Source organism: Rhodococcus sp. 3258, from assembly GCF_031456475.1.
Taxonomy (GTDB): Bacteria; Actinomycetota; Actinomycetes; order Mycobacteriales; family Mycobacteriaceae; genus Rhodococcoides; species Rhodococcoides fascians.
This window is the reverse complement of sequence record NZ_JAVDUT010000003.1, coordinates 57672-288357: the sequence shown is the minus strand read 5'-3', so window position 1 is coordinate 288357 and position 230686 is coordinate 57672. Positions and strand designations below refer to the sequence as shown.

Genomic DNA, 230686 nt, shown 5'->3' with positions numbered 1-230686 from the left:
CCGGGTTCCGACCGGCGGATGCAAGGTGGAGGTCTCGGCACCATGAGTATCAGGCTGTTGCTGGCCGACGACCAAGCGCTGGTGCGTGGTGCTCTCGCGGCATTGTTGGGGCTCGAACACGACCTCGACATCGTCGCCGAGGTGGGACGAGGCGACGAAGTGGTGGCGGCGGTTCTCGAACATCGACCCGACGTCGTGCTGCTCGACGTGGAAATGCCGGGCAAGAACGGCATCGACGTCACCGCCGAGCTGGCTCAGGCGGTACCGGAGTCGAAAGTGCTGATCGTCACGACGTTCGGCAGGCCGGGATATCTGCGCCGTGCGATCGATGCCGGAGCCTCCGGATTCGTCGTCAAGGACACTCCAGCCAAACAGTTGGCCGATGCCGTGCGACGGGTCCACATGGGTCTGCGCGTCGTCGATCCCGCGCTCGCCACCGAGACGCTCACCGAGGGCGTCTCGCCGCTGACCGCCCGTGAGCAGGAAGTTCTTCGCGCAGCGTCGAAGGGTGGAACGGCCGGTGCCATCGCGGCGCAGGTGCACCTGTCGGAAGGGACAGTGCGCAACCATCTCTCTTCGGCGATCGGAAAAACCGGCACCAGCACTCGGGCCGAAGCGGTCCGAGTCGCCGAGGACCGCGGGTGGCTCTGACCTTCCGAGGCGCGCCGTGACCGCCGAAGATGCGCGGGCCTGGCAAACTCGAGGGGTGAATCCAACTCTCGACCGAGATTCGTACGGCGACCCGTACGACGACCGGTATGCCCCGGACCCCGGTCCCGAGCGGCTGGGCTTCTTCGGAACGCTCGGACGCTGGACGGGTCGGTTGGTCGCGGGAGTGATACTGATGGCCCTCGTTCTGGTGGCAGGCACCGCGGTGCGCGTGTGGCAGGTGGCTCGGATCGACGACCATACTGCGGCGGACGCCATCGTCGTACTCGGTGCGGCGCAGTACAGCGGTACGCCCTCGACGGTGTTCGAGGCACGCTTGGCGCAGGCGGCCTCGTTGTACGAGCAGGGCATCGCTCCCGAGATCGTCACCGTCGGCGGCAAGCAGGAAGGTGACCTGTTCACCGAGGCGGCGTCGGGTCGCAATTACCTGATAGATCAGGGCGTGCCTGCCGACGCGATCGTGGCCGTCGAAACCGGATCGGACACCCTCGAAAGCATCGAAGCCGTCAGTGCCACGCTACGAGATCAGGGCAAGACATCGGTGGTGCTGGTCAGCGATCCGTGGCACTCGCTGCGCACCCGAACCATGGCGCGCGACGCCGATCTCGATGCGTGGACGTCGCCCACCCGCACCGGGCCTGCCGTCTACACCCGCGAGTCGCAGGCGCACGGAATAGCCAGGGAGACAGGCGCGCTGCTGTGGTACCAGTTGACGCACTTCACCGCTGATTTCTCCTACACGGCAGGCCAGTAGATGACCGGCACATACTCCGAGCACGACGTCGAACGATTCGTTCCCGAACCGCCCAAGACCGCTGGGCTTCGATCCGGGGCGGACAACGCCTCGCATCGGAGTGCGTTCGCGCGAGATCGAGCGCGGGTCTTGCACTGTGCTGCCCTGCGTCGTCTGGCGGACAAGACCCAGGTGACCGGGCCCCGCGACGGTGACACCCCGCGCACCCGGTTGACGCATTCGCTCGAGGTCGCGCAGATCGGGCGCAGCATCGCGGAGGGGCTCGGCAGCGACCCCGATCTGGTCGATCTGGCGGGCTTGGCACACGACATCGGTCATCCTCCCTACGGACACAACGGCGAGCGGGCCCTCGACGAGGTGGCCCAGGATTGCGGTGGATTCGAGGGCAACGCGCAGAACCTGCGCATCCTGACCGGCCTCGAGCCCAAGATCCTCGACTCCGACGGCAACAGCGCGGGGCTCAACCTCACCCGCGCCGCCCTCGACGCCGCGATGAAGTATCCGTGGACCAGGCCCGCGCCGGGCGCGAAATTCGGTGCCTACGACGACGACTCGGCCATTCTCGGCTGGGTACGCGACGGTGCACCGGACAAGCACAAGTGCCTCGAAGCGCAGACCATGGATTGGTCCGACGACGTCGCCTATTCGGTACACGACGTCGAGGACGGCGTCATCGACGCCAGAATCGACCTGCGCGCACTGTCCGATCCGATCGAGCAGCGGGCACTGGCCGAACTCGGTGTGTCGGAGTTCCGCGGACTCGACGTCGACGAGTTGATCGAGGCGGCGAGCCGGTTGTCCAAGATGGACGTCGTCGTCGCGGTCGGCAGATACGACGGCACTCTCACCGCGTCCGTGGCGCTCAAGCACATGACCAGCGAGCTGGTCGGGCGATTCGCCACGGCTGCCATCGACGGAACCCGCCAGAAGTACGGCACGGCAGCGTTGACGAGGTACGACGCCGACCTCGTGGTGCCGTCGATCGTCGCGTCCGAAGTGGCTCTGCTCAAGACCATGGCACTGCGGTACGTCATGTCCGACGCTGGGCACAAGATTCGGCAGGAACGTCAACGTGACCGGATCCATCGCGTCGCCGAGTGGTTGATGCGCTCGGCGCCGGGCGAACTCGATCCCATTCTGGTGCCCGCGTGGCAACGCGCGTCCAGCGACGCCGAACGGACTCGCGTCGTCGTCGATCAGATCGCGTCGTACACCGAGAGTCGACTCGAACTGGTGGACAAGCGGTCGCTCGGGGCTCAGGCCAGCTGGGGTTGATCGACGGGTGTCGGGCGTCTTGTTCGACGCTAGACTCCAGTCGTGGCCGGCCGAATTCCTGAACGTGACATTGCCGCCATTCGCGAACGCACACGGATCGAAGACATAGTCGGCGACTACGTCTCGCTCAAGCGCGCGGGCGGCGACTCCATGAAGGGGTTGTGCCCCTTCCACGACGAGAAGTCCCCGTCGTTCCATGTTCGGCCCAATCATGGCCACTATCACTGCTTCGGCTGCGGCGAAGGTGGTGATGCCTACTCCTTCCTCCAGAAGATCGAGCACATTTCGTTCGTCGAGGCCGTCGAGCAACTCGCCGATCGGCTGAACTACTCGATCTCCTACGAGGGCGGAGGGCCATCGGTCCAACGTGACCGCGGGACCCGAGCGCGCTTGATCGCCGCGAACGCGGCGGCTCAGGAGTTCTACGCCGGTCGGCTCAGCGGGCCCGATGCCCAGGCCGCCCGGGACTACCTGACCGAACGCAACTTCGACGGCCACGCCGCGCTGGCCTACGGCTGTGGATACGCACCCGACGGCTGGGACACCCTCACCAAACATCTGCTGGGCAAGGGCTTCGAAGCCAAGGAGATAGTCGACGCCGGCCTGGCAACCCCGGGCAAGCGCGGCACACCCATCGACCGATTCCGGCGCCGATTGGTGTGGCCCATTCGCAGTCAGAGCGGCGACGTTATCGGATTCGGCGCACGCAAATTGTTCGACGACGACACGATGCCCGGAAAGTACATCAACACTCCGGAAACGATGCTGTACAAGAAGTCTCAGGTGTTGTTCGGGCTGGATCTCGCGCGCAAGGAGATCGCGAAGTCGCATCAGGCCGTCATCGTCGAGGGCTACACCGACGTCATGGCGATGCACCTCGCCGGCGTCAAGACCGCGGTGGCGTCCTGTGGCACCGCGTTCGGCGAAGACCACCTCGCGATGCTGCGCCGACTGATGATGGACGACAGCTACTTTCGCGGTGAGGTGATCTACACCTTCGACGGTGACGACGCCGGCCAGGCCGCGGCCATGAAGGCGTTCGAGGGGGATCAGAAGATCGCCGGGCAGACCTTCGTCGCCGTCGCACCCGACGGAATGGACCCGTGCGACCTGCGCCTGAAATCCGGTGACAACGCCGTTCGCGATCTCGTGGCCCGGCGGACCCCGATGTTTGCCTTCGTCGTCAAATCGCTGCTCCGAGAGCATGATCTGGACACGCCCGAGGGGCGCGTCGAAGCGCTCAAGCGCACTGTTCCGGTGGTCGCGCGAATCAAGGACGCCTCACTGCGGGACGAGTACGCCAGGCAGCTCGCCGGGTGGACCGGCTGGGACGACACTGCGATGGTGCTCGCACGCGTGCGCGACGAGGCGAAGAAGGGTGCCCGAGGCGACACGAGCGGTAAACGCGTGCCCTTCGAGAAGCGTCAGGCAGCGCCGACGGAAGCCCCCACCGGGCCGCCGCGTCCGAACCCCACCGATCCGACGCTGTGGCCGCAACGAGAGGCCCTCAAGGCGGTGCTGCAGATGCCCGCGGTCGCCGGCACCGTCTTCGATTCGCTGCCACCCGAAAGCTTTCATCATCCGGCGTACGCCGCGGTGCGTGATGCCGTGGCCGCGGCCGGCGGCACTGCCGCGGGCCTGGGCGGTGGGGAGTGGGTCGACGCAGTGGCCAAGCAGGCCAAGGACGCCGTGGTGGTGTCGTTGGTGACGGAGTTGGCCGTCGATCCGATGCGCGTGGCCGACGACGCTCTCACGCGCTACATCTCCGGTGTGCTCGCCCGGCTTCAAGAGGTGTGGGTGGGCCAACAGGTCGCCGAACTGAAGTCCAAGCTGCAGCGCATGTCGCCTGCGGAGAAGCCGGACGACTACAACGCCCTGTTCGGTGATCTCATCGCCCTCGAGCAGTACCGCCGCAGCCTGCTCGAACTCGCCGTGGGAAGCGTCGCCGAGGTCGGTTAGCGCCGCAGCTGATCGCGCGGGACGAAAACCTGGTCTTCGTCGTCGACCGGCTTCATCGGCTCGAGTCTCGGCTGCGTGTTCAGAGAGTCGGACAACTTCTGACGGCCGACCTCGATTGCCTTCTTGGTGGCCGGGCTCGACGCGACGGCGCTGGCCGTCTTGCGAATCTGCTCGTAGCGGCCCCGTCCGGCCTTGGCTCCCAGTACATATGCAGCTCCAGCCGCCAGTACCAAACGAATCATCAGTGGGTCCTTCCGTAGAGCGTGCGGCCGTTCTTCCATCTTGCCCGACGAACCTCGAGCAGGGCGATTCGGTACACAGCGGAAGCTGTTCCGGCGCTCTCGTGGGCCCGATTTGGTACTCACAAGGGGGTGTGCGCTATTGTTTCCAACGGCTCGCACGAGAGTGTGACGCCGCGAGGTAATCCCCCATAGCTCAATTGGCAGAGCATTCGACTGTTAATCGAAGGGTTCCTGGTTCGAGTCCAGGTGGGGGAGCGCAGTCCCCGTCCGGCTTGTCCGGACGGGGATTTTTGCTATCAGGGGTCGCTCGCCCGTGACGGGATCGGTCGGCGAGAACGTACCGCACATGTGGTACCGAGAGTCCCGGACAGCTATCAGATCGTGACCGAATCTTCTGTATATCGATCGAATGAATCAGGCCGACCGATGCCAGTTTTGTCGGTGTCTCGCGACATACTGTTCGTGCGGTCCGGGACGCTCGGAAGTGCTCGAAAAAAGCCGGATCGGTCGGGTTCTAAGGGGCATTGAAGTGAGTTTGAGTTACGCATCCACCGTTCCACGTCAGCTCGTGCATCGGCGCTCTCCGGCGGACGTGCTGTTGACCGACTACGAGACGGTCGACGGTACGCATCGTGCGGCGGTACAGCTGCCGACGTCGCATCGCATGTTCGTGCCGGTACGTCGCACCCACGATTCGTTGATGATCGCCGAGGCGCTACGGCAGGCGGTGAGCCTGTTCTGTCACGTCGAACACGACGTCCCGCTCGATCACGTGGTCTACATCGAGCACTTCCGGTTCGACATTCTCGACCTTCTGTCGGTCGACAACATCGACGATTCGCTTGTCGCCGAGTCGATCACGACCGACCGGACATTCGAGGACGAGTCGCTGGACAACCTGAAGCTGTCGGCTCGACTGCTCAACCGCGGTCAGGTCGTCGCCTCTGGAACGGCGTCCGTGCGTCCCATCGGACCGGACGTCTACTCCAAGGTCCGCAAGCCGACGATGGCCGACCCACACTTCCGGTACCTTCCCGCCGGAACCGAGGTGGTGGAACCGGCCGGAGTCGGCCGTCTCGACCCCTCCGATGTAGTACTGGCTCGTCATACGTCGGACGGGACGCTCGTGGTTGCTCCGGATCCGCGAAACCTGGCGATGTTCGATCATTCGGTGGAATACCTACCGGGCGTCACCATGCTCGAAGCCGCCCGTCAGGCGTTGCGTTTGGCCACCGGTTGCGTGGGACTGGATTTCACGTCCCTGGAGGTCAGGTTCTTGGGGTTCGCCGAATGGGCCAACCCGTGCACGGTCATCGTCGACAGCGACACGACCGACGGCATTCACCGCATTCAGTTCGAGCACGACGGGGTCGTGCTCTCGGCGATGTCCGTCACGGCGACACCCGAACCGTGGCTGCCGCTCAGCGATCGTTCCAGTCGATGAGCGGTGCGTCGGCGACCGCTCGAATCCGGGCCAGTCGCCGGCGAGGGGCGATCGACGGTAGCAACAGGTGCCACATCTCGGTCATCCGAAGCTGGAGGTCGGCGCGTCCGGTGAGCATCTCCGAGACGGTCTGAACTCCCGTGAACGATGCGACGATCATCCTGGCGAGTGCGGCCGTGTCCACGTCGTCGACGATGTCGCCTTCGGTCCGGGCGCGCTCGGTCAACTTCGCGATCATTCCGATCCAGTCGTCGAACGATTGCGCATTCGGATTCTGAGCCGTCGTCGATTCCAACGTCAACCGCATGCCGCCACGTGCGATGGGGTCGGTCTGCAGCTGACGCGCCAACTCCTTGGTGATCAGGATCAGGGCATCGATGGCCTTCGGTGTGCTTTCGATGATGGTGACGGTGGCAGCGGTGGCAAGAGCCATCTGTGCCTCGATCACGGCCTGCGCCAGATCTTCCTTCGACGAGAAGTGGAAGTACATCGCACCTTTGCTGACGCCGGCGTTGGCGATGATGGTGCTCAGACTGGCTGTGCCGTAGCCGAACTTGTCGAAGCTCGATGCGGCTCCCACGAGTACGGCCTGCCTGGTCGATTCTGCGCGCTCTTGCATCGGTAGACAATAGCTGGTACCCGCTTTCGCGGCACTCTCCGAGTCAAAAGACGGCAATTCACCGAAAATCGGTGTCGATGCCCAAGGGGCGAACCGTGCGGGCCTGCTCGATGCGGCCAACGAGATAGTCATCTATCCAGTCGAACGACGTCGAACCCAGCGGCAGTCGAAGAGGGGGCTCGTCCGACGAAATCGCTTCGATCACAGCGTCGACGCCGCGGCGTGGGTCGCCGGGCTGGGATCCGTGCGTCGATTCGAAGGCGACTCGCGCCGGCCCGATCAATTCGGCGTAATCGTCGAGTGGGTTGCCCCACTTCAATGATCGACCGCTCGCATCGGTGCGAAAAGGTCCGGGTTCTACGATTGTGACGCCGATACCCAGGTGGCGTACCTCTGCGGCCAGAGCTTCGGAGAAACCTTCGAGTGCAAACTTGGCTGCTGCATACGCTGTCCCGCCGGGGCCAGGGACCACGCCTATTACCGAGGACATCTGCACGATGTGACCGCTTTGCCGTGCCCGCATCGAGGGTAGAACGGCTCGAGTAACCGCGCAGGGACCGAAGAAGTTGACGTCGATGTTTTCTCGGAAGCGGTCTTCGTCGATCTCCTCGAACGCTCCCAGTAGACCGTAGCCGGCGTTGTTGACGAGAACGTCGATGCGTCCGAACTGATCGAGGGCCGCACCCACCGACGAATCTATCGACTGCTGGTCTGTGACATCGAGACGTGTCCGAAGCAGGCGATCGTTGGCGGGTTCGCGTATATCGGCAACTCTGCGGGCGGTGGCCACCACACGATCGCCGCCATCGAGTGCAGCGCGAACGAACTGTCGGCCGAACCCTGAGCTTGCTCCGGTGATCAACCACACTCTGTCGGTATCGATCGCGTTCATGTTGTCGTGCCCTTCGCATCGAGGTCGTGAGCCGCGATAACGGTAATGATGCGGGATGACGGTGAGCAACCGAATTGATGGCACGCTCATCACATGGTCAACAAGAGCGCGGGCATTCTGCTGTTTCGTGTGAACGCCGACGTGGTAGAGGTCCTGATCGCCCATCCCGGCGGCCCGTTCTGGGTGCGGAAGGACGACGGTGCGTGGTCGATAGTGAAGGGGGAGTTCACCGAGGCCGAAGACCCGTGGGCGGCGGCTCAGCGTGAATTCCGAGAGGAAGTCGGCATCGAGGTGCCTGCGGGCAACCCCATCGAGCTCGGCACCGTCACACAGCGCGGCGGGAAGATCGTCACCGCGTTCGGGATCGAGTCCGACCTCGATGTCTCCACTGCGATGAGCAACACATTCGAGATCGAGTGGCCGCCGAAATCCGGGAAGATGCAATCGTTTCCCGAGGTAGACCGCATCGAATGGTTTCCGGTGCCACTGGCGAGGACAAAGCTGCTGGCCGCGCAGCACCCATTTCTCGACGCGGTGGAGGCCTTTGTGGAGTCGCGCTAGTTTCGGCGGCGAATCCAGGGGTATCCGGCGGCCGGAAACGACGGCCGCGGATGCAGGGTGGGAAGTGGAACATGACACCGATGGAGACGACCGACGCCGACACGGCTCGGGTGGAAACGGCTCTGCTGGAAGGTCAGTGGGCAGGTCGAATCGTGGCCTCGGGGTTCGTGGCTCTGGCCACCGGCCTGTCCTGGATGTTCGCCGCGTCCGCAATGATCGGCTAGCAATACCAGACCGTCCGGTCGATACTGCTCAGCGACTACTACGAAGGGCAGTGCAGTGACCGACGGTATTGCGTCAGCGACCCCACCGGCGATCGAGGTACCCAAGCGCGCCTGGCAAGCCCTGGTGGTTCTGTTGCTCGGCATGTTCATGGCCCTGCTCGACACCACCATCGTCAACGTCGCATTGCCGACGATCAGCACGACGCTGGAGGCATCGGAATCCGTTCTGTCGTGGATCATCTCGGGCTACGCGCTCGCGTTCGGTCTCGCCCTGATTCCGGCGGGCAAGGTCGGGGATCGGATCGGGCACAAGTGGGTGTTCTTCACCGGTCTCGCTCTGTTCACGGTGGCCAGCTTTGCCTGCGGACTCGCTCAGGACGATCTGCAGTTGGTTGTTGCCCGAGTGGTTCAGGGTCTGGCAGGCGGAATGTTCGTGCCCGCTGTCACAGCGTTCATTCAACTGCTGTTTCCAGGCCCTGTGCGCGGCAAGGCATTTGCGATCATGGGTGCGGTCATCGGAGTGTCGACTGCGTTGGGGCCGATCGTCGGCGGGTTGATCATCCAGGCTTTCGGTGAGGAGAACGGCTGGCGGTTGGTCTTCTGGGTCAACCTGCCGATCGGAATCGTCGGTCTGATCGCGGCGGCGGTTCTGCTGCCGAAGAAGGATGAATCCGAGCCGACTGCAAGGCCGGGCATCGACTGGCTCGGGTTGGTGCTGATCTCCGCCGGCCTCATCGCGCTGCTCGTACCGCTGATCGAAGGCCAGGAGCTCGGGTGGCCGTTGTGGACCTACGTGACCATTGCTGCAGGCGTGGGCCTGATTGCAGTGTTCGGCTGGTGGGAGGTGATCCACAGCGGTCGTGGACACAATCCGCTCGTGCCGCCGCGACTGTTCACCCGACCGGCATTCACCGGCGGTGTGATTCTCGCGCTGGTGTACTTCGCAGCGTTCACCAGCATCTTCTTCACCATCTCGTTGTTGTGGCAGACCGGGCTCGGCAATACGGCCCTCTCGTCCGGGTTGGTCTCGATACCGTTCGCGATCGGCAGCATCATCGCGTCCTCGCAGAGCAACAAGCTCACGATCCGACTCGGCCGCACCGTACTGATCCTCGGCGCATCGCTGGTGTCGATCGGCTTGATCTGGCTGTGGATCATCTTGGCGACCAGTTCCGCCGACACCATCTCCCATTGGACTCTGCTGGTCCCGCTGTTCATCGCGGGCTTGGGCAACGGCGCGTTCATCGCTCCCAACGCGCAGTTCATCGTCGCAACCGTCGACCGCGACGACGCAGGGGCCGCGAGCGGCGTCATCTCGACGATGCAGCGCGTCGGCTCCGCAATCGGTATCGCAGTCATCGGTAGTGTGCTGTTCGGCTCACTCACCATCACCGGCCCCGATACCGTGGGATCCGGCTTCCTGCACGGTGCCGCAATGGCCATGGCCGTCAGTGCCGCGTTCAGCGTCGTTGCGTTGGCGTTGGTGTTCGCTCTACCGAAGAAGGTGCAGAGCGGTCACTGATCTCGGCTCGTTCAGCTCGACAGGCCCTTGCCGTGCCGCTGGACGACCGTCGATGCGAGATCGGCGATCTTGACGTTGAGATCCTGCGACGATTTGCGGAGCAGTGCGAACGCTTCTTCGTCGGATACTTTGTGCAGCGCCATGATGAGGCCGATCGCCTTGCCGATCTCACGGTTACTCTCGAGGCCGTCGCGCAAGGTCGATGCCTCTTGGCCGTTCAGCATCGCCCCTACCGTTACAGAAGTGAATGCAGTCAGGATGACGGCTTTGTCGGCGGTGTCGGCATCGAAGGCACCTGCGGTGTCGGTGAACAGGTTGAGAGCACCCACCTTCTGCTCGTCGACCTTGAGGCGGAACCCCATCGCTCCCCGGACCGGCGTGCGGTTCAGGACACCCCGAGCCATTGCGGGCCACTGGGTGGGGCTGCTGAAATCCGGCTCGAGTTGGACGGCCTCGGTGGTCAGCGCATCCAAGCACGGTCCCTGACCAGTGGCGCGTTCGATGTCGTCGACGACGCGTGCCACGTCATCCGAGGCCGCGACGGTGACGGCCTTTCCGTGGCGCAACAACATGAGACTCGCGTGATCGCAGTGAGGGACAACCATCGTCGCGGCGTTGCAGATAGCGGTGTAGACCTCTTCTGCGCTACTGCCGCGATACACGATGTCGGCCAGAGCGGCGAATACAGTTGCCGGGTCGGTCGACGGAGCGTCGAACTGTTCGTCGTCGGTCATTGCTTCTCCCGTCGTGTGGCGCATGCCGGGCAAACCGGTTGCGCAGCACATCAACCGTACCGCCCTGCGCCGGGGTCCCTGCACCAATGGGCTGGCAGTAGCCTCATGTCGTGAGCAATGCGCAGGAATCTACGGGGTTCGAGTACGGCCACGACGGCCCGAAGTCCATCGTGGTGGGCGTCGACGGCTCGGATTCGTCCTGGCGGGCCGCCGCATACGCCGGAGGACTGGCCCGTAGGCAACAATCGCTTCTGGTGCTGGTCTACGTGCAGCCCATCGCCACCGCGTCGTGGGGCCAGGCGGGGATCTCGATGGTGGAAACGGGCCGACAGATCGCCGACGAACTCCTCGACTACATCAGAACCTCGGTGGCCCGCTTCGGGGAGCGAGAGCAGGTTCGCTGGGAATTCCGCACTGCGCAGGGTGATCCTTATAACGGACTCGTCGCGGTTGCCGATGGACTCCGCACCGACGCCGTCGTGGTGGGGGCCTCCGAACGCGCCGGGCACCGATTGGCGGGATCTGTGGCAGTGCGACTGGTCAAGGCGGGCCGCTGGCCGGTCACAGTGGTGCCATGAAGGCTCGAATTCCAACCAGTCCGCGGTTTTCCCTGTAAAAGTTGGCAGTCACCTCGTCGGATGCGAGGCGCATGTGGTGCGGTTCTCGGATTCGGGGAGTTCCATGGCGGTCTGTCGCGTCGTCAATTCGTCACTCGGGTGGGCACCCTCGCCGCGGCATGGGGAATCGCACCGCAGGTTCTGGGCCACGTCCTTGTCGCTCGGGCGCAGCCGGCGTCAGGAGAGACCGATGTCGGCGGAACGCTGGCGCAGACCATCCTGAGATCGTCGACCGGCCCCGGTCGGTACCGGGTGCTCGCTGCGGGGCCGGGGGAGCCCTACGTCCCTCGCCTCGACATCCTCGGGCGGGCACCCAGCGCGTCTCGGGTGCAGGCCAGACGCTCGTTGCTCTACTTGGGGCACCTGTCGGACATGCATGTCATCGATGCGCAATCGCCCGGCCGGATCGAGCCCATGATCGTCTCCGACCATGCAGCGTGGGGCTCGGCCTTCCATCCGCAGGATCCGCTGACCGTGCACGTCACCGCCGCGATGGTGAAGGCATTTGCGGATGCGCGAATCAGTTCGGTCACCGGCGCTCCCATGGGAGCCGCGGTTGTCACCGGTGACAGCGCCGACATGCATTCTCATCTCGAACTTCGTTGGTACATAGACGTTCTCGACGGCGTCGCGGTCCGGCCTACGAGTGGCGCATCCGACGTCTTCGAGGGCGTGCAAGCGTGGCCCGAGGCGCAGTGGGCGTATCGGCCGGGCGATCCGTCGGGAGGGTCGTTCGGGGACTACGGATTTCCGACGCTTCCCGATCTGTTGACGCAGGCGATGTCGGGGACCGTCGAATCGGTGGGGCTACCCGTCCCGTGGTATTCCGTCTACGGCAATCACGACACGTTGTTGCTCGGCACGTTCGATCTCTCCTCTCAGCTGCATGCCCTCGCGGTCGGCGGACGCAAGGCGTACACACTCGAAGCGACGGCCACCTCGGCATTGGCCGGGTACGCATCGACAGGTAGTCCGCTGCAGAGGATGCTCGATGCGCTCGGGGTCGGATCCGGTGCCCGGCCCGGGTTTCGAGCAGTGTCGGCAGATCCGGCTCGGTACCTCTTCGAGCAGCGTGAGTTCATGCAGGAGCACTTCGAGACGACTCCCACCCCAGGGCCGATCGGGCACGGTTTCACCCAGCACAACCTCGACTCGGGTGAAACCTGGTGGGCGGCGGACCCGACTCCGAACGTTCGCACGTTCGGACTCGACACCTGCAACGCCGTCGCCGGGCCCGACGGTGCGGTGCCCGAGGACCAGTTCGACTGGCTCACCCAGCAATTGGAGAAGGCGCAGGCCGAACGCAAGCTCGTCCTGATCTACACCCACCACAACAGCCTGACCCTGGAGAACCGTGCACAGCGGCCGGGACAGTCGGTGAAGCTGTACGGCGCAGACGAATTCATCGATCTGCTTCTGAAATATCCTGTGGTGATCGGTTGGCTCAACGGTCACACCCACCAGAATCAGATCCTGGCGCATTCGCGAGACGGACGAGGGTTCTGGGAGATCACCACCGCGTCGTGCATCGACTTTCCGCAGCAACAGCAGGTGGTGGAGATCGTCGACAACAGAGACGGGACATTGTCGCTGTTCACGACCGTGCTCGATCACGCGTCGCCGATCACGCCCGGGAACAGCGGCAGCTACCTGGACCTCGCCTCGCATAGTCGTGAGTTGGCTGCGAACGACTGGGCCGAGAATCCGCTGATGCGACGAGGTTCGCGCCTCGACCGCAACACCGAACTCCTCCTGCCCGCGCCGTTCGACCTGAGCGCCATCACCGACGCTGCTCTGGAACAGCAACACCTCGACGAGCACGCCAGACTGATTGCGTACGAGACGAGGCAGGGACGATGAACGGTGTTCGTAGACAGCTCTTCACGGTGGCGGCAGTGCTGGCCTGCGCGGGGTGCTCGCAGACCGCCGCGCTCGCGCCGGTCGGGGGAGCCGAACTCGGGAATCTCCGCTACGCGGTGAACGACGTTCTGTTCGAGCAAGGAATCGAGATCCTGGTTGCGCCCGTGTGCTCGGGCACCGGGGCGGACATCGAATGTGCCGGGACGACAACCGGTAACGAGACGATTAACGGTACGGCCACGTCCGACGATGCCAGTACCGTCGAAGTGAAGGTCGGCGCAACCGTTCTCTACTCGGGTTCGGTGCAGGACGTACTCGACCGCAATTCGACGGTCGGTGCGCCGTGAGAGGGGTGCTACTGCTCGCATCGGTGGTTATCGTCTCGGCTCTGATTCAGGCGCTGACCGTGGTGGGGGATCCGGCTCCGACGTCCTCCCTGAGATTCGCTGCGCTGGTCGTCGTTTCCGCCGCAACGGTGGTGTGTGCGCTGTGGTTCACCGCCTCGATAGCACTCGACGTGGTGGACGGCAACGCGTCGGGTGCATTGAGCCGGACGTGGCGACGACCGCGGGTACTGGCCTGGTGCGTGGTGCTGACCGTGGCGGCCGTTGCGTTCGCAATTCTCTTCCCCCTGCTCCCGGCTGTCGTGATTGTCTTTGCGCTGCTGATACTTCCAGCGGCGGTCGACGGTCGCCGAAACCCTCTGCGCGCTGCACTACACACCGTGAAGCAATCCCCGTGGCGCTGTACCGCAGCGGCGGTCATCACGATCCTCGCCTACCTACTCGGCTGGGTGGTGGCACTCGTGCTGGGATTCTTCGTCACCGGCGTGGTGGCGGCATTCCTGACGTGGCTGTGGTTCGGGGCCACTGCTGCTGCACTGCTGGTGTATTGGTCGGCTTTGTATCGCAAGGGGTAGGGATTTGATCCGCGTTCTCTTCCATGACGGGATGACTCGAACTGCGCGGGTGTCGTCTCGAACGGCGCCGACAACTTATGACTGCGCCCGCCTCGGTCGGGATGCTGCTGGACGTGCAGCCGATCACGACGATGTCGGTCATCTCCTCAACTCGGCTCGCGTATTACCCAGCTTCGGTAGGAGAACAAGGATTCCGACACCCGCGAAGACCAGGGACAGGTAGTAGACCGAGTGGACGGATGCGGATAGATCGATGATGACACCACCGAGGGACGCGGCGAGGAAGATTCCGAAGCAGATGATCGAGGTGTGGACAGTATTGACGACGAAGGATGTACCGCCGACTCTCATGACCCGGACTGCGAATGCCGGGTTGAGACTCACGCCGGCGAATCCGAGGGCGGCAACGCCAACCAAGACTGCTACCGAATTGCTGTCGCCGAGAAGGAACAGCAGACCGGACAAGAAGATCACCACCGCGCCGACGCAGGCGACGGACAAGGGGAAGTCATCGGAAAGTCGACTGACCACAGTGATACCGATGACGCATGCGACGCCGTATGCGGCCAAGATGATGGGGACCCAGCTCTGGTCGAAGCCGGCACGTTCGGTGAGGATGGGGGAGAAGTAGCTGAAGATGGAGAACACGCCGCCGATCAGCAATCCGCTTGTCGCGTAGGCGAGCCACAAGCTGCCATTCTTCAACTCCGACAGTTGTGTCAGAATTTTTGGTCGTGGGCCGGCGTCCACTGCGGGTACCAGAACGAAGCTCGCTGCGAGTGCGATCGCCGCGAGGACTGCCACGAATGCGAATGCCAGTCTCCACCCGAAGGCGTTACCGAGGAAGCTGGCGACTGGTAGACCGATGACGGTGCCGATCGTGTTGCCTCCCATGACGATACCGATGGCGCGGCCCCGGATCTTCTCGGGTACGGCCTGGGCTGCGATGGAGAGAGTGACGCCGTAGGCGGTACCCGCGGCGGCTCCGGTAAGGATGCGTCCGATGACGATGACGGCATAGTTGGGGGCTGCAGCGGCTATCAGTTCGCCGATGATGAAGACGATCGATATGGCGAGCAGGGCGGACTTGGGGCGAAACCTGGTGAGAAAGATCGAGGCGGGCGGGGCCACGATTACCATCGACAGCGCGTAGATCGCGATGAGATATCCGACGCTGGGGATCGATGCAGGCAGATCCCGTGCGAGGTCGTTCATCAAGCCCGACACCATGAATTCGCTCGTCGTGAACGCCAAGATGGTGAACGCAAGTACGTAGACGGGGAGGGGAACTCGGTCGGGAGTCTGCGGCGCTTGGGGTTCGCAACTCGTAACGTCATGCATCTCTGACGATCTCCTTTGTGTGAGGTGTAGAACCGGAATTTTTGTATCGATCAGTACAAAAAATGGCCGCAGGAGACTGGTTGTCGATGCTCGCCGTCCTTACGGCGTAAGTGCTCTCAGCGCCCCGTCGGCTATAGCGCGCATTGCTTCACGTCCGGAGGCCACTCGTGCAGCCACTCGAATGCCGACGATCGCACCATTGACGATTTCGGCCTGCGCGCGGGGTGGAAACGTAGATGAGACCTCGCCAGTGGCTTGTCCGGCATGTAGGTAGTCCGCCAATACTGACAAACGCCGCTGGAGGTTGGCCGTCAACCGCTCGAGTGGTGCGGCAAGTTCAGGATCGTCCGCAGCTTCGATGGCCGTATTCACCGAGAAGCATCCTGATGGGCCACCTGACGAGCGCCGATCCATCTCGCCTTCGATCAGATTGTCGAACAGAAGCCCAATTCGATCAAGTACGGAAGTCGTACTGCCTAAGAGGATCGCGTCTGCCGACTCGTCGGCTTTCGTGAGGTACGTCGACATGCATTCTTCGTACAGCCCGATTTTGCTGCGAAACGCATTGTAGAGGCTGCTTCTGCCCAAACCAGTCGCACGACAGAGCATGTCGGTGCTCGTGCCGTGAAATCCATGGGCCCAGAACTGGTCGAGTGCTGCATCGACTACGGCGTCTCGATCGAAGTCGGCTGTTCGTCCCATAGCCAGACGTTAGCAATTGTGTACTGATCTGTCCAAAATTGTTCCTGTGATCGCCGGGAGAGGGCACCTGTCGAGCGAGGTGTGGGCAGTGCAGTTCGACAGAAACACTGTCGGCACTTATCGATTTCGTCGGCCGGTAAGCACCACAGCCGAGTTGCTTTAAAACCGTCTTGGTGGGGCGGGCGGGGCTCGAACCCGCGACCAATGGATTATGAGTCCACGGCTCTAACCGACTGAGCTACCGCCCCAATCCCGTACCAGGTACGAGCCAGCAGAATCGTACAGAATCACGCCGTCTCGTGGTTCCATCGGGGGCGCTACTTGGCCCTCACCTGCACCGGAACGCCGTTGAGAATCGCGTTCGCCGATACCGCGTCGACTCGGGCGGGGTCGGTGATGTCATTGACGCTCGGTCCGGTGACAGTGGTGGCGACCGAGAGCTGCACGCCGGGGCGCTGATGTCCGAATCCGTGCGGCATGCTCACCACCCCGGGCATCATCTTTTCGGACGCCGCGACCTCGATGTCGACGGTACCGGCCGCGGAGGTGACCGACACCATCGAACCGTCTTCGATCCCGCGCTGGAGGAGATCGTTCGGGTGGGCCAGAAGCTGATGTCGCGCTTTGCCTTTGGTGAGCCGAGCGGTGTTGTGCATCCACGAGTTGTTGCTGCGCAGATGCCGTCGACCGATCAGCAGGAGCTCGTCGTCCTTGGGGACAACGCTCGAGTTCATCAGATCCACCAGAGCAGGCAGTTCGCCGACCACCACGTCCTGAATCAGTTGAACGCGCTTGTCCTTGGTCTTCAGTTTCTGGGGAAAGCCCGGCCGCAGCGGACCGAGATCGATGCCGTGTGGGTTGGCTCGAAGCTTTCTCAGCGACAACCCTTTTCGTCGGCTACGGAGCAGGATGTCGAGAGTGCGAGCAGGGGACAGGCGCAGACGGGCCTCGCCGATGACGCTCTTCGGCGTCAATCGTGCCTTCAGGCGATCGACGGTGGAGCCTGCCATGCGGTTCTTGTAGCGCAGTGACAAGTCGCGGAAGATCTCCCAATCGTGCTTGGCATCAGTCTGTTTGGGTAGAACTGCGGGCATGTACTTGGCAGTGTTGTGTACCGCGAAAGAATTGAAGATCAGATCGTAGTGATCGCGTTCGAGGGACATCGTCGGCGGCAGAATTACGTGTGCGTGCCGCGAGGTCTCGTTGATGTAGAAGTCGAACGACACCATGAAATCGAGTCCCGCGAACGCGTCGTTCAGGGTAGTACCGCCGGGCATCGACAGCACCGGATTGCCGGACAGGACGGCCATGGCACGAATCTGGTCCTTGCCCTCGGTGGTGATCTCGTAGACAAGCGTCGAACAGGGATACTCGCCGGCGAACTCGGGGAGATCGCGAACGCGGCTGCGCCACTTGTCGAAATGGCCACGACCGACGATGCCCTGCGAGATCAGATCGATCGCCGGATCGGTCACCATCGCACCGCCCGGTCGGTCGAGATTGCCCGTGATGATGTTGAGTACCTGGATCGCCCACTGGCACACCGTGCCGAACTGCTGCGTCGACACCCCCATCCTGCCGTACGCCACTGCAGACTTCGCCGCAGCGAATTCCGTTGCGAGAGAGGAGATGTCGTCTGCCGACATGCCGACGATCGGTGCCACCGCCGTCGGCGTGAATTCGGCGACGAGATCGGCAAGTCGATGGGCACCATCGACGTAGTCGGCGACACGGACGGAGCCGTCGGCGACGATCGTGTGAATCATCGCCAGCAACAGCAGCGCGTCGCTGCCGGGACGAACGAAGAAGTGGGTGTCGGCAATATCCGCCGTTTCGGTCTTACGTGGATCGACCACTACCAGTCGGCCACCCCGCTTACGGAGTGCGCGTGCTCTTTTGGCGAAGTCGGGCACCGTCATCATGCTGCCGTTGGAGGCCATCGGATTGCCGCCGAGGACGAGGAAGAAATCGGTTCGATCGATATCCGGAATGGGCAGCAGGAGCTGGTGGCCGTACAGCAAATGGTCGACGAGCTGGTGCGGCAACTGATCCAAGGACGTCGCCGAGTACCGATTGCGGGTGCGCAGCAGCGACGTGAACGGAATGCCGTGGGTCATCGCACCCATCGAGTGCACGTTGGGATTGCCCTGATAGAGCCCGACAGCGTTGGATCCGTACTTCTTCCGCGTCGAGACGAGGCCGTCGACGACGAGGTCGTACGCCTCATCCCAGCCGATCTTCTCCCACTTCTCACCCACCCGCTTGACCGGTGTGGTGAGCCGATCGGTGTCGGCATGAAGGTCGATCAACGACAGAGCCTTCGGGCAGATGTGGCCCCGGGAGAGTGGGTCCTTCTCGTCGCCGCGGATCGAGACCACCGCGTTGTTCTCCACCGTGAATTCGAGACCACAGATCGCCTCGCACAGATTGCACGATCCATACACAACCGACATCGCATTTCTCCCATTCCTGTCGTCCGAGACTAGCCCGGCGGGGGACCGATCCACCGGCATCGACGGACAATTAGGCTTTGGGGTCGTGACTACCCTCGATCTCACTGCCTCGTGGCCCGTCGACCATGTCAGTGCTGCCGTCGTCACCGACGCCGGAGTGCGGGAGGAGGTGGGGGACACCGCGCGCGTCTTCGAGCTGGCGTCGGTCACCAAATTGCTCGCCGCCTACGCGGTGCTCGTTGCGGTCGAGGAAGGTGCCGTCGAGCTCGATCAGCCCGCAGGGCCGGAGGGGTCGACTGTGCGGCATCTGCTGGCGCATGCCTCGGGACTGGCGTTCGGCGAGCGGAAGGTGCAGGCTCCTGCCGGCACAAAGAGGATCTACTCGAGCGCGGGATTCGAGGTCTTGGCCGAGCTCATCGAAGCAGAGTCGGGAATTACCTTTCCCGACTACCTGGATGAGGCCGTCTGCGGTCCGCTCGGGATGGTCGACACGTCGCTGCCCGGGTCGGCCGGTCACGGTGCCCGTTCGTCCGTTGCAGACCTGACCAAGTTCGCCGCGGAGCTGTTGGAACCGACTCTCCTCGCGTCGCAGACACTGTCTTCGGCCGTCGACGTGCAGTTTCCCGGCCTGAACGGAATCGTGCCCGGGTACGGATCGCACAAGCCTTGCGATTGGGGTCTGGGGTTCGAGCTGCGCGATGACAAGACCCCGCACTGGACTGGGAGTAACAACTCGAGGGCTACGTTCGGCCACTTCGGACAGGCCGGGACGTTCCTGTGGGTGGACCCGTCGGTGAGGATCGCGTGTGTGGTGCTGACCGATCGGAACTTCGGAGATTGGGCCAAACCGCTCTGGCCCGAGCTCTCCGACGCCGTCCTGGCCGGGTGAAACACCACCGTTCACAGATTGCACTGGCGCAACAGGGGCAACTCGGGGCACACTAGTACACACACGCGTTGAATCGCTGCAACCAGTTCGAGCATGTCGAGGTCGTTGGGGAAGACGTCCCTCGTCGAAGCTGGAGGTAGTGCAATGCGTGGATCGAACCAATTCGCAGATGCGACGTCGGGTGTTGTGTACATCCACTCGTCGCCCGCTGCGCTTTGCCCGCATGTCGAATGGGCGTTGTCCGACGCCCTCGATTGCCGTGCCAATTTGAAGTGGTCCGCGCAGCCGGCATCCGACGGTCAGCTGCGCGCCACCACGGACTGGATCGGGCCCGTAGGCACCGGAGCGAAGCTCGCCGGCATCCTGCGCTCCTGGCAGATGCTGCGCTACGAGGTGACCGAAGACGCCAGCGAAGGCGTCGACGGCGAACGGTTCTCGCACGTACCCGGATTGGGTCTCTGGCGCGGATCGACGAGTGCCAACGGGGACGTGGTGCTCGGCGAGATGCGACTGCGCGCCCTGATGGAGAACAACCAAGGCAACCTCGCCGCGGCAGTGGAGCACGCGCTCGGCTCGGATTGGGATGCCGCACTCGAGCCGTTCCGCACCGGAGGCGCAGGAGCAGAAGTGACCTGGCTCAGCCGCAACGTCGGCTAGCAGCGGTTGCCGGGGATTCGTCGCGGCGGTAGTTTCGCGTTCGTGCCTGGGGTAGGCATGTGGGAACGACCGTGGAGTGGTGAGTTCGATGTTGTCGACCGGAAAAGTGATTCGATTCGACGAGTTCAAGGGGTACGGATTCGTAGCGCCGGACGAGGGCGGCGAGGACGTGTTCATCCACGTCAACGATCTGGACTTCGACAAACGACTGTTGGCACCGGGAGTACGCGTCGAATACGTTGCCGTCGACGGTGACCGGGGTCTCAAGGCCACCGAGGTTCAGATCATCGACGGGCCGACGTCGACCGCTCTGGTTACCCGTCACAAACCCGACGTCCCATTTCACAACACCGCACCCGTCAGTGGTCACCAGCGCCACGACGACGCAGGCGCGGACGTCCTGTCCGAGGCGGACTTCACCACAGAGCTGACCGAACAACTACTGACGTCGAACGGCACGCTCACGGCTGCGCAGATACTCGACGTGCGATCGGCCGTAGTTCGACTGGCCCACGATCACCGATGGATCCAGGGCTGACCGACCTCGATCGACCTCGTTCGCCCGTCCCCGGTGTGAATCAATGTGGCTTTCTTGCACATGGAGTGCCTGAAAGGCGCATTGATCCCAACCGGGGTGGGTTTCCCAACCGAGGTGGGGTCTAGGGGGCAGGGCTGACGGACCGCAGTAGGTAGCGGCCGGAGTCGATCAGAGCGGGATGTTCTTGTGATTTCCGCGAGCCGCAGGTGCTGCGGCGAGAGCCTGCGCAACCGTGCTTCGGGTCTTGCTGGGCTCGATGACCTCGTCGACCACGCCGATGGCCACTGCGCGATCGACACCGCCTGCGATGCTCTCGTGCTCGACGGTGAGGCGGTCGTGCAGTGCCTCACGCTCTTCTTCGGGTGCGGCGGCGAGCGCCTTCTTGTGCAGGATTCCGACGGCCGCCTTCGCGCCCATCACGGCGACCTCGGAGCCGGGCCAGGCGTAGACCGCGGTGGCACCAAGTGCGCGGGCGTTCATGGCGATGTACGCGCCGCCGTAGATCTTGCGAGTGACCAGCGTGACGCGGGGGACGGTGGCCTCGGCGAACGCGTGCAGCAACTTCGCTCCGCGGCGAACGACGCCTTCCCATTCCATGCTGACGCCCGGCAGGTAGCCCGGAACGTCGACGACCACGATGAGCGGAATGCCGAAGGCATCGCAGAGGCGAACGAAACGCGCTGCCTTCTCGGCACTTTCGGAGTTCAGGCAACCTCCGAGTCGGATGGGGTTGTTGGCGATGACGCCGACGGTGCGGCCACTGATGCGGCCGAGCCCGATGACGATGCTGCGAGCCCAGCCGCCCTGGAACTCCTCGAACGTCGATTCGCCTTCGACGTTGTCGAGCAGTTCGTGAATGATCGGGTGCACGTCGTAGGCGCGACGATTGGATTCGGGCATCAGCGCGCGTAGATCGGTGTCACCGTGTTCTGCGGCGGCGATGTCGAACACGCCCTGCTCGCAGAACATCGACACCAGACGGCGGGCGCGGGTGAACGCGTCCATCTCGCTGTCGGCGACGATGTGGCAGACCCCGGACTTCTTGTGGTGCGTGTCGGGGCCGCCGAGCGACTCCATATCGACCTGTTCGCCGGTGACGCTGCGAACGACGTCGGGTCCGGTGACGAATACGCGTCCCTCGGGAGCCATGATGACGACGTCGGTCAAGGCGGGACCGTACGCTGCACCACCGGCTGCGAAACCGAGGACGACGGAAATCTGTGGGACGAGGCCGGACGCTCGAACCATGGCCTCGAAGACGAGTCCGACGGCATGGAGAGCCTCGACGCCCTCGGCGAGGCGAGCACCACCCGAATGCCAGACGCCGACGATCGGGGCGCGCTGTTCGATGGCGGTGTCTAATGCGGCAACGATGTGCTTGCAACCGTCCACTCCCATGGCACCGCCCATGACGGTGGCGTCGGAGCAGTAGGCGATGGTATGGACGCCGTCGATTTCGCCCGATGCGGCCAGAATTCCCGACTTGTCCCGATCATGCAGGGGGACAGTGGTTCCGGCGTCGAAGAGCTTTTCGAGGCGGGTGAGGGGGTCGCGCGGATCGGTGGAGGTGCCGGATCGTGTGACAGGGGCCAGAATGGTCATCGCGTTGTCCTTCTTCAGGGCCCCTGGCGGGGGCGAGGCCCGAGCCGGGACCGTCCGTCGAAAGAACGGCCCCAGCTCGGATCATGCACTGCGAGAGCGGGATTCGCTGAGTCGAGAAGTCGACTCAGTGGATCACGCCTTACCGAAGGCGAGCGCTACGTTGTGCCCACCGAATCCGAACGAGTTGTTGATCGCGTAGTCGATCTGTCCGACGCGGGGCTCGCCCTTGACGACATCGAGATCGATTTCGGGATCCTGGTTCTCCAAATTCAGTGTGGGAGGGATGATTCCCTCTCGCACTGCCAGCACCGTCAGTACCGACTCGAGGGCGCCGACAGCGCCGATCGAGTGGCCCAGAGCGGATTTCGGTGCGTACACCGCTGCGTGATTTCCGACTGCCTTGTTGATCGCCAGCGCTTCGGCGGTGTCTCCGATGGGAGTTGCCGTTGCGTGGGCGTTCACGTGGGTGATGTCGGACTTCTGCAGGCCTGCGGTCTCGATGGCGCGCTGCATCGCACGCGCGGCACCCTTGCCCTCGGGGTCGGGGGCCACAAGGTGGAACCCGTCCGAGGTGATTCCGGCACCGAGCAGGCGGGCGTGGATCGTTGCGCCGCGTGCTTTGGCGTGCTCCTCGGTCTCGATGACCATGAGCGCACCCGCTTCACCGAAGACGAAGCCGTCACGATCCTTGTCGAACGGACGTGACGCACCCTTCGGGTTGTCGTTGTTGGTGCTCATCGCCCGCATCATGGAGAAGCTGGCTATCGGAACCGCGTCGATGTATCCCTCGACGCCGCCGGTGACGACCATGTCCGCGTCGCCCATCACGATCATCCGCCATGCATGCGCAATGGCTTCCGATCCCGAGGAGCAGGCGGAGACGGGCGTGATGACGCCGGCTTGTGCTTTGAGCTCGAGCCCGACGACCGCTGCTGGGCCGTTCGGCATGACCATCTGAACGGCGAGCGGGGACACCTTGCGGTAGCCGCCGGCCTTCATCTTGTCGTTGGCGTCGATGAGAGAATCGCCGCCACCGAGTCCGGTACCGATCGACACGCCGAGGCGAAGGGGATCGACGTCGGGCGAGCCGGCGTTCTTCCAGACCTCACGGCCGAGCACCGTGGACAACTGCTCCACGTAGCTCAGGCGACGGATCTCGACCCGCGAGAGCAGACTCTGCGGGTTCACCGCGAGGTGTCCGCCGATCCGCACGGGCAGGTCGTACTCGGTGACGAAATCGTCTTCCAGAGTGCCGATTCCGCTTTCGCCGTTCAGCAGACCCTTCCACGTGGCATCGACGTCACCCGCGAGTGACGTGGTCGCAGCAAGGCTGGTGACGACGACACTGGGGAAGCGTCCGTTGGCGGTGGATGGGTTGGTCATGGGTCGTGTCACTCGCTCGCGGAGTCGTCGAGCTTGGCCTTGATAGCTTCTGCGGCTTCGGGGTTCTCCGCTTCGAGCTTCTGGATGTAGTTGACGGCGTCGCCGACGGTGCGCAGACCTGCGAGGTCTTCGTCGGGGATCTTCACGCCGTACTTGTCCTCGGTCTGCACTGCGATCTCGACCATGGAGAGCGAGTCGATATCGAGGTCGTCCACGAAGGACTTCTCGATGGTCACCTCGGACGGTTCGATGCCCGTGACCTCCTCGATGATCTCTGCAAGTCCGGCGATGAGGTCTTCCTGGCTGGCCACTGTTGTGGCTCCCTTCTCTTCTGTGTCGAACGCCGAAGTCATGTGCTTCGAGACGCGGTTGTGCATTTCTGCCACTCGGGGAGTGGAAGTCGATCCGCAGTACCGAGACTGCGGTGTGAAGGAGACCGAGCTATCCGAGCTCGGCCAATGCGGAGATGTCCGCCGGTGTCTTCAGGCCGAGGTTGGGCACGCCGCGCAGTTCACGCTTGGCGATACCGACCAGTGCGCCTGCCGGGGGCAGCTCCGCAAGTCCGGTGACCTGCGCGGTACGCAGGTACGCGCTGCACAGGTCCCACCGCACGGGGCGTGTGACCTGGGCAGCAAGTTTTGTGAGCGCATCGGCACCCGATGCGACCGGCTGACCGTCCGAGTTGGACAGCAAGGTGTGCGTCGGCTCGGACGGAGTGATGGCGGCTGCGGCCGCGGCGACGGTGTCGCCTGCCGATGCCATGTACTTGGTGTGGAAAGCACCCGCGACCGGAAGTGCTCGGACCCGCGCCTTCGCGGGTGCGCTCTCGGCCAGTTCCGCCAACTTGGTCAGCAGACCTGCAGCAACGATCTGACCGGCAGCGTTGACGTTGGCCGGGGCGAGATCGAGTTCTTCCAGCCGGGCCAGTACTGCAGCTTCGTCGCCGCCGAGCACGGCGGACATGCCGGTCGGTTCGAGGGCGCAGGCCTTGGCCATCGCAGCACCGCGCACCGCCGCCAGAGATACCGCGTCGTCGGAGGAGATCACGCCGGCAATGGCAGCAGCCGCCAGCTCGCCGACCGAGTGGCCGGCCACGATGGCGTCGTCGGGGAACAGTCCACGCGAGGCGATTTCCTCGAAGGCCAGTAGGGCCGACGCCACGACCAGTGGCTGAGTCACCGCAGTGTCGGTGATTTCTTCAGCGGTGGCGGTGGTGCCGAGTCGCACGAGATCCAGGCCGGAGGCCTTGGACCACAGCGCCAACCGATCGGCCGCGCCCGGGATTTCGAGCCAAGGCAGCAGCATGCCGGGAGTCTGGGAGCCCTGACCGGGCGCAAGCAACGCAATCACAGGCTTAAGAGAACACTGTCGAGCCCCTCATCAGTGATGTCGCGCTCGATGAACTCTCGACAAGCAATTTGTAGGAACCCTACAAATTGCCTCGTGGAGACCCGCTATCGCCGGAAGGCGGTTCGGCGTTACGTAACTACTTCTCCAAATGTGACCTGTGTGACATATGGGGCTGGATATGTCGGTTCGTGATGCGTTCGAGCCAACCTACCTACCGTTGCCGCGACCCGAAGGACGTACGCATCGCGTGGGTGAGTGGGATCACGTCCGGTCACCTCGGCGATGCGCTTGAGCCGATACCGGACGGTATTTGGATGAACAAACAGCTGCCGAGCGCAGGTTTCCACGGCACCGCCGCAGTCGAGATACGCGTCGAGTGTGTCGGCCAAACCCGAACCTGCCGCGGCCAACGGCACGACGACATGATCGTTGAGAGCCGAGATAGCTGCCCCGTCGTTCAGCAACGCTCGTTCGGGCAGCAACTCGCCGGCGTGAACCGGCCGCGGTGCGCCCCGCCAGCCCGCCACGGCCTGCATGCCGGCAAAGGCCTCCACCGCGCTCGAGTGCGCTGCGCCCAAGGTGCGGGTGGTGGGACCGATGACGACAGGGCCGTCGGAGAAGTTCTGCAACATGTCGTCGATGAACGCGTGATGCGCCGCGGTGTCGTCGAGCTGGCCACTGACCACCATCACCAGTCGGGTCCCCTGAACCACCGCCAACGCAGCTCGACCGTGCTTCTGAGCGACGGAGTGCACGGTGCCCACCACGGACACGCCGCGGTCTTCCGGGGGAGTCCCCACCAATACCGTCGCGGGCGCAGTGGCGTCCCAGTTCAACGTGGCAGCACGGGAGAGCATGTCCGATCCGGTATCGCCCCGGACGACGGCGTCGACGACGAGGGCTTCGAGGCGGGTGTCCCACGCCCCTCGTGACTCGGCTGCACTGGCGTACACGGACGCCGCGGCGAACCCCAGCTCGCGGCCGTACCGCAGCACGGCCTCGGTCAGCGCGACCAACTGCTGGTCGTTGCGCGCGAGCGCGGGGAGCCACTGCTCGAAGAACTCCATCGCCACCCGAACCATGTCGACGGTCTGACGCAGCGTGAGGCGTCGGGCAAGGTCTTGCGGGATCACCTGGAAGGCGTCGAGGCTAAATCGAATGTCGCTGTTCGGGTTCTTGAGCCATTCGAGAAAGTTGTCGACGGCCGTCTGGATCAGCAGCTGGACGCTGGCCCGCTGGGCGGCGTCGAGATCGCCGAAGAACGGCAACTGCCCCTGCATCGTGGTCACTGCCTCGGTCGAGAGGCGGCCGGAGAACTGTTTGACGCGTCGCAACAGGGCGTCGGGCAAAGGGTCGCGCTTCTGGCGCGAAGGGGCCAACGAGTTGACCGGAAGGTGGACCTCGTTGTCGGTCGTGAGCGAATCACGGGTGGGGGAGTCACGGGCCGGGGAGTCACGAGCCAACGACTCACGCAACGCCTCACGGTAAGCGTCGCGCCGGGAGACATCACGCGCGGACGAACTGTCCGGTGAATCGGGTTTCGCATCGGACATAAGGAGAACCTACGCCCGACCCCCGCCCACCTCGCGCTGGACTCTCGTCGCGAGGTGGAACGGGGGTCGGCCGATCATGGCGGAGACCTACGCCGAGCCGGTATCGGCGTACGACGTCGGAGCTGCGGTGACGTCGTCGATCTTGTACTTCTCGGCAGCCTCGACGGCCTTGGACTTGTCGATCTCGCCCGATGCCGCGAGAGCGGACAGTGTGGCGACGACGATGGACTCGGCATCGACGTTGAACACCCGTCGTGCAGCCGGGCGGGTGTCGGAGAAGCCGAAGCCGTCGGTTCCGAGGGTGACGTAATCGCCCGGAACCCACTGGCGGATCTGATCCGGCACGGCGCGCATCCAGTCGGAGGACGCGATGACCGGGCCGTTGGCATCGGCCAGGGCCGAGGTGACGAACGGAACGCGCTTGTCGGCACCCGGGTTACGCAGCGACTCCTTCTCGGCTTCGACGCCATCGCGGCGCAGTTCGCCCCACGAGGTGACGGACCACACGGCCGAACGAACGCCCCACTCCTCGAACAGCAATTCACGTGCCTTGCGGGCCGAGACAATGCCGACGCCGGACGCGAGCAGCTGTGCCTCGGGTCCGTCGCCCTCCTGCGGTTCTGCGAACCGGTAGATGCCCTTGAGTAGCCCCTCGACGTCGAGGTTCTCGGGCTCGGCCGGCTGTACGTACGGCTCGTTGTACAGGGTGATGTAGTAGAAGATGTTCTCCCCGCCGAAGCCCTCGACACCTTCGGTGCCGCCGTACATCCGTCGCAGACCGTCCTTGACGATGTGCGCGATCTCGTACGAGAACGCCGGGTCGTACGCCACCGCTGCCGGGTTGGTCGACGCCAGAAGTAGCGAGTGACCGTCGGCGTGCTGGAGACCCTCACCGGTCAGCGTGGTGCGTCCTGCCGTGGCACCGAGCACGAACCCGCGGGCCATCTGGTCTGCTGCAGCCCAGAGACCGTCGCCGGTGCGCTGGAAGCCGAACATCGAGTAGAAGATGTACAGCGGGATCATGACCTCGCCGTGCGTCGCGTACGAGGTACCGACCGCGGTGAACGACGACGTGGAGCCTGCCTCGTTGATGCCCTCGTGCAGGATCTGACCGACCGAGCTCTCCTTGTAGGCGAGCATCAGTTCCGAGTCGACCGAGGTGTACAGCTGGCCGTTGCGGTTGTAGATCTTCAGCGACGGGAACCACGAGTCCATACCGAACGTGCGGGCCTCGTCGGGAATGATCGGCACGATTCGGTGGCCGATCTCCTTGTCTCGCAACAGCTCCTTCATGACGCGCACGAGTGCCATGGTGGTGGCGACTTCCTGCTTGCCCGAGCCCTTGCGGAGCGTCTTGTAGGTATCGTCGCCGGGCTGCGGCAGTGGCTTGACGTCGACGCGGCGCTCGGGGACGAATCCGCCGAGCTTGCTGCGACGATCGAGCATGTACTGGATCTCGGGAGCGTCCGCACCGGGGTGGTAGTACGGCGGCATGTACGGATCCTTCTCGAGCTCCTCGTCCGAGATCGGGATGTGCTGGAGATCGCGGAACGTCTTGAGATCGTCGAGCGTCAGCTTCTTCATCTGGTGCGTGGCATTACGGCCCTCGAAGTGCTTGCCCAGGGTGTAGCCCTTGATGGTGTGCGCCAGGATGACCGTCGGCTGGCCCTTGTGCGACATCGCAGCCGCGTAGGCAGCGTGCACCTTGCGGTAGTCGTGGCCGCCGCGCTTGAGGTTCCAGATCTCGTCGTCCGAGAGATCCTTGACGAGCTCCTTCGTTCGCGGGTCGCGGCCGAAGAAGTGATCGCGGACGTAGCTGCCGTCGTTGGCCTTGTAGGTCTGAAAGTCGCCGTCGGGCGTGGTGTTCATGAGGTTCACCAGTGCGCCGTCGCGGTCCTTGTGCAGCAGCGAGTCCCACTCGCGGCCCCAGACGACCTTGATGACGTTCCAGCCGGCACCGCGGAAGAACGACTCCAGTTCCTGGATGATCTTGCCGTTACCGCGCACCGGGCCGTCGAGACGCTGCAGGTTGCAGTTGACGACGAACGTGAGGTTGTCGAGGCCTTCGGTCGCAGCCACATGTGCGAGTCCACGCGATTCCGGCTCGTCCATCTCGCCGTCGCCGAGGTACGCCCATACGTGCTGATCGGAGGTGTCCTTGATGCCGCGGTCGTTCAAGTAGTGGTTGAAGCGCGCCTGGTAGATGGCGTTCATCGGGCCGAGGCCCATCGACACCGTCGGGAACTCCCAGAAGTCCTGCATCAAACGCGGGTGCGGGTAGGACGGCAGTCCGCCGCCCTCGTTCACATGGCTCGCTTCCTGACGGAAGCCGTCCATGCGCTCGGCCGGAATGCGGCCTTCGAGGAAGGCGCGGGCGTAGATGCCGGGGGAGGCGTGGCCCTGAATGAAGATGTGGTCGCCGCCGCCCGGGTGATCCTTGCCGCGGAAGAAGTGGTTGAAGCCGACCTCGTACAGCGCAGCCGACGACGCGTAGGTCGAGATGTGGCCACCGACGCCGACGCCCGGACGCTGTGCGCGGTGCACCATGATCGCGGCGTTCCAGCGGATCCAGGCTCGGTAGCGGCGTTCCATCGACTCGTCGCCGGGGAACCACGGCTCGTTCTCCGTGGGAATCGTATTGACGTAGTCCGTCGATGTCAGCGACGGGAGCGCAACGCGGCGCTCACCGGCGCGCTCGAGCAACCTGAGCATCAGGTAGCGAGCGCGGTTGGGGCCGGACCTCTCCAGCAAGCCGTCGAACGACTCGATCCATTCGTTGGTCTCGTCGTTGTCGATATCGGGCAGGTACGACGCGACACCCTCACGGATGACGCGGACCCGGCCGTCCGAGCCCTTCTTGCCTGCAGACGATGTGTTCTGCCGTTCGCCGCTGTTCACTTCGGACAACGTGTGCACTCCTCAATGTGGCGGACGCTCGGTGTGGCGCCCGGTCCGGTAGCTCGCCCCTGTGACGGCGATCTACATTCCTCGTTCTCGTGATTCCTCCCCAATCCTGCCGCATCTCGTCGGTTCTGGTAGTACAGAGGTCCGATACCCACCAGTAGAAATTTATGTACGCAATTTCGGCGCGGTCAGCTTGCGCGAACGGCTTCGACCCTGTTCGCTTTGTCTACTGCACCCACAATTCAAGGAGGTCACCACCGTGGTCGCCGCGGCGGACGCTCAGAACTACGCTCAGAAACTTGGCATCACTCGCGACATGGTCGTTCAAGAGCTGGGCTGGGACGAGGACACCGACGATGATCTGCGCGCCGACGTAGAAGATGCGATCGGTGGCGAGACCCTCGACGAGGATTCCGACGAGGTGATCGATGTCGTACTGCTGTGGTGGCGCGACGGAGACGGTGACCTGGTCGATGCACTCATGGATGCCATCGGTCCGCTCTCGGACGATGGAATCGTGTGGGTCCTCAGCCCAAAGACCGGCATGTCCGGTCATGTGGAGCCCAGCGAGATTGCCGAGTCCGCTCCGACAGCCGGATTGACGCAGACCTCTGCGGCCAATCTCGGTGACTGGATCGGAAGTCGATTGGTTCAGCCCAAGACCCCTGCCAGCAAGCGGTAGGCCCATGCACGACACAGGAAGACGGTTCTAGATGCCGATCGAGGTTGGCGCTGTTGCGCCCGACTTCACCCTCAAAGACCAGAACAACCAATTGGTCACGTTGTCGTCGTACCGGGACGTGAAGAACGTTCTGCTCGTGTTCTATCCACTGGCCTTCACCGGAACGTGCCAGGGCGAGCTGTGCCGAGTGCGCGACGAGCTACCGACATTCGAGAACGACGACACCGCGATCCTGGCGATCTCGGTAGGTCCGCCTCCGACCCACAAGATTTGGGCAGCAGAGCAGGGTTACACCTTTCCGCTGCTGTCCGACTTCTGGCCACACGGTGAAGTGGCTCAGGCGTACGGCGTGTTCAACGACAGCGCAGGATTCGCCAATCGTGGAACCTTCGTGGTCGACAAGTCCGGAATCATCAGATTCGCCGAAATGAACGGTCCCGGGGAAGCCCGAGACAGTTCATCGTGGGCTGAGGCACTCGCACAGGTGAGTTGACCTGCGGAATTGTAGTTAGACAGCAGACACGATAAATTTCTCCAAGCGTTCCGGTGGTCCGGGGATGTCCCTAGGCCACCGGCACACGGGCGTATAGCTCAGCGGTAGAGCTCTGGTTTTACACACCAGCGGTCGGGGGTTCGAACCCCTCTGCGCCCACCATCACGAAATTCTCGCGGCTTCCCGAACCTCCCGCACGATCTGCTGCGCCCGGTGTTCTTCGGGCAGTCGATGACCCTTACCGAAGAGCTTGTGACGCAATGTGCCCGGTGTGTATTGGGTGCGATAGACACCCCGCCGCTGCAATTCTGGAACGACGAACCGAACGACATCCTCGAACGTTCCCGGGGTGATGGCGTACGCAAGGTTGAATCCGTCGACGTCGGTCTCGTCCACCCACTCCTGCAATTGGTCTGCGACTTCGCCGGGGGAGCCGACGATGCGCGGACCGGCACCGCCGATTCCGCCCCACTCGGCGATATCGCGGACCGTCCATTCCTTGCCGTCGGCCCCGATCGACTGGAACGACGCGACGAACGACTGAATCGCATTGCTCTCGACATTGCCGAGCGGCTCGTCGAGCGCATACCGCGACAGGTCGACTCCCATCCAACCCGACATGAACACCAACGCACCCTCGGCACTGGCATACGACCGATACTCGTCGTGCTTGGCGTGGGCGAGCTCTGATGTCTTGTCGGTGACGATGGTAAGCAACTGGTAGATCCGTGCCGAGTACGGATCGCGGCCGGCATCGCGCAAGGCTCGACGAATATTCGAAACCGTTTGCGCCAGAATCTCCTTGGTGGGTGCGCCGACGAAGATCGCCTCGGCATTCTGCGCCGCGAACCGCACGCCGCGTGGTGACGCGCCGGCCTGGAAGATCACCGGCGTCCGCTGCGGCGACGGCTCGGCCAGATGGATACCCGGCACCGTGAAGTGCTTGCCGCGGTGGCCGATTCGATGCACCTTGGTGGGGTCGGTGAACACGCCGGTTTCGCGATCACGGACCACCGCGTCGTCGTCCCACGATGCCTCCCACAGCTTGTAGAGCACCTCGAGGTATTCGTCGGCGTGGTCGTAACGATCGTCGTGTTTCAGCTGATCGTCGTGTCCCATGTTCTGCGCCGCCGACGGCAGATACCCGGTGACGACGTTCCACCCGCTGCGGCCGTTGGTCAGATGATCGAGCGTGGAGAGTCTGCGTGCGAACGGATACGGATGCTCGAAACCGGTTCCCGCGGTGATGCCGAAGCCCAGATGCTCGGTAACGGCGGCCTGCGCGCTGACGAGCAGGAGTGGATCCGACACCGGAATCTGCGCGCCGTGCCGGATGGCTGCGTCGTGATTGCCGCCGTACACGTCGTAGGTGCCGAGGACGTCGGCCACGAACAGGCCATCGAACAGCCCGCGCTCCAACAGCTTCGCAAGATCGGTCCAGTACCCAAGTTCCTTGTACCGCCACGACTGATCGAGCGGATGACGCCACAGACCGGGGGACTGATGCGCGACGCAATTCATGTCGAAGGCATTGAAACGAATCTCGCGTGACACGGGGGAACTCCTTCGGCAGGACGACCTGTCTTGGATATCGACAGCGATGCGACGCTACCGACGACCCAGGCCGGTGGGAACAGTTCGGATCGTGATGAGTCGATAGCTGGTCATCGAGCCGCCGACACCTCAGTGTTGCGCCGTCACATCACTGAAAAGAGCGTCGGAGCATGATCGAAATAGCGCAGTTGACCAAGACCTACGGGACAGGGGAGAGCACAACCGTCGTACTCGACCGGCTGGATTTCTCGGTTCGGTCCGGCGAAATTCTCGCCGTGGTCGGCCCCAGCGGTGCCGGCAAGAGCACGCTGGCCCAGTGCATCAACCTGCTCACCCGGCCCACCTCGGGCTCGGTGATCGTCAACGGGGACGACCTGACGGCGTTGAATGCCAAACAACTTCGGGTTGCGCGGCGGCGCATCGGCACGGTGTTTCAGTCTTCGAGTCTTCTCTCGCGTCGAACCGTGGCGGAGAACGTCGCCTTGCCATTGGACTTCCTCGGGGCGACGAAAGCCGAGACGGCCAGGAGAGTGGGCGAGCTTCTCGACCGAGTGGGATTGTCCGACAGAGCCGCTCGCTATCCCTTTCAACTCTCGGGCGGACAGCGGCAACGAGTGGGAATTGCGCGTGCGTTGGCGCTTCGACCGTCGGTGCTGCTCTCCGACGAGGCGACCTCCGGCTTGGATCCGCAGACCACCGAATCGGTGGTCGAGTTGCTGCGAGAACTGCGCCAGGACCTCGACCTCGCCATCGTGTTCATCACCCACGAAATGGATACCGTTCTGCGAGCCGCTGATTCGGTGGCCAGACTCGATCGCGGACGCATCGTCGAATCGGGTCGGCTGGTCGACCTACTGACCGACCACACGTCGGCGCTCGGCAACGAGCTGCGCCCCAGGCGTGACGACGCACAGGCTGCAGCCGGCGACGTGCGCTGGTACGTCACCTACGACTCGCCCGACGTTCCGCAGGACTGGATCTCGCGGCTGGGCCAGGACCTGGGCGCACCGGTTGCGCTGTTGGGAGCCTCCGTTCAGGTAGTGACCGGAGTGGCTGTCGGCAGTGCGTCGCTCGGCATCGGTGCCCACCTGAGTGGACGCGTCCCCGGTGCACTGAAAGCCCTGGGGTTGTCCGGATCTGCACAGACCGCGCAGCCGATCTTCGAGGCTGCGTCGTGATCGCAATCGTGGCCGCAGGCAACAAGGTTCCGGTCGACGAGCTGCCTGCTCTGCTCCTGCCTGCGCTCGGCGACACACTGACCATGGTCGGCATCGTGATGTTCATCGTGGTGCTCGTCGGTGTGCCGCTCGGAGCGGTGCTGTTCAACCTCGGCCCCGGCGGACTGTTCGAAAACCCTGTGTTCCATGCGCCGATCAGCTGGATCGTCAGCATCGGGCGGTCGTTGCCGTTCCTGATCTTGATGGCTGCGTTGGTTCCGGTCACTCGTTGGATCACCGGAACCAACATCGGTATTGCAGCCGCGGTGGTACCGATGTCGTTGGCGGGCATCGCATTCTTCACCCGCATCGTCGAGAACTCTCTCCGCTCGGTCCCGACGTCGGTGGTCGACGTCGCCCGGGCGTCCGGCGGTTCCACGCTGCAGGTGACCACCACACAATTGTCCGAGGCCGTGCCGTCGATCATCGGAGGCCTGACCATCAACGTCATCGCCATGATCGAATACTCGGCCATCGCGGGCACCATCGGAGCGGGCGGAATCGGTTATGTCGCAGTCACATACGGATACCAAAGATTCGATCACACCGTCATGATCGCCACGATCGTCATCCTGATTCTCACTGTCGCCGTCGTACAGCTCGTCGGCGATGCGCTCGTTCGCTTCACCACACCTCATCAGCGCGCATTGCGCACTGCCTGAACCACATTCGAAAGGTCTCATCCATCATGACAACGTCCACCGAAGCGCACGGCTTCGAGCTGAAGAATCGTCGGAAAGCGCCCTGGATCATCGGGGCCGTCGTGCTGCTGATCGCACTCGCCGTGGTTGTCCGCATCGCGTTCTTCGGCGACACGGCCTCGGCCAACGAAACCGAGGGCGCAACACTCGTCGTCGCCACTGCCGAAGGCAACGCATCCGAGCAGGCACTCGTCGAATTCGTCGCCGATCAGGTAGCTCCCAAGTATGGCATCACGGTTGCATTCCGCGGACTCGCCGACAGCAACACCATCAACCGCGCGGTGAGTGAGGGCGAGGTGGCCGCCACGGTGTACCAGCACAAGCTGTGGCTCGGGCAGGTACTCGAATCCAACCCCGACTTCCAGGAAGAGGCCGCAACCCCGGTGTTCCGTTGGGGCTTCGGATTGTGGTCCGACAAGTACTCCGACCCAGCTCAACTGCCGGACGGCGCAACGGTCTCGCTCTACTCGGATCCCGCCAACGAAGCGCAGGGTCTGTGGGTACTCGAGCGAGCCGGTCTGATCACCCTCGACCCCGCGGTCGACAAGTCGACGGCCACGCAGAAGGACATCGTCGGAAACCCGAAGAACCTGAAGTTCACGTTGCTGGACTTCGCCGCGCAATCGCGGGCACTGCCGGATCTCGATGCAGCAGTGGGCTATACGGAGTACTACCTCGCGGCTGGAATTCCCGTCGAGAAGCAGATCTTCGCACCACCGGCACCGGACGAGTTCGCCGGGCAGCTCACGATCGGTAGCCGGTGGGCGGACAGCGACAACATCAAGAACCTCGTCGCCGCATTCAAGGACCCTGCGGTCCAGGAGTTCCTCGCCACCGACCCGCGGGTGAAGGACATCCTCCTGCCACTTCAGTAACGGCCTCGCACCCGACGGTCCGACAGCGGACCGTCGGGCGCAGCGGTGGTGCTACGTTCGGTCGGAAGACGACACGATGTGAGGCGGACGACGTGACCCGGTACGAATCGTTGACAGGTTTACTCGACGAGCGGTACTCATGCCGGCAGTTCCTGCCGAAGCAAGTATCACGGGACGTGCTCGAACAGTTGTTGGCGGCCGCCCAGCGCACTCCATCGTGGTCGAACACCCAGTCGTGGCAAATAATCGTGACCGAGGGCGATGCCACGCGAAAGTTCTCCGAGGCCTTGGTGGAACATGTGGCATCCGGTGTGCCGCAACCGGATTATCCGTTTCCGGCCAACTACAACGCCTTGCACCGGGCACGTCGTCGTGCGTGTGGTGGTGCGCTCTACGAGAGCATCGGCGTGGTCAAGTCCGACACCGAGGCGACGACGCGTCAGTTCATTCGCAATTTCGAGCTGTTCGACGCCCCGCACGCGGCAATCATCACCACCGATGCGGACCTGGGTGTCTACGGTGCCGTCGACTGCGGGCTGTATCTGCAGACGTTCCTGCTGGGCGCGCAGAGTCTCGGGCTCGGCGCGATAGCTCAGGCCGCGCTCGCCGCGTACTCGCCGTTCGTCCACGAATGGTTCGATATCCCGGATACCCGCAGGGTGGTCGCCGGCATCTCGTTCGGCTACTCCGACGAGAGCCACCCGATCAACGGATTCCGCACCAGCCGTGCACCGTTGAGTGAGACGGTGACATTTTTCAGCTGAGGTGTAACGGCGTCAGCTCAAGAGCCGACCAACCAGTTCCGTACCCAGATCTGTGCCCGATCGCCATGCGCTTTCCACCCTGGGCGCGCCGGATTCACACCATTGATCGCCTGTGAATCCGACGAGCCGCCCGTCCCGGCGTTCGAGCGCAAAGGTGGAATCATGTTGCGCCGCAGGCTTTGCGAACGTCCAGCGATGGGCATGCGTCCAGTTGGGTGCCGTGGAGATTACCGACAGTTCGCGTAGCGCGTCGAGGACCGGGGTGATCACTGCGTCGGGATCGGCGAGGTGTTGCTGTGCCCGCTCGGGGGTCGTGTGAACCACCAGCACGGGCGCACCGTCACCCCGCCGGGCACCGTCGTCGACGACGAACGCGATATCGGGATGGTCGTTGACGAAGGCCGCGTCGCGGAACGGCACATCCAACCCGTCGAATCCACATGCCACCGCGATGACCGGTTCGTACTCGACCGCATCGGGAACTGTCGTGATGCGCGCGGCTTGCGGATCGGGCATCGCAACCACGACGTGGCCCTCGGGTAGGTCGGTCAACTCGGAGGAGCCCTCGATATCGAAGTCTCCCAGCAAGTCTCGCACCAGAGAACGAAGCCCGTGTGGTGTCGCCCAACGGACCGGCCCGGTGGTGGTGCACGGTTCGGTGTCGGGCTTGAGGATGCCGAAGGTGTTTGCCCACTGGCGCGCAAGGCCCCTCGACTCCCAGTCCGACACCACCGTCGCGAAATCCTGATCGCGGACGGTGAAGTAACCGGCACCCAGATCGACGCGACGCCCGTGAAGCTCGGGGGAGGACATCCGTCCGCCCGGGGCACGTCCTCGATCGACGATGCGGAACGGGACGCCCGCCGCGTGCAGTACTCGGGCACAGGCGGCACCCGCGATGCCCGCGCCGACGATGGTGATCGAGTCCGTGGTGCGCCCAGCATCGACAGTCATGTCGTCAGTATGCCCGGCAGGGGCCGTGCGTAAGCCCGCCATTTGTACTACTGATTGTCTGGACAATTCGGTCACCTGCTGCGGAGTGCCCGACCTTGTGCTGAACTGTTGAAATGGCAATTACGGATAAGCCAGATACCGGAGAGCACGGACTGGGAACCAGTCTCAAACCGCGACACGTGACGATGATCTCGATAGCCGGAGTGATCGGTGCCGGACTGTTCGTCGGCTCCGCCAACGCCATCGCCACCGCAGGACCTGCGGTGTTGTTGGCCTACTTCTTCGCCGGACTCCTCGTCATCCTGGTGATGCGCATGCTCGGGGAAATGGCCACCGCCAACCCCGACACCGGTTCGTTCTCGACGTATGCGACCCGGGCACTGGGACATTGGGCCGGCTTCTCCGTCGGTTGGCTGTACTGGTGGTTCTGGGTATTGGTGATCCCCGTCGAGGCGACCGCCGCTGCCGCCATCCTCACCAACTGGCTGGGCGGTGCCCAATGGATGTGGGCCCTGATCATCGTCGTTGCGCTCACCGCGACCAACCTGATCAGCGTCGGCAATTACGGCGAGTTCGAGTTCTGGTTCGCGTTGGTGAAGGTCGTGGCCATCGTCGCGTTCATCGGTCTCGGCATCGCGGCCATCCTGGGCTGGCTGCCGAACTCCGAAGTCAGTGGCGTGGACCAACTGTGGGCCTCGGGCGGCTTCATGCCGCTCGGCTTCGGCGCGGTGATCGCAGCCATGCTGACGACGATGTTCTCCTTCATGGGATCCGAGATCGTCACCATCGCTGCAGCCGAATCCAAGGATCCTGCAAAGGGCATCACCCGCGCGACCAATTCGGTGATCTGGCGTATCTCGATCTTCTACTTCGGATCGATCTTCGTCATCGTCGCGCTCGTACCCTGGAACGAGTTGGACCCGGCAACCGGCTCCTACCAGTATGTGTTGTCCAAGATGGGAATTCCCCACGCGGAGACCATCATGGACATCGTCATTCTGACCGCCGTGGCGTCGTGCCTGAATTCGGCGCTCTACACCGCGTCGCGCATGCTCTACTCGCTCGGTGATCGCGGCGATGCGCCGCGCTCAGTCAAGAAGATCACCGCCAACGGAGTGCCGTGGGTTGCCGTCATCGCCTCGATGGTGCTCGGCTTCCTCGCCGTCGTCGGAAACTACATTCTTCCTGAGAAACTCTTCACCTACCTGCTCGCGACCACCGGTGCCGTAGCTCTGTTCGTCTACCTGGCTATCGCCAGCAGTCAACTCGTGCTGCGTCGCCAACTCGATCGCGACGGCGAACGCCCGGCCGTTCTGATGTGGCTCTACCCGTGGCTCACCTATTTGGCCATCGGATTCATCGTCTTCGTCCTCGTCATGATGGTCGTGCGACCCGAGCAGCGATCGTCCATCCTGCTCTCGGCCGTGCTGGCGGCAGTGACGGTGATCGGCGGAATCATCGTTCAACGCCGAAACACGCGGCGCGACAAGGTTGCCGCCCGCGTGTCCGGTGACTCGGCCTAGATCCCGGCATACACCTGGCGGTACAGATCGACGATCTGCTCCGCCGTCGGAACGACCGGATTGTTACCGGGGCTGCCGGACGCGAGAGCCTGCTCGGCCATCAGCGGCAACATGTCGTCCCACGTCGACTTGTCGATGCCGAACGTCTGCGGAGTGGGAACTTCGACCTCACGGCACAGCGTGACGATGGCGTCCTGCAACTTGCCTCCGGCAACCGCGTCCGAATCGGCTTCCGATGCCGCACCGAGGGCGCGGGCGCAGTCGGCGTAGCGGGACTGGGCTCCGCCGATGGAGAAGGCTGTCACGGCAGGCAACAGCATCGCGTTGGACAGCCCATGCGCGACATGGAAATGCGCGCCGATCGGTCGACTCATCCCGTGGACCAGACAGACGCTGGCGTTGGAGAACGCCATTCCCGCCTGGGTGGACGCATGCATCATCGCTTCGCGCGCCTGCCGGTCGTCTCCGTCTCGATACGCCCGCAGCAGCGACGTTCCGATGGTGCGAATAGCGCTGAGCGCCAATCCGTCGGAGATGGGGTTGGCCTTCTTGCTGACGTACGCCTCGATGGCGTGTGTCAGAGCGTCGACGCCGGTATCGGCGGTCAGACGTGCCGGCATCGACATCGTCAGCTCGAAGTCGATGATCGACGCGATCGGCAGAAAGGACAGGCCGGGGCACAGCATCTTCTCGTCCGAGGCCACGTCGGTGATGATGGTGAACTGCGTTGCCTCCGAACCACTTCCCGCGGTCGTCGGAATGGCGATGATCGGAAGCGCCGGACCGGTGGAGAGCACCGGGGCCTTGAAGTCCCGCATAGTCCCGCCCTGAACAGCGAGAATGGCCAACGCCTTGGCCGTGTCCATCGGACTGCCGCCGCCGAACCCGATGATCGAATCGGCCGAATGCTGCTGCACCGCTTCGAGACCGGCGATCAGCGAATCCGTCGTCGGGTCGGGCACGGTGCCCGAGAACAGAGCAGGCGACTTACCGGCCTCGGTCATGATCGTCATCAGTCGATCGGCCGAACCGTTGCCTGCCATGAACGCATCGGTGACGAGTAGGGGACGAGATACGGCCAGGTCGGTCAGTACCGTACCCAGCTCCTCGACAGCACCCCCGCCGAGTTTCAGAAAACGTGGAAAAGAGATATTGGCAACCATGGAGTGCTCCTTCGCGGTATCTCCATGTGCGTGGAACTTCGTAGTGGGCTACGAGTTTCCACGCACATGGGCTTTGTAGAACTCAGTTGTTTGCAGGAAAGCCGAGATCGATACCGCCGTGGCTGGGATCGAGCCAGCGACTGGTGACGGCTTTACCGCGGGTGAAGAAGTGCACTCCTTCGGTGCCATGAGCGTGGCTGTCGCCGAACAAACTGCTCTTCCAGCCGCCGAAACTGTAGTACGCCATGGGAACGGGGATCGGCACATTGACACCGACCATGCCGACCTCGACCTCGTTCTGGAAACGCCGCGCCGCCCCGCCGTCGTTGGTGAAGATCGCCGTGCCGTTGCCGTACGGATTGTCGTTGATCAGGGTGAGGGCTTCGTCGTAGGTGTCGACACGGACGACCGAGAGCACAGGACCGAAGATCTCGTCGGTGTAGATGCTCATGTCCGGTGTCACATGGTCGATGAGCGTGGGGCCGAGCCAGAATCCGTCCGCAGCCCCGTCGGGTTGGACGGTGCGGCCGTCGACGACGATCGTGGCACCGGACGCCTCGCCTGCGTCGACATAGGACGCGACCTTGTCGCGGTGTACCCGGGTGACGAGCGGGCCCATGTCGGCGCCGCGGGTGCCGTCGCCGGTGACCAGTGGTGTGGTGCGTTCGGCGATCTTGGCGACGAGCTCGTCGGCGATCTTCCCGACGGCCACGAGAGCGGAGATGGCCATGCATCGCTCACCCGCCGAGCCGAAGCCGGCGTTGACCATGGCGTCCGCGGCCAGGTCGAGATCTGCATCGGGGAGGACGACGGCATGGTTCTTGGCACCGCCTAGGGCCTGGACGCGCTTGCCGTTGGCGGTACCGGTGGAGTAGACGTACTGGGCGATGGGCGTCGATCCGACGAAGGAGATCGACTTGATCTTCTTGTTCTCGAGCAGTTCGTCGACGGCGTCCTTGTCTCCCTGCAGCACGTTGAACACGCCGTCGGGCAGGCCTGCCTCGGCCCAGAGCCGCGCGAGCCAGATGCTGGCACTCGGGTCCTTCTCCGACGGCTTGAGCACGACGGTGTTACCGGCGGCGATGGCGATGGGGAAGAACCACATCGGCACCATGGCAGGGAAATTGAAGGGGGAGATGATGGCGACGGGTCCCAGCGGCTGACGAATCGAGTAGACGTCCACTCCGGTGGATGCATTCTCGGTGTAGCTGCCCTTGAGCAGATGGGCTATGCCACAGGCGAATTCGACTACTTCCTGACCGCGGGAAATCTCGCCGAGCGCGTCGGAGAGCACCTTGCCGTGCTCGGCCGTGATGATCTCGGCCAGCTCGTTCTTCTTGGCGTTGAGCAGTTCTCGAAAAAAGAAGAGGATCGAGGTGCGCTTGGCCAGGGAGGTGTCGCGCCACGCGGGAAAGGCAGCTGCGGCGGCATCGATGACGGCGCGGGCGTCACTCCGATCGGCGAGCGTGAGCGTGCCGGTGACCTCCCCGGTGGCGGGGTTGGTGACCGGTGACGTCCGATCGGAAGATCCGGAATAGGTCTTACCATCGAGCCAGTGTGAGATGACGTCGGTCAACGTTCGTTCCTTCCATCGGTGTGTCTCGAGTCTCATTCGAATCGATGCACATGTCAAAGGCCAAAATCGCAGATTGTCGTGCAGAAATGCACAGGGGGATAGGCTGGACGAGTGTTCAACCCAGACCACCTTCGCTATTTCCTCGAAGTGTCGAGAACGGGACGTCTGACCGACGCGTCTCGAACACTCGGCGTGGACCACACCACGGTCGGTCGGCGTATCACGGCACTCGAAAAGTCCGCAGGACAGCGACTTTTCGACCGAACCCCGACGGGTTGGCGATTGACCGAGGCAGGGCGAAGGCTGGTCGGGTACGCCGAAACCGTGGAGTCCACTCTGATCGCTGCCTTCGAGGATCAGACATCCGATACCGGATCGCTGCGGGGGACGGTGCGTATCGCGGCTCCGGACGGGTTCGGTGCTTTCGTTCTTACGCCGAAGCTGGGTGCGCTTCGCGACAAGCACCCCGATCTGGATATCGAACTCGTCACCGCCACCGAGCACAACTCGTTGGCCACCAGGGAATTCGACATTGCCATCACGTTGGAACGGCCGTCGCCCAGGTTGGTGGTGGCCCGGCAATTGGCGACCTACACCCTGGCGCTCTATGCCGCCGAGCGATACCTGGCTGCGCAGCCGACGATCGACTCGGTCGACGGTTTGCGTGGGCACACCCTGATCTCCTACGTGGATGCGCTGCTCGACGTAGCGCCGCTGCGCATTCTGGATTCGATTCTGCCCGACGGTCGGGCGCAGATTCAGACCAACAACATCACCGGCCAGTGGATCGCGGCGCGGTCCGGAGTGGGAATTGCGCCGTTGCCCAGCTACATCGGCGAACCGGACGACACGTTGATTCCGGTGTTGCCGGGCCTCGTCTCGGTCGAACGCACCTACTGGACGGTGATTCCGCGGGAGCTGACGGGGTTGGCGCGGGTGAAGGTGGTGGACGACTTCATCGGATCGGTCGTGGCCGAGGAGCCCCACATGCGTGCGGTGCCCGTCGGTCGATAGTCGCGGTCACTAAATGCACGAGATCGTCGGTGGCCGTTGAAATTTGGACGTTCGATGTGTCCGTCGTCTCGTGACGACAGACACACGTGACGCCGACCTCAAAGCAGTGGGAATCGCCCTACCGGCGGGTAACAATCTGTTAAGGAATACGTCGGCCACGGCACCGCCGCGGCAGGCCCACAACGATTCTTGGGGGAATCATGACCATGTTCGTGGTAGCAGCAATCGGTTTCGTCGGTATGGCCATCGCCTTGCTCAACGACGGAAGCGACATCGACTTCAGGAGCCGTCAGCTCTCCGGCGCGTACAACCGGCGCTGGGCCTGACCCGTACCGATTCCGCACACCGGTTGGCCGGTGGATAGATTCGTGCGATGTGGACACACCCCCGAGCGATCGGATTGCTGGTCGGATACGGCCTGGATCGAGTGTTCACAGACCCACAGCGCTGGCATCCGGTAGCAGGATTCGGAACGGCTGCCCTTCGCGTCGAGGCTCGGCTCTACCGCGACAACAGGATTGCGGGTGTCATCCATACCGCCGTACTGGTAGGGGGCGTCACCGCACTCGGAATCGCATCCACGCGAGCAGTGTCGCGTCTCGGCCCACCGGCCGAGGCCGCTCTGGTGGCTACCGCGACGTGGGCCGCGCTGGGCGGATCATCGCTGTCGGTAGTAGGTCGCTCGATGGCCGATCACCTCGACCGAGACGACCTGCCCGGCGCACGCGCATTGCTCCCGTCACTGTGCGGACGTGACCCGGCATTCCTCGACTCCGACGGGCTGGCACGCGCGGCACTCGAATCCATCGCCGAGAACACATCCGACGCAACAGTCGGTGTCGTGGTGTGGGGAGCCCTGGCCGGCGTACCGGGAATCCTGGCATACCGAGCCAGCAACACACTCGATGCAATGGTGGGATACCGGTCTCCGAAATACCTACGGTTCGGATGGGCCGCCGCACGCCTCGACGACGCGCTGAACCTGTTGCCGGCACGAGTCACGGGTGCGGCGACCGTTCTCGCTGCACCGCTGGTGCAGGGTTCTGCTGCCCACGCGCTACAGGTGTGGCGACGAGACGCATCCCGCCATCCCAGCCCCAATGCCGGGGTGCCGGAAGCCGCGTCGGCGGGTGCGCTCGGACTACAACTCGGTGGGCGCACTCAATACCGGCACGGCGTGGAGATCAGGCCCACACTCGGCGACGGGCGAGCGCCCACGGCACGGGACCTTCGGCGAGCAGTCGTGCTGTCGACGCGGGTGCAAGAGTTCGCGACGGCTGCGTCAGCGGTTCTTGCCGTATCGATCCGCCAGGCGAGGATCCGTCGGCGTTCTCGCCTGTGACGCCGCGCGGGCCCTGGCCCGCTTCTCGCGTCGGGTCGGAAGAGTGAATTCTTCTTCGTCGTCCGGCGCGGAATCGTCGTCGGACGTCGGGTCGGACTGATCGGACATCGCGTCGGCCATCTCGGTTCTAGACATGCGTCGCTCCCGCAGCTCGGCGCGGACGAAATACGCAAGACCCAACGGTGCCATGATGCCGAACGCCAGCCACTGCAGCCCGTAGGACAGATAGGGGCCCGCGTCGGTCTGCGGGAGCTCGATGAGGCCGAGGCCACCGGGCTGACCGTCGTCGAGCTGCAGGTACCCGTCGATCGCGTCGACACCGACCGCTGCGCCGATCTGCTCCGGGTTGATGTTGTACACCTGCAGGCGGCCGTCCTCCTGGATCGGCTCACGTGATGTTCCTTCGGCCTGACGAACGCGGGCATCGAGAGTGACCGGGCCGGTTGGGGCTGCTGCGAACTCGGGCGGTCGCGTTCCCTCCACCGGGAGCACGTATCCGCGGTTGACGAGAACAGTAGGGCCATCGTCGATGACGAACGGAGTGATGACCTCGTACGCGGGCTGCTCACGAATGCTGCGCAGCCGCACCAGGGCGTCGGAATTCTCCACGTAACTGCCCTGCGCGATCACCCGCCGCCATTCGTCGTCGGCCGCGAATCCGTTCCCGGTGAGAACGTCGGTGATCGGCACCGGATCTGCCCCGACCGATCGGGTGATCAAGTCGTTGCGTGCAGAAGTCGAGGTGTTCTTGCCCAGCTGCCACGGAGCGAGCACGCTGAAGCACAAGAATGCGAACGCCAGCGCGACGGCAGCCAGCACCAACCACTTCGGACGTAGCAAGAACCGTAACTTCTCCACCCCACCACGGTAGCCGGGTCAGGCGGTCAGCCGAGACCGCGCCCAATCGATCAAGCCGGGCACGGCGTCCTCGATCTGTTCTCGCACCTCGGTGAACGCAGAATCCGACGAGTAGTAGGGATCTGCGACCGACGCATCGTCGGCGTCGGGATCGAACGAACGCAGCAGCTGCACCCGATCGGCCGGTGCACCCAACTGCAGTAGAGATCGAGCGTGGCCGGTGTCGAGAGCAACGATCAGATCGGCGGCGAGGTGGTCCGGTCCCACCTGGTTCGCTTCGTGCTCGCTCTCGTAGCCGTGCGCATCGAGTTCCGCGACCGTCCGCGGGTCTGCGCCGTCGCCGACATGCCACCCGTCGATTCCCGCGCTCGATACGCGGACTGCATCACTTAGGCCCGCCTCGGTCAGGTGGGCGGAGAACACCTTCTCGGCCATCGGTGATCGACAGATGTTTCCGGTGCACACGAACGTCACATGCAGTGGCTCGCTCACCGCGACGCCTCCGTGTTCTGCTCGAGCACGGCGGCCAGTTCGTCCATGTCCGACGCGGTGAACGCGGCGTCGTCGCTCTCACCGTCGATGCCGTAGCCCCATTCCACGTAGACCGCCGGAATTCCGAACCGGGCCGCGCCGTGCACATCGTGATCGCGGTCGCCGATCATGATCACCCCTGCGGTGCCGCCGTCCGAGGATTCGACGGGATCGATGCCGAGATTGGTCAGCGAGTGCGCGATGACGTCGGACTTCGCTCGCCGCGACCCGTCGTTGCTGGCACCGCCGATGAAGTCGAAGTACCGCGACAAGCCGAAGTGGTCGAGAATTCGGACGGCGAAGCGCTCCGACTTGGACGTCGCCACGCCCAGCCGAACACCGCGATCCCGCAATCGCGTCAGCACCGTCTCGATGCCGTCGAACGCGGTGTTCTCGGCCCAACCCCGCTCGTCGTAGCGGTCGAAGTAGGCGGCGAGCGCGCGCTGAGCTGCCTCCTCGTCCAGGCCCATCGAGCGCAGCGTGTCGATCAGCGGTGGACCGACGACGAGAGAGAGTTGCTGTTCGGTCGGTTCGGGAGCGCCGACCGAGGCCAGCGCGTGGCGAAATCCTGCGTGAATTCCCGGTGCGGAATCGGTCAACGTTCCGTCGAGATCGAACAGGACAACGGATGCGGGCAGAGCGGCAGACATGGCCTGAGCCTATCGGTGCACGTGACGGCTAGGCTCGTCGCGATGTCCGATACAGCGTCCGGCCCCGATGCATTTCTCCGTCATCACGGAGATCTCGAGGTCGGCTCGGGCCTCGTCGACTTCGCCGTCAACGTGCGCGGTGATGGCCCGCCCCCGTGGCTTCGTGATCGGCTCGCTGCAGCCCTGAACTCGCTCGGTTCGTATCCATCGGGGGCAGCCGAGCGGGCGGCTCGGGAGCAGGTCGCCGCACACCACGGACGCTCGCCGGACGAGGTACTGCTGCTCGGTGGCGGAGCCGAAGGATTCGCGATGCTGCCGCGGCTCGAGCCGGCCCTCGTGGCAACCGTGCACCCGTCGTTCACCGAGCCCGACTGGGTGCTCGAGCAGGCCGGCATTCCCGTGCATCGGGTGTTACTCCAGCCGCCGTTTCTGCTCGATCGGGGCCTGGTGCCCGAGGCCGCCGACATGGTGATCGTCGGCAATCCCACCAATCCGACGTCGGTGCTGCATCCCCGAGAAGTAGTACTCGGTCTGCGTAGGCCCGGCCGCACGGTCGTGGTCGACGAAGCATTCGCCGACGCAGTGACGGGAGCAGGAGAGTCGGTCTCCTCGGACAGCGTCGCGGACGTGCTGGTACTCCGAAGCCTGACGAAGACGTGGGCATTGGCGGGGTTGCGGTGCGGCTACGCTCTGGCCCATCCCGACGTACTCGAACGAATGCAGCGGGGCCGTGCGCACTGGCCCCTGGGCACTCTGCAGCTCGAAGCAATCCGCGCCTGTACCGAGCCGTTCGCGGTCGAGCAGGCCCGAGCCGAAGCGCTGCGTATCGACGCCGAACGTGACGCCATGATCGCGAGACTGACCGCACTCGGTCTCGACATTGCCGGACCGGCGCGAGCGCCGTTTCTTCTGGCGCGGGTCGACGGCGCCGACGGGATCCGAGAACGCCTGCGCACGAAGGGAATTGCGGTTCGGCGCGGCGACACGTTTCCCGGACTGGATCGCAACTACCTACGCGTCGCCGTACGGGACTCGGCACACGTCGACATACTGGTGCATGCGTTGAACACCGTTCTGTGAGGAGAGCAATCGACATGGCAGTGACTCTGGCGAACGTCATCGAGGTTCTCGACAAGGCATACCCGCCTCGATTGGCCGAGAGCTGGGACTCGGTGGGATTGGTATGCGGAGATCCGGAATCCGAAGTGCGACAAGTGCTCTACGCCGTCGACGTCACCCCGGCCGTCGTGGACGAGGCCATCTCCTGGGGTGCCGACCTCATCGTCGCCCATCACCCTCTGCTGCTCAAAGGAGTCGATTCGGTTGCGGCCGACACCGCCAAAGGCTCGGTGATCCACCGCCTGATCAAGGCCGACTGCGCGCTGTTCACCGCCCATACCAACGCCGACTCGGCCGATCCCGGTGTCTCCGACGCACTCGCGTCGGCCCTCGGTGTGATCGACACCAGGCCACTCGATCCCATTCCTGCTCCGGCGCACGACAAATGGGTCGTATTCGTGCCGTCCGCCGACACTGCGGCGGTGCGCCAGGCGCTGTTCGACGCCGGAGCCGGTGAGATCGGCGACTACAGCGAAGCGAGTTGGCACACCGAGGGGCTGGGCCAATTCCGGCCGCAGCCCGGTGCTCATCCGACGCTCGGTGTCGTCGGCGAAGTCCACACCGTGACCGAGGACCGAATCGAGGTGGTGGCATCTCGGGCCGACCGCGCGCGGATGCAGTCCGCGCTCAGACGTGCGCATCCGTACGAGGAGCCCGCGTTCGATGTCTTCGAGTCCGCGGCCCTACCGTCGTGCACCGGTCTGGGGCGGATCGGACGCTTGCCTGATCCGATGACCCTCGCCGAGTTCACCGATGTCGTCCGAGACGCTCTGCCGGCCACCAGCTGGGGAGTGCGAGCAGCGGGTGATCCGGACGCGACGGTGTCGATCGTCGCCCTGTGCGGGGGAGCAGGGGACTCGTTCCTCGCAACCGTCGCGCGGACCGACGCCGACGTTTATGTCACGTCCGATCTCAGGCATCATCCCGTCGACGAGCACCTGAGGGCGGGTGGGCCCGCGGTGATCGACACGGCCCACTGGGCCTCGGAGTTCCCGTGGTGTGCTCAGGCGAGGAGCATCGTGGACGCCGAATTCGGCGACACGGACGGCTGGAGCAGCAGGGTCAGCGATGTCCGTACCGACCCGTGGACGCTGTGACCGACGAACCCCGCGACCGGGGGACTGGACGGATCCGGCTCGGTACGTTCTGCGCAGCCGGTAGGGTAATCGGAATCAACTTCCATAGTCGCAGGAGTCATCAAGCGTGAACGTCGATCCCAAAGTCCAGGCCTCGCTACTCGAATTGGCCGGTGTGGATACCGAACTCTCGCAGATCGCCCATCGCCGAAAGACCCTCCCCGAGCAGCAGGAGGTCGACAAACTCGAGGCCGAGCGCATCACCCGCAAGGATGCTGCCGTCACGGTGCAGATCTCGATGGACGACCTCGATCGCGACATCCGCAAGCTCGAGGGCGAAGTCGATGCCGTTCGCCAGCGTGAGGCGCGCGACAAGAAGATGCTCGAGAGCGGCACGATTGCGCCCAAGCAGATGACCGAGCTGCAGCACGAGCTCGGCAGTCTCGAACGGCGGCAGAGCATCCTCGAGGAAGAACTGCTCGAAGTCATGGAACAGCGCGAGGCCAGCGAGCGCGATTACGAACACGCCGGAGCGCAGTTGACGCAGATCGAGGACGAAATGGTCGACGCCGGTCGTCGCCGCGACGACGCTGTCGCAGATCTGGACGTCGCCGAGAAGCGGAGCGCCGAGCGTCGCGAGGCATTGATCTCGGGTATGCCGGCCGATCTGCTGGCGCTGTACGAGAAGCAACGCGCACTGACCGGTCGAGGCGCAGCATTGCTGCAGGCCCGCCGATGCGGCGCATGCCGAATCGAGCTCGACCGCAACGAAATTGCGAGCATCGCCAACAAACCTGCCGACGCTCTGGTTCGTTGCTCGGAATGCAACGCAATCCTGGTGCGCACCAAGGAGTCCGGAATTTGAGTGCCGCGCAACGGGTCGTCGTCGAAGCCGACGGCGGCTCCCGCGGCAACCCGGGTCCCGCCGGATACGGAGCCGTGGTGTTCACAGCAGATCGCAGCGAGGTGTTGGCCGAACGCCGGGAGGCGCTGGGAATCGCAACGAACAACGTGGCCGAGTACAGAGGCCTCATCGCTGCGTTGACGGCGGCCGCGGACGTCGGTGCCCGTGAGGTCGACGTTCGGATGGACTCCAAACTCGTCGTCGAACAGATGTCGGGACGCTGGAAGGTCAAGCATCCCGACATGATTCCGCTCAATCGCCGAGCGGCGGAGCTTGCTCGGACGTTCGATCACGTCACCTTCCAATGGATTCCGCGGGAGCAGAACTCACACGCCGACGGTCTGGCGAACGAGGCGATGGATGCCGCGGCCAAGGGGATCGACCTCCCTGATCTGCCCGATTCCGAACCGGCCGCGAAGCAACCCGCGGCGGCCCCCGGGTGGACCGGTGCAGTGGGCGACCCCACCCGAATGTTGTTGTTGCGCCACGGCCAGACCGCGCTGTCGGTCGACCGGCGATACTCCGGCCGCGGAAATCCGGAACTGACCGAGCTGGGAGTTCGACAGGCCACCGCTGCAGCGGCAAGGCTCGGCGGACACGACGACATCGCAGCGATCGTCTCGTCCCCCCTCGGCCGCGCCCGACAGACTGCCGACGCCGCGGCAGGTGCACTCGGACTCGACGTGACCACCGTCGACGATCTGACCGAAACGGACTTCGGCGACTGGGAAGGTCTGACCTTCGCGGAGGCGAAAGACCGCTATCCCGAACAACATCGGGCCTGGCTGGGCGATACCTCGGTGACCCCGCCCAACGGCGAGAGTTTCGACGCAGTGCGCACTCGAATCGAATCGGCCCGTGATCGATTGATCAAAGAGTATGCGGGTAAGACGATCGTCGTCGTGACACACGTGACGCCGATCAAGACACTGCTGCAACTGGCACTGGACGTCGGACCGTCACTGCTCTACCGAATGCACCTGGACCTCGCGTCGCTGAGCATCGCCGAGTTCTACCCCGACGGCGGGGCATCGGTGAAATTGGTCAACGACACGTCTCACCTGACCTGATCCTGCGGAGGTGCGGGTCTCAGATCTGCAGCGCCAGCCATAGGCCCGCCACTGCTCCGACGATGGTCAACGGGGTCGTGATGACACCGAGCACGGTGAACGTTTTCAGATCCGCCGGCTCGTCGTTGGCCGATGCGACGCGTCGCCACAACATGATCGCCAGTGAACCGACGTAGGTCAGGTTAGGACCGAGGTTCACGCCGATCACCATGGCCAACAGCAGCGCCGGGGGAGCGTCCGCGCCGAAGGCCGCCAGCAGCAGCAATGTTGCGGGCAGGTTGTTGACGATGTTCGACGCCACCGCCGCAATGGCAGCTGCGGCCAACAGGGACGCGAAGGTGGTGTCCGACGGCAGAATTCGCGCCAGCCAGTCGCCGATCGGGCCCGTCGTCACGCCGAGAACGACGATGCCGAGAAGGAAGACGAAGCCACAGAACGGCAGATCGGCACCGCGCAGAATCGCGCGAGGCGTGGTGTGGCGAGCTCGAAGTGCCGGGATCGCGAGCGCAATCGACCCCACGGCAGCCACCCAGAACGGTTCGATATCGAACAGTCCTGCCACGGCGAAGCCGATCAATGTCGCGCCGAGGATGACGAGTGTGCTTCGCGGTGCTGGGACGTCGTCAGTGCTGTGTTCGGTCGCGGAGTCCGTCGGTGTCGCAGTGCGGGTCAGATCCTTGCGGAAGAAGATCAGGAACACCGCCAGTTCGATGGCGACCGCGAAAATCCACGGTAGCGCCATCAGTGCGGTGAAGTGAAGGAAGGTCAGGCCCGTCGCAGCGAAGGCCAGCAGGTTGGTCAGATTCGACACCGGCAGCAAGGTCGACGCCGAATTGGACAGGTGCGCAGTGGCGTAACTGTGTGGACGCGGCGACATCCCCAGGATCCGAGCGGCACCGATGATGGCCGGTGTCAGCAGAACAACGGTCGCGTCGAGGCTCAGTACGGCTGTGGTGGCCGCGGCAGCGGCGAACACGAGGGTCAGCAGTCTGCGGGGGCTGCCCTTGGATCCGCGGCGTAGCTTCGCCGCGATCCAGGTGAACACACCGAGGGCATCCGACAGATGCGCCAGGATCAGGATGAACGCCAGAAAGACGACGGTGGGTGCGAGTTCGAGTACCTGCTCACGGGCGGCGTCGAGGCTGACGAGGCCGACGAGAAGAACAACTGCGGCCGCTGGAAGTGCAGCAACGATCTCCGGAAGACCGCGCGGGCGAACGATGGCGAAGACGAGAACGGCGGCGACCAATGCCGCAGCGAGAACGGTCACGCGAGAATCTTCACGAGAGTGCGGACGTTCCGCGTGGTGGTCGTGGCCTTGTACTTCGCCTTCGCCGTGGCTTTTCCGAACCTACTGTCGGTGGTGTTGCCCTTGCGCACCTCCCAGTAGAGCACGCTGTTCCCCTCGGCAATCCTCTCGAGATCGGGGTCGAGTTCCACTGCAAGAGCGGACAATTCGGTCAAATGGCTACCGTCGTTACCGAACACCACATAAGGATGCCAGCCCTCCCGTTCGGCGTCGAACGGGTAGGACTCCACTATCGCCCTCAGTGTCGGGACGTCGAGTACGACAACCCAGGCTCGGTAGCCGAACGCCTCGGCGAGCGTGCTCTCCACCTGTGCTTTCAGGGCGGCGGCCGCCAGCGGCGACTGCAGCAGTACGTTGCCGGTCGCCAGAATCGTGCGGACATTCGTGAAGCCGGCCGAGGCCAGAGCTGCGCGGAGGTCGACCATCTTGATGTTGATGCCGCCGACGTTGATGCCGCGCAGCAGCACAACCCATTCACTCATGGAAAGAACTGTAGTGAAGCGCACGAGAACAACCATTGAAGTCAGTAGTTAGTAACCAGTAACTTGGCGGCATGGCGCAGAGAGGACGGATGACAGGCACGGAACGACGGCAGCAAATACTGCGGATAGCGGCAGACGAATTCGCATCGTCCGGACTGCACGGCGGTTCGACCGACAGGATCGCCCGCGAAGCAGGGATCACCCAGGCCTACATCTTTCGAATATTCGGAACCAAGAAGGCACTCTTCTCCGAGCTGGTGGTCGCGTCGTTCGACCGTGTGGCGGATGGAATGCGCGCGGCCGCAGGTACTGCCACCGGTCAGCAAGCCTTGGCCTCGATGGGGGAGTGCTATTACGCCACGCTCGAGGATCGAACCTCACTCCTGCTGCAGCTGCAGGGGATCGCCGCGTGTGGCGACGAAGAGGTGCGCGACGCCGTTCGAGAGGCGTTCGGCCGGATGTGGAACACCGTCGTAGAGGTCACCGGTCTCGATGCGGTGACCGTCAAAGCGTTTCTGGCGTTCGGCATGCTGCTCAACAGTGGCGCGGCCCTGCAGATTCATGACGTCGACCAACCCTGGGCGAACGGAGTGGGCACTCGTATCCACGCCGGATTGTTCGACCACATCACGAGCGAGACGAACCGTTGATCTCCGGCTCCGAGCACGACGAATCACGAATGCTCGTGCCTTCTCTGTTGTTCGTCGGAGTCGTCGTCGCCGCTGTCGGTAGCCTCGGGGCCCCGCTGATCACCAGCGTCGCAACAACTTTCGACGTCTCCCTCTCCAGTGCACAATGGACGTTGACGTTGGCTTTGTTGACCGGTGCCGTCACGACACCGGTTCTGGGCCGCCTCGGATCGGGTCCGCATCGACGGGCAGCAATCCTCGGGACACTGGGCGTCGTCTCGGCCGGAGGCATTCTGACCGCACTGCCGCTGTCCTTCTCCTGGCTGCTCCTCGGCCGGGCAGCCCAGGGAGTGGGACTGGCCCTGACTTCGATGCTGATGGGTGTGGTGCGAGATCATCTGTCCGACAAGCGGTCCGGATCGACCATCGCTTTGTTGTCGGTCGCGTCTACTGCGGGTGTCGGTGTGGGCTATCCCTTGTCGGGGTTTCTGGCCGAGCACGGCGGTCTCCGGCTCGCATACGGATTCGGTGCTGTGATGACGGTCATGGCGTTTGCCGTTGCTCTGCGAGTTGTTCCTGCCTCGACGCGCAAGCGCGCGACCCGCATCGACGTTCCGGGTGCGGTGCTGCTGGCGCTCCCTCTCACCCTGGTGCTCGTTCTCATCAGTGAGACCGCGCTGTGGACGAGCCGCCCTTGGACGGCGGGGGTGCTGGCTGCAATCGCGGTCGTCGCTGCGGGCATATGGGTACGCGTCGAACTGAGAAGCTCGGCACCGCTCGTCGATCTTCGGTTGTTTCGTCACAGGGCTGTGGTCGGAGCGAACGGCGCAATGTTGCTCGGCGGCATCGGAATGTATCTGCTGCTGACCCTCGCTACGCGCTACGCGCAGACGCCTTCCGGTGCCGGATACGGTTTCGGCCTCGACGTGTTCGCGGCGGGCCTCGTCCTGGTTCCGTTCTCGGTGTTCGGATTTCTCGCCGGCAAGCTGGTATCCAGAGTGCTGCGTCGGGTGGGGGCAGGCAGCGCGCTGACGGTCAGCGCACTGATCGTTCTGGTGGCTCTCGCCTTGTTCGCCGGTACCCGCGCCGGCATCGTTGAACTCTGTGCGGTGATGGCGATTCTGGGTTTCGGAGTCGGAAGCTTTTCGGCCGCGCTGCCGGCCGTCGTGCTGCCGGTGGTGCCCTCCGCGGAGACCTCGAGCGTCATGAGTATCAACCAGGTGGTGCGCAGTGTCGGATTCTCTTTCGGAAGCGCGATCGGTGGTCTGGTACTCGCCGCCGGAACGAGTCCGGGCTCCACCTTCCCCGGAGAGGATGCCTACACGTCCGCCGCCTGGGTGGGGGTGATCGTCACCGCTGCCGCGGCCATCGTGAGTGCCTCTGTTCTTCATGGCCGGGCAATCGCCGGGCATCCGACGTGAGGCGGGTAGAGTACGCAATCGCGAACGAGTTGGCTGGACGGCTGCGGCTCGAAGTACCGACGGACAGGTTCCGTTCCGCTTCGGGCCGAGGAAAGTCCGGACTCCACAGAGCAGGGCGGTTGTTAACGGCAACCCGAGGTGACTCGCGGGACAGTGCCACAGAAAACAGACCGCCTGCGGTTCGGTTCTTCGGGATCGAAGCGCAGGTCAGGGTGAAACGGTGCGGTAAGAGCGCACCAGCATCCCAGGTGACTGGGGTGGCTAGGTAAACCCCGCCCGGAGCAAGGTCGAAGGCTGCACCGCGCAAGGGGTGCAGCTGCGCAGGTGCTCGAGGGCTGCTCGCCCGAGCCTGCGGGTGGACTGCTCGAGGTACCCGGCAACGGTGTGCCCAGATGGATGGTCGTCTATTCGATCTCGCGAGAGCGGGTCGATGCACAGGATCCGGCTTACAGGCCGACTCGTTCGCACTCCAATTTCTCGCGCGGTACACCTGCGGCGTGGCTGTATGGGGCACACTGGAAGTCATGACCGACGACGACAGCTCCTGGTACTACGACATCAGCACCAAGCAGGTTGTGCAGGGCAAGGAGACCAATGCCCTCGACCGCATGGGTCCGTATCCGGACAAGGCCACCGCAGAGCAGGCGCTGAAGATCGCAGCCGCCCGCAACAAGGCCGCCGACTCCGACGACGACTGGAACAACTGACGGTGCTGCTCACCCGGCTGAGGGCTCCGAACTTCGATTTCGAGTCCATCAGATCCGAGTTCGGTCTGTCCGATGTCTTCGACGCAGACGTGATGCGCGAAGCGATCGAAGCCCGAGACCTGCACGCCGACAGCAGAATCGACCGCACCGACATTCCTTTCGTCACCATCGACCCACCCGGCTCGAAGGACCTCGACCAAGCCGTACACATCGAGAAGACGGCCAACGGCTTGGTGGTGCACTACGCGATCGCCGACGTGGGTGCGCTGGTGATGCCGGGGGGAGCGCTCAACGTGGAAACCCGCCGACGCGGCCAGACGTACTATCTCCCCGACGGATCTGTTCCGTTGCACCCACGTGAGTTGTCGGAGGGCTCGGGCAGCCTGTTGGAGGGACAGACTCGCTGCGCTGCACTGTGGACCATCGAACTCGACGACGTCGGTGAAGCCGCGGCGTGGACCGTCACCCGGGCGCTCGTGCGATCTACCGCGCGTCTCGATTACGCGGGAGTGCAAGCGGACTTCGACGCCGGCACACCGCACCCGTCGATCGCTGCCCTTGCCGAATTCGGACACCTACGGGCGGAGGCAGCCAGACGTCGAGGAGCCATCGACATCACGCTCCCCGAGCAGGAAGTGGTTCCGGACGGCCGCGGTTGGCGAATCGTTCTGCAACCGCGAACAGCAGTCGACGGCTGGAACGCCGAGGTGTCCTTGCTGACGGGCATGTGCGCAGCCAGAATCATGCTCGACGCCGGAATCGGCATCGTACGCACGCTTCCGCCCGCACCGCCCGAGGCCGTCGAGACCCTGAAGAAGACCGCGAACGCACTCGGAATCGAGTGGCCCGCCGGAGCATCCGCCGGCGCGGTACTCGCCGGCCTGCCCACCGACGAACCGTCGACCCTGGCGATGATGACTCAGGCCACGGGATTGCTTCGGGGAGCGGACTATTCGGCGTTCGACAGTCGGACCCCGAACTCGACCATCGATGCACCCGGCACCGACGATTCCGTCGAACACTCGGGTATCGGAGCGCCGTACGCCCATGTGACGGCCCCGTTGCGACGGCTGTCGGATCGGTTCGCCACCGAGGTGTGTCTGGCCGTGGTCGCCGGTGTGCCCGTCCCCGAGTGGGCGGCGCAGGCGCTGCCGGAGCTACCGGCGATCATGCGTGGATCGGATTCTGCAGCATCGAAAGTGGACCGAGCCTGCATCGATCTGACCGAAGCGCACGTGCTCGAAGATCGCGTAGGTCATACGTTCGACGCAGTGGTGCTGCGCGGTGCCGAGGGCAAGCGCGACGCCGAGGTGCTCGTGTCCGAACCGATAGTCATGGGCAAGTGCGACGGCGAGCCGCCTGCGGGGGAGTCGGTGCAGGTCCGATTGACTCGGGCCGACACCGACTCGCGCACAGTCCGATTCGACTATCCGCCTGTCACGGCCTGAAGCGGTCGGTAGCCTCGACCAGGTGGTGGACGATGCCCGGCTCGGCCGCAGAATGGCCGGCATCGTCGACGATCACCAGATCTGCACTCGGCCAGGCCTTGTGCAGTGCCCACGCGCTCGTGGCCGGGCACACCACGTCGTAGCGGCCCTGCACGATCACACCAGGAATACCGTCGAGCAGGTGCGCGTCGCGTAGCAACTGGTTCTCTTCGAGGAAGCACCCGTTGTGGAAGTAGTGATTCTCGATTCCGGCGAAGGCGCGAGCGAAACGCGCATCCGAATTATGCTGTACAGCATCGGGTTTCGGGAGCAGGTAACTCGTCGCTGCCTCCCACGACGACCACGCCACCGCGGCCCGGGTCGCGGCAGCGTCGTCCTCGGACATCAGCTGTCGGTGATATGCCTCGACCAGATCCCCGTCTCGTTCGCCTTCCGGAATGGGGGCGAGAAACTCCTCCCACAGGTCCGGGAAGATGTGTCCGGCACCGCCGCGGTAGTACCAGTCGATCTCCGACGGCCGGACGAGGAAGATTCCTCGGAGCACGAGTCCTCGTACCCTCTCGCGATGCGTCTGTGCGTAGGCCAGCGACAACGTGGAGCCCCAGGATCCGCCGAACACCAACCAGGTGTCGATGTTCAGGTGCTCGCGGAGTTTTTCCATGTCGGAGATCAAGCGATCGGTGGTGTTGACCAACAGATCTGCCCCGTCGGCAATATGTGGGGTCGACAGCCCGCAGCCTCGCTGATCGAACAACACGATGCGGTAGACCTGCGGATCGAAGTAGCGACGCTGCAGCGGATTGGTGGCACCGCCGGGACCGCCGTGCACGAACACCACTGGTTCGCCATCGGGGTTGCCGGAGATCTCCCAGTAGATCTGCTGCCCTTCGCCGACGTCGAGGTGACCGGTCTCCACGGGCTCGATCTCCGGGTACAAGGTGCGCATCCTAGAAACCGACCAGACCGGAGGCCAGATCCGGGATGTCGAGGGAGCGGATGGCCTCGTCCCGTACGTCCGAGCACGTTTCCTTCGTGATGTCGTCGACGAGCGCGCGATTCTGCACCACCTGGAGGTTGATGACGCCGCTCTGCGCAGCCCAGGTCTGCACCAGAATGTTCAGACCGCCGCGACCGAGAGTGGGGCCCTGCACGCGCCAATTCGACAGCTGCGCCTCGAGATCGGTGCACAGCTGCTGCTTCTGGGCATCGGTGACAGCCGCTCCCGCAGGAGTCGTCGTCGCCACCGTCGTGCTCGGAGCGGTCGTCGTGGTCGACGACGAACCGGTATTGGTCGTGTCGGTGCTGCATGCCCCCACTACGGCGAGAAGCGCAGCCGCACCGACCAGTGCGACTGCGCTTCGTCCTGCAATGGACGTCGTACCCCGTCTGATTGTCATGGCCCGAGTGTGCCATCCGAACCGGGATCAGACGACGACGGTCAGTAGCTGTGTTCGGGTCCGGGGAAGACTCCCGAGCGCACCTCGGACATGTACGTGGTGGCTGCGGTGCGCAGCGAATCGCCCACGTCGGCGAACTTCTTGACGAACTTGGCGGTCTTGCCGTTGGTGTATCCGGCCATGTCCTGCCACACGAGAACCTGAGCGTCGCATTCGTTGCCCGCTCCGATGCCGACCGTCGGGATCGTGAGCTTGCGGGTGACCTGGCCGGCGATGTCGGCGGGGACCATCTCCATGACGACGGCGAAGGCACCTGCCTCCTGAACGGCGATGGCGTCGGCGACGAGTTGTTCGGACGCGTCACCGCGACCCTGAACGCGGAATCCGCCGAGAGTGTTGACGCTCTGCGGGGTGAATCCCACATGAGCCATGACGGGGATACCGGCAGCGGTGATGGCGGCGATCTGCGGTGCGACCCGCTCGCCGCCCTCGAGCTTCACCGCGCCTGCGAGGCCTTCCTTCATGAAACGAACAGCGGTTTCGAGTGCCTGCTGCGGTGAGGCTTCGTAGGTACCGAAGGGCAGATCTGCGACGACGAGCGCGTGCGGTGCGCCGCGTACCACTCCACGTACGAGAGGAAGCAATTCGTCCACGGTGATCGGCACGGTGGTGTCGTAGCCGTACACGACGTTGGCCGCGGAGTCGCCGACGAGAAGCACAGGCACGCCGGCTTCCTCGAAGATGCGGGCACTGGAGTAGTCGTACGCAGTCAGCATTCCCCAACGCTCACCCTCTGCCTTCATCTGCAGCAGATGGTGGGTACGGGTCTTGCGGGTCAGCGCGGTCGCCGGAGATTCGGTTGAGGAACCGCCGTACACAGCATTTTCGGACATCTTTGTCCCTTTCTGGTCCTCGAGGCCCGCGCGGCGGGTCCCCGGGATGGGGTGTGATGACGTGAACAGTCTGCCACCGCCCTTCCCTCGCAGGAATGCTGGTAGGGAGTGCAATTTGTCACAGTCGAGGCAACAGCTGATCGTCACATCGGGGGCTCGTACGCGCCCCTCCCGACCGTGATCGGCATCCGGCGATCGCATCCGAACGCCCGCGAGGTGACCTTGGTGCCGATCGGATACTGCCGCCGCTTGTATTCCGCCGTGTCCACCTTGCGCACGATGTCAGCCACGACGGACGCGTCGAAACCCGCCGCGACGATGTCTGCGACGCCCTGATCGTGGTCGACGTACCGAAACAGGATGGCGTCGAGGGTGTCGTAGTCGGGCAGTGAATCGGTGTCGAGCTGACCCGGCCGAAGCTCGGCCGAGGGCGGCTTGTCGATGCTCGACTCGGGGATCGGCGGGACGTCTCCGCGGTCGATCGCGGACTCGTTGCGCCAGCGCGCCAATTCCCAGACCAGCGTCTTGGGCACGTCCTTGATCGGCGCGAAGCCGCCGACCGCGTCGCCGTAGATCGTCGAATATCCCACCGCCAGTTCGGACTTGTTCCCGGTGGCAAGGACCAGATGCCCGAACGTATTGGACAGTGCCATCAACACGATTCCCCGGCATCTCGCCTGGACGTTCTCCTCGGCCACGCCGGTCAGGTGCAGCTGGTCGACGAAGCCGGCGACCAGCTGGGAAATCGGTTCGGTTCGAAAGTGAATGCCGGTGCGCGCGGCGAGATCCTCGGCATCGATGCGCGAATGCTCCGAGGAGAACTCCGAGGGCATCGACACTGCGTACACCGCGTCAGCGCCGAGGGCATCGACGGCGATGGCGGCGACGACCGCCGAATCGATTCCACCGGACAGACCGAGGGTGACCGCACGAAAGCCGTTCTTGTGCACGTAATCTCGTAGCCCGGTCACCAACGCGCCCCACACCTGTTCCTCGGTGCCGAGGGGCTGAGCCAGGGACGGCTCGGTACGCTGCCAGCCGCTGATCGCGACGTCGGGCAGAGCGACGCGATCGATCGTCCAGCCCGCCACCGCGGGGGAGTCCGCGACCGGATCCGCGGGGGCATCCACGTCGACGATCAACAGGTGCTCGACGAATTGCGGAGACCGGCCCCACGTCGAGCCGTCGGGACCGAGCACGAGACTTCCCCCGTCGAACACCAGCTCGTCCTGACCACCGACCGCGTTCACGTACGCGATGGGGGTCCCGATCTCGGTGGCTCGGCGCTGGACGACAGAGTGGCGAATCGTGTCCTTCCCCTGCTCGAAGGGACTCGCGTTGAGGCACAGCAGCAGATCGACTCCGGCCGAGGCGTAGGCGGCCACGGATCCGCCGGGTTGCCAGATGTCCTCGCACACAACGAGTCCGAGTCGCACGCCGTTGACCGTCACGATGCTCAACCGGGAGCCGGGCGCGAAATAACGTGCCTCGTCGAACACCCGGTAGGTGGGCAATGAATGCTTGTCGTACCGAGTTGCGACCCGGCCGTCGACGATCACCGCCGCGCTGTTTCTCGAGCCCTCGACATCGCGGTCGAGATACCCGACCACGACGATGCGGTCGCCGCACCCCGCTCGGTCCAGGGACTCCGCCAGCCCCGTCAGTGCCCGCGCCGATGCCGCGGCGAACGACGGATTCAGCGCCAAATCCTCGACCGGATACCCGGTCAGGGCCATCTCCGGAAACACGACCACGTTGGCACCGTCATGGGCGGCACGGACGGTCCATTCGACGATCGCCGCCGCATTCGCTTCGAGATCGCCGACGACGGGATTGATCTGGGCGAGGGCGAGTCTGAGGGCCTGCACCGTGTAGACGCTAGTGCTCGACGGCCATCCCTGCCGGGCAGCGAGAATGGAGTGTGGCAGGAAAGACCTGGCACGATCGACTCATGAGAACGCGCACCACTACGTCGGTCGTGGCACTGTCCGCAGTCGCCCTCGTCCTCGCCGGCTGCTCCGCGCCCGGGCCCGGTGCCGACCCCGATCCGTCCACCGCGTCCGACTCCACGTTCTCGGCTCCCGCCGGTCCTGTTCCTGCGGGGCTCGAGGCGTTCTACACCCAGAATCTGCAGTGGGAATCGTGCGAGTCCTACAACACGGATGGATCCGAGCTCGGCGATGCAGTCCAATGCGCCCGAGTGACCGTGCCACTCGACTACGCCGATCCGGGCGGCAAGACCATCGACATCGCGATCTCTCGCACTCAGGCGACGGGGGAGAAGATCGGGTCGATCCTGATGAACCCGGGCGGTCCGGGATCGTCGGGGCTCTACCTCGCCGAGCAAGCCGACGGCACCCCGATCGCCGACCGGTTCGACCGCATCGGATTCGATCCACGTGGAATCGGGGCCTCCGAACCCGAAGTGCGCTGCCTGACGTCCGAGGGAGTCGACGAAGAGCGTCGGGAACCGGACGTCGACGTCAGCCCGGAAGGGATCGCCGCCACCGAAGCCGATCATCGTGACTACGCGGCGCAATGTGTCGAACGCACCGGGGCCGACGTGCTCGAACACGTCGGCACCCGTGAAGTCGTCCGCGACATGGATGTCATCCGCGCAGTGCTGGGCGACGAGAAGCTCACCTACGTCGGGTACTCGTACGGGACACGCATCGGTACCGCCTACGCCGAGGCGTTCCCGTCGAACGTCCGGGCCATGGTGCTCGACGGAGCACTCGATCCCGACCAATCGCCCGTCGACGAGGCCGTCGCCCAGGGTGCGGCGTTCCAGACCGCGTTCGACCAGTTCGCTGCGGACTGTACGCAGACGGATACCTGTCCGCTCGGCACCGATCCGTCCCAGGCCGTGGCGCAGTTCCGGGCCTTGGTCGACCCGCTGGTCGACACGCCCGCCGACACCACCGATCCGCGCGGACTGAGCTACGACGACGCGATCACCGGAGCGCAACAGGCGCTGTATTCACCGCAGCTCTGGCGCTTGCTGCGAGCCGGACTGAGCGAACTGCGAGAGGGCAGGGGAGACACACTGCTGCGCCTCGCCGACACCTACTCCGGACGGCTCGAGGACGGTAGCTACACCAACATCGACGACGCGTTCAACGCCGTCCGATGCGTCGACGGCCCGCCGACCACCGACCGGGGGGAGGCCGACGAGGCCGACGCCAGGTTCCGAGCGGCAGCGCCGTACCTCGACGACGGCCGCTCCACCGGGAACGCGCCGCTGGATCTGTGTGCGTTCTGGCCGGTGCCGAACACAAGCGAGCCCCACATCGTGGAGGCGGAGGGGCTGCCCACGCTGGTGGTGGTCTCGACGACGAACGATCCGGCGACGCCCTACCAAGCGGGCGTGGAACTGGCCGACCAGCTGCGCGGCGACCTGGTCACCTACAACGGCACCCAACACACGGTGGCGTTCTCGGGAGTGGAGTGCATCGACGATCCGCTGACGAACTACCTCGTGGACCTCGTCCCACCAGGCGAAGGGCTGGTCTGCTGACACGTACCTCACCGGGCGCGCGGTGAGCGGAGAGTTCCACGAAGTGAGACTGAATTCACGATGTAACACAGATTTAACTCCGTTTGCTTACTCTCGCGTTCATGGATCGTCAAAAGGAATTCGTGCTCCGGACTCTCGAAGAGCGCGACATTCGTTTCGTCCGCCTCTGGTTCACCGACGTCCTCGGGTACCTCAAATCGGTGGCCATCGCGCCCGCTGAACTCGAAGGTGCATTCGACGAGGGAATCGGCTTCGACGGCAGCGCCATCGAAGGATTCGCCCGCGTCTCCGAGGCCGACACCGTCGCCAAGCCGGATCCGTCGACGTTCCAGATTCTGCCGTGGTCGACCAGCAAGGGTCACCAGCACTCTGCCCGCATGTTCTGCGACATCGCCATGCCCGACGGCTCGCCGTCCTGGGCCGATTCGCGCCACGTGCTGCGTCGCCAGCTGAGCAAGGCTGCCGACCTCGGATTCAGCTGCTACGTGCACCCCGAGATCGAATTCTTCTTGCTCAAAGACGCTCCCCAGGACGGCTCACCGCCGACCCCGGCAGACAACGGCGGCTACTTCGACCAGGCCGTGCACGACTCGGCTCCGAACTTCCGCAGGCATGCCATCGACGCGCTCGAGTCGATGGGCATCTCGGTCGAGTTCAGCCACCACGAGGCAGCGCCGGGCCAGCAGGAGATCGATCTGCGGTACGCGGACGCACTGTCCATGGCCGACAACATCATGACCTTCCGCTACGTGGTCAAGGAAGTCGCCATCGAAGAGGGCGTGCGCGCGACGTTCATGCCCAAACCGTTCAGCGACCAGGCCGGCTCGGCGATGCACACACACATGAGTTTGTTCGAGGGCGACGCCAACGCCTTCCACAACCCGGACGATCCGATGCAGCTGTCCGAAACCGGCAAGTCCTTCATCGCCGGCATCCTCGAGCACGCCAACGAGATCAGTGCCGTGACCAACCAGTGGGTCAACTCGTACAAGCGTCTCGTGCGTGGTGGCGAAGCCCCGACCGCTGCATCCTGGGGACCGGCCAACCGGTCGGCATTGATTCGTGTGCCCATGTACACCCCGAACAAGGCGTCGTCGCGACGCGTCGAGATTCGTAGCCCCGATTCGGCCTGCAACCCGTATCTCGCGTTCGCGGTGCTGCTCGCGGCAGGCCTGCGCGGAATCGAGAAGGGGTACACCCTTCCTCCCGAGGCCGAAGAAGACGTGTGGGCATTGACCTCCGCGGAGCGTCGCGCCATGGGCTACAAGGAACTGCCGGGCAACCTCGACCAAGCGCTCAACGCGATGGAGGGTTCCGAGCTGGTCGCAGAAGCACTGGGCGAGCACGTGTTCGACTTCTTCTTGCGCAACAAGCGTCGCGAGTGGGAGGAATACCGCAGCCACGTCACGCCGTACGAGCTGAGGGCATACCTCGGTTTGTAGAGCAGCGGGGTCTGTAACGACCCACCGCTGCCATGGGCTACGTTCTAGTCGATCCCGAATGTAGGTTCGATGCCGGCGTGGGCACCCTCGCGTCGCATTACTGACGACGAGGTATATCTGTGGCACCCCGAGGTGGATTCTGATGGTGCGTCCTCCCACTTCCAGGTCGGTCGTACCCGGACCTGGCCGCCTCGGTCTCGTCGAGGAGACTGCGCCGTCCGATCTGCGCACCCTGGGCTGGACGGGCGAAGAGAGTCTCGAGCTGCTGTGGTCGCTCTCGCGTGCCCCCAACGCCGATCTCGCACTGCGCACGCTGGTGCGCATGTACGAGATGCTCGGCAGTGGCTGGGCCGAATTCGACACCGCACTGCGTAACGACAAGGGATTCCGCGGCCGCCTCCTGGGACTCGTCGGCGCGTCCAGTGCACTCGCCGACCACCTCGTTGCCGACGACACCACCTGGCGGTTGTTACTGACCGCGGAAGGTCAGAGCAGCGGTGTGTCGGCGAAGATCCAGTTGCCCAGCAAGGCAACGCTGGTCGCGGAACTGCTCGAGGCCGTCGGGGCCGAGCCGGAGACCGGGCCCAATGCCGCACCCGATCTGTACCGGGCGTCCGTCACCGGCCCGCCCGCCGTGATCGCCCTGCGCAAGAAGTACCGCGACCAGATCATGGTGTTGGCCGCCTACGACCTCGCCGCGACCGTCGAGAACGAACCGGTCCTGCCGTACACGGTGGTGGGAGCTCAACTGTCCGACATGGCAGACGCGGCGCTCACTGCGGCTCTGTCGGTGGCGGTGGCGACCGTGTGCCCCGATGCCCCGTGTCCGACGCGGCTGGCCGTCATCGCCATGGGCAAATGCGGTGCGCGCGAACTCAATTACGTCTCGGACGTCGATGTCGTGTTCGTCGCCGAGCCGGCGGACTCACAGGCGAGTCGGATCGCCGGCGAGATGATGCGCATCGGGTCCTCGGCGTTCTTCGAGGTCGACGCTGCGCTTCGCCCCGAAGGTAAGCGCGGCGAGCTGGTTCGCACGCTCGACTCGCACGTGGCCTACTACAAGCGCTGGGCCAAGACCTGGGAGTTCCAGGCCCTGCTCAAGGCTCGGCCGATGACCGGCGATATCGCCCTCGGCAACGATTACGTCGATGCCGTCAATCCGATGGTGTGGCTGGCCAGTCAGCGTGAGGACTTCGTGCCCGAGGTCCGCGCGATGCGGCGACGGGTCGAGGAGATGGTGCCGACCGAGCTGCGCGAACGGGAGATCAAACTCGGACGCGGCAGTCTGCGCGACGTCGAATTTGCCGTCCAGCTCCTGCAATTGGTGCACGGCCGAACAGACGAGTCGTTGCGCGTACTGGGCACGACCGATGCCCTGACGGCTCTGACCGAGGGCGGGTACGTCGGCCGTGACGACGCCGCGAATCTGACCGCGTCCTACGAATTCTTGCGATTGATCGAGCACCGACTGCAATTGCAGCGGATGCGCCGCACACACACCCTGCCTCCACCGGACGACGAGGAAGGTCTGCGGTGGCTCGCGCGTTCCGCGCACATGCGCCCCGACGGTAACCGCGATGCGCTCGGTGTGCTGAACGCCGAGATCAAGCGCAACGCGCAGCGCATCCGTCGGCTGCACGCCAAGCTCTTCTACCGGCCGCTGCTCGACTCGGTGGTCAAGTTCGACTCGGAGACAGTGCGTTTGACCCCCGACGCGGCGACGCGTCAGCTTGCCGCGCTCGGGTACGCGACGCCGCAGAATGCGTTGGGCCACCTGCGAGCGCTGGTCGGTTCCGGTACCCGCCGCGGTCAGATTCAGGCCGTGCTGCTGCCGACGTTGCTCGAATGGCTAGCCGACACACCGGATCCCGACGCCGGACTGCTGAACTACCGACGGCTCTCGGAATCGGCCGGCGAGCAGACGTGGTTCCTGCGAGTGCTGCGCGACGAGGGTGCGGTGGCCCAGCGGCTGATGATCGTGCTCGGATCCTCGGCGTACGTGCCGGATCTGCTGATCAAGGCCCCCGAGGTCATCAGGTTGTTCGCCGACGGGCCCACCGGCCCGCGCCTGCTGGACGCCGAACCCGAAGAGACCTACCGCGCCATCCTGTCGTCCTCGGCTCGCTACGAGGACCCGGTCCGGGCAATCAACGCCGCCAGAGCGCTGCGCCGCCACGAACTGGCCCGGGTGGCCTCGGCCGACATACTCGGCATGCTCGACGTCCCTCAGGTCTGCCGGGCGTTGTCCTCGGTGTGGGCCGCAGTCATCAACGCGGCATTGGCGGCCGCTGTACGGGCGAGTGAGAAGGAGCGCGGCGAACCGGCACCGGCGACCCTGGCCGTCATCGGCATGGGACGCCTCGGCGGCGGCGAACTCGGCTACGGAAGCGACGCCGACGTGCTGTTCGTCTGTGAACCGGTGGACGGCGTCGACGAGACCGTTGCGGTCAAGTGGGCCAACACCATTGCCGATCGCATCCGGAAACTGCTTGGAGCGCCGAGCACCGACCCGCCTCTCGAAGTCGACACCGGCCTCCGCCCGGAAGGTCGCAACGGCCCGGTGGTGCGCACGCTGTCGTCCTACGCCGCGTACTACGCCCAGTGGGCGCAGGCCTGGGAGGTACAAGCTCTGCTGCGTGCGCATCAGGTGGCGGGAGATCAGGACCTGGGCATCCGCTTCCTGCTGATGGCCGACAAGGTTCGCTACCCCGAGGGTGGAGTGTCCGCCGACGCCGTCCGTGAGATTCGGCGTATCAAGGCGCGGATCGACTCCGAGCGTCTCCCCAAGGGAGCCGACCCGGCCACCCACACCAAGCTCGGACGCGGGGGACTGGCGGACATCGAGTGGACCGTACAGCTCATCCAGCTCCGCTACGCACACAAGGTCGAGTCACTGCACAACACCTCGACGCTACAAACTCTCGACGCGATCGGCGCAGCCGAGCTGATGAGTGAGACCGACATCGAGCTGCTGCGCGAAGCGTGGATCCTGGCGACCAAAGCGCGCAACGCGCTCGTCCTGGTTCGCGGTAAGCCGACCGACCAACTGCCGAGACCGGGTGCCGTCCTGTCCGCCGTCGCACAGGTGGCGGGGTGGGAGAACGGCGACGCCGGGGCATTCCTCGACAACTACCTGCGCGTCACGCGTCGGGCCAAGGCGGTCGTGGAGAGGACGTTCGGCGGGCTCTAGTCGCTGCCCGCGGTGACGAAGCCCTGCTCGACCATCCAGTCACGTGCTACGTCCGCGGGTTCCCGGCCGTCGATGTCGACCTGCTTGTTCAACTCCGAGATCGCTTCGTTGGTGAGCGCAGCGGAAATGGGCGCGGTGACCTCGGCTATCTCCGGATAGCGATCGGCGATCTCCTGCCGCACGACGACAGTCGCGTTGTATCGCGGGAAGAACGCCTTGTCGTCCTCGACCACGGTCAGGTTCAGGCCCTTGATTCGGCCGTCGGTGGTGAACACCTCACCGAATCGGCACTGCGAACCGTCCGCGGTTGCCTGGTAGATGACGCCGGTCTGCAGAATCTGCACCGAGATGGCGTTGGCGTCGAAACCGTACGTGGCGGCGAGGCCGGGGAGTCCGTCCTGGCGACTGTTGAACTCGGTCTCGACGCACAGCGACGCGGCGGCGGGATCTCGGTTCACCAGAGCGGCGTAGTCCGACAGCGTGCGCACACCGGTCTCCTGCGCGACCTGCTGATTCATGGCCAGCGCGTAGGTGTTGTCCATCGGCGCGGGATTGACCCAGTCGATGCCGTTGGCCTTGTCGGCGTCGCGCACTGCCTCGAACTGTTCCGTGGCATCGGGAATGGGCTTCTCGTTGCCCAGGTAGTTGATCCACCCGGTTCCGGTGTATTCGTAGGCGAGGTCCACCTGGCCGTTCTGCATCGCGAGTCGAACGCTCTGCGAGCCCACGATGTTGGTGAGGTCTCGAACGTCGGCACCGGCTGCGCTCAGCGCGAATTCGAGGATGTAGCCGAGGATGATCTGCTCGGTGAAGTCCTTCGATCCGACGGTGAACTCGGCACCTTCGAGCCCCTCGAGCGGAGTGATGCTGCCGGCCTCGACCGACAACGGCATCGCGCCGCCGGACTGCAATCCGCACCCCGTCAGCGCGAGAACGGTGGTGGCGGACAGCGCTGCGAGTCGTCGGGTGGTGCGCCGCATCAGCGGAGTCCTTTCGGTCCGAGGTAGGCCTCGGCGAGTGCGCCCAGCCAATCCACCAACAGCGCGAGTGCCACCGCGAGAACGGCACCCACGACGAGAATGAGTGGTTGGTTGAGCTTGTAGCCGGTGTCGATCAGCACGCCGAGCCCGCCTGCTCCGACGAGAAAGCTCAGAGTTGCGGTGCCGACGGCGAGCACGAGCGAGGTGCGCAGACCCGCCAGGATGAACGGAACCGCGAGCGGAAATTCGATGCGGCGCAGAATGCCCATGTTCGACATGCCCTGTCCGCGAGCGGCATCGATGTAGTTCGGCTCGACTGTCTGAAAGCCCAACATGGTGTTGCGCAGAACGGGGAGCAACGAATAGAACGCGATCGGGAGAACACCGGTCCAGAAACCCGTTGCGCCCGTCCACAGGAACAACAACACCAGCAAGCCGACGGCCGGTGCGGCCTGCCCGATGTTCGCGATACCGATGAACAGTGGTGCAGCCTTGCGATACCCGTTGCGAGTCAACAGAATTCCCAGAGGAACGGCGATGACGAGCACCAACGCGGTGACGACGAAGGTGATCAGCACATGCTCGAGAACCCGGGTGGAGATCGTGCTGATGTTGATCGTCTCGGCCTGCGTCGCGGTGAGGTCTCTGGTCAACGCGTAGACCAACAGAATCGCCACGATCACCAGCACCAGGGCCGGCTGGATGAGAAGACGAATTCGCTCGGCGCGCTTGGCAGTACGCGCGGCGTCCTTGGTCTCGTCGCCGGTATCGGCGAGTGTCGTCACGACGGAGTCCCAGCAGCTTCGCGCGGCTCGTCGTGATCGTTCGCGTGTTGCGACCGCAACGACTTGATGGTGTCGATCAGCACGTCGATGGTCACGGTGCCGACGTACTCGCCGCGATTGCCGGTGACGGTCGCCGTCGCATTGCCCTCGGACAGTAGAGCTTCCAGCGCATCCTGCAGGGTCGACTGGGTCGACACCAATTCTCCCATCGGCACCCCGACGTCTCGGAGGCTCCCCACACCCGCGAGGTGGCGTCGATCCGTCCACCGAATCGGGCGTCTACGGGAATCGACGATGATTCCCCAGGCTTCGGGATCCGATCCCAGCGCGGAGTTCATCGATTCCACCGAGTCGTCCTCGCCGAACACCGGCACGTCGGACAGCTCGATGTCGCGTACTCGCATTAACGTCAGCTGCTTCAACGCGGCTCCGGCTCCGACGAACCCGGCCACGGTGTCGTCGGCCGGGTTGGCGAGCACCGCCTCGGGGGTGTCGTACTGGAGGATCGTGGACTGGTTACCGAGCACGGCGATGCGGTCACCGAGCTTGACCGCCTCGTCGAAATCGTGCGTGACGAAAACGATGGTCTTGCCCAATTCTGCTTGCAGACGCATCAATTCGTCCTGCAGCAACCCGCGGGTGATGGGGTCGACGGCACCGAACGGTTCGTCCATCAACAGCACCGGGGGATCGGCGGCAAGAGCGCGTGCGACTCCGACGCGTTGCTGCTGACCGCCGGAGAGCTGCCGCGGATAACGCTGGCGATAGACCGCCGGATCGAGGCCGACGAGGTCCAGCATCTCGTCCGTGCGGTCGTCGATTCGCTTCTTGTTCCACCCGATGAGACCCGGCACCATCCCGACGTTCTGCGCAATCGTCATGTGCGGGAACAGGCCTGCCTGCTGAATGGAATAACCGATGGTGCGGCGCAACTCGTTCGGATCGATCGACAGTGCGTCCTTGCCACCGATCGTGATGCGGCCCGATGTCGGCTCGATCAGACGGTTGATCATGCGCATCGTCGTCGTCTTGCCGCAACCGGACGGCCCGACGAGTACGACGACCTCGCCCGCGGGGATGGTCATCGACACGTTGTCGACGGCAGCGAGCTTCTGCCCCGGGTAGCTCTTGGTCACGTTCTCGAGCACGATTTCCGCGCCGGAGACATTCGATGTACGGGTCGAGTCACTCACGGATACCCCTCGAGGTGGTCAGTTTGCCGATCAACACGTAGATCCCATCGAGGATCAACGCCAGCAGGACGATCAGGACAGTGCCGGTCAGAGCCTGCGGTAGAGCTGTGGGGCTACCCACGCGGGCGAGGCCCGAGAAGAGGAGGTTGCCGAGTCCGGGACCCTTGGCGTACGCGGCGATGGCGAGAATGCCCATGGCCATCTGCGTACTGACGCGCATGCCGGTGAGGATCGACGGCCACGCGAGTGGGATCTCGATGCGGCGCAACACCAGAGCGCGGCTCATTCCAATTCCGCGAGCCGCGTCGGCAACGGCCGGATCGACGGCTGCCAAGCCCACCACGGTGTTGCGGATGATGGGGAGAAGCGAGTACAGAACAAGTGCTGTCACAGTGGGTTTGACGCCCAGACCCAGCACCGGAATGAGAACTCCGAGCAGTGCGAACGACGGGATGGTGAGAACCGTACTCGCCAGGGCCGTCGCGACTGCGGAGCCCGCAGGGCTTCGGTACACGAGCACACCGATCGCCACCCCGATGACGGTTGCAATGACGACACATTGAATGACGGCCGACACGTGGAGATACGAATCGATCGCCAACTGCCTTCGCCGCCCGACAATGAAGTCCCACAGAGCGTCCATGCAGTTGTAGTCCTCTGTTCGGCTGAGCGCGGATGCTTTTCTGTACCCCGTCGTTACCCATTCAAACGTCAGGTGAACCCTTTTGCAGCGAAACGACGAAATGGCTTCGGCGACAAGCCCATTCGAACCGCGAACGCCCGACCGGGTCAGCCCGGTCGGGCGTTCGTGGACTATCGACGGGTCACCGACGAAAGATGACCCGAGAACTCACACGTCGTAGTAGAGCGAGAACTCGTACGGGTGCGGACGCAGGTTGACCGGAGCGATCTCCTGCTCACGCTTGAGCGAGATCCACGTCTCGATGAGGTCGGTGGTGAAGACGCCACCCTCGGTGAGGTAGTCGTGGTCGGCCTCGAGACGGTCGATGACCGCGTTGAGCGAGGTGGGTGCCTGAGGAATGTTCTTGGCTTCCTCGGGCGGCAACTCGTAGAGGTCCTTGTCGACCGGAGCCATCGGCTCGATCTTGTTCTTGATTCCGTCCAGGCCCGCCATCATCTGAGCGGCGAAGTTCAGGTAAGGGTTGCCCGAGGAGTCCGGCGCGCGGAACTCGAGGCGCTTGGCCTTCGGGTTGTTACCGGTGATCGGGATACGCACTGCCGCAGAGCGGTTGCGCTGGCTGTAGACCAGGTTGATGGGGGCTTCGTAGCCCGGCACCAGGCGGTGGTACGAGTTGATCGTCGGGTTCGTGAAGGCCAACAGCGACGGAGCGTGGTGCAGAATGCCGCCGATGTAGTGACGTGCCAGATCGGACAGTCCGGCGTATCCGGCCTCGTCGTGGAAGAGGGGCTTACCGTCCTTCCACAGCGACTGGTGCACGTGCATGCCCGAGCCGTTGTCGCCGAACAGTGGCTTCGGCATGAAGGTTGCCGACTTGCCGTTCTGCCAGGCGGTGTTCTTGACGATGTACTTGAACAGCTGCAGATCGTCCGCCGCGCGGAGCAGCGTGTTGAACTTGTAGTTGATCTCCTGCTGACCGCCGGTGCCGACCTCGTGGTGGGCACGCTCGAGCTCGAAGCCTGCGTTCTGCAGGTTGGTCGAGATCTGGTCGCGCAGGTCGACGTAGTGGTCGTACGGCGCGACGGGGAAGTAGCCGCCCTTGAAGCGAACCTTGTAGCCGAGGTTGGGGCTGCCATCGGCTTCGGTCTCGGCTCCGGTGTTCCACCAACCCGAGGACGAGTCGACCTCGTAGAACGCACCGTTGGCCTGCGAATCGAAGCGAACCGAATCGAAGATGTAGAACTCGGCCTCGGCACCGAAGTACGCGGTGTCGGCGATGCCGGTGCTGGCCAAGTACTCCTCGGCCTTACGAGCAACGTTGCGCGGATCGCGGCTGTAGGCCTCACGCGTGAACGGGTCGTGGACGAAGAAGTCGATGTTCAGCGTCTTGGCGTTGCGGAACGGGTCGACCTGAGCGGTGGCGTAGTCCGGCAGCAGGATCATGTCGGACTCGTGGATCGACTGGAAGCCGCGGACGGACGAGCCGTCGAACGCGAGGCCGTCTTCCAGGGTGTCGGCCGTGAAGGCCTTGGCAGCAATGGAGAAGTGCTGCTGCGCACCCGGCAGATCGGTGAACCGGATGTCGACGTATTCGATTCCTTCATCTGCGATGAACTTGATGACCTCTTGGGCCGTGGAAAACGCCACGCTTTTGCTCCTTAGTTGAGTCCGTCGAACTGACGGTATGGACTCGGTGTTGCCCGCCCGTCAAGCTCGTGTTTCGCCCGTGTTACACGTCGTGGTTCACGGTTGGCACGAACAACAGTACGTCCACCCGTTTTTCCGTGTGCCCGACCGCGCCTATCCTGGGAATCATGGCACGAATGACAGGGTCCTGGTTGTCCGGACCGGCGGCCGCGAACCCACGACCGCCGCAGAACTTCCGTGGGGAACAACTCGGTCTGCCCGCGCAGGGCGTCGGCGCACTCGCCGGAACCGGTCGTAGAGTCCTGGCGTTGCTGCTGGACTGGACGATGGCCACCGGTGTGGCGTCGCTGATTCTCGGCGGTTACACCACCAGCGGACTGATCTCGACGATCGTGCTGGCCGTGTGGTTCGTCGTAGGAATCGCGAGCGTCTCGCTGTTCTCGTTCACCCCGGGGCAGTTCATCGTGGGAGTGCAGGTGGGACGCATCGACGCCCATGCGCGAGTCGGTTTCGTCCGGGCATTGGTGCGGCAGCTCATTCTGCTGTTCGTCGTCCCGGCCGTGATCACCGACATGGACGGCCGGGGAATGCACGACCGCGCAACGGGAACAGCCCTGCTGCGGACCCGCTGAGGGGTCGACGCACCAGGGCTGTCGGTCGAAATACGGGTCAGCGACGCTTCATGGTCCGCTGAACGCCCTTCATCTTGGCCCCACCGGGAATCGGTCCCTTGGGCATTGCCGGGCCACCCTTGGTGCCCAACGCGGCCAGCCGGGACTCGATGGTGTCCATCCGCTTGCCGTCGATGTTCTTCGGCAGCTTCGACAGATACTTCTGCAGACCCGACAGTGGAATCTGGTTCTCCCCGTTGCCGACGATGATGTCGTAGATCGGAGTATCGCCCACCAGCCGGGCGGTCTTCTTCTTCTCCTGGGCCAGCAGGGTCTTCACACGCTGCGGCGCACCCTCGGCCACGAGTATCACTCCGGGCTTCCCGATCACCCGGTGCACGGCGTCGAGATGAGTGGTGCCTGCGATCGCATTGGTGACACGCCACGATCCCTGAAGATTGTCCAGGGCCCACGCCGCAGCACCGGCCTGACCGTCAGCCTTCTTGTACACGGACTTCTGAACCCGCCGGCCGAAGATGATAAACGCGACCAGCACGCCCAACAGGAGACCGATGGGGAGAAGGAACCACTGGAAGCCGAAGGCCAGACCGATCAGGAAGCCGATCAGCCCGAGACCGACCACCGCTCCGATCATGAGCGGAAGGAGAGCCTTGTCGTCCTTACGCTGCATCTGGAACGCCTGCCACAACTGGCTGCGCCGTTCCTTCGATGCCTGCTTGCGGGCTGCCTTGGCAGCCGCCTTTGCTTCCTTGCTGGGCTTTGCCGCTTTGCCAGCTTTACTGCCGTTCGCCATACCTCACAGGATACGGCCTGTGCCGACGCTCACGTGCATCGCGCCACGTCGAGTGGAGCGATCAGCGAGGAGCCAGCCGAGCCATCAACGAGCTGGCCTCCTGAGAAGCTTCGCCGCCGTCGGTGAGGTGGCTCATGCTCTCGGGCAGTTCGCGACCGTGGTGTGCCATGGCCTGCGCGTAGAGGCGTCCGGCGCGGTACGAGGAGCGGACCAATGGGCCGGCCAGCACGCCGGCAAACCCGACCTCGGTGGCGTAGTCGGAGTGCTCGACGAACTCCTCCGGCTTGACCCACCGCTCGACGGGGTGGTGCCGCGGTGACGGTCGCAGGTACTGGGTGATCGTCAGAATGTCGCAGCCCGCCTCGTGCAGGTCGCGAATCGCTTCCTGGACTTCCTCGGGAGTCTCGCCCATGCCGAGAATGAGATTCGACTTGGTGACCAGACCGTCGTCACGCGCTGCGGTGATGACGTCCATCGACCGCTGGTACCGGAATGCGGGACGGATGCGCTTGAAGATGCGCGGCACGGTCTCGACGTTGTGGGCCAACACCTCCGGGCGGGAGGAGAACACCTCGACCAGCTGATCGGGCTTGGCGTTGAAGTCGGGGATCAGCAGCTCGACGCCGGTGTTGGGGTTGAGCTTCTTGATGTACCGGACGGTCTCTGCGTAGAGCCACGCACCACCGTCTTCGAGGTCGTCGCGGGCGACACCGGTGATCGTGGAGTAGCGCAGGCCCATGGCCTGCACACTCTCCGCCACGCGGCGAGGCTCGTCACGATCGAGATCCTCGGGCTTGCCGGTATCGATCTGGCAGAAATCGCATCGACGGGTGCATTGTTCGCCGCCGATGAGGAAGGTCGCCTCGCGATCTTCCCAGCATTCGTAGATATTCGGGCAGCCGGCTTCCTCGCACACCGTGTGCAGACCCTCACGCTTCACAAGACCTTTGAGCTCGGTGTATTCCGGGCCCATCTTGGCTTTGGTCTTGATCCAGCTGGGTTTGCGTTCGATGGGGGTCTCCGCATTTCGGATCTCGAGGCGGAGCAGCTTGCGTCCTTCTGGGGCCACAGTCACGCCAGCAATGCTACGCGCCGAACCGAACCGTGGTGAATTGCGGGTTCACCGTCGCGGTGGTGATCTCCGGGTGCTCGAGCTCGTGCTCTCTGACCGGCATCGATCCGTCCAACGCGGCCAGAACTGCCGTCGTGACCGACTCGAGTACCTCGGCGACCGGGACGTCTCGCCCCAGCTCGAGCGACAGCGACGTCACACCGGCGTCGGCGATTCCGCACGGCACGATCGCGTCGAAACCCGTCATCGCCGAATTGCAGTTGAGGGAGAAGCCGTGCAGGGTCACGCCGCGCTGAACTCGCACGCCGATGGCCGCGATCTTGCGTTCGGGTAGAAGCACGCCGTCGCGAACCTCGGACGCGAGCCACACCCCGGACCTGCCGTCCACCCGCCCGCACGCAATGCCGTGATCGGACACCACGGAAATCAGCGCTTCCTCGATCCGGCGGACGTACTTGACGACATCGATCGGCTGCGCCAGCGCGACGATGGGGTAGCCGACCAGTTGACCCGGCCCGTGCCAGGTGATCTTGCCGCCGCGGTCCACCTCGACCACAGGGGTACCGTCGCGCGGCATGTCTTCTTCCGAGGTGCGCCGCCCCGCGGTGTACACGGAAGGGTGCTCGAGCAACAGCAACGTGTCCGGGCCCCGATTGTCGGCGCGGGCGTCGGCCAGTTCCCGCTGGAGAGCCCACGCCTGGGTGTACTCGACGGTGCCCAGCTCTCGCACGACGACCGGTTCGCTGCTGGCCCGGGCCGAGTCGGTGCCGGTGGCCGGAATCGACGGGGCGTTCACGTCACTCATGAACCGAGACGCTACGCCGGGTCATGAGCCGACAGCCACCCGCAGTGCCTCGCCCACGGTGTTGTGCTCGAAGGTGTAGCCCGCGTCCTCGAGTGCCCTGGGAATGGCTCGCGGCCCGGTCAGGATCGCCTCCTCGGCAAATTCACCGATGACCGCTTTCAGGGCGAATCCGGGCACCACCCACGGGGCCGGACGATGCACCGCTCGCGACATCGCGCTGTTGAACTGGGCGTTGGTCACCGGAGTCGGCCCCACCATGTTGACCGGTCCGCGCAGCGAGTCGTTCTCGATACCGTGCACGATGGCACCGATTTCGTCTTCCAACGAAATCCACGGGAAGTACTGGCGGCCACTGCCCAATCGACCACCGAGCGCGAACAGGTACAGCGGGCGCAGCTTGCCCAGCATGCCGCCGCGCTGCGACAGGACCACACCGCTGCGCAACAGAATCGTGCGAACACCTGCCTCCGACGCCGCAGCCGTGGCGTTCTCCCAATCGCGGCACACCTCGGCGAGAAATCCGTCTCCTACCGGAGCGGTCTCGTCGACCACGCGGTCGCCGGTGTCACCGTAGAAATTGACGCCGCTGGCATTGATCAGGGTGGGGACACCCGCGTCGGCCGCAGCCGACGCGATCACCTCGGTGGGCGCTATGCGACTGTCGCGTACCAGTTGTTTGTACGCACCGGACCATCTCTTGTCGCCGATACCGACACCACACAGATTGACGACCGCATCGGCACCGGCCAGCACAGCGGGGTCGATACTGCCGTGCGACGGGTCCCACTGCGACTCGTCCGGTCCCGCCGGTGAACGTCTGACCAGTCTGGTGACGTCGTGGCTGCGGCCGCGCAGAGCTGCAACGAGAGCTGTGCCGATCAAGCCTGATGAACCTGCAATGACTACGCGCATGTGAACGAAAGCCTCCTTGACGCACTCCGGGGCACCATTCGCGAACGAATGATGCCCCGGATGCTCTGTCCGTGCCCCTGGTGAACGAGACCCCGATGCGAATGTTTCGCGCTCCTACGAGAATACGTGGCGCGACACTCGCCGGTTGTCTACAGACCCAGATCGGCCTCGAACGATGCCACTTCGAGACGCTGCTTGATGGTCGTCAGGAAGCGTCCTGCGTCGGCTCCGTCCACCAACCGGTGGTCGTAGGTGAGCGGCAGGTAGCACATCGAGCGAACACCGATCGACTCGTTGCCCGAGTCGTCCTTGACGACGACGGGACGCTTGACGATTGCACCCGTACCCAGCATGGCCGCCTGCGGCGGAACCAGGATCGGGGTGTCGAACAGCGCGCCCTGGCTGCCGATGTTGGTGATCGTGAACGTGCCACCGGACAGCTCGTCGGGCTTGAGCCCACCCGAACGGGCGCGAGTGGCGATGTCGTTGATCGCGCGTGCCAGTCCGGCCAGCGACAGGTCGCCGGCATTGTGGATGACGGGGGAGAGCAGGCCCTGCTCGGTGTCCACCGCGATACCCAGGTGGACATCGGCGTGGTACGTGATCTCCTTCGCGTCCTCGTTGATGCTGGCGTTGACGTTCGGGTGAGCCTTGAGTGCTTCCACGACCGCCTTCGCGAAGAACGGCAGGTACGTCAGGTTGACGCCCTCGTTCTCGGCGAACTTCGCCTTCGCCTTGGTGCGCAGGCCGGCGATCTTCGTCACGTCGACCTCGAAGGTCTGCGTCAGCTGAGCAGAAGTCTGCAGCGACTCACGCGTCTTCTTCGCGGTGATCTGACGAATTCGGTTGATCTTCTGCGTGGTGCCGCGCAGGTGTGCGAGCTCGGGACGAACTCCCGCGGTCGCCGGTGCTGCGGGCTTCGACGCTGCGGCGGGTGCCGCGGCCTCGGCCGGAGCAGCGGGAGCCTTCTTGGCCTCGGCTGCAGCGAGAACGTCCTGCTTGCGGATGCGTCCACCCACGCCGGTGCCCTTGACGGACGACAGATCGACGTCGTTGTCCGACGCCAACTTGCGGACCAGAGGAGTGACGTACGGGCTCGAATCGCCCGACGGTGCCGATTCCTTGGCGGGAGCGGCCTTGGGAGCCTCCTGCTTCGGTTCGGGCTTCGGCTCGGCCTTGGGAGCTTCCTTCTTGGGGGCTTCCTGCTTCGGCTCGGGCTTCGGCTCTTCCTTGGGCTCCTCGGCCTTCGGGGCCTCGGGCTCCGGAGTTGCCTCGGGCTCGGGGGCCTTCTCGGCAGGGGAGCCGGAGCCGATGACTGCGAGCTGGCCGCCGACGGCCACGGTGTCGTCTTCCTCGGCGGAGATCTCGAGCAGGGTGCCTGCGACCGGAGACGGAATCTCGGTGTCGACCTTGTCCGTGGACACCTCGAGAAGCGGCTCGTCCACTGCAACCTCGTCGCCGACGGCCTTGAGCCAGCGAGTCACGGTGCCCTCGGTGACGGACTCACCCAATTCGGGCATCGTCACCGGGGTGCCGGATCCGGACGAGTCCGAGGAGCTGGAAGAGGCACTTGCTGCGGGAGCTTCCTGCTCGGCCTGCGGCTCGGGCTCGGCTGCGGGAGTGGGCTCCTCGGCAGGCTCCTCCGGTGCCGACTCCTCGGCGGGAGCGGCGTCCTCGGCCGGCGCGTCGGACGAGGAAGACTCGTCCGCGTCACCGATCTGAGCGAGCTCGCCACCGATCTCGACGGTGTCGTCTTCCTGAGCGACGATCTTGGTGAGAACACCGGCAGCAGGCGACGGGATCTCGGTATCGACCTTGTCCGTGGAGACTTCGAGCAATGGCTCGTCGACTTCGACGGTGTCGCCTTCTTGTTTGAGCCACCTCGTGACAGTTCCCTCGGTGACACTCTCACCGAGAGCTGGCATCTGGACGGAGAAGGCCATGTCTGTTGACTCCTCGACAGTTGTATGCGGGTGATGTAGTTCTTACGACTTGTGGTCGCAGACCATTGTGCTGGCGGAACAGGGTTCATGGACGAGAGTTGGGTGATTCGGTTCGACGGAGGCACCGGTGCGATCGACACTCACCGAGCACGTTCGGCTCGATCCAGCGCCCACGTCGACACTCCCTCTCGGCAACTCACTTACTCACTTCACGAGCCTTGGTTCACAATCAAGAGAGCTGAACCCTCTAATGTCATCCTTCCATTGATGTCGCCTCGCCGTTCCCCTAGGGCGTGCAACACGCCTGTCGAACTGGTGGGTAACAAAGATCCGGCACCGAAACTCGGACTTCGCCGGCCGTACGAAAGAGGAGTTCGCGTGGGATTGTTCGATCGATTCAAGTCGAGCGGCGGGGGCGCGAAACGGGCACCCGAAGGCTCGGTTGCCCAGTACCTGGCCGATTGGACCTCGGCGCGAATCGGCGTCGAGGCCTATGTGGAACCGAAAACGACGGTCACGCCGCTGACGGTGGTTCTGGTCGCGAACGACGGTGAGTGGACGCGTCGACCGCTCGATGAAAAATATGTACGAAAGATCGGATCGGACCTGAAGATTCCGGTGTACGACGTCCGCAAGACGGGCTATCCGCAGCGGATGCGTGATCACGACGCTCGGCAGAAGATCGTTCGGCAGCGCGAACAACAGCAGCGCGACAGCTGACACCGTCCGTGCGCGAGGGCATGGGCCTCGCGCACGGACGGGAGACGATCAACCGTTGTCGGCGATGTCCTCGAGAACCGCGAACATGGTTCGGACCGGAACCCCGGTGCCGCCCTTGCCGGTGTAGCCGAACGGACCACCGGTGTTGTATGCCGGGCCGGCAACGTCGATGTGAGCCCATTCCACGCCGTCGGCGACGAATTCCTTCAAGAACAGAGCAGCGGCGAGCATGCCACCTGCTCGACCGTTGGTGACGTTCGCGAGATCTGCGATCTTGGAGTCGAGTTCGCGGCGAATCTCCTTCGGCAACGGCATGGCCCATCCGTTCTCGCCGATCGCCTGCGAGATTGCTGCGACGCGGTCGCGGAAGTCGTCGGTACCCATCACGCCGGGAGTCCTGTTGCCGAGTGCGACGACCTGAGCGCCCGTCAGCGTCGCGGTGTCGATCAGGTAGTCCGGATCGTCCTCGCAGGCCCGCACGATCGCGTCGGCGAGCACCAAGCGGCCCTCGGCGTCGGTATTGATCACCTCGACGGTGATGCCGCCGTACTGGGTGAGCACATCGCCGGGGCGCTGAGCGGTGCCCGACGGCATGTTCTCCGCCATCGGGACGGTGGCGATGACGTCGAGCGGCAGACCGACCTTGGCGGCGAGCACCACCGTGGCGATGACCGCTGCCGCACCGCCCATGTCCGAGGTCATGTTCTCCATGCCGGCAGCAGGCTTGATGGAGATGCCGCCGGTGTCGAACGTGATTCCCTTACCGACGAGGGCAACCTTCTTCGCGCCGCGCTTGCCTCCCGAGTGCGTCAGGCGCACGAGCCGAGGCAGTCGGGACGATCCCTTGCCCACTCCGTGAATGCCGCCGTAGCCACCCTTCTCGAGGGCTTTGTCGTCGAGAATCTCGACCTCGAGGCCGGCCGCCTTGCCCAGCGCCTTGGCCTGAGCCGCGAACTCCTCCGGGTAGAGATGGCTGGGCGGAGTGTTGACGAAATCCCTTGCGACAGCCACTGATTCGGCTATCGCGATCGACCTCTCCAATTCTCGCTTGGCATCCTTGGAGCGAGTGTCGGGCACCAACAACTCGATGCGAGTCACCGGAAGCGCAGACGGCTTCGGTGCCGAGAGAGCCGACTTGAACTCGGCGAACTGGTACGCGCCGAGGAAGAAGCCCTCGGCAGCCGCACCCAGATCGAGCGCCGAGAGCGTCGTGGCCGCCGTCTCGACACCGGACAGCGCGCGAGCCGCGGTGCCGGCCGAGTGACGAATGCGTTCACTGTCGATGTCGGCGGCGTTGCCGAGGCCCACGGCCAACACACTCGCCACGGCCAGACCGGCCGGAGCCGGAATACGCACTACTTCGTCGGCCTTGCCGGTGGCACCGACGGCTTCGAACGCGTCGAGCAATTCGGTGGCGATCGCATCGTCGGAAATGTCGTCGGTGATGGAGAGTTCGAGGCCGTCGTCACTCGTGCTCAATGCGACGACGAGTACGTCGACTTTCTTACCGAGCTTGCCCGCGAGAACCAGGTCGGGTCCGAGAGTGCGGGTGAGCGTCGAGGGGGAAGGCACGTGGCTGCTCCTGTAGGGGTTGACGTGTATGTCCCTCGATCCTAATGACGGTCGGCGGCGTCGACGATCGAGGGACGTACCGGGGCGACCGACCTGAGACGCTCCGCGAGGTGAGCTAGCGTGGCCGCCATGACCGACACCGAGTTGATCGAAGGACCACTCCACGCCGTGCACACCGAACTCGGCGCGACGTTCGCACCGTTCGGTGGATGGACCATGCCGGTCTCGTACGCCGGCGTCGTCGTCGAGCACACGGCAGTGCGTGAAACGGTGGGTCTGTTCGACGTCGGCCACCTCGGCAAGGCGTCGGTGACCGGCCCCGGGGCCGCCGCATTCGTGAACTCCGTCCTCACCAACGACCTGGCCAGGATCGAACCGGGCAAAGCGCAATACACGCTGTGCTGCACCGAGTCCGGTGGCGTCGTCGACGACCTGATCGCCTACTTCGTCTCCGACGAGGACGTGTTTCTGGTACCCAATGCTGCGAACACGGCAGCTGTGGTCGACGCGATGGCTGCCGCTGCCCCCGCCGGGGTCTCGGTGGTGAACCGGCACCGCGAGTTCGGAGTGCTGGCCGTGCAGGGGCCGAAGGCGTCCGAGGTTCTGCAGGAACTGGGTCTACCGACCGATATGGACTACATGGCATTCGAGGATGCCACCTGGAACTCGCTGCCTGTCCGGGTCTGCCGCACGGGTTACACCGGCGAACAGGGCTACGAGCTGATCCCGTCTGCCGACGACGTGAAACCGTTGTTCCTGGCGCTGCTGGCTGCGGTGCGGTCTCGGGACGGTCAGGTGTGCGGGCTCGGAGCGCGCGACACGCTGCGCACCGAAATGGGGTACCCGCTGCACGGACACGAACTGGCGCAGGACATCTCGCCCCTCGAAGCACGATGCGGCTGGGCGATCGGGTGGAACAAGGACTCGTTCTGGGGCAAGGACGCATTGACCGCCCAGAAAGCAGACGGTCCGGCACGAATTCTGCGCGGGCTCAAAGCTCTCGATCGCGGCGTTCTACGCCCCGGTCTCACGGTGCGCGCGTCGGGACGCGATCTCGGAACGACGACTTCCGGCACTTTCTCGCCCACTCTCAAGGTCGGTATCGCCCTTGCACTCCTCGACGCGCAGGCCGCTCCCGCGGTGGGTTCGGAGGTCGAGGTCGACGTTCGGGGCCGCGCCCTGCGCTGCGAAGTGGTCGCACCGCCGTTCGTCCTCGCCAAGACCAGGTGACCGCGTGAGACCGCCACGAACCCCACGATAGGATTCCCGGCATGACAGGTGTTTCCGAATTCACGTACGTGCAGCATCCTTCGCCCGCAACCTCCGCGGCGCGTGACGCGGTACTTGCTGCGCCCGGATTCGGAAAGCACTTCACCGACCACATGGTCAGCATCGACTACACCCGCGACGGCGGCTGGCACGATGCGAGAATCACTCCGTACGGTCCGATCGAGCTCGACCCCGCGGCGATGGTTCTGCACTACGGCCAAGCGATCTTCGAGGGCCTGAAGGTCTACCGCCAGCCCAACGGCGATTTGTCCACGTTCCGGGTGCAGTCCAACGCCGAACGATTCCGTACCTCGGCCAAGCGGCTCGCCATGCCCGAGATGCCGGACGAGTTGTTCATCGGCTCTATCGAGAAGCTGCTCGAGCTCGATCACGAGTGGGTCCCGGCGGCGGGCGGTGAGGACGCGCTCTATCTGCGGCCCTACATGTTCTCCACCGAAGCCGGTCTGGGTGTGCGCCCCGCCGACGCGTATCGCTACATGCTGATCGCCTCACCCGCAGGCGCGTACTTCCCACGGGGCGTCAAACCGGTGAGCGTGTGGTTGTCCACCGAATACGTCCGGGCAGCACCGGGTGGCACCGGTGCCGCGAAGTTCGCAGGCAACTACGCCGCCTCCCTCCTCGCGCAGGCGCAGGCCAGCGACGAGGGCTGCGATCAGGTGGTCTGGCTCGACGCCACCGAGCGCCGCTACGTCGAGGAGATGGGCGGCATGAACCTGTTCTTCGTCTTCGGCTCGGGTTCCGACGCTCGGCTGGTGACGCCCTCGCTGTCCGGATCGCTGCTTCCCGGAATCACGCGCGACTCGCTGTTGGCCTTGGCGACGGACTCCGGCATCCCCGTCGAAGAACGACGGATCTCCACCGACGAGTGGCGCAAGGGTGCCGAAGCGGGCGAGATCACCGAGGTGTTCGCTTGCGGCACAGCAGCTGTCATCACCCCGGTGGGCAGCGTCAAATCCACCGACGGTTCTTTCGAGATCGCAGGCGGAGAACCCGGTGAGATCACGCTCGCACTGCGAGACACCCTCACCGGCATCCAGCGCGGCACCTTCGCCGATACCCACGGCTGGATGACCAGGCTCCGCTGATCAGCTGCCGATCAACAGGCCCACCGCGGCCGACGCCGTGGTGGTCTCGATTGCGGCACCGAGAACATCGCCCGAGAGGCCACCGAAGCGTCGGACGCAGTGTCGAACGGCAAACACCGACAGTGTCAGGACCGCGACGACGACCAGCGGCCCTTGCCAGGGTCGATCGGGTTGCGCGAAGACCGACGCAGCTGCTGCCGCAATCACCCACAGCGTCAGGACGGCGTTGGACTGCGTTCCGGCCACGAGCGCACCGAAGCCGCCCGACGTCGATGCGTCGATTCCCTTGCGGCAGGCCAGGACTGCCGCCACCCGGGCAGTCACCGCAACCACGACGACAGCCCACCACAGTCGCTCCTGCGCGAGTTGACCCAGACTCGCGGCCTGAATCGCCGACGTCAGAGCGATGGCCGCCACCCCGAACGGTCCGGCACTACCGGACTTCATGACCTCGCGCGCACGTTCGGGCGGGCCGTAACAGCCGAGCCCATCGGCGGTGTCGGCCAACCCGTCGATGTGCATCCCGCGCGTCAGCAGCGCGGCGGCGGCAACGGCGATGAGGCCGCACAGGATTGCCGACAACCCGGCAACCGTCGTCGCCCACAGCAGTGCCGCACACACGCACCCGAGGACGAGACCGACCAGGGGAGCGTGCGCTATCGCGCGACCGGCGCGGACCCTGTCGACCTGCGACGGTCCACGCACGGGCAGCACCGTCAACCACGAGAACGCGAGCACCAGACCCTCGGCCCGCAGCCTCACGGTCAGCGGACTTCGGGGTCGCCGGTGCTGACGCCGGCGTCGGCGAACGTCGCCATCGAATTCAACGTGTCGACTCCTGCACGAACGAGCGGCAACGCCGCCAACGCGCCGGAGCCTTCACCGAGTCGCATCGACAGCTCCACCAACGGCTCGAGTCGCAAGTGCCGCAAGGCAAGTGAATGGGCGGGCTCGGCCGAACGATGCCCGGCGACCCACCAGGCGCTGGCACCGGCCGCACCGTCCTCCGCCACCAGTGCTGCTGCTGTGACGACGAGACCGTCCAGGATCACCGGGGTACGCCGATGCGCCGCCTGCGCGAGGAAGCCGGCGAGGGCAGCGATGTCGGCGCCACCGGCCACCCGCAGCAGGTCGCTGGGATTCTTGGCGACCGGCCGAGCCCGCCGCATCGCGTCCCGGATCGCAGCGGTCTTCCTGATCCACCCGGCGTCGTCGATTCCGGTGCCGCGGCCGACGGCAGCGACCGGTTCGGTATCGGTGAGGGTGGCGATCAATACGGTTGCGGGCGTGGTGTTTCCGATGCCCATGTCGCCTGCGACGAGAAGGTCCGCACCGGCGTCGACCTCCTCGTCCGCGATGGCAGCGCCGGCGGCGACGGCGGCGCGCACCTCGTCCTCGCTCAGTGCGTCCTCGCGGTCGATGGAACCACTCGAGCGCCGAATCTTGAAGGCGGACACCGACGGATCGGTGTCGGCGTCGACAGCGATGTCGACCACCCGAACAGTGGCCCCGGCGATGGTCGCGAGGACGTTGACCGCAGCACCGCCCGCGCGAATGTTCTCGACCATCTGCGCCGTGACCTCGGGCGGGTAGGCGGACACTCCATGAGCGGCGACGCCGTGGTCGCCGGCGAAGACGACGACACGGACGCGCTCGAAGGACTTCGGCGGACTGACATCTTGGCAGGCGGCGATCCACTCGCCGAGCGTCTCGAGACGGCCGAGGCTACCGGCCGGCTTGGTCAACCGACCTTGCCGCTCGGCAGCTTCGTACCGCGCGGAATCGGACGGCGAGGGCACCGGTCGAAACGGTGATGGTGCCGGAATCTCGTCCACAGGAGTTGTCACACTGGGCCTTTCGCGGTCAGGGAATCCGCCGGTGGTTCTTTGAGGGTCAGCGCGAGGCCCGCGACGACCAGCAGAACCCTGTCACACACGTGCGCGAGACGCGCATTGAGGACACCGAGCTCGTCACGGAACAGTCGACCCGAACGCGACTCGGGAACCACGGACATGCCGACCTCGGGGCTGACGATCACGAGAGTCGACCTGCAGTCCGAGACCGCCGCGACCAAGTCGTCCACGGCCGGAGCGATCGTCCCGCGAGGCAGGTCCCAGGCCGCTGCGTCGTCGAGCATTCCCGTCAGCCAAGTGCCCAGATCGTCGACCATCGTGGTGCCGCCCCAGCGCTGAGCCACCACCGCCGCCAGCCCGGTGACGGTTTCGACCGTGGTCCACTCAGGCGGACGCGACGCACGATGGAGTTCGATGCGCTGCTGCCAGTCTTCGTCGGACGCATCGCGCTGTCCGGTCGCGACGTAACGGACCGGGCGGGTCGTGACCAACGATTCCGCGTGCGCGGACTTACCGGATCTGGCTCCGCCGAGGACGAGCGTTCGAGACGGCACGGCCACCGACGTCAGACGGCCTCGCCGGCGCTCACTCGCGGCTTGGGGGCACGCATCTTCCGAATCTGCGACGCCCGTACGAAGGCGTACCAGCCGATCTTGAAGCCGCCGTCGGGAGTGTCGGGGAACCGGACGCGAATGCGGTTGTTGATCATCTTGCCGAGATAGATGCCCTCGCCGACCATGAACAGCATCATCACGAACATGCCGAGAGTGACGTACTGCTGTACCTGCGGCTGCAGGAACAGCGCAAAGATGAGAATGAGAGCGAGCGGCATGAACAAGCCGACAAGATTGCGCCGCGCATCGACGATGTCGCGAACGTAGGCACGCACCGGGCCCTTGTCACGAGGCAGCAGATACTTGTCGTCGCCCGCAAGCATGCGCGCCCGACGCTCCGCAGCTGCTGCACGCCGTTCGTTCGAGGCAGCCTTACGGTCTTCCTTGCTGCCTTTGTTCGCCTTGCGGCGCTCTCGTGCCTCTTTGCTCGTCAGGGGAGCCGGAGCGACCGGCCCGCGGCGGCGGGCCTCGGCGTCACGGCGCTTGGGGGTCGGTCGGCCTTTGCCGAGAGACACCGGCGAGGTCGCCTCGCCGGCGGACACAGTCGACTCGGGCTCGTTCGAGTCCTGTCCGTCCGAATTGTCAGAGTTTCCACGGCGTAGCAGCTTCACACAACCAGAGTATGGGATGAGCGGAGGTACTCGAACACCGGCCAGGTCAGCGGCGCAGCACCGGATGCTGTTCGGGTACCGCGGTCCTACACTTCCGAGAATGCGAGTGATGATTGCGCCGGACTCCTTCGGGGACACCCTGACTGCCGCAGATGCAGCCGCCGCCATTGCCAGAGGATGGGCGGGCGTCCGGAGCGGTGACGAGCTGGAACTGGCACCCCAATCCGACGGTGGACCGGGGTTCGTCGAGGTACTGGCCTCGCGCATCGGCACAGTCCACGTCGCCGACGTGGACGGACCGCTCGGGACGCCGGTGCAGGCCCGCTGGCTGCTCGACGGCACGGTGGCGTACATCGAATCTGCTCAGGCCTGCGGGCTGCACCTCGTCGACGGTCCACTGACTCCGCAGTCGGCATTGAAGGCGAACAGCTACGGCGTCGGACAGCTGCTGAGCGAGGCGTTGAACAGTGGCGCCACGTCGATCGTCGTCGGACTCGGCGGGAGCAGTTGCACCGACGGTGGACGAGCGATGATCCGCGCACTCGGCGGGCTGGGGTCGGCAATCGAACGGTTCTCGGGAATCGACCTCGTCGCCGCGTCGGACGTGGAGAACCCCCTGCTCGGCGATGCCGGTGCTGCTCGGGTGTTCGGGCCGCAGAAGGGCGCCGACACCGAGACGGTCGAGCGACTCGAAGAACTGAACGCCGACTGGGCTGCCGTTCTGTCGGCTGCGGGCCACGATGTGGCAGACCGTCCCGGTGCGGGTGCCGCGGGCGGGATGGGGGCGGCCCTGTTCGCGCTCGGTGGCAGGCAGGTGCCGGGTGCTGCCGTCGTGGCGGAACGAACCGGTCAGCGGGAACTCCTGGACTCCGTCGACCTTGTGCTGACCGGCGAGGGAAAGTTCGATTCGCAGTCGCTGCGAGGCAAGTTGGTGACCAGAATCGCCGCTGCAGGCGGTGCCACCGGAATCGAGACCGTGGTGCTCGCCGGCCAGGTGACGTTGAGCAAGGACGACTTGGCGTCGGCCGGTATCTCGGCCGCTCACTCGATCAGCGAGTTCGCCGGGTCTGTGGAGGTGGCCATGACCGATGCGGCCAATCAGCTCGAGAAGCTGGCCGCGCACGTGGCGAGCAGTGCTGTTGCCGGGCCCTCGAACAGGGGCGGCGCGCGCAAGGAATAGAGCAACCCGGAGTACGGTTGAGTTTGTTCACGGGTTTGGTACGACTGATAGGGAGAGCCCATGACCGTTTCGAATGAGACCACAACGACCGAAACCACGGCGCACAAGGTCACCATGACGGAGACCGCTTCGGCCAAGGCCAAGGCGTTGCTGGATCAAGAGGGCCGCGACGACCTCGCGCTGCGCATTGCTGTACAGCCCGGTGGGTGTGCAGGACTGCGTTATCAGCTCTTCTTCGACGACCGAAGCCTCGACGGCGACCTCGCGGTCGACTTCGGCGGCGTCACCCTCGCAGTCGACCGGATGAGCGCTCCCTACGTGGAGGGTGCATCCATCGACTTCGTGGACACGATCGAGAAGCAGGGCTTCACGATCGACAACCCGAACGCGACCGGATCGTGCGCGTGCGGCGACTCGTTCAACTGAGCTGACTTGCTCTCGACTGTGACCGATACACGTATTCGTGTATCGGTCACAGTCGTGTCTGCTCGTCGGTCATCCAGAACTTCACTCCGAAAGGCCCTTCTTCGTGACTCTCGCGGTATCCGGCTCGATTGCAACCGACCATCTGATGCGATTCCCCGGTCGGTTCGCCGAGCAGATCGTCGCCGATCAGCTCGCGAACATTTCGCTGAGCTTCCTGGTGGACGACCTGGTCATCCGTAAGGGGGGAGTGGGCGGAAACATCGCCTACGCACTCGGGGTCCTCGGCGGCTCTCCGCTCCTCGTCGGAGCCGTGGGGCCGGACTTCGCCGAGTATCGGACCTGGCTCGAAGAGCACGGAGTCGACTGCAGTGGCGTCAGCGTGTCCGCCACCGCGCACACAGCACGGTTCGTCTGCACCACCGACGAGGACATGGCGCAGATCGCGTCGTTCTATCCCGGTGCCATGAGCGAAGCCCGCGACATCTCCATCGACGCGCTGGCCGCACAGCACAAGCTCGATCTCGTCCTGATCGGGGCCAACGATCCGGATGCGATGACCGCCCACACGGACCAGTGCCGCGCAGCAGGTGTTCCCTTTGCCGCCGACCCGTCCCAGCAACTCGCGCGACTCGACGCCGCACAGGCCACCGACCTGATCGACGGGGCGGCCTACCTGTTCACCAACGAATACGAATGGGCACTGCTCAAGCAGAAGACCGGGATGTCCGACGCCGATATCGCGGACAAGGTGGACCTGCGGGTCACCACGCTGGGCAAGCGGGGCGTGGATATCGTCGAAAAGGGCGGGAAGCATACCCACATCGGTGTCGTGCCCGAGACGAGCAAGGTCGATCCCACCGGAGTGGGCGACGGGTTCCGTGCCGGGTTCCTCACCGGCCACCTCGCCGGAGCGAGCATCGAACGAGCTGCTCAACTCGGTTCTCTGGTTGCCGTGCTGGTCCTCGAGACCACCGGAACGCAGGAATGGAGTCTGAACCGCGACGACGCGATCAAGCGCCTGAGCGCGGCGTACGGTGCCGAAGCCGGCGAGGAGATCGGCGCGCTGCTGCCCGCCTGAGATCGGCTCCCCCCAGCGGGATCAATGCGGCTTTGTTGCAATCTGAGCGACTGAAATCCACATTGATCCCGGGGAAGACGGGTGTACCAGTCAGATGTTGACCGGGTACTCCGGCTCGGCGATCTCCGGCACGATGCGCTTCTCCACGAAGATCCCGTGCCACACCATGAAGATGAGCAGCGTCCACAGGCGACGGCTGTGATCCGATTTGCCTGCCCGATGGTCGTCGAGCATGGCGACGATGGCGGCCTTGTTCAGAAGGTGATCGGTCTGTGACTCGGCGATCTGCTGGTGAGCCCAGTCGAAGAGTTCGGTACCGCGCAGCCAGTGGCGCAGTGGCACCGGAAAACCGAGCTTGGCGCGGTGCAGAACATGACCGGGAACGATGCCTTCCAGCGCCTGGCGCAGCGCGTATTTGGTAGTGCTCTTGGTGATCTTCTGCTCCAGTGGCAACTTCTCTGCCACGCGATAGACCTCGGAATCGAGGAACGGGACGCGCAGCTCGAGCGAGTTCGCCATGGTGATCTTGTCGGCCTTGACCAGAATGTCGCCACGAAGCCAGGTGAACAGGTCCAAATGCTGCATACGAGCCACGGGATCCCACCCCTGCGACTGCGCGTAGATGGGCGCGGTGACGTCCTGATGCGTCCACTCCGAACGGAACTCACGCAGCACCGATCGCAACTGCGCGTCGTTGAAGCTGCGTGCGTTGCCGTAGTAGCGCTCCTCGAGGGTCATCGATCCTCGGTGCAGCAAGCTCTTGCCGCGCGTGCCTTCGGGAATGCGCTCGCTCAACGATCCGGCTGCGCGGCGTAGAAATGCGGGTAGAGACTCGAACGGCTTCAACGACAGCGGCTCGCGGTAGATGGTGTAGCCGCCGAACAGTTCGTCCGCACCCTCTCCGGACAGCACGACCTTGACGTGTTTGCGAGCTTCTTTGGCGACGAAGTAGAGCGGTACGAGCGCCGGATCGGCCACCGGGTCGTCCAGGTACCAGACGATCTCGGGAATGGACGCCGCGAACTCTTCCGGTCCGACCACTTTCACGATGTGCCGAGCACCTATCGCGGCTGCCGACTCCGCTGCAACGTCGACCTCGGAGTAACCCTCGCGCTCGAAGCCGGTCGTGAAGGTGATCAAGTTCGGATTGTGTCGAATCGCCAGTGCCGCGATGGCTGTGGAATCGATGCCGCCCGAGAGGAAGGAACCGACGGTCACGTCGGCTCGCATGTGCTTGGCGACCGAATCTTCGAGCGCCTCGGCAATCTCCTGGTAGCGAGCCTTCTCGCTGCCGGGAGCGAAGGGCTTCACCGGGAACGTCGGTGTGAAGTATCGGGTGATCTTCGGCGGCTTACCGGGGGAGAGGGTGGCGTAGCAACCCGACTCGAGCCGCCTGATCCCCGCGTGCAGCGTCTCCGGTTCGGGGACGTACTGCAGCACGGTGTAGTGCTCGATGGCCCGCGGGTCGAGGTCGAGATCGACGCCCAGCAGCTCCATCAGTTCGAGAACGCTCTTCTTCTCACTGCCGAACGCGGTTCCACCCGGGCCCGTGGCGTAGAACAACGGCTTGATGCCGAAGGGATCGCGCGCGATGAACATCTCGCGAGTCTCGGTGTCCCAGATGGCGAAGGCGAACATTCCTCGCAGACGTTGCACGGCGGAAGCGCCCCAGTAGTGAAATGCCGCGACGATCGACTCGCTGTCACCTTCGGTGGCGAATTCTGCACCGTGATCGCGCGCGAGCTCCGCACGCAATTCGAGGTAGTTGTAGATCTCGCCGTTGAACACCAACGCGTACCGGTCGGGTGAACCCGGAGGTCCCCACCGCATCGGCTGATGCGAGTGTTCGATGTCGATGAACGAGAGTCGATTGAAGCCGTATACGACGTCGTCGTCGTGCCAGGTGCCACCGGGCTCGTCCGGGCCTCGATGGCGCATGCAGTGAGTCGCCGAGCTCACCAGCTCGACGCCGGCGGCGGTCGTTCCGTGAGATGTCAGTACTCCGAGCAGTCCACACACAGCGTCTGCTACCTCTTCTCGCAGTTGGGGACAATGCCGGGGGCCGGATCTCCGCGTGTCGTCAGCGGGACGGTCGATCAGCAACCGAGTATGCCGCAGACACGCTCGAACCTAGGTAACGACCCAAGGGTGGCTCCGCGTCAGCTTTGGTCTACGCTGCGTAGTACTCGGGCATCTCCATGTGGAAGCCCTTATTCTTCAGTGGTGGGCAATCAGGAAGGCGTGAACGTGGCGCATAGTCGGATCCTTCGGCGAGCGGGGCTGACAGCATTTCTCGGTGTAGCCGCGTTGATGCTGTCGGGCTGTTCCATCAGCAGTGACAACGTACTCAATTTCGGTTTCGCCTCGGGCGTCACTCCGCAGGGACGACGCATCGGCGACCTGTGGACCTGGTCGGTCATCGCCGCCCTGGTCATGGGCATCGTCGTGTGGGTCTTGATCTTCTGGGTGGTGCTCTTCCACCGTAAGAAGAAGAGCTCCCCGGAGTTCCCGCGTCAGACCGCGTACAACGTTCCGCTCGAGCTGTTCTACACGGCGGTTCCGTTCGTGATCATCGCCGTGCTCTTCTACTTCACCGTCGTGGTGCAGAACTACGTCGACGAGAAGCAGGCAGATCCCGACGTCCAGGTCGACGTGACCGCATACCAGTGGAATTGGAAGTTCGGATACCGGACGATCGACCTCAAGGACGGTGCCGCCAAGTACGAGGGCACCGACGAAGAGGAGCAGGCCGCCGCAGAAGCCGCCGCAACTCCCGGCGAAGGCGCCGAGGGTAGCGAGGACGGCGAGTTCGTGCCCGGCGCGATCCACGGTGCCATTCCCCAGGATCTGTCCTACCTGCACTACAACAAGATCGAAACGGTCGGTTCCAGCGCCGAGATTCCGGTGCTCGTCCTTCCCACCGGAAAGCGCATCGAATTCGTGCTGGCATCCTCGGACGTCATCCACGGCTTCTGGGTTCCGGAGTTCTTGTTCAAGCGTGACGTTCTCCCCAACCCCGAGGAGAACCATTCCGACAACGTGTTCCAGATCAGCGAAATCGAGCGCGAAGGTTCGTTCGTCGGTCGATGCACGGAGATGTGCGGCACGTTCCACTCGATGATGAACTTCGAGGTTCGCGCCGTGTCCCCGGACAAGTTCGAGCAGTACATCGAGCTGCGCAAGCCGTTGTCCGAGGGTGGCGAAGCGCTGACCAACGCGCAGGCACTGGAAGCCATCGGCGAGAGCCCGCTCGCGACCAGCACCTCGCCGTTCGAGACCGATCGCACCGTCCGTACCGCCACCGTCGCCGAAGGCAACTGACCAAGGAAGCATGCTGATATGAAAATCGAAGCGAAGATCTTCGAGATCCTCACGGTCTTCTTCCTCCTGGTCGGCATCGTGTACGCGCTGTTCACAGGATTGAGCCGAACCGGCGTCGAGTGGGCAGGCGTCACGGCGATCTTCCTGTCGGTCGGCCTGACGCTGATCGTCGGAACGTACTTCCGATTCGTCGCGCGACGGCTCGACACTCGGCCCGAAGACTTCGACGACGCCGAGGTAAGTGACGGCGCAGGCGACCTGGGCTTTTTCAGCCCCGGCAGCTTCTGGCCGTTCGTGCTGGCCGTGGCGGCGTCGATCACCGCTCTGGGCTTTGCCTTCTTCCAGCCCTGGTTGATTGCTCTGGGCGTCGTGTGCGTCATCGCCTCGGCCGCTGGATTGGTCTTCGAGTACCACATCGGTGCCGAACGCCACTGACCTGTAGACACCCGAAAAGGGCCCCGATCGTTCACGAGAGCGATCGGGGCCCTTTTCTGTGCTGGAACGTGCACACCGGGGACATCGCTCGATTGCAGGGGCATTCCGACCGGGTCAGCCGGCGGGGGTCGAGTGCTTTTCGGCCAGAACTGTGGCGAGCTGACCGATGCGTTCGCGAGCTGCGGCTGGTGTGAGTACTTCGATGTGATCGCCGAATTGAAGTAGTTGACGTACCGACTCGATATCGGGATAGCGGACGACGACGGTGCACCAGCCGTCTTTCGCGGCGGAGACCTCGTGGATGCGACCGGCGAGTACCCGTCGAGCCAGGTCGAGGCCTTTCTCCGGCAGGCGGACGGTGACGCTCACGTGACCTCGTCTCTCGGTGCGACCTTTCAACGCTGCCCATTTCGTGCGGAGGGTTTCCCCGGGTTGAACAGCAGCTGGTGCGGCGAGTTGTTCGTAGGTCGAGAGCCGTTCCAGCGCGAACAGTCGACCGTCTCCCTGGTCGTCGGCGACGAGATACCAGCGACCTGATTTCGCTACGATCCCGTACGGGTCGACCACCCGCGTCGAGGCCTGATTCTCGGCGCTACGCCGGTACTGGATTTGCAGTCGTCGTCGGCGTCGAAGTGTCGAGGCCAGGTCCGATACGTCGATCGCTGTTTCCGAGTCGGCGAACCATGCGGTGCTGTCGACCAGTACCAGGTCCGCCAGACCCAGCATGCCCGGTATATCCGGTGCCGCAGCCTGCCGGGCGGCGATCTTGCGCGCGGCCGACTCCCATACCGCAGACAGCCCCAAACGTTCGAGCTGCGCGCTGTCCAAACCGGCTATGGAGAGGGCCTCGAGTTCTGGTGGATCCAGATGGGATGCGTTGAGTCGTGCATTGGGGAGCAAGACAATCCCGCCGTTCCGTCCGCGTTCGGCATAGACGGGCACACCAGCCGCCGAGAGCGCCTCGACGTCTCGCAGCACAGTGCGCCGAGACACTTCCAGACGGTCGGAGAGCTCGGTAGTTGTCATGCGCTGACGGGTCTGTAGGAGCAGCAAGATATGCAGCAGCCTCGAAGCCTTCATGCGGACCGATGTTGGCAGACAAAGGTGACAGGTTCTGTCGCGATGAGGCGATTGGATGGTTCGGTATCGATACGACATCCACTCGAGGAGCCCTCCATGCCTGCACCGAACCTGTTCTTGATCGGCGTCCGGGAGACCCAGGCCGCCACCGCCTTCTACAGCGACCTGTTCGAGATCGAACCGACTTTCACCAGTCCCCACTATGTTGCTTTCGACGTTGCCCCCGGTGTACTGCTCGCGTTGTGGACGGGCTACGCCGAGCACTCTGTACTGAGCACACCCCGCATGAGCGAGATCGGACTCATGGTGCCCGGCCCCTCGGAAGCAGTCGACGACATATTCACCGATTGGGTCGCGAAAGGAGTTGCCGTAGTGCAGAAGCCACACGACGCCGTCTTCGGCCGCACTTTCGTGATCGCGGACCCCGACGGCAACCTCATCAGGGTCTCGCCGATCGACTGAGAAGCACCACGCCTACCTACTGCGGGTCGGTGAGAGACCGGCCGCACCCCGGTCTTTCGTCATGGACTGGAACGCATGAACGTCCCGGAAGACCACGGCGCGGATCCGAACCAGTCAGGACGCGTCTGCCTCCCGCAGGGTCGACGACGCATCCGCCGTGGATTCGAGCAGTGCATCGAGTGAGATCTCCAACGCAGTGCACAGTGCGGCGACGGTAAAGAATGCCGGGGTTGCGATACGCCCGGTCTCGATTTTTCTGAGCGTTTCGACGGAGATGCCGGCGGCGTCGGAAACCTCGGTCATGGTCCGGCTACCCCGGAAACGGCGCAAAGCTGTGCCCAAGCGAGCACCACGCGCGAGTTCACCGGGACTGAGTGGGATACGGACCATACACCGATACTAATACCGGTCGAGGCCGACCGGGCCGATGCTCGTCACCGATGGGTCTGCAGGCTACCGGCAGGTGAGTGCCGACTCCGACTCGAGCATTACCGCGCTCTGAATCGGCAGTCCTCGGGCGGGGGAGGGGAGTGGAGCCTGTGAGAGTTGCGGCCTCCGTTCACAGGACTCCCGCGGACCGATGGAGATCCAGCCGGATCGTCTCCGGACATGTGTCGAGCGGGTAGCACCGCCACCACACGAAGAAGGGCGGCACCGTTGCCGGTGCCGCCCTTCAGCGGAATGCGTTGTCAGGACTCAGTGATCGCGATCGCTGTCCTGACGACCCGAAGAAATCGAGGTGTCTTCGTGCCCGTTGGCATGGCCATTGCCGTTGGCGTGGCCATTGGAATGACCGTTGCCGTTGGCGTGACCGTTGCCGTTCGAGTGGCCATTGCCCAGAATGCCCGCCTGGTAGTTGCGAAGCATTGCCAACTGCTCGTGCTCGCCCTTGTGGAGTGCATCCTCGAGGGCCTTGCTCTGCGCAACGGGGTCCGGGGTGAACAGTGAACCCGAGCCGGGCTTGCCGGCAGAACCGAGCTTGTTCATCTTCTTGGGGACCGCCGCACCCTGGTAATCGAGCGGGATCGGGTGACCGTGATCGTCGACCGGTCCGAGCGGCTGGTGGATTTCCACGTACTGGCCGTGCGGGAGTCGCTTGATGATTCCGGTTTCGATACCGTGCTCGAGAACTGCCCGGTCGCTGCGCTGTAGGCCGATGCAGAACCGGTACGCGACGAAGTATGCGATCGGCGGAGCAATGAGCACTCCGATTCGACCGATCCACGTCATCGCATTGAGCGAGATGTCGAACTTGTACGCGATCAGGTCGTTGACGCACGAGAGCGTCAGAACGACGTAGAACGCGATGGACATTGCGCCGATCGCAGTACGGACCGGCACGTCGCGGGGACGCTGCAGCAGGTTGTGGTGTGCGTTGTCTCCGGTGAGACGCTTCTCGATCCACGGGTAGGCAATCATCACGGTGAAGACGAGGCCCATGATCACGGCCACCCAGAAGACTGCGGGAATCGTGTAGCGACCAGCGATGTAGATGTCCCATGCCGGCCACAGACGCGCCAGGCCGTCGGTCCACATCATGTAGAAGTCGGGCTGCGAACCTGCGGACACCTGAGACGGGTTGTACGGACCGAGCGCCCAGATCGGGTTGATCTGCAGCAGTCCGCCCATGGCAGCGATAACGCCGAACGTCACGGCGAAGAACGCACCGGACTTGACGGCGAAGACCGGAAGGATACGAACGCCGACGACGTTGGTTTCCGTACGGCCGGGTCCGGGGAACTGCGTGTGCTTCTGGTACCAGACCAAAGCCAGGTGAGCTGCGATCAGCGCCAGGATGATGGCCGGTAGCAGCAGCACGTGCGCCACATACAGGCGAGGAATGATGATCGTGCCGGGGAAGTCCCCGTCGAAGATCAGCCAGTGCATCCAGGTGCCGACGATCGGGATGCTCATCGTGATGCCGGAGAACGCGGCGCGGAGGCCGGTGCCCGAGAGCAGATCGTCGGGGAGCGAGTATCCGAAGAAGCCCTCGAACATCGCCAGGATCAGCAGCAGGCAGCCGATGACCCAGTTGGCCTCACGGGGACGGCGGAACGCACCGGTGAAGAAGATGCGCATCATGTGCACGATGATCGACGCGGCGAACATCAGTGCTGCCCAGTGGTGGATCTGGCGCATGAACAGACCGCCGCGCACCTCGAACGAGATGTCGAGTGCTGTCGCGTAGGCACGTGACATGGTCACGCCGTTCAGCGGGGTGTACGCGCCCTGGTAGACGACCTCGCTGAGCGAAGGATCGAAGAACAGGGTGAGGAAGACGCCGGAGATCAGCAGGATCACAAAGCTGTACAGCGCGATCTCACCGAGCAGGAACGACCAGTGGGTGGGGAACACCTTGTTGATCTGGCGGCGCAAACCTGGTGCCAAGTGGTAACGACTGTCTACGTCGTCCGCCTGCTTGGCGGCGAGGGTTTGCAGTGAAGGACTCATGAATCACGCTCCGGTCGACGTTCCCAGAAGGCGGGACCCAGTGCTTCGTGGAAGTCGTGCTGTGCCACTAGGTAACCCTCCTCGTTGACTGTGATGGGAAGCTGAGGCAGCGCGCGCGCAGCCGGTCCGAAGATCGGCTTGCCGTACTCGAGCGCGTTGAACTGCGACTGATGGCAAGGGCAGAGAATGCGGTTGGTCTGCTGCTCGAACAACGATGTCGGGCAACCCAGGTGCGTGCAGATCTTGGAGTAGGCGTAGTAATCGCCGTAGTTGTAGCTCTCCTGGCCCTTGCGCTTGATGACCGTGCTTGCGTCGTCGGGACGCAAACGGATGAGCATGACTGCGTTACGGATACCGCGGAGTGACATGAGCAGGTCGTGCTCGCTCTCGCGGTCCGCCTCGCGGAACGGGAAGACAGTTTCCATGGCACCAGCGTCCAAGTCCTCAGGCCGTACGAGAACAACATCTTCCGGTCGCCCGGTGTCTCGTCGGAGGTAGATCGTCTCTCCATCGTAGCGAGGCGTCCAGCCGGATACCCACAACGGAGAATCTTCGCCCTTGGCCCACGGATTCTTGATGAGGCCGCCGAGGGGGAGCAGTGCCATCACGCCGAGAGCGCCGCCGCCGAACAGAAGCGAACGCTTGATGACCTTGCGTCGTCCGATGGTCGACGTGTCGAGCGAATCGCCCAGCTCGGCGACCAGCGTCTTGCGGTCCGTTTCCGACGAACTTCCGTCGTGGCGGTCCTGGATGGAGACCTCTTCGGGGATGAACTTCTTGGTGAACTGCACGGCACCGACGCCGACGGCGAGGATCGCAAGACCCATCGTTCCGCCGATCAGCGGCGTGTACAGCGAGTACAGGTTGTAGTTGTCGTCACCGATGCCTGCGTACTGCCAAGGCCAGAAGAGGTAGACGCCGATGAACGCGACTGCCGACAGGCCGGCGATGGCAAACCAGATCGCCACGCTGCGCTCTGCGCGCTTCTCGGCGCGAGTACCTTCCACAGCCCAGCGATTGCGACGGAATGCGACATCCACACCGTCGAGATTGGTGCCGAGTTCGACCAACTCGTCCCGGCTGAGCGCTGCCAACTCCTCGTCGGTGTACTTCTTGTCGGGATTCACACCCTCGGCATTGGTGCCGTCGGTGTTGTCGGCGTCCTTACGGCCGGAATCGCCGTCGCTCATGATCTAGCTCCGATCCACAATGTTGCGCCGACGACAGCGGCGATTCCGACAACCCACAGGGCGATCATCTCGGTACCGGGACCGAAGCCACCGAGACCCCAGCCGCCTGCAGCCTTGGTTTCCTGGGCCGACTTGACGTAGGCGATGATGTCCGACTTCTCCTCGATCGTCAGCTGACGGTCGGAGAACTTGGGCATGTTCTGCGGACCGGTGACCATCGCGGTGTAGATCTCCTGCTCGTTTGCAGGCCCGAGGTCCGGCGCGAACTTGCCCGACGACAGTGCGCCGCCCTGGCCGGTGAAGTTGTGGCAGGACGCGCAGTTCAAGCGGAACAGCTCGCTGCCTCGGGCGATGTCGTCGCCGCGAAGCGACTCCTGCGCCACCTCACCGTTCTCGTCGAGAATGACGGTCGGGCCGCCGCCGTTGGCCTGGATGTAAGCACCGAGCGCGTCGATCTGCTTGTCGTCGAATTTCGGCGGCTTGCGCAGTGCCTGTGCCTCGTTGCGAACAGCCGGCATACGGCCACTCGACACCTGGAAGTAGACGGCAGCTTCACCGACACCGATGAGACTCGGTCCGCGATCCTGAACACCCTGCAAATTGGCACCGTGGCACGTCACGCACGACGTGTCGTAGAGCTGCTTGCCTTCGCGGATCAGCGCCGCCGAATCGGTATCGGCTGTTGCGACCTGGGGTGTAGGCGTCAGGGCCGACGCGAGGAAACCCGCGCTCAGAAGGCCCATCATCAGAACGAGTGCACCGGTGACGCGTCGACGCGTCTTACGCTTGCGTCGCGCCTTCGAGGCCGAAGTGTCGTCGGTTGCTACTGGGGGAGATGTACTCATCTTCTATCCCTTGTCGTGTCGGGACGGGCCGAACGTCGGGGGCTGAATCCGTTCGCTCGATATCTGTGGCTTGCTGACTGTCACTAGCGGATGAAGTAGATCGTCGCGAAGAGGGCAATCCAGACGATGTCGACGAAGTGCCAGTAATACGAAACGACGATGGCGGCGGTGGCCTGCGCGGGCGTGAACTTGCTGACCAGGGTTCTGGTGATCAGGAAGACGAAGGCGATGAGTCCGCCGATCACGTGCAAACCGTGGAAGCCGGTCGTGATGTAGAAGACCGAGCCGTACACGCTGCTCGAGAGCGTCGTGCCCTCGTGGACCAGGTGGTAGTACTCGTATCCCTGACCGGCGACGAAGAACGCGCCCATTGCCAGGGTGACGATGTACCACCGACGAAGCCCGAACACGTCGCCACGCTCGGCAGCGAACACGCCCAGCTGGCAGGTGAACGAAGAAGCGATCAGCACGGCCGTCACCGGAACAGCCAGCCCGAGGTTCAGCTCGGTCGGCTCCGGCGGCCAGTTTCCATTCGCCTGCGCGCGTGCGACGAAGTACATCGCAAACAGCCCGGCGAAGAACATGAGTTCACTCGACAGCCACACGATCGTGCCGACGCTGACCATATTGGGACGGTTCAGCGAGTGCACGCGTTGGGTGATTGCCGATCCTTGAGTCCCTACAGCGCTCGTCACAGAAAGAAGTATGACCCGTCGTAGTACGGAAGGCATATCCGGGTCCGGTCTTGGCGCGTCGCGGAGGAACGATTCCGAGCGCGCCCTTGTTCCCGCGCTGGTGGAAGGGCCTGTACGGGCCGGTAGGGTCCAGTCGTGCAAGGCTGGCCTCATGGCAAAGAGCAGTGCAGGTGGGTGGTTTCGGCGGTTGTTCTCGCGGTCGACCGCGGAACGTCTGGACCCCACGCGCGAAGATCTGGTGGTAGTGGCGAGCTGCTTCGACGACGCGCGGGCGTGCTCCGCCGTTCTCGACGAGGCGGCGAACACAGAACCCACGTGGATCGAGTCCTCCGAGGTGCTGTTGCGGCATCACCTCGTGCTGCCCGCGCACGAAGTCGACGATGCGGCAGCCGTCGCGGCGCAGGATGCGTACGAGGTCGGTCCGCAGGTCGAACTACCGGACGACACCGGGTATCGGCCGCAAGTCGATGACGGTGTCGCTCTGGTCCTGCAGCGGGTACAGGTGCTCGACGCGTTGCACTGTTCGCAGGAGAGGTCTCGCATGGCGGGTCTCGCGCAACGGCGTGGGGGAGCGGTACTGGGGTGGGATGCGCTGCAGCCCGCCTCACCCGCCGACACGTCTGACTAAGCTTCCACCGCACCGCGCGCATCGACAGCAGAAGGGCACGGCACATCCACCATGACCGCAGGGACCAGTGACGAGCAGCCGCGAACGTGGCGTCGAATCCTCGGAGCGTTGACCACGCACGCCGACCTGTCGAGCGCCGATACCGGCTGGGTGATGGACGAGATCATGTCCGACAACGCCACAGCCGCTCAGATCGCTGCCTTCGGGGTGGCACTGAAGATGAAGGGCCCCACTCCCGCGGAACTGGAGGGTCTCGCCGACTCCATGCTCTCGCACGCATTTCTGGTCGAGACCGACCGTGACGCGGTGGACGTCGTCGGAACCGGCGGCGATGGTGCGGACACGGTGAACATCTCCACGATGGCCGCGATCGTCGTCGCTGCCAGCGGAATACGCGTCGTCAAACACGGTAACCGTGCAGCGTCGTCCAAGAGTGGTACGACCGATGTGCTCGAGGCGCTGGGCGTGCGGGTCACCCTGGGGCCCGCCGGGGTGGCGTCGAGCGTCGAGCAGGTTGGGATCGGGTTCTGCTTCGCGCCGATCCACCACCCCGCACTTCGGTTCTCCGGTCCGGCGCGCAAGGAGATCGGCATTCCGACGATCTTCAATGTGCTGGGCCCCTTGACCAACCCGGGCCGCCCACGCGCCGGACTGATCGGCTGCGCATTCGAGAATCTGGTGCCCGTCGTCGCCGGCGTCTTCGCTCGACGCGGTAGTTCGGCTCTCGTCGTCCGTGGTGACGACGGGCTCGACGAAATCACCCTGTCCACCACGACCACCGTGCACGTGGTGTCCGACGGGACCGTCACCGTCGACACGATCGACCCGGCCGATTACGGAATCGCTCGGGCACCCATCGAGGCCCTCCGAGGCGGGGACGCGAAATTCAATGCAGCAGTGGCACATCGCGTGTTCGCAGGCGAACACGGACCCGTCCGTGACGCCGTGCTACTCAACGCCGCCGCGGCCATGGCCGCGCATCGAGGAGTCTCGGGAAACCTGCACGAGCAAATCGAAGCCGGATTGGCAACTGCGGCAACGGTTGTCGACAACGGTTCCGCGGCCCGCCTGCTTGCCGACTGGGCACGCTGCACAACCGCGCTGGCCGACTGAATCACACCGAACTACTCGCCGATCGAGAATCCTGCATCGACGTCGGCACTCGAATACGACTGAAACGCAATGTGAGTCGTCGTACTGCGAACACCACGAACACGATTGATGTGCTTCGTGATGACCTCGGCTATCGACGCATGATCACGCACCTTGACAATGGCAATCAGATCGACGTCGCCGGCGCACGAATACACCTCCGACACACCGTCCACATCGGCAACGGCCTGCGCCGTCTCCGGAATCAGATCGGCTTCGGCGTCGATCAAGACGATGGCATTGATCATCTGTGCTCCTCACGCATCTCCGGGCCCACACACGACGCGAGCTCGACCCAACCGAGACAACACTAGTTGCTCAACCGACTCCACCCTCGCTTCATCGGTCGTTCCGCGGGCTCCACTCCTGCCTCAACGGTCGTTCCGCGGGCTCCACTCCTGCCTCATCGGTCGTTCGGCGGGCTCCACTCTCGCCTCATCTGTCGTTCCGCGGGCTCCACTCCTGCCGCGTTGCTTCTCGGGCCGTTCGACACCACTCCTCCCACGAACCCGCAGACCGAGCAGGGCTGCAGTAGCCACTGCTGGTGCGAACGATGCGCACTCCGTCCGTGTGGAGCCACGACGCGATCAGGCCCACCTCTTCCGGCGGCGCACCGCGAAGTGGCGTCGCATCGGGCATCACCGTCTCGGCCGACGCCGTGATCGCATCGACGACGGGCATCGGGTGCACTCCTCTCGGTGCGACGGCCGCCCCGGCCAAGCGGCCGAAGCGCACCACCATCAGCTCCCAACCACCGTCGGCCGTCCGCCTGGCCGCGACGAGCTCGGCGATGGCCGCAACGGCGGCTGCTCGGTGCATCCTGCGGAGCACGTTCACCGTCACCGCGATTCGATCGCGGAGACGCGCGGCTGTCTCGAACAGTTCACGGTCCGCGAGTTCGGCGACGCGGCGTCGCATCGCGAACAGCAGCTCGTCGTCGTGTCCACACACGAACGCCAGAAATTTCGCCGGGGCACCCGAGTACTCCTCGGCCGTCAGGGGCCCGGAGAACGCCGCTGGGCAGCCACCGACGTCCGTCGCGGTGCACTCGTCACCGTGTCGAACCGCGCGGCCCAACCGGCGGGTGCATGTACGAAGTCGACAGAATTCTGCGGCGAGGGCGGAGGCCTCCGCCGCGTCCGCCCGAACAGCGAACGGTCCGAGGCTGTTGGGTGCGGGAGTGCGCACGATCGACAGACGCGGAAACGCTTCGTCGGTGAGGGTGACCCACCACCCTTTGCGGGGAAACTTCGATCGGCGGTTGTAAGGCGGGACGTGAGCCGAGAGCAGCCGTAGTTCGCGGACTCCTGCCTCGAGTGCGTGCGCACATTCGACGTGGTCCACGCGAGTGGCGAGCGAGACCATCTCCTTCATTCGCCCACGTGTCTCGGAACCGGTGAAGTAGTTGCGCACCCGACGCTTGAGGTTGTTCGAGGTGCCTACGTACAGGACCTCGTCCGACGGTCCTCGGAAGAGGTAGACGCCGGGTGTATCGGGCAGGTGTGCGGCCAGGCCGCGTTTGGCTCGTTGCCCCGCCGACACCGCAGGGAGGTAGTCGACCAGTTCCGCGTAGCTGTGTACGCCCTGGTTGCCCACTCGTTCGATCAGGCCGTGCAACACGTCCACCGTGGCACGCGCGTCGTCCAATGCTCGGTGAGTCGGCCGAGTGCTGGATCTGAACAACGTCGACAGGGCGGACAGTTTCACCGAGGGTGCCTCGTCGCGCGTGAGCACTCGCCGGGCGAGTTTGACCGTGCAGAGCACCTGGAAGCGGGGCCAGGCGATGTCGAGTCGACTCGCTGCGGCCTTGAGAAATCCCGTGTCGAACCCGGCGTTGTGTGCCACCAGTACCGATCCGCGAGCGAACTCGAGAAAGCCGGGGAGAACGCGTTCGATGCGGGGAGCCCCGATAAGCATCGCCGTCGTGATGCCGGTCAACTCGACGATGTAGGGCGGGATCGATCTGCCCGGGTCGACGAGGGTAGCGAATTCGCCGATGATCTCGCCGCCTCTGACCTTGACTGCCCCGATTTCGGTGATCGCCTCCGTGTCAGCGCTGCCACCAGTGGTTTCGAGGTCGACGACGACGAACGTGGTGGCGTGAAGCGGGGTGTCGAGTTCGTCGAACGTCAGCTGGATCGGCAGGCTCACTGCGACGACGTTAGGGCCGACCTCCGACAAGAACGCCGAACACGGCGTCGGAGGGCATCGTGTCGGTCGGTGCCGATTGTCGAGTCGCGGAACCTGTCGGTGGCTGGCGCTACCTTTCGTTCGATCGGCCGATTACACCGTCCGACGCGACAAAGAGACAAGGATCACAATGATCATCGACTGCAGTGACTGCCTGGTTCGTGACATCGCCTGCGCCGACTGCGTTGTGACGGTGCTTCTGGGGGCTCCCGGGATGCCCGCGAGATCGGATGGGCAATGGGTCGGTTCACCGTCTCGTATCACCCTCGAGCAGGAAGAACTCGGTGCCATGGGAGTGCTCGCCGAGGTCGGTATGGTGCCCGCACTCAAGCTCGTCGTGAACGACGACGGCACCGCGGATGTTCCCCTGTTATCGACTCGTGACACACCGGGCGATCAACGCGCCGGGTAGCGAGAACACGGCCCAATTCGGTCCGTTCGGCGAGTTGGGGTCGACACAGGGGTATGCCATTTCGTAACCTTCCTGAGACCTTGCGGAGTCTTGCCAGTCCAAACCGGAGTGGCGTCGCAAGTCACCGCCTAATCGATCACTCGCGAGAGTGTTCGTACCGGGAACCCGATATTTACTGGGGTGAATCCCGCCGAGTCACCGATGGTGGCCGGTGGGTAGGGCTGCTCTTCCCAGCCCGAACCCGTCAGCTAACTCGGTCGGCGGACGAGTGGAAGAAACGGAGCACCATCTTTCGTGGCGTCACAACTTTCCAACCGAACATTGCGGCGAGCTCTCGTAGCCGGAGCGCTCACGGCAGGCGTGGTGATTCTCCCCGCTGCACCGGCAATGGCGGCCCCAGTCACCATCCCCGGCGTCGGAACCTTCGAGATTCCTGACATCCCGGGTCTCCCTCCCCTCAACATTCCGGGCATGCCCGCTCCGGGTGCGCCCCTTGCCCCGCAGGTCACCCCGGCTGCCAAGGCCGTCCAGGCGGCGGAGTCCAAGATCGGCGCTCCGTACGTGTACGGCGCATCGGGTCCGGATTCGTTCGACTGCTCGGGCCTGATCCAGTGGGCCTACAAGCAGGCCGGCGTCAGCCTGCCCCGTACGAGCTACGACCAGGCAGCCGCGGGCACCCCGGTCTCGCGTGACAGCCTGATGCCCGGCGACGTCGTCTCGTTCTACGGCGGCTCGCACTCGGGTATGTACATCGGCGACGGCAACGTCGTGCACGCATCCACGTCCGGCGTGCCGGTCAAGGTTGCTCCCGTGGACTCCATGCCGTTCGACGGTGCCCGACGCTACTGAGCCGAGCGCTCCGACCGGAGTTGTGTACCGACCGACAGGGTCGATCCGTTTCGACGGTTCGGCCCTGTTGTCGTTTCCAGGGACGGTTTCCGGGCGACACGCCGGTACGGTGGACAGCAGAGCGTCCAGTTCGTAATCTGATCGAGACCTCTCCGACGTTTGGTTTGTGATCTGTCACGTGCAGACTGCGTCGATTTCGGACCGTGTTTACGTCCGCGCCCAGCTGAGCATGGGTATCGTTCGGTTCCGGTCACTTTTTCCAACCGCCACTCCAGCTGGAATGGCATATGTCAGGACGGAGAGTCGCTTTCCGTGGCGATATCGAGAACCACCCAAGTTCTACGACTAGTAGGTAGCTCGGTGACCACAGCCGTTGCGGCCGCGTGCATCATGGTGGTGCCGATCACGACGGCGAGCGCCGATCCGGGGTTCGGCTCGGCTTCCGACGCGCAGGCGAAGCTGGCGGAGCTGTCCCGGGAGTCGGAACAGACCAACGAGTCGCTGCACAACGCGCAGATCGATCTCGACGCTCGGGCTCGCGAGCAGCTCGATGCGCAGACCGCCGTCGATGCCAGTCGGGCGGCCCTCGACGCCGCCCAGTCGCAGCTGGCGCAGCTCAAACCCGCCATGGACAAGGTGGCCAATGTCAACTACCAGGGCGCTCGCACCAACCGGTTGTTCGCGGTCATGGTCAGCGACTCCCCGCAACAGTTGCTCGACCAAATGTCGGCCCTCGATGTCATCTCCGCCGAGACAGCCGGCCAGGTAGCTCGGTTCCAGCAGGCCAGCGCGGATGCATCCGCGGCAGAGCAGGCCGCCGCGACCGCCGCAGAACAGGCCAGAGTCGCCGCCGAGCAGGCCAAAGCGGTCAGCGACGATCTGCAGGCGAAGCAGAGTGAACTTCAGGGCCAGATCGCAGAAGTCATGGCCGCGTACAGCGCTCTTTCCTCGTCCGAGCAGCTGGCCCTCGCGGGATCGGCGCTTCCCGAAGGTTTCGACCCCTCCACGATTCTGAAGAACTTGACGCCGGGATCCGGTTCCAGCGCATTGCAAGCCGGTCTCACACAGATCGGCAAGCCGTACGTCTGGGGAGCGACCGGCCCCGACGGTTTCGACTGCTCCGGGTTGGTCGTCTGGGCTTACAAGCAGGTCGGAAAGACGTTGCCGCGGTCGAGTCAGGCTCAGGCTGCCGGCGGAACTCCCGTCGATCAGAAGGATCTGCAGCCGGGAGACGTCGTTCTGTTCTACCCGGACGCATCACACGTCGGTATCTACGCCGGTAACGGCAACGTTCTGCATGCCTCCACCTTCGGGGTACCGGTGAAGGTCCAGTCGATGGCGTCGTTCCCGTTCTACGGGGCCCGTCGATACTGACTGTGCCGCGAACGACGACTGACGCCTGAATGAGCGGTACGGAACGGCCGTCCGTTGTCCACGCTCTCACCGCGTCGGGGCGGGCGCGATGGATGGCAGTCCTGGTCGTTCTGGCAGTGGCGTCGACGCTGCTGTTGGTTCATCGTCACGACGGTCCTGCATCGGGAGCGGCGACATCGAGCGCATCGACTTCGTCCGATCCGTCGGCCTCGCAGAATCCGCCGACCTACGACGAGCAGCGCCGCGCCGAAGTGACCGAGCTGCTCGAGCGCTGGGCGGCTGCCCTCCGTTCCGGCGACGAATCGGCGCTGCGTGGGTTGCTCGACCCCCTCGCGGATCCGACGTTCGTGGATGCGCAGGTCCGCCGGGCGACTGTCGTTCCGACGGTTCCTTTCTCGGACTTCGACTACGAGATCGGTGACGAACCCGAGACCCCCGTGCCGTCGTCGATTGCCGAGCAGCTGGATGCCACCGATGTGTGGGCTCCACCGGTGTACCTGCGGTACGCCGTGCAGGGCCCGGATGCCTCGCCGACCCGCCGGCCGGTTTCGCTGGTGGTCGCCGAACGCGACGGCCAGTGGCGACTGGTCGACGACGCCGACTTGCCGACCTACCGTCGCCACACCTGGCGTGGTCCGTGGGATTTCGGGCCCGTGACGGTGCGCTCGGTCGCCACTGCATCCGGCACGTCGGTGGTGTTGGGACATCCCGACCGTGAGCAGTTCGTGGCAGATGTGGCCGCCGAGCTGCCCGCGGCGACCGCTGCGGTCACCGACTTCTGGGGAGCCGACTGGGCCCGGGACGGACTGGTGTTCGTCAGTTCGACGGCCGAGGAGTTCGACGAATCGACGGGGTCCTCGCCCTCGACGGACGTGGCCGCAGTGACCGTGTCCGACGCCGTGGCCGGCGGGTCGCGTCCGACGGGTCAGCGCGTCGTGTTCGGTCCCGATGCCGCGTCGCGGCTGACTCCGTTCACTCTTCGTTCGGTGCTTCGGCACGAGTTGACGCATGTGGCGGCGCGGGCGAAGACGGCGGAAGGCACCGCGTTGTGGGTGGCGGAGGGTTTCGCCGACTATTCCGGGTATCGCAGTTCCGGTGCCGACTTCCGGCAGCTGGCACCTACTCTGGCATCGATCGTGGCTGCCGGTGGCCCGCCGACCGTGTTGCCGAAAGACGAGGATTTCGGTGCAGGCGGCACCCGCTCCAACGTGGCCTACGAGTCAGCCTGGTCGGTCTTCGCGTTCGTGGCCGACCGGTACGGCGAGTCCACGTTGCGCAGGTTCTACGAGGCGCTGGCGGCCGGACCCGGGTCGGACGGAGTCGTCGACGCAGCGATCACCTCGGTCCTTAGTTCGAGCCGAACCCGGTTCGTCGCGGAGTGGGGCAACTGGGTGGCCGCTCGGTCACGCTGACCCGGACGTGCGCGTCGTCGACACGAGCTGTCCGATCGGGAGCGCTACGGTTGTCGTCATGCGTCGGACTCTTCTGGTGACGAACGACTTTCCGCCCCGGCCGGGCGGAATCCAGTCCTATTTGCACAGCTTCGCCTCGCAGTTGCCCGCCGACGAGCTCGTGGTCTACGCGCCGCGGTGGCGTGGGGATTCGCACGTGAAGTTCGATGCGAAACAACCCTTCGAGGTCATCAGGCATCCGACCACGTTGATGCTGCCTACTCCGTTGGTGGCTCGCCGCGCAGCACGCATCGTGAAGACCCGAGGGTGCGACTCGGTGTGGTTCGGTGCCGCGGCCCCGCTGGCGGTGATGTCGTCACACCTGCGCAAAGCCGGGGCGGATCGCATCGTGGCGAGCACGCACGGCCACGAGGTGGGGTGGTCGATGGTGCCCGGTGGTCGCGCGACGCTGCGCACTATCGGGGAGAACACCGATGTGGTGACCTACGTGAGCAAGTACACGCGGAGCCGATTCAGCTCGGCGTTCGGGGCGTCGGCGGCACTCGAGCATCTGCCGCCGGGGGTCGACACCGATCGCTTCGTGCCCGACGATGCCGCGAGGACGGAGTTACGTGCTCGGTACGGCCTCGGTGACCGACCGACGGTTCTGTGTCTGTCGCGGCTGGTGCCGCGAAAGGGCCAGGACTTTCTGATCCGGGCGCTACCTGAGATCCGGCGCGCGGTGGACGGGGCGGTTCTGGTGATCGTCGGCGGCGGTCCGTACGAGAACACGTTGCGCGAACTCGTTCGCTCCACCGGGATGGAGCAGCACGTGGTGTTCACCGGGACAGTACCGTCGGCGGAACTGGCTGCCCATCACACGATTGCCGACGTATTCGCGATGCCGAGCCGCACCCGAGGCGCGGGCCTCGACGTCGAGGGGCTCGGAATCGTCTACCTCGAGGCGTCGGCCTGTGGCGTTCCGGTGGTTGCCGGGATGTCGGGAGGCGCGCCGGAAGCTGTGCAGCACAACAAGACCGGGCTCGTCGTCGACGGGACTTCGGTGTCGTCCATCGCCGACGCGATCGTGACGATCCTGTCCGATCGAACACTGGCGACGCAGATGGGCAACGCCGGTCGGGCATGGGTCGACGCGGAATGGCGCTGGGACGTGCTGACGGAGAAACTGCGGTCGCTGATCTGACCGGGCGGTCCGCTCGCACCACGGCTTACGCCACGCGTGTCACCTCGCGTAGATCGCCTCGATCTCATCGGCGTACGCCTTGGTGATGACATTGCGCTTGAGCTTCATCGTCGGCGTCAATTCGCCGCTCTCCTCCGAGAAGTCGTGGGGGAGCAGGCGGTACTTCTTGATGGATTCCGCGTGCGACACCGACTTGTTGGCATCGGCGACGGCGGCGTCGATCTCGGCGACGAGATCGGGGTCGGCCTGCAGATCCGCTGCCGTGGCGTCGGAGTCCTTGCCGTGTGCGGACTTCCACTTGTCGAACGCATCCGGATCCAGGGTGATGAGGGCACCGATGAAGGGCTTCTGGTCACCGACCACCACGGCCTGACTGATCAGTGCTCCGGCACGAAGGTGATCTTCGAGGCCCGCGGGGGAGACGTTCTTGCCGCCGGCGGTGACGATCAGTTCCTTCTTGCGGCCGGAGATCGTGATGTATCCCTCCTCGTCGACGGATCCGAGATCGCCGGTGCGGAACCACCCGTCGTCGAGGGATTCCGCGGTCGCCTTCTCGTTTCGCCAATATCCGTCGAACACAACGGGTCCGCGTAGTTGGATCTCACCGTCGCCGGCGATGCGGACGGTGTTCCCGGGTAGCGGGCGTCCGACGCTGCCCACACGTTGGAATCCGATCGTGTTCACCGCGAAAGCCGCAGTGGTTTCTGTCAGGCCGTAGCCCTCGTAGATGGTCACGCCGATGCCGCGGTAGAAGTGACCGAGTCTCGCTCCCAGTGGTGCGCCGCCCGAGATGGCGAGTTCGCACTTGCCGCCGAGAGCGGTCCGCAGCTTCGCGTAGACCAGCTTGTCGAACACGAAATGCTTGGCGCGCAACACGATCGACGGGCCACCGGAGTCCTGCGCCTGGCTCCACGCCACTGCGCACTCGGTCGCGAGATCGAAGATCTTGCCCTTGCCGTCGCTGTGTGCCTTCTGCTTCGCAGTGTTGAAGACCTTCTCGAACACGCGCGGCACGGACAGAATGAAGTCCGGTCGAAATGTCCCGAAGGTCGCGACCAGGTTGGGAATGTCGTTGGTGTGGCCGAGGGTGACTCCGGCATCGAACGACGCGATACTCACCGCGCGAGCGAGGACGTGCGCCATCGGAAGGAACATCAACGTACTGCGGCCCTGTGTCAGAAGAGCTTTCAACGACGTCTGGCGAATGCCGCGAGATTCCGCAAGGAGGTTCGCATGCGTCAATTGCACACCTTTGGGGCGGCCGGTAGTGCCCGAGGTGTAGATCAACGTGGCCGGATCGGACGAGCGAAGTGTCGAGACTCGTTCGTGCACAACGTCTTCGGAGACGTCCGCGCCGTTGTCGATCAGAGCCTGCACTGCGCCCGTGCCGGAAGCGTTGTCGATCACGAACGTTCGACGTACCGACGGCGCCGCAGCTACGACGGCTTCTGTCTCCCGTACGTGCGCGTCGTTCTCGAGGACCAACAGAACCGGCTCGGCGTCTTCGAGAATCCACTCGACCTGGCCCGCCGACGACGTCTCGTAGATCGGCACGGTCACTCCGCCCGCGGCCCAGATCGCGTAGTCGATGACCGACCACTCGAATCGCGTGGACGACATGAGCGCGACGCGATCGCCCTGCTCGATACCTGCCGCGACGAGGCCCCTGGCCACGTCGACGACCAGTCGCTCGAATTCTGCGGCACCGACATCGGTCCATCGGCCGTCGTCGAGCCGACGGAACACCACGGCATCCGGCGACGTCCGAGCGCGGGCGAAGACGCTGTCGACAGCCGAGTCGGTGTCCGCGATGTCGTACTCGGCGGAAACAGTGAACTCGCGCACGGGATTACCTCCGGATCGAACGGGTTGGAGAAAGTCGATAGCTCGGCTTCACAGATACTCTAGACCCGGGGCGCGCGGTCCCGAATGTGCCTCGGCGGTCCTGGTCTCGGACCCGATATGTGAAGCTCTGACGATGAGCAGTATTCAAGTTGCGGATCAGACATTCGTGGCAGCGCCCGGTGCGGCGGTGGCGCAGGCGTTCGTCTCGCCGGAGCGGTGGCGGCGGTGGTGGCCGGACCTGTCGCTGACCGTGACCGAGGATCGCGGCGAGAAGGGCATTCGGTGGTCGGTCCGCGGCGGCGTCGTCGGAACGATGGAGCTGTGGCTCGAGCCCGTACTCGACGGCGTCATCGTCCACTACTTCCTGCACGCCGAGCCGGCCTCACCAAGTGAGTCGGCCACCGAGCAGCATGCGCGTCGGGTGGCCGGCCGCGCCATGACCTTCGAGCTGAAGCGGGAGCTCGAGGCCGGGAGGTCAGCGGGCGAGGCACCCCACCACGTAGCGTCGAGTTCAGCTCCCGAATGAACCGCGCGGTACGGTCGGCCGGTTCGCGTTGTGCGTCGGCGGTTCGATCGTGTGAGATAGGCCTGCCGCGGGTTACACAGCAGGCAGCGAACGAAGCGGATCGAAGTACCCGAGAGGAAGCGGACCAGTAGTCATGGCGGAGAAAACCCAGAGGTCGATCGTCGTCGAAGCCCCACCGAGTCGGGTCATGGACGTCATCGCCGATTTCGACGCGTATCCCACGTGGGTGTCCGCCGCGAAGTCCGTCGAGGTCCTCGAAGTCGGTGCGGACGGACGGGGAAAGCGGGTCAAGTTCGTGCTCGACGCCGGAATGGTGAAAGACACGTACGAACTCGAGTACGACTGGGCCGCGGACGGCAATTCGGTGTCGTGGAATCTCGTCTCGGGCGAAATGCAGAAATCTCAGAACGGGTCGTACTCGCTGCGTGAGACCGGCAACGGCACCGACGTGACGTACGAGCTCACTGTCGATCTGAACATTCCGATGATCGGCCTGTTCAAGCGCAAAGCAGAGAAGGTCATCACCGACACTGCGCTCAAGGAATTGAAGAAGCGGGTCGAAGGCTGACCGACGCTCGCCCCGAACCCCGCACCACGGTATCGCTGTTCATCGGCAAAGGTGGCGCGGGGAAGACCACCCTGGCGTCTGCGTCGGGTCTTGCGCTCGCGGCCTCGGGCCGGGAGGTGCTGATTGCCTCCCTCGACCAGGCGCACTCGCTCCGCGACGCCCTCGGCGCACAAGGTGACACCGACCAGGACTCGGGCATCGGAGCGGTTGCTCCGAACCTGGACGTCGTCGAGATCGATACCTCGCGGCTGCTCGAAGAGCGGTACCGCGGTCTGGGTTCGATGCTGTCGGTGGCTTCGGCAGGCCACGAACACGGCGTGAGTTTCGGCGCGATCGAGCCGGAGGAGCTGATGGGGTTCCCGGGTATCGAGGAGCTGTTGGGATTGCACGAGGTGTCCCGGCTCGTCGACGAAGGTCGTTGGGACACAGTGATAGTCGATCTTCCGGCATCGGGGGATGCGCTGCGAACCCTGCAGCTGCCCGACACCGTCTCGTCCTATTTCGAGCGCGTGTGGCCGCGCCACGATCGCATGGTCGCCGGCACCGGAACCGACGTGCGGCTCACGCTCGTGGTGGCCATGATCGAGCGGATCCTCGGACAGATCGAATCGGTCCGGGCGCTGATCACCGATCCCGACCGGACCGGGGCAACCGTGGTCCTGACCCCCGAGCACCTGTCCATCGTCGACGCCGAACGCACGCTCTCCGCAGCGGCTCTGTTCGGCGTTCGCGTCGACCGACTGCTGGTGAACCGGATGCTCCCGGCTCTCAATTCTTCGTCGATCGGTCTGGTCGGAGCTCATCCTGCGGTGTTCTGGTTCGAGCGATGGCGGGCCGCGCAGCTCGACGCCGTGGCCGAACTCCGAGGACGCGTCGGCGCGGTTCCGATCGTGGAGGTGGAGCACTGTGAAGTGGAACCGGTAGGGTTGGGCCCCTTGCAGGATGTGGCCGAGCACCTGGCACCGCACTCCCTCGAACGACGTGCGTCGAGCCCGGCCGGTCGACCGTCGGTCGAACTCGAGTCGGGGAGCGGACTCGAATCCGTGTACGCGATGAGAATGCTTCTGCCGGTAGTCGATTCGACCACCTTGGGTCTGGGGCGAGTGGAGGACGACTTGATAGTGAGTGCCGACGGTAGGCGGCGACGCGTCACGTTGGCGTCGGTGTTGCGTCGGTGTATTGCCGATTCTGCGGAACTCGACGGCCCGTTCCTGGTGGTGCGTTTCCGACCCGACCCCGATGTGTGGCCGCTGTGAGCGGCCGAGCCATGACCGTAAGAGCTGTGAGCGGAGAGACGCTGTGACGGCCGGGCATTCGGAGTTGGGCGCGGACCTGCTGGCGTTGGCCGACACCGTCCTGACACGTCTCGAGCCCATCCTGCGCCGAGTTGCCGAGACACAGCAGGACCGCGATCAGCAGGGCTGCAGCTGGTGCCCGGTGTGTGCGCTCGCGGCGTTGGTGCGCGGTGAACGGCACGATCTCGTCGAACTCGTTGCCTCGGAAGGGGCCGTCGTCGTCGCACTGCTACGCCAGTTGTTGATCGACCACACCGCGCCGGGCACCGAACACGCCGCTGGGGGTAGCAGCGAGCCAGGTACCGAGTCGACCGCGTCCGCTGCCGACCGGGTCGACGCCGACGCGGACGTGTCGGAGGACACCTCTGCGCCGTCCGTTCGTCGACCGGCGTTCGTACCGATTACCGTTCGGGTCAAGGAGTGACCATCGCCGTGGGGGGACGGCCGAGGAAGGCATGAACGAATGAAGCGTCATCATCAGCGATTGACGGTCGGGATCGACGTGGGCGGCACGAGCCTGCGCGCCTCGGTTGTCGACGCGGACGGTCAGGTGCTCGACTCGACCGCAGCACCCACGCCCCACACTGCTCGTGCACTCGAGCGTGGTCTCGACCGCGCCGTGCAGGAGCTGGCCGGCAGGCACGACATCGCTGCCGTCGGTCTGGCGGTGGCGGGTTTCATCGATTCCGACCGCACGACGGTCCGGTTCGCTCCGCACCTGCCGTGGGTCGACACGCCGGTCGCAACCGAGATGAGCGAACGCATCGGACTACCGGTCCTGCTCGAACACGACGCCAACTCCGCCGCATGGGCGGAATACCGTTTCGGAGCGGCATCGGGTGGCCGCAACGTGGTGATGGTGGCGATCGGAACGGGAATCGGTGCGGCGCTGCTGATCGACGGCCGAATCTATCGAGGGAGCCACGGGGTGGCACCCGAACTCGGTCACATTCAGGTGGTGCCCGACGGACGCGCGTGTCCCTGCGGCAAACGCGGGTGCTGGGAACGGTATTGCAGCGGTACCGCACTGGTGGATACGGCGGTGGAGTTGTTGGCCGCAGACCCGTCGTCCTCGACGAGGTTGGCGCGCGAGGTCTTCCTCGATCCCGGCTCGTTGACCGGGCGTCGGATCGCGAGCGCCGCGCACGACGGCGACTCGATCGGCCGACGCACCATGGAGGATTTCGCACACTGGCTCGGCGTCGGACTCTCGATGGTCAGCGATGTGTACGACCCCGACCTGATCGTGTTGGCCGGCGGTGTGGCCACTTCGTCGAGCCAATTCCTCGCTCGTGCCACGGACAAGTACGCCGAGCTCGTCACCGGCGCGGGGCATCGCCCGCTGGCACGGATTCGCAGCACCGAACTGGGCGAGGCCGCGGGGATGATCGGTGCGGCCGAGCTCGCGCGAGCACAGTTCGTCACCACCGCACGATGACGGTCCGGACCGACGCCGTGTGATGTCGCACGACGACTCCTCGTCGATGTGGCTGGTGTCATAAACCCTGGGTACAGTTCACTACGCGGCACGGTTCGAGAACGCACGGCCGCAGTCGGTTCGCCCCGCGCGAGCCGGCACACCAACGATTGCCGACCATGATCAGGGAGCACGTCAATGTGGTACTGGCTGTTCAAATACATCATCGTGGGGCCCCTGCTCATTGCCCTGGGTCGGCCCACGATCGAGGGTGCGGAGAACATTCCGACGCACGGCCCGGTGATCCTGGCCAGCAACCACAAAGCGGTTCTCGATTCGTTCTATCTTCCGCTCAAGACCCCGCGGCGCATCACCTTCCTCGCCAAGAGTGAGTACTTCACCGGCTCGGGTCTCAAGGGTGCGTTCCAGAAGTGGTTCTTCACCGCGGTGGGTCAGGTGCCCATCGACCGCACCGGAGCCGACGCGGCACAGGACGCACTGAACGCCGGTGCCCGCGTGATCGAAGCCGGCAAGGTGCTCGGTATCTACCCCGAAGGCACCCGGTCGCCCGACGGCCGGCTCTACAAGGGCAAGACCGGAATGGCGCGCCTGGCATTGCAGACCGGCGTTCAGGTGGTGCCGGTCGCCATGATCGGCACCGAGAAGATGAACCCGATCGGTTCGCGCGTGTGGCGTCCGGCAAAGGTCACCATTCGCGTCGGCAAGCCCATCGACTTCTCCCGGTTCGAGGGAATGGCAGGTAACCGATTCGTCGAGCGCGCCGTCACCGACGAGGTGATGTACGACCTGATGCTGCTCTCGGGCCAGGAATACGTCGACGTGTACGCGGCCTCGCTGAAGAAGGTTGCGACACCCGAAGATTCGGCTCCGTCCGCGCGCCGTATCCCCGACTCGAAGGCCAGCTGACGACGGCGGTCAGTGAACCGCGGTGTCGGTTTCCTTCGGGGTGACCCGAGGGGAGAGTTTCACGGCCGCGACGGCGACCACAGAGGCCAGAGCCCACCACACGTAGGCGGATGCGGCGAACTGATCGACCAACGGCCAGTCGAGTCCACTCCATCGACCTTCACCGAGTTTCCAGTGCGGTGCGTACACCATGATCGCCAGTCCGACGGCAACCAGAGCGAGTAGCAGTGCGCTTCGACGGCGGTATCCGACGGTGGCCAGCACCAACGCGAACGGTACTGCCCACACCCAGTGGTGTGACCAGGAGACCGGCGAGACCAACAGGCCGAACATCGCGTTCACGGTCAGCGCCAGGGCGACCTCACCGGCGGCGAACGCTTTGCGCATCGCGATTCCCGCCACGAGCAGTACCCCTACCGACAGCGCGATCCACAGAATCGAACGGGGGAGCTCGTCCATTCCGAGGCGGGCCAGCACACCTGTGATGGACTGATTCGCCGGGTACGCCGGTCCGCCGATCCGATCGGAATCGATGATCGTCTCGGTCCAGTACTTCACCGAGTCCGACCACGTGAGCGCAAACCCGATCGCCGTGAACACCGCGAAGCTCAGTGCCGATACCACCGCAGCGCGAAAGTCCTTGCGCAGCAAGAAGAACAAGACGAAAACTGCGGGAGTGAGTTTGACGGCGGCGACCAGACCGATCAGCACACCCCGAGGCCACGGAGTCTTCTTCGGCAAGCAGTCGAGCGCGACGAACATCATCAGAACGATGTTGATCTGCCCGTAGTTCAACGTGGACGTGACCGGCTCCAGTACGAGGACGGACACCGCGAACATCGCGCCTGCACTCCACCACACGAGCGTGCGAGGGCGAACCCCCAACGAGATCAGCGTGAGCACAACGGTCGTCAGCAATGCGAGCATGGACAACGACGTCACCGTCATCGATGCGGCGTACAGCGAGACCTTCGAGAGCGGGCTGAACAGAGCGGCAGCAATCGGGGGATACGTGAACGGCAACGTGGTACCGGTCGCGATGGGAGGAAGCTGGCCGTACAGATCCCCGCCCCGAGCGAACACCTCACCGCCGAGCCGGTAGACATCGAGATCCAGTCGATAATGCTCACCCAACGTTCGCAGCCCGGGAAACCCGTTGAGATGAAAGAGCACACCGACCGCCGCGGCGACGACAACGACGACCCTGCTCGACGCCACCGCCCAACGCGGCCACCGGCGTCGCGTCGGGCCGGCAGGCTCCGAAGCTTCGGCGACCGGACGGTTGGTGTCGGACGAAGTCACAACGTTCCCTTTCAGGGCTTGTTCGGCTCGGTTCTGCGGTGTGTGGGGGACGTGCCGGGGCACGCGCTAGGGTGAGCCGCGTGCGCTACTTCTACGACACAGAGTTCATCGAGGATGGTCGCACAATCGAGTTGGTCTCGATCGGTGTGGTGTCGGAGGACGGTCGCGAGTTCTATGCGGTGTCCTCCGAGTTCGACCCCGAGCGGGCGGGCCGGTGGGTCCGGCGCAACGTCTTGCCCAAGCTGCCACCGTACTCGTCGCCGTTGTGGATGAGCCGATCCCGAATTCGCGACGAACTGCTCGAATTCCTCGTTCCGCACTACGGTGCCGAGGTCGAATTGTGGGCATGGGTGGCGGCGTACGACCACGTGGCGCTCTGCCAGCTGTGGGGATCGATGACCGAGTTGCCGCGTTCCCTGCCTCGATTCACCCGTGAGCTCCGTCAGTACTGGGAGGATCGCGGCAGTCCCGAGCTTCCCTCTGTGCCCGACGACGCCCACGATGCCCTGGCCGACGCGCGCCACAATCTGGCCAAGTTCCAGGCGATCGAGGAGTACTCGTACCGCGGTTGAACACCCGTTGTCCTGCGGTGACGGCGGTACGAATATCCTGTAGCGGTGAACTGGACTGTCGACGTACCCATCGATCGCTTGCCCGACCTGCCGCCGCTGTCTCCGACACTGCGCACTCGATTGGACGACGCGTTGGCCAAGCCGGCTGCGCAGCAGCCGCAGTGGGATCCCGAGCAGGCCGGCGAGATGCGCAAGGTGCTCGAGAGCGTTCCGCCGATCACCGTCGCAGGTGAGGTCGAGGCGCTGTCGGACAAGCTCGCTGCCGTCGCCCGCGGCGAGGCGTTTCTGCTTCAGGGTGGCGACTGCGCCGAGACGTTCGTCGACAACACCGAACCGCACATCAAGGGCAACATTCGCACGCTGCTGCAGATGGCCGTCGTACTCACCTACGGGGCGAGCATGCCGGTGGTCAAGGTCGCGCGCATCGCCGGCCAGTACGCCAAGCCTCGCTCGTCGAACATCGATGCGCTCGGCCTGCAGTCCTACCGCGGCGACATGATCAACTCGCTGGTGGCCGACGAGAGCGTGCGCGGCCACGATCCGTCACGGCTGGTGCGCGCTTACGCCAACGCGAGTGCGGCGATGAACCTGGTTCGGGCACTGACCGGAGCCGGGATGGCGGACCTGCACAAGGTGCACGACTGGAACCGTGAATTCGTCGCGCAGTCACCCGCCGGAGCACGCTACGAGGCGTTGGCCGGGGAGATCGACCGCGGCCTGCGGTTCATGGACGCCTGTGGCGTCTCCGACCCCAATCTGCACACCGCCCAGATCTTCGCGAGCCACGAAGCACTCGTCCTCGACTACGAACGCGCGATGCTGCGGCTCGACAACACCGACGATCACCCCAAGCTCTACGATCTGTCGGCTCACTTCCTGTGGATCGGCGACCGCACTCGCCAGCTCGACGGCGCGCACATCGCGCTCGCCGAACTGATCTCGAACCCGATCGGGCTCAAGATCGGACCCACCACGACCCCCGAGATGGCCGTCGAATACGTCGAGCGCCTCGACCCGACCAACAAGCCGGGCCGCCTGACGCTGATCTCGCGCATGGGCAACGGCAAGGTTCGGGACATCCTGCCCGCCATCATCGAGAAGGTGCAGGCCACCGGACACCAGGTGATCTGGCAGTGCGACCCGATGCACGGCAACACACACGAGGCGTCCACCGGATACAAGACCCGGCATTTCGACCGCATCGTCGACGAGGTGCAGGGCTTCTTCGAGGTGCACAACGGCCTCGGCACCCATCCGGGCGGAATCCACGTCGAGCTGACCGGTGACGACGTCACCGAATGCCTCGGCGGAGCCCAGGACATCTCTGATCTCGACCTGGCCGGGCGCTACGAAACTGCCTGCGACCCGCGACTGAACACTCAGCAGAGCATCGAGCTGGCATTCCTCGTCGCCGAGATGCTTCGCGGCTGATCGCCGGCACCGCCCTGGCGGGTCAGGGCAGCGGTGGTCAGGGCAGTGAGACGACCATGACCTCGGAGTCCGGTTCCACCCGTGAACCGGCTCCGGGGCTCTGGGAGATGACCAACGAGCCGTCCGTGTCGACCACCTGACGAACATCGATCGTCAGTCCCAGCGAGTCCAGAGTCGTGCGTGCGGATCCCACCGAACGGCCGAGGAGCGACGGCACGGTGACTGCCGTCGACACGTCGAGGACGGCGGTGGTGCCGGACTTGACGGTCTGGCCGGCCTTCGGATTCGTGCCGATCGCTTTTCCGCCGTCGGTGTCCTCGTCGAACGTCTCGCGGACCTCGTCGACGGTGATGCCGACCGATTCGAGAGTCGTCCGTGCCTGATCGACGCTCTGTCCGCGGACGTCGGGAACCTGCACCGGCGGTGCACCTTTGCTGCGCAGCACGGTGACTGCGGCACCGGTGTTCAACACCGTTCCCGGCGGGGGATCGAGCGCCGCGACGCCGCCGATCGGTGCGGTGGTGCTGAATGCCTCGCCGCCGTCGACCGGGGTGAAGGTTCTGTCGCGCAATTGCTGCTGCATGTCTTCGACGGAGGCGTCGGAGTCGATGGAGGGGACGGTCGGGCTGCCCAGTGAGACGAGCAGGAAGACGGTGTCGCCCTTGGCGATTCGGGAACCACCGACGGGGTCGGTGCCGATGAGCAGATCGGTCGAGACGGTGTCGGAGTACGTTCCCCGAACCGTTGCTTCCAAGCCCGACGCTTCGATCGCGCTCGTGGCACCGGTGGTGTCGAGACCGTCGACCATCGGAACTGCGGTGTATCGGCCCGAGCCCATCCACCAGCCGCCGAAACCGACCAACACGGCCAGCAGTGCAACGACCACCAACCAGACGACGATGGCCCGCCGGGACCGTTGGCGATCGGCGGCGAAGTCGGGAAATTCGTAGTGTCGCCGGCCCAGGGGTGCCGCCGGCTGCGGGTCGTCCGGTTGCGGTTCGTACTCGATTTCGCGGGATGTCGGTGACGTGACCACTCGGGTGTGGTGCACGCCGTCGGGCGGTGGTACCGGGGGAGCGCTCTGCACCACCTGGGTGCGGGTGGGCGGCTGTCGATCGCCGGCGACTGTCGTCGGTGCGCCCGCAGCCGCCGAGCTCAGGTGCTGTGCCGAACGCTGGGGAGCGGGCACCCGGTACGCGGGAAGTGCCAGCGCCGACGCGGCGGTGCGCAGCGCGCGGGCCATGTCGTCGGCGTTGCGGTATCGGTGTTCCGGGTCGCGGACGGTGGCGTGTTGGACCACGTCGTCGAACTGTGGTGGCACGCCTGCGATGAGGGTCGACGGGAGCGGAACGTCGTTGTCGATGCGCTGGTAGGCGATGGACAGGGATGTGTCGCCGGTGAACGGGGTGCGTCCGGTGAGCAGCTCGAACAGTACGATTCCGACGCCGTAGACGTCGCTGCTCGCGGATGCGGAGCCGGTGGTGACCTGTTCGGGGGACAGATACGCGGCCGTGCCCAGAATCACACTGCTCGAGGTGACGGTGGATGCGGCGACGGCTCGGACCAGCCCGAAGTCGGCGATCTTGACGTCTCCGTCGTCGCTGATCAGGATGTTCTCCGGTTTGATGTCTCGGTGCACCAGACCGGCGCGGTGTGCGACGGCGAGAGCTTCGAGCACGGGGCGAACCACGGCGACTGCGGCGTGCGGCGGCATGGGCCCGCGCTCCCGCAGCAGCTCGCGCAGCGTTCCGCCCTCGACGAGCTCCATGACCAGGAATGCGTGATCGCCGTCCCGCCCGTGGTCGTACACGGCCACCAGGCCGGGGTGGCTCAGCCTGGCCACCGCGCGTGCCTCGAACTCGAATCGCTGAACGAACTGCGGGTCCTCGGCGAACTTCGGATCCATGATCTTCACCGCGACAGGTCGGTCGAGCCTGGTGTCGAGTCCGCGGTAGACCGTCGACATTCCGCCCCGTGCGATCGGTGCGTCTATTCGATATCGACGATCGAGCATCGAACCCGGTATCACCGAACCTCCCCTCGTCGTCCTCGATGTGTCCGCTCGAAATCCGGACGCCTGACGACGATGGTATCGGCGCCGTGGGAGCTCACCGACGATCGTGGTTCGTGTCTTCGGTCTCCGTGGCGGGCCGCGTCACTTTTGAAGTCTGGACGCCGGACCCGTTAACGTTACCCGCGTGAGTGCCATTCCCTACGCCGACGACGTGCTCGATCCGTCGGTTTCTCTGCTGCAGTTCGCCGACGTCGCCAAGATCCTGGACGTCCCCAAGACGCGCGTCGAGCAGCTCGTGCGAGATCGTCAGCTGTTGGCTCTCAAGCGTTCCCGCGTCCCCGGCGTGCCCGAGCAGTTCTTCGACACGACCAAGGGCGAAATCGTCAAGGGTCTGCCCGGCCTGCTGGCGGTGCTGCACGACGGCGGCTACGAGGACGAAGAAATTCTGCGGTGGTTGTTCGCCGAGGACGACAGTCTGCCCGGCACCCCGGTCGCAGCGTTGCACGGTGACCTGATGCGCGAAGTGATCAGACGCGCTCAGGCAATGGCCTTCTAGCAGCTGGAACAGCGGTCGTCAGCGGACCGTGGCGCGCTTCCAGCCGGTGACGGCGAACTGCGGCAGCGCGACGCGTGCGCGAGTCCACTGCGGCACGGTCGCACGCTGGGAGAGCACCCGGTAGCCCTGCGCCTCGACCTCGTCGAGAATGCGGCCGTAAAGAATGGACGCCGTTCGCATGGACGGACGCACTCGCGGATCCAACATGTCGATCCCGGCGTCCGACGTCCGGTAGATCGACCGGGTGACGGCGATCGAGTGGGCGAGGGCGCGGGTGACTCTGGCATCGACCGAGCCGGTGGTCCGGCACCACCGCAACAGATCCTCGTCGACCCCGAAGGCCGCCAGTTCGTCGGTCGGGAGATAGATGCGGTCGCGGTCGAGGTCCTCACCCATGTCGCGGATGAAGTTGGTCAGCTGAAACGCCTCGCCCAACGCCGCAGCCGACGGCTCCGCCTCGGCTCGCGGAACCACCGTTCCGAGAATCGGCAACATCTGCAGTCCGATGACTGCGGCCGATCCGTACATGTACTCGTTCAACTGCTCCATCGTTCGGTACCGCGAGACGAACATCGCGCTGCCCGGGATGTCCATGCGCATCGAATGCATGAACGCGAAAAAGTAATCGTGGGGAATCTCGTACCGAGCGACCGTGTCGCACAATGCGCTCAACACCTGATCGGATGTGCTGTCGGACAGCGGTTTTCCGGCCAAGGCGTCGCGCACCCGGGATTCGATGATGTCGAGTTCGACGATTCTGCGGGCGTTCAGTTCGTCCGAACCGACCGCGATGTCGGTGCCCTCGAGGTCGACGATGTCGTCGACCATCCGAGCGAAACCGTACAGAGCGTGCACGGCTGCGCGCTTGTCGACGGGCAACAGTCTGGTTGCCAGAAAATAGGTCTTGCCGTGCTGGGCGTTCAGTTCGCGGCAGATGCGATACGCCTCGTGCAGAGCAGGATCGATGTCGGTCAGTTCTCTCGATACGCGGGCACTCATGGCGCGGGACCTCACGGTGTGGCGTCGTCTTCGTTGGAGACGGGCGCGGTCTTGGGGGCGTTGGGTACGGCACGGTGTTCCCGGGAGCGGTCCGATCGCAAACGCAACGGGTCGACTCGGGTCAGCGCCAGCGCGGCAACGACTGCAGCGAAAACTGCGAGGGCCACGTGCACGAACGTGTACAGGCCGATGGATCCGTCGGGTTGGAACACCAGCATCAGCCAGGTCGACAGGCCGGTGAGAACCATCAGAGTTCGGCGGGACAACGCAAAGCCGGCCGCGATCGCCAACGGCCACGAGTAGTACCAGGGCAGCGCGGCGGGGGAGAGAACGACAGTGGCGACGAGAGCGATCAGGATGCCCTTGACAGCGTCCCGCTCGGATCGGCGGCCCAACCACCACGCCCCGGCCAGGATGACCACCAAGGCGATCGCGCACAGCAACCGGGTGACGTCGAGAACCGGTCCGAGACGCAGATCGAGGAACCACGAGGTGCTGACGGTCACCAGATGCGCGAGGATCGTCGGCAGCGACAGCCAGTTGATGATCTTCGCCGAGCCGGACAACGCCGTGAGCCAGCCGATGCCGACTCCGGCGATCACAGACGCGACGGCGAACACCGCGACGAAAACGGACGCTCCGATGCCCGCGGTCTTCGTGAACGCCAGAATCGGTGCAGGCGGTGTGCGGCCTTCTTCGCGCGCCTTGTCGCGGAGGTGCAGCATCCAGATCCACACCAGGAACGGCAGAGCGAGACCGGCAGTTGCCTTGATGGCCACAGCGATCGCCACCAGCGCGATGCCGGCCACGTGGCGACGCTCGAGCGCGAGCACGATGCCCGCGGTCATCAGGCCGACCATGAGCAACTCGTTGTGCACTCCGCCGATGAGGTGGATCAGCACCAGGGGATTGAGCACGGCGAGCCACACCGCCGTCGTGGCGCGCCCGCCCAGATGGGTGGCCAGTCGCGGGACGGCCCACATCATCAGAGCGAGCCCGGGGAGCATGGTCAGGCGAAGCAGCATGGTTCCGGCGATCACATTGTCACCGGTCAGGCTCGTGATGCCGCGACCGAGGAGTAGGAACAGCGGCCCGTACGGGGCAGTGGTCGTGGTCCACACGTTGCTGACGTTGTCGAGCAGGATTCCCGGATTGGCAACGGGCCCAACGGCATACGGGTCGAAGCCGTCCCGTAGCAACGCACCTTGAGCGAGGTACGAGTAAGCGTCGCGGCTGAACATCGGCACCGACAGCAGCAGCGGTGCCGTCCATGCGGGCACGATCCACCGGAGCTCGCCCACTGTGGTGCGGCCGTGCAGCGTGGCGCGGCCGAGCCTGACCCAGGCGGTGATCATCAACAGCACACCGGCCCAGACGATGACGGTCGACAGCACGAAGCCGTGACCGAATCGCAGCCACGACAGATGCATCTCTTCGAGCAACGGGTCACGACGGCGCACGCTGCCCGCGCCGAATCCACCGAACATGATGCAGACCGCACCGAGAACCCCGAGGATCGCTGCTTTGCCCTCGGGACTTCGCAGGAAGTTTCCGGTGGTCGTCAGTCTCGACGGATGCCGCGCAGGCACCGGTGCAGACCCGTCCGACGAGCGCCCTTCGGAGGTGGAGTGCGACGAAACCGAAGACATTGCCGCCTGCTCCTCCTCTGCTGCGAGTCGTGTGTGTCGAGATGTGGCTCCGCGCCGCCGCGTTCTCGCTGTCGGCCGAAGGATCATGGTCGCAGCAAAGATCGCGACCGGCAAACGATCGCGCTCAGCTTAGTTGGTCGACGCAGTCGATCGGACGAACCTACCGTCCTCGCGGCCCTGTCACTCGTTCTGCCGCCAGCTTGCCCGAGACCAAGACGGTCGGCACGCCCACACCGGGAGTGGTTCCGGAGCCGGCGAGAACCACGTTGTCGAGGCCGGCGACCATGTTCTTTCTCCGGAACGGCCCGGTCTGCCGGAAGACGTGCGCGGACGAGAACGGCGAGCCCGACAACATGCCTTTGTCCGCCCACGTCTGCGGTGTGTCGATGTGATCGAGCACGAAGGCGTCGGCGAGTCCGGTGTATCCGCGGCCCTCCAGCGTCGCCAGAATCTCTCGGAGGTACGGCTGAGCCAGTTCGGCCCAGGCGAGGGGAGCGCTGTCGAGGTTGGGGCACGGGGCAAGGATCGAGACCGGCTCGCTGCGGACCCCGTCGCGCACGACCTCGAGGCCCGAATCGCTCACCGACGGCCGCGTGATCAGCAGTGACGGATCGGCCATCAGCGATCCTTTGCCGGAGCGGGCGGTGATCCGGCGGAAGGTCTCGGCCCATTCGTTGCCGAAGTCGATGGTGTGGTGCGCCCGCGCAGGCCACGACGCCGTGAGTTCGACCGGAACCGTTCCGTGGGCCACGACGGCGGACGGCGACACGACGCCGTACCCGTTGCGCCTGCCTTTCTTCGACACCGAGGCGCGATCGAGCAGGCGATCGACGACGGGCAAGTCGGCGGTGAGAATCAATGCGTCGCAAGCGATTCGACGTCCATCGGCAGTGAGGACGGCATCGGCACGGCCGCGGTCGACGGTGATGTCGACGATGTCGGTGCCCAGTTCGAGCGTGCCGCCCGCCGTCACGAACGCGTCGGCCATGGCCCGGCCGATAGCCGCCATGCCTCCCTCGGGGAAGAACACCCCGAGGGAGGTGTCCATGTGTGCGATCGCACCGTAGACGGCCAGCGCCTTCTGCGGTGCCATGCCGGCGTAGAGGGCCTGAAACGTGAACACTCGGCGCAGACGGGTGTCCTTCAGGAAACGATCGACCCGTGGCCCGAGGCGACCGAAGCCGCCCAGCTTCGTCAGCGTTGCGGTATCGGTGATCGCGGCCTTGGATCCCACGAGGTCCAGCGGCGAATCGAAGTTCGAGTCGATGAAGCGGTCGAATTCGGCGTCGAAGATGTCGGCGAGCCAGCGCCGAAGATCGCGGTAGCCCTGCGCCTCGGCCGTACCGCAGGTCCGCTCGACCTCGGCGGCCATTGCCTCCGGGTCCGAGTAGACGTCGATGGACGTGCCGTCGGCGTACCGCGTGTGGTACGACGGCGACAGGGACGTCAGACGAATCGGCGGCGTCGTGGACTCGAAGTCGGCACCCACGGCGGCCAACGCTTCGAGCACCAGGTTCGGCATTGTGAGTACGCTCGCACCGTTGTCGATGTCGTAGAGATGCGTTCCGTCGGAGTCGGTCACCGGATACACCCCCACCCGGCCGCCCACGGTGTCGTCGCGCTCGACGATCGTGACCTTCTTGCCTGCGCCCAGCAGGTGGAGCCCCGCGGCCAGGCCGGCCAATCCAGCTCCCACGACGACGACCGAGTCGGTGCGGCCGGGAACGGTTCGGATCGTAGACATGACGCTCTCTTTCAGTACTGCCGTTGGATGGCGGCGGTGGCCATGGCACGAAGGTGTTCGGCGGCGATCGGATCGATGGAACTGTCGTCCAGCGCGGCAACGGCCCGGGTGCCCAGTTCGTCGATCTGCCGTTCGACGGCGTCGACGGCGCCCAGTTCGGTGAGTATCGATCGGATGTCGGCGACCTCGCTCTCGCTGAGCTCGGTACCGAGACTGGCTCGAATCCTCGCCGCGTGATCGGGACGGCTCGCATCCGCTTGCTGCAAGGCGACGGCGATGAGCACCGTGCGCTTGCCCTCGGTGATGTCGTCACCCGACGGTTTGCCGGTGATCTCCGGGTCGCCGAACACGCCGAGCAGGTCGTCGCGCAGCTGGAAGGCAATGCCGATGTCGGCACCGAAGCTGCGGTACGCCGCAGTCAGCGGGTCGCCGGCCCCGGCAAGAACGGCCCCGAGGTGCAGCGGGCGTTCGACCGTGTAGGCGGCGGTCTTGTACCGGTTGACGCGCATGGCTGCCGCGACGCTCTCGTCCGTCCCGGCTTCGGCCTCGATGTCGAGGAGTTGACCGCCGAGCACCTCGGTACGCATCGCGGACCACACCGGCTGCGCCCGCCGCGCCGCGTCCGTGTCGATACCCGACTCGCGCAGCATGTCGTCGGCCCAGCACAGCGCCAGGTCGCCGACGAGAACGGCCGCGGAGACCCCGAAGTGATCTGCCGAGCCCGACCACCCCGCATCGCGATGTCGCTGAGCGAAGCCGACATGCACGGTCGGGAAGCCTCGGCGGGTGCGGGACGAGTCGATGATGTCGTCGTGGATCAATGCGCAGGCCTGGATCAATTCGAGGGCCGAGCACGCACGCAGTACTGCGTCGGCGCGGTCCCCGGTGGGCTCACCGCCCGCGCCCAGCCACGCGGTCCACGCGAAGGCCGGGCGCATGCGCTTACCGCCGCGTAGTACGAACGCCTCGAGGTCGGCCACTGCGGCCGGGTAGCCGCCGCCGACGCTGTCGACGACCGCACGACGCGAGGCGAAGAACTCCGCGAGCTTCGCATCGACGGAATCCCGTAGCGACGTCGCATTCACGGACACAGAGTTGGTGGGCGCGGACAGGTCTCCGGACAGGACGATCCTCCAAGGTCTTCGTGGGAAAGACGCGTTACAGTCCCACAGTAATAGGCACCCGAACCCGGCACCGACGAGCAGCGAACTACGCCGTCGGGGGATGCCCGGCGGGCCGGCGGCGCAGCGCAACCTATGATCTTCGGGTGAGCGAAGATTCCGTCAGGGGGCGGTCGAGCCGAGGATTCGTGACGAGGACGCCGTCGATCGTCGACCGATTGCGGACCGAACCCGAAGCGAGGATCCCGTTCTCGGTGGAGTTCTCGCCCCCGCGCGACGAGGCTGCCGAGGCCAGGTTGTGGCGAGCAGTGCGAGAGTTCGAGCAACTCCAGCCCGCGTTCGTGTCGATGACGTACGGCGCAGGTGGTTCCACCCGCGATCGAACGGTGCGCGTCACCGGTCAGATCGCCGAGGAGACGACTCTGCTGCCAGTGGCGCATCTCACTGCCGTGTCGCACAGTGTCGCCGAGTTGCGCTCGATGGTCGGGTCGTACGCCGACCGCGGCATCACCAACATCCTCGTTCTTCGCGGTGACCCCCCGGGAGATCCACTCGGCGAGTGGGAGAAGCATCCCGAGGGAGTCGAGTACGCGGAAGAGCTGGTGCGTATGGTCCGCGAACTGGGCGACTTTCACGTCGGAGTGGCGTCGTTCCCGGAAGGCCATCACCGCGCCGACGATCTCGAGCAGGACACCAGGTGCCTCGTCGGGAAGCTGCGTGCGGGAGCGGAGTATTCGATCACGCAGATGTTCTTCGACGTGGACGACTACCTGCGGCTGCGTGATCGCGTCAGCGCATACGACCCCGAGCAGGGTGCCAAGCCGATCATCCCCGAGATCATGCCCATCACCTCGCTGCGTTCGGTGCGCCGGATGCTCGAGCTCTCGGGCACGACATTGCCGTCGCATCTGGACGAGAAGTTCACTCGCGCAGCAGGATCCGGAGCCGAGGAAGACAAGGCCGCGGTTCGAGAGGTGGGTATCGAGCTCGCCACGAACATCGGCGAGCGGCTCATCGCGGAAGGTGCGCCCGGGCTGCACTTCATCACGTTGAATTTCGCGCGCGCGACACGTGAGGTCCTGAGCAACCTGGGGCTGGCAGCCGCGCGCGTCTGACTTGCGATCGGCGTTACGACGTCGGCATCGGACGCGACTTCCAGCTCAGCGCGCCGCGGCGTCGTCGCACGTGGGATTCCGCAACGAGCCCGACGAAGGCGAGAATCGACAGCGGGTGCACCGCGGCGTCGACGACGTCGCGAGCGCCGAATCGGGGTCCCGACTCGCGCCGACGAGATGCCACGCGCGAGATGGTCCCGGCGAGGTAACCGACGACACCCAGTCGCCGCGTCGAACCGGAACCGAAGACTGCCGCGACCGGCGGCAACAGGTAGACCGTACTCAGCGCAAGGGCAGCCGTGGCCGAACCGACGGGCCCACCGAACTCGTTCCACAGCCACCGGCTGTAACCCGCCCGAACATCGGCGGCCGAGCGGTACATCCGGCACCGTACGAACCCGGCACCGGAGGCAACCGACGTCGAGAACCCGCGTCGACGCAAGACACGCGCGATGTCCAGATCCTCGGTGGCACTCGACGCGACGCAGCTGTGGCCGCCGACGACGCGATACGCGGCGGCATCGAACGCCATGAACTGCCCACAGGCGACGGCCATCGACGGCAGCAGCGTCGCATTGCCGACCGGCACGGGCAGCGTCGACATCCACGACCACGCGAGCAGCGGTTGAACGAGGCGTTCGGCGAGACCACCCGCCACCTGCTCGGGCCAGGGGCACATCAGAGCGTCGCCGCGGCGGCGCAACCTCCTCGCCGCGGCGGCGACGGCCTCGGGTTCGAGCCGGACATCCGCGTCGACGAACATGACGATCGTCGTATCCACGTCGACCGAGTCGGCCAGTTCGGCGCACGCGGCGGCTTTACCCGTCCATCCGGGCGGCGGCGACGCGTGGGAGGTCACGACGCGGAATCGCGGATCGCCGTTCGCCGCGGTGACGGCAGCGGCTGCCGTTCCGTCGGTCGAATCGTCGTCGAGGACGAGGACCTGCAGGTCGGTGCAGAATCGTTGACGCGTGAGATCGCCGATCAACGCAGGCAGCGTGTCGACTTCGTTGCGCGCGGGGATGCACACTGCGACCCGTTCGGTGACGTCACGGCTCGGTCGACGCAAACCCGGCACGAACAGCGCATTGAACACCGCGACGGCAGCGGAGGTGGAGGCGAGAACGGCAGTCGCCCGAGTCGCCCGGGTCAGGACCGTCATTCGGCGAGATCTGTCGTGCGGGACGAGATGGGGGCGATCACACCGACGTTCGGTCGTTCGCCTCGCCCGTCTCGGCAGCGCGCTTACGACGGTTGCCCAACGGTGGGTTCCGCGACACCCAGGCCATGGCACCGACGATAGCGGCCACTCCGACGGTCACGCCGCCCACGATGCCCGCCCAGCCGGCGAAGCTACGAGTGTTGGGGTCCGGGTAGTTGACCTCGGCACGCACCGAGGTGACTTCGCCTGCCGGCAGCTTCCACGAGATCGAGTTGTCGCTCTCGCGAGTGCCGTTGGTGGTCCCGATACGGGCGGGAAATGCAATAGTGAACTGCACGTCGGACCCCTGGACCGGTACCGACGACAGGTCGGCGTTACCGGCGAGCGTCACGGTGTCGCCCGAACGCTGCAGGGTCAGCTGAAACGATCCGGCCGCGTTCTGGAAGATCGAACCGAGTGTCTGAACATCACCGAACGAGAGGTCGTCGAAGATGGCCTGCGACCCGACGTACCCGTCCTGGTTGTACGGCTCGACGCGGACCTTGTCCTCGATCGAGGAGGGCACCACGAGTTCGGGGCCGGTGTCGGTGTCGGAGGTGGGGACCGTCGCCGCGACGATCTGACCCGCCACCCGGTCGTTGGCCGACACACCCATCGTGACCTGGACCCGCAAGCAGCCGGCCAGCATCGGCGCGACCAGCAGCGTCAGGGCGAGCACCGAGAGAACTCGGCGTCGGCGGGTTCGAGCGGATGTTCGTGATGTCGACTGCACAGCGACATCGTGCCAGGGCGTCGCGTCGGTGTCAGTCGGCAGGGGTTGCCATCGGTGCGTGTCGGCTACGTAGAGATCCGCGACGACGTGCGATCCACAGCAACGGGATTCCGACACTACCCATGACGACGAATCCGTAGACGGCCGAGAATCGTAGTTCGGGTCCGTCGAGGAACACCGCGTGCGCGAGCGCCGAACCCAGCCACGTCCACAGGAACAGCCCGATGGGAACGACGTCGTCGGACGCGCGCGGGGCCACCACGCGGTTCACCGCTTCCATGACTGCGGCCATCAATGTCGCCACCAACAGCCAACCCGCGTAGTTGGTCAACGGGATCGACGACACACCCGGCAGTCCGACGGCACCGGACGTCCAGGTCCACTGGCCGTCGGTGACCATCTGAGGATCGAGATACAGGTCCCAGCCCACCATCCCGACGGCGACCGCGGCGATTCGGAATGCAGAAGCTCGGAGCCGTGTCGCGCCGAGATGGCCGACGATGAACGTGACCGCGCACCAGATCGGATAGAACCCCGCCGTCCAGGCGAGTGGAACCACCACGGGGACCTCGAACAGGCTGGGGCCGAGTCGATTCTGCGCGTAGAAGTACTCGCCGAAGGGAAACCCGGTGGCCGTGCCGACGAGCTCGGACACGAATCCCGTTCCTGCAGTCAGGATCACGAGAGCCGCCGCCCACAGCTTTCCGCGGTACAGCACGGCGTGCGCGATCGACGCCAGCGCGAGTAGCGCGACCACCGCGATGGTCACCGCGTCCCGCGTCGAACCCGATACGAGCGGATAGCAGATCTGGGCGGCGACGGCACCGATCGCGAAGACCGTCGGGGCAATCTTCATGCTCGTCTCCTGCTGAAGAATGCGCGACGACGCCCCGCGCGTGCGTCCGCGAGTGCGATTCTCGCCGCCGAACGGCCGCTGGCCGCTGTGACGCCGCCTCCCGGGTGAGTCGACGCGCCGGTGAGATAGAGACCGTCTGCTCCGGGAACGCGGTGGCCGGCCAGTTGGGGATGAGGACGCCACATCATCATCTGGTCCAGTGACATGTCCAGGTGCATGATGTTGCCTCCGATCAGTCCGAGTTCCTGCTCGATGTCCGGCGGCGACTGTACGTACCGATCGAGGACCGACGCGGCGAATCCAGGGGCGTAGCGATCGAGCTCGGCGACGATTCGATCACCCTCGACCTCGGCCAAAGAACGTTGCCCCGGTACGTTCGAGCGCCACCGGCGGCCATCGGCGAGAGTGTGCGGATGCCACTGCGACCACAGGGAGATCTGATGCTGACCCGGCGGCGCGATCGTCGGATCGAGGGCGCTGAACGACATGCCGAGAACAGCGGGTTTCGGCGGCAGCTCCCCGGCGAGAGCGTGCCCGTGAGCCAACCGCAATTGCGCGCGGTCGCGGACGAGCAGCGCGAGACCGTGGGTACCGTCCTCGATGCAGTCGGCGCTCGGGTACTGCGGCAGCGCGTCGGTGGCCAACCGAACCGCGGTACCGATCCCCGGACCCACCCGAATGGTGGAGCGCCACCGGGCCAGCTGCGCCGCGTCGTGTCCGCCCTCCGCCAGCAGGTCGAGCGTGGTCAGGATGTGACACCCGGCCACGACGATCGTGCTGTCGATCTCCCGTCCCGACGCGGTCCTCGTCGTCCAGCCATGCGCGCGACGCGTCAGCGATACGGCGGCATCGCCGAGCGTCAGCGCTGCCCCGTCCCGGTGCAGCCGGGCGATCATCGCCTCGGTCAGTGCGCCGCTACCGCCGACGGCGCGGCCCGGTGGGAGCGTGTGCATCAGAGCCGCGAACCCGACCATCGGGGCGGTGCCGGGCTCGGACATCGGCGGGCCGGACTGCGCTCCGAACCATGCCAGCGCAGCCTTGAGTCGCTCGCTCGTGAACATTTCGTCCAGCAGGGAATCGCCGGTGGCAAGAAACTCGCGCGAGAGCGCGCTGCCGCCGTCGGGCGCACCGAGTCCCCAGAAGGATCGGAGCAGTTTGGACCCGGTGGGCGGCCCACCGAATGCGCGCATGGTGCGTTCGCTGCGCGGACCCCACACCGAGACGAAGGAACGGTAGGCGCGCGCATCGGCGGGCCCGCAGGCGGCAGCGATGGACTCGCACGTTCGATCGAGGCTGCGATGGAAGACGATGGCGCGTTCGGCGGTGTCGACGTCGCCCGGGGCGAATGCCCACGGATCGCAGTCGATGTAGCGCAGCCCGAACTCCTCGAGTCCGAGCTCTTCGACGATCCCGGTGTGCCTGATCATGATGTGCGCGGAGGAGCCGCGGTCGACTCGATGGCCGGGGAAACGCTCCACCGTCGACACCGCACCGCCCGCGACGGTGTCGCGTTCGACGATCTCCACCGACATTCCGGCATCGGTCAGGTAGCAGGCAGAAGTCAGGGCATTGTGGCCGGAGCCCACCACCACAGCATCGATCACACCTTCAGGCTACGGGCCCGTCGAGCGGCAACCGGCGGCCCAGCACCGCGAAGGGGCGCCGGTCGCCGGCGAACGTGAAGTGCCGCAGTACGTCCTCGAAGCCGAGCCGTCGATACAACCGCCAGGCGCGGTTGCCCTCCTGCGCGACCTCGGGTGTGGACAACATCACAGAGTGCGCTCGAACACCGTCGAGCAACCTGCGGCAGAGACGCCCGCCGAGTCCGTGTCCTTGCGCGCTCGGTAGTACGTGCAATTCGGTCAATTCGAAGTAGTCGCCGAGGGTGGCGTCGACGTGCTGTGTCGAGTGTCCGGCGCGGCGCAATCCGTCGCGGACCTGCTGATGCCACCACTGATGGTGCGCGCCGTGATACCCGTACGCAACGGCGACCAGCGTGTCCGGCTGCGTCTTGTCGGGATTGGGCACCATGGCTCCCACCGCTCGCCAGCCCGGCCGGTGCAGATGCTCCGTCCACATCGGTGCGCGGCTGTGCTCGGTTCCGCGGGGATATCCCATGGCCTCGACGTAGATCGCCAGAGCTTCGAACAAGCGCCGACGGAATTCCTGGGGCGTCAGATCGACCACGTAGGGGGTTGTCTGCGCATCGGTGACGACGGTTCTCACCCTTTCTTCGGCAACTTGTCGGTGGGCACAGCTATATTGAATGTGTCGAACGGGTGTTCGATGATCGGGGCCGAGCGCGCCGGTGGATCACCTCGACGAACGAGGCGGATTCTTCCGGAGTTCGACTGTAAGGCTTCATCACGGTTCCAGGCGTGTCGGTAGCGCGCCCGGAGATTCGAACTGGAGGTGTTCGAGTATGACGATGACGAAGACATTCGATGTCGGCGTGCGGTCACCGGTGTCGCGTCAGGCGCAGGTCCTGCTCGGTCGAGCCGATGCGTTGCTGTCCGAATCCATCGGTGAGCGCGATGCGGGGGACCGCTTCCTCGGAAGCTACATCGCCGCACTCAAGGGTGCTGCCGCAGTCCTGGCATCGCTGCCCGATTCGATCGGCTCGCGGCCACGTTCGCGTAACGCCTGGGTTCTGATGGCGAAGGCTGCGCCGGATCTGGCGATCTGGTCCGAGTACTTCTCGTCCTTCTCCGCAACCCGCGCGGCAGTCGAGGCGGGTGCCTCGTCCGCTGTCGGAGACGTCGATGCCGATGACTTCTATCGACACGTCAGTCGTTTTCTGAACGCGGTCGAGGACCGGTTGGGCGGTCAGTCGAGGTTCCAGCCCGTCGATCCGATGGCGGCACCGCTGTCCGCATAGCCCGCCGAGTCGGTTCCTCGAGTCCGGACGGACGTGAACAGCCACGTCACACGGTGTTCGACAAGTGTTTCCGAGACGTCCGTCTCGAAAACTTGGTCGTTTCTCAGGAACACATAGTGCGAGTAGGTGGTAAGCGGCCGATTCAGCTCGTATCATCGTCAGTAGGTAGCCGCCAAGGTCAGCTTCCCGTCGCTTCTGAACCGAAACGACTCTCATTATCTGTGCAGGGGGAGGTACCGTGCCACTCTCCGAGCACGAGCAGCGCATGCTCGATCAAATCGAGAGCGCTCTCTACGCCGAGGATCCCAAATTCGCGTCCCATGTGAGGGGCGGTCGCGTTCGCGCGGCGTCGAGCAAGAGGCGTTTTCAGGCTGCCGCGTTGTTTGTCGTGGGACTCGTGTTGCTCGTCGCCGGTGTAGCACTGTCGACGAACAGTCTGGGTTTTCTCGTCGTCAGCCTCATCGGCTTTCTCTTCATGTTCGGTGCCGGGGCACTGTTCTTGTTCGGCGGCTCCAAGAAGGGAGCTGCCGCGACCGGCGAAGAAGGTAGCGCAAGCGACCGAGCCGGCACGCAAGGTCGTAGTGCTCAGCCGAAATCGAGTGGTGGCCGCAAGGGCGGCAGCTTCACCTCTCGAATGGAAGACCGTTTTCGTAAGCGGTTCGATCAGGAGTGATATGACTCCGCCGTCCGGATTTCCCTGGGCCTGACGGTCACCCACCACAACTTCACCGATTCGACAGCAGCACCTCACCCTCGGGTGAGGTGCTGCTGTCGTTCCACGACTCTTCGATACGGCAAGCCTTCCGTAGCCCCTGTCGCGCGGCGGACTCGATCGAGTGCGCCCCAGCGACGACGCGGGGCGATCGTTCCCGTGCGATCGTTCCCGTGCGGTGGTTCCGGGGTGGTGGTTCCGGGGTGAACTCCCCACTTCCCCCCACAGCCGGCCATTGTCCCCACTTCACCCCACTCGGACCCCACTTCGAGGGTCCAGCTGCGCTTGTCAGGCGGGTTGTCGCACAAAATGCCTGCTCGAGACGCCGCGCGCTCCAGGGGATCGCTTCGGCCGGATCAGGGCCGACGTCGAACGCGGCGACGTGAACAGGCAATCTTCTTGCGTCTGAGCTGCGGATATGTGGTTGTCCACAAAGTTTTCGGGCTGTGAATGGTTCGAAGTGGGGGAGAGTGGGGTAAAGTGGTCCGCAGCGGAGAGTCGAGGCTGGAGGTGGCGAGTGTTTCTCGGTACCTACACGCCGAAGCTCGACGACAAGGGTCGACTCACGTTGCCGGCCAAGTTTCGGGACGCGCTTGCGGGAGGTGTCATGGTGAGCAAGGGGCAGGATTTCAGCCTTGCTGTCTACACCGCGGCAGACTTCGCAGAGCGTTCTCGAAAGTTGACGGCGGCCTCTCGTGCCAACCCCAAAGCCCGTGCCTATGTGCGCCAGTTCTTTTCGGGAACCGACGAACAGCGGCCGGACGGACAGGGCCGTATCACCATCAGTCCCGAGCACCGTCGGTATGCGGGACTCGAACGCAACTGCGTGGTGATCGGATCGATGGACTTCATCGAGATCTGGAACGACGAAGCCTGGGCCCGCTACTCCGCCGAGAACGAGCAGGATTTCTCCGACGCGTTCGACGAATCCCTCGGAGGGATCTTGTAGACCACCGAGGCCGGCTGCGAGTGCAGCGAGGCCTCTGCCCGATCAGAACCCTGACGTTCTTCCCCAACGCCAGGTTTCGCAGATCAGGACCCTGACGTTCTTCCCCAACGCCAGGTTCCCTATCGGACAGGGACCTCGAAGCATTCGCACCGGCCGCAATGGACGACCCGCAGGGCCCGGACCCGGGCGAGAAGTACGTATACGCAACCGGGAGGGACCATGACGGAGGGAGCCGGGCCGGACGAGAACGACGCGTCCGCCGACCGCACTCACCGTCGCTCCGGCGGCCCGATCCACGTCCCCGTTCGACTCGAGCGTGCCGACGAGCTTCTCGGGCCCGCAGTGGAATCGGCGGACGACCCCGACACGACTCGGGTCATGATCGACGCCACGCTCGGACTCGGCGGTCACGCCGAACACTTTCTACGGAAGTATCCCGGTCTGCACCTCATCGGACTCGATCGCGATCCTGACGCGCTCGACAAGGCGGGTGCCAGACTGGCCCCGTTCTCGGATCGAACGACTCTGGTGCACACCACATACGAGGGCATTGCCGCCGCCCTAGACGAGGCCGGACTTCCCGCGACCTATTCCGTTCACGCCATCCTGTTCGACCTCGGAGTGTCGTCGATGCAGCTGGACGAGTCGGACCGCGGCTTCGCGTATTCCGTCGATGCACCGCTGGACATGCGGATGAATCCGACGCAGGGCATCACGGCAGCCGACGTGCTCAATACGTACTCGCACGGCGATATCGCTCGCGTGCTCAGCACCTACGGAGAAGAGCGGTTCGCAGGCAAGATCGCGTCCGCAATTCTGCGGCGACGTGAGCACACGCCGTTCACGACGAGCGGCCCGTTGGTCGAATTGCTGTATGCCGCAATACCGGCCGCGACTCGCCGCACCGGTGGGCATCCGGCAAAGCGAACTTTCCAGGCGCTGCGTATCGAGGTCAACGGGGAGCTCGATTCGCTCAAAGCCGCGGTGCCGGCCGGACTCGACGCCTTGGCCGTCGGCGGCCGCGTCGTCTTCATGTCGTATCAGTCGCTCGAAGATCGAGTTGTCAAGCAGGAGTTGGCCCCTCGGATCAAGTCTCGAAGTCCCGAGGGATTGCCGGTCGAACTTCCCGGGATGGGTCCGGAATTTCGGCTGTTGACCAGAGGTGCGGAACGCGCCTCGGACGAGGAAATCGAAGTCAACCCACGCTCGGCCCCGGTGAGGTTGCGCGCCGCCGAACGGATTGCAAGGAGAGCGGAATGACGGTTCCAGGCACAACTGTTGGAACACAACGCAATCGGGTTCCGGCTACTCGACCCGAGCGGGCCGGCCGCGGTGGTCGGTCCGGAGCCGCATTGCGCGCCTACGAGCGCAGGCAGCAGCGTGCCTCGATACATACGTCGGATTCTGCTCGCGGTTCAGCGGCCTCACTTCGTCCGACGCTCAACGGCAGTGCCATTGCGGCTCGAATCCCGTTCGTAGCCTTGGTCATCGGTCTGCTTGCCCTCGGGCTCGGCTTGACGTTGTTGTTGACGACGCGCTCGGCGGGCGACTCCTACGACCTCAGTGCCGCCAAGGCCGTCAACGCCGAGCTCGCACAACAGCGTGCCTCCTTGCAGCGTGACGTCGAGCTCGCGGAATCTGCGCCCGAGCTCGCGCGCAAAGCCGCCGCGATCGGAATGGTCCCCGCCAAGAACCCCGCCCGCCTCGTCGTAGCCCCCGAGGGCGGTGTGCAGGTCGTCGGCACGCCCGCTCCCGCCGACGGTGCGCCGGTTGCACCCCTCGATCCGCCTCCCGCCACCGGCTCGGGGGAGGGCTCGGTTCCGAGTGCGTCGACACAGAATCCCGCACGACAGTCGGCGCAGTCGCAGACTCCGAGGAGTGCGTCGCAGCCCACCAGGCCGACGGGCGCAGGTGACACCCGTGCCGCCACGCCGAGTGCGCCCAATGGTGCCGGAACTGCCGCGCTTGCTGAACAATTGGTTCCCATGAGCACCCCCTCGGCTCCCGCCCCCGGCGAATCCTCCGGTGACGAGCAGTGACCAGGCCGTCGCCTGCGTCACGTCCCCGGCCCGCAGATCGAGCGCGGCCGGGACGAAAGCGTTTGGACTCGTCCACATTTCGTTTTCGGCACGGTACGGGCCGCATCTTGATGTACGTGGCTTTGGCGGTCGTCGCGGCACAGTTGCTCTGGATTCAAGGATTCGATGCGCCGACACTGTCGGCCGAGTCCGCCTCGCAGCGCACCACCACCCTCGTCGATCCGGCGATGCGCGGCTCGATCCTCGATCGCAACGGAAACCCGATCGCTTTCACCATGGAAGCGAAAGCGCTGACGTTCCAGCCGGTCCGGGTTCGTAGAGAACTCGACGAGGCACGCGCGAAGGATCCGACGAAGCCGGAAACCGACAAGTACCTCGACGACATCGCCGAGCGGATCCACAGCGATCTCGGTGACGTCGTCAGCAAGAAGGATCTGCTCGCGAAACTGAAGAGCAACGACGAATTCACCTATCTGGCACGGGGTGTGGACGCCACCGTGGCGTCGAACATCAGCAAGGAATTCAAGCAGGTCGGGCTCGAACGTCAGGACATCCGCGAGTACCCGGGTGGCTCGCTCGCCGCGAACATCGTCGGGGCCACCGGGTGGGACGGACACGGCCTGCTCGGGCTCGAGGATTCGCTCGACGCCACGCTCGCCGGTACCGACGGATCGCAGACCTACGATCGCGGTTCCGACGGGGCCGTCATTCCCGGCAGCTGGCGCGACAAGCAGCCCGCGGTCAACGGCTCGAACGTGGAACTGACCATCGACGCGGACCTGCAGTACTACGTACAGCAGCAGGTGCAGCTGGCGAAAGATCTGTCCGGGGCCAAGAATGCGTCTGCCTACGTTCAGGATTCGCACACCGGCGAAGTGCTGGCCATGTCGAACGACAACACCTTCAACCCCGGAATCGGCGTCGGAAACAACGAACGGACCAAGGAGATGGGCAATCTGCCCGTCACGACGCCGTTCGAGCCCGGTTCGGTCAACAAGATCATCACTGCTGCAGCCGCTATCGAGTACGGGCTCACCACACCCGACGAGGTGCTGCAGGTACCGGGCAACATCTTCATGTCCGGTGTCTCGGTCCGGGACGCCTGGGAACACGGAGTTGCGCCGTACACCTCCACCGGAGTGTTCGGTAAGTCCTCCAACGTGGGGACTCTGATGCTGGCTCAACGTGTCGGCGAGGATCGGTATGCCGACATGCTGAACAAGTTCGGCCTGGGCCAGCGCAGCGACGTCGGCCTCCCCAACGAGAGCGCAGGCAGCGTGCCCAGCCGCGATCAGTGGTCGGGCGGTACCTTCGCCAACCTGCCGATCGGGCAGGGTCTGTCGATGACGCTCCTGCAGATGACCGGGATGTACCAGGCGATCGCCAACGACGGTGTGCGCATCCCGCCTCGGATCGTCGCGGCAACGGTGGACGCCAACGGCGAACGAACCGAGACACCGCGACCCGACGGGGTGTACGTGGTCAGTCCCGATACCGCGAAGACGGTCCGCAACATGTTCCGGTCGGTCACCCAGGACGACAACGGAAATCAGCGCGGTACCGGAGTCGCCGCAGGTGTCGAGGGCTACCAGATCAGTGGTAAGACCGGCACGGCCCAGCAGGTCGATCCCGAGTGCAAGTGCTACTCGAACTCGAAGTACTGGATCACGTTCGCGGGTATCGCTCCGGCAGACGATCCTCGCTACGTGATCGGGATCATGCTGGACGCGCCGTCCCGCAGCGCCGACGGCTCGGGAGGGCAGTCGGCCGCACCGCTGTTCCACAACATCGCCAGCTGGCTGTTGCAGCGCGACAGTGTTCCGATGTCCGCAGACCCGGGCCCCAAGTTGGTTCTTCAGGCCGACTGAGGCCCGAATCTTCCAGTCTGGGAATCGGGGCGGCAGCATGCCGATCACGGTCGCCGGTAATCTGACACATCGGCTCGAGGCGTGTTCGTCGATCAGCCACCGCAGCGTGTTCGAGCTGACGCAGTGTGCGGTGGAAGTACAGAGGAAGGGAGCAGGAGTGACTGTGTCATCGGATTCACAACCCGCTCCGGGGTCTCGGCCGGCGAATCCGCCGCACACCGACGTATCCGACGTGGCGTCCGCTGTCGGTGCAACGATCGAGTGGGGACACCTCGACGGAGTGCAGGTCACCGGAATCGATCTGCGAGCGCAGTCCGTTCGTCCCGGCGATCTCTTCGCCGCGCTACCCGGATCCGCTCGGCACGGAGCCGAGTTCACCGCCGACGCGATCGAGCGGGGTGCAGCGGCGGTCTTCACCGACCCATCCGGTGCCGACATCGTCCGCGGCGTCCTCGCCACCGCCGATCGCCATGTTCCTGTCCTCGTGCACGACCGACCACGCCAGGTGCTCGGAACCGTGTCCGCCCTCGTGTACGGCAATCCGTCGTCGAAGATGACGGTCGTCGGAATCACCGGCACGTCGGGCAAGACGACGACCGCGTACCTCGTGGAGGCCGGCCTGACAACCGCCGGCCGCCGCTGCGGACTGATCGGCACGATCGAGACCCGCGTAGTGGGCCAGCACGTACCGAGCGCTCTCACCACCCCCGAGGCTCCGCAGTTGCATGCGCTCTTCGCCGTCATGGTCGAGGCCGGAGTCGACACCGTGGTGATGGAAGTGTCCTCCCATGCGTTGTCCCTCGGCCGAGTCGACGGCACCGACTTCGCGGTCGGCGCGTTCACCAACCTGTCCCAGGATCATCTCGACTTCCACGACTCGCTCGAGGACTACTTTCTGGCCAAGAGCCGGCTGTTCGGGGTCGATTCGCCGGTACGGGCAGACACAGCGGTCGTGTGCGTCGACGATGCCTGGGGAGTGCGGATGGCCGATATCGCCCGGTCGGCCGGATCCACGGTCGTCACGGTGTCCACCGGTGCCGACTCGCAGTGGACCGTCTCCGAGTGGGCCAAGCACGACGACGGAACGCAGTCGTTCACCGTTGCCGATCCGAACGGAACGTCGTTGCCGGTGTCGGTGCGTCTGCCGGGTCGCTACAACGTCGCCAACGCCGTGCTCGCGCTCGCGACCTGCGAAGCGGCAGGCGTGGATGCCGCGACGGCGGCGCCCGGAATCGCGACCGTCGACGTGCCCGGTCGAGTGCAACGAATCGATCGTGGCCAGGACTTCCTCGCGGTGGTCGACTACGCCCACAAGCCCGCTGCGGTCGAAGCGGTGCTGGCGACTCTGCGAGAGTCGTCCCGTGGACGTATCGCCGTCGTGTTGGGTGCCGGCGGGGATCGAGACACCGCCAAGCGCCCTCTGATGGGTGCGGCCGGAGCGCGCGGTGCCGATCTGCTCGTGGTGACCGACGACAATCCGCGCAGTGAGGATCCGGCCGCGATACGGCATGCCGTCGAAGACGGTGCACTGTCGGTGCCCGACGACGCTCGTGGCGAAGTACGAAATGTCGAAGGCCGCGCAGCGGCGATAGAACAAGCCGTGGCGTGGGCACGTGAGGGGGACGTTGTGTTGATCGCAGGTAAAGGACACGAGACGGGCCAGGAGGTGGCGGGGGTGAAGTATCCGTTCGACGACCGAGTGGTACTCGCATCGGCCATCGACGCACGACTGGTCACCACGAGCGCAGGCGCACGGTGATACCGCTCTCGATCGCTCGCATCGCCGAGATCGTCGGCGGCGAACTGCACGACGTGGCGGACCCGACGGTGCTGGTCGCCGGGCCGGTGGAGTTCGACTCACGCAAGGTCACACCCGGCAGTGTCTTTCTCGCCCTGCCCGGTGCCAAGGTGGACGGCCACGAGCACGCGGCCGACGCCGTGGCCGCAGGCGCTTCTGTCGTTCTCGCGGCGCGTCCGGTGGGTGTCCCGGCTGTCGTCGTTCGGCCGGCGCCGCACGCGAGCCGTGCGATGGCACTCGAACACGACCCGGAGGGGGCCGGCGCTGCGGTGCTGACCGCGCTCGGTGCATTGGCCCGGGAATCGGTGCTCGAACTGACCGCGCACCACGACCTGACCGTGGTGGGCGTGACGGGGTCGTCGGGCAAGACGTCGACGAAGGACCTCATCTCGGCGGTGCTGCGTCCGCTCGGATCCGTGGTGGCCCCACCCGGATCGTTCAACAACGAACTCGGGCATCCATGGACTGCTCTGCGGGCCGACGCCGATACCGACTTCCTCGCCCTCGAGCTGTCCGCCCGGGGAATCGGCCACATCGCCGAGCTCGCCAGGCTTGCGCCGCCGCGGATCGGTGTGGTCCTCAACGTCGGAACCGCGCACCTGGGCGAGTTCGGTTCACGTGCCGCCATCGCGTTGGCCAAGGGCGAATTGGTCGAGGCACTGCCCGCTGCCGCGGACGGCGGCGTGGCGATCCTCAACATCGACGATCGGCTCGTCGCCGAGATGGCGACACGCACGAAGGCGGCCGTCGTCACCGTCGGACTCAACGCGGACGCCGACGTCCGGGCCGTCGACGTCGTGGTCGACACCGATGCGCGAGCGTCGTTCACGCTCGTATGTGCGGCAGGCACGGCGCACATCACCCTGGCGGTGCACGGTGAACATCAGGTGGGCAACGCCCTGGCTGCCGCGGCCGTCGCGCTCGAGTGCGGGGCCGGCGTGGCCCAGGTTGCCGAAGCGCTCTCGACCGCGGTACCCACCTCGATCCGCCGGATGGATGTACGCACCCGCGCGGACGGCGTCACCGTCATCAACGACTCGTACAACGCGAATCCCGATTCGATGCGGGCCGCCCTCAAGGCGCTGGTGTCGATGTCGCGGCGAGACGACGGGCCGAAGCGGCGCAGTTGGGCGGTGCTGGGGGAGATGGGCGAGCTCGGCGGCGAATCGGTGGTGGAGCACGATGCGATCGGTCGGCTCGCCGTCCGCCTGGACGTCGATCGGTTGATCATCGTCGATTCGGGTCGGCCCACGCGTGCGCTGCATCAGGGCGCCGTCATGGAAGGGTCCTGGGGCGAGGAATCGATGCTCGTACCCGACCGCGAGACCGCCATCGCCGTGCTCGAGGACGAGGTTCGCGCCGGCGACATCGTTCTGGTCAAGGCCTCGCAGTCGGGCGCGATGTGGACCGTTGCCGACGCCCTGTTGGCCGAACCGTCGGCCGACGCCCTGTTGGCCGAACCGTCGGAGGGCGAGCAGTGAGACAGATCCTGTTCGCCGGAGGGATCGCACTTGCAGTCGCAATTCTGCTGACTCCCGTGCTCATCAAGACCTTCTCGAAACAGGGCTTCGGCCAGGAGATCCGGGTCGAGGGCCCGGCGAGCCATCAGTCCAAGCGCGGTACTCCCACCATGGGCGGCGTGGCGATCCTGGTCGGGATCTGGGCCGGCTACTTGGGCTCGCACCTGATCGGCATCGGATACGACGCCGAGGGGCCGTCGGCCTCGGCTCTACTCGTACTCGGCCTGACCACCGTGCTCGGCCTCGTCGGCTTTCTCGACGACTTCATCAAGATTCGTAAACAGCGCAACCTCGGTCTGAACGCCACCGGCAAATACGTCGGCCAGATCACCGCGGCGGTGCTGTTCGCCATCCTGGTCCTGCAGTTTCGCAGTGACGACGGATTGACTCCGGGCAGCACTCAACTGTCGTATGTGCGCGACATCGCAACGTGGTCGATGTCGGCTGCTGTCTTCGTGTTCTTCGTCTGTCTGCTGGTGATCGCGTGGTCCAACTCGGTCAATCTCACCGACGGCCTCGACGGCCTGGCGGCCGGGTCCATGACATTGGTCCTCGGGGCGTACACCGTCATCACCTTCTGGCAGTACCGGCAGGCGTGTGCAGGACCGGCCGGTCCTGCGCCGGGTTGCTACGACGTACGCGACCCTCTCGACCTGGCCCTGGTGTGCGCGTCGGCGGCCGGTGCCTGCATCGGTTTCCTGTGGTGGAACGCCGCGCCCGCCAAGATCTTCATGGGCGATACCGGATCCCTCGCTCTGGGCGGCCTGATCGCAGGACTGTCCGTGGTCACCAAGACCGAACTGATCATGGTGGTCATCGGCGCGTTGTTCGTCGCCGAAGCAGCGTCGGTCGTCATCCAGGTCGCAGTGTTCCGGTCGAGTCGGCGACGCGTGTTCCGAATGGCCCCGTTCCATCACCACTTCGAGTTGGCCGGTTGGGCCGAGACGACGGTCATCATCAGGTTCTGGTTGCTCGCCGCGATCGCGTCGGCCGTCGGCTTGGCACTGTTCTACAGCGAATACCTCGCGGCTGTGGGCGGTTAGGCAATGACCGAAGCCTCGACCCATCTGTCCTGGTTGCGCGATAGTTCGGTGCTGGTCACCGGTGCGCGCATCTCCGGGCTGGCCGTCGTACGCCCACTGCTGGACCTCGGCGCACTCGTGACCGTCACCGACTCGAACCGAGCTGCGCTCGACGAGGCGTCGGCGCTCGGTGCTGCCGTGGTGGTTCAGGACGATCTGCTCGCCGATCCGGACGCGATCGCGGCCTTTGCGCTCGTCGTCACCAGTCCCGGGTTCCGGCCGGACTCTCCGGTGCTGGCTGCGGCCGCCGACCACGCCGTCCCGGTGTGGGGCGACGTGGAGTTCTCGTGGCATCTCGACCGCGCCGAGGTGTACGGCCCGCGCGCTCGTTGGCTGGTTGTCACCGGTACGAACGGTAAGACGACCACCACCTCGATGCTCGCGTCGATCCTCGACGCTGCCGGAATCGACTCCGTCGCCTGCGGAAACATCGGCCTCCCCATCGCCGACGCGTTGCGCGGTACCCCGCATCCGCGCGTACTCGCGGTCGAGCTGTCGTCCTTCCAGTTGTTCTGGGCACCGTCGGTTCGTCCCGCGGCGGGGGTGGTGCTCAACATCGCCGAGGACCATCTGGACTGGCACGGGGGCATGGACGGGTACGTCCAGGCCAAGGCGCGCGCGTTGAGCGGGGACGTCGGGGTCGTCGGACTCGACGACGCGGTGGCGGCCGGTCTGCGGGCGGGGGCACCGGCAGCGACGGTCGTCGGTTTCCGCCTGAACGAACCCGCCGCGGGCGAGCTGGGAGTGCGGGCGGGAATGCTCGTCGACCGTGCGTTCGGGGACAACGTCGAGTTGCTCCGGGCCGACGAGGTGGAACCGAGTGGCCCGTCCGGTGTGCTCGACGCGTTGGCCGCGGCTGCGTTGGCGCGATCGATCGGTGTCGACGCCGAGGCCGTCCGAAACGGATTGCGGACGTACCGGGTGGGACCGCATCGGGCCGCAGTGGTGCGTGAGCTCGGTGGGGTGACGTTCGTCGACGATTCCAAGGCGACGAATCCGCATGCCGCGCGCTCGTCGATCCTCGCGCACGATCGGGTCGTGTGGATCGCGGGCGGGTTGTTGAAGGGTGCGGTGATCGACGATCTGGTCGTCGAGATCGCCGATCGGCTCGTGGCTGCTGTGGTGTTGGGCCGCGATGGGATGCAGATCGCAGAGGCTTTGGCGCGACACGCCCCCGATGTTCCGGTCGTCAGGCTCCCTTCGGGAGACGATGCTGGTGTGACTCATGAGGCTGAAGATGCAGATGCGGTGATGCGAGCGGCCGTCGACCACGCTGCGGGGTTCGCCGCCTCCGGCGATACCGTCCTGCTGGCCCCCGCGGCTGCGTCGTTGGACATGTTCGTCGATTACGGCCACCGCGGCCGAAGCTTCGCCGAGTCCGTCGAGCGCCTCGGCATCGCCGCCCTCGGATCGCCGCGATCGTGACCACCGCAGCTCGACCGGCGCGTCCACCTCGTCGCACCACCACGCCGCGCACCCGAATCGGACTGTGGTTCGGTCGGCCGCTGGCGTCGTTCCACCTCATCGTCACGATCGCGGTGCTGCTCACCGTGCTGGGACTGGTCATGGTGCTGTCCGCGTCGTCGGCCGAATCGTTCGCAGCCGACGAGTCCGGCTACGCGCTGTTCACGCAACAGCTGATCGGTGTCGCACTGGGTGTGGTCGCGTTTTATGCGGCGCTTCGGCTGCCGGTGCGATACCTGCGCAAATTGTCGTTCCCGCTCTTCCTGGTCTCGATCACGATGTTGATGCTGGTGTTGATCCCCGGTATCGGTGCCGAGCGTCAGGGCGCACGGCGTTGGTTCGACTTCGGTGTCGTCTCGTTCCAGCCGTCCGAGCTGGCGAAGGTCGCGTTGGTTCTGTGGGGAGCGCACCTGCTGGCCTCCCGTCGCAGCGAGCACGGCAACATCAAGTCGCTGCTGGTGCCGTTGCTGCCTGCGGGCCTGCTCATGTGTCTGCTCGTCGTGCTCCAGCCCAACCTCAGTACCGCGATCGCCCTGGGCATCATTCTCGTCGCACTACTGTGGTTCGCCGGCCTCAACGCCCGGCTGTTCGGAGCAGTCCTGGTGACCGGTTTGGCTCTGGCGACCGTGCTCGCGTTCACCGCCGGCTACCGCTCGAACCGCGTCAAGGCCTGGCTCAACCCGGGGGAGGACACCCAGGGTCTGTCGTATCAGTCCACCCAGGCCAAGTACTCCTTGGCCGACGGCGGACTCTTCGGTCGCGGATTGGGACAGAGTCGCGCGAAATGGAGCTACCTCCCCAACGCGCACAACGACTTCATCTTCGCGATCATCGGCGAGGAGCTCGGCATGATCGGCTGCCTTGCCGTCATCGGATTGTTCGGTCTCTTCGTCTACACCGGCCTACGCATCGCGATGCGGTCGGTCGATCCGTTCCTGCGTCTGTTGACTGCAGGCGCAACGTGCTGGGTGTTCGGTCAGGCCATGATCAACATCGGCTATGTGGTCGGGCTGCTGCCGGTGACCGGTCTGCAGCTGCCGCTGGTGTCCTACGGCGGTACGTCCACGGCCATCACGCTGTTGATGTTCGGGATCATCGCCAGTGCGGCCCGACACGAACCGGAAGCCATCGCCGCGCTGCACGCCGGGCAAGAGGGTCGTATCGCCCGAGCTCTGAGATTGCCGCTGCCTGCTGTCTTCTCACCGAAGCGGGCCGCGATGGCACGCTCCAAATCCACCCGTCCCACGTTGGCGGCGCAGGATCGCACACGTCTCGAGTCCCGCAAGAACAAGGACGGCCGCGGGGCACGGTCACCCGAGCCCGGACGTACCCGGGTGTCGAGTTCACGGGTGGACACGGCCGGCCCCAACGGGTCGGCCAGGAACGCACCCCGTGGCCACGCCCGCCGTGCCGAGCCCCAACGCCGAGACACCGGCAGCGGGTACGCCGCCGGACCACGGTCGCCGTATCGGCCGCGTCCGGAACCGCAACCCGGTCGTCCGCCGGTCCGCTCGGGTGAGCGAGGATATCGACGGTGAAGCAGACATCGAGGCCGATATCCGTGGTGGTGGCCGGAGGCGGAACCGCCGGACACATCGAGCCCGCGCTCGCCGTGGCCGACGCCCTGCGCGAGCTCGACCCCACCGTCACCGTCACCGCCCTCGGCAGCAGCCGGGGGCTCGAAACGACACTGGTACCCGCCCGCGGCTACGCGCTGGAACTGATACCGCCCGTGCCGCTGCCTCGCAAGCCCACTCTCGACCTGGTGAAGTTACCGGTTCGGGTCGCACGGTCGGTGCGTCGAACCCGGGAGATCTTCGCTGCGGTCGAGGCCGATGTACTGGTCGGCTTCGGCGGTTACGTCGCGCTTCCTGCGTATCTCGCTGCCCGCGGTCGACTTCTCGGTCGCGGCGGCCGTATTCCGGTGATCATTCACGAGGCCAATGCCCGCGCCGGCATCGCGAACAAGGTCGGTGCACGCAGCGCCGAACGAGTCCTTGCCGCCGTCGCCGGATCTGGTATCTCTGCACCGGGGTCCGAGGATGCAGAAGTGATCGGAATTCCGGTGCGGCCCACCATCACCGGTCTCGATCGCGCAGCGATGCGGTCGCAGGCTCGCGCTCATTTCGGTCTGCCCGAACACGGGCCGGTGCTGCTGGTGTTCGGCGGTTCACAGGGCGCGCGTTCACTCAACGACGCAGTGTCCGGTGCCTCGGCCGCCCTTGCCGCCGCCGGCATCTCGGTTCTGCACGCACACGGTCCCAAGAACACACTGGACGTGGAGCAGAGCAATCCGGATGCTCCGTACGTCGCAGTGCCCTACATCGACCGGATGGACCTGGCCTACGCGGCGGCCGATCTCGCGATCTGCCGGTCCGGTGCCATGACGGTCGCCGAAGTCTCCGCGACCGGGCTTCCTGCCGTGTACGTGCCTCTACCGCACGGCAACGGTGAGCAGGAGCTCAATGCCCGTCCCGTCGTCGACGCCGGAGGTGGCATCCTGGTAGCCGACGCGACGCTGAGCGCGCAGTACGTGACCGACACGGTCGTCGCTTTGGTGGCCGACACCGAGCGCATCGCCGCGATGTCCCGTGCTGCGGCAGGAGCCGGTCACAAGGGTGCTGCGGCTGCCGTTGCGCAGATCGTGCTCGATACCGCGCACGCGGCGCGGCGCTGAACCGGGCGGCGGCGAGAATGCCACAGAACGAGGGAGACGTCCGCGTGACAACTGAGGGTGCGGCGATGTCGGAGTTGCCGGCAGAGCTCGAACGGGTGCACATGGTGGGAATCGGCGGTGCCGGGATGTCCGGGATCGCACGCATTCTGCTGGCGCGCGGTGGTCAGGTGTCCGGATCGGATGCCAAGGAATCGCGCGGGGTGTTGGCGCTGCGAGCCCGCGGTGCGCTGGTGCGAATCGGGCACGATGCAAGCGCGCTGGACATGATCGACGGCGGCCCCACCGTGGTCGTGACGACCCACGCGGCCATACCCAAGACCAACCCCGAACTCGTCGAGGCTCGCGATCGCGGGATTCCGGTGGTGTTGCGGCCCGCCGTCCTCGCGTCGTTGATGGAGGGGTACCGCACCCTGCTGGTGTCGGGCACGCACGGCAAGACGTCGACCACATCGATGTTGGTCGTCGCACTGCAGCACTGTGGGTTCGACCCGTCGTTCGCCGTCGGCGGTGAGCTCAACGAGGCCGGAACCAACGCGCATCACGGCAGTGGCGACGTCTTCGTCGCCGAGGCGGACGAGAGTGACGGTTCGCTGTTGCAGTACTCCGCGAACGTGATCATCGTGACGAACATCGAGGCCGATCATCTCGATTTCTTCGGTACGACCGAGGCCTACGTGAAGGTGTTCGACGATTTCGCCGCGCTGCTGCACCCGGGCGGTGTGCTGGTGGCATGCATGGACGATCCGGGTTCGGCAGCTCTGGCCCGCCGCGTGGTCGAGAAGAATCTCCCCGGAGTGACGGTGCTCGGCTACGGGTCGTCCGACGTCGACGCCGGACCGGTCGAGATGGCCGTTCGCCTGTTGGCCTGGGAGCCCGAGGACATCGGCGGCGTCGCGCAGTTGCAGATCGCCGGTGAGGACTCTGCCCGCACGGTTCGGCTGGGAGTACCGGGACGGCACACCGCCCTCAACGCCCTGGCGGCGTTCGTGGCTGCCCGCCAGGTGGGCGCGGGGGTCGAGGAGTTGCTGGCCGGGCTGACCGGATTCGGGGGAGTGCACCGGCGGTTCCAGTTCACCGGACGCGAGCACGGAGTACGAGTGTTCGACGACTACGCCCATCACCCCACCGAGGTGCGGGCCGTGCTGACCGCTGCGCAGGCGTTGGTCGCGGGTCAAGCACTTCCGGGCGAGCGGGGGCAGGTCGTGGTGGTGTTCCAACCGCATCTGTACTCACGTACTGCGACGTTCGCCGAGGAATTCGGTACCGCACTGTCGTTGGCCGACGAGATCGTGGTGCTCGACGTCTACGGCGCTCGCGAGGAACCCCTGCCCGGTGTGACCGGGGCCTTGGTCGCAGCGTCGGTGACCAAACCGGTGAACTACCAACCGGATCTGTCGTTGGTCGCCAAGCAGGTGGCCAATCTCAGCCGTCCCGGCGACGTGGTGATCACGATGGGTGCGGGCGACGTGACCATGCTCGGCGGTCCCATTCTCGACGCCCTTCGTTCCAAAACCGATTTCGGTGCCACGACCGGCCGCGCGGTACCGAAGGATCGGCCGTCGACGTGACTCGTCGGTCCGATCGAGACCGCGCTTCCAGATCGGAACCCGTTGCCGGGCAGGGTGATTCGACGTCGTCGGTCACAGACAGGCAAGCTCGCGCGCAGGCCAGGGAAGAAGAGCGCGCTCGCGTGAAACGGTCACGCCGTCGCGCGGTGCTTGCCGTCGTGGCGGTTGTCGCAGTGATCGTCGGGTCGGCAGTACTGGTCTACTTCACGCCGCTGCTGTCGGTTCGGACGATCTCGGTCGTGGGAGCCTCGTCGGTGTCCGAACAGGAGATCCTCGACCGACTCGAGGTGCCGACCGGCCTGCCGCTGGTCCGTGTCGACGCCGCGGCCGCGGCCCAGCGTGTTGCGTCGATACCGGAGCTGGCATCGGTTCGGGTGCAACGGAAATACCCGTCCACCGTGCAGGTCACCGTCGAAGAACGTGTCCCGGTGGCGTTCGTCGATTCTCCCGACGGCACTCACTTGCTCGATGCGACCGGCGTGGACTTCGCCGTCGCACCGCCTCCGCCCGGGGTGGTCCGACTGGTGACCGACAATCCTGTCTTCGGCGATCCGGTGACGAAAGATGCACTGGCTGTGCTCGATTCGCTGCCGCCGCTGATTCGAGGTCAGGTCGGCGAAGTGCGCGCGAGCACGCTGTCCGACATCTCGATCCTGCTGTTGGACGGGCGTACCGTCGTGTGGGGGAACAAGGACAACTCCGAGCGCAAGGGGGCGGTGGCCATCGCGCTGCTGTCGCAACCGGGTCAGATTTTCGACGTGTCCAGTCCCGATCTTCCGACCACGAAATAGCAACGGGTCCGAAAGGCTCATATTTTCGGCGCGGCATCGGCGCGCCTAATGGCGATCGTGGCCGTCGGTGAATAGCGTTCCGATCAGTCGAGTACTTGACATAACTCTAAGCCTGTGGTTTAGGTTGAGGGTTTTCCACATTTTTCGAGCAACAATCCACGGAAGGCGAGAGCCCATGACGCCCCCGCACAACTACCTCGCCGTAATCAAGGTCGTCGGCATCGGCGGCGGCGGCGTGAACGCGGTCAACCGGATGATCGAACAGGGACTCAAGGGAGTCGAGTTCATCGCCGTCAACACCGACGCTCAGGCCTTGCTGATGAGTGACGCCGACGTCAAGCTCGACGTCGGCCGTGAGCTGACTCGCGGACTCGGTGCCGGTGCCGACCCCGAGGTGGGTCGCCGCGCAGCGGACGACCACAAGGACGAGATCGAAGAGGTCCTCAAGGGTGCCGACATGGTCTTCGTCACCGCAGGTGAGGGTGGCGGAACCGGTACCGGCGGTGCTCCCGTCGTCGCCAACATCGCGCGCAAGCTCGGCGCGCTGACCGTCGGCGTCGTGACGCGTCCGTTCTCCTTCGAGGGCAAGCGCCGTGGTGGCCAGGCCGACACCGGTATCCAGCAGCTGCGTGAATCCTGCGACACGCTCATCGTCATCCCCAACGATCGTCTGCTTCAGCTCGGCGACGCAGCCGTCAGCCTCATGGATGCGTTCCGCAGTGCCGACGAGGTCCTGCTCAACGGCGTTCAGGGCATCACCGATCTGATCACCACCCCCGGGCTGATCAACGTCGACTTCGCCGACGTCAAGGGCGTCATGTCCGGCGCAGGCAGTGCGCTGATGGGCATCGGTTCCTCCCGCGGTGAAGGCCGCGCGATCAAGGCCGCGGAATCCGCGATCAACTCGCCGCTGCTGGAAGCGTCCATGGAAGGTGCCCGCGGAGTGCTGCTCTCCATCGCGGGTGGCTCGGATCTCGGCCTGTTCGAGATCAACGAGGCCGCCTCGCTGGTCCAGGAAGCTGCGCACATCGACGCCAACATCATCTTCGGAACCGTCATCGACGACTCTCTCGGCGACGAGGTTCGTGTCACCGTCATCGCCGCCGGGTTCGACGGAGGAACGCCCACGCGTCGTCCGGTCGAGGCAGCGGCATCCACCCGCGGCCCGATCGGATCGGCGCGCTCGGGGGAGGTCTCCTCACGCTCGAACGACAGCTCCGAGGGCGCTGTGTTCCGCGACCCGGTCGGCGCACCCAGCGGATCGAGCCTGCCCCCGCTGAACTCGTCCAGTTCGTCGAACCGCGAATCGTCCAGCCGCGAGTCCGCAGCCGGTCACGGCCGGGATTCCGGCGGTCAAGGCCGCGAGTCGGTCGGATCCGGACGCCGCGTTCCCGTCGCCGAGGACGACGGCGAAGACGAGGTCGACGTACCGTCCTTCATGCGGCGGTGAGTGACTCCTTTCGGGTCAGGCGGGTGTCGACGACGCGAGCAGGCGGCGTGTCGGCCCCGCCGTTCGACACCTTCAATCTCGGTGACCACGTAGGCGACGACCCGGCTGCTGTCGAGGCCAACCGTCGACGCCTCGGTGACCGTTTGGGTATGGGCATCGAACGCATGGTGTTCATGGAGCAGGTCCACGGCCGCACCGTCACGGTGGTGGACGGGCCGGTGTCCGAGCCCGTTCCCATGACCGATGCGTTGGTGACGACGCAACGCGATCTCGCGCTCGTGGTGTTGACGGCCGACTGTGTTCCGGTGTTGCTGTCCGACGAAGAGGCGGGCGTGATCGCCGCGGTGCACGCCGGCCGTGTCGGTGCCCGCATCGGCATCATTCCTCGAGTACTCGCGTCGATGGTCGAGCTGGGCGCGGTCCCGGAGAGGATCGGGGCCTTCCTCGGCCCGGCGGCCAGTGGGCGTCAGTACGAGGTACCCGCCCACATGCGCGCCGACGTCGACAAGCATCTTCCCGGAAGCGCGACGACGACGGTTCGGAACACCCCCGGTCTCGATATCCCGGCCGGTGTGCGCGCGCAGCTGATTGCCGCCGGCCTGCACGGAGTGGCTCAGGATCCCCGGTGCACCATCGAGGATCGCACCCTGTTCAGCCATCGCCGGGAGGGTTCGACCGGCCGTATCGCGAGCGTCGTGTGGATGGATTCCGCATCCGCAGACGAGGTTCCCGACTCCGGCCAGGAGAGGATGTCGTGAGCGAGCCCACCGACCGAGCTGCCGAGATCGCCGCCGCGTTGGCGTCGGTACGCGAACGATTGGCGCGAGCATGTGCGGACGCAGGTCGAGAAGACTCGACCGTGACTCTGCTGCCGGTGACGAAGTTCTTCCCCGCGTCCGACGTTCGGATCCTGTACGAGCTGGGCTGCCGTGAGTTCGGCGAGTCCAGAGAGCAGGATGCGTCGCCCAAAGTGGCCGAGACCGCAGAGGAGTTCCGCGTTGATCCGCCCCGATGGCACATGATCGGGCATCTCCAGCGAAACAAGGCGAAGTCCATCGCTGCGTGGGCGCACTCCATTCACTCGGTGGACAGCGCTCGGTTGGTCACCGCGTTGTCCAAGGCCACCGAGACAGCACTCGACGACGGCGCTCGGACGACGCCGCTCGACGTCCTCGTTCAGGTCAGTCTCGACGGCGATGTCCACCGCGGCGGCGTCGAACGCGGGGACCTGTACGAGTTGGCCGACGCGGTGTCGACCGCACCCGGCTTGCGTCTGGCCGGACTCATGGCCGTACCTCCGTTGGACGCCGATGCGGACGCTGCGTTCGGTGATCTCGAAGTGCTGCATCAGCGACTTCTGCGTGATCATCAAGATGCCCGCGAGTTGTCGGCCGGCATGACGGGGGACCTGGAAGCTGCTGTGCGACACGGATCGACGTGCGTGCGTGTCGGTACCGCAATACTCGGTGCGCGGCCGATAGCCTCCCAATAACAGTCCACGGATCACATCAGTCACAACAGACACTTGCGAACCTGGAGATGGACAGTAGACACGGCCACGGAAGGCAGAACGATGAGCACCCTGCACAAGTTCAAGGCGTACTTCGGCATGGTTCCGCTCGCGGACTACGAGGACGACTACCTCGACGATCCGGACACCCGCCGCAGTCCCCGTGGTGGCCGTGACGGTTACGACGACATCGACGATCGTGACTTCGTCAAGCCGTCGTTCGGTGGCTCGCGGCACGCGCAGGCCGAGGACGATTACGACGATTACGAGGCTCCTCGCCCCGCTGCGACGCTCGCTCCGATCGGTGGACGCGCACGCGGCACAGCAGGACCGTCGACCCGAGGCGCTGCCACCCGTGGCGCGCTGGCGATGGACACCCGCATGGACGTGCGGGCCGAGACGCGACGCAGCCCGATCGTCGACGACGGGGGCCCACTCTCGAAGATCACCACCCTGCGCCCGAGGGACTACAGCGAGGCGCGCACCATCGGTGAGCGTTTCCGTGACGGTACTCCGGTCATCATGGATCTCGTCGAAATGAGCAACGCCGACGCCAAGCGACTCGTGGACTTCGCTGCCGGATTGGCCTTCGCACTCCGAGGATCGTTCGACAAGGTGGCCACGAAGGTGTTCCTGCTTTCGCCCGCCGATGTCGATGTATCCCCGCAGGAGCGCAGGCGAATCGCGGAAACCGGCTTCTACAGCCAGCAGTGATCGTTTCTCCCCTTGGGGCGGCAAGTCGGAGCTGTGACCAGCGCACTTTGCTCAGCCCGGCGAAGTCAGGCAGAGTATAGCCGTGATCGTGTTCACGGTGATCAACATCGTATTGTTTCTTTTTTGGCTCCTTCTCATCGGTCGAATCATCGTCGAGTTCATCAGGACTTTCGCGAGAGATTGGCAACCGACCGGGCTGGTCGTCATCCTTCTGGAGGCGATCTTCACGGTCACCGACCCGCCCGTGAAGTTCCTGCGCAGGATAATTCCGCCGCTCAACCTCGGTGGTGTGCGACTGGACCTGTCGATCATGGTCTTGCTGTTCGTCGTGTTCATTCTGTGGAATGTGACCAGCAGCCTCGCGGCCTGAGGCCGAAGATGGAATGTTAGAACTCGGGACCCAGCGCAAGCTGCGTGTCCCGTGTGACAGAATGGACGCCAGTTACAGTTTGATTGTTCTGCACTCGCGCGGAATGGCATATAACTGAATGCTTGCTCTACCGCCCCAAGACGCGTGAAGGGATCCTTCCATGCCGCTGACTCCAGCTGATGTGCACAACGTTGCGTTCAGCAAGCCGCCCATCGGTAAGCGCGGTTACAACGAAGACGAGGTCGACGCATTTCTCGACCTCGTCGAGCAAGAGTTGTCCCGACTGATCGAAGAGAACGCCGACCTGCGCCAGCGCGTCGGTGAGCTCGACCAGGAGCTTACGGACGCCAAGAACTCTGCGCGCCAGAGCCCACAGTCGGCTCAGGTCGCCGCACCGAAAGCCGAGCCGCAGCGGCCGGTCGATCCCCCCAAGCCGCCACCGGTGGTTCAGCAGCCCGCGCCGGTCGCTCCCGTGGCCGCAGCACCGCAGCAGAGCGGCGACTCCAACATGCAGGCCGCGAAGATTCTCGGTCTCGCGCAGGAGATGGCGGACCGCCTCACCGGCGATGCGAAGACGGAGTCCGAGCAGCTGCTCGGTAATGCGCGCACCAACGCCGAACGTCTGGTGTCGGATGCCCGGGCTCGTTCGGAGTCGATGATGTCCGAAGCGCGGCAGAAGTCCGAGTCGCTGCTCACCGATGCACAGACTCGCTCCGAGACCCAGCTTCGCCAGGCCAAGGAGAAGGCCGACGCATTGCAGGCCGACGCCGAGCGCAAGCACACCGAGATCATGGCGACGATCAACCAGCAGCGGTCCGTGCTGGAAGGTCGCATCGAGCAGCTCAAGACGTTCGAGCGCGAATACCGGGTGCGCCTCAAGTCGTACCTCGAATCGCAGCTCGAAGAGCTCGAGAACCGTTCCTCGGCGCTGCCGGTGGACAACGGCCAGGACAACTTCAACCAGGACAACCAGACGTCCGGCTACAGCCAGTCGTACGCCAAGGGCAACAACTGACGCGATCGTTCTCCGACGCTGCCTCTCGGGGCAGCGTCGGGCTCGGTTGTAGCGTCGAGTGGTGAGCGAGGAATCCTGTGCTGATTCTGACCCTCGGCGCGGCGGCTGTCGGGTTCGGGTTCCTGGTGTTGGCCCTGATGACCGGATCGGTCGTCTGGGCCTGGGCCTGCATCGTGATCTGCATAGTCGGGGCGGTGCTGCTCCTGGTCGGGGCCCTGCTCGGGCGACGGCCACCGCCTGAGATCGACAAGTAGCATCTACGCGGTAGTGCATCAGGCGGGCAGTACATCAGTTCGACGGTTGTCAGACGAAAGAACAATCAGGCGTCGATCCGGCCATCACCGGGGAGCCTTCGGAAGAACGACAGTGACGATTCGGTCTGCAACGACCGAAATGGGCTGTTCAGTAGAACCGAACGGGTGAGCCCGTCACAGCTCGTGTGGAGAGGCTCGGTCCGACGGGTTCCATCGGTCCGAGCAAGCGGGGTGGTACCGCGGTACTCGGCGTCCCCATCGCCGAATGTCGTCCCCGTGCCAATCGATGTCGCGTCCTGTACGCGTCCGGCACGGAGGAGACAGATATGACAGATTCGAGCGCACGCACCGAGAACGCGTCGTACCCGCTGGTGGATCTGGCCGAAGGTCGATCGGGAAGCGTTCCGTTTCCCGATCTCGAGCGCATCGTGCTGCACGAATGGGCCGAGGACGGCACGTTCCGCGCCAGCATCGACAACCGCGCCGATGCCGAGGAATTCGTTTTCTACGACGGACCTCCGTTCGCCAACGGCTTGCCGCACTACGGCCATCTGCTCACCGGGTACGTCAAGGATCTCGTGCCCCGGTTCCAGACCATGCGCGGCAAGAAGGTCGAGCGTCGTTTCGGGTGGGACTGCCACGGCCTTCCCGCCGAATTGGAAGCGGAGAAGCAACTCGGCATCAAGGACAAGTCCGAGATCGACGAGATGGGCCTGGCGAAGTTCAACGCCTACTGCAAGCAATCGGTGTTGCAGTACACCGACGAGTGGCGGGATTACGTCACTCGGCAGGCGCGGTGGGTCGACTTCGACAACGACTACAAGACCCTCGACGTCGACTTCATGGAGTCCGTCATGTGGGCGTTCAAGACGCTCCACGACAAGGGCCTGATCTACCAGGGCTACCGAGTGCTGCCGTACAGCTGGTACGAGCAGACGCCGCTGTCCAACCAGGAGACCCGGCTCGACGACGCCTACAAGATGCGTCAGGACCCCGCGGTCACCGTCACCATGCCCCTGACGGCACCGGGCACACCCCTGGACGGCGCGAACGCACTGATCTGGACCACCACTCCGTGGACTCTGCCGTCGAACCTCGCGATCGCGGTGCATCCGGAGGTGCACTACGTTCAGGTCCGCGGTGCCGACGGTGAGCGTTACGTGCTCGCCTCTGCCCGACTCGCGCACTATGCGAAGGAACTGGGGGAGGAGCAGGAGGTGCTCTCGGAGCACACCGGCGCGGAGTTGGTCGGCCTCGCCTACGCACCGCCCTACGACTTCTTCCTCGGCCACGAGAATGCGCATCGCGTTCTGGAGGCCGATTACGTCACCACCGACTCAGGCACCGGAATCGTCCATCTCGCACCGGCATTCGGTGAGGAGGACATGGACGTCGCCACCGCGAACGGTATCGAGGTCGTGCAACCGCTCGATGCGGGCGGCAAATTCACGTCGTTGGTGCCGCCCTACGAGGGCCTGATGGTGTTCGACGCCAATCCGGTGATCATCAAGGATCTCAAGGCCTCGGGCCGCTTGCTGCGGCACGAGACCATCGAGCACTCGTACCCGCACAGTTGGCGTAGTGGTCAGCCGTTGATCTACATGGCGGTTCCGTCGTGGTTCGTCGCGGTCACCAAGTTCCGCGATCGGATGGTCGAGCTCAACCAGGAGATCACTTGGGTGCCCGAGCACATCAAGGACGGCCAGTTCGGCAAGTGGCTCGAAGGTGCCCGCGACTGGAACATCAGCCGAAACCGGTACTGGGGCAGCCCGATCCCGGCTTGGACGTCCGACGACCCCGCCTACCCTCGTCTCGACGTGTACGGCAGCCTGGACGAACTCGAGCGTGACTTCGGTGTGCGTCCCACCGATCTGCATCGGCCGTACATCGACGACCTGACGCGTCCCAACCCGGACGACCCGACCGGCAAGTCGACCATGCGTCGCGTTCCCGAGGTGCTGGACTGCTGGTTCGAATCGGGCTCGATGCCGTATGCGCAGGTGCACTTCCCGTTCGAGAACGAGGAGTGGTTCCAGACGCACAACCCGGGCGATTTCATCGTCGAATACAACGGTCAGACGCGCGGCTGGTTCTACACCCTGCACGTGCTCGCGACTGCACTGTTCGACCGGCCTGCCTTCAAAACCGTTGCCGCCCATGGCATCGTGCTCGGTGACGACGGTCTGAAGATGAGTAAGTCGAAGGGGAACTACCCGGACGTCAAGGAGGTCTTCGATCGCGACGGCTCGGATGCCATGCGGTGGTTCCTGATGTCGTCGCCGATTCTGCGCGGTGGCAACCTGATCGTCACCGAGCAGGGCATCCGCGAGGGAGTACGGCAGGCGCTGTTGCCGATCTGGAACGCGTGGAGCTTTCTGCAGCTCTACGCGTCGACGCCGGGGCAGTGGCGGACCGATTCTCCGCATGTGCTCGATCGATACGTGCTGGCCAAACTGTCCGCCACGCGGGATGCGATCACCGACGCGCTCGAAGGGAACGACATCGCCGGGGCGTGCGACGAACTGCGTACGTTCTGTGACGCACTGACCAATTGGTATGTGCGACGGTCACGTTCACGCTTCTGGGGCGAGGACGCCGACGCGATCGACACCCTGCACACGGTGCTCGAAGTGCTCACCCGCATCGCCGCTCCGTTGTTGCCGTTGATCAGTGAGGTGGTCTGGCGCGGGTTGACCGGTGGCCGATCGGTGCACCTGACGGATTGGCCGACGGCCGACGAGTTGCCGTCCGACCCGGAGCTGGTCGACAGCATGGACGAGGTTCGTACCGTGTGCTCCACGGTGCTCGGTCTGCGTAAGGCACAGAATCTGCGCGTGCGGCTGCCGCTGCCCGAGGTGACCGTCGCGGCCGCCGACGCCGAGCGTCTGCGTCCGTTCCTCGACATCATCGCCGACGAGGTCAACGTCAAGAAGGTGGATCTGACCGAAGACGTTGCCGTGCACGGCAAATTCGAGCTCGTCGTGAACGCACGCGCTGCCGGGCCGCGAATCGGCAAGGATGTCCAGAAGGTCATCAAGGCAGTCAAGGCCGGTGACTGGTCCGAGGACGAAGACGGTGTCGTGAGCGCCGCAGGCATTGCGTTGCTGCCCGAGGAGTACACCCGCAGACTCGTTGCCGCGGAGCCGGAATCGACGGCACCGCTGCCCGGGAACGCAGGACTCGTGGTGCTCGATTCGGCGGTCACCGAAGAGCTGGAGGCCGAGGGTTGGGCCAAGGACCGCATCCGTGAGCTGCAGGATGCGCGTCGTAGCCACGGACTCGATGTGTCCGACCGTATCGACATCGTCATCGAGGTACCCGAACATCGACGGGCGTGGCTGGACGCTCATCGGGATCTGATCGCGCGCGAGGTACTCGCGTTGTCGCTGGTCGACGGCTCGGTCGGCGACGACGGCAGCGATCTCGGTGAGGGAGTTCGGGCAGCGATCACGAAGTCGTCGTGACCGAGGGCATATGAGCGAGGGGCACCGGGTCGTCGTGACCGAGGAGGAGGTGGTCGATGCCGTCCACGAGCGTCTCTCCGAGGCTCGCGGCGGCGTCGTTCCCATCGTCGCCGCCGGCCATCCGGTGCTGCGTGCCCCGGCGCTGCGCTACACCGGCCAGCTCGAGCGTGATGTGTTGACGGAGTTGATCGAGGTGATGCGTGCGACGATGCACGATGCGCCCGGTGTCGGCCTTGCTGCACCGCAGATCGGAATTCCGTTGCAGATCGCGGTGATCGAGGATCTCTTCGATGTCGCGGAGGGCGTCGCCCGGGTCCGGGAGCGCACCCCGTTGTCGTTCCGAGCGTTGATCAATCCTCGGTACACCCCGGTAGGGCGACGCACGGCCTCGTTCTACGAGGGCTGCCTCAGTGTGCCGGGGTATCAGGCCGTCGTCACCCGCGCCGCGGAAGTCCGGCTTCTGTGCACCGACGAGACCGGCCGAGAGATCGACGAGGTGGTGCGTGGCTGGCCCGCACGTATCGTGGCCCACGAGAGCGATCACCTCGCCGGCACGCTGTACATCGATCGTGCGCACACACGGTCGCTGACCACGACGGAGCAGTACTCCGCACGGTGGTCCGATCCCGGACCGGAGCGGGCCGCACGTGTGCTCGGCTTCGGTGCCGACGCCCCGTCCGAGCCGCCCGACGGCCGTCGTTGACCATGCCCGACAGTGTCGATCGGACTCTGCGGAGCCGGCGTTGGGTGTTGCATCTGGACATGGACGCGTTCTTCGCGTCTGCCGAGCAGCTGACTCGGCCGACGCTGCGGGGTCGGCCGGTGTTGGTCGGCGGTGCAGGCGGCAGAGGCGTGGTGGCCGGGTGCAGCTACCAGGCCCGGGCGTTCGGGGCTCGTTCGGCGATGCCGATGCATCAGGCCCGTCGACTCGTCGGTGCGAGCGCAGTGGTCCTGCCGCCGCGGTTCCCGCTGTACTCGGAGCTGAGCAGACGTGCCTTCGAGGCGCTTCGGGTGCGCATGCCCGTGCTGGAACAGCTCTCGATCGACGAGGCCTTCGGCGAGCCGCTCGAGCTGGCGGGCGCGACGGTGGCCGAGGTCGAGCGCTTCTGTGCCGATCTGCGGGCGCTGGTACTGGCAGAGACCGGGCTCGTCGCCTCCATCGGTGCCGGGTCCGGGAAACAGATCGCCAAGATCGCGTCGGGTCTGGCCAAACCCGATGGAATCACGGTGGTAGCGCCCGGCATCCAGGCCGAGTTGATGGCCGATCTGCCGGTGCGCAAGTTGTGGGGGATCGGCCCTGTTGCCGGAGAACGGTTGCACCGCTTGGGGATCGACACCATCGGCAAGTTCGTGGCTACGCCCGAGTCGGAAGTGGCGTCGATTCTCGGTGCGACCATGGGCCCGAGCCTGCATCAGCTGGCGCGCGGCATCGACAACCGGATGGTGGCCGAGCGGGCCGAGGCCAAGCAGGTCAGTGCCGAGACGACGTTCGCGAACGACCTGACGACTCTCGCTCAACTACGCCCGGCGATCGAGTCCATCGTCGAGTCGACTCATCGCCGGTTGCTGAAGGACGGCCGGGGGGCCCGCACGGTCGTGCTCAAGTTGCGTAAGTCCGACATGAGCATCATCACCAGATCGGCGACATTGCCCTACGCGACGGTGGACAAGCAGACGATCGTGGCCACTGCTCAGCGGTTGGCGGTCGATCCGGTGGATGTCGGACCGATCCGGCTCGTCGGTGTAGGGCTCGCCGGTTTGTCCGCGGTTCGGCAAGGATCGTTGTTCCCCGAACTCGAGTACGAGCCGGTTGCTCCGGTCCCGGACGAGCCGTTACCCGCGACGGAGGAGGCCGCGAATCTCGCCGTCGTCGAGGACGGTCCGCGGTGGCAACCGGGTATGGACGTTCGGCATGTTCGGTACGGTCACGGGTGGGTGCAGGGCGCGGGACACTCGGTGGTGACGGTCCGTTTCGAGACACGGACCACCGGTCCGGGAACGGCCCGCACCTTTGCAGAATCGGACACCGACCTGGTCGTGGCCGATGTTCTGGACAGCTTGGCGTGAGTTGTGGCGCGGCTGAGGAAACTCTGTGAGGTTTCACAGGTATGCCCTTCGCGTTGTGACTCGGGCGAGTCGAGCTGACATAGTGGACTCGGTCCGAGACGACCCCAATACAGACGACCGACGAGTCACAGAACGATCGATACGTGACTCAGAGTGAAAAGGACAAGCACTTGAAGCTTCGCAACACCCGACGGGCCATGGTTGCCGGTATCGCCATCGCCGGTGCACTGACGATGTCTGCCTGCAGCTCCGGTGGCGGCGACGAGCCGACGGCCACGACGACGACGGCTGCCACCACCACCGCCGCGGCACCCGCGGGCGGGGACTACCCGCCGGTGCCCACCGTCGAGCAGCTCAACACCGAGCTCAACCGCGGACTCGATCCCAACGTTCCGGTCGAGGAGAAGGCTGCTCTGATCCAGGGTGCGTCCGAGGATCCGGGTCTGATCAACCAGGTTGCCGCCGCTGCTGTGGCCAACAACGCACAGATCGAGATCACCAGCATCGACGATCTGGGCACCGGTGAGCTCAACGCCGGTATCACCATCACCCTCAACGGCCAGGCCAACCCCGGCACGTTCAAGTTCGTCCCCGAGGACGGTGTGTGGAAGCTCTCCAAGGAGAACGCCTGCGGCATCGTTTCTCTCGCGCAGCTGACCAGCCCGGCGTGCCCCGCACCCTGAGTCCTGCCGATCGTCTCTGACCAACCGCGAACTGCCGGTGACACCCTTTTTCGAGAGGGCGTCACCGGCAGTTCGTCTTGTGTAGGGACGGCGGTCAGGCGCTGGGCACGGCCGATCGAATGCGATCCGCTGCAGAACCCGCGACGGCGGTGACGGTCTCCGGTTCGAGTCCGCTCTGGTCGGAGACGACGATCTGCACCACGGTCGAGTCGACCACCGCCACCACGACGTCGGAGACCAGCGTGAAGCCCTCGCTCGTGGTGGTCAGTCGAATCGATGCGGACGCGTCGCCGACGGTCGCTTGGTCACGCCCCGCCACCGAGTAGTCGACGCCGATACCGTCCGCGTCGGTTCCGGTGAACGTCGAGCACTCGGCCCACGCTCGCTGAATGTTCGCGAAAGCCTCGGCGGCTCCCGGCACGGGATAGCTCGCCGCGTCCTCGTCGATCGACGAGAAATTCGGACCGGAGAAGCGGACCACCGCGCTCGACGCGGCTCCGGCCTGCTGTTGCGATACCGGCGCGAGGACGGCGGCGCACTCGGCCGGGTCGGTGCTCGAGCGATCAGGCGAGTCGTACTCCGGCGCCGGATCCAATCCCAGATCTCGAACCGGATCGGGAATCGAGGAGAAGCCGTCCGGCAGGTCTGCGAGTCCCAGCATCGCGGCAGTCAGCGCGGCCGGATCGGTGATGGGCGGACCGCGCAGCGGGTCGGGAGCCGCGACGGTGGTGACGGCAGGCGTGGCCGTTTCGGCAGGCTCGTTCGTGCTGCATCCGGTGGCAGCGATCCCGAGAATCGACAACGTCGCCAGTACTCGGGTGGCAGCGCGCGTCATCGGGCGGTCCAGGTGATCGAATCGCCGACGGTTTGCCGAAGCACCGTGGTGCTGTCGGGGTCGGTGTACATCTGCTCGCCGCCCGCGGTGATCGCACCTCCGACCGGAAGTGGTCGGGAGAGATCGACGTCGAGTGTTCCCGCGCCCGTGAAGGTGTAGGACGCGATGTTGAGCGTGCCCGCATTGTCGGGCAGATTCCACACCGACGATTCGGGCGTCTGGGTGATGGCCACGTCGAGGGTCGCGCGGTCGCCGTCGAGTGCACGCAAGGTGACCGTGGTGCGCTGGTTCAGTGTGATGCCGCTGAGCACTTGCTGATCGACGGTCCAGACCGCGCCGACCCCCACTTCCGCCTCGGGAAAGTCGATGGATCGGTACACGGCCGCGTTCAAGGAGCGTTCGATCGCGGCTCGGGCGGTATCGAGGGCATCGTCGGCCGGCGTGATGTGCAGAGCGGTGATCGCTCCGGAATCGGTCCTGGCCAATCGTGCAGTCGATCCATCGGATGCGGAGAGTGCGTCGGTCAGTCCAGCGTCCGGTGACGTCGCCGCCCCGATGGTCAGCTCGACGGAGGTCGTGGCCCCGCTCGACGCGTCCTCGTCCGGCACGGTGTCGGACGCCGAGGCAGTCAGCGGCACGGTCAGTTCCGGACTGGAGAAGTCCTGCGGCGCAGCAGCATTGATCTGTTGCTGCACGGTCGAGGTGGTGGTGAGGTCGACGCTCTGGTTCTGCGCGTCCGTGTCGGAGCTGTCGAAGGTGAGCGCGCGCCGTGGCTCGCTACCGGGATCGACGACGGTGGTGGTCGTGGGCGTCACCGCGATCGTGACCTCGTTCGAGGACGGGGTCTGCTCGGGTGCAGGATCTGGATCACCGCTCGAGCATCCGGCCAGTAGAGCCACTGCGCAGGATGCGGCCACGAAGCCGGAGCGGACGGTGCGGGTGCGTTCGGTCGACTTCACGGGCACCAGGCTACTGATGACACCGTGTGCGCAGACCGCTACCACGCGGCTCGGATGCGGACCGAAGGTTGTCGATGCGCCATGATGGACGGGTGAGTGACGACCGACCCGACGATCCGACCACCGAGACCAGTGCAACCCCCGAACCCAGCGAGGCTGCAGACGGGCAGGTGTCCGACGCCGGCAGTGCTGTGCTTCGGCCCGCCGCACCTTTGCGGACCCGACTCCTGGTGGCGATCGCTGCAGTGATTCTGCTGTTCGACCTGATCACGAAGATCGTGGTGGTGCACTTCGTGAAGCCTGGAAACCCGATCGAGATCATCGGCGACGTCGTGACACTGCGGCTGGTGCGCAATCCCGGAGCGGCGTTCTCCATGGCCACCGGAATGACGTGGTTGTTGACGCTGGTCGCCGTGGCCGTGGTGATCGGGGTCGTGAAGATCGGTCGAACGCTGCGTTCGCCGTGGTGGGCGCTGGGTCTGGGTCTGGTTCTCGGCGGCGCTCTGGGCAACCTGATCGACCGGTTCTTCCGCGCACCGGGCCCGTTCCAGGGTCACGTGGTCGATTTCGTATCGGTGGGATGGTGGCCGGTGTTCAATGTCGCCGACTCGTCCATCGTGTGCGGGGCCATCCTGCTCGTAGCGCTCAGCCTGTTCGGTTTCGAGCCCAACGGCGAACGGGTGACGAAGTCCACGTCCGATGCCCCGCAGAAGGCCGACTCGTGAGGGAATCGCGTTCCATGCCGGTGCCCGACGGTTTGGACGGCATGCGCGTCGACGCCGGCCTGGCGCGACTTCTCGGGCTCTCGCGCACGGTCGCCGCAGCCTTGGCCGAAGAGGGCTCGGTGCTGGTCGATCACAGTGCCGTCGGGAAGTCCGATCGCCTCTCGGGTGGGTCGTGGCTCGAAGTGACTCTGCCCGAACCTGCACGTGAGCTGACGATCGAGGCCGAGCCGGTCGAAGGTATGGAGATTCTCTACGCCGACGACGACGTCGTGGCCGTGGACAAGCCCGTGGGCGTCGCCGCGCACGCCAGTGTGGGCTGGACCGGGCCGACCGTCATCGGCGGCCTCGCGGCCGCCGGTTTCCGAATCTCCACGTCCGGCGCGCACGAGCGTCAGGGCATCGTGCACCGACTCGATGTGGGAACGTCCGGGGTGATGGTGGTCGCGACGTCCGAACGGGCATACACCGTGCTCAAGCGGGCGTTCAAGGCTCGCACGATCGACAAGCGTTATCACGCCCTGGTGCAGGGACATCCGGATCCGAGCAGTGGAACCATCGATGCTCCGATCGGACGGCACGGCAGCAACGACTGGAAGTTCGCCGTCCGCGCGGACGGCAAGCCCAGCGTCACCCACTACGACACGGTCGAGGCCTTCCAGGCCGCGAGCCTGCTGGACGTCCACCTGGAAACCGGTCGCACACACCAGATCCGCGTGCACTTCTCGGCGCTGCGGCACCCGTGTTGCGGCGACCTGACCTACGGGGCCGACCCGCGGTTGGCCGAACGGTTGGGCCTGGAACGTCAGTGGCTGCACGCGCGTTCGCTCGGCTTCGCGCACCCGTCCGACGGCCGCTGGGTCGAGATCGAGAGCAAGTACCCGGCAGACCTCGAACACGCTCTCGAGGTGCTCCGGAAGGCGTGATGCGCGGAGTCTCGGGTGTGGTCGGTGTCGTCGTCACGATCGCTCTGGTGGTCGGTGGCCTGGCCGTCGTCGGCCATCTGAACCCGCAACGGCAGCTGCGCGTGGGCACCGACCGGCTCGGCCCGGAGAGCGGCGAGCAGGTGACCGACTACCTGGCTCGCGCCGAGGCGAGTCTGCTCGGCAACGATGCCGAACCTCGCTGGGGATCGGTGTCGTTCGATCGCGAACTCACCGCCGAACAGGCCTACGCCGCCGCGAACGGCGTGCGCATCTCGATGGTGCTCTTTCGAGTACCGCTCGATCGCGTGCAAACTCCGATCCTCACAGTCGGTGTTCCCGGCAGTGAACGGTCGATACTGAATGCGACCGCGCGCGCTGCCGGCCAGATCCAGGAATCGTTCGGCGTGGAGGACCGGCAGGCTCAGATAGACGCTGTGTCGCAGCGCCGGTTGCTGAGCGGATGCGCATGCGTGGTGACGGTGGTCGTGCGGGGCACCGCGGCCGAGTTGAGCGAGGTGGCAGGCCGCGACGGGGTGCGGGCGGTGGAGGCACTTCCGCCCGACGCGGTGTCCGGGAAGTTCGCCGTCGAGCCGTTGCTTCCGGAGTACATCGACGTCGTCGGGCCGCTGCCGGACGACGGGCCGGTTCCCGCCGAATGAGGCAACTTCAGTCTCGTTCGTCACACCCGTCACGTCCTCCCAGGACACACCGTCGGCCTGAAAAATTTGTCGGTTCCACCGCCTAGAGTGGGTGCATTCGCGGCTCGTATTTTCGAAAACGCACGACCTTCAGGAGAGAACCTTCGTGGCCGATTCGTTCGTTCATCTGCACAACCACACCGAATATTCGATGCTCGACGGTGCCGCCAAGATCGGGGCCATGTTCGCGGAGGCGGCGCGGTTGGAGATGACGGCGGTCGGCATGACCGACCACGGCAACATGTACGGAGCCAGCGAGTTCTACAACGAGGCCAAGAAGGCCGACATCAAGCCGATCATCGGTATCGAGGCCTACATCGCTCCCGAATCCCGATTCAACAAGAAGCGCGTGCTGTGGGGCGACCGAAGCCAGAAGTCCGACGACGTCTCCGGTAGCGGTGCGTACACGCACATGACGATGGTGGCGGAGAACGCGACCGGCGTGCGCAATCTGTTCAAGCTGTCCTCGCTGGCGTCCATCGAGGGTCAGCTCGGCAAGTGGGCCCGGATGGACGAGGAGATCATCGCTCAGCACGCCGAGGGCATCATCGCCACCACCGGCTGCCCGTCCGGTGAGGTTCAGACGCGCCTACGTCTGGGCCAGGACCGCGAAGCACTCGAGGCCGCGGCCAAGTGGCAGGAGATCTGGGGACCGGACAACTTCTTCCTCGAGTTGATGGACCACGGTCTGTCCATCGAGCGACGAGTCCGAGAGGGCCTGCTCGACATCGGCAAGAAGCTGTCCATTCCGCCGTTGGCCACCAACGACTGCCACTACGTCACCAAGGACGCCGCCGAGAACCACGAGGCTCTGCTGTGCATCCAGACCGGTAAGACGCTCAGCGATCCCACTCGCTTCAAGTTCGACGGCGACGGCTACTACCTCAAGTCCGCTGCCGAGATGCGTGCTCTCTGGGACGACGAGGTACCCGGTGCATGCGACAGCACGCTCCTCATCGCCGAGCGAGTCCAGCCCTACGACGAGGTGTGGGCGCACCGCGACCGGATGCCCATCTTCCCGGTTCCCGAGGGATACACGCAGGGAACGTGGCTGCGGCACGAGGTCATGACCGGACTCGAACGTCGGTTCCCCGACGGTCCGGCCGAGGATTACCTCGCGCGAGCGGAGTACGAGATCAAGGTGATCCTGGAGATGGGCTTCCCGGCCTACTTCCTCGTGGTCGGCGACCTCATCAACCACGCGAAAGCGGTCGGCATCCGCGTCGGACCGGGCCGTGGTTCCGCCGCCGGATCCCTGGTTGCCTACGCCATGGGCATCACCAACATCGATCCGCTCCCGCACGGATTGCTCTTCGAGCGATTCCTCAACCCCGAGCGTGTGTCGATGCCCGATATCGATATCGACTTCGACGATCGTCGTCGCGGTGAGATGGTGCGCTACGCCACGGAGAAGTGGGGTAGCGACCGGGTTGCGCAGGTCATCACCTTCGGCACCATCAAGACCAAGGCTGCCATCAAGGACTCCGCACGTGTGCAGTTCGGCCAGCCCGGTTTCGGCATCGCCGATCAGATCACCAAGGCTCTGCCGCCACCCATCATGGCCAAGGACATCTCGGTGGCCGGCATCACCGATCCGTCGCACGAGCGCTACAAGGAGGCCGTCGAGGTCCGAGCGCTCATCGACTCCAACCCCGACGTGGCCACGATCTACAAGACGGCCAAGGGCCTCGAAGGCCTGATCCGCAACGCGGGCGTGCACGCCTGCGCGGTCATCATGTCCTCGGAGCCGCTCACCGACGCAATCCCGGTGTGGAAGCGGGCCCAGGACGGCGCGATCATCACCGGCTGGGACTACCCGTCGTGCGAGGCCATCGGCCTGCTGAAGATGGACTTCCTCGGTCTGCGAAACCTCACGGTCATCGGCGACGCGATCGACAACATCAAGGCCAACCGCGGCATCGACATCGATCTCGACGCGTTGCCGCTCGACGATCCGGCGACCTTCGAATTGCTTTCTCGCGGAGACACTCTCGGTGTTTTCCAGCTCGACGGCAGCGCGATGCGCGACCTGCTGCGCCGCATGCAGCCCACCGGTTTCGAGGACATCGTCGCCGTGCTGGCGCTGTACCGCCCGGGTCCGATGGGCATGAACTCGCACAACGACTACGCCGACCGCAAGAACGGGCGGCAGGAGGTCAAGCCGATTCACCCTGAGCTCGAAGAGCCGCTCAAGGTGATTCTCGGCGAGACGTACGGCCTGGTGGTCTACCAGGAGCAGATCATGCAGCTCGCGCAGAAGGTCGCCGGGTACACCCTGGGCCAGGCCGACCTGCTGCGTCGTGCCATGGGAAAGAAGAAGCTCTCCGAGCTGGAGAAGGCGTACGCCGGATTCCGTCAGGGCATGTTGGACAACGGCTTCTCCGAGGCCGCGATCAAGGCGCTGTGGGACACCGTGCTCCCGTTCGCCGGCTACGCGTTCAACAAGTCGCACTCGGCCGGATACGGCCTGGTCTCGTACTGGACGGCGTACCTCAAGGCCAACTATCCGGCCGAGTACATGGCCGGCCTGCTCACCAGTGTCGGTGACGACAAGGACAAGGCCGCGATCTACCTGGCCGACTGCCGCAAGCTCGGCATCACGGTGCTGCCACCGGACGTCAACGAATCCGAGCTCAACTTCGCATCGGTGGGCAAGGACATCCGGTTCGGTCTCGGCGCGGTGCGCAACGTCGGCACGAACGTGGTCGCATCGATCATCAGAGCGCGGTCGGAGAAGTCCAAATACACGGACTTCTCGGACTACCTGGGCAAGATCGACGCGATCGCGTGCAGCAAGAAGGTCACCGAATCTCTCATCAAGGCAGGCGCTTTCGACTCTCTCGATCATCCGCGCAAGGGTCTGATGTTGATCCATGCCGACGCGATCGATGCGGTGATGGGCACCAAGAAGGCCGAGGCGATCGGACAGTTCGATCTGTTCGGCGGTGAGGACGCCGACGAGTCCATCTCCTCGGTGTTCAACGTCCGCGTGCCGGACGAGGAGTGGGAGTCCAAGCACCGTCTGGCCCTCGAGCGCGAGATGCTCGGTCTCTACGTCTCCGGCCACCCGCTGCTCGGTGTCGAGCACATGTTGGCCGCGAAGTCCGACTGCAACATCCCGACGATCCTCGAAGGGGACATCAAGGACGGCACTCAGGTCACCGTCGGCGGAATTCTGGCCTCGGTGAACCGGCGGATCAACAAGAACGGTCTGACGTGGGCGTCGGCTCAGCTCGAGGACCTTGCCGGCGGCATCGAGGTGCTGTTCTTCCCACAGGCCTACTCGGTGTTCGGTGCCGACGTCACCGAGGACTCGGTGGTGCTCGTCAAGGGTCGCGTGTCGGTGCGTGACGACCGGGTGTCGTTGATCGCGAACGATCTTGCGGTGCCGGATCTTTCGGCGATCGGTATCGACAAGCCGCTCGCGGTGAGTTTGCCGACGCGGCTGTGCACGGCAGACAAGGTCGGCGCGCTCAAGCGGGTGTTGATCAGCCACCCAGGGACCTCGGACGTCCATCTACGTTTGGTCAGTGGCGACAAGATCACCACGATGAAGCTCGACGACAGTCTGCGGGTGACGCCGACGTCGGCGCTGATGGGAGACCTGAAGGCGCTACTGGGGCCCGGCTGCCTGACGGGGTGAGCCGGTCCGGGCGGGGTGGACCTCGGTCAATCGGAGAGTCCACCACGCGGCGATTGCGACTGCCGCGCCGCCGAGGACGGCTGCCTGCAGTGATCCGACCAGCGCGAGGGTGGCGACGAACACGACGAGCCCGATGGCCACGGCCTCGAGCTTGTACAGAGGCCATTCGACTCCGGCGACATCGACCGTGCGAAGAACGGGGACAGTTCGACGGCTCACCTGGTTGCTCGTGTAGGTCATCGCGTCCTCCTCGGGTACGCCCGTCCGGCCCGATGATTCGGGTGTCCGGCGGGTGAAGTTCAGACTATACCCACGCAAAGATTCGGTCCACCGAACTCATGGTTCCGAGCTGCGACGATCGAGATTCGGTGGCGTCTCGGCGGCCGTGGGTGTTGACTGAAACCATGCCATTGACAGGAGAATACGAACCGAGTTCATCCGACTGGGCCCGAAAGCAGGCCGAGCTGTACGAGAACTCCGGCGGAACCGAAGGCACGACGATGAACGGGATGCCGGTCGTGCTGCTGACCACCAAGGGAAACAAGAGCGGAAAGCTGCGCAAGTCGCCGTTGATGCGGGTGGAACACGATGGGGAGTACGCCATCGTGGCCTCCCTCGGTGGTGCGCCGAAGCACCCCGTCTGGTACTTCAACGTCAAGGCCGAGCCGCTGGTGGAGCTGCAGGACGGACCCGAAAAGCATGATTACGTCGCTCGGGAGGTAACCGGCGACGAGAAAGCCGTGTGGTGGGAGCGCTCGGTCGCGGTCTACCCCGATTACGCGGATTACCAGAAGAAGACCGACCGGGAGATCCCGGTGTTCGTCCTCGCGCGCGCCTGAGCGCGATCGGCCTGCCCGTGGAACGGTCCCGAGTGGGTGACCGTTCCACGCTGGTGGCAGCATGTGCTGGTGTCTTCATCACCTGAGCTCGCCTCCCAGCACCCCTCGTCGGTAGCCGTCACCGCGGCCGACATCGATGCAGCTGCGATGCGAATTTCCTCGGTGGTCGCCGCGACACCCCTGCAGTTGTGCGAGCGCCTGTCGGCAGAGACCGGAGCGACGGTCTACCTCAAACGCGAAGACCTGCAGATCGTCCGCTCGTACAAGATTCGCGGCGCGTACAACCTGATGGATCAGTTGACCGAGGCCGAGCGCAGCGTCGGCGTGGTCACGGCGAGTGCCGGGAACCACGCGCAGGGTGTGGCATTCGCCTGTCGGTCCATGCAGGTGCGAGGTCGGATCTACGTGCCGGCCAACACCCCCAAGCAGAAGCGTGACCGAATCAGGGTGCACGGAGGCGACTTCGTGGAGCTCATTGTCATCGGCGACACGTTCGACGCCGCAGCTGCCGCGGCTGCCGCGGACGTGGCCCGTACCGGTGCCACCATGGTCCCGCCGTTCGACGATCCACGAACGGTGGCGGGCCAAGGGACGATCGCCAAGGAAATCGTCGATCAGCTCGGCGGCGCACCCGATGTGGTGGTGATGCCCGTCGGCGGGGGCGGCTGCATCGCGGGTATCTCCAGTTATCTGCGTGAGCGCGCTCCGCAGACATCGTTGGTCGGCGTCGAACCATCCGGTGCTGCGTCGATGACCGCTGCGTTGATTGCTGGTGGGCCGGTGACGCTGTCGGATATCGATCCGTTCGTCGACGGGGCGGCGGTCCGGCGTATCGGCGATGTTCCGTACTCGGCGCTGCAGTCGTTGGGCGCGACGGTGGTGTCCCATGCATCGTTGCCCCTGATCACCGCGCCGGTGTTCGAAAGTTCCGGCCCCGGTGCGTTCCTGATCACCCAGATAGACGAGGGCGCGGTCTGTACCGCAATGCTCGAGCTGTACCAGAACGAAGGGGTCATCGCCGAGCCCGCAGGCGCGTTGGCGGTCGCCGCGCTCGAGCATCTCGACATCGCACCGGGAAGTACCGTCGTGTGCCTGGTGTCCGGGGGAAACAACGACGTCTCACGGTACGGCGAGATTCTCGAACGATCGCTCGTCCACCTCGGCCTCAAGCACTACTTCCTCGTGGACTTTCCGCAGGAGCCCGGCGCACTGCGTCGCTTTCTCGACGAGGTACTCGGGCCCGAGGACGACATCACCTTGTTCGAGTACGTCAAGCGAAACAACCGGGAGACCGGTGCCGCGCTCGTCGGCATTCAACTCGGTTCGGCGCACGGCCTTTCGGCCCTCCTCGAACGTATGCGGTCCTCGCACCTTCAGGTGGAGCAGCTGGAGCCGGGTTCGCCGGTCTACCGCTACTTGACCTGAGTCACCGACCCAGCAGGCGGTCGACCACCTGCTTGTGCAGTTCGGGGTCGACGGCGGGCAGGTCGAGGACGGCTCCGAGGTATATCCCGTCGCCGACGAGTCGGATGATCTCGGCCTGCACCGGATCGTCGATCTCGGTACGTAAGCCCTCGTCCCACTGCTGCATCATGTCCGTGACGGCGTCCTGCACCTCGCCGGAGTTTCCGTCGACGCTGCGCAGTGCCGCCAGCGTGGAGCGGTAGAGCGCGATTTCCTTCTCCGAAATGCAATCGGGTGGTTGCAGATACCACTCCGCCACGGAGGTGCCACCTGCGCCGGCGTCGGCTCGCTGCTGATCGGCCTGAACGGCGAGCCGTCGGACCATGGCAGCGACCAGAGCGTCCTTGGTCTTGAAGTGGTACAGCAAGCCGCCCTTCGATACCCCGGCGGCGGCAGCGACGCTGTCCAGGGTCACTTTGGTCATGCCGTGTTCGAGAAGCAATGTCTCGAGCGAATCCAGAATTCGGTCGCGTGTGTCAGATGACATGAAACTCACTTTACCGGCTGGACGGTTCGAGGTAGTCTTCGGAGCTGTACCGGCTGGACGGTTGGTATCGAGAATGTGCCCGGTCGCGGACCGGGCGGGCGAAATGGAGTCATGGTGAGCGACGTGCGGACCGGTGCGGTGCACGAGATCGACGGCGGATCGGCCTCCAGAGCCACCGCGCGCGACTGGTTCGGGTTGGTGGTGCTCGCGTTTGCCGTCCTTCTCATCGCGGTCGATGGAACCGTGCTCGATCTCGCCCTGCCGTTCATCAGCGCCGATCTGGCACCGTCGAGCAATCAGCTGCTGTGGATCATCGACGTGTACTCGTTCGTACTGGCCGGCTTGCTCATCACGATGGGCACGCTCGGTGACCGGATCGGTCGGCGTCGCCTACTGCTGATCGGAGCAGCGGGCTTCGGAATCGCCTCTCTCGTTGCGGCTGTCTCGACCAGCCCGGAGATGCTCATCGCGGCGCGAGTTCTGCAGGGTATCTCCGGCGCGACCTTGATGCCCGCCACTCTCGGCTTGATTCGCACGATCTTCCTCGATCCGCGCCAACGGGTGACCGCTATCGGCGTCTGGGGCGCGATGGCGGGCGGCGGCGCGGCCGCCGGTCCGCTCGTGGGCGGGTGGTTGCTCGAGCACTTCTGGTGGGGCTCGGTGTTTCTCATCAACATTCCCGTCATGATCGCGCTGATCGCGCTGGGGCCGTTGGTCATTCCCGAGTCCAAGGATCCGAACCCGGGCCGTTTCGACCTACCCAGCTCGGCGTTGTCGATGCTCGCTATCGTTCCGATCGTGTTCGCGGTCAAGGAGATCGCAGCGCACGGCCTTCACCCGGCCTACGTGGTCTCCGCCGTCGTCGGCGTGATCGCCGGTGTGGTGTTCGTGCGGCGACAGCGGATTCTGGACGCCCCGATGATCGACATCCGGCTGTTCGCCAACCGTGCCTTCTCGACGGGTGTGGCGACGAACTTCCTGTCCGTGTTCGCACTCGCCGGCGTGCTGTTCTTCGGTTCGCAGTACCTGCAGCTCGTCCTGGGCAACAGCCCGCTCGAAGCCGGACTGCTGTTGCTGCCGGGCACGGCCGCCAGCATCGTGACCTCATTGCTCGCTGCGGTTCTGGTTCGGTACTTCACCGCAGGCACGGTCCTCGGCGCAGGCATGATCGCAGCTGCTGCGGGCGCGGGCATCCTGGTCGGTCTCGGTACCGACACCAGCCCGGCGTTGTTCATCGCCGGATTCGTCCTGGTGGGTGCAGGCGTCGGCTTCGCGCTCACTCTGACGTCCGACCTGGTGGTCAGCGCCGTCGAACCCGAGCGAGCCGGGGCTGCGTCCGCGGTGTCGGAAACCGCGTACGAGCTGGGCATCGCGCTGGGAGTGGCGATCCTCGGCACGGTCGTCATGGCCATCTTCCGACGCGGGATCGACACCTCGCAGCTCACACCCGAGCTCGGTGCCAGAGCAGCCGAAACGCTCGGCGGCGCAGACGCGGTGGCCCGTGAACTACCGGACTCGGTGGCGACGGTCCTCCTGGACTCCGCGCATGCCGCGTTCGTCTCGGGCATGCACGTTGCGGCCGTCGCCACCGCGGTGGTCCTTGCGGTCACCGCCGTGTTCGTGCTGGTGAACCTACGGGTTCGTCAGGATTCGAGCACCGCGAAGGAGTGACCGGGAACCGTGGTGGCAGACCCGGTGTCGTTCGAGGTCGTCGGCTCCCATTCGAGCAGTGTGGAGCCGCCGACCGGTACCGTCACCGCGGACTCGGACAGATTGCACACCACGCTGACGCGGCCGCGGCGAATCGCGATCCACTGGGCGTCCTCGTCGTACTCGACCTTCACGTGATCGAGCCACGGGTCGGTCAGTTCGGTCCGCTCGCGGCGCAGGGCCAGTAGGTCTCGATAGACAGCCAACAGTCGGGCATGGTCGCCGTCGCCCAGTTCCGACCAATTCAATTTCGATCGTGTGAACGTCTCGGGATCCTGTGGGTCGGGGATGTCGCTCTTGTCCCACCCGTGTTCGGCGAACTCGGCTTTGCGTCCTTCCGCCGTGGCCTTGCCGAGCTCGGGTTCGGGGTGCGAGGTGAAGAACTGGAACGGAGTCGACGCTCCCCATTCCTCGCCCATGAACAGCATCGGAGTGTAGGGCGAGGTGAGTACCAGAGCTGCCTTGATCGCGAGCTGTCCGGGGGAGAGGTAGAAGCCGGGGCGATCTCCGATCGCACGGTTGCCGACCTGATCATGGGTGGTCGTGTAGGCCACCAGAGAGCTGGCGGGAATGCGGCGGGTGTCCAGTGGTCGCCCGTGGATTCGGCCGCGGAAGCTGGAGTACGTTCCGGCATGAAAGAAGCCCTGCCGCACCGTGTTCGCCAGGCCCTGCAACGACCCGAAGTCGCCGTAGTAGCCCTGCCGTTCGCCGGAGACCGCAGCATGGATCGCGTGGTGAATGTCGTCGTCCCACTGTGCGTCGAGTCCGTAGCCGCCACCCGACCGTGCCGTGATCAGCGATGGATCGTTGAGGTCGCTCTCGGCGATCAGGGTCAGTGGACGGCCGAGATGCGCTGACAGGGTGCGCGTTTCGATCGAGAGCTGCTCGAGGAGATGCACAGCGGTGTGGTCGACGATGGCGTGCACCGCGTCGAGACGCAACGCGTCGATGTGGAACTCGGAGAACCAGCGCAACGCGTTGTCCAGGGCGTAGCGCCGCACCTCGCCCGAGTCTGCATCGGCATAGTTGATCGCCTGGCCCCAGCTGTTGGCCCCTTCGGTCATGTAGGGACCGAAGCGTTCCAGATAGTTGCCGGACGGGCCGAGATGGTTGTAGACGACGTCGAGAACCACACCGATCCCGTGGCCGTGGCATGCATCGACCAAGCGCTGCAACCCTTCCGGGCCACCGTAGGCCTCGTGCACGGTGTACCAGAGGACGCCGTCGTAGCCCCAGTTGTGCACGCCGTTGAATCCGTTGACCGGCATGATCTCGACGAAAGACACGCCGAGGTCGACGAGGTGATCGAGCTTGTCGATCGCCGCGTCGAACGTTCCCTCGCGAGTGAAGGTGCCGATGTGGAGTTCGTAGATCGACGATCCGGGGAGTTGACGACCGGTCCATGCGGAATCGGTCCACAACGACGGATCGACCTCGAACACCTGGGACATTTCGTGCACACCGTCGGGTTGCCGAGGCGAGCGTGGATCCGGCAGCGCCTTCTCGGCGTCGTCGAGGAGGAATCCGTAGCGACTGTCCGCGGCGGCGGCCACCTCTGCTCGCCACCAGCCGTCCGAGGATTGCTCCATGTCGTGGACCGAGTCGTCCAGTTGCAGCCGTACTCGTTCCGGGGTCGGTGCCCATACTGCGAATTCACGGGTCGTGGCCGAAGATGTCGTGGCCGAAGATGTCGTGGTCGAGGATGTCATCGTGCTGACTCTCCTTCGTTGTCGCGCACCAGAAGTGCAACCGGCAGGGAGGCGAACAGCTCGGCGACCGCAACGGTCCCGTTGTGTTCGACGTCGGTGATGCGGTCGCGCCACCGACCGTCGGGCAGCGTCACGCTCGTCTCGCCCCACCCTGTCTCGGCCACACCGAGGGACAGCCTCGTGGCCAGCGCAACCACATCGGAGTTGCCGGGCAACGGACCTCGGGCAAATCCGACGACATGCGCGGCCGCGGTCCCGTCCGCGACGATCGGCGTGTAACTACCGCCGACGAAGCTCGCAGGCCGTTCGCGTCGTACCGTCAGCGCGGAACGAACCACGGCCAGCTTCGCAGCACCGGTATCGACCGATGGCGCGGATCCGTTCAGTCCGGCCAGAACGGACCGGCGTACCGAGTAGTCGACGGGTCTGCGGTTGTCGGGGTCGACGAGCGAGTCCTCCCACAGCTCGGTGCCCTGATACACATCCGGGATTCCGGGACCGACGAGTGTGAGCAACTTCTGCCCGAGTGCATCGGAGTGTCCATGGGGCGAGAGCTTTTCGACGAGCATAGTCATCGAACGTGCCACCGGACCGTCGAGAATTGCGTCGAGCCAGTTGTGAACGGCAGTCTCGAACTCCTCGTCCGGATCGGTCCACGTGGTACGGAGAGCGGCCTCGCGAATGGCCTTCTCGGCGTAGGCGTGTAGCCGTTCCCGCAGGGTCGAGGTGATCACCCCGTCGACCGGCCAGACACCGAAGACGTTCTGCCACAAGAACATCCCCGTGGTGCCGTCGGGGCTCGGGGCCAGCTCCTCCCAATCGGCGATCGCCCGGGCCCACAGCTCCGGCGTCTGCGAGAGCACGCCGATACGCGCCCGCACGTCCTCACCGCGTTTGGTGTCGTGTGTGGACAGTGTCGTCATCGCGGCGGGCCAGCGCTTCGCGCGGTCGGCGTTCTTCAGATGGAAGTACGCTGGGCTGCAACCGAACCGAGCGGGATCGCCGCCCACCTCCTGCAGCGAGATCAACCGGTTGGCGCGGTAGAACAGGCAGTCCTCGACGCCCTTGGCCGTGACGGCACCGCACACCTGATCGAAACGCACGGGGGATTCGGTACCGGCGATCAGGGCGGTTGTCAGAGCGTCGAGACCGCCGGCCAGTTCCGGCTGCTCTTCACCGATGGCGGCGACGACACCCGGAAGCACACCGGCCAGCGGCGCGTAGTCGGTGCGGTACACCGGAACTGCGGCAACAACGGCAACGATGGCGTCGATCACCGATTCGAGCTCGATGGAGGTACCCGATTCACGAACCACGGCGCGGGCGAGGCGTCGCACCTCGGGGGACAGGTCGCCGCGCGCGACAGCGGTCTTGAGATCGAGTTCTGTCTCGTGCAACGTCTCGTCGTCGTAGGCGATGCCGGAGCGCACCTGGGACAGTGCGGTCAGTGCCGGTGCCCCTTCCGCGTCGACGAATATCCCGCCCACGGCCGCCAACGCGTCGTACCCTGTCGTGCCGTCGACGGGCAGCGACTCGTCCAACGGTTCGCCGTCGGCCAAGATCTTCTCGATCACCAGCCAGCGGTCGGGACCGAGCAGCCCGCGTAGTTCGGTCAGATATCCGGCAGGATCGGCCAAGCCGTCGGGGTGATCGACGCGCAATCCGTCGATCAGCCCGTCCTCGATCCAGCTCGCCACCTGGCGATGCGAGTCGGTGAAGACGTCGAGGTCTTCCTGCCGGACACCGGCCAGGCCGTTCACCGAGAAGAAGCGCCGGTAGCCGATCAGCCCGGCGGACCAACTGACGAGGCGGTAGGCCTGACGGTCGTGCACGGCCTGGGCGTCGTCGCCGTCGGTACCGTCGGCGATGGGGAAGCGGTGCTCGTAGAACGCCAGCAGAGGCTCGTCCTCGGAGCGGTCGACGGTGAGCTCGGCGACATCGCTCGCGCTGCCGAGCACGGGGATCGCGATCTTGCCGTCCACTCCGTTGTCCGCTGCGAAGTCGATGTCGAAGTAGGTGGCGAACTCCGAGTCACGACCGCGCCGCAGAACGTCCCACCACCACGCGTTCTGTCGTGGATCCTCCACCCCGACGTGGTTGGGAACGATGTCGACGATGATCCCCATGCCCACCTCGGCAGCCCGAGTGTGCAAGCGAGTCAATGCATCTCGCCCGCCGAGGGCGGCGGAGACGGTCGAGGTGTCGGTGACGTCGTACCCGTGCGTCGAACCGTCGGTCGCGGTCAGTATCGGCGAGAGATAGAGATGGCTCACTCCGAGGTCGTGCAGGTAGTCGACCACGTCCGAGGCGTCGGCCAGGGTGAAGGCATCGCCCCGCAGTTGTAACCGGTATGTGCTGGTGGGCAGCGGCATGAGTCAGGCAGTCTTTCGTAGAACGAGTAGGGATCGAGCGGTGACCTCCACCGGTGTACCCGCTTCGATCGATTTCTCACCCGCTCCCGTGCGCGCTGCCGTATCGAGGGCGACCGTCCATTCCTTGGCGTAGTTTCCGTCCGGGGTGACGAATTCGATCGTCTCGTGATGTGCGTTGAAGCACAACAGGAACGAGTCGTCGACCACCCGCTCCCCGCGCTGATTCGGCTCGGGAATGCCCTCACCGTTGAGGAACACGGTGAGCGATTTGCCGAAACCGCTGTCCCAGTCCTCGGGAGTCATCTCCTCGCCTGCGGGGGTGAGCCAGGCGATGTCACGTGCCTGTTCGCCCGATCGGATGGGCCTGCCCTCGAAGAATCGGCGACGGCGAAACACCGGGTGCTCGTTGCGCAGCGCAATTGCGTTGCGGGTGAACTCGATCAGGTCGGCGTTGGTCTCGGCCAGGGACCAGTCCATCCACGCCAGTTCCGAATCCTGGCAGTAGACGTTGTTGTTGCCCTGCTGAGTTCGGCCGAGTTCGTCGCCGTGCGCGATCATCGGCGTGCCTTGGCTGAGCAGCAGCGTGGCCATGATGTTTCGAATTTGGCGGGCACGCAGATCGAGGATCTCGGGATCGTCGGTCGGACCCTCGACGCCGCAGTTCCACGACCGGTTGTGGCTCTCGCCGTCGTTGTTGTCCTCGCCGTTGGCCTCGTTGTGCTTGTCGTTGTACGAGACCAGGTCGTTGAGGGTGAAGCCGTCGTGCGCGATGACGAAGTTGATGCTGGCACCGGGGCGACGGCCCGTCGCCTCGTAGAGATCCGACGATCCGGTCAGGCGGGACGCGAACTCGCCCAGCGTCGCGGGCTCACCGCGCCAGTAGTCGCGAACGGTGTCGCGGTACTTGCCGTTCCACTCGGTCCACAGACCGGGGAAGTTACCCACCTGGTATCCGCCCTCGCCGACATCCCACGGCTCGGCGATCAGCTTCACCTGGCTGACGACCGGGTCCTGTTGCACCAGATCGAAGAACGCGCTCAGTCGATCCACGTCGTGCAGTTCACGGGCAAGGGTGGATGCGAGGTCGAACCTGAATCCGTCGACGTGCATCTCGGTGACCCAGTAGCGCAGCGAGTCCATGATGAGCTGCAGCGTGTGTGGGTGTCGAGCATTGAGACTGTTGCCCGTCCCGGTGTAGTCCATGTAGTGCTCGAGATCGCCGTCGACCAGTCGGTAGTAGGCCGCGTTGTCGATGCCGCGGAAGCTGATGGTGGGGCCCATGTGGTTTCCCTCGGCGGTGTGGTTGTAGACCACGTCGAGGATCACCTCGATGCCGGCGGCGTGGAAAGAACGGACCATCGCCTTGAATTCGGTCACCGCGGCACCGGGCGACTGATGCGAGGAATACTCCGCATGAGGCGCGAGGAATCCGAAGGTGTTGTAGCCCCAGTAGTTTCGCAGTCCCTTGTCCAGAAGTACCTGGTCCTGCATGAACTGGTGCACCGGCATCAGCTCGATCGCGGTGACGCCCAGGTGCTGCAGATGCTCGATGATCACCGGATGTGCCAGACCGGCATAGGTGCCGCGCTCGGCCTCGGGGATGTCCGGATGGGTGATCGTCATGCCCTTGACGTGGGCCTCGTAGATCACCGTCTCGTGATACGGCCTCTTCGGTGCGCGGTCGGCCTGCCAGTCGAAGAAGGGGTTGATCACCACAGTGGTCATCGTGTGCCCCAGCGAATCGTGCTGAGGGAAATCGTTGTTCGGCTCGTCGTCGTGGGCGATCGGTGCCTCGTCGACGATTTCGCCGTCCGGATCGGCAAGATCCGCCGCGTCCTCGAACCCGCCGTCGGCGTCGAGTGGATCCGCGGCTGCGGAGTCCGTGGACTCCACGGGCTCGGGTTCGGCGGCCGGGATGTCGATGTTGTAGGAGAAGAGCGATCGGTCTCCGTCGAACGACCCCTCGAATGCTTTTCCGTAAGGATCGACCAGCAACTTGCTGGGATCACAACGGTGTCCGGCAGCCGGATCCCACGGCCCGTGGACGCGGTAGCCGTAGCGTTGTCCCGGCACGACCGTGGGCAGGTACGCGTGCCACACGTAGCCGTCGGACTCCTCGAAACGAATACGAGTTTCGGTACCGTCCTCGGCGATCAGGCACAGGTCCACGGCCTCGGCGACCTCGGAGAACAAGGCGAAGTTGGTTCCTGCTCCGTCGTAGGTCGCTCCCAGTGGATAAGGGGATCCCGGCCATACGGCGATGGCGGGCGTGTCGTCGGAGGCGTCGTGCAGCATGGATCAACCCTACTGTGACCGGTGGGACCAGGCTTACCGAGCGCGAGCCGTTCCGCTCACGGTCCGGCCCACCAGCCGGTCGCAGATCCGAGCTGCCGGCCGAGCTCGGTGGTCAGGGTTCGCACGTAGGTGGCGGTGAGATGATGCTCGTCGCGATAGATCAGTACGTTCCCCTGCTCGACGCGACAGACGGTGTCGTCGCACACCGCGTCCGAGAGGTCGAGGGCGGAGAATCCGCTCAGCTGGAACGAGGACGCCAGAGCGGGGTTGACCGAGTCGAGCGCCTCGTCTCGCGGGATGCCGCACGAGGTGGCCGAGCCGCCGTCGGCCAGGCAGTCGATGGCTCGATACGCGAGCCACGGCGTGTCCCTGATGCCGAGGACGCCGACACCGTCGGCGATCAACTGCTGCCAGACCGAGACGTACCAGGGCGGGGTGAAGTCGCCGGGGAAGTCGTCGCGGGGCCGGGTGGCCGTGGTGAACACGTATTCCGGTTGCATCGATGCGACGTCGTCGAGCACGGTCCGGGTCCAGTCCAGACAATCCGGGTACTCGTTCTGCCCGAGCATCGGCATCGTGTCCAGGCTGAGCGGGCACCCCATCTTCACGAACGTGACCACCTTGAAGCCGTGCCGCCGCCCCAGAGTGTCGAGAGCCGTCACCCAGTGCTCGGCGTGTGAGCTCCCCGCCAGCACGATCGTTCGGGCCGCATCGACGTCGCCGTAGGTACAGGACAGAGCGTCGCGAGTCTCGAAATCCGCGATGCAGCCCTCGAGGGTGGTGACGGGAAGATCCTCGGGAGCGGAGTACAGGGGAGGCGTCATCTCGGCCGGTTCGACGCGAATGCCGTCGGTCAGTTCCAGCGCCCCCGGGTGCGTGGCTTCGTCGACCGATTCGTCGGCCTGCACGGCCGAGATCGATCGTTCGATGTAGGCGTTCCAGCCGACCGAACCGGCTGTCACCGCCACGGCAGCAACGAGGGCGACGGCCGTGACTGCGATGCGGCCGGGAGTGAATGTGGTGGCCTGCGTGGGACGCTCCACGAAGCGGACGGTGAGCCACGCGAGTGCGACCGATGCACCGACGATGCCGAGTCCGCCGGGTATGTCCGCGTGGGTCCTGCCGGTGGCCGACAGGTAGAAGATCAACAGCGGCCAGTGCCACAGGTACAACGGAAACGCGATCGAGCCGACCCAGGCGAAGAACCGGTTGGACAACGTCGCGGCGACCACGGTGTTCGAGCCTGCGATGATCAGCGCCACAGTGGCCAGTACTGGAATCAGCGCCAGGGGACCGGGGAACGCGGTCACGCCGTCCACCACGAATCCACAGACGACGATGACGAACATCGCACCGGCGGCGAGCGCGCCCCGGGCGGTCGATCCCACCCGACTCACGCGGGCATCGGCCCCGGTGTTTCTGCCGGCGAATGCCGCGAACGTGGCCGCGACCGCCGCACCGAGCATGATCTCCCAGAGTCGCGCACCCGTGTCGTAGTAGTTCCACGCCTGATGGCGTCGAGCACCGTCCGCCGCATACACGAACGACAACACCGCGATGACGGCGAAGATCACGGCGAAGGTCTGTGGTCGCAGACTTCGCGGTCCCTCCGGTCGCATCGTGCGCAGAATCCACGCCAGACCGAACACGACGGCAATCGCGAGCAGATAGAACTGGAATTGCACCGCGACGGACCACAGGTGCTGGACCGGGCTCACCGAGGGGTCGGCCGCCAGGTAGTCGTTGGCCGTCGTCGCCAACTGCCAGTTCACGAAGAAGAAGACACCGGAGACGAGTTGGTCGCCCACGTCGGCCCAGCGGGTCCGCGGTAGCAGGAACACCGACGCGGCCGCTACCGCCAACAGAGTCAGCGCCAGCGGCGGTCCGAGTCTGCGGAGCACGCGAACGATGCGGGTGATCGGGTTCAGGCTCGCGCCGGCCTCGGCCGATCGAAGCAACGACGCAGTGAAGAAGAAACCGGACAGCGTGAGGAAGACATCGACTCCGCCCGACACCCGGCCCATCCAGATGTGGAACACGACCACCAGGGCGATTGCGACACCACGCAGACCGTTCAGATCGTGGCGCTGTGGCGGTCGCGGCACGACGGGAGCCGACACCGAACTCGGGGCCGCGGAATCGGTTGCCGATTCGTGATCGGTTCCGCTCGGGTGTACCTGCATGAAAGGGGAATGGCTCCGGCTGTCGATCGACCACTGGTCGGGCGGTCACGGTCGGTGGTGTTCGTCTCGGAAGCTGCTCGGCAGACGACGAGGTTCGTCGCAAACAAGAAGACGTTCTCAGCAAACAATACGTGTACGCGCGGTGACGCACTCCTCGGAGTCCGTACTGCGGTGCCGGTCCCAGCTCGTCGCCGGTTTCTCACAGCGTGGTCTCACCGGTCCCGCGGCAGTTCGGGTTCACATCCCACCGTCGGCCGGAACCGAGGACAACGCGGCGACCAGGGCCACGGGATCGTCCACGTACAAGCCGATGGACGTCGCGGTGCCCTCGACCCGCCACCGACGTAGGGGTGCGGGTACGACGACTGTGGTGCGGGTCGACAACGTGATGTCGACGTTCGTGCCGTCCTGGTTCGGTAACACGGCTCGGTCGTCGCGGACAGTGGGAGCCACCACGCCGAACCGGCGATGGAGTCGGGCCGAAACGATCGTCGATCTCTCCACCGTGGTGACGACCTCGCCGGAGGTGCGCAGGACGAGTGCTTCGGGTGTGAGGACATGGGGGTGCACCCGGCCGACGGCTGTGGCCGACGCCAGCAGAACGATCGATACGACCGAGAGCGCACCGAGCACGATATCGAGCCACAGCCACGGAACCAGGAGATGCACGACGACGATCTCGACGACCGAGGCCACACCGAACATCAACGGCATCGAACCCGTTCCGCGCACCGCGGTGAACTCGGCAGAGTCGGCCGCGATCGGAGCGTGGCGGCCGCGTGCCCACAACAGCAGTGCGTGCCATCTGCCGACCTGGGCACCCCGATCCGGGGTCACTGTGAGGTTCCTGCCGGATGCTCACCGTCGAGCAGACGAGCTGTGGTGCGGAGGACGACGGCGCGTTGGGCCGCGTCGGGAACGATGTCCTCGATGTCGAGCAGCGCGGTCGATTCGCTCCCGAGCGCAGCGGACTCGGGCGCCTGAGCGAAGGACTCGACATCGAGTACGGACACCAACTCGTCGGCCAACGCGTCGATGTCGTCCTCGGATTCGGCGACGCTTCGGCCCTCGAGGGCACCGAAGCGTCGTAGCAACACCAGGTATCTCCGACGTAGGTCGTGATCGCCGAGCGCGGCGGACATCGTCTCGAAGAATGCCGCCGGGACGCGGCCCGAAATTGCGATCACTTCGAGTAGATCGCGTTCGCGGATCAGCGCGGGCCGGTCCCGTTCGTCCGCTGCATCGAGCAAGGACCCGAACGTTGCTGCAACATCTCGTGGGAGCGCGGTCAGAGGACGCCGTTCGACAGCGTCGACGAGCAACGCCGACAAGCGACTGTGCTTGTGTGCCAATGCCGTCTGCTCGGTCTCGATGCCGGCCAGCAAGGCTCGCAGGTCCGCGACCACGTCGGGCTCGTCCGTCGCTTTTCCGTCGAGCACTGCCGCTATCGCGCCCAGCGGCATTCCGCACTCGGCCAACCATCGGATTCGCATCAGCCGAACGACGTCGTCGATCGTGTACTCGCGGTAGCCGTTGGACAGCCGCCGAGGCTCGGAGAGCAAGCCGAGTCGGTGGTAGTGGCGCACCGTCCGCGGGGTCGTTCCGGCGGCATCGGCGAGGGATCCGATTCTCATGCGTCCAGTGTGAACGTTGACGTAGCGTCAAGGTCAAGACCGATCGCTGGATACTGTTCGGGCCCCCACGACGGCGTATCGTCGGTGTGTCGTGTGAATCGATGTGGCTCGCACCGTTCGAGGAAGTGAACCGGACAATCATGGTCGACGCCGATGGCTGGTATCGGGAGATGTTCGAGGCCAGCACGGTGGGAATGGCACTCGCCGACGAACACGGGCTGCTGTTACTCGCGAACGAGGCGTATGCGGCAATCGTGGGGTGCCCCAGGGACCTACTGTGGGGCCGATCCTCCCGTGAATTCACCCACCCCGACGACCTGGACCAACACGCGGCGATGGAACAGATGATGGACGACGCCGAGGCCCGTGGTGAATCCGTACACGTCGAGAAGCGATACCTGCACCCCGACGGCACGGTGCGGTGGGGTTGGGTGTCGGCCAGCGAGGTCCCCGGCCCGGACGGCCGACGATGGACCATGGCGGTGGTCCACGACGTCACCGATCGGCGGCGGTTGGAGGACGACCTACGGGAGGCTGCGCTGACCGATCCCTTGACCGGGCTGCTCAATCGGCGTGGATGGCGAGATCGGTTGTCTCAGTTGACGACTCCGCGCGGAGTCGACGTGTCGCTGGCGATGGCGATGATCGATTTCGATCGCTTCAAGTCGTTCAACGACAAGTACGGACACGGCCGCGGCGATCGCCTGTTGGTCCAGTTCTCCACTGCCGCAATGAAATTGCTTGCAGGGCGAGCGTATGTCGCCAGGTGGGGCGGGGAGGAATTCGCCATCGCGATGCCCGATACCAGGTCGACGACGATGGCAACCGTGCTGACCGAACTCGCAGCCGTCGTCCCGGACGAGCAGACATTCTCCGCCGGTTACACGACATTGCGTCCGGGGGAATCGCTCTACGACTGTTTCGACCGAGCCGACCTGTTGCTGTACAGAGCGAAGAGAGACGGAGGGGCGCGGTCACTCGGCGACCGTTCCAGCACCCCGTCGCAATGACGGCCCTCAGGATGCCAATCGGCCGAATCCGACTACACCCGAGTCGGATTCGTAATTCAGAGTGTGAATCCTGATCTTGCCGGCTTCGTTCCCGCCCACGGTGACGGCCTCGCTGCCGTCGACAGCCACGATGACGTTGGTGTGTTGGCCGACCCAACTGCTGTTGTCGTACAACACCACATCACCCACCGACGGCGTGTAGTTGCCGACGGTCTCGAATCGTCCCTCTTGCTGGTAGTACTCCTGCAGCGTGTAGACGCCGGGAATGCGCCACGAACCCGAGTTGGGATTCGACAACGGCATGCCCGCTTCCTTCATGATCCAGCTGACGAAGTCGGCGCACCAGGCCTCGTCCACGCCCTCTGCATAGAAGGTTCCCGGACGCTGCTTCTCGTGCTCGACTCGCAGCAGGTCCACCACACGGGCCTGGTCGACGGTCAACTCGGCGCTGTTCACCTCGGGGAACGATTCGGTGTCCCACGGTAGATAGCGACTCGGGGCGAGCCACAGAACACCGACGGCCACCACCACGACCACAGCGGTGACCGCTGCGGTCCACAGGGGCCAGCGTCGCCGCGTACGGGTATCGGTGTCGATGCTCATGCCCACACGGTAGCGCGTGAGCGAACACCGGTTGGCACAATAGCTGTGTGACCCATTCGCACGAGCAGACGGTCGACGCCGTTCCACAACCCATCGTGGACGCCGCACGAGCGGCGTCGCGCATCGTCGTTCTGACCGGGGCCGGCATGTCGGCCGAATCCGGAATTGCAACGTTTCGCGACGCCCGGACCGGTCTGTGGCAGGACTTCGATCCGAAGGACCTCGCCAGTCCCGAGGGCTGGCTCGCCGACAGCGACCTCGTGTGGGGTTGGTACCGGTGGCGTGCAGCATTGGTTCGTCGTTCCGAACCCAACGCCGGCCACCGCGCCGTCGCGCAATGGCTCCAGCATGCGCAGGTGGACATCGCCACGCAGAACGTCGACGATCTGCACGAACGAGCCGGATCCACAGTGCTCGCACACGTACACGGAAGCCTCTTCGAGCCGTACTGCAGCGAGTGTGGAGTGCGCGCGGAACTCGACGACACCGACATTCTGGACGACGACATTCTGATCGACGCAGATCAGCGTGTTCCGCCGCCGGACTGTCCCCGGTGCGGCGGACTCATCCGTCCCGGGGCCGTGTGGTTCGGCGAATCGCTGCCCGAACAGGCGTGGGAAGCAGCCGAGAATGCTGTGCGCGCCGCAGATCTGGTGCTTGTGGTCGGTACGTCGGGCGTGGTGTACCCGTTCGCCGGACTGCCCGCCGTCGCACGCAGTGCGGGCGCAACCGTGGTCGAGATCAACCCGGTCGAGACCGAGGTATCCGACATGGCCGACCACCGATGGCGCACAACGGCCGCGGTGGGTCTGCCACTGCTGGTCGCACAATTGTGAACGGACGGGCGGCACGCGAACTACCCTGATCACACCATCGACTTCGAGGAGGCCGAGATGGCGGAGTACTGGTTGCTCGTGTGCGCCCTCGCGTGTTCGTCCGTCGGTGCGTGGTGGGCAACCTCGGATCCGACATCCCGACGCGTTCGCCGAATCGAATTTCTCGCCTGGATCCTCGGCATCGTCGGCGCGGTCACCCTGGCCGATCAGCTGGGGGTGTCCAGGCCGTGGTCCACTGCTGCACTCGTAGTCGGAATCATGGTTCTGGTCCTCGGCCTCCCCGCCCTCGTGGCCACAGTGATCTGGAATCGGAAACCGCTCGGAATTCCAGCGCAGAGGTAGCTGCGGCAGACCTGCCCTAGGGACGCAGCCTGCGCAGCAGCAGGAGTGACACGCCCCCGAGAAGCCCGGCAACCACCAACGACAACGCCGACTCGATCGCCTGGAACCGCCAGAACGATCTGTCCTCGTGATAGCGCGTCTCGTAGGCCTCGGCACCCTGATCCCGAATGCACTGGATCTCGATGTTGCGACGTTCCACGCTCTCGCGGTCGGAGTACTCCTCGTACTCGGCGACCGTCTCGAATTCGCTCAGATCCCTGTAGTTCTGGGTCCAATTGCAGTCCATCAAGTCGACGGGCACCGGACTGCCGTTGCTGTCGACGTAGTCGGCAGAGAATTCCCAACGTGGGAACAAACTGATCGAGTCGCCTGGTCTGTAGTAGTCCGGAGTGCCGCCGTACATGTCGTCGACCTTCTGCTCCACCGATACTCGGTCTGTCTGGGGAGTCGCATAGTGCTCGCGTAACTGCGTCGGCAGCAGTGCAAGGAATGCAGTCGACACGATGACGGTGGTGATCATCGCAGCGATCGTGTTCCGCATCGCAAGTGCGCATGCCGAACCGACCATCAATCCGACGGCCGTGTACGCGCCTGCGACGAATCCCGTGGCCCCGAAGATGGGAAAGTCCAACCGCGATGCGCTCGACCCCGCGAAGGACATCGCGAAGGAATCGGGTGCAGTGTTGTACTTGGCTGCGAACAGCACGCATCCGAGCACCGTCATCGCCCCGACGATCGGTGTGAACACGACCAGAATGCGCACGCTGTACCAGCGGCGTCTGCTCACGGATTGAGTCAAACCGAGTACGTGGGTGCGACGTTCGAGATCGCGGGAGAAGACGGTCACCCCGACGAATGCCCCCAGGACGACGGGCAAGACGATCGTCGTGAGTATCGCTATCGTCTGCACGGTTCCGACGGTGCAGTCGGACGAACCGAAGGATCGACAACCCTGCAGATACGGAGACGGAATCACACCGCCGCCGATCACCGTGACGGCAATCGTGATCGCAGCCAACAGCAGTGGCGTCAACGCCCCGAACAGGATGGTCGCGCGAAATTGTCTCCAAGTCACCCAGATCATCAGGTGGTCTCCGTTCCGAGGTGGGCGAGTACGACGTCGTCGAGGGTGGCGTTCTCGACTGTCCACCCCGGTGGTGTCGTTGTCGGTTGTTTGCCCTGTACGACGAATGTTGTTGCCCCGGAACCGAACACCTCGGACACGATGGTGCCGTCCTCGACCGTCGGGTCGGCGTCGGAGCTGCCGGCGAGAAGGTAGTGGTCGGCGGTGATGGCGTCGAGGTCCCCGTCGAGTCGCATTCGCCCACCGCGTAGCAGCAACAGCCGGTCGGCGACGTCGACGAGCTCGGACAGCACGTGTGAGGACAGCACGATCGTCGTACCGTTCTCGGCTGCATCGCGCATCAGGGTGCGTGCCACCGCCCTGCGAGCGACCGGATCGAGATCGGCAAGCGGCTCGTCGAGCAGCAGTACTTCGGGTCGACGCCCGAGTGCCAGTGCGAGGGCAATCCGCGTGCGGTGGCCGGGGGAGAGGGACTCGACCCGAGCGGAGGTGGCGATTCCGGCGGCGTCGACGATTTCCTTCGCGTACGCATCGTCCCAGTGCGAGTTCGTGTTTCGGCCGAATCGCAGCAGTTCGGCGACGGTGAAGTGTGGGTAGAGGGGCTTGTGCTGCGCCAGATAGGACAGGCCGGGCGAGATTCCGCGTTGGGTAACGCCCTCACCCAGAACCCGAATGGTTCCGCTGTCCGGTGTCAGCAGGCCGACGGCCAGCGACAGCAGCGTCGACTTTCCGGCACCGTTGGAGCCGACCAACGCTGTGACGCTTCCTCTTTCGACTGCGAACGAGCATCCGTCGAGGACGGTCTTCCTGCGAAACGATTTGGCCACCTCGTCCATGGTGAGCACCGCGTCGGTCATGTTTCGTCTCTTTCGGTTCGGTCGAATTGCTTGTCGAGTGCGGCGGTGACGATGGCTTCGAGGTCAGGTCTGTCCAGTCCTGCGGCCGTGCAGTGTCGGATCCAGCGGTCGAGTTCGGTCTCGAGCGCCGATCGTTCGGCCATGCCGGGTTTTGCGAGCGAGGCGACGACGAACGTCCCGGAACCGGTTCGTGGTTGGACCAGCCCGTCGCGTTCGAGTTCTCGGTACGCCTTGAGGACGGTGTTGGGATTGATGGCCAGCGCCGTGACCACTTCTTTTGCTGTCGGCAGTCGGTCACCGACGGCGAGTGTTCCCAGTCGTAGGGCCTGTTTGGTCTGCAGTATCAGTTGGACATAGGTGGGAATGCCGGACTGACGATCGATACGGTAGGCGATCACCAGAAGCCTTTCACTAGTTGATTAGTGGAAGACGTTAATACGTACCCCTCGGTTTGTCCATGCTCTGTTCGGGTCTCGATAGTCGGAGGGCGATCAGCGCGGTGACAGTGGCTGCGCGGGAGCGAGTCGTAGCGTTCTACGACATGACACCCGACACCGAAACGATCGACCAATTCTTCGCTCGCTACACCGCCTACTTGTCGGCCGGAGATCTGGACGGGCTAGCAGGTATTTACAACTACCCGGCGTTGGCCGTCACGGCTGGGGGATGCGCCGCCATCTCCGACCCGCAGCAGACCCGAGACTTCTTCGCCCAGGGCCAGTCCTACTATCGCTCGCGCGGGATCGAGGGCGTTCGCGCACGTGGCATCGTCACCGAGATCGAGACGCCCGGTGTGTGGGTCGGGCATCTGCTGTTGGAGAACCTCGACGCCGACGGCTCGCCCGTGGGAACCGAGCGCAACGCCTACCAGGTGGTGACGTCGGCCGACGGCACGCGCAGAATTGCAGTGACAACGCCGCTCGACGCGGGGTAGTGGGCAATCGGCACTCGGTACTGTGGGAAAGAAGATCACGTACTTTCTCGAGTAGGGATGACAGATGGCTGTGGGCTCCGACCGATTCTGGCGTGTACTCGGCCGCTCTGCGCAGAAGGCGCAGAGCGCGTCGCGTCGGCGCGTCGAGCAGGCCGGAGACCATGCGAGCTGGGCTTCGGGCTTGTCGGACGCCGAATTGGCCACCGAGGCCGCTGCGTTGCGGGCCCCGAGCGCGTCGAAACTCGACGTTCCGCGGTACCTGGCGTTGACGCGTGAGGCGAGCGACCGCACGCTCGGCATGCGACCGTTCGACGTACAACTTCTGGGAGCCGAGCGACTGCTCGCCGGTGACGTGGTGGAAATGGCGACCGGCGAAGGAAAGACGTTGTCCGGGGCCGTGGCTGCGGTGGGATACGTTCTGTCCGGTCGCAGGGTTCACGTCATCTCGGTCAACGACTTTCTCGCACAACGTGATGCGCGGTGGATGGCTCCGCTGTTCGAGGCTCTGGGTATCACTGTCGGTTCCATCGCCGAGTCGTCCTCCGCGCAGGAACGTCGTGATTCCTACGCGTGCGATATCACGTACGCGTCGGTCAACGAGGTCGGATTCGATGTACTCCGTGACCATTTGGTCGACGATCGTGCCGATCTGGTGTCGCCCGTCCCGGATGTCGCACTGATCGACGAGGCCGACTCGGTGTTGGTCGACGAAGCGTTGGTGCCGTTGGTGTTGGCCGGCTCGGTATCGGGTGACGTGTCGACCTCGACGGTGATGGACGCAGTCCGCCTGTTGGACAAGGGGATCGACTTCGACACCGATGCCGAAGGACGCAATGTGTTCCTCACGGACGAGGGCGCGCTTCGGCTCGAGAAGGAACTCGGCGGAATCGATCTCTACTCCGAGCAGCACGTCGGATCGACCCTCGTTGCGGTCAATGTCGCGCTGCACGCTCAGGTGCTGGTGCAACGCGATGTCGACTACATCGTGCGTGAGGGACGTGTTCAGCTGATCAACGCTTCCCGTGGCCGAGTGGCGGACTTGCAGCGTTGGCCGGACGGGTTACAGGCGGCCGTAGAGATCAAGGAGGGGCTCGAGCCCACCGAGACCGGTGAAATTCTCGACACGATCACGGTGCAGGCGCTGATCAACCGGTATGCCACCGTATGTGGAATGACCGGCACGGCAATGGCGGCGGGGGAGCAGCTGCGTACGTTCTACGGGCTCGGCGTCTCGGTCATCGAGCCGAACGTGCCGACGGTGCGGGTCGACGAGGTCGACCGGGTGTACGACACGGTCGAGCACAAGAATGCCGCAATTGCGCAGCAGGTCAAGGAAATTCACGAGACCGGGCAACCGATACTCGTCGGAACGCACGATGTCGCGGAGTCGGAGACGCTGGCGGCGATCCTCGCGGAATCCGGTGTGGACGCCGTCGTACTCAACGCCAAGAACGACGCCGAGGAGGCCGCGGTCATCGCTGCCGCCGGAGTGCACGGCGCGGTCACCGTCTCGACGCAGATCGCCGGGCGCGGAACCGATATCAAGCTCGGGGGACCGGAGGGGGCCGACCGCGACCGCATCGCCGAGTTGGGTGGGCTGTTCGTCGTCGGCACCGGCCGCCACACCACCGAGCGGCTCGACAATCAATTGCGAGGACGTGCGGGCAGGCAGGGCGACCCGGGCCGTTCGGTGTTCTTCAGCAGTTGGGAGGACGACGTCGTCAAGAACAACATCGGTGACAAGGACGCACCGAAAGGCATCGACGACAGCGGCCTGTTCACCTCTGCCGCCGCAGCCGATCGAGTCGATCATGCCCAGCGCATCGCCGAAGGACAGATGCTCGAAATACACTCACGTACCTGGCGCTACAACCAACTGACGGCGCAGCATCGGGAGATTCTGGACCGTCGTAGGGCAGCGTTGCTGAGCACCGGAGAGGCGTTGGCTCTGCTCGAGGAGCAGTCGCCGACGCGATCGAAGGAACTTCGCGAGAACGTGTCGGAGGAGACCCTCGTGGTGGTCGCCCGCCGAATCGTTCTTCACCACCTCGACCGCGCGTGGTCGGACTACCTAGCGCACCTGGCCGACGTGCGCGAGAGCATCCACCTCCGTGCGCTGGGTCGCGAGAATCCACTCGACGAGTACCACCGAATTGCGGTCGAGGCCTTCAAGACTGTCTCCGCCAAGGCCATGGATCTGTCCCACGCGACATTCGAGTCGGCCGAGATCACCTCCGACGGAATCGATCTCGACAATGCCGGTATGCGCCGACCGACGTCGACGTGGACGTACATGGTGCACGACAACCCGTTTGCCTCCCGCGGAAATGCCGGTGCGGCCGGTCTGGGGCCGATCTTCGGTGGCTGACGCGCGCCGGGCACTGCTCGCTCTCGCCTGTGGCGTGAGCGTGTTGGCCTCGGGCTGCACCGATTCGTACGGGGAATTCCCGGCAGACAAGAATTACACCTCCGTCGATGCCGACGGTTCCTACACCCCGGTCTCGGGTACGACGATCCGGCTCGAGTTCGCCGACGACCGCATCTCGGCCGAAGCCGGATGCAACAGGTTGTTCGGCACCGTCGACACTTCGCTGGGGACGCTCACCGTCGATTCCCTGGGTGCCACGCGGATGGGGTGCCCGGCCGAGCTCATGGAGCAGGATCGGTGGCTGTCGGAGTTTCTGTCCTCGAAGCCGAAATGGTCCAGAGAAGACGACACGATGACTCTGGACAACGGACGCGACCGAATCGTGTTCACCGAATCCTGACGGAGCGTGGTTCGGACGCGGCGTGGCGCACGCCGTCCAGAAAGAGCCGGAGACCGAAGTCGAATTTGCTGGTGGGATCGGGGCGCTCGAACATCGGGGACGCGTCGGCGGTCAGCGCCCCGGCCGAGTCCATCTGGAGCCGAGCCTGTTCGTCCACGGTATGGCCGAGCACGTAGTACAGCAGCGTATCGGCGGTCAGTTCGGCGTCGACTCTGGGCAACCCGGCACGAATGCAGACCGCGGCGATGCGTTCACGGATGCGGTTGGTGGTGAGCCGCGAGGCGTAGGTGGAGGCGACCAGTTCGGCTCCGTCGCGCCGGGAGAGCAGCGCGTCGCGAAGTCGATGTGCGATCTGCGAGATCTGCGCGTCCCACAGTTCTTCCGTCGACGGTGCTTCGGCACCGGACAGTATGTGATCTGCGATCGCTCCCAGCAGCGTCTGCTTGTTGGGGAAGTGCCAGTACAGCGCTCCGGGTTGGACGTGCAGCGAGGTCGCCAGGCGGCGCATGGTCAGATCCGCGAGGCCGTACTCGTCGAGAATGGCTATTGCACCGTCCAGGACGTCCTGCCTGCGTAGCTGCACTTCCGACCCCTGCCGTTCGACGCGGTGTTTCGCTTTGACAGTAGCCGAGTGCGGTGCCTAACGTGAACGCCGTTCAACTTGAACGGTGTTCAATTCCGAGACCGTTCGACGACGAGGGGACCGGTATGGACATATTGCGTACGGCGCGCCTGCAGGTGCTCGACAACGGCATCGCGCTCGATCGATCCCAGGTGCTCGAGGTACTCGAGCTCGGAGAGGACCGTCTCGAAGAGACGATGCAACTGGCGCACGAGGTTCGGATGCGATGGTGCGGACCGGAAGTGGAGGTCGAGGGGATCGTCAGCCTCAAGACCGGAGGCTGCCCCGAGGACTGCCACTTCTGCTCGCAGTCGGGCCTGTTCGCCTCTCCGGTGCGGGCAGCCTGGCTCGATATTCCGTCGTTGGTCGAGGCGGCGAAACAGACCGCGAAGACCGGGGCCACGGAGTTCTGCATCGTGGCCGCAGTGCGGGGTCCGGACGCTCGACTGCTCGCGCAGGTCGCCGCGGGAATCGAAGCCATTCGCGGCGAGGTCGACATCGACATCGCTTGTTCGCTGGGCATGCTGGACCAGGATCAGGTCGACCAACTCGCGGCAATGGGTGTGCACCGCTACAACCACAACCTCGAGACCTCGCGGTCCTACTTCCCGAACGTGGTCACCACCCATACCTGGGAGGAACGCTGGAACACACTGCGGATGGTCCGCGAGGCCGGCATGGAGGTCTGTTGCGGAGGCATCCTCGGTATGGGCGAGACGCTGGAGCAGCGAGCCGAGTTCGCAGCCGATCTCGGCGCTCTCGAACCCGACGAGGTTCCCCTGAATTTCTTGAACCCACGTCCCGGAACGCCGTTCGGAGATCTGGACGTGCTGCCTGCATCGGATGCGTTGCGAGCCGTTGCCGCCTTCCGGCTGGCCCTGCCGCGGACGATTCTTCGATTCGCGGGCGGCCGCGAGATCACTCTCGGTGATCTCGGAGCTCAGCAGGGAATTCTGGGCGGCATCAACGCGATCATCGTCGGAAACTACTTGACGACGCTCGGTCGTCCTGCCGAGGAGGATCTCGATCTTCTCGGGGAACTGCAGATGCCGATCAAAGCGTTGAACTCGACGATCTGATGCGCGTATTAAGGTGGGTCGAATGACGAGCGAGAGCCGGTACGACCCGCACACCGGTCGGCCTGTCGAGGTCGGTACGGATGCGGGGGCACCGTCGTTCTCGGTTGCCGTCGGTCTCGGGCTGGAGCCGCCGAGGTACTGCGACCGGTGCGGTCGCAGGATGGTGGTGCAGATCGTGCCCGACGGATGGACGTCGGTGTGCTCGCGGCACGGCCTGATCGATTCCGCCGCCACGGGTAGGCGTTAGGTGACGACCTCGTCTGCCGTCGAGACTCCGGAGCGGCGTCGAACGCTTCGCTTTGTGGCTCTGGTCGGCGGTGTGACGATCGCGCTGTCCGCCGTCGGCGGTGTGCTGTGGGGATTCCTGGCACCGAGCCAGCAGTTGCTCGTCGTCGCGCAGGACAGAGGAGCAACACTGACCGGGGAGAGTCTGCATCGTTTCGACGCTCTCGCCCTGTTCGTCCTCGTCTCGTTCGCTCTCGGCATTCTCGTGCCGATCGGGTGGTGGCTGTGGATTTCCCAGCGGGGTCCACGGCTGTTCGTGGCCGTGTTCGTCGGGTCGTTCGTCGGCTCGGTCGCAGCAGTGCTGGTGGGCAACGGCGTTGCGGCGCTGCGATTCCCGCGGGCGGACGAGCCTGCCGTCGGATCGATCGTCCGGGTTGCACCGAGTATCGACACGCCAACGGCACTGATCGTGCAGGCACTGACGGCATCGTTGGTGATACTGCTGCTCGCGGCGATGAATCCCAACGACGATCTGCAGCACCCCGATTCCGATCCCGAGCTCGACGAGATCGAATTCGACGTCGCTCCGCCGCCGCCGTCGTTCGACTCGCGGGTGCCCGACTGACGGCAGATCTCGTTCATCCCTGTGGTGGCCGCAATGCCGCGAACTCGTCGGTGACGCGAATGCTGTTGTCGGCGAACCGGAACAATGCCGGGGGCCGTCCACCCGCTCGACCCGACGGTGCCCGCCGTCCGGTGGGTTCGATGACGCCGCGGCGGCTCAGTACCCGTTGCAGATTGGTGGCGTCGACCTGGTAGCCGAGGGCAGCGCCGTAGATCTCGCGAAGCGTCGAAATCGCGAATTCTGCAGGGGCGAGGGCGAATCCGATGTTGGTGTACGACAGTTTGGCGACCAGTCGATGCCGTGCGTGCTCGACGACCGTTCCGTGATCGAACGACATGGCGGGCAGCCGCGACACCGGGTACCAGGTCGTATCCGCGGGCAGGGTCGGCTCGGCCGCGATCGGTACGAGGCCCAGAAACGTCGACGCGATTCGGCGATCTCCCGGCACTCTGTCGGGCTCGCTGAAGATGGACAGCTGCTCGAGGTGTGCCACCTTGCGTACGTCGACCTTCTCGGCGAGCTGTCTCCGCGCGGACGTGGCCAGGTTCTCGTCGTCGCGCAGGGTGCCCCCGGGGAGTGACCAGGTGCCCGCCTCGGGGTCGAGTGCACGCTGCCACAACAGGACCGCCAGTTCAGGGGTGTCGGGGTCGGAAAAGACCCGAACTTGGAACACCGCAATGAGTACTTCGTGGACGGTGCTACGATGAATCATGTTTTCGATCATAAGTCGAAAACTCCCTCGGAGGAAATTCGGTCGCCGACGACCGGATGATCGGTGAAGGAGAACCGTCATGACCAGCAGCGCTACCCAGGTGAACTTCCTGGACTCGGCTTTCGCCGGAGTCCGCGACATCGTCGATGGAGCCGGTGGTTACGGGGGAGTCGACGCGTCGGCTGAATGGGCCGCGGAAGTGCGACGGCTCGCCGATCTGCGAGGCGCGACCCTGCTGGCGCACAACTACCAGCTGCCTGCGATTCAGGACGTTGCCGATCACGTGGGTGATTCGCTCGCGCTCTCGCGTATGGCCGCCGAGGTATCCGAGGACACCATCGTGTTCTGCGGCGTGCACTTCATGGCCGAGACCGCCAAGATCCTCAGCCCGCAGAAGACGATCCTGATCCCGGACCAGCGTGCGGGTTGCTCGCTCGCCGACTCGATCACTGCCGAGCAGTTGCGCGAGTGGAAAGCAGACTTCCCGGATGCCGTCGTCGTCTCCTACGTCAACACGACAGCCGAGATCAAGGCGCTCACCGACATCTGCTGCACCTCGTCCAACGCGGTCGAGGTCGTGCAATCGATCGATCTGAGCCGCGACATCCTCTTCCTGCCCGACCAGTTCCTCGGGGCTCATGTCAAGCGCGTGACCGGGCGCGAGAATCTGCACATCTGGGCCGGTGAATGCCACGTCCACGCAGGCATCAACGGCGACGAGCTCGCCGAGAAGTCTCGAACCCACCCCGATGCAGAGCTCTACGTGCATCCCGAATGCGGTTGCGCCACCTCGGCTCTCTACCTCGCCGGCGAAGGATTCGTGCCCGCCGACAAGGTCAAGATCCTCTCCACCGGCGGCATGCTCGACGCGGCCCGCGCCACCGAATCCAAGCAGGTTCTGGTCGCCACCGAGATCGGGATGCTGCATCAACTCCGCAGGGCTGCACCCGATGTCGACTTCTTGGCCGTCAACGACCGCGCGTCGTGCGGATACATGAAGATGATCACGCCCGCCGCGCTGTTGCGCTGCCTCGTCGAAGGGCGCGACGAGGTCCACGTCGACCTCGAAACGGCGAACATCGCCAGCAAGTCGGTGCAACGCATGATCGAGATCGGCACACCCGGCGGCGGCGAGTGAACCCGTCGGTCGCCTGGGAAACCGCGGCCGACCTCGTCGTCGTCGGCGGCGGAATCGCCGGACTGACCGCGGCTCGCACGGCCGCCGCTCGCGGTCTGCGCGTGCTGACGGTCAGCAAGGGCAGTTCGGTCGACACCGCGACCAAGTATGCGCAGGGCGGAATCGCAGTCGTCGGCACCGATCTCGGCGACTCGATCGATGCGCACGTGTCGGATACCTGCGCAGCAGGCGCGGGCCTGTGCGACGAGGATGCGGTGCGTTCCATCGTGTCGGGCGGCCGCGCGGCGATCGCGTCGCTCGAAGTCGCCGGCGCACATTTCGATCGCGCGCCCGACGGTTCGGTTTCCCGCACCCGAGAGGGTGGCCACAGTGTTCGCCGAATCATCCATTCCGGCGGCGATGCCACCGGAGCGGAGGTACAACGCGCACTGGACTCCGCAGTGCCTTCGGTGGAATTCGACACCACCGCGCTGCGTGTACTGACCACCGACGGCGCGGTGGCCGGACTCCTCGTGCGCGGGCCTCGCGGTGTCGGCGTCGTTCGCACTCCGACGGTGTTGCTCGCGACAGGCGGCCTGGGACAACTGTTCTCGTGCAGTACCAACCCGGCCGGTGCCACGGCCGACGGCATTGCACTGGCCCTCGATGCGGGCGCACGGATCGCGGATCTGGAGTTCGTTCAGTTCCACCCGACCGTGCTGTTCGCCGCAGGGTCGACGGGCCGTCGCCCGTTGATCAGCGAAGCGGTGCGCGGAGAGGGTGCACGCTTGGTCGATGCCACCGGCCGCGCATTCATGGACGGTGTTCATCCCATGGGCGACCTCGCACCACGCGACGTGGTCTCGCGTGCCATCGCCGAGTTGCTGTACCGCAGCGGCGACGACCACGTGTTGCTGGACGCCCGTCGCGTGGAGCACGTGCGTGAGCGTTTCCCGACCGTGACGGCATCGTGCCTGGACGCCGGCATCGATCCCGCAACGGATCTCATCCCCGTGGCACCCGCCGCGCACTACTCGTGCGGAGGGATCGTGACCGACACGTTCGGACGGACGTCCGTCTCGGGATTGCTTGCCGCGGGCGAGGTGGCGCGCACCGGGCTGCACGGTGCCAACCGGTTGGCGTCGAACAGTCTGCTCGAGGGTCTGGTGGTCGGCGAACGCGCTGCGCTCGTCGCCGCGGAGCGGGTCGGAACCACCGTCGCCGTGTCCGATACCGCACTGCCTGTCTACCGGCGGATCGATCGCGCGGTACTGCAGCGAACCATGACCACGCACGTCGGTGTCGTCCGCGATGCGTCCGGTCTTGCGGCGGCACAGAACGTGCTGGCACACGGCGTGGTGTCGGAACCGCCGGTCGACGGCGTAGCGGTCGAGGATGCCGCCCTGACGGCAGCGGCAGACGTGATCGTGCTGGCTGCGGCGCACCGCCGAGAGAGCCGAGGGTGTCACACCCGACGGGATTTCCCGGACAGCATGCCCGAGTACCGACGGAGCCTGTATGTCGAACGCGACGACGAGGGACGACTGACGATCGTGAACGATGACGTGATGACGGGAGCAAGCTGACATGACCGGTACTGCCGACGAAGTGAACCCGGGAGTCGACCGCGACGAGGTTCTCGCACTCATCCGCACCGCGCTCGACGAGGATCTCCGGTACGGGCCGGATATCACCACCATGGCAACGGTTCCCGAGGGCGCCGTGGCCACGGCGTCGGTGGTGTCTCGACAGTTCGGCACCCTCGCGGGCCTCGATGTCGGACTGCTGGTTCTCGACGAGGTGATCGGTTCGGGCGCGTACTCGATCCGCCACAGGACTGCCGACGGATCGAATGTCGAACCCGGACAGGCTGTTCTGACGGTCGATGCTCCCACCCGTGGCTTGCTCACCGCCGAGCGCACCATGCTCAATATCGTCTGTCACCTGTCGGGTATCGCAACCGCCACGGCCGGCTGGGTCGCCGAGGTCGCAGAGACCGAGTGTCGCATTCGAGACAGTCGAAAGACGTTGCCCGGACTGCGATCGCTGCAGAAGTACGCGGTACGGGCGGGCGGCGGGGTCAACCATCGTATGGGTCTCGGTGACGCCGCGCTGATCAAGGACAACCACGTCGCGGCGGCCGGCTCCGTCGTCGCTGCCCTGCGAGCCGTGCGTGCCGCTGCGCCGAACATCGCCTGCGAGGTAGAGGTCGACAGTCTCGAACAACTGGACGAGGTGCTCGCCGAGAACGTCGAACTCGTTCTGCTGGACAACTTCGCGCTGTGGCAGACGCAGATGGCAGTGCAGCGCCGCGACAAGTTCGCGCCGGACACCAAGTTGGAATCCTCGGGTGGACTGACCGTCGACGTGGCTCGGGATTACGCGCGTACGGGGGTCGACTTCCTGGCGGTGGGCGGTCTGACACACTCGGTGACAGTGCTCGACCTCGGCCTGGACATGTAGCCGAGCCTCACGATTCGAGGAAGACGTTCGAAGATGGAATTGCAGAGTGCCCGTCTGGACAGCTGGATCTGGGCGGTGCGACTGTTCAAGACGCGGTCTGCCGCGGCCGCAGCCTGTCGCGGTGGGCATGTCCGCGTCAACGGCACCCCCGCAAAGCCCGGCCAACGCGTCGGGCCGGACGACGAGATCCGGCTGCGCGTGGAGGGTGTGGAGAAGATCGTCGTCGTCGTTCGGGCCATCACCAAACGCGTCGGCGCGTCGGTGGTAGCCGAGTGCATGATCGATCGCAGTCCGCCGCCGCCACCGAAAGAGGTTCTGGCGTCGGTTCCCCGACGCGACCGCGGAACGGGCCGTCCGACCAAGCGGGATCGACGGGACATCGATCGGCTACGGCTGCGCTCCTCGTAGTCGTGAGCGAGGGCGATGCCCGGCTAGCGTCTCTTCCCGCTGCGGCGTGCGTTCGTTTTGGTCTTGACGACCGGTCGAGCCGGTTTGGAGGGCTGCGCCTTCTTCTTCTTGACGGGCGCGTCGTCGGACGATCCGCGTGAACTTCGCGTGGACCGGCCCCGCACGATGCCGATGAATTCTTCGATGCGGTCGTCTTCCCGCTCCGCCACCCAGGCCAGTGCGATCTGTGTCTGCTCGACGTCGGTGACCGGGCGGTACACGAGATCTTTGCGAGCGTTGAATCGCGCAACCGAGTGCGGGACGATCGCCACGCCCAGCCCAGCGGCCACGTACTCGAAAGTCTCCGCTGTGCTGGTCATCGGTGGCAGTGCGGGACGATCGCCGGTGCTCAGTTCTGTTGCAACAGCGGCCCATTCGGGCACCGTGGTCGGATCGGCGAGCAAGTGTTCGTCGGCGAGGTCGAGAGCTGTGACCGAGTCGAATGCTGCGACCGCATGGTCTTTGGGCACCACCACGACCTGGACTTCCTGGTACAGCCCGATGGCGTTCAGACCTTCACGATCGATCGGCGGCCTGACGAAGCCGACGTCGACCGTTCCATCACGCAGATGAGACACCTGCGTGTCCGGAGTCGTGGCCACGACGGACAAGGCGACATCGGGAAACCGATCGGCCCAGATTCGCGTCCACTTGGTCAGTGTTACGCCCTCGGCGTATCCGATGGTGAAACTGCGCGGCTCGCCGGCAGCAACCTGTGCAACCTCCGAACGCCGATCGTCCTCGGCGATCTCGACCAACGCGCGTTCGAGCAGATCGCGTCCGTCGGCGGTGAGTTCGGTGGGGGAGGCACCCGGCACGAACAGGTCGACGCCGAGCAACTCTTCGAGTTCCACCACGGTCTTGCTGAGGCGGATTCGGGAGATTCCGAGCGACTGAGCAGCGCGGGCGAAATGCAGTTGTTGCGCCACTGCCGCATACCAGCGCAGTGTCTGCACATCGATGTTCACGGAGTCGAGCCTATGGGACGGTGCACGAAGCGCGGGACGGTGGCGTCGGGACCGCCGATTGCCGGATAAGCTGGTCCGGTGAGCCCGGAGAACAAACAGCAGACCATGAAGCCATTGACCGCGGCGAACAAGCTCGGCATCTATCTACCCGCAGCGCCGGAAGAGTTCCAGAACTCGATGATCAGCAGATCCGACCTGGACGCCCTGCGCAGCGATCCGCCGCAGTGGCTGACCGACTTGCAGACCGACGGACCCTTCCCCCGCGACGTGATCGCGAAGAAGCTCGACGTGTCCATCGCCGGATTGGCACGCGGCGGAGTCACCGAAGCGTTGACCAGTGTGGAGATCGAGGAACTGATCGCCAGCCCACCGCAGTGGCTGGTACGCGAGCGTCGGACTCAGATCCAGGTTCGCAAGAATGCCGAGCGCATCAAGGAGAAGCAGGAAGCGCGTCGCACCGCGGGCAATCGGCCCACGAAACTACGCAACCTCTAGGGAGCGACGACTCCGTCGAGGTAGCGCCACCGGCCGTCGACCCGGACGAAACGGCTGATCTCCGACATCGTGCCGGCACCGTCGGGATGCTTGTACCGTGCCTCGAACTGCACGGTGCCGGTCTCGTCGAAAAGTCCGCCTGCGTCGGCAGCGAGGACGTCGAGCCGATACCACCGTTGGTCGGGGTCCAACTCCAGCTCAGCCGGAGCGGTGTCGGGATGCCAGGACGTCCGCAGGTAGGCGACGTCGCCGACGGCAAACGCGGTGAAGCGCGAGCGCATCAGCTTCTCCGCCGTCGGTGCATCGACGGGGCCCGTCAGGTACGGCTCGCAACACGCATCGAACGTGTCGCCGCTCGAACACGGACACCGTGTACTCACTCGTCGACCTCCACTTCGACTGTGTACGTGCCGAGTTCGTGCTCGTCCCGCTTACCCACGTCCTGAATCCAGGTGTTGGCTTCGAGCAGAGTGTCGAACAGCCCCAACGGAATCGGATCTCCGCCGAGCGCATTCTTCATGATCACGCGGTATTTCCTCATGGGGTCACCCTTCGTACCGTGGCCAGAAATGTTGCGGCGGCAAAGAACAGGCCGGCGAACGTGCGGTTCATGGTCTTCTGCTGACGGTGGGACCGCATCATGCGGAGGACTCGCGATGCCAGAGAGGTGTAACCGGTCATCACCAGCATGTCGACGACGACCATGGTCGCCGCGATGGCGAGATACTGGGTGATCAGCGGCCGCGCTGGGTCGAGAAACTGGGGCAGCACAGCGACCATGAACACGACGGCTTTCGGGTTGCTCGCGTTGACGAGAAATCCTCGCGCGAGCATCGTCGTGCCTCGATCCGCCACCGCGGGGGCGTCCGCTACTTCGGACGGAGCCGACCGCCACTGGCGAATGCCGAGGTAGACCAGATAGGCGACACCGAACCACTTGATCGCGGTGAAGGCCAGGGCCGAATTGGCCAGGACAGCACCGAGTCCGACTGCGACGATGGCGATCTGGACCAGCAGGCCGATCTGCAGCCCGAAGATGTTCCAGTAGCCGCGGCGCAGGCCGTAGCGCAGACCTGTGGACATCGACGCGATGGCTCCGGCTCCGGGAGACAGACTGATGACGATGCTCGCGCCGAGGAAGGCGAGCCACACTGACCAGGACATGTGTTCATTGAACTACGCCCGTCAATTCGCATTCTGCGCGGTGGCCGGGTGTCGATACGGTCATTGCGGGGTAGACGCTGCAGATGGCAGACATCAGAACCATCGACAGCGGTCCCCAGCAGGTCACGAGACAGACCGAGGTTCGGGCACCGGCAGCCGAACTGTTCGACATCGTGGCCGATCCCACCCGGCACGGCGAGCTGGACGGATCCGGCACAGTCAAGGACACCGTCCGTGGACCCGAGAGGCTGAGCAGCGGCGCGAAATTCTCCGTCGGCATGAAGCAGTACGGCGTGCCGTACAAGATCACCAGCACCGTGACCGAATTCGTGGATGCGGATCGACACAAGATCATCGAGTGGCAGCACCCGATGGGCCACAGCTGGCGCTGGGAATTCGAGGAGAAGCAGCCGGGCCTGACCACTGTCACCGAGAGCTTCGTCTACGGCACCGCCAAGGTTCCGAAAATGCTCGAGTTGTTCAAGATGCCGCAGAAGAATGCGCAGGGCATCACGAGCACACTGCACAATCTGGCTGCTCGTTACGCCTGACCTCTCGGACAGCCCGTGGCGGTACGGGCCCTGCTCTACAGTGACCCGCATGCCGATCGAACCCGATACCAAGAACTGGACGTGGGTCCTCGACAGTGCCTGCCCCGACTGCGGGTTCGACTCGAGCTCCGTCGAATACGACGCCGTACCCGCGTTGATCCGCGCTGACGTGGATCGGTGGATCGCAGTGCTCCGTCGCGAGGACGCGGCAGTGCGTCCCGACGATTCGACATGGTCGGCGCTCGAATACAGCGCACATGTTCGGGATGCACACCGCATATTCCGCACTCGGTTGGCGCTGGTGCTGACCGAGGACGACCCCGAGTTCGACAACTGGGACCAGGACGCCACGGCCGTGGCCGAGAACTACAACGCACAGAATCCGGCGACGGTGGCGTCGGAACTCGGGGAAGCGGCACATGCATTGGCCGACGCCTTCTCGGCTGTGCCGCCGGAAGACCGTGATCGCAGAGGGCGACGCAGCGACGGTTCCCACTTCACCGTCGAAACTCTGGCGGCCTACTACATTCACGATCCCATCCACCATCTGTGGGACGTGCGGGGCTGAGCCGAATTCGGTGGAACTATCCTGGTGGTTCGGACAACACTGATTCGACCGAACCCCGGCACCGAACCGACTCCACGAAGGGGCCCACTATGCCTGCCCGCATCGAGCTCGCCCGCGTCGATCTACGCGGACGAACTCCATCCACTGCCGAACTACGCGGCGCTCTTCCCCGAGGCGGAGTGGATGTCGATTCGGTGCTGCATCAGGTTCGTCCCGTCGTCGACGCAGTCAAGGACCGTGGGGCCGACGCGGCCCTCGAGTTCAGCGAGAAGTTCGACGGAGTCCGACCGGACCGCGTTCGGGTTCCGCAGCAGGAATTGGTTCGAGCTCTCGACGAGCTGGACCCGGCCGTCCGGGCCGCCCTCGAGGTCGCGATCGAGCGAACCCGACTGGTGCACTCGGATCAACGTCGCACCGACCACACCACCCAGGTGGTGCCCGGCGGCACGGTGACCGAGCGCTGGATTCCGGTCGATCGCGTGGGTCTCTACGTGCCCGGTGGCAACGCTGTGTACCCGTCGTCGGTCGTGATGAACGTGGTGCCTGCGCAGATCGCTGGCGTCGGTTCGCTGGTGGTGGCGTCGCCGCCGCAGAAGAACTTCGGTGGATTACCCCACCCGACGATCCTGGCGGCCGCGCAGCTCCTCGGAGTCGACGAGGTCTGGGCCGTCGGCGGCGGTCAGGGCATCGCCCTGCTGACGTACGGCGGTGTCGACACCGACGGCGAAGAACTGGCACCGGTCGATCTGATCACCGGCCCGGGCAACATCTACGTCACGGCGGCCAAGCGACTGTGTCGTTCGCTCATCGGAATCGACTCCGAGGCAGGCCCTACCGAGATCGCGATTCTCGCCGACGGCACCGCGGATCCGCTGCACGTCGCAGCAGACCTGATCAGTCAAGCCGAGCACGACGTGATGGCCGCGAGTGTGCTGGTGACCGACAGCCTCGAGCTCGCCGATGCCGTCGACGAAGCTGTCAATGCGCAGATGGCGTCCACCCGGCACGCGGAACGCGTCACCACGGCGCTGAGCGGCAGCCAGTCCGGAATCGTTCTGGTCGACGACGTCACACAGGGCCTGGCCGTGGTCAACGCCTACGCGGCCGAACACCTGGAGATTCAGACGAAGGACGCGTCCGACGTCGCCGCTCGCGTGCGCAGCGCCGGCGCTGTATTCGTGGGGGCGTGGTCACCGGTCAGCTTGGGTGATTACTGCGCCGGGTCGAATCACGTACTGCCGACGGCCGGGTGCGCTCGGCATTCGTCCGGCCTGAGTGTGCAGACGTTCCTGCGGGGGATCCACGTGGTGGACTACAGCGAGGCCGCACTGAAAGATGTTGCTGCGCACGTCATTGCGCTGGCCAACGCCGAAGATCTCCCGGCTCACGGTGAGGCCGTTCGGCTGCGTTTCGAGGGGTTGCGTACCGGTGGTACATCATGAGTGATGCTCTGGGGCAATCAATTTCGCTCGACGATCTGCCGTTGCGCGAGGTGCTGATCGGCAAGTCGCCGTACGGCGCGCCGCAGCTCACCGTGCCGGTTCAGTTGAACACCAACGAGAATCCACACCCGCCGACGCAGGCACTGATCGACGACGTTGCCGAATCGGTGCGCATCGCCGCGGCGCAGCTACACCGGTATCCGGATCGCGACGCAGACGACTTGCGAGCCGACCTGGCGCGTTATCTCACCGGGCAAACCGGCTTTGCGGTCGACACTGCCAACGTGTGGGCGGCCAACGGCTCCAACGAGATTCTGCAGCAACTCCTCCAGGCCTTCGGTGGGCCGGACCGTACCGCGCTGGGTTTCGTGCCGTCGTACTCGATGCACCCGATCATTTCGTCGGGGACTCAGACCGAGTGGATTCCGGCGCAGCGTCGGGCGGATTTCTCTCTCGACGTCGACTACGCCGTGCAGGCGATCGAGGAGCGTAAGCCGGACGTCGTGTTCGTGACCAGCCCCAACAATCCGACCGGGCACAGTATCGACGAGGCAGATCTACGTCGAATCCTCGACGCCGCACCGGGAATCGTCGTGGTCGACGAGGCGTACGCCGAATTCTCCTCGGCGGCAAGCGCAATCGGATTGATCGAGAGCTACCCCAGCAAGATCGTCGTCAGTCGGACCATGAGCAAGGCGTTCGCGTTCGCCGGCGGACGGCTGGGATACCTCGTTGCGGCCCCGGCCGTGATCGACGCAATGCTGTTGGTGCGCTTGCCCTATCACCTCTCGGTGGTCACACAAGCCGCCGCTCGGGCCGCGTTGCGGCATGCCGACGACACCCTCGCGAGCGTGGCCGAACTGTCGGCCGAACGCGATCGTGTTGCCGAAACACTCGCCGACCAGGGATACGACGTGATCCCGTCCGACGCCAACTTCCTGCTCTTCGGCCGATTCGCCGATGCCGCCCGGACGTGGCAGCGATATCTCGACGACGGCGTCCTCATTCGCGACGTCGGTATTCCCGGGTATCTGCGTGTCACCATCGGACTCGCCCACGAGAACGACCGATTCCTCACCGTCAGCTCGGAACTCGCATCGACCGAAAGAGCAGAGGCACTGCAGTGACCACACCCGCTCCCCGTATCGCCAAGATCGAGCGCACCACCAAGGAATCCGACATCTCCGTCGAGCTGAACCTCGACGGCACCGGCATCGTCGACATCTCCACCGGCGTGCCGTTCTACGACCACATGCTCACTGCCCTCGGCACCCATGCCCGCTTCGATCTCACTGTGCGGGCCAAGGGCGACATCGAGATCGAGGCGCATCACACGGTCGAGGACACTGCGATCGTGCTCGGGCAAGCGTTGGGCCAAGCCCTCGGCGACAAGTCCGGCATCACCCGCTTCGGCGACTCGTTCATTCCGATGGACGAGACACTCGTGCATGCGGCGGTCGACGTGTCCGGCCGTCCCTACTGCGTGCACACCGGCGAGCCGGACTACATGGTGCACTCGGTGATCGGCGGCTACCCGGGTGTTCCTTACTCCACCGTGATCAACAAGCATGTGTTCGAGACCTTGGCGTCCAACGCTCGGATCGCGTTGCATGTCCGCGTCATCTACGGCCGCGACCAGCACCACATCACCGAGGCGGAGTTCAAGGCCGTCGCTCGGGCGCTGCGTCAGGCCACCGAATACGACCCTCGGGTCACCGGAATTCTCTCCACCAAGGGCAGTCTGTGATCGGTCGAGCGGTGCTCGTGCGTTGAGTGGTCTGAGTTCGATTCGTGGCCTCCCGGCCGCGATGGCCATGGGTGCGGCCGCGTTCGGCGGCTGGGGCCTGTTGCTCCCGGTGGTTCCGCTGGCGGTGTCGCAATCGGGTTCGTCCGATGCGGTGGCGGCAGCCAGCACCGCGATCTTCATGGCCACCACGGTCATCACCCAACTGTTCGTACCCGCGATGTTGGTTCGCGTCGGCCATCGGCCCGTGCTTGCGGCCGGCTGCCTGCTTCTGGGTGTTCCCGCGTTGCTGTTCATCTTGTCGGTGCAGGCTGTACCGGCACTGGCCGTATCGGCGCTGCGGGGCACGGGTTTCGGAATGTTGACGGTCGCCGGGGCCGCCATCGTCGCCGAGTTGGCACCGACCCACTTGCTCGGCCGCGCGACGGGAGCACAGGGGATCGCGGTCGCGTTGTCGCAGATGGTGACGTTGCCGCTGGGCCTGGTGATCTTCGCCGTCAGTCCGACGGCAGTGTTCGTACTGGGGGCTCTGGTTCCCGCTGCGGGGTTGATCGGGGTGGCTCTGTTGCCGCCGACCCGGCCCGCACCGCAACCGGCTCGGGTCGACCGGGTCCGCCTCGACGCCCGGCGGTTCCTGGTGCCGTGCCTCGTCGTTGCGTCGGTGTCGGCGTCGTACGGCGGCATCACCAGTCTGCTGCCGATCGCCGACTCCGAGCGAGCCGCGATGATCGGCGTGGCCCTCGCCGTGGTCAGTGCCGCGATGCTGGTCGGTCGATATGCCGCCGGTTCGGTTGCCGATCGCATCGGAATCGGCCGGTCGGTGGTGCCTGCGCTCATCTCCGCGGCCCTGGGCGTCGGTTTGTTCGCCGTTGCCGCCGCAGGTGACATGCCTGCCGCACTGTTCTTCGTCGCCGCGGTGTTGTTCGGAATCGGTTACGGCGCATGCCAGAACGACAGTCTGGTGATGGCCTTCGACGCGGCGGGGCCCGCGCGGTACAGCAGCGCCAGTGCCGTGTGGAACATCAGCTTCGATGCCGGTACCGGCGCAGGGGCGCTCGCCCTCGGTGTGATCGCGACGAGTGTGGGCTACACCGCCGGGTTCACTGCAGGTGCAGCCACCGTTGCCGTTGTCGCGGCGGTGGCACTGATCGCGCGTCCACGTCCCCGATAGACTCGTTCCATGACTTCTGTGGTGTTGCTCGACTACGGCTCGGGCAATCTGCACTCGGCGAAAAGGGCGTTGGCCCGCGTCGGTGCCGACGTGACGGTGACCTCCGACTTCGACGAAGCCCTGAATGCAGAAGCGCTGGTGGTTCCCGGGGTCGGTGCATTCGCCGCCTGTATGGAGGGTCTGACGGCCGTTCGAGGTGAGCGCATCATCGGGCGTCGTCTCGCGGGTGGCCGCCCGGTACTGGGAATTTGCGTCGGCATGCAGATCCTCTTCGATCGCGGTGTCGAGTTCGGCGTCGAGGCGGACGGGTGCGGCGAATGGCCGGGCACTGTCGAACGCCTGCAGGCCGAAGTGCTTCCGCACATGGGTTGGAACACCGTCGAGGCTCCGGAGAACAGCGTGCTGTTCGACGGCATCGACCGCGAGACACGGTTCTATTTCGTCCATTCCTACGCCGCGCAGCAGTGGGAGCTCGAACCGAGCGAGACCATCGCCGCCCCGTTGCTCACGTGGGCCGATCACGGTGGCCGCTTCCTCGCTGCCGTGGAGAACGGCGCGCTCTCGGCCACACAGTTTCACCCGGAGAAGTCCGGCGACGCCGGTGCCGCGTTGCTCGAGAACTGGGTTCGATCGGTGTGAGCGAACGCGAGTTCTCGCTCGGCCGGTTGGCGTTTCGAGCGCTCGGGGCGGCAGTTGCGGTACTCGCCCTCGCGACCGTGTCGATCGCTGTGTGGCAGCCCACCGCCGGCGTTGCTCTGCTCATCGCGTTGGCCGGAGTTGTCGGGGCGATCACGGCCATGGGGGTCGTGTCCACGCGCATGACGCGCAAGGAACTCGGTCCCGACAGCTGACGGGCCGTCCCGGCGGCCTGCGGATCCAGGCAGTGCTGACCCGTTTTGAATTCGACGCGAGTCGGCCCGTAGCATAACCGCACGTGAGCCTGGTCTTATTGCCTGCTGTCGATGTCGCAGGCGGCGAAGCTGTCCGTCTCGTTCAAGGGGAAGCCGGTAGCGAAACGAAGTACGGTTCGCCCCGTGATGCCGCCCTGGCGTGGCAGAACGACGGCGCCGAGTGGGTCCATCTGGTGGATCTCGATGCCGCGTTCGGGCGCGGGTCCAACCGTGAACTGTTGGCCTCGGTCGTCGGTGAGCTCGATGTGAAGGTCGAGCTCTCGGGCGGAATTCGCGACGACGATTCCCTGCGTGCCGCCCTCGCAACCGGATGCGCACGCGTCAACCTGGGTACGGCGGCTCTGGAAGACCCCGAGTGGTGCGCTCGTGCGATCGGCGAATTCGGCGATCGTGTCGCGGTCGGCCTCGACGTGCTGATGGTGGACGGCGCGCCTCGTCTGCGTGGCCGCGGTTGGGTCAGCGACGGCGGTGGCCTGTGGGAGGTACTCGAGCGGCTCGAACGCGACGGCTGCTCGCGGTACGTCGTCACCGACGTCACCAAGGACGGCACCCTGACCGGCCCGAACCTCGAACTTCTCGCCGACGTGTGCGACAGGACCGACAAGCCGGTCATCGCGTCCGGCGGCGTGTCGACGATCGCCGACCTCGAAGCGATCGCCGGACTGGTCGACCGTGGCGTGGAGGGATCCATCGTCGGAAAAGCCTTGTACGCCGGGCGTTTCACACTGCCCGATGCCCTCTCGGCAGTGTCTCGGTAACGACGAATGACCCTTCCCGAGGAACCGAGTCGTCTGCTCGAGATCGCCGGTGGGTTGCTCGACGGCATCCATGATCGGTTCCTCGCGGGCGTCGGCGCACCGAGTGCCGTGCAGAAGGGCCCCGACGACTTCGCCACCGCGGTGGATCTCGAACTCGAGCGTCGTCTGGGCGCGGAACTGTACGACGCCACCGGAATCGCCGTTCACGGTGAAGAGTTCGGCGGTCCCGATCTGAACTCCGGTCTCGTATGGGTACTCGACCCGATCGACGGCACATTCAACTACTCGTCCGGATTGCCCTCTGCCGGAACGTTGTTGGCGTTGCTCGATGACGGGGTGCCGGTCCTCGGGCTCACGTGGCTACCACTGGTGAATCAGCGATTCTCTGCCGTGGCGGACGGCCCGTTGCTTCTGAACGGGGCCCCGCTACCCGCACTGCAACCGAAGTCGTTGCGCGAGTCGATGATCGGGTTCGGTGCGTTCAACGTTGCCAGCCGTGGATCCATCCCCGGCCGCTTCCGGTTTCGCATTCTCGAAGAGTTGTCGATGCACTCCTCGCGGCTGCGCATGCACGGTGCCACCGGAGTCGATCTGGCGTACACCGCCAGCGGCGTACTGGGCGGCGCGGTGGTCTTCGGATACCGCGCCTGGGACAACGCTGCCGGGGCCCTGCTGGTTCGTGCTGCGGGCGGAATCGTCACCGATCTCGCAGGCCGACCGTGGACCATCGATTCGAAGTCGGTGCTCGCGGCCGGCCCCGGAGTACACGGCGAACTGCTGAAGGTGATCACCGAACTCGGTGCACCCGGCGACTATCTGGAAGGACCGGTGCGATGAGCGTTGCGGTCAGAGTGATCCCGTGCCTCGACGTCGATGCCGGACGTGTCGTCAAGGGCGTCAACTTCGAAAACCTCCGCGACGCAGGTGATCCCGTCGAGCTCGCGGCAGCGTACGACGCACAGGGAGCCGACGAACTGACGTTCCTGGACGTCACGGCGTCCACATCCGATCGAGGAACCATGCTCGACGTCGTCAGCCGCACCGCCGAGCAGGTGTTCATTCCCCTGACCGTCGGTGGGGGAGTACGCACTGTCGCCGACGTCGACCTACTGCTGCGGGCCGGTGCCGACAAGGTCAGCGTCAACACCGCAGCCATCGCTCGGCCGGAGTTGCTGCGCGAGCTCAGTGAGCGATTCGGGTCCCAGTGCATCGTCCTGTCGGTGGATGCACGCACCGTCCCGCAGGGACAGCAGGACACCCCGTCGGGCTGGGAAGTCACCACCCACGGCGGCAAGCGTGGAACCGGTATCGACGCCGTCGAATGGGCAGTACGCGGTGCCGAACTGGGAGTCGGTGAGATCCTTCTCAATTCGATGGATGCCGACGGCACGAAGGCCGGATTCGACCTGCCGATGATCGCGGCGGTCCGGTCCGCCGTGCACGTTCCCGTCATCGCCAGCGGAGGAGCAGGGCGCGTCGAACATTTCGCGCCCGCCGTCCACGCCGGAGCCGACGCCGTCCTCGCCGCAAGCGTGTTCCACTTCGGGGACCTCACCATCGGCCAGGTCAAAGAATCGATGCGCGCCGAGCGCATCGTCGTCCGCTAGCGAAGAGGTTTTCGATGACTCTCGACCCGACGCTGTCCGCCCGGCTCAAGCGAAACGAAGCCGGACTGTTCAGTGCTGTGGTGCAGGAGCGCTCGACCGGCCAGGTACTGATGGTTGCCTGGATGGACGACGAAGCGTTGTCGCGCACGCTCGCGACGCGCAAGGGCACCTACTACTCCAGGTCCAGGCAGCAGTACTGGGTCAAAGGCGAGACCTCGGGGCACACGCAGTACGTGCACGAGGTCCGGCTCGATTGTGACGGGGACACAGTGCTGTTGGTCGTCGACCAGATCGGCGCGGCATGCCACACCGGCACCCACACCTGCTTCGACTCCGACGTGCTGTTGGGGCCCGCGGCTCAGGCGTGACCGGTTCCTGCGGCAATTCCCTTGTCCAGCTGAGTGAGTAGCGTCGTGCTCAGAGTCGACAGTCGACCCACCTCCGCGTCGGACAGTCCGTCGAATATCAGAGCCTGCACTGTTTCGACGTGTCCTGGCGCCGATGCCACGACCTTCTCCATGCCGGCGTCGGTCAGCACCGCATAGGAACCGCGGCTCCCCGGGATACTTTCGCGGCGAACCCATCCCGCCTTCTCGAGCTTGGTGACCACGTGCGACAGACGTGAAAGCGACGCGTTGGCGTACTCCGCGAGATCGCGCAGTTGAATTCGTCGCTGTGGGTTCTCGCTGACGACCGCGAGGACGAAGTAATCGAAGTGGGTCAACTGCGAATCGCGTTGCAGCTGGGCGTCCAATGCTGCGGGCAGTCGGGTGACCAGGGCGACGAGCGCGCGCCACGCCTCTTGCTGGCTCTCGGTGAGCCAGCGGGGATCCACCGCATCATTCGGTGTCGCCGACGTGTCCATCGCGGGTACCTCTCGATCGAGACAGTTGTGTTCTGCACATGATGCCTCGAGCATCCCCGGGCCCGAGGCATCGCGTCGAACAATCGGCCTAGCTGCGGTGCGCGCGCAGGTATTCCAGCGCCTTGTCCGCGTGGGCCTCGAATCGCAGCTCACTGGAGAAACTCTCGAGGACCTTGCGGTCGGTACCGATGACGAACGTCGCGCGCTTGACCGGGGAGAGCTTGGCGAGCAGGCCGCGCTTGACCCCGAATGCGGTCGCGACGGCACCGTCCTCGTCGGAGAGCAACGGATAGTCGAACGATTTGGCGGCGGCGAACTCGGCCTGCTTGGCGACCGCGTCGGCGCTGATGCCGACCCGGGTGGCACCCACCTCGGCGAATTCGCCTGCGAGATCGCGGAAATGGCAGGCTTCGGCGGTGCATCCGGGGGTGAATGCAGCCGGGTAGAAGAACAGCACTATCGGACCGTCGGTAAGCAATTCGGTCAGCGTTCGCAGCTTTCCGGTCTGGTCCGGCAGGGAAAAATCGGGAACGAGCTCGCCTGGTTTCATGGTCGGCAGGTTACCGCGCGCGAGGGTGTCGCCGCCGAACCTGGGAGGATGGGGTCATGCACGGCGAGACGACTCCCCACACGAGCCCCACCGAGACCGCATCCATGGACGCCGCACCCATCGACGCCCAACCCACCGATGCCGCGGACTCGACCACGTCCCGGGAGGTGTTCCGCCAGCTCGCCGCCGAGCATCGAGTGGTGCCGGTGACGCGAAAGGTGCTCGCCGACTCCGAAACTCCGTTGTCGGCGTACCGCAAGCTTGCCGCCGACCGACCCGGAACGTTCTTGCTCGAATCCGCGGAGAACGGGCGGTCGTGGTCGAGATGGTCGTTCATCGGTGCGGGTGCGCCTGCGGCGCTGACGGTGGTCGACGGCGAGGCGGCGTGGCGCGGCAACGTGCCCGCAGGTGTCCCGAGCGGCGGTGACCCCCTCGACGTGTTGGCTCGAACCTTGGAGCTACTCCATTCCGAGCGCGTGCCGGGCCTGCCGCCGTTGACCGGCGGAATGGTCGGATATCTCGGATACGACTCGGTGCGGCGCATCGAGAAGCTGCCCGAACATGCGCAGGACGACCTCGGCATCCCCGAGATGGTCATGTTGCTGGCCACCGATCTGGCGGCCGTGGACCATCACGAAGGATCGATCACCCTGATCGCGAACGCGGTCAACTGGAACGGCACCGACGAGCACGTCGACCGGGCCTACGACGACGCGGTGAGTCGCCTGGACCGGATGTGCGCGGATCTGTCCGAGCCTGCTGCGTCGACGGTGTCGGTCTTCTCCAAGTCCGCGCCCCGTTTCCGCAGGCAGCGGACATCGGAGGGATTCGGTGCCGATGTCGAGCGGCTGGTCGAGGAGATCGAGGCCGGTGAAGCGTTTCAGGTGGTGCTCTCGCAGCGCTTCGAGATGGACACCGAGGCGTCTCCTCTCGACGTCTATCGCATGCTGCGGGCCTCGAATCCCAGCCCGTACATGTATCTGATGCACGTGCCGGGGGAGAACGACGAGACGGCGTTCTCGATCGTCGGATCCAGCCCCGAAGCTCTCGTGACGGTGAAGGACGGTCTCGCGACCACGCACCCGATCGCCGGTACGCGCTGGCGCGGTGCCTCCGAGGAGGACGACGTGCTGCTCGAGAAGGATCTGCTGGCCGACGAGAAGGAGAACGCGGAGCATCTGATGCTCGTCGATCTCGGTCGCAACGATCTCGGCCGAGTGTGTGCTCCCGGGACGGTGCGCGTGGGCGACTACCGCCATATCGAGCGCTACAGCCACGTCATGCACCTGGTGTCGACGGTGACGGGACGGCTCGCCGAGGGAAAGCGGGCTCTGGACGCAGTCAAGGCGTGCTTCCCCGCGGGCACGCTGTCGGGTGCACCCAAGGTGCGGGCAATGGAACTGATCGACGAGCTCGAGCCGACGCGGCGTGGCATCTACGGCGGCATCGTCGGCTATCTCGACTTCGCCGGGGACGCCGATACCGCAATCTCGATTCGCACCGCGCTCATCAAGGACGGCACGGCGTACGTGCAGGCCGGTGCCGGAGTCGTGGCCGACTCGGTAGCGGAATACGAGGACGACGAAGCGAGGAACAAGGCCATGGCCGTGCTGAGTGCCGTCGCAGCAGCCGAAACGCTGCGTGAGGTCGGTGGCCGATGACCGAACGCTCCGGCGGCCGCGGATCGGCCGTTCTGCCTGTCGTGCTGCTCGTGGTTGCGGCCGCATGCCTGTGGGGTGCGTCCAGAATGACGTGGGTGAGCGTGACGTCCTCCGACGGTCTCGGCGAGAGCCGGACCGACGATCTCGTCGGCAGTACCTGGGCCGCCGCCACGACTCCTCTCGCCTTGGTGCTTGTCGCTGCTGTGGCGGCCTCGTTCGCGGTGCGCGGGTGGGCATCTCGGGTTCTGGCGTTGCTCATCGCGGTGGTTGCGATCGCTGCGGCGATTCCGGCCGTTCGGCTACTCGCCGCGGGGGCTTCGGACTCGGAGGCGGCTGCGCTCGCCGAGCTCCCGGCTCGTGCCGAGGTGACGATGACGACGGCATCGACACTGCCCGCGCTGATCACGCTCGCAGGGGCCCTGTGTGCGTTCGCGGCGGCTGCCCTGTCGATTCGGAAATCTTTTGGCCCACAGGTACTCTCGTCCAAGTACGCAGCTCCGGCTGTGCGGCGCGACGAAGTGGCTCGCCGGGCCGCTGGAACCACGTCCGCCGTGGGTGCACAGGACGAGGGTGAAGACCTGACCGAGCGCATGATGTGGGACGCGCTCGATGCCGGTGAAGACCCTACCGACGAGTCCGGTACCCGGCGTTCGTCGGATTGATTCGGCCCTCTACGCTAGGTTCCGACCTCGATGAGATTCCTCACATCGAATGTCGACGCTCAGAAAGGACTGGGGCACCATGACTGTTCTCGACTCGATTCTCGACGGTGTACGAGCCGACGTCGCCGCGCGCGAATCGGTGATCGATTTCGCTGCGGTGAAGGCAGCAGCGAAGCTGGCCCCGGCACCTCTCGACGCGGCGGCTGCCCTCCGCGAGGACGGCATCGGCGTCATTGCCGAGGTCAAGCGTGCGAGCCCGTCCAAGGGCGCGTTGGCCGACATCGGTGATCCTGCGGTGCTCGCGCGTGCCTACGAGCAGGGTGGCGCTCGCGTCATCAGCGTGTTGACCGAAGAGCGTCGATTCCGGGGATCGCTCGCCGATCTCGACGCGGTGCGAGCCGCAGTCTCGATTCCTGTGCTGCGCAAGGATTTCATCGTCGGTCCGTACCAGATCCACGAGGCCCGAGCACACGGCGCGGACGTCATCCTGCTGATCGTCGCAGCCCTGGAGCAGGACGCACTCACGTCTCTTCTCGATCGCACGGAGTCACTCGGCATGACGGCACTCGTCGAGGTCCACACCGAGGCCGAGGCCGATCGCGCACTCGAGGCGGGTGCCAGCGTCATCGGTATCAACGCCCGCAACCTCAAGACCCTCGAGATCGATCGCGACAGTTTCGGCCGTATCGCGCCCGGTCTGCCCAGTGAGATCATTCGCGTTGCCGAGTCGGGAGTGCGGGGCACCGCCGACCTTCTCGCGTACGCCGGAGCCGGCGCCGACGCAGTGTTGGTCGGAGAAGGTCTGGTCACCGCGGGCGATCCGCGCACTGCGGTCTCGGACCTGGTGACGGCGGGCACGCACCCGTCGTGCCCGAAACCCGCACGCTGAACCGGCACCCCACCCGAACGCGGCGACGGTCCGCCGTTGGGGCACACTGGAGCGGTGAGCACCAGCCAAACTTCTTCCGCCGCGGACGCCCCTCAGGTAGTCCGCTTCAAGGGCGCTGATCTGCCGCAGAGCAGCATCGGCCTCACCGATCGCAGCGCGCACGAGCCCGATGTGGGCGGTCACTTCGGCGTGTACGGGGGCAGGTTCGTGCCCGAGGCGTTGATGGGTGTGATCGAGGAAGTCACCGCCGAGTACGAGAAAGTGCGCAGCGACAACGAGTTCCTCGGTGAGCTGGATCGGCTGCAGCGCGATTACACCGGTCGCCCATCTCCGGTGTTCGAGGCGACCCGGTTGTCCGAGCACGCCGGTGGCGCTCGGATCCTGCTCAAGCGAGAAGACCTGAATCACACCGGTTCTCACAAGATCAACAACGTGCTCGGGCAAGTTCTGCTCGCGAAGCGAATGGGCAAGACTCGTGTCATCGCAGAGACCGGTGCCGGTCAGCACGGCGTCGCGACCGCCACGGCCTGTGCCCTCATGGGTCTCGACTGCGTCGTCTACATGGGTGAGGTCGACACCGAGCGCCAGGCCCTCAATGTCGCCCGGATGCGTTTGCTCGGGTCGGAAGTCATTGCAGTGAAGTCCGGTTCGCGCACTCTCAAGGACGCGATCAACGAGGCGCTGCGAGACTGGGTCACCCACGCCGACAACACTTATTACTGCTTCGGAACCGTCGCAGGACCGCATCCGTTCCCGGTGATGGTCCGCGATTTCCAGCGCATCATCGGCCTCGAAGCGCGGCAGCAGGTCCTCGCATCCACCGGCCGCCTGCCCGATGCCATCGCGGCCTGCGTCGGCGGCGGGTCCAACGCCATCGGCATCTTCCACGCATTCATCGACGACGCCGATGTCCGTCTCGTCGGTTTCGAGGCTGCCGGCGACGGAGTCGAGACCGGTCGCCACGCCGCGACCATCAGCGGTGGTACTCCCGGAGCCCTGCACGGTGCCTACTCGTACCTGTTGCAGAACGAGGACGGTCAGACCGTCGAATCCCACTCCATCTCAGCAGGATTGGACTATCCCGGGGTCGGACCCGAGCATTCGTACCTACACGACATCGGGCGCGCCGAGTACCGCGGCGTGACGGACACCGAGGCCATGAACGCCTTCAAGCTGCTGTGCCGCACCGAGGGCATCATCCCGGCCATCGAATCGTCGCACGCCATCGCCGGCGCACTCACCCTCGGCAAGGAACTGGGTGAAGGTGCCATCATCCTGGTCAACCTGTCCGGTCGCGGCGACAAGGACGTCGACACCGCAGCCGAGTGGTTCGGCCTGATCGACGGAGACGGCGAAGCGAACGTGGACGACGAAGCAGGTATCAAGCCATGAGCAACAACGACTCTCGCCTCTCCGGGACGTTCGCCCAGTGCCGTGCCGAAGGGCGCGCTGCACTCGTCGGATACCTGCCCGCCGGCTTTCCGACCGTGCCCCGGTCGATCGAGGTCTTCAAGACCATGGTCGATGCCGGGTGCGACATCGTCGAGGTCGGCATCCCGTACTCCGATCCGGTGATGGACGGCCCCACGATCCAAGCTGCTGCAGACGTGGCGCTGCGAGCCGGAGCCCGGGTCAAGGACGTCTTCGCCGTCACCGAGCAGGTCGCAGCCGCGGGTGGCAAAGCGGTCGTCATGACCTACTGGAATCTGGTGCTCAAATACGGCATCGAGAATTTCGCCCGGAGCCTCGCCGATGCGGGTGGACTCGGAATCATCACTCCCGACCTGATCCCCGACGAGGCTCAGGAATGGATCGAGGTCTCGGATCGGTACGGACTCGACCGAATCTTCCTCGTCGCACCGTCGACGACGGAGGAGCGACTCGTCAGCACCGTCGAAGCCAGCAGCGGCTTCGTCTACGCCGCCTCGACGATGGGCGTGACCGGTGCCCGCGACGCGGTGTCCTCGATGGCACCGGCGTTGGCGGCGCGTATCCGCGAGCATTCCGACATTCCGATCGGCGTCGGTCTCGGCGTTCGGTCGGGCGCACAGGCTGCCGAGATCGCGAAGTATGCTGATGCGGTCATCGTCGGCTCGGCTTTGGTGACCGCTGTCGACAACGGTCTCGACGCGGTTCGTGACCTGACGACCGAACTCGCCGAGGGTGTCCGCTCCGCTAACGTAGCGTCGTGACTTCGACCGCCTTCCTGGCCTACATTCCCAGTCCCGCGCAGGGGGTGTGGCACGTCGGACCGCTCGCGCTCCGTGCCTACGCCCTGTTCATCATCATCGGCATCGTGGTGGCCGTGGTGTGGGGAGATCGCCGGTGGGTCGCTCGCGGCGGAACCAAGGGCACGGTCCTCGACGTCGCCGTGTGGGCCGTACCTTTCGGGCTTCTCGGTGGCCGGCTGTACCACGTGGCCACCGACTGGAAGACGTACTTCGGTGCCGGCGGTCGGCCGATCGAGGCGCTCTACGTGTGGAACGGCGGCCTCGGAATCTGGGGCGCGGTGTTCCTCGGCGGAGTCGGCGCGTGGATCGCGTGTCGTCGACGCGGCATCCCACTCCCGGCATTCGGTGACGCGGTAGGCCCGCCGATCCTGCTGGCCCAGGCAATCGGCCGCATCGGCAACTACTTCAACCAGGAGCTCTACGGTCGCGAAACCACGCAACCGTGGGGTCTCGAGATCTACGAGCGACTCGATGCGAACGGCCGGCTCGATCCTCTGAACGGCGTCTCCACCGGAATGGTCGAGAAGGTCGTCCACCCGACGTTCCTCTACGAACTGTTGTGGAGCGTCCTCGTCGTCGTCCTCCTGGTACTCGTCGATCGGAAGTACACGATCGGCCACGGTCGATTGTTCGCGCTCTACGTGGCCGGATACTGCGTCGGTCGGTTCTGGGTGGAACTCATGCGAGACGACTTCGCGACGAAGATCGCCGGCATTCGCGTGAACACTTTCACTTCGGCAATCATCTTCGTGCTCGCGGTCGCCTATTTCGTTCTCGCCACCAAGGGTCGCGAAGACCCGGCGGCATTGAAGTCGAACGACGACGACGGTCGTGACAGCGAAGACAAGACGGGTGGCGAGTCCGCCGACGGCGATCCGCAGGAAGGCACGGGCGAGACATCGTCCGAGAAGAAAGCCGAGGAAGAAGGCAGTACCCGTGGTTGATTTCGAGAAGAGGGCACACCCCGACCCTGCTGATTCGGGCGGCGGCACCGACAAGTCGGCCGGCTCTTTCGGTACACCGTTCGACTACGACGCAACGGCCGAGGCGTCGCTCTCCGAGCCGCCCGCGACATCCGAGTCTGCACCCTCGCACGGTCCCGCCGGTTCTACCGGACCGGGCTGGGACACCTATTCGGGTATCGGCAACGGGCCCGGCTGGTCCAGTACTCCCAGCTATCCGGCCCCCAGCCCGGACGGAAGTATCGACAATTCGATCGGTGGCCTTCCGCCGTCCGCCGGTTACCCGACACCGGGATCCGAGTACCAGGGATACGGTCAGCCGGGATACGGCCAACAGTCGCCCTACGGTCCACCACAGGGGTACGGCCAGACCGGGGGATACGGCCAACAGGGGTATGGCCAGCAGGGGTACGGCCAGCACTCGGGCTACGGCCAGCAGTCGGGCTACGGCCAGCAGTCGGGCTACGGCCAGCAGTCGGGCTACGGCCAGCAAGGGTACGGCCAGCAGGGTTACGGCCAGCAGGGGTATGGCCAGCAGGCCTATGGCCAATCACAGGGCTTTTCGGCCGGGCCCGGTTTCGGTGTCGGACCCGACGCGCCGTACGGGCGGGATCCGGTCACCGGTGAACCGTTGTCGGACAAATCGAAGATCGTCGGTGGACTACTTCAGCTGTTCCTCGGCTGGCTCGGCGTGGGTCGTTTCTACATCGGTAGCACCGGAATCGGCGTCGCGCAGTTGCTGCTGTTCTTCTTCGGCGTGCTGCTGACCGTGGTGTTCGGTCTCGGCTTGATTCTGTTGTTCGGACTGTTCGTGTGGCATGTCGTGGACGCCGTGCTGATTCTCGTCGGCAATGTTCCCGACAGTCGCGGGCTCAAGCTGCGAGACTGATCGACCTACCCGTAGCGCGTCGTCGAGGGAGTTCGTTGTGAGTGATTCAGGTACATCGTCATCGGACGGATCGACACCGGGCGGATCGGCGGGAGACGGCTCGGGTTCGGAGCCCACCATCTCGTTCGAGAAGAACGCGGCACCGGGTCCGGTGTACGGCGCACCCGACCCCAGCTACGGTCCGCCGAATTGGGGCAGTGATCCGTACGGCGCGTCCGGAGGTGACGACCGTAGCTCCGGTGCACCGGACGGTCCACCGCCCGGTGCGGGTTACCCGCCGCCCCCGTTTCCGGGCGGTCCCCAGTACGGAGGTCCCCAGTACGGAGGTCCCCAGTACGGAGGACCCCAGTACGGAGGACCCCACTACCCAGGCCCCCAGTACGCCGGTGCTCCCGGTTGGGTGGATCCGAGCGCTCCTTACGGACGGCATCCCGTCACCGGTGAACCGTTCTCGGACAAGCAGAAGCTCACTGCCGGGCTGCTGAACATCCTGCTGGGTGTTTTCGGGGCAGGACGCTTCTATTTGAATCAACCGGGAATTGCGGTGGCGCAGATCGCGGTCACGTGGCTCACGTGCGGCATCGGCGGTATCTGGCCGCTGATCGACGGGATCATGATGCTCACGGGCAGCGTGCGCGATGAACACGGGCGCCCCCTGCGCGACTGAGCCCAGCGCCGTTCGCGATTGCATCGTTGCGATCGGCAACTGATACGATTCCGCCATCCGAGAGCGATCTCGGATTCTTTCGCGGGCCAGAGCTGTCCCGGTGAATTCCCGATAGGCATCGAATTCGATCGATCCGGCACTCGATGTCGGTTCGGGCGACCAGCCGGCGGGGTAGCCGAGGCTCACAGTGCAGCGTGTCGACACTGCGCCATCCGAAGCACCCACCGGTCTACGTGGAGGTGATCGTGGTGTTGTTTTCTCGGATGCCTGCCGAGCAAGGACTGTACGACCCGAGCGCGGAGAAGGACTCCTGCGGCGTCGCGATGATCGCGGACATCGCCGGACGCCGTTCGCACTCGATCGTGTCCGACGGTGTTCTGGCACTGGAGAATCTGGAACATCGTGGTGCTGCCGGTGCCGAGCCCAACAGTGGTGACGGCGCGGGCATTCTGATCCAGCTGCCCGTCGAACTTCTCGATTCGTTGTCGTCGTTCGAGTTACCGTCCGCCAACGGCGACGGCGAGAACACCTTCGCGGCGGGTGTCTGCTTTCTGCCGCAGGGCATCCGTGAGCGCGGGTCGGCCGTGCAGCGTGTCGAATCCATTGCAGCCGACGAGGGTCTCGAGGTGCTGGGTTGGGTTCCGGTCGAGGTCGATCCGGATCGCGCCGACGTCGGACTGACGGCGCTCGGATGCATGCCGTACATGAGCTATCTCTTCGTCGCGGCCCCCGAGGTCGACGGTTCACGTCCGGCCGGTCTCGAACTCGACCGATTGGTGTACGGGCTGCGTAAGCGGTCCGAGCGCGTCACCCCGGAGATCGAGGCAGAAGGCTCGGGCCTGTTCTTCCCTTCACTGTCCGCACGCACCATCGTCTACAAGGGCATGCTCACCACCATGCAGCTGCCCCTGTTCTTCCCGGAGCTGCGTAACCCGTTGTGTACGAGTGCAATTGCCATCGTGCACAGTCGCTTCTCCACCAATACCTTCCCGTCGTGGCCGTTGGCGCACCCGCACCGCTACGTCGCGCACAACGGAGAGATCAACACGGTCAAGGGCAACAGGAACCGGATGCGCGCTCGGGAAGCGATGCTGTCCAGCGATCTCATCCCCGGTGATCTGGAGCGGCTCTTCCCCATCTGCAATCCCGATGCATCCGATTCGGTGTCGCTCGACGAGGTGCTCGAACTGCTGCATCTGGGCGGCCGAAGCGTTCCCCACGTCGTGATGATGATGGTGCCGGAGCCGTGGGAGAACCATCGCACGATGGATCCGCGGGTACGGGCGTTCTATCAGTTCCACTCGTCGATGATGGAAGCGTGGGACGGTCCGGCCTGCGTCACGTTCACCGACGGTAGCTACGTCGGGGCCGTTCTCGATCGCAACGGTCTGCGCCCCGGTCGGTGGTGGCAGACGGCCGACGGTCGGGTGATCCTCGCCAGCGAGGCAGGTGTCCTGGACGTGCCGCAATCTCAGGTCGTCGCCAAGGGTCGCCTCGAGCCGGGCAAGATGTTTCTGGTCGACACCGTCGCCGGGCGTCTCGTTCCCGACGAGGAGATCAAACTGCAACTGGCGCAGGAACATCCGTACCAGGAATGGCTGCACGCCGGATTGCTGGAAATCAAGAGCCTGCCCGAGCGCGCCCACATTCAGTACAACCACGAGTCCGTGATCCGCAGACAGATCGCCTTCGGCTACACCGAGGAAGATCTCCGCGTCGTGCTCACCCCGATGGCCGCCTCCGGGGGCGAGCCACTGGGGTCGATGGGGACCGACACCCCGTCCGCGGTGATGTCCCAGCGATCTCGTCAGCTGTACGACTACTTCATCGAACTGTTCGCGCAGGTCACGAACCCGCCACTCGACTCCATCCGAGAAGAGATCGTGACGTCGTTGTCGCGAGTGATGGGACCGGAGCAGAATCTGCTCGAGCCCACTGCCGCGTCGTGCAGGCAGATCGTGTTGCCGTGGCCGGTGCTCGACAACGACGAACTCAACAAGATCATCCACATCGACGACGACGGTGATCATCCCGGTCTGTCGGCGATCGTGCTGCGCGCACTGTACGAGGTCGAGCGTGGTGGGGAAGGTCTGGCCGAGGCCATCGAAGAACTGCGCATGCGGGCATCGGAAGCCATCGCTGCCGGCTACCGCACGCTGATCATCTCCGATCGCGATTCGGACCACACTCGGGCACCGATTCCGTCCCTGCTGGCCACCTCAGCTGTGCACCACCACTTGGTGCGCACCAAGGAACGCACCAAGGTCGCTCTCGTCGTCGAGTCCGGCGATGCACGAGAAGTGCACCACCTGGCCTTGCTGATCGGATTCGGTGCGGCGGCGGTCAACCCGTACCTGGCCATGGAGTCGATCGAGGACCTGGTCGGCGAAGGCGAGCTCACCGGGGTCGAACCCACTGTCGCGGTGCGCAACTACCTGTACGGGCTCGGCAAGGGCGTGCTCAAGGTCATGTCCAAGATGGGCATCTCGACCGTCGGGTCCTACACCGGCGCACAGGTTTTCGAGGCGGTCGGTCTCGATCGCGAGGTCGTGCGCGAGTACTTCAAGGGCACCGTCAGCAAGCTCGGCGGAGTCGGTCTCGACGTCCTTGCCGAAGAGGTCAAACTCCGTCACCGGAAGGCATACCCGGAGAATCCCACCGACCGTGTTCACCGCCGCCTCGAGATCGGCGGCGAGTACCAGTTCCGGCGTGAGGGCGAACTTCACCTGTTCACTCCCGAGACGGTGTTCCTGTTGCAGCACGCAACACGCACCGGTCGCTACGACGTGTTCCAGAAATACAGCGACGAAGTGAACCGGCTTGCCCGTGAGGGCGGCGCACTCCGGGGCCTGTTCGAGTTCAAAGACCATGTGCGCACGCCTGTTCCGCTCGACGAGGTGGAGCCGGTCGAGTCCATCGTCACTCGGTTCAACACCGGCGCGATGAGCTACGGATCCATCTCTGCCGAGGCGCACGAGACCATGGCCGTTGCGATGAACAATCTGGGTGGGCGCTCCAACTCCGGTGAGGGCGGAGAGGACGTCGATCGCCTCTACGATCCGAGCCGGCGCAGTGCGGTCAAGCAGGTCGCGAGTGGACGGTTCGGGGTGACCAGCGATTATCTGGTCAACGCCACCGACATTCAGATCAAGATGGCGCAGGGTGCCAAACCCGGTGAGGGCGGGCAGCTGCCCGGTTACAAGGTGTACCCGTGGGTGGCCAAGACTCGGCACTCGACGCCCGGGGTCGGCCTGATCTCCCCGCCTCCGCACCACGACATCTATTCCATCGAGGATCTCGCGCAGTTGATACACGATCTCAAGAACGCCAACGAGAACGCGCGCGTCCACGTCAAACTCGTCAGCTCGGTAGGAGTGGGCACGGTGGCGACGGGAGTGAGCAAGGCGCACGCCGACGTCGTACTGATCTCGGGATACGACGGTGGCACGGGCGCGGCTCCGTTGACGTCTCTCAAGCATGCCGGTGCGCCCTGGGAAATCGGGCTGGCCGACGCCCAACAGACGTTGGTGCTCAACGGACTTCGCGATCGCATCACCGTCCAGTGCGACGGCGGAATGCGCACCGGCCGTGATGTGATCGTCGCGGCGCTGCTCGGTGCCGAGGAATTCGGGTTCTCGACGGCACCTCTGATCGTCGCGGGATGCATCATGATGCGGGTCTGCCATCTCGACACCTGCCCAGTGGGTGTCGCGACTCAGAACCCCGAACTGCGCAAGCGATTCACCGGCAAGCCCGAGTTCCTCGAGGACTTCTTCAGGTTCGTCGCCGAGGATGTGCGAAAGTACCTCGCGCAGCTCGGGTTCCGCAGCATCGACGAGGCCGTCGGCCATGCCGACGTGCTCGAGACCGCGGCCGGCGTCGCACATTGGAAGAGCAAGGGACTCGACCTCACACCCATCTTCGCGATGCCGGTGGATCGACACGGCGCGCCCATGACGCAGCGTCGACGCCTACGCGATCAGGACCACGGCCTCGATTTCGCGCTGGATCGCACGCTGATCCAGCTGGCCGAGGGCGCATTGGAGGACGCGCATCCGGTGACGCTGGAGCTGCCCGTGCGCAACGTCAACCGCACGGTCGGAACACTTCTGGGGTCCGAGGTCACGCGACGCTACGGCGCGGCCGGGTTACCCGACGACACGATTCGCGTGTCGTTCACCGGCTCTGCCGGGCAATCGCTCGGTGCATTCCTGCCGCCCGGAATCACGATCGATCTCGTCGGCGACGCGAACGACTACGTGGGCAAGGGCCTGTCGGGAGGACGCATCGTCGTCCGACCGGCCGAGGACGCACCCTTCGTTGCCGAGGACAACGTCATTGCCGGAAACACGATTCTCTACGGAGCCACGTCGGGAGAGGTGTACCTGCGCGGTAAGGCGGGGGAGCGGTTCGCCGTGCGCAACTCCGGAGCCGTTGCGGTCAACGAGGGCGTGGGAGATCACGCCTTCGAGTACATGACGGGCGGACGGGTGGTCGTGCTCGGGCCGACCGGACGCAACATGGCGGCCGGCATGTCGGGCGGTATCGCCTTCGTTCTGGGTCTCGACCCCGCGGACGTGAACACGGCAATGGTCGAGTTGCAGGTTCCCGATCCGGACGATCTGGTGTGGCTGCGCGAGACGGTCGAGAACCACGAGCGCTGGACCGGCTCCACCGTCGCGGCATCGCTGCTCGCCGACTGGCCCCGCCGGTCCGCTCTGTTCACCAAAGTCATGCCCGTCGATTATCAGCGAGTGCTGGAGGCGACACGAATGGCGCGCGCCGAGGGGCGCGACGTCGACGCTGCGATCATGGAGGCTGCACGTGGCTGATCCACAGGGATTTCTGAAGGTCGTCAAGCGTGAGGCCGCCAAGCGTCCTATCGACGAACGGGTCAGGGACTGGAACGAGGTGTACTCGGATCAGCCCAGCAGCGAACGCGCAGCCGAGGTCTCGGAACAAGCGCGCCGCTGCATGGATTGCGGAATTCCGTTCTGCCACTCCGGAACTGCCGGATGCCCGCTGGGCAACCTGATTCCGGAATGGAACGATCTCGTGCGCCGCGATCGGTGGGACGCGGCCAGTGATCGGTTGCACGCCACCAACAACTTTCCGGAGTTCACCGGACGAGTGTGTCCGGCTCCGTGTGAATCTGCCTGTGTCCTGTCCATTTCCGAGGCCGCCACCGGCGGAAGTGTGACGATCAAGCGGGTCGAGCAGACCATCGCAGACCTGGCCTGGGAACAGGGCAGCGTCGTTCCCCAGCCTCCGACGATCACCACCGGTAAGCGAGTGGCCGTCGTGGGTTCGGGTCCGGCGGGGCTGGCTGCGGCGCAACAGCTCACCAGGGCCGGGCACGATGTCACCGTGTACGAGCGCGACGATCGGCTCGGTGGATTGCTTCGATACGGAATCCCCGAATTCAAGTTGGAGAAGTCGGTGCTCGATCAGCGGCTGATGCAGATGCGGGCCGAGGGCACGCATTTCGTCACCGAGTGCGAGGTCGGCATCGACTTCACCGTCGAGCAACTGCGCGCGAGCTTCGATGCGGTCGTGCTCGCCGTCGGCGCTCTGCGGGCTCGCGACAACACCGAGGTGATCGGCCGCGAACTCGACGGCATCCACCTGGCGATGGAGCATCTGGTGCCGTCGAACAAGGAATGCGAGGGCGACGGGCCGACGTCGATATCCGCTGCGGGCAAGCATGTGGTGATCATCGGCGGCGGAGACACCGGGGCCGATTGTCTCGGCACGGCTCACCGTCAGGGTGCCGCGTCGGTCACTCAGCTCGACTACAACCCTGCTCTTCCTGGTGCCCGTGACGACGGTCTTTCGCCATGGCCGTCGTGGCCGTTGGTGCTTCGGACGTCGCCCGCGCATGCGGAGGGTGGCGTCGTGCGTCATCAGGTCGCGGTGCAGCGATTTCTCGGCGACGAGCGTGGACATGTGCGCGCCATGGTGCTCGCCGAGGTCGAGGTGCAGCGCGACGCGGACGGGCGACGCATCGTGACGCCCATCGGTGAAGAGGTCGAATTGCCCTGTGATCTGGCATTGTTCGCCATCGGATTCGAGGGTGTCGAGCATGGACCGCTGCTCGACGACTACGGCCTGGCGCTGACCAAGCGCGGCGCGTTGTCGTGTGGTCCCGATTGGCAGACGACGGCCCCGGGTGTGTTCGTCTGTGGGGATGCCCACCGCGGTGCGTCGTTGGTCGTGTGGGCGATCGCCGAGGGGCGTTCGGCTGCCAACGGGGTCGACGCATTCCTCACCGGACACTCGGAATTGCCGTCCCCGGTGCACCCCACGGCACTGCCTCTGGCGGTGGTGTGACACTCGTCTCTGTACCGGTACAGGTGCTTTCAGCAGCGGCCCGACGAGGCTACCCGTCGGTAGTATTCGGCCGGGTTCCTCTGCGATAGAGAACAAGGCGTCCAGCGGCTACGCTCGCAACCGTGAGCCGACGTACGAAGATTGTCTGCACCCTTGGACCCGCAACCGCAACCACAGAGCGCATCCGCGAACTCGTCGAGAGTGGAATGGATGTCGCACGACTGAACTTCAGCCATGGCGATCACCCCGATCACCAGGCCAACTACGAGAGAGTTCGCGCCGCATCGGACGCCACCGGCAAAGCCGTGGGCATCCTGGCCGACCTGCAGGGACCGAAGATCCGACTCGGCCGATTCGCCGAGGGCTCCACCACCTGGGCCGCCGGTGAACTCATCCGCATCACCGTCGAGGAGTGCGAGGGCACCCACGATCGTGTGTCGACCACGTACAAGGAGCTGGCTCAGGACGCCAAGGAAGGCGACCGCCTGCTCGTCGACGACGGCAAGGTCGGCCTCGTCGTCACCGGCGTCGAAGGCAACGACGTGCTGTGTCGGGTCACCGAGGGTGGTCCGGTCAGTAACAACAAGGGCGTCTCCCTCCCGGGCATGGACGTCTCCGTTCCTGCCATGAGCGAGAAGGACATTGCGGACCTCGAGTTCGCCCTCGCGCTCGGATGCGATTTCATCGCGCTCTCGTTCGTGCGCTCTCCCGCCGATGTCGAACTCGTCCACGCAGTCATGGACCGCGTCGGCCGCCGAGTTCCGGTCATTGCCAAGCTCGAGAAGCCCGAGGCCGTCGACAACCTCGAAGCCATCGTGCTCGCGTTCGATGCGATCATGGTCGCCCGCGGTGACCTCGGCGTCGAGTTGCCACTCGAGCAGGTGCCCCTGGTGCAGAAGCGCGCCATCCAGATCGCCCGCGCCAACGCCAAGCCCGTCATCGTTGCGACCCAGATGCTCGAATCGATGATCGAGAACTCCCGTCCCACCCGCGCCGAGGCGTCCGACGTCGCCAACGCAGTGCTCGACGGTACCGACGCGGTCATGCTGTCCGGCGAGACCTCGGTCGGCAAGTACGTCATGGAGACGGTGCGGACGATGGCTCGGATCGTCGAGACCGTGGAAACCGAAGGCGACAGCGTTCCTCCTCTGACTCACGTTCCTCGCACCAAGCGCGGTGTCATTTCCTACGCCGCCCGCGATATCGGCGAGCGTCTGGACGCGAAGGCCCTCGTGGCCTTCACCCAGTCGGGCGACACCGTGCGACGGTTGGCTCGCCTCCACACCAAACTGCCGTTGCTCGCATTCACCTCGATCTCCGAGGTCCGCAGTCAGCTGTCCCTGAGCTGGGGCACCGAGACGTTCCTGGTTCCCGATGTGGGCTCGACGGACGCGATGGTCAAAGAGGTCGACAAGGCGTTGCTCGAACTCGGTCGTTACAACCGAGGCGATCAGGTCGTGATCGTCGCCGGTGCCCCTCCCGGCACAGTAGGCTCGACCAACTTGATCCATGTGCACCGAATCGGAGAAGAGGACCGGTAAGTGGTCGAAGCGGGGGGAACCGGCGTCAGCGAGAGCGCGCCGAGCAGTACAGCAGTACGCGGAACCGATCTCGAAACCCTTCTCGGTCTCCTCGCCCTCGAGGAGACCGAGGAGGATGTGTTCATCGGACAGCATCCGGAGCAGGTGGGGAGCCGGACGTTCGGTGGGCAGCTCGTCGCTCAGGCGCTCATCGCCGCCGGCCGGACCGTATCCGGAACGTCCCGGGACGTTCATGCGATCAATGCGCACTTCATCCGCGGTGGTGACGTCAAGAAGCCCATCGAATACCGGGTGAGTCGTCAGCGCGACGGCCGGGCGTTCGCCAACCGGCAGGTCACTGCGCTGCAGGACGGTAACGAGCTGTTCGTCATGCTCGCTGCTTTCCAGGATTTCGGTAAGGGCCTCGAGCACAGCGTCGAGGTGCCCGAGGTTCCGTATCCCGATGCTCTGCCGCCTCTCGGCGACCACTTCGTGGGGTTCGAGGACCGACTGCAGATGTTCGTCGATGCACTCAAACCGATCGACATGCGGTACGCGAACGATCCGGCGTGGATCATGCACGGCACCGGTGAGAAGCTCAACCACAATCGAGTGTGGATGAAAGCGGACGGCGATCTGCCGGACGAGTCGATCTTTCACGCCGCGACCATGGGCTACGCGTCGGACACCACGGTGCTCGATTCGATCATCACCACCCATGGACTGTCCTGGGGACTCGACCGCATCGTGGCGGCGACGGTCAACCACTCCATCTGGTTTCACCGACCGTTCCGATTCGACGAGTGGGCTCTGTATGCGACCGAATCGCCGGTCGCGGCCGGATCGCGGGGACTCGCCACCGGCCGATTCTTCTCGATGGACGGTCAGTTGCTCGCAACCGTCGTGCAGGAGGGCCTCATTCGCCACTTCCCGAAACGCGTTCGCGCCTGAGTGCTGCCGACCACAGTCGAGTCTTGGCTTCGAGGGTGAGTGAGGCGTGCGCTGGACTGGTGGACGGCAGACGGATGCACTCGACGTCCTGCTGCACCGCGTTCGCGACGTATCTGCGATAGCTGTCGGCAGCTTTTGCTCCGTTGAACAGCACGGTGTCGATGCCGGGATGACCTGCGATGAGGTTCGCGACATCGTTTGCCACGATGGATGATTCGACTATGGCCGAGTCCAGGCTTCCGGTCCTGGTACACAGCTTCAGTACGTCCCACACAGCAATCCCGCTGCGCACCAGTCGCTCTGTTCGCGCCTCGTACGGAAGTTCGGGACCGGCACCGAACAGCGCGCCCATGATCGGCCAGAACGCATTTCGGGGATGAGCGTAATACTGCTGAGCAGCAAGCGATGCGACACCGGGCATCGAACCGAGTATCAGCGTGTGAGCGTGCTCGTCGACTATCGGTTCGAAGCTGTGCACGACGTTCATGTCGCGATTACAGCAAACAGCGCGCGCAGGTACTCGGGTGGGACCACAATGGAGAGATGTTGGATCCACGCGTACTCGACAACAACGAACTCGAAGCCGAACTCGCCGCCTTGCGCAGAGGACGCGACGCCGCGATGGACGAAGGCGCGCGAGATGTGTCCACTGCCGATACCGATCATCTCATCGCCCGCTTCGAGGACGAGATTCGCAGGCGTCACCAGGACGGTGAGTCCGATCAGCCCAGCGCGGATCTGCCCTGACCGAGGATCAGCACGGCGCACGCCGCCGTCGACGAGATGATCCGGACGGTGTTCCACCGTGTCCAGTTCGACGTGAACGACTGCCACATGTCGGCTCCCGACGGACTCGCCGGATCCACCGCTGCCAATGCATCGTTGAGTGGGACGTTGAACGCCACCGTGACCACGAAGCAGCCCACCACGTAGAGCCCTGCTCCCGCGCCGACCCAGGTCGATCGCCCACCCTCCGTGGTGATCGCGAGAACGGTTGCGAGAGAACAGGTCAACGCCGTACCGACGAACAGCGTCAGAAACAGTGGGTTGAGGATCGCGGCGTTCGATCTCTGCATCGCGGCGATCGCGTCGGGCACCGGTAACGACGCCAGGCCAGGAAGAACACTGACCGAGAACGCGAGCATGACGCCCGCGACGAGGCCGCATCCGACTGCTGCGACCAGGGTGGCGATCGAGGAGATCTTGTCGATCATCGGTTTTCCTTCCCGGGGATTCGTCGTGCGCTTCCGACCTTTCCGCGTCACGGGTGGATGGACAATGCGCGCGGGGCTCGAATTCATGTCCGATCGTCCCGGCCGTGGGGGACAATTGTCCGGTGCGTGGAGCCGACCCCTGGAAGTCACCCGATCCGCTCGGTGAGGCTTTGCATTTCCTCCGAATGACCGGGTCCTTCTACGTGCGTTCCGAGATGAGTGGCTCGTGGGGGCTGGCCCTGCCCGCGATGGACGACGCTGTGTGGTTCCACACCGTGGTCGACGGGTCGTGTGTGCTGTCGGTCCCCGGGGAGTCGACGCGTGAGCTCGTTCCCGGCGACTTCGCGTTGGTTCCCCACGGGCGTGGGCACGTATTGGCGGCCGACATCGAGTCTGTCGGCGACGCGACCAGCGTGTCCGAGGTGCCACACGATTACGTCAGCGACCGGTACGCGGTGATCGACCAGTGCGATGCGAGCGGACCCGATACCGTGTTGGTCTGCGGGGCCGTCCGGATGGATCATCCTGCGGCGCAGCAGCTTCTTCGGCTGCTACCGGCGGTGATCGTGATCGACGCAGACAGCGAACCACGGCGCGCACGTATGCAGAACATCCTCGCCATAGTGGCCGACGAGGCACGATCGCTCGAACCCGGGGGAGAGGCAGTGATCACCAGGCTTTCCGACGTTCTGGTGATTCAGGCGTTGAGGTCATGGATTGTGGACACTCCGAGCGCGCAGTCCGGTTGGCTGGGAGCGTTGCAGGACGAGCGGATCGGAGGCGCGCTGGCTCGCATTCATCGAAATCCCGACGAGCGGTGGACCGTTGCGGCACTGGCGTCGAGTGCACACATGTCACGTTCGGCGTTCTCGGCTCGATTCACCGCATTGGTCGGCGATTCGGTGATGAGTTACCTGGCGACGTGGCGGATGCAAGTCGCGTACGACACATTGCGGTCCGAGGACGTGGTGCTGGCCGAATTGGCCAGGCGCAGTGGCTATTTGTCGGAGGCAGCATTCGGCAAAGCGTTCAAACGGGCGATGGGAGTCTCTCCGGGGAGTGTGCGTCGTCGTCGGGACGTGGCGTTGGTGCCGGTTCAGTCGAGTAGATGACGGAGATACACGTTCGGATCGTCGAGATATCGCCGCCAGTGCTGGACCAATTCGAGTTCGTCCCAGGTGCTTCGGCGCAGACCGTGTTCACCCACTTCGACGATGTCCGCACCGGGTGTCGATGCCAGGATCGGTGAATGCGTGGCACAGACGAGCTGTGCCCCCTCCTCGCCCAAGTGGGACATC

General features: G+C 65.0%; 223 protein-coding genes, 3 tRNA genes, 1 other RNA gene and 1 riboswitch (2 of these 228 only partly in view). Of the genes, 139 read left to right on the top strand and 88 right to left on the bottom strand.

Annotated elements, in window-relative coordinates:
• The 5 genes in view from J2X62_RS12230 to dnaG are tightly spaced (at most 55 nt apart) and all read left to right on the top strand, a layout consistent with a single transcriptional unit that may run on beyond the window.
• Positions 1 to 46: the end of a sensor histidine kinase gene (locus J2X62_RS12230; protein WP_310180855.1), read on the top strand. Its footprint begins 1064 nt before the window's first position; the window shows 46 of its 1110 coding nt (coding positions 1065-1110); its start codon lies off the left edge, out of view; it ends in the stop codon at positions 44 to 46.
• Positions 43 to 651 carry a response regulator transcription factor gene (locus tag J2X62_RS12225; protein ID WP_032374419.1) on the top strand — a complete coding sequence of 203 codons (609 nt, stop codon included), beginning with the start codon at positions 43 to 45 and terminating at the stop codon, positions 649 to 651. Before J2X62_RS12230 ends, J2X62_RS12225 begins: the two co-directional genes overlap by 4 nt.
• 55 nt (positions 652 to 706) lie before the next feature.
• Complete coding sequence (locus J2X62_RS12220; RefSeq protein WP_027497482.1) at positions 707 to 1423, top strand: YdcF family protein; 717 nt, start codon at positions 707 to 709, stop codon at positions 1421 to 1423.
• Positions 1424 to 2698, top strand: a complete 1275-nt coding sequence (locus tag J2X62_RS12215) for a deoxyguanosinetriphosphate triphosphohydrolase (protein WP_032370250.1) — start codon at positions 1424 to 1426, stop codon at positions 2696 to 2698.
• Positions 2699 to 2740: 42 nt separating this feature from the next.
• The gene (dnaG, locus tag J2X62_RS12210) at positions 2741 to 4657 is read left to right on the top strand and encodes a DNA primase (RefSeq protein ID WP_032384555.1); all 1917 of its coding nucleotides are present in this window, start codon (positions 2741 to 2743) and stop codon (positions 4655 to 4657) included.
• Here dnaG and J2X62_RS12205 read toward each other — a convergent pair.
• Positions 4654 to 4899: a hypothetical protein gene (locus tag J2X62_RS12205; RefSeq protein ID WP_027497479.1), complete on the bottom strand. Its 246-nt coding sequence runs from the start codon at positions 4897 to 4899 to the stop codon at positions 4654 to 4656. The two genes, dnaG and J2X62_RS12205, sit on opposite strands and share 4 nt — an antisense overlap.
• Positions 4900 to 5081: 182 nt before the next feature.
• Between J2X62_RS12205 and J2X62_RS12200 the strand changes: the two genes are divergently transcribed.
• Positions 5082 to 5154 (top strand) — tRNA-Asn (locus J2X62_RS12200).
• Positions 5155 to 5428: 274 nt separating this feature from the next.
• The gene (locus tag J2X62_RS12195; RefSeq protein WP_167327870.1) at positions 5429 to 6343 is read left to right on the top strand and encodes an AfsA-related hotdog domain-containing protein; all 915 of its coding nucleotides are present in this window, start codon (positions 5429 to 5431) and stop codon (positions 6341 to 6343) included.
• Here J2X62_RS12195 and J2X62_RS12190 read toward each other — a convergent pair.
• Both J2X62_RS12190 and J2X62_RS12185 read right to left on the bottom strand, forming a co-directional pair.
• Positions 6321 to 6962 carry a ScbR family autoregulator-binding transcription factor gene (locus tag J2X62_RS12190; RefSeq protein ID WP_027497477.1) on the bottom strand — a complete coding sequence of 214 codons (642 nt, stop codon included), beginning with the start codon at positions 6960 to 6962 and terminating at the stop codon, positions 6321 to 6323. The two genes, J2X62_RS12195 and J2X62_RS12190, sit on opposite strands and share 23 nt — an antisense overlap.
• A gap of 58 nt (positions 6963 to 7020) precedes the next feature.
• Positions 7021 to 7854, bottom strand: a complete 834-nt coding sequence (locus J2X62_RS12185) for an oxidoreductase (protein ID WP_222058623.1) — start codon at positions 7852 to 7854, stop codon at positions 7021 to 7023.
• A 93-nt stretch (positions 7855 to 7947) separates the two neighbouring features.
• On the opposite strand from J2X62_RS12185, the gene J2X62_RS12180 reads away from it, so the two are divergent.
• The 3 genes from J2X62_RS12180 to J2X62_RS12170 all read left to right on the top strand — a co-directional run bounded on the left by J2X62_RS12180 (position 7948) and on the right by J2X62_RS12170 (position 10161).
• The gene (locus J2X62_RS12180; RefSeq protein WP_032382770.1) at positions 7948 to 8415 is read left to right on the top strand and encodes an NUDIX domain-containing protein; all 468 of its coding nucleotides are present in this window, start codon (positions 7948 to 7950) and stop codon (positions 8413 to 8415) included.
• 71 nt (positions 8416 to 8486) lie between these two features.
• Positions 8487 to 8639 carry a hypothetical protein gene (locus J2X62_RS12175; protein ID WP_155288446.1) on the top strand — a complete coding sequence of 51 codons (153 nt, stop codon included), beginning with the start codon at positions 8487 to 8489 and terminating at the stop codon, positions 8637 to 8639.
• A gap of 55 nt (positions 8640 to 8694) precedes the next feature.
• Positions 8695 to 10161 carry an MFS transporter gene (locus tag J2X62_RS12170; RefSeq protein WP_027497475.1) on the top strand — a complete coding sequence of 489 codons (1467 nt, stop codon included), beginning with the start codon at positions 8695 to 8697 and terminating at the stop codon, positions 10159 to 10161.
• An 11-nt stretch (positions 10162 to 10172) separates the two neighbouring features.
• Here J2X62_RS12170 and J2X62_RS12165 read toward each other — a convergent pair whose 3' ends face one another.
• Positions 10173 to 10895 (bottom strand): GAF and ANTAR domain-containing protein, encoded by a 723-nt coding sequence (locus tag J2X62_RS12165; RefSeq protein ID WP_027497474.1) that lies wholly within the window; start codon positions 10893 to 10895, stop codon positions 10173 to 10175.
• A gap of 110 nt (positions 10896 to 11005) precedes the next feature.
• Between J2X62_RS12165 and J2X62_RS12160 the strand changes: the two genes are divergently transcribed.
• Genes J2X62_RS12160 through J2X62_RS12145 form a run of 4 tightly spaced genes read left to right on the top strand, consistent with a single transcriptional unit; the run spans position 11006 to position 14291 of the window.
• A complete protein-coding gene (locus tag J2X62_RS12160; RefSeq protein WP_027497473.1) occupies positions 11006 to 11473 on the top strand; it encodes a universal stress protein in 468 nt (155 codons plus the stop codon).
• 60 nt (positions 11474 to 11533) lie between these two features.
• Entirely contained in the window at positions 11534 to 13372 is a 1839-nt protein-coding gene (locus tag J2X62_RS12155) for a TIGR03767 family metallophosphoesterase (RefSeq protein ID WP_204857267.1), read from the top strand.
• Positions 13369 to 13719: a hypothetical protein gene (locus tag J2X62_RS12150; protein WP_027497472.1), complete on the top strand. Its 351-nt coding sequence runs from the start codon at positions 13369 to 13371 to the stop codon at positions 13717 to 13719. Before J2X62_RS12155 ends, J2X62_RS12150 begins: the two co-directional genes overlap by 4 nt.
• A complete protein-coding gene (locus J2X62_RS12145; protein WP_222058625.1) occupies positions 13716 to 14291 on the top strand; it encodes an EI24 domain-containing protein in 576 nt (191 codons plus the stop codon). The genes J2X62_RS12150 and J2X62_RS12145 overlap by 4 nt, the downstream gene beginning before the upstream one ends.
• A gap of 138 nt (positions 14292 to 14429) precedes the next feature.
• On the opposite strand, the gene J2X62_RS12140 is transcribed toward J2X62_RS12145, so the two are convergent.
• The 4 genes from J2X62_RS12140 to J2X62_RS12125 all read right to left on the bottom strand — a co-directional run bounded on the left by J2X62_RS12140 (position 14430) and on the right by J2X62_RS12125 (position 18787).
• Positions 14430 to 15632 (bottom strand): MFS transporter, encoded by a 1203-nt coding sequence (locus tag J2X62_RS12140; RefSeq protein WP_310180836.1) that lies wholly within the window; start codon positions 15630 to 15632, stop codon positions 14430 to 14432.
• Between the two features lie 99 nt (positions 15633 to 15731).
• Complete coding sequence (locus J2X62_RS12135; RefSeq protein ID WP_032389207.1) at positions 15732 to 16334, bottom strand: TetR/AcrR family transcriptional regulator; 603 nt, start codon at positions 16332 to 16334, stop codon at positions 15732 to 15734.
• Between the two features lie 171 nt (positions 16335 to 16505).
• Positions 16506 to 16582, bottom strand: a tRNA-Ile gene (locus J2X62_RS12130).
• 69 nt (positions 16583 to 16651) lie between these two features.
• Positions 16652 to 18787, bottom strand: coding sequence for a molybdopterin-dependent oxidoreductase (locus tag J2X62_RS12125; RefSeq protein WP_310180833.1), 2136 nt, complete (start codon positions 18785 to 18787; stop codon positions 16652 to 16654).
• A gap of 85 nt (positions 18788 to 18872) precedes the next feature.
• Here J2X62_RS12125 and J2X62_RS12120 point away from each other — a divergent pair, with 85 nt between their 5' ends.
• The 3 genes from J2X62_RS12120 (at position 18873) to J2X62_RS12110 (ending at position 20871) form a co-directional block, all read left to right on the top strand.
• Entirely contained in the window at positions 18873 to 19676 is an 804-nt protein-coding gene (locus tag J2X62_RS12120; RefSeq protein WP_027497453.1) for a serine hydrolase, read from the top strand.
• A gap of 144 nt (positions 19677 to 19820) precedes the next feature.
• A complete protein-coding gene (locus J2X62_RS12115) occupies positions 19821 to 20333 on the top strand; it encodes a DUF3145 domain-containing protein (protein ID WP_032368158.1) in 513 nt (170 codons plus the stop codon).
• An 88-nt stretch (positions 20334 to 20421) separates the two neighbouring features.
• Complete coding sequence (locus tag J2X62_RS12110; protein WP_032368157.1) at positions 20422 to 20871, top strand: cold-shock protein; 450 nt, start codon at positions 20422 to 20424, stop codon at positions 20869 to 20871.
• Between the two features lie 168 nt (positions 20872 to 21039).
• Here the strand turns inward: J2X62_RS12110 and J2X62_RS12105 are convergent, their stop codons facing one another.
• The 6 genes from J2X62_RS12105 to aceE all read right to left on the bottom strand — a co-directional run bounded on the left by J2X62_RS12105 (position 21040) and on the right by aceE (position 29666).
• Entirely contained in the window at positions 21040 to 22473 is a 1434-nt protein-coding gene (locus tag J2X62_RS12105; RefSeq protein ID WP_310180828.1) for a carboxyl transferase domain-containing protein, read from the bottom strand.
• A gap of 132 nt (positions 22474 to 22605) precedes the next feature.
• Positions 22606 to 23856, bottom strand: coding sequence for a KasA/KasB family beta-ketoacyl-ACP synthase (locus tag J2X62_RS12100; protein WP_027497449.1), 1251 nt, complete (start codon positions 23854 to 23856; stop codon positions 22606 to 22608).
• 8 nt (positions 23857 to 23864) lie between these two features.
• The gene (gene acpM, locus J2X62_RS12095; RefSeq protein ID WP_045841363.1) at positions 23865 to 24209 is read right to left on the bottom strand and encodes a meromycolate extension acyl carrier protein AcpM; all 345 of its coding nucleotides are present in this window, start codon (positions 24207 to 24209) and stop codon (positions 23865 to 23867) included.
• 88 nt (positions 24210 to 24297) lie between these two features.
• Positions 24298 to 25206 carry an ACP S-malonyltransferase gene (locus tag J2X62_RS12090; RefSeq protein ID WP_032406742.1) on the bottom strand — a complete coding sequence of 303 codons (909 nt, stop codon included), beginning with the start codon at positions 25204 to 25206 and terminating at the stop codon, positions 24298 to 24300.
• Between the two features lie 128 nt (positions 25207 to 25334).
• Positions 25335 to 26759, bottom strand: a complete 1425-nt coding sequence (locus J2X62_RS12085; RefSeq protein ID WP_228139233.1) for a CdaR family transcriptional regulator — start codon at positions 26757 to 26759, stop codon at positions 25335 to 25337.
• An 87-nt stretch (positions 26760 to 26846) separates the two neighbouring features.
• Positions 26847 to 29666, bottom strand: coding sequence for a pyruvate dehydrogenase (acetyl-transferring), homodimeric type (gene aceE / locus J2X62_RS12080; protein ID WP_027497445.1), 2820 nt, complete (start codon positions 29664 to 29666; stop codon positions 26847 to 26849).
• A gap of 256 nt (positions 29667 to 29922) precedes the next feature.
• Between aceE and J2X62_RS12075 the strand changes: the two genes are divergently transcribed.
• The 3 genes from J2X62_RS12075 to J2X62_RS12065 all read left to right on the top strand — a co-directional run bounded on the left by J2X62_RS12075 (position 29923) and on the right by J2X62_RS12065 (position 31000).
• The gene (locus J2X62_RS12075; RefSeq protein ID WP_027497444.1) at positions 29923 to 30345 is read left to right on the top strand and encodes a DUF3052 domain-containing protein; all 423 of its coding nucleotides are present in this window, start codon (positions 29923 to 29925) and stop codon (positions 30343 to 30345) included.
• Between the two features lie 31 nt (positions 30346 to 30376).
• A complete protein-coding gene (locus J2X62_RS12070) occupies positions 30377 to 30838 on the top strand; it encodes a peroxiredoxin (RefSeq protein ID WP_027497443.1) in 462 nt (153 codons plus the stop codon).
• Between the two features lie 87 nt (positions 30839 to 30925).
• Positions 30926 to 31000: transfer RNA gene (locus J2X62_RS12065), tRNA-Val, on the top strand.
• Here J2X62_RS12065 and J2X62_RS12060 read toward each other — a convergent pair.
• Entirely contained in the window at positions 31001 to 32392 is a 1392-nt protein-coding gene (locus tag J2X62_RS12060) for an LLM class flavin-dependent oxidoreductase (RefSeq protein WP_310180813.1), read from the bottom strand. It lies immediately after the preceding tRNA gene.
• Between the two features lie 170 nt (positions 32393 to 32562).
• On the opposite strand from J2X62_RS12060, the gene J2X62_RS12055 reads away from it, so the two are divergent.
• The 4 genes from J2X62_RS12055 to J2X62_RS12040 all read left to right on the top strand — a co-directional run bounded on the left by J2X62_RS12055 (position 32563) and on the right by J2X62_RS12040 (position 35949).
• Positions 32563 to 33570, top strand: coding sequence for an ATP-binding cassette domain-containing protein (locus tag J2X62_RS12055; protein WP_310180812.1), 1008 nt, complete (start codon positions 32563 to 32565; stop codon positions 33568 to 33570).
• 83 nt (positions 33571 to 33653) lie between these two features.
• The gene (locus J2X62_RS12050; protein ID WP_080733341.1) at positions 33654 to 34271 is read left to right on the top strand and encodes a methionine ABC transporter permease; all 618 of its coding nucleotides are present in this window, start codon (positions 33654 to 33656) and stop codon (positions 34269 to 34271) included.
• Positions 34272 to 34297: 26 nt separating this feature from the next.
• Complete coding sequence (locus tag J2X62_RS12045) at positions 34298 to 35185, top strand: MetQ/NlpA family ABC transporter substrate-binding protein (protein WP_167327884.1); 888 nt, start codon at positions 34298 to 34300, stop codon at positions 35183 to 35185.
• A 92-nt stretch (positions 35186 to 35277) separates the two neighbouring features.
• A complete protein-coding gene (locus J2X62_RS12040) occupies positions 35278 to 35949 on the top strand; it encodes a nitroreductase (protein WP_032390982.1) in 672 nt (223 codons plus the stop codon).
• 12 nt (positions 35950 to 35961) lie between these two features.
• Here J2X62_RS12040 and J2X62_RS12035 read toward each other — a convergent pair whose 3' ends face one another.
• The gene (locus tag J2X62_RS12035) at positions 35962 to 36903 is read right to left on the bottom strand and encodes an NAD(P)-binding protein (protein ID WP_310180807.1); all 942 of its coding nucleotides are present in this window, start codon (positions 36901 to 36903) and stop codon (positions 35962 to 35964) included.
• 113 nt (positions 36904 to 37016) lie between these two features.
• Between J2X62_RS12035 and J2X62_RS12030 the strand changes: the two genes are divergently transcribed.
• Entirely contained in the window at positions 37017 to 38426 is a 1410-nt protein-coding gene (locus J2X62_RS12030; RefSeq protein ID WP_027497435.1) for an amino acid permease, read from the top strand.
• On the opposite strand, the gene J2X62_RS12025 is transcribed toward J2X62_RS12030, so the two are convergent.
• Both J2X62_RS12025 and J2X62_RS12020 read right to left on the bottom strand, forming a co-directional pair.
• Entirely contained in the window at positions 38423 to 39589 is a 1167-nt protein-coding gene (locus tag J2X62_RS12025; protein ID WP_222073621.1) for an iron-containing alcohol dehydrogenase, read from the bottom strand. The two genes, J2X62_RS12030 and J2X62_RS12025, sit on opposite strands and share 4 nt — an antisense overlap.
• 82 nt (positions 39590 to 39671) lie before the next feature.
• Positions 39672 to 41201, bottom strand: a complete 1530-nt coding sequence (locus J2X62_RS12020; RefSeq protein ID WP_371832727.1) for a CoA-acylating methylmalonate-semialdehyde dehydrogenase — start codon at positions 41199 to 41201, stop codon at positions 39672 to 39674.
• A 75-nt stretch (positions 41202 to 41276) separates the two neighbouring features.
• On the opposite strand from J2X62_RS12020, the gene J2X62_RS12015 reads away from it, so the two are divergent.
• The 3 genes from J2X62_RS12015 to J2X62_RS12005 all read left to right on the top strand — a co-directional run bounded on the left by J2X62_RS12015 (position 41277) and on the right by J2X62_RS12005 (position 43521).
• Positions 41277 to 42179: a LysR family transcriptional regulator gene (locus J2X62_RS12015; RefSeq protein WP_032368142.1), complete on the top strand. Its 903-nt coding sequence runs from the start codon at positions 41277 to 41279 to the stop codon at positions 42177 to 42179.
• A gap of 200 nt (positions 42180 to 42379) precedes the next feature.
• Positions 42380 to 42505, top strand: a complete 126-nt coding sequence (locus tag J2X62_RS12010) for a hypothetical protein (RefSeq protein WP_255032530.1) — start codon at positions 42380 to 42382, stop codon at positions 42503 to 42505.
• A gap of 47 nt (positions 42506 to 42552) precedes the next feature.
• Entirely contained in the window at positions 42553 to 43521 is a 969-nt protein-coding gene (locus J2X62_RS12005; RefSeq protein ID WP_283549350.1) for a cobalamin biosynthesis protein, read from the top strand.
• Here J2X62_RS12005 and J2X62_RS12000 read toward each other — a convergent pair.
• Genes J2X62_RS12000 through J2X62_RS11990 form a run of 3 tightly spaced genes read right to left on the bottom strand, consistent with a single transcriptional unit; the run spans position 43462 to position 45560 of the window.
• Positions 43462 to 44379 (bottom strand): SURF1 family protein, encoded by a 918-nt coding sequence (locus tag J2X62_RS12000; protein WP_032382786.1) that lies wholly within the window; start codon positions 44377 to 44379, stop codon positions 43462 to 43464. The two genes, J2X62_RS12005 and J2X62_RS12000, sit on opposite strands and share 60 nt — an antisense overlap.
• An 18-nt stretch (positions 44380 to 44397) precedes the next feature.
• Positions 44398 to 44871 carry a low molecular weight protein-tyrosine-phosphatase gene (locus J2X62_RS11995; RefSeq protein ID WP_174557281.1) on the bottom strand — a complete coding sequence of 158 codons (474 nt, stop codon included), beginning with the start codon at positions 44869 to 44871 and terminating at the stop codon, positions 44398 to 44400.
• Positions 44868 to 45560 (bottom strand): HAD-IA family hydrolase, encoded by a 693-nt coding sequence (locus tag J2X62_RS11990; protein WP_094652557.1) that lies wholly within the window; start codon positions 45558 to 45560, stop codon positions 44868 to 44870. The genes J2X62_RS11995 and J2X62_RS11990 overlap by 4 nt, the downstream gene beginning before the upstream one ends.
• 42 nt (positions 45561 to 45602) lie before the next feature.
• On the opposite strand from J2X62_RS11990, the gene cobC reads away from it, so the two are divergent.
• From cobC to J2X62_RS11970, 4 genes are all read left to right on the top strand, one after another.
• Positions 45603 to 46640, top strand: coding sequence for an Rv2231c family pyridoxal phosphate-dependent protein CobC (gene cobC / locus J2X62_RS11985; protein WP_032406726.1), 1038 nt, complete (start codon positions 45603 to 45605; stop codon positions 46638 to 46640).
• A 14-nt stretch (positions 46641 to 46654) separates the two neighbouring features.
• The gene (locus tag J2X62_RS11980) at positions 46655 to 47776 is read left to right on the top strand and encodes a Nif3-like dinuclear metal center hexameric protein (protein ID WP_032406725.1); all 1122 of its coding nucleotides are present in this window, start codon (positions 46655 to 46657) and stop codon (positions 47774 to 47776) included.
• A gap of 106 nt (positions 47777 to 47882) precedes the next feature.
• Positions 47883 to 48620 (top strand): zinc ribbon domain-containing protein, encoded by a 738-nt coding sequence (locus J2X62_RS11975; RefSeq protein WP_027497425.1) that lies wholly within the window; start codon positions 47883 to 47885, stop codon positions 48618 to 48620.
• The gene (locus J2X62_RS11970) at positions 48617 to 49729 is read left to right on the top strand and encodes a bifunctional RNase H/acid phosphatase (protein ID WP_310180790.1); all 1113 of its coding nucleotides are present in this window, start codon (positions 48617 to 48619) and stop codon (positions 49727 to 49729) included. The genes J2X62_RS11975 and J2X62_RS11970 overlap by 4 nt, the downstream gene beginning before the upstream one ends.
• Before the next feature lie 19 nt (positions 49730 to 49748).
• On the opposite strand, the gene J2X62_RS11965 is transcribed toward J2X62_RS11970, so the two are convergent.
• Together J2X62_RS11965 and J2X62_RS11960 are read right to left on the bottom strand one after the other, a co-directional pair.
• On the bottom strand, positions 49749 to 50999 hold the full coding sequence (locus J2X62_RS11965) for an SLC13 family permease (protein WP_032368135.1): 1251 nt from the start codon (positions 50997 to 50999) through the stop codon (positions 49749 to 49751).
• Entirely contained in the window at positions 50996 to 51520 is a 525-nt protein-coding gene (locus J2X62_RS11960) for a DUF1697 domain-containing protein (RefSeq protein ID WP_310180786.1), read from the bottom strand. The genes J2X62_RS11965 and J2X62_RS11960 overlap by 4 nt, the downstream gene beginning before the upstream one ends.
• Positions 51521 to 51609: 89 nt before the next feature.
• Here J2X62_RS11960 and J2X62_RS11955 point away from each other — a divergent pair, with 89 nt between their 5' ends.
• The 5 genes from J2X62_RS11955 (at position 51610) to J2X62_RS11935 (ending at position 55725) form a co-directional block, all read left to right on the top strand.
• Positions 51610 to 52170, top strand: a complete 561-nt coding sequence (locus J2X62_RS11955) for a TetR/AcrR family transcriptional regulator (protein WP_032391094.1) — start codon at positions 51610 to 51612, stop codon at positions 52168 to 52170.
• 29 nt (positions 52171 to 52199) lie between these two features.
• Positions 52200 to 53570, top strand: coding sequence for an MFS transporter (locus tag J2X62_RS11950; protein ID WP_052053219.1), 1371 nt, complete (start codon positions 52200 to 52202; stop codon positions 53568 to 53570).
• Between the two features lie 25 nt (positions 53571 to 53595).
• An RNA gene (gene rnpB / locus J2X62_RS11945) (RNase P RNA component class A) lies at positions 53596 to 54035 on the top strand.
• A 59-nt stretch (positions 54036 to 54094) separates the two neighbouring features.
• A complete protein-coding gene (locus J2X62_RS11940) occupies positions 54095 to 54277 on the top strand; it encodes a hypothetical protein (RefSeq protein WP_027497419.1) in 183 nt (60 codons plus the stop codon).
• Between the two features lie 2 nt (positions 54278 to 54279).
• Positions 54280 to 55725: an RNB domain-containing ribonuclease gene (locus J2X62_RS11935; RefSeq protein ID WP_310180778.1), complete on the top strand. Its 1446-nt coding sequence runs from the start codon at positions 54280 to 54282 to the stop codon at positions 55723 to 55725.
• Here J2X62_RS11935 and pip read toward each other — a convergent pair.
• The 4 genes from pip to J2X62_RS11915 all read right to left on the bottom strand — a co-directional run bounded on the left by pip (position 55715) and on the right by J2X62_RS11915 (position 59883).
• Positions 55715 to 56671 (bottom strand): prolyl aminopeptidase, encoded by a 957-nt coding sequence (pip, locus tag J2X62_RS11930; protein ID WP_310180777.1) that lies wholly within the window; start codon positions 56669 to 56671, stop codon positions 55715 to 55717. The genes J2X62_RS11935 and pip overlap by 11 nt on opposite strands.
• Before the next feature lies 1 nt (position 56672).
• Positions 56673 to 57122 carry a hypothetical protein gene (locus J2X62_RS11925; RefSeq protein WP_045841259.1) on the bottom strand — a complete coding sequence of 150 codons (450 nt, stop codon included), beginning with the start codon at positions 57120 to 57122 and terminating at the stop codon, positions 56673 to 56675.
• Between the two features lie 41 nt (positions 57123 to 57163).
• Positions 57164 to 58015 carry a 3-methyl-2-oxobutanoate hydroxymethyltransferase gene (gene panB / locus J2X62_RS11920; protein ID WP_032368131.1) on the bottom strand — a complete coding sequence of 284 codons (852 nt, stop codon included), beginning with the start codon at positions 58013 to 58015 and terminating at the stop codon, positions 57164 to 57166.
• Between the two features lie 143 nt (positions 58016 to 58158).
• Positions 58159 to 59883, bottom strand: a complete 1725-nt coding sequence (locus J2X62_RS11915; protein ID WP_310180772.1) for an NAD+ synthase — start codon at positions 59881 to 59883, stop codon at positions 58159 to 58161.
• An 83-nt stretch (positions 59884 to 59966) separates the two neighbouring features.
• Between J2X62_RS11915 and J2X62_RS11910 the strand changes: the two genes are divergently transcribed.
• The 3 genes from J2X62_RS11910 (at position 59967) to J2X62_RS11900 (ending at position 66164) form a co-directional block, all read left to right on the top strand.
• Positions 59967 to 61532: an alpha/beta hydrolase gene (locus J2X62_RS11910; RefSeq protein ID WP_310180769.1), complete on the top strand. Its 1566-nt coding sequence runs from the start codon at positions 59967 to 59969 to the stop codon at positions 61530 to 61532.
• A 101-nt stretch (positions 61533 to 61633) separates the two neighbouring features.
• Complete coding sequence (glnA, locus tag J2X62_RS11905; RefSeq protein WP_027497412.1) at positions 61634 to 62974, top strand: type I glutamate--ammonia ligase; 1341 nt, start codon at positions 61634 to 61636, stop codon at positions 62972 to 62974.
• Positions 62975 to 63116: 142 nt separating this feature from the next.
• Positions 63117 to 66164: a bifunctional [glutamine synthetase] adenylyltransferase/[glutamine synthetase]-adenylyl-L-tyrosine phosphorylase gene (locus J2X62_RS11900; protein ID WP_032382797.1), complete on the top strand. Its 3048-nt coding sequence runs from the start codon at positions 63117 to 63119 to the stop codon at positions 66162 to 66164.
• Here the strand turns inward: J2X62_RS11900 and J2X62_RS11895 are convergent.
• The 5 genes from J2X62_RS11895 to glnA (J2X62_RS11875) form a co-directional block, all read right to left on the bottom strand.
• Positions 66161 to 67144, bottom strand: coding sequence for a glycine betaine ABC transporter substrate-binding protein (locus tag J2X62_RS11895; RefSeq protein ID WP_032382798.1), 984 nt, complete (start codon positions 67142 to 67144; stop codon positions 66161 to 66163). The genes J2X62_RS11900 and J2X62_RS11895 overlap by 4 nt on opposite strands.
• Positions 67144 to 67929, bottom strand: a complete 786-nt coding sequence (locus J2X62_RS11890) for an ABC transporter permease (RefSeq protein WP_027497409.1) — start codon at positions 67927 to 67929, stop codon at positions 67144 to 67146. The genes J2X62_RS11895 and J2X62_RS11890 overlap by 1 nt, the downstream gene beginning before the upstream one ends.
• Positions 67926 to 69122, bottom strand: coding sequence for an ABC transporter ATP-binding protein (locus J2X62_RS11885; protein WP_027497408.1), 1197 nt, complete (start codon positions 69120 to 69122; stop codon positions 67926 to 67928). The genes J2X62_RS11890 and J2X62_RS11885 overlap by 4 nt, the downstream gene beginning before the upstream one ends.
• The gene (locus J2X62_RS11880; protein WP_027497407.1) at positions 69115 to 69765 is read right to left on the bottom strand and encodes an ABC transporter permease; all 651 of its coding nucleotides are present in this window, start codon (positions 69763 to 69765) and stop codon (positions 69115 to 69117) included. Before J2X62_RS11880 ends, J2X62_RS11885 begins: the two co-directional genes overlap by 8 nt.
• Before the next feature lie 207 nt (positions 69766 to 69972).
• The gene (gene glnA, locus J2X62_RS11875) at positions 69973 to 71409 is read right to left on the bottom strand and encodes a type I glutamate--ammonia ligase (protein ID WP_032368128.1); all 1437 of its coding nucleotides are present in this window, start codon (positions 71407 to 71409) and stop codon (positions 69973 to 69975) included.
• Between the two features lie 167 nt (positions 71410 to 71576).
• On the opposite strand from glnA (J2X62_RS11875), the gene J2X62_RS11870 reads away from it, so the two are divergent.
• Positions 71577 to 72041 carry an RDD family protein gene (locus tag J2X62_RS11870; protein ID WP_032368127.1) on the top strand — a complete coding sequence of 155 codons (465 nt, stop codon included), beginning with the start codon at positions 71577 to 71579 and terminating at the stop codon, positions 72039 to 72041.
• A gap of 37 nt (positions 72042 to 72078) precedes the next feature.
• Here the strand turns inward: J2X62_RS11870 and J2X62_RS11865 are convergent, their stop codons facing one another.
• From J2X62_RS11865 to sucB, 5 genes are all read right to left on the bottom strand, one after another.
• A complete protein-coding gene (locus tag J2X62_RS11865; protein ID WP_027497404.1) occupies positions 72079 to 72834 on the bottom strand; it encodes a DUF4191 domain-containing protein in 756 nt (251 codons plus the stop codon).
• Between the two features lie 61 nt (positions 72835 to 72895).
• A complete protein-coding gene (gene lipA / locus J2X62_RS11860) occupies positions 72896 to 73909 on the bottom strand; it encodes a lipoyl synthase (protein WP_310180756.1) in 1014 nt (337 codons plus the stop codon).
• A gap of 10 nt (positions 73910 to 73919) precedes the next feature.
• Positions 73920 to 74711, bottom strand: coding sequence for a lipoyl(octanoyl) transferase LipB (lipB, locus tag J2X62_RS11855; protein WP_032370282.1), 792 nt, complete (start codon positions 74709 to 74711; stop codon positions 73920 to 73922).
• Positions 74712 to 74732: 21 nt separating this feature from the next.
• Entirely contained in the window at positions 74733 to 75623 is an 891-nt protein-coding gene (locus tag J2X62_RS11850; protein ID WP_310180754.1) for a TIGR01777 family oxidoreductase, read from the bottom strand.
• Between the two features lie 149 nt (positions 75624 to 75772).
• Entirely contained in the window at positions 75773 to 77566 is a 1794-nt protein-coding gene (gene sucB, locus J2X62_RS11845; protein ID WP_032387845.1) for a 2-oxoglutarate dehydrogenase, E2 component, dihydrolipoamide succinyltransferase, read from the bottom strand.
• Between the two features lie 378 nt (positions 77567 to 77944).
• Between sucB and J2X62_RS11840 the strand changes: the two genes are divergently transcribed.
• A complete protein-coding gene (locus tag J2X62_RS11840; RefSeq protein WP_032368429.1) occupies positions 77945 to 78286 on the top strand; it encodes a hypothetical protein in 342 nt (113 codons plus the stop codon).
• Positions 78287 to 78334: 48 nt separating this feature from the next.
• On the opposite strand, the gene J2X62_RS11835 is transcribed toward J2X62_RS11840, so the two are convergent.
• The gene (locus J2X62_RS11835; RefSeq protein WP_032368123.1) at positions 78335 to 79858 is read right to left on the bottom strand and encodes a leucyl aminopeptidase; all 1524 of its coding nucleotides are present in this window, start codon (positions 79856 to 79858) and stop codon (positions 78335 to 78337) included.
• A gap of 129 nt (positions 79859 to 79987) precedes the next feature.
• Between J2X62_RS11835 and gcvT the strand changes: the two genes are divergently transcribed.
• Positions 79988 to 81088 (top strand): glycine cleavage system aminomethyltransferase GcvT, encoded by a 1101-nt coding sequence (gcvT, locus tag J2X62_RS11830; protein ID WP_167326678.1) that lies wholly within the window; start codon positions 79988 to 79990, stop codon positions 81086 to 81088.
• A gap of 41 nt (positions 81089 to 81129) precedes the next feature.
• Entirely contained in the window at positions 81130 to 82233 is a 1104-nt protein-coding gene (locus J2X62_RS11825; RefSeq protein ID WP_283549360.1) for a branched-chain amino acid aminotransferase, read from the top strand.
• Here J2X62_RS11825 and J2X62_RS11820 read toward each other — a convergent pair whose 3' ends face one another.
• Genes J2X62_RS11820 through J2X62_RS11805 form a run of 4 tightly spaced genes read right to left on the bottom strand, consistent with a single transcriptional unit; the run spans position 82234 to position 85311 of the window.
• Positions 82234 to 82995 (bottom strand): adenosylcobinamide-GDP ribazoletransferase, encoded by a 762-nt coding sequence (locus J2X62_RS11820; RefSeq protein WP_094652568.1) that lies wholly within the window; start codon positions 82993 to 82995, stop codon positions 82234 to 82236.
• 2 nt (positions 82996 to 82997) lie between these two features.
• On the bottom strand, positions 82998 to 84080 hold the full coding sequence (gene cobT, locus J2X62_RS11815; RefSeq protein WP_206498158.1) for a nicotinate-nucleotide--dimethylbenzimidazole phosphoribosyltransferase: 1083 nt from the start codon (positions 84078 to 84080) through the stop codon (positions 82998 to 83000).
• Entirely contained in the window at positions 84077 to 84646 is a 570-nt protein-coding gene (cobU, locus tag J2X62_RS11810; RefSeq protein ID WP_032387842.1) for a bifunctional adenosylcobinamide kinase/adenosylcobinamide-phosphate guanylyltransferase, read from the bottom strand. Before cobU ends, cobT begins: the two co-directional genes overlap by 4 nt.
• A 5-nt stretch (positions 84647 to 84651) precedes the next feature.
• Positions 84652 to 85311: a DUF3043 domain-containing protein gene (locus tag J2X62_RS11805; RefSeq protein ID WP_027497392.1), complete on the bottom strand. Its 660-nt coding sequence runs from the start codon at positions 85309 to 85311 to the stop codon at positions 84652 to 84654.
• A 100-nt stretch (positions 85312 to 85411) separates the two neighbouring features.
• On the opposite strand from J2X62_RS11805, the gene J2X62_RS11800 reads away from it, so the two are divergent.
• From J2X62_RS11800 to J2X62_RS11790, 3 genes are all read left to right on the top strand, one after another.
• Positions 85412 to 86491, top strand: coding sequence for a glycerate kinase (locus J2X62_RS11800; protein WP_206498157.1), 1080 nt, complete (start codon positions 85412 to 85414; stop codon positions 86489 to 86491).
• A 60-nt stretch (positions 86492 to 86551) separates the two neighbouring features.
• Entirely contained in the window at positions 86552 to 86917 is a 366-nt protein-coding gene (locus J2X62_RS11795) for an iron-sulfur cluster assembly accessory protein (protein ID WP_027497390.1), read from the top strand.
• Between the two features lie 103 nt (positions 86918 to 87020).
• The gene (locus J2X62_RS11790; protein WP_027497389.1) at positions 87021 to 87995 is read left to right on the top strand and encodes a carbohydrate kinase family protein; all 975 of its coding nucleotides are present in this window, start codon (positions 87021 to 87023) and stop codon (positions 87993 to 87995) included.
• 90 nt (positions 87996 to 88085) lie between these two features.
• Here J2X62_RS11790 and asnB read toward each other — a convergent pair whose 3' ends face one another.
• Entirely contained in the window at positions 88086 to 90014 is a 1929-nt protein-coding gene (gene asnB, locus J2X62_RS11785; RefSeq protein WP_310180735.1) for an asparagine synthase (glutamine-hydrolyzing), read from the bottom strand.
• A 222-nt stretch (positions 90015 to 90236) separates the two neighbouring features.
• Here asnB and J2X62_RS11780 point away from each other — a divergent pair, with 222 nt between their 5' ends.
• On the top strand, positions 90237 to 91316 hold the full coding sequence (locus J2X62_RS11780; RefSeq protein WP_027497387.1) for a cytochrome c oxidase subunit II: 1080 nt from the start codon (positions 90237 to 90239) through the stop codon (positions 91314 to 91316).
• Positions 91317 to 91334: 18 nt separating this feature from the next.
• A complete protein-coding gene (locus J2X62_RS11775; protein WP_027497386.1) occupies positions 91335 to 91751 on the top strand; it encodes a cytochrome c oxidase subunit 4 in 417 nt (138 codons plus the stop codon).
• A gap of 114 nt (positions 91752 to 91865) precedes the next feature.
• On the opposite strand, the gene J2X62_RS11770 is transcribed toward J2X62_RS11775, so the two are convergent.
• Positions 91866 to 92831, bottom strand: a complete 966-nt coding sequence (locus J2X62_RS11770) for a YafY family protein (RefSeq protein WP_032384632.1) — start codon at positions 92829 to 92831, stop codon at positions 91866 to 91868.
• A 96-nt stretch (positions 92832 to 92927) separates the two neighbouring features.
• Here J2X62_RS11770 and J2X62_RS11765 point away from each other — a divergent pair, with 96 nt between their 5' ends.
• The gene (locus J2X62_RS11765; protein WP_230074372.1) at positions 92928 to 93293 is read left to right on the top strand and encodes a VOC family protein; all 366 of its coding nucleotides are present in this window, start codon (positions 92928 to 92930) and stop codon (positions 93291 to 93293) included.
• 114 nt (positions 93294 to 93407) lie between these two features.
• On the opposite strand, the gene J2X62_RS11760 is transcribed toward J2X62_RS11765, so the two are convergent.
• The 5 genes from J2X62_RS11760 to J2X62_RS11740 form a co-directional block, all read right to left on the bottom strand.
• Positions 93408 to 93683, bottom strand: coding sequence for a helix-turn-helix domain-containing protein (locus J2X62_RS11760; protein ID WP_032368116.1), 276 nt, complete (start codon positions 93681 to 93683; stop codon positions 93408 to 93410).
• Between the two features lie 306 nt (positions 93684 to 93989).
• Positions 93990 to 95744, bottom strand: coding sequence for a cytochrome bc complex cytochrome b subunit (locus J2X62_RS11755; protein WP_094694887.1), 1755 nt, complete (start codon positions 95742 to 95744; stop codon positions 93990 to 93992).
• Positions 95741 to 96934, bottom strand: a complete 1194-nt coding sequence (locus J2X62_RS11750) for a ubiquinol-cytochrome c reductase iron-sulfur subunit (RefSeq protein WP_230074373.1) — start codon at positions 96932 to 96934, stop codon at positions 95741 to 95743. Before J2X62_RS11750 ends, J2X62_RS11755 begins: the two co-directional genes overlap by 4 nt.
• On the bottom strand, positions 96931 to 97779 hold the full coding sequence (locus J2X62_RS11745) for a c-type cytochrome (RefSeq protein ID WP_032399966.1): 849 nt from the start codon (positions 97777 to 97779) through the stop codon (positions 96931 to 96933). The genes J2X62_RS11750 and J2X62_RS11745 overlap by 4 nt, the downstream gene beginning before the upstream one ends.
• An 83-nt stretch (positions 97780 to 97862) precedes the next feature.
• Complete coding sequence (locus tag J2X62_RS11740; protein ID WP_027497380.1) at positions 97863 to 98474, bottom strand: heme-copper oxidase subunit III; 612 nt, start codon at positions 98472 to 98474, stop codon at positions 97863 to 97865.
• A 151-nt stretch (positions 98475 to 98625) separates the two neighbouring features.
• Here J2X62_RS11740 and J2X62_RS11735 point away from each other — a divergent pair, with 151 nt between their 5' ends.
• Positions 98626 to 99102 (top strand): hypothetical protein, encoded by a 477-nt coding sequence (locus J2X62_RS11735; RefSeq protein ID WP_032370292.1) that lies wholly within the window; start codon positions 98626 to 98628, stop codon positions 99100 to 99102.
• Between the two features lie 51 nt (positions 99103 to 99153).
• Positions 99154 to 100215: an anthranilate phosphoribosyltransferase gene (gene trpD, locus J2X62_RS11730; RefSeq protein ID WP_310180718.1), complete on the top strand. Its 1062-nt coding sequence runs from the start codon at positions 99154 to 99156 to the stop codon at positions 100213 to 100215.
• 11 nt (positions 100216 to 100226) lie between these two features.
• On the opposite strand, the gene J2X62_RS11725 is transcribed toward trpD, so the two are convergent.
• Positions 100227 to 100502: an Lrp/AsnC family transcriptional regulator gene (locus tag J2X62_RS11725; RefSeq protein ID WP_032370294.1), complete on the bottom strand. Its 276-nt coding sequence runs from the start codon at positions 100500 to 100502 to the stop codon at positions 100227 to 100229.
• Between the two features lie 187 nt (positions 100503 to 100689).
• The gene (locus J2X62_RS11720) at positions 100690 to 102405 is read right to left on the bottom strand and encodes a DEDD exonuclease domain-containing protein (RefSeq protein ID WP_032370295.1); all 1716 of its coding nucleotides are present in this window, start codon (positions 102403 to 102405) and stop codon (positions 100690 to 100692) included.
• 169 nt (positions 102406 to 102574) lie between these two features.
• On the opposite strand from J2X62_RS11720, the gene J2X62_RS11715 reads away from it, so the two are divergent.
• From J2X62_RS11715 to J2X62_RS11695, 5 genes are all read left to right on the top strand, one after another.
• A complete protein-coding gene (locus J2X62_RS11715) occupies positions 102575 to 102856 on the top strand; it encodes a hypothetical protein (RefSeq protein WP_027497376.1) in 282 nt (93 codons plus the stop codon).
• 115 nt (positions 102857 to 102971) lie between these two features.
• Positions 102972 to 103132: riboswitch (cyclic di-AMP (ydaO/yuaA leader) on the top strand.
• A gap of 18 nt (positions 103133 to 103150) precedes the next feature.
• Positions 103151 to 103705, top strand: a complete 555-nt coding sequence (locus tag J2X62_RS11710; RefSeq protein ID WP_027497375.1) for a C40 family peptidase — start codon at positions 103151 to 103153, stop codon at positions 103703 to 103705.
• A gap of 390 nt (positions 103706 to 104095) precedes the next feature.
• Positions 104096 to 105079, top strand: coding sequence for an NlpC/P60 family protein (locus J2X62_RS11705; protein WP_080729233.1), 984 nt, complete (start codon positions 104096 to 104098; stop codon positions 105077 to 105079).
• A gap of 29 nt (positions 105080 to 105108) precedes the next feature.
• Positions 105109 to 106491 carry a hypothetical protein gene (locus J2X62_RS11700; RefSeq protein ID WP_222058708.1) on the top strand — a complete coding sequence of 461 codons (1383 nt, stop codon included), beginning with the start codon at positions 105109 to 105111 and terminating at the stop codon, positions 106489 to 106491.
• Between the two features lie 58 nt (positions 106492 to 106549).
• Positions 106550 to 107674 carry a glycosyltransferase family 4 protein gene (locus J2X62_RS11695; protein WP_027497373.1) on the top strand — a complete coding sequence of 375 codons (1125 nt, stop codon included), beginning with the start codon at positions 106550 to 106552 and terminating at the stop codon, positions 107672 to 107674.
• Positions 107675 to 107713: 39 nt separating this feature from the next.
• On the opposite strand, the gene J2X62_RS11690 is transcribed toward J2X62_RS11695, so the two are convergent.
• The gene (locus J2X62_RS11690; RefSeq protein WP_032370297.1) at positions 107714 to 109519 is read right to left on the bottom strand and encodes a long-chain fatty acid--CoA ligase; all 1806 of its coding nucleotides are present in this window, start codon (positions 109517 to 109519) and stop codon (positions 107714 to 107716) included.
• 133 nt (positions 109520 to 109652) lie between these two features.
• On the opposite strand from J2X62_RS11690, the gene J2X62_RS11685 reads away from it, so the two are divergent.
• The 6 genes from J2X62_RS11685 to J2X62_RS11660 all read left to right on the top strand — a co-directional run bounded on the left by J2X62_RS11685 (position 109653) and on the right by J2X62_RS11660 (position 114252).
• The gene (locus J2X62_RS11685; RefSeq protein ID WP_027497371.1) at positions 109653 to 110045 is read left to right on the top strand and encodes a hypothetical protein; all 393 of its coding nucleotides are present in this window, start codon (positions 109653 to 109655) and stop codon (positions 110043 to 110045) included.
• 133 nt (positions 110046 to 110178) lie between these two features.
• Positions 110179 to 110613, top strand: a complete 435-nt coding sequence (locus J2X62_RS11680; RefSeq protein WP_027497370.1) for an SRPBCC family protein — start codon at positions 110179 to 110181, stop codon at positions 110611 to 110613.
• Positions 110589 to 111869 (top strand): ArsA family ATPase, encoded by a 1281-nt coding sequence (locus tag J2X62_RS11675; protein WP_310181259.1) that lies wholly within the window; start codon positions 110589 to 110591, stop codon positions 111867 to 111869. The genes J2X62_RS11680 and J2X62_RS11675 overlap by 25 nt, the downstream gene beginning before the upstream one ends.
• Positions 111870 to 111912: 43 nt before the next feature.
• A complete protein-coding gene (locus tag J2X62_RS11670) occupies positions 111913 to 112332 on the top strand; it encodes a hypothetical protein (protein ID WP_032374360.1) in 420 nt (139 codons plus the stop codon).
• A gap of 39 nt (positions 112333 to 112371) precedes the next feature.
• The gene (locus tag J2X62_RS11665; protein ID WP_027497367.1) at positions 112372 to 113346 is read left to right on the top strand and encodes an ROK family protein; all 975 of its coding nucleotides are present in this window, start codon (positions 112372 to 112374) and stop codon (positions 113344 to 113346) included.
• 177 nt (positions 113347 to 113523) lie between these two features.
• Positions 113524 to 114252, top strand: coding sequence for a 1-acyl-sn-glycerol-3-phosphate acyltransferase (locus J2X62_RS11660; protein ID WP_032374359.1), 729 nt, complete (start codon positions 113524 to 113526; stop codon positions 114250 to 114252).
• 9 nt (positions 114253 to 114261) lie between these two features.
• Here J2X62_RS11660 and J2X62_RS11655 read toward each other — a convergent pair whose 3' ends face one another.
• Entirely contained in the window at positions 114262 to 115470 is a 1209-nt protein-coding gene (locus J2X62_RS11655) for a glycosyltransferase 87 family protein (RefSeq protein WP_310181256.1), read from the bottom strand.
• Between the two features lie 164 nt (positions 115471 to 115634).
• Between J2X62_RS11655 and J2X62_RS11650 the strand changes: the two genes are divergently transcribed.
• A complete protein-coding gene (locus tag J2X62_RS11650) occupies positions 115635 to 116126 on the top strand; it encodes a polyadenylate-specific 3'-exoribonuclease AS (protein WP_310180698.1) in 492 nt (163 codons plus the stop codon).
• Positions 116127 to 116171: 45 nt separating this feature from the next.
• The gene (locus tag J2X62_RS11645; RefSeq protein WP_027497364.1) at positions 116172 to 117557 is read left to right on the top strand and encodes a class II 3-deoxy-7-phosphoheptulonate synthase; all 1386 of its coding nucleotides are present in this window, start codon (positions 116172 to 116174) and stop codon (positions 117555 to 117557) included.
• Positions 117558 to 117594: 37 nt separating this feature from the next.
• Here the strand turns inward: J2X62_RS11645 and pknB are convergent, their stop codons facing one another.
• Entirely contained in the window at positions 117595 to 119571 is a 1977-nt protein-coding gene (gene pknB, locus J2X62_RS11640; protein WP_052053201.1) for a Stk1 family PASTA domain-containing Ser/Thr kinase, read from the bottom strand.
• 184 nt (positions 119572 to 119755) lie between these two features.
• Between pknB and J2X62_RS11635 the strand changes: the two genes are divergently transcribed.
• Entirely contained in the window at positions 119756 to 120127 is a 372-nt protein-coding gene (locus J2X62_RS11635; protein WP_027497362.1) for an Rv2175c family DNA-binding protein, read from the top strand.
• A gap of 18 nt (positions 120128 to 120145) precedes the next feature.
• Here J2X62_RS11635 and J2X62_RS11630 read toward each other — a convergent pair whose 3' ends face one another.
• From J2X62_RS11630 to J2X62_RS11615, 4 genes are all read right to left on the bottom strand, one after another.
• Entirely contained in the window at positions 120146 to 121126 is a 981-nt protein-coding gene (locus J2X62_RS11630; RefSeq protein WP_032368109.1) for a phytoene/squalene synthase family protein, read from the bottom strand.
• 11 nt (positions 121127 to 121137) lie between these two features.
• The gene (locus J2X62_RS11625) at positions 121138 to 122775 is read right to left on the bottom strand and encodes an alpha-(1->6)-mannopyranosyltransferase A (RefSeq protein WP_201010833.1); all 1638 of its coding nucleotides are present in this window, start codon (positions 122773 to 122775) and stop codon (positions 121138 to 121140) included.
• Between the two features lie 160 nt (positions 122776 to 122935).
• Positions 122936 to 124519: a phytoene desaturase family protein gene (gene crtI, locus J2X62_RS11620; protein WP_310180688.1), complete on the bottom strand. Its 1584-nt coding sequence runs from the start codon at positions 124517 to 124519 to the stop codon at positions 122936 to 122938.
• Between the two features lie 11 nt (positions 124520 to 124530).
• Positions 124531 to 125649, bottom strand: a complete 1119-nt coding sequence (locus J2X62_RS11615) for a polyprenyl synthetase family protein (protein ID WP_371828830.1) — start codon at positions 125647 to 125649, stop codon at positions 124531 to 124533.
• A 179-nt stretch (positions 125650 to 125828) separates the two neighbouring features.
• On the opposite strand from J2X62_RS11615, the gene metF reads away from it, so the two are divergent.
• A complete protein-coding gene (gene metF / locus J2X62_RS11610) occupies positions 125829 to 126755 on the top strand; it encodes a methylenetetrahydrofolate reductase [NAD(P)H] (RefSeq protein WP_032368108.1) in 927 nt (308 codons plus the stop codon).
• 13 nt (positions 126756 to 126768) lie between these two features.
• Here the strand turns inward: metF and J2X62_RS11605 are convergent, their stop codons facing one another.
• From J2X62_RS11605 to J2X62_RS11585, 5 genes are read right to left on the bottom strand one after another with little or no spacing between them, the layout of a single operon-like run.
• The gene (locus tag J2X62_RS11605) at positions 126769 to 127917 is read right to left on the bottom strand and encodes a glycosyltransferase family 2 protein (RefSeq protein ID WP_222058703.1); all 1149 of its coding nucleotides are present in this window, start codon (positions 127915 to 127917) and stop codon (positions 126769 to 126771) included.
• Positions 127918 to 127954: 37 nt separating this feature from the next.
• Complete coding sequence (locus J2X62_RS11600; RefSeq protein ID WP_222058701.1) at positions 127955 to 128689, bottom strand: LppM family (lipo)protein; 735 nt, start codon at positions 128687 to 128689, stop codon at positions 127955 to 127957.
• 31 nt (positions 128690 to 128720) lie between these two features.
• On the bottom strand, positions 128721 to 129545 hold the full coding sequence (locus tag J2X62_RS11595; RefSeq protein ID WP_167327911.1) for a carotenoid biosynthesis protein: 825 nt from the start codon (positions 129543 to 129545) through the stop codon (positions 128721 to 128723).
• Positions 129542 to 131149: an NAD(P)/FAD-dependent oxidoreductase gene (locus J2X62_RS11590; protein ID WP_027497356.1), complete on the bottom strand. Its 1608-nt coding sequence runs from the start codon at positions 131147 to 131149 to the stop codon at positions 129542 to 129544. Before J2X62_RS11590 ends, J2X62_RS11595 begins: the two co-directional genes overlap by 4 nt.
• A 4-nt stretch (positions 131150 to 131153) precedes the next feature.
• On the bottom strand, positions 131154 to 131771 hold the full coding sequence (locus J2X62_RS11585; RefSeq protein ID WP_201010827.1) for an N-acetyltransferase: 618 nt from the start codon (positions 131769 to 131771) through the stop codon (positions 131154 to 131156).
• A 196-nt stretch (positions 131772 to 131967) separates the two neighbouring features.
• Between J2X62_RS11585 and J2X62_RS11580 the strand changes: the two genes are divergently transcribed.
• The 25 genes from J2X62_RS11580 (at position 131968) to J2X62_RS11460 (ending at position 160418) form a co-directional block, all read left to right on the top strand.
• Positions 131968 to 132423 carry an SAV_6107 family HEPN domain-containing protein gene (locus J2X62_RS11580; RefSeq protein ID WP_057473410.1) on the top strand — a complete coding sequence of 152 codons (456 nt, stop codon included), beginning with the start codon at positions 131968 to 131970 and terminating at the stop codon, positions 132421 to 132423.
• Between the two features lie 238 nt (positions 132424 to 132661).
• Positions 132662 to 133096, top strand: coding sequence for a DUF3040 domain-containing protein (locus tag J2X62_RS11575; protein WP_027497353.1), 435 nt, complete (start codon positions 132662 to 132664; stop codon positions 133094 to 133096).
• Between the two features lie 556 nt (positions 133097 to 133652).
• Complete coding sequence (gene mraZ / locus J2X62_RS11570) at positions 133653 to 134084, top strand: division/cell wall cluster transcriptional repressor MraZ (protein WP_027497352.1); 432 nt, start codon at positions 133653 to 133655, stop codon at positions 134082 to 134084.
• 219 nt (positions 134085 to 134303) lie between these two features.
• Positions 134304 to 135344: a 16S rRNA (cytosine(1402)-N(4))-methyltransferase RsmH gene (gene rsmH / locus J2X62_RS11565; RefSeq protein ID WP_027497351.1), complete on the top strand. Its 1041-nt coding sequence runs from the start codon at positions 134304 to 134306 to the stop codon at positions 135342 to 135344.
• Entirely contained in the window at positions 135341 to 136123 is a 783-nt protein-coding gene (locus J2X62_RS11560) for a hypothetical protein (RefSeq protein ID WP_230074472.1), read from the top strand. The genes rsmH and J2X62_RS11560 overlap by 4 nt, the downstream gene beginning before the upstream one ends.
• Complete coding sequence (locus tag J2X62_RS11555) at positions 136120 to 137991, top strand: penicillin-binding protein 2 (protein ID WP_027497349.1); 1872 nt, start codon at positions 136120 to 136122, stop codon at positions 137989 to 137991. Before J2X62_RS11560 ends, J2X62_RS11555 begins: the two co-directional genes overlap by 4 nt.
• A 157-nt stretch (positions 137992 to 138148) precedes the next feature.
• Positions 138149 to 139750, top strand: coding sequence for a UDP-N-acetylmuramoyl-L-alanyl-D-glutamate--2,6-diaminopimelate ligase (locus J2X62_RS11550; RefSeq protein WP_094695334.1), 1602 nt, complete (start codon positions 138149 to 138151; stop codon positions 139748 to 139750).
• Complete coding sequence (gene murF / locus J2X62_RS11545; RefSeq protein WP_310180645.1) at positions 139747 to 141270, top strand: UDP-N-acetylmuramoyl-tripeptide--D-alanyl-D-alanine ligase; 1524 nt, start codon at positions 139747 to 139749, stop codon at positions 141268 to 141270. Before J2X62_RS11550 ends, murF begins: the two co-directional genes overlap by 4 nt.
• Entirely contained in the window at positions 141267 to 142352 is a 1086-nt protein-coding gene (mraY, locus tag J2X62_RS11540) for a phospho-N-acetylmuramoyl-pentapeptide-transferase (protein WP_027497347.1), read from the top strand. The genes murF and mraY overlap by 4 nt, the downstream gene beginning before the upstream one ends.
• Positions 142353 to 142355: 3 nt before the next feature.
• Positions 142356 to 143816, top strand: a complete 1461-nt coding sequence (gene murD, locus J2X62_RS11535; RefSeq protein WP_310180644.1) for a UDP-N-acetylmuramoyl-L-alanine--D-glutamate ligase — start codon at positions 142356 to 142358, stop codon at positions 143814 to 143816.
• Positions 143813 to 145393 (top strand): putative lipid II flippase FtsW, encoded by a 1581-nt coding sequence (ftsW, locus tag J2X62_RS11530; protein WP_027497345.1) that lies wholly within the window; start codon positions 143813 to 143815, stop codon positions 145391 to 145393. Before murD ends, ftsW begins: the two co-directional genes overlap by 4 nt.
• Positions 145390 to 146532, top strand: a complete 1143-nt coding sequence (gene murG / locus J2X62_RS11525) for an undecaprenyldiphospho-muramoylpentapeptide beta-N-acetylglucosaminyltransferase (RefSeq protein ID WP_027497344.1) — start codon at positions 145390 to 145392, stop codon at positions 146530 to 146532. The genes ftsW and murG overlap by 4 nt, the downstream gene beginning before the upstream one ends.
• Positions 146533 to 146597: 65 nt before the next feature.
• The gene (gene murC, locus J2X62_RS11520) at positions 146598 to 148100 is read left to right on the top strand and encodes a UDP-N-acetylmuramate--L-alanine ligase (RefSeq protein WP_310181253.1); all 1503 of its coding nucleotides are present in this window, start codon (positions 146598 to 146600) and stop codon (positions 148098 to 148100) included.
• Positions 148101 to 148222: 122 nt separating this feature from the next.
• Complete coding sequence (locus tag J2X62_RS11515) at positions 148223 to 148891, top strand: cell division protein FtsQ/DivIB (protein ID WP_230593424.1); 669 nt, start codon at positions 148223 to 148225, stop codon at positions 148889 to 148891.
• A gap of 175 nt (positions 148892 to 149066) precedes the next feature.
• Entirely contained in the window at positions 149067 to 150341 is a 1275-nt protein-coding gene (gene ftsZ / locus J2X62_RS11510) for a cell division protein FtsZ (protein WP_027497341.1), read from the top strand.
• Entirely contained in the window at positions 150338 to 151099 is a 762-nt protein-coding gene (gene pgeF / locus J2X62_RS11505) for a peptidoglycan editing factor PgeF (protein WP_052074054.1), read from the top strand. Before ftsZ ends, pgeF begins: the two co-directional genes overlap by 4 nt.
• Positions 151096 to 151833, top strand: coding sequence for a YggS family pyridoxal phosphate-dependent enzyme (locus J2X62_RS11500; protein WP_032368102.1), 738 nt, complete (start codon positions 151096 to 151098; stop codon positions 151831 to 151833). Before pgeF ends, J2X62_RS11500 begins: the two co-directional genes overlap by 4 nt.
• An 81-nt stretch (positions 151834 to 151914) precedes the next feature.
• Complete coding sequence (locus J2X62_RS11495) at positions 151915 to 152565, top strand: cell division protein SepF (protein WP_032368101.1); 651 nt, start codon at positions 151915 to 151917, stop codon at positions 152563 to 152565.
• A gap of 82 nt (positions 152566 to 152647) precedes the next feature.
• Positions 152648 to 152935, top strand: a complete 288-nt coding sequence (locus tag J2X62_RS11490) for a YggT family protein (RefSeq protein WP_027497338.1) — start codon at positions 152648 to 152650, stop codon at positions 152933 to 152935.
• Positions 152936 to 153095: 160 nt separating this feature from the next.
• On the top strand, positions 153096 to 153950 hold the full coding sequence (locus tag J2X62_RS11485; protein ID WP_310180627.1) for a DivIVA domain-containing protein: 855 nt from the start codon (positions 153096 to 153098) through the stop codon (positions 153948 to 153950).
• Positions 153951 to 154027: 77 nt separating this feature from the next.
• Positions 154028 to 154204, top strand: coding sequence for a hypothetical protein (locus J2X62_RS11480; protein WP_032368099.1), 177 nt, complete (start codon positions 154028 to 154030; stop codon positions 154202 to 154204).
• Between the two features lie 326 nt (positions 154205 to 154530).
• The gene (gene ileS / locus J2X62_RS11475; RefSeq protein WP_310180621.1) at positions 154531 to 157668 is read left to right on the top strand and encodes an isoleucine--tRNA ligase; all 3138 of its coding nucleotides are present in this window, start codon (positions 154531 to 154533) and stop codon (positions 157666 to 157668) included.
• A 10-nt stretch (positions 157669 to 157678) separates the two neighbouring features.
• Positions 157679 to 158371 (top strand): peptide deformylase, encoded by a 693-nt coding sequence (locus J2X62_RS11470; RefSeq protein ID WP_080729221.1) that lies wholly within the window; start codon positions 157679 to 157681, stop codon positions 158369 to 158371.
• A gap of 2 nt (positions 158372 to 158373) precedes the next feature.
• A complete protein-coding gene (locus J2X62_RS11465) occupies positions 158374 to 159735 on the top strand; it encodes a DNA polymerase IV (RefSeq protein ID WP_052060551.1) in 1362 nt (453 codons plus the stop codon).
• Positions 159736 to 159932: 197 nt separating this feature from the next.
• Positions 159933 to 160418, top strand: coding sequence for a hypothetical protein (locus J2X62_RS11460; RefSeq protein ID WP_202595107.1), 486 nt, complete (start codon positions 159933 to 159935; stop codon positions 160416 to 160418).
• A 94-nt stretch (positions 160419 to 160512) separates the two neighbouring features.
• Here J2X62_RS11460 and J2X62_RS11455 read toward each other — a convergent pair whose 3' ends face one another.
• Both J2X62_RS11455 and J2X62_RS11450 read right to left on the bottom strand, forming a co-directional pair.
• Positions 160513 to 161253 carry a hypothetical protein gene (locus tag J2X62_RS11455; protein WP_310180616.1) on the bottom strand — a complete coding sequence of 247 codons (741 nt, stop codon included), beginning with the start codon at positions 161251 to 161253 and terminating at the stop codon, positions 160513 to 160515.
• Positions 161250 to 162212, bottom strand: a complete 963-nt coding sequence (locus tag J2X62_RS11450; RefSeq protein WP_230592093.1) for a hypothetical protein — start codon at positions 162210 to 162212, stop codon at positions 161250 to 161252. The genes J2X62_RS11455 and J2X62_RS11450 overlap by 4 nt, the downstream gene beginning before the upstream one ends.
• 92 nt (positions 162213 to 162304) lie before the next feature.
• On the opposite strand from J2X62_RS11450, the gene lspA reads away from it, so the two are divergent.
• From lspA to dnaE, 4 genes are all read left to right on the top strand, one after another.
• Positions 162305 to 162937, top strand: coding sequence for a signal peptidase II (gene lspA, locus J2X62_RS11445; protein ID WP_032368097.1), 633 nt, complete (start codon positions 162305 to 162307; stop codon positions 162935 to 162937).
• Positions 162934 to 163860 carry an RluA family pseudouridine synthase gene (locus tag J2X62_RS11440; RefSeq protein ID WP_027497328.1) on the top strand — a complete coding sequence of 309 codons (927 nt, stop codon included), beginning with the start codon at positions 162934 to 162936 and terminating at the stop codon, positions 163858 to 163860. The genes lspA and J2X62_RS11440 overlap by 4 nt, the downstream gene beginning before the upstream one ends.
• On the top strand, positions 163860 to 164519 hold the full coding sequence (locus tag J2X62_RS11435; RefSeq protein WP_032374345.1) for a hypothetical protein: 660 nt from the start codon (positions 163860 to 163862) through the stop codon (positions 164517 to 164519). The genes J2X62_RS11440 and J2X62_RS11435 overlap by 1 nt, the downstream gene beginning before the upstream one ends.
• Before the next feature lie 145 nt (positions 164520 to 164664).
• Positions 164665 to 168201: a DNA polymerase III subunit alpha gene (gene dnaE, locus J2X62_RS11430; protein ID WP_310180610.1), complete on the top strand. Its 3537-nt coding sequence runs from the start codon at positions 164665 to 164667 to the stop codon at positions 168199 to 168201.
• On the opposite strand, the gene J2X62_RS11425 is transcribed toward dnaE, so the two are convergent.
• Entirely contained in the window at positions 168172 to 168441 is a 270-nt protein-coding gene (locus J2X62_RS11425; protein ID WP_222058678.1) for a hypothetical protein, read from the bottom strand. The genes dnaE and J2X62_RS11425 overlap by 30 nt on opposite strands.
• Before the next feature lie 164 nt (positions 168442 to 168605).
• Here J2X62_RS11425 and J2X62_RS11420 point away from each other — a divergent pair, with 164 nt between their 5' ends.
• Complete coding sequence (locus tag J2X62_RS11420; RefSeq protein ID WP_027497325.1) at positions 168606 to 169040, top strand: nitroreductase family deazaflavin-dependent oxidoreductase; 435 nt, start codon at positions 168606 to 168608, stop codon at positions 169038 to 169040.
• Between the two features lie 69 nt (positions 169041 to 169109).
• Positions 169110 to 170465 (top strand): threonine ammonia-lyase IlvA, encoded by a 1356-nt coding sequence (gene ilvA / locus J2X62_RS11415; RefSeq protein WP_222068257.1) that lies wholly within the window; start codon positions 169110 to 169112, stop codon positions 170463 to 170465.
• A 1-nt stretch (position 170466) separates the two neighbouring features.
• On the opposite strand, the gene J2X62_RS11410 is transcribed toward ilvA, so the two are convergent.
• Positions 170467 to 170991, bottom strand: coding sequence for a TetR/AcrR family transcriptional regulator (locus J2X62_RS11410; RefSeq protein ID WP_032374344.1), 525 nt, complete (start codon positions 170989 to 170991; stop codon positions 170467 to 170469).
• 114 nt (positions 170992 to 171105) lie between these two features.
• Here J2X62_RS11410 and J2X62_RS11405 point away from each other — a divergent pair, with 114 nt between their 5' ends.
• Positions 171106 to 172662: an MFS transporter gene (locus J2X62_RS11405; protein WP_179274401.1), complete on the top strand. Its 1557-nt coding sequence runs from the start codon at positions 171106 to 171108 to the stop codon at positions 172660 to 172662.
• Here the strand turns inward: J2X62_RS11405 and treZ are convergent.
• The 6 genes from treZ to J2X62_RS11375 form a co-directional block, all read right to left on the bottom strand.
• Positions 172635 to 174410 (bottom strand): malto-oligosyltrehalose trehalohydrolase, encoded by a 1776-nt coding sequence (treZ, locus tag J2X62_RS11400; RefSeq protein ID WP_080736286.1) that lies wholly within the window; start codon positions 174408 to 174410, stop codon positions 172635 to 172637. The genes J2X62_RS11405 and treZ overlap by 28 nt on opposite strands.
• Positions 174407 to 176782, bottom strand: a complete 2376-nt coding sequence (gene treY / locus J2X62_RS11395) for a malto-oligosyltrehalose synthase (RefSeq protein ID WP_310180598.1) — start codon at positions 176780 to 176782, stop codon at positions 174407 to 174409. The genes treZ and treY overlap by 4 nt, the downstream gene beginning before the upstream one ends.
• A gap of 3 nt (positions 176783 to 176785) precedes the next feature.
• Entirely contained in the window at positions 176786 to 179077 is a 2292-nt protein-coding gene (gene glgX, locus J2X62_RS11390) for a glycogen debranching protein GlgX (protein ID WP_032374340.1), read from the bottom strand.
• Between the two features lie 56 nt (positions 179078 to 179133).
• On the bottom strand, positions 179134 to 181260 hold the full coding sequence (locus tag J2X62_RS11385; RefSeq protein ID WP_094644260.1) for an acyltransferase family protein: 2127 nt from the start codon (positions 181258 to 181260) through the stop codon (positions 179134 to 179136).
• Between the two features lie 237 nt (positions 181261 to 181497).
• Positions 181498 to 182097, bottom strand: a complete 600-nt coding sequence (locus J2X62_RS11380) for a hypothetical protein (protein ID WP_310180593.1) — start codon at positions 182095 to 182097, stop codon at positions 181498 to 181500.
• Positions 182094 to 182894, bottom strand: a complete 801-nt coding sequence (locus J2X62_RS11375; RefSeq protein ID WP_310180591.1) for a MerR family transcriptional regulator — start codon at positions 182892 to 182894, stop codon at positions 182094 to 182096. The genes J2X62_RS11380 and J2X62_RS11375 overlap by 4 nt, the downstream gene beginning before the upstream one ends.
• A 125-nt stretch (positions 182895 to 183019) precedes the next feature.
• On the opposite strand from J2X62_RS11375, the gene J2X62_RS11370 reads away from it, so the two are divergent.
• A complete protein-coding gene (locus J2X62_RS11370) occupies positions 183020 to 183904 on the top strand; it encodes a diguanylate cyclase domain-containing protein (RefSeq protein WP_310180589.1) in 885 nt (294 codons plus the stop codon).
• Between the two features lie 6 nt (positions 183905 to 183910).
• Here J2X62_RS11370 and J2X62_RS11365 read toward each other — a convergent pair whose 3' ends face one another.
• A complete protein-coding gene (locus J2X62_RS11365) occupies positions 183911 to 184507 on the bottom strand; it encodes a CHAP domain-containing protein (protein ID WP_310180587.1) in 597 nt (198 codons plus the stop codon).
• A 47-nt stretch (positions 184508 to 184554) separates the two neighbouring features.
• Between J2X62_RS11365 and J2X62_RS11360 the strand changes: the two genes are divergently transcribed.
• Together J2X62_RS11360 and J2X62_RS11355 are read left to right on the top strand one after the other, a co-directional pair.
• Complete coding sequence (locus J2X62_RS11360) at positions 184555 to 185343, top strand: NAD-dependent deacylase (protein ID WP_310180585.1); 789 nt, start codon at positions 184555 to 184557, stop codon at positions 185341 to 185343.
• Positions 185344 to 185400: 57 nt separating this feature from the next.
• Positions 185401 to 185685 (top strand): hypothetical protein, encoded by a 285-nt coding sequence (locus J2X62_RS11355; RefSeq protein WP_283549387.1) that lies wholly within the window; start codon positions 185401 to 185403, stop codon positions 185683 to 185685.
• 16 nt (positions 185686 to 185701) lie between these two features.
• Here J2X62_RS11355 and J2X62_RS11350 read toward each other — a convergent pair whose 3' ends face one another.
• From J2X62_RS11350 to J2X62_RS11340, 3 genes are read right to left on the bottom strand one after another with little or no spacing between them, the layout of a single operon-like run.
• On the bottom strand, positions 185702 to 186769 hold the full coding sequence (locus tag J2X62_RS11350) for an ABC transporter permease (protein WP_310180580.1): 1068 nt from the start codon (positions 186767 to 186769) through the stop codon (positions 185702 to 185704).
• Positions 186769 to 187626: an ABC transporter ATP-binding protein gene (locus J2X62_RS11345; RefSeq protein ID WP_310180577.1), complete on the bottom strand. Its 858-nt coding sequence runs from the start codon at positions 187624 to 187626 to the stop codon at positions 186769 to 186771. The genes J2X62_RS11350 and J2X62_RS11345 overlap by 1 nt, the downstream gene beginning before the upstream one ends.
• Positions 187623 to 188024 (bottom strand): GntR family transcriptional regulator, encoded by a 402-nt coding sequence (locus tag J2X62_RS11340; protein ID WP_027497311.1) that lies wholly within the window; start codon positions 188022 to 188024, stop codon positions 187623 to 187625. Before J2X62_RS11340 ends, J2X62_RS11345 begins: the two co-directional genes overlap by 4 nt.
• A gap of 143 nt (positions 188025 to 188167) precedes the next feature.
• On the opposite strand from J2X62_RS11340, the gene J2X62_RS11335 reads away from it, so the two are divergent.
• From J2X62_RS11335 to J2X62_RS11325, 3 genes are all read left to right on the top strand, one after another.
• Positions 188168 to 188560: a hypothetical protein gene (locus J2X62_RS11335; RefSeq protein WP_201010806.1), complete on the top strand. Its 393-nt coding sequence runs from the start codon at positions 188168 to 188170 to the stop codon at positions 188558 to 188560.
• A gap of 64 nt (positions 188561 to 188624) precedes the next feature.
• A complete protein-coding gene (secA2, locus tag J2X62_RS11330) occupies positions 188625 to 190928 on the top strand; it encodes an accessory Sec system translocase SecA2 (RefSeq protein WP_310180568.1) in 2304 nt (767 codons plus the stop codon).
• A complete protein-coding gene (locus J2X62_RS11325; protein ID WP_052054876.1) occupies positions 190921 to 191328 on the top strand; it encodes an META domain-containing protein in 408 nt (135 codons plus the stop codon). The genes secA2 and J2X62_RS11325 overlap by 8 nt, the downstream gene beginning before the upstream one ends.
• Here J2X62_RS11325 and J2X62_RS11320 read toward each other — a convergent pair.
• Positions 191315 to 191911, bottom strand: a complete 597-nt coding sequence (locus J2X62_RS11320) for a TetR/AcrR family transcriptional regulator C-terminal domain-containing protein (RefSeq protein WP_230074481.1) — start codon at positions 191909 to 191911, stop codon at positions 191315 to 191317. The two genes, J2X62_RS11325 and J2X62_RS11320, sit on opposite strands and share 14 nt — an antisense overlap.
• 125 nt (positions 191912 to 192036) lie before the next feature.
• On the opposite strand from J2X62_RS11320, the gene bioB reads away from it, so the two are divergent.
• From bioB to J2X62_RS11305, 3 genes are read left to right on the top strand one after another with little or no spacing between them, the layout of a single operon-like run.
• A complete protein-coding gene (bioB, locus tag J2X62_RS11315) occupies positions 192037 to 193029 on the top strand; it encodes a biotin synthase BioB (RefSeq protein ID WP_032370319.1) in 993 nt (330 codons plus the stop codon).
• A 22-nt stretch (positions 193030 to 193051) separates the two neighbouring features.
• Positions 193052 to 193276, top strand: a complete 225-nt coding sequence (locus tag J2X62_RS11310) for a hypothetical protein (protein ID WP_032382834.1) — start codon at positions 193052 to 193054, stop codon at positions 193274 to 193276.
• Entirely contained in the window at positions 193277 to 193879 is a 603-nt protein-coding gene (locus J2X62_RS11305) for a DUF2567 domain-containing protein (protein ID WP_032382835.1), read from the top strand.
• 13 nt (positions 193880 to 193892) lie between these two features.
• On the opposite strand, the gene J2X62_RS11300 is transcribed toward J2X62_RS11305, so the two are convergent.
• Positions 193893 to 194591: an NUDIX domain-containing protein gene (locus J2X62_RS11300; protein ID WP_032382936.1), complete on the bottom strand. Its 699-nt coding sequence runs from the start codon at positions 194589 to 194591 to the stop codon at positions 193893 to 193895.
• Positions 194592 to 194670: 79 nt separating this feature from the next.
• Here J2X62_RS11300 and nadA point away from each other — a divergent pair, with 79 nt between their 5' ends.
• From nadA to J2X62_RS11280, 4 genes are read left to right on the top strand one after another with little or no spacing between them, the layout of a single operon-like run.
• Positions 194671 to 195729 carry a quinolinate synthase NadA gene (gene nadA / locus J2X62_RS11295; RefSeq protein WP_167327932.1) on the top strand — a complete coding sequence of 353 codons (1059 nt, stop codon included), beginning with the start codon at positions 194671 to 194673 and terminating at the stop codon, positions 195727 to 195729.
• The gene (locus J2X62_RS11290) at positions 195726 to 197294 is read left to right on the top strand and encodes an L-aspartate oxidase (protein WP_032406690.1); all 1569 of its coding nucleotides are present in this window, start codon (positions 195726 to 195728) and stop codon (positions 197292 to 197294) included. Before nadA ends, J2X62_RS11290 begins: the two co-directional genes overlap by 4 nt.
• Position 197295: 1 nt before the next feature.
• Complete coding sequence (gene nadC / locus J2X62_RS11285) at positions 197296 to 198171, top strand: carboxylating nicotinate-nucleotide diphosphorylase (protein ID WP_032406689.1); 876 nt, start codon at positions 197296 to 197298, stop codon at positions 198169 to 198171.
• A 33-nt stretch (positions 198172 to 198204) separates the two neighbouring features.
• The gene (locus tag J2X62_RS11280) at positions 198205 to 198579 is read left to right on the top strand and encodes an RNA-binding S4 domain-containing protein (RefSeq protein WP_310180545.1); all 375 of its coding nucleotides are present in this window, start codon (positions 198205 to 198207) and stop codon (positions 198577 to 198579) included.
• Positions 198580 to 198602: 23 nt separating this feature from the next.
• Here the strand turns inward: J2X62_RS11280 and J2X62_RS11275 are convergent, their stop codons facing one another.
• Complete coding sequence (locus J2X62_RS11275) at positions 198603 to 199586, bottom strand: LysR family transcriptional regulator (protein ID WP_032370322.1); 984 nt, start codon at positions 199584 to 199586, stop codon at positions 198603 to 198605.
• A gap of 78 nt (positions 199587 to 199664) precedes the next feature.
• On the opposite strand from J2X62_RS11275, the gene J2X62_RS11270 reads away from it, so the two are divergent.
• Complete coding sequence (locus J2X62_RS11270; RefSeq protein ID WP_081371363.1) at positions 199665 to 200081, top strand: DUF5997 family protein; 417 nt, start codon at positions 199665 to 199667, stop codon at positions 200079 to 200081.
• Here the strand turns inward: J2X62_RS11270 and J2X62_RS11265 are convergent.
• Genes J2X62_RS11265 through rhtB form a run of 3 tightly spaced genes read right to left on the bottom strand, consistent with a single transcriptional unit; the run spans position 200078 to position 201245 of the window.
• The gene (locus J2X62_RS11265) at positions 200078 to 200461 is read right to left on the bottom strand and encodes a YchJ family protein (RefSeq protein ID WP_032370323.1); all 384 of its coding nucleotides are present in this window, start codon (positions 200459 to 200461) and stop codon (positions 200078 to 200080) included. The genes J2X62_RS11270 and J2X62_RS11265 overlap by 4 nt on opposite strands.
• The gene (locus J2X62_RS11260; protein ID WP_169879459.1) at positions 200458 to 200622 is read right to left on the bottom strand and encodes a hypothetical protein; all 165 of its coding nucleotides are present in this window, start codon (positions 200620 to 200622) and stop codon (positions 200458 to 200460) included. The genes J2X62_RS11265 and J2X62_RS11260 overlap by 4 nt, the downstream gene beginning before the upstream one ends.
• Complete coding sequence (gene rhtB / locus J2X62_RS11255) at positions 200619 to 201245, bottom strand: homoserine/homoserine lactone efflux protein (RefSeq protein ID WP_310180542.1); 627 nt, start codon at positions 201243 to 201245, stop codon at positions 200619 to 200621. The genes J2X62_RS11260 and rhtB overlap by 4 nt, the downstream gene beginning before the upstream one ends.
• Before the next feature lie 83 nt (positions 201246 to 201328).
• Here rhtB and J2X62_RS11250 point away from each other — a divergent pair, with 83 nt between their 5' ends.
• The 12 genes from J2X62_RS11250 to hisI all read left to right on the top strand — a co-directional run bounded on the left by J2X62_RS11250 (position 201329) and on the right by hisI (position 210365).
• On the top strand, positions 201329 to 201796 hold the full coding sequence (locus tag J2X62_RS11250; protein WP_027497296.1) for an SRPBCC family protein: 468 nt from the start codon (positions 201329 to 201331) through the stop codon (positions 201794 to 201796).
• A 49-nt stretch (positions 201797 to 201845) separates the two neighbouring features.
• On the top strand, positions 201846 to 202364 hold the full coding sequence (locus J2X62_RS11245) for a DinB family protein (RefSeq protein WP_027497295.1): 519 nt from the start codon (positions 201846 to 201848) through the stop codon (positions 202362 to 202364).
• An 89-nt stretch (positions 202365 to 202453) separates the two neighbouring features.
• Positions 202454 to 203806 (top strand): histidinol dehydrogenase, encoded by a 1353-nt coding sequence (hisD, locus tag J2X62_RS11240; RefSeq protein WP_032374524.1) that lies wholly within the window; start codon positions 202454 to 202456, stop codon positions 203804 to 203806.
• Positions 203803 to 204933, top strand: a complete 1131-nt coding sequence (locus J2X62_RS11235) for a histidinol-phosphate transaminase (RefSeq protein WP_310180539.1) — start codon at positions 203803 to 203805, stop codon at positions 204931 to 204933. Before hisD ends, J2X62_RS11235 begins: the two co-directional genes overlap by 4 nt.
• The gene (hisB, locus tag J2X62_RS11230) at positions 204930 to 205553 is read left to right on the top strand and encodes an imidazoleglycerol-phosphate dehydratase HisB (protein ID WP_027497292.1); all 624 of its coding nucleotides are present in this window, start codon (positions 204930 to 204932) and stop codon (positions 205551 to 205553) included. The genes J2X62_RS11235 and hisB overlap by 4 nt, the downstream gene beginning before the upstream one ends.
• Before the next feature lie 61 nt (positions 205554 to 205614).
• Positions 205615 to 206721 carry an MFS transporter gene (locus tag J2X62_RS11225; protein WP_310181250.1) on the top strand — a complete coding sequence of 369 codons (1107 nt, stop codon included), beginning with the start codon at positions 205615 to 205617 and terminating at the stop codon, positions 206719 to 206721.
• Positions 206722 to 206730: 9 nt separating this feature from the next.
• Positions 206731 to 207360, top strand: a complete 630-nt coding sequence (hisH, locus tag J2X62_RS11220) for an imidazole glycerol phosphate synthase subunit HisH (protein WP_032368073.1) — start codon at positions 206731 to 206733, stop codon at positions 207358 to 207360.
• Positions 207357 to 207572 carry a hypothetical protein gene (locus J2X62_RS11215; RefSeq protein ID WP_027497289.1) on the top strand — a complete coding sequence of 72 codons (216 nt, stop codon included), beginning with the start codon at positions 207357 to 207359 and terminating at the stop codon, positions 207570 to 207572. Before hisH ends, J2X62_RS11215 begins: the two co-directional genes overlap by 4 nt.
• Positions 207573 to 207655: 83 nt before the next feature.
• Complete coding sequence (gene priA, locus J2X62_RS11210) at positions 207656 to 208390, top strand: bifunctional 1-(5-phosphoribosyl)-5-((5-phosphoribosylamino)methylideneamino)imidazole-4-carboxamide isomerase/phosphoribosylanthranilate isomerase PriA (RefSeq protein WP_032370327.1); 735 nt, start codon at positions 207656 to 207658, stop codon at positions 208388 to 208390.
• Positions 208391 to 208396: 6 nt separating this feature from the next.
• On the top strand, positions 208397 to 209227 hold the full coding sequence (locus J2X62_RS11205; RefSeq protein ID WP_032370328.1) for an inositol monophosphatase family protein: 831 nt from the start codon (positions 208397 to 208399) through the stop codon (positions 209225 to 209227).
• Positions 209224 to 209997: an imidazole glycerol phosphate synthase subunit HisF gene (gene hisF / locus J2X62_RS11200; RefSeq protein WP_027497286.1), complete on the top strand. Its 774-nt coding sequence runs from the start codon at positions 209224 to 209226 to the stop codon at positions 209995 to 209997. Before J2X62_RS11205 ends, hisF begins: the two co-directional genes overlap by 4 nt.
• Before the next feature lie 14 nt (positions 209998 to 210011).
• Positions 210012 to 210365 carry a phosphoribosyl-AMP cyclohydrolase gene (gene hisI, locus J2X62_RS11195; protein ID WP_027497285.1) on the top strand — a complete coding sequence of 118 codons (354 nt, stop codon included), beginning with the start codon at positions 210012 to 210014 and terminating at the stop codon, positions 210363 to 210365.
• Here hisI and J2X62_RS11190 read toward each other — a convergent pair.
• Together J2X62_RS11190 and J2X62_RS11185 are read right to left on the bottom strand one after the other, a co-directional pair.
• Positions 210356 to 210862: a MarR family winged helix-turn-helix transcriptional regulator gene (locus J2X62_RS11190; RefSeq protein ID WP_045841353.1), complete on the bottom strand. Its 507-nt coding sequence runs from the start codon at positions 210860 to 210862 to the stop codon at positions 210356 to 210358. The two genes, hisI and J2X62_RS11190, sit on opposite strands and share 10 nt — an antisense overlap.
• Positions 210863 to 210950: 88 nt before the next feature.
• Positions 210951 to 211412, bottom strand: a complete 462-nt coding sequence (locus J2X62_RS11185; protein WP_027497283.1) for a peroxiredoxin — start codon at positions 211410 to 211412, stop codon at positions 210951 to 210953.
• A 104-nt stretch (positions 211413 to 211516) separates the two neighbouring features.
• On the opposite strand from J2X62_RS11185, the gene J2X62_RS11180 reads away from it, so the two are divergent.
• The 12 genes from J2X62_RS11180 to J2X62_RS11125 all read left to right on the top strand — a co-directional run bounded on the left by J2X62_RS11180 (position 211517) and on the right by J2X62_RS11125 (position 228174).
• The gene (locus J2X62_RS11180) at positions 211517 to 213073 is read left to right on the top strand and encodes an anthranilate synthase component I (protein WP_228139413.1); all 1557 of its coding nucleotides are present in this window, start codon (positions 211517 to 211519) and stop codon (positions 213071 to 213073) included.
• Positions 213070 to 213735 carry a TIGR02234 family membrane protein gene (locus J2X62_RS11175; RefSeq protein WP_027497281.1) on the top strand — a complete coding sequence of 222 codons (666 nt, stop codon included), beginning with the start codon at positions 213070 to 213072 and terminating at the stop codon, positions 213733 to 213735. Before J2X62_RS11180 ends, J2X62_RS11175 begins: the two co-directional genes overlap by 4 nt.
• A gap of 79 nt (positions 213736 to 213814) precedes the next feature.
• Positions 213815 to 214624: an indole-3-glycerol phosphate synthase TrpC gene (gene trpC, locus J2X62_RS11170; protein ID WP_027497280.1), complete on the top strand. Its 810-nt coding sequence runs from the start codon at positions 213815 to 213817 to the stop codon at positions 214622 to 214624.
• 120 nt (positions 214625 to 214744) lie between these two features.
• Positions 214745 to 216016, top strand: a complete 1272-nt coding sequence (trpB, locus tag J2X62_RS11165) for a tryptophan synthase subunit beta (RefSeq protein ID WP_310181247.1) — start codon at positions 214745 to 214747, stop codon at positions 216014 to 216016.
• Entirely contained in the window at positions 216013 to 216816 is an 804-nt protein-coding gene (gene trpA / locus J2X62_RS11160) for a tryptophan synthase subunit alpha (protein ID WP_027497278.1), read from the top strand. Before trpB ends, trpA begins: the two co-directional genes overlap by 4 nt.
• Positions 216813 to 217799, top strand: coding sequence for a prolipoprotein diacylglyceryl transferase (gene lgt, locus J2X62_RS11155; protein WP_032391035.1), 987 nt, complete (start codon positions 216813 to 216815; stop codon positions 217797 to 217799). Before trpA ends, lgt begins: the two co-directional genes overlap by 4 nt.
• Positions 217792 to 218706, top strand: coding sequence for a TM2 domain-containing protein (locus J2X62_RS11150; RefSeq protein WP_310180520.1), 915 nt, complete (start codon positions 217792 to 217794; stop codon positions 218704 to 218706). Before lgt ends, J2X62_RS11150 begins: the two co-directional genes overlap by 8 nt.
• 37 nt (positions 218707 to 218743) lie before the next feature.
• Positions 218744 to 219373: a TM2 domain-containing protein gene (locus J2X62_RS11145; RefSeq protein ID WP_256983620.1), complete on the top strand. Its 630-nt coding sequence runs from the start codon at positions 218744 to 218746 to the stop codon at positions 219371 to 219373.
• A gap of 263 nt (positions 219374 to 219636) precedes the next feature.
• Positions 219637 to 224205 carry a glutamate synthase large subunit gene (gltB, locus tag J2X62_RS11140; RefSeq protein WP_371832733.1) on the top strand — a complete coding sequence of 1523 codons (4569 nt, stop codon included), beginning with the start codon at positions 219637 to 219639 and terminating at the stop codon, positions 224203 to 224205.
• Complete coding sequence (locus J2X62_RS11135) at positions 224198 to 225703, top strand: glutamate synthase subunit beta (protein WP_032391036.1); 1506 nt, start codon at positions 224198 to 224200, stop codon at positions 225701 to 225703. The genes gltB and J2X62_RS11135 overlap by 8 nt, the downstream gene beginning before the upstream one ends.
• A gap of 122 nt (positions 225704 to 225825) precedes the next feature.
• Positions 225826 to 227244 carry a pyruvate kinase gene (gene pyk / locus J2X62_RS11130; protein ID WP_027497274.1) on the top strand — a complete coding sequence of 473 codons (1419 nt, stop codon included), beginning with the start codon at positions 225826 to 225828 and terminating at the stop codon, positions 227242 to 227244.
• Complete coding sequence (locus J2X62_RS11125; RefSeq protein ID WP_032370334.1) at positions 227245 to 228174, top strand: acyl-CoA thioesterase II; 930 nt, start codon at positions 227245 to 227247, stop codon at positions 228172 to 228174.
• Here the strand turns inward: J2X62_RS11125 and J2X62_RS11120 are convergent.
• Positions 228140 to 228661 carry a DNA-deoxyinosine glycosylase gene (locus tag J2X62_RS11120; RefSeq protein WP_230074494.1) on the bottom strand — a complete coding sequence of 174 codons (522 nt, stop codon included), beginning with the start codon at positions 228659 to 228661 and terminating at the stop codon, positions 228140 to 228142. The genes J2X62_RS11125 and J2X62_RS11120 overlap by 35 nt on opposite strands.
• A gap of 56 nt (positions 228662 to 228717) precedes the next feature.
• Here J2X62_RS11120 and J2X62_RS11115 point away from each other — a divergent pair, with 56 nt between their 5' ends.
• Entirely contained in the window at positions 228718 to 228921 is a 204-nt protein-coding gene (locus J2X62_RS11115) for a hypothetical protein (RefSeq protein ID WP_027497271.1), read from the top strand.
• Here the strand turns inward: J2X62_RS11115 and J2X62_RS11110 are convergent.
• Positions 228897 to 229388 (bottom strand): DUF1772 domain-containing protein, encoded by a 492-nt coding sequence (locus tag J2X62_RS11110; RefSeq protein ID WP_027497270.1) that lies wholly within the window; start codon positions 229386 to 229388, stop codon positions 228897 to 228899. The genes J2X62_RS11115 and J2X62_RS11110 overlap by 25 nt on opposite strands.
• A 122-nt stretch (positions 229389 to 229510) precedes the next feature.
• Between J2X62_RS11110 and J2X62_RS11105 the strand changes: the two genes are divergently transcribed.
• The gene (locus J2X62_RS11105; RefSeq protein ID WP_230074495.1) at positions 229511 to 230500 is read left to right on the top strand and encodes an AraC family transcriptional regulator; all 990 of its coding nucleotides are present in this window, start codon (positions 229511 to 229513) and stop codon (positions 230498 to 230500) included.
• Here the strand turns inward: J2X62_RS11105 and J2X62_RS11100 are convergent.
• Positions 230485 to 230686, bottom strand: partial view of an AAA family ATPase gene (locus J2X62_RS11100; protein WP_032400010.1) — the final stretch only. 530 nt of this gene lie beyond the right edge of the window; only the last 202 of its 732 coding nucleotides appear in the window; its start codon lies beyond the right edge, outside the window; its stop codon occupies positions 230485 to 230487. The genes J2X62_RS11105 and J2X62_RS11100 overlap by 16 nt on opposite strands.

Bases quoted from the DNA above. Each gene is read 5' to 3' on its own strand.
- J2X62_RS12225 (WP_032374419.1), top strand. From the start codon at position 43: ATGAGTATCAGGCTGTTGCTGGCCGACGACCAAGCGCTGGTGCGTGGT.
- J2X62_RS12215 (WP_032370250.1), top strand. From the start codon at position 1,424: ATGACCGGCACATACTCCGAGCACGACGTCGAACGATTCGTTCCCGAA.
- J2X62_RS12205 (WP_027497479.1), bottom strand. From the start codon at position 4,899: ATGATTCGTTTGGTACTGGCGGCTGGAGCTGCATATGTACTGGGAGCC.
- J2X62_RS12190 (WP_027497477.1), bottom strand. From the start codon at position 6,962: ATGCAAGAGCGCGCAGAATCGACCAGGCAGGCCGTACTCGTGGGAGCC.
- J2X62_RS12185 (WP_222058623.1), bottom strand. From the start codon at position 7,854: ATGAACGCGATCGATACCGACAGAGTGTGGTTGATCACCGGAGCAAGC.
- J2X62_RS12180 (WP_032382770.1), top strand. From the start codon at position 7,948: ATGGTCAACAAGAGCGCGGGCATTCTGCTGTTTCGTGTGAACGCCGAC.
- J2X62_RS12175 (WP_155288446.1), top strand. From the start codon at position 8,487: ATGACACCGATGGAGACGACCGACGCCGACACGGCTCGGGTGGAAACG.
- J2X62_RS12165 (WP_027497474.1), bottom strand. From the start codon at position 10,895: ATGACCGACGACGAACAGTTCGACGCTCCGTCGACCGACCCGGCAACT.
- J2X62_RS12155 (WP_204857267.1), top strand. From the start codon at position 11,534: ATGCGAGGCGCATGTGGTGCGGTTCTCGGATTCGGGGAGTTCCATGGC.
- J2X62_RS12150 (WP_027497472.1), top strand. From the start codon at position 13,369: ATGAACGGTGTTCGTAGACAGCTCTTCACGGTGGCGGCAGTGCTGGCC.
- J2X62_RS12140 (WP_310180836.1), bottom strand. From the start codon at position 15,632: ATGCATGACGTTACGAGTTGCGAACCCCAAGCGCCGCAGACTCCCGAC.
- J2X62_RS12135 (WP_032389207.1), bottom strand. From the start codon at position 16,334: ATGGGACGAACAGCCGACTTCGATCGAGACGCCGTAGTCGATGCAGCA.
- J2X62_RS12125 (WP_310180833.1), bottom strand. From the start codon at position 18,787: ATGTCGGTTGTGTATGGATCGTGCAATCTGTGCGAGGCGATCTGTGGT.
- J2X62_RS12115 (WP_032368158.1), top strand. From the start codon at position 19,821: ATGCGTGGATCGAACCAATTCGCAGATGCGACGTCGGGTGTTGTGTAC.
- J2X62_RS12110 (WP_032368157.1), top strand. From the start codon at position 20,422: ATGTTGTCGACCGGAAAAGTGATTCGATTCGACGAGTTCAAGGGGTAC.
- J2X62_RS12105 (WP_310180828.1), bottom strand. From the start codon at position 22,473: ATGACCATTCTGGCCCCTGTCACACGATCCGGCACCTCCACCGATCCG.
- J2X62_RS12100 (WP_027497449.1), bottom strand. From the start codon at position 23,856: ATGACCAACCCATCCACCGCCAACGGACGCTTCCCCAGTGTCGTCGTC.
- acpM (WP_045841363.1), bottom strand. From the start codon at position 24,209: ATGACTTCGGCGTTCGACACAGAAGAGAAGGGAGCCACAACAGTGGCC.
- J2X62_RS12085 (WP_228139233.1), bottom strand. From the start codon at position 26,759: ATGTCCGATGCGAAACCCGATTCACCGGACAGTTCGTCCGCGCGTGAT.
- J2X62_RS12070 (WP_027497443.1), top strand. From the start codon at position 30,377: ATGCCGATCGAGGTTGGCGCTGTTGCGCCCGACTTCACCCTCAAAGAC.
- J2X62_RS12055 (WP_310180812.1), top strand. From the start codon at position 32,563: ATGATCGAAATAGCGCAGTTGACCAAGACCTACGGGACAGGGGAGAGC.
- J2X62_RS12050 (WP_080733341.1), top strand. From the start codon at position 33,654: ATGGTCGGCATCGTGATGTTCATCGTGGTGCTCGTCGGTGTGCCGCTC.
- J2X62_RS12045 (WP_167327884.1), top strand. From the start codon at position 34,298: ATGACAACGTCCACCGAAGCGCACGGCTTCGAGCTGAAGAATCGTCGG.
- J2X62_RS12035 (WP_310180807.1), bottom strand. From the start codon at position 36,903: ATGACTGTCGATGCTGGGCGCACCACGGACTCGATCACCATCGTCGGC.
- J2X62_RS12030 (WP_027497435.1), top strand. From the start codon at position 37,017: ATGGCAATTACGGATAAGCCAGATACCGGAGAGCACGGACTGGGAACC.
- J2X62_RS12025 (WP_222073621.1), bottom strand. From the start codon at position 39,589: ATGGTTGCCAATATCTCTTTTCCACGTTTTCTGAAACTCGGCGGGGGT.
- J2X62_RS12020 (WP_371832727.1), bottom strand. From the start codon at position 41,201: ATGAGACTCGAGACACACCGATGGAAGGAACGAACGTTGACCGACGTC.
- J2X62_RS12010 (WP_255032530.1), top strand. From the start codon at position 42,380: ATGACCATGTTCGTGGTAGCAGCAATCGGTTTCGTCGGTATGGCCATC.
- J2X62_RS12005 (WP_283549350.1), top strand. From the start codon at position 42,553: ATGTGGACACACCCCCGAGCGATCGGATTGCTGGTCGGATACGGCCTG.
- J2X62_RS11990 (WP_094652557.1), bottom strand. From the start codon at position 45,560: ATGTCTGCCGCTCTGCCCGCATCCGTTGTCCTGTTCGATCTCGACGGA.
- cobC (WP_032406726.1), top strand. From the start codon at position 45,603: ATGTCCGATACAGCGTCCGGCCCCGATGCATTTCTCCGTCATCACGGA.
- J2X62_RS11980 (WP_032406725.1), top strand. From the start codon at position 46,655: ATGGCAGTGACTCTGGCGAACGTCATCGAGGTTCTCGACAAGGCATAC.
- J2X62_RS11960 (WP_310180786.1), bottom strand. From the start codon at position 51,520: ATGAGTGAATGGGTTGTGCTGCTGCGCGGCATCAACGTCGGCGGCATC.
- J2X62_RS11955 (WP_032391094.1), top strand. From the start codon at position 51,610: ATGACAGGCACGGAACGACGGCAGCAAATACTGCGGATAGCGGCAGAC.
- J2X62_RS11950 (WP_052053219.1), top strand. From the start codon at position 52,200: ATGCTCGTGCCTTCTCTGTTGTTCGTCGGAGTCGTCGTCGCCGCTGTC.
- J2X62_RS11940 (WP_027497419.1), top strand. From the start codon at position 54,095: ATGACCGACGACGACAGCTCCTGGTACTACGACATCAGCACCAAGCAG.
- pip (WP_310180777.1), bottom strand. From the start codon at position 56,671: ATGCGCACCTTGTACCCGGAGATCGAGCCCGTGGAGACCGGTCACCTC.
- J2X62_RS11925 (WP_045841259.1), bottom strand. From the start codon at position 57,122: ATGACAATCAGACGGGGTACGACGTCCATTGCAGGACGAAGCGCAGTC.
- panB (WP_032368131.1), bottom strand. From the start codon at position 58,015: ATGTCCGAAAATGCTGTGTACGGCGGTTCCTCAACCGAATCTCCGGCG.
- J2X62_RS11910 (WP_310180769.1), top strand. From the start codon at position 59,967: ATGAGAACGCGCACCACTACGTCGGTCGTGGCACTGTCCGCAGTCGCC.
- glnA (WP_027497412.1), top strand. From the start codon at position 61,634: ATGGATCGTCAAAAGGAATTCGTGCTCCGGACTCTCGAAGAGCGCGAC.
- J2X62_RS11900 (WP_032382797.1), top strand. From the start codon at position 63,117: ATGGTGCGTCCTCCCACTTCCAGGTCGGTCGTACCCGGACCTGGCCGC.
- J2X62_RS11895 (WP_032382798.1), bottom strand. From the start codon at position 67,144: ATGCGGCGCACCACCCGACGACTCGCAGCGCTGTCCGCCACCACCGTT.
- J2X62_RS11880 (WP_027497407.1), bottom strand. From the start codon at position 69,765: ATGGACGCTCTGTGGGACTTCATTGTCGGGCGGCGAAGGCAGTTGGCG.
- J2X62_RS11870 (WP_032368127.1), top strand. From the start codon at position 71,577: ATGGCACGAATGACAGGGTCCTGGTTGTCCGGACCGGCGGCCGCGAAC.
- J2X62_RS11865 (WP_027497404.1), bottom strand. From the start codon at position 72,834: ATGGCGAACGGCAGTAAAGCTGGCAAAGCGGCAAAGCCCAGCAAGGAA.
- lipB (WP_032370282.1), bottom strand. From the start codon at position 74,711: ATGAGTGACGTGAACGCCCCGTCGATTCCGGCCACCGGCACCGACTCG.
- J2X62_RS11850 (WP_310180754.1), bottom strand. From the start codon at position 75,623: ATGCGCGTAGTCATTGCAGGTTCATCAGGCTTGATCGGCACAGCTCTC.
- sucB (WP_032387845.1), bottom strand. From the start codon at position 77,566: ATGGCCTTCTCCGTCCAGATGCCAGCTCTCGGTGAGAGTGTCACCGAG.
- gcvT (WP_167326678.1), top strand. From the start codon at position 79,988: ATGACCGACACCGAGTTGATCGAAGGACCACTCCACGCCGTGCACACC.
- J2X62_RS11825 (WP_283549360.1), top strand. From the start codon at position 81,130: ATGACAGGTGTTTCCGAATTCACGTACGTGCAGCATCCTTCGCCCGCA.
- J2X62_RS11800 (WP_206498157.1), top strand. From the start codon at position 85,412: ATGCGAGTGATGATTGCGCCGGACTCCTTCGGGGACACCCTGACTGCC.
- J2X62_RS11795 (WP_027497390.1), top strand. From the start codon at position 86,552: ATGACCGTTTCGAATGAGACCACAACGACCGAAACCACGGCGCACAAG.
- J2X62_RS11775 (WP_027497386.1), top strand. From the start codon at position 91,335: ATGAAAATCGAAGCGAAGATCTTCGAGATCCTCACGGTCTTCTTCCTC.
- J2X62_RS11770 (WP_032384632.1), bottom strand. From the start codon at position 92,831: ATGAAGGCTTCGAGGCTGCTGCATATCTTGCTGCTCCTACAGACCCGT.
- J2X62_RS11765 (WP_230074372.1), top strand. From the start codon at position 92,928: ATGCCTGCACCGAACCTGTTCTTGATCGGCGTCCGGGAGACCCAGGCC.
- J2X62_RS11760 (WP_032368116.1), bottom strand. From the start codon at position 93,683: ATGGTCCGTATCCCACTCAGTCCCGGTGAACTCGCGCGTGGTGCTCGC.
- J2X62_RS11755 (WP_094694887.1), bottom strand. From the start codon at position 95,744: ATGAGTCCTTCACTGCAAACCCTCGCCGCCAAGCAGGCGGACGACGTA.
- J2X62_RS11750 (WP_230074373.1), bottom strand. From the start codon at position 96,934: ATGAGCGACGGCGATTCCGGCCGTAAGGACGCCGACAACACCGACGGC.
- J2X62_RS11745 (WP_032399966.1), bottom strand. From the start codon at position 97,779: ATGAGTACATCTCCCCCAGTAGCAACCGACGACACTTCGGCCTCGAAG.
- J2X62_RS11735 (WP_032370292.1), top strand. From the start codon at position 98,626: ATGGCAAAGAGCAGTGCAGGTGGGTGGTTTCGGCGGTTGTTCTCGCGG.
- trpD (WP_310180718.1), top strand. From the start codon at position 99,154: ATGACCGCAGGGACCAGTGACGAGCAGCCGCGAACGTGGCGTCGAATC.
- J2X62_RS11725 (WP_032370294.1), bottom strand. From the start codon at position 100,502: ATGATCAATGCCATCGTCTTGATCGACGCCGAAGCCGATCTGATTCCG.
- J2X62_RS11715 (WP_027497376.1), top strand. From the start codon at position 102,575: ATGATCATCGACTGCAGTGACTGCCTGGTTCGTGACATCGCCTGCGCC.
- J2X62_RS11705 (WP_080729233.1), top strand. From the start codon at position 104,096: ATGGTGGTGCCGATCACGACGGCGAGCGCCGATCCGGGGTTCGGCTCG.
- J2X62_RS11700 (WP_222058708.1), top strand. From the start codon at position 105,109: ATGAGCGGTACGGAACGGCCGTCCGTTGTCCACGCTCTCACCGCGTCG.
- J2X62_RS11695 (WP_027497373.1), top strand. From the start codon at position 106,550: ATGCGTCGGACTCTTCTGGTGACGAACGACTTTCCGCCCCGGCCGGGC.
- J2X62_RS11685 (WP_027497371.1), top strand. From the start codon at position 109,653: ATGAGCAGTATTCAAGTTGCGGATCAGACATTCGTGGCAGCGCCCGGT.
- J2X62_RS11680 (WP_027497370.1), top strand. From the start codon at position 110,179: ATGGCGGAGAAAACCCAGAGGTCGATCGTCGTCGAAGCCCCACCGAGT.
- J2X62_RS11665 (WP_027497367.1), top strand. From the start codon at position 112,372: ATGAAGCGTCATCATCAGCGATTGACGGTCGGGATCGACGTGGGCGGC.
- J2X62_RS11660 (WP_032374359.1), top strand. From the start codon at position 113,524: ATGTGGTACTGGCTGTTCAAATACATCATCGTGGGGCCCCTGCTCATT.
- pknB (WP_052053201.1), bottom strand. From the start codon at position 119,571: ATGCTCGATCGTCGATATCGAATAGACGCACCGATCGCACGGGGCGGA.
- J2X62_RS11630 (WP_032368109.1), bottom strand. From the start codon at position 121,126: ATGAGTGCCCGCGTATCGAGAGAACTGACCGACATCGATCCTGCTCTG.
- J2X62_RS11625 (WP_201010833.1), bottom strand. From the start codon at position 122,775: ATGTCTTCGGTTTCGTCGCACTCCACCTCCGAAGGGCGCTCGTCGGAC.
- crtI (WP_310180688.1), bottom strand. From the start codon at position 124,519: ATGTCTACGATCCGAACCGTTCCCGGCCGCACCGACTCGGTCGTCGTC.
- J2X62_RS11605 (WP_222058703.1), bottom strand. From the start codon at position 127,917: ATGACGGTCCTGACCCGGGCGACTCGGGCGACTGCCGTTCTCGCCTCC.
- J2X62_RS11595 (WP_167327911.1), bottom strand. From the start codon at position 129,545: ATGAAGATTGCCCCGACGGTCTTCGCGATCGGTGCCGTCGCCGCCCAG.
- J2X62_RS11580 (WP_057473410.1), top strand. From the start codon at position 131,968: ATGACGATGACGAAGACATTCGATGTCGGCGTGCGGTCACCGGTGTCG.
- rsmH (WP_027497351.1), top strand. From the start codon at position 134,304: ATGACGGAGGGAGCCGGGCCGGACGAGAACGACGCGTCCGCCGACCGC.
- J2X62_RS11560 (WP_230074472.1), top strand. From the start codon at position 135,341: ATGACGGTTCCAGGCACAACTGTTGGAACACAACGCAATCGGGTTCCG.
- murD (WP_310180644.1), top strand. From the start codon at position 142,356: ATGACCGAAGCCTCGACCCATCTGTCCTGGTTGCGCGATAGTTCGGTG.
- murC (WP_310181253.1), top strand. From the start codon at position 146,598: ATGTCGGAGTTGCCGGCAGAGCTCGAACGGGTGCACATGGTGGGAATC.
- ftsZ (WP_027497341.1), top strand. From the start codon at position 149,067: ATGACGCCCCCGCACAACTACCTCGCCGTAATCAAGGTCGTCGGCATC.
- J2X62_RS11495 (WP_032368101.1), top strand. From the start codon at position 151,915: ATGAGCACCCTGCACAAGTTCAAGGCGTACTTCGGCATGGTTCCGCTC.
- J2X62_RS11485 (WP_310180627.1), top strand. From the start codon at position 153,096: ATGCCGCTGACTCCAGCTGATGTGCACAACGTTGCGTTCAGCAAGCCG.
- ileS (WP_310180621.1), top strand. From the start codon at position 154,531: ATGACAGATTCGAGCGCACGCACCGAGAACGCGTCGTACCCGCTGGTG.
- J2X62_RS11470 (WP_080729221.1), top strand. From the start codon at position 157,679: ATGAGCGAGGGGCACCGGGTCGTCGTGACCGAGGAGGAGGTGGTCGAT.
- J2X62_RS11465 (WP_052060551.1), top strand. From the start codon at position 158,374: ATGCCCGACAGTGTCGATCGGACTCTGCGGAGCCGGCGTTGGGTGTTG.
- J2X62_RS11460 (WP_202595107.1), top strand. From the start codon at position 159,933: ATGGTTGCCGGTATCGCCATCGCCGGTGCACTGACGATGTCTGCCTGC.
- J2X62_RS11455 (WP_310180616.1), bottom strand. From the start codon at position 161,253: ATGACGCGCGCTGCCACCCGAGTACTGGCGACGTTGTCGATTCTCGGG.
- J2X62_RS11435 (WP_032374345.1), top strand. From the start codon at position 163,860: ATGCGCGGAGTCTCGGGTGTGGTCGGTGTCGTCGTCACGATCGCTCTG.
- J2X62_RS11425 (WP_222058678.1), bottom strand. From the start codon at position 168,441: ATGACCTACACGAGCAACCAGGTGAGCCGTCGAACTGTCCCCGTTCTT.
- J2X62_RS11420 (WP_027497325.1), top strand. From the start codon at position 168,606: ATGCCATTGACAGGAGAATACGAACCGAGTTCATCCGACTGGGCCCGA.
- J2X62_RS11410 (WP_032374344.1), bottom strand. From the start codon at position 170,991: ATGTCATCTGACACACGCGACCGAATTCTGGATTCGCTCGAGACATTG.
- treZ (WP_080736286.1), bottom strand. From the start codon at position 174,410: ATGACATCCTCGACCACGACATCTTCGGCCACGACATCTTCGGCCACG.
- treY (WP_310180598.1), bottom strand. From the start codon at position 176,782: ATGCCGCTGCCCACCAGCACATACCGGTTACAACTGCGGGGCGATGCC.
- glgX (WP_032374340.1), bottom strand. From the start codon at position 179,077: ATGCTGCACGACGCCTCCGACGACACGCCCGCCATCGCCGTATGGCCG.
- J2X62_RS11385 (WP_094644260.1), bottom strand. From the start codon at position 181,260: ATGCAGGTACACCCGAGCGGAACCGATCACGAATCGGCAACCGATTCC.
- J2X62_RS11375 (WP_310180591.1), bottom strand. From the start codon at position 182,894: ATGAGAATCGGATCCCTCGCCGATGCCGCCGGAACGACCCCGCGGACG.
- J2X62_RS11365 (WP_310180587.1), bottom strand. From the start codon at position 184,507: ATGAGCATCGACACCGATACCCGTACGCGGCGACGCTGGCCCCTGTGG.
- J2X62_RS11355 (WP_283549387.1), top strand. From the start codon at position 185,401: ATGGCGGAGTACTGGTTGCTCGTGTGCGCCCTCGCGTGTTCGTCCGTC.
- J2X62_RS11350 (WP_310180580.1), bottom strand. From the start codon at position 186,769: ATGATCTGGGTGACTTGGAGACAATTTCGCGCGACCATCCTGTTCGGG.
- J2X62_RS11345 (WP_310180577.1), bottom strand. From the start codon at position 187,626: ATGACCGACGCGGTGCTCACCATGGACGAGGTGGCCAAATCGTTTCGC.
- J2X62_RS11335 (WP_201010806.1), top strand. From the start codon at position 188,168: ATGACACCCGACACCGAAACGATCGACCAATTCTTCGCTCGCTACACC.
- secA2 (WP_310180568.1), top strand. From the start codon at position 188,625: ATGGCTGTGGGCTCCGACCGATTCTGGCGTGTACTCGGCCGCTCTGCG.
- bioB (WP_032370319.1), top strand. From the start codon at position 192,037: ATGGACATATTGCGTACGGCGCGCCTGCAGGTGCTCGACAACGGCATC.
- J2X62_RS11310 (WP_032382834.1), top strand. From the start codon at position 193,052: ATGACGAGCGAGAGCCGGTACGACCCGCACACCGGTCGGCCTGTCGAG.
- J2X62_RS11300 (WP_032382936.1), bottom strand. From the start codon at position 194,591: ATGATTCATCGTAGCACCGTCCACGAAGTACTCATTGCGGTGTTCCAA.
- nadA (WP_167327932.1), top strand. From the start codon at position 194,671: ATGACCAGCAGCGCTACCCAGGTGAACTTCCTGGACTCGGCTTTCGCC.
- nadC (WP_032406689.1), top strand. From the start codon at position 197,296: ATGACCGGTACTGCCGACGAAGTGAACCCGGGAGTCGACCGCGACGAG.
- J2X62_RS11280 (WP_310180545.1), top strand. From the start codon at position 198,205: ATGGAATTGCAGAGTGCCCGTCTGGACAGCTGGATCTGGGCGGTGCGA.
- J2X62_RS11260 (WP_169879459.1), bottom strand. From the start codon at position 200,622: ATGAGGAAATACCGCGTGATCATGAAGAATGCGCTCGGCGGAGATCCG.
- rhtB (WP_310180542.1), bottom strand. From the start codon at position 201,245: ATGTCCTGGTCAGTGTGGCTCGCCTTCCTCGGCGCGAGCATCGTCATC.
- J2X62_RS11250 (WP_027497296.1), top strand. From the start codon at position 201,329: ATGGCAGACATCAGAACCATCGACAGCGGTCCCCAGCAGGTCACGAGA.
- J2X62_RS11245 (WP_027497295.1), top strand. From the start codon at position 201,846: ATGCCGATCGAACCCGATACCAAGAACTGGACGTGGGTCCTCGACAGT.
- hisD (WP_032374524.1), top strand. From the start codon at position 202,454: ATGCCTGCCCGCATCGAGCTCGCCCGCGTCGATCTACGCGGACGAACT.
- J2X62_RS11235 (WP_310180539.1), top strand. From the start codon at position 203,803: ATGAGTGATGCTCTGGGGCAATCAATTTCGCTCGACGATCTGCCGTTG.
- J2X62_RS11225 (WP_310181250.1), top strand. From the start codon at position 205,615: ATGGCCATGGGTGCGGCCGCGTTCGGCGGCTGGGGCCTGTTGCTCCCG.
- hisH (WP_032368073.1), top strand. From the start codon at position 206,731: ATGACTTCTGTGGTGTTGCTCGACTACGGCTCGGGCAATCTGCACTCG.
- J2X62_RS11205 (WP_032370328.1), top strand. From the start codon at position 208,397: ATGACCCTTCCCGAGGAACCGAGTCGTCTGCTCGAGATCGCCGGTGGG.
- hisF (WP_027497286.1), top strand. From the start codon at position 209,224: ATGAGCGTTGCGGTCAGAGTGATCCCGTGCCTCGACGTCGATGCCGGA.
- hisI (WP_027497285.1), top strand. From the start codon at position 210,012: ATGACTCTCGACCCGACGCTGTCCGCCCGGCTCAAGCGAAACGAAGCC.
- J2X62_RS11190 (WP_045841353.1), bottom strand. From the start codon at position 210,862: ATGGACACGTCGGCGACACCGAATGATGCGGTGGATCCCCGCTGGCTC.
- J2X62_RS11185 (WP_027497283.1), bottom strand. From the start codon at position 211,412: ATGAAACCAGGCGAGCTCGTTCCCGATTTTTCCCTGCCGGACCAGACC.
- J2X62_RS11180 (WP_228139413.1), top strand. From the start codon at position 211,517: ATGGACGCCGCACCCATCGACGCCCAACCCACCGATGCCGCGGACTCG.
- J2X62_RS11175 (WP_027497281.1), top strand. From the start codon at position 213,070: ATGACCGAACGCTCCGGCGGCCGCGGATCGGCCGTTCTGCCTGTCGTG.
- trpC (WP_027497280.1), top strand. From the start codon at position 213,815: ATGACTGTTCTCGACTCGATTCTCGACGGTGTACGAGCCGACGTCGCC.
- trpA (WP_027497278.1), top strand. From the start codon at position 216,013: ATGAGCAACAACGACTCTCGCCTCTCCGGGACGTTCGCCCAGTGCCGT.
- gltB (WP_371832733.1), top strand. From the start codon at position 219,637: ATGCCTGCCGAGCAAGGACTGTACGACCCGAGCGCGGAGAAGGACTCC.
- J2X62_RS11120 (WP_230074494.1), bottom strand. From the start codon at position 228,661: ATGAACGTCGTGCACAGCTTCGAACCGATAGTCGACGAGCACGCTCAC.
- J2X62_RS11115 (WP_027497271.1), top strand. From the start codon at position 228,718: ATGTTGGATCCACGCGTACTCGACAACAACGAACTCGAAGCCGAACTC.
- J2X62_RS11110 (WP_027497270.1), bottom strand. From the start codon at position 229,388: ATGATCGACAAGATCTCCTCGATCGCCACCCTGGTCGCAGCAGTCGGA.